Genomic DNA, 230686 nt, shown 5'->3' with positions numbered 1-230686 from the left:
CCTGAGCGGCTGGACGCCGACCTGAACCGGCCGGCCGTCAGTGCGCGGGCTTGGACCCGCGCAGCTTCTGGAACCCGGTCACCGCTGCCAGCACCACCGCACCGATCACCACGCCGACGATCACGTTGCCCAGCGCATTGATCAACCAGCCCCAGCTGCCGTCACCGCCCATCTCCAGGATGGCGTGGTGCAGCGGTTCGATGCTGTGCACCAGAATGCCGCCGCCGACCAGGAACATCGCCGCGGTGCCGGCCACCGAGAGGAACTTCATCAGCCACGGTGCAGCCACCAGCAGGCCCCGGCCCACTGCGGCCAGCGCCGCGCCCTTGCGCGACAGGTACAGGCCCAGGTCGTCCAGCTTGACGATGCCGGCGACCAGACCGTAGACGAACACCGTCATCGCCAGGGCGATCACCACCAGCGCGCTGACCTGGTTGAGGAACGGTGCACTGGAGACCACGCCCAGCGACAGTACGATGATCTCCGCCGACAGAATGAAATCGGTGCGGATCGCGCCCTTCACCTTGTCCTTCTCCCACGCGACCATGTCCACCTTCTCGTCGGCCAGGGCCTTGGCCCGCTCGGCCTTGCGCTGCTCATCCTCGTCGCGCGAATGCAGGAAGCGGTGCGCCAGCTTCTCCACGCCCTCGTAGCAGAGGAACGCGCCGCCGATCATCATCAGCGGGGTGATCGCCCAGGGCAGCCAGGCGCTGATCGCCAGCGCGGCCGGCACCAGGATCGCCTTGTTCACCAGCGAGCCCTTGGCGACGGCCCAGACCACCGGCAGCTCGCGGTTGGCACTGACCCCGGTCACCTGCTGGGCGTTCAGCGCGAGGTCGTCGCCGAGCACGCCGGCGGTTTTCTTGGCCGCGACCTTGGTCAGCACCGACACATCGTCCAGCAGGGACGCAATGTCATCGAGCAACGCGAACAGACTGGCACCGGCCATGGTGGATCCAAAGGAGGAAGCGGGAGCGCCGATTCTGACCGATCCGACCCCTGTCGCGGTAGCCGGAGCGGATTCACCAGTCCACCACTGCGGCCCGGCCACACTGCCGGTGATCGTCGCCCCGGAGTCCTGCTTGAACACCACGCCCGTCCTTCCCGGTTCGCCGTCGCTGGTCAAGGGCATGAACCGCCGCAGCCAGATCCTGCGCCTGCTGTTGCGCTACCGTAATTCCGGCGTATTTTCCGGCATGAACCTGGACGCAGGCGCGGTCCACGATGTGCCACCGGAAGGCAACCCGGAACAGTTCGTCACCGACCTGGAATCGCTGGGGCCGACCTTCGTCAAGCTGGGCCAGATGCTCTCCACCCGCCCGGACATGGTGCCGGTGGAGTTCGCCACGGCCCTGGAGCGCATGCAGGAGAACGTTGCGCCGATCCCGGTCGAGCGCGTCGCGGCGATCATCGAAAAGGAACTGGGCGCGTCGGTGTCCAAGCTGTTTGCCAGCTTCGACCCGGTGCCACTGGGCTGCGCCTCGATCGCCCAGGTGCACCGCGCCGAGCTTCACGATGGCCGCCAGGTGGCGGTCAAGGTGCAGAAGCCGGAGGTCGCCGCCCAGCTGCGCTCGGATCTGGACGTGCTGCGCAGCTTTGCGCTGGCCGCCGACCATCTCACCCAGGTCGGACGCCGCGTGCGCCTGCGCGACTGGCTCAATGAATTCGCCAAGACCCTGATGCAGGAGCTGGACTACCAGGCCGAGGCCGAGAACCTGCAGCGCTTCGGCCAGCATCTCAAGCCGTTCAAGCCGCTGTGGGTGCCACAGCCGATCTGGGACTACTGCAGCCACCGCGTGCTGACCATGGAGCTGGCGCAGGGCGTGCGCGTGGACATGATCCCCGATGTGCGCCGTACCGAGCAGCCGATGGCTCCGCTCGCTGCCGCGCTGATCCGCGGCTATGTCGACCAGATCTTCGTGCATGGCGAGATCCACGCCGATCCGCATCCCGGCAATCTGCGCGTCACCCCGGCCGGTCGCCTGGCGATCTTCGACCTGGGCATGGTCGCGCACATGCCGCCGCGCCTGCGCGAGCGCCTGCTCAAACTGTTGTTCGCCGCGGTGGATGGGCGCGGTGAGGAAGTCGCCGATGAAATCATCGGCATCAGCACGCGGCTGGAGTTCTTCGACGAAGAACGCTATCTGCGCGAGACCGGGCAGATCATCGCGCGCTATGCCGCCAACAGCAGCTTCTCCGAAGGCCGCGTGGTGCTGGACCTGGTGCGCATTGCCACCGCCAGCGGCCTGCGCACCCCGCCGGAGCTGAGCCTGCTGGGCAAGGCACTGTTGAATCTGGAAACCGTGTGCCGGCTGCTGTCGCCGGACCTGGATACCCGGCGCATCGTGGAGAAACAGCTGCAGCACGTGATGCGCGCGCGCCTGAAGAAATCGCTGTCGGCCGCCAACCTCGCCAGCGAGGCGATGGAGATGCAGCAGTTGCTGCGCGACGGGCCACGCAAGATGACCGACATCCTCGCGCTGTTGGCCGAGAACCGCCTGCAGATGAAGGTCACCGGGCTGGAAGAATCCCGCCTGATGGAGAACCTGCAGAAGATCGCCAACCGCGTCTCTGCCGGCATCGTCACCGCGGCGCTGATACTGGCCGCCGCGATGATGATGAAGGTCGATACCGGATGGCATCTGTTCGGCTATCCCGCCATCGCGTTCACCTTGATGTTGATCGGTGTCTTCCTCGGATTGGGCATCATCCTCAGTGCGCTGATCTTCGATCGTCGTGCGCGCTCCAAGGAAGAACGCGGGCATCGTTGACGCGCTCACCACGCGCGTCACGCATTCAGACAACCGGTAAAACACACCGCGGAACGCGCGATGCAATGCAGCATCATGCGTACGTCTTCACGCCTGTTTTACGTCGCATCTCGCAATGCGATGCGTGAATACCGCTGTCGTTTTCAACAAACATTTCAGTCAGGTTCGTGCAGGCATGATCGGGTCATCGGCTTGTCATGCATGTGTGGCTGGGACAGCCGGTCGGATGGGACATACGTCGTCATGACGTCCATCACCACCTGTCTCCACTGCCAAAAGTGCTTATGCTCTGGATTCTGCTGCTGTCACTGTTGCTGCTCACCTGGCTGTTCCTCGCATCTGACAAGTGGGTGTGGTGGAAGGCAAGCCTGATGTCATTGCTGCTGCTGACCCTCAGTGCGTGGTGGTTGATCAACAAGTTGTCAGGTGATGGCCTCAATGCTGCCACCCTGTACCACCTTGGCGCAGACATGGAAGGCGCCGGCATCGCCGACTTCAAGCACTACATCGCCGGCTTCATCGCACTGGCGCTGGTCTCGCTCACCCCCTTGCTGCTGGCACGCCTGCGTCGCCGGCACCGCCCCGCACACGGCAAGGCAGTCTTCGCCGGCTTCCTGGCGATGTGGTTCGTCGCGATCGTGGTCAGCCCGCTGTACAGCGATGGCCAGCGCCTGTACCAGCAGATGCGCCCGGTCGACTACAGCATGGTCAAGGCCGAGTACCGCGTGCCGCAGCAGCCGCTGACCAAGCCGCGCAACATCGTGTGGATCTACGGCGAAAGCCTGGAGCGCACCTATCTCAATGAAACCACCTTCCCCGACCTGATGCCCAACATCAACCGGCTGGCCGCGCAGTCGCTGGACGTGCGTGGGCTGGTCTCGGCCGAAGGCGGTGGCTGGACCATCGCCGGCCTGGTCTCCTCGATGTGCGGCGTGCCGTTGACCACCGCCAAGGAAGATGAGAACAGCATGGGGCGCATGGGCAGCTTCCTGCCCGAAGCGGTCTGCCTGGGCGACTACCTCAAGCAGCAGGGCTACACCAACCACTATCTGGGCGGCGCCAACGGCCAGTTCGCGGGCAAGGGCCAGTTCCTGGCCACGCACGGCTTCGATACCGTCGATGATCTGGCCTGGTTCAAGACGCAGAAGATCACGCGCGCGCATTTCTCGCCGTGGGGCGTGCATGATGACGTGCTGCTGGACAAGGCGTACGACCGCTTCGTGCAGCTCTCGCGCAAGGGCGACCCGTTCATGCTCACCACGCTGACCATGGACACCCATCATCCCGCAGGTCACCTGCCCGTGGCCTGCAAAGGCACCCGTTACCAGAGCGAGCACGGCAACATCGGCATGCTCAACGCACTCAAGTGCACCGACGGGCTGATCGCCAAACTGGTCGATCGTATCCAGGCCAGTCCGTACGGCGAAGACACGTTGATCGTGATCGCCTCCGATCACCTGGCCATGCCCAACGATCTCAGCCACATCCTGGCCAAGCAGGATCGCGAGAATCTGTTGCTGTTCCTGGGCAAGGACATCGCTCCGCGCCAGCTGACCGCGCCGGCCGGCTCGACGCTGGACTCGGGCGCCACGCTGCTGAGCCTGATCGACCCGGCCATCGATTCGATCGGCTTCGGCCGCTCGCTGCTGCATCCGGAGCGTTCGGACAGTGCCAGCGCCGCGGTGTTCCGCGACAACGGCAAGGACTACCCGCGCTACCTCGCGTTCTCGCGCTCGCTGTGGCTGGGCGACAAGACCCGCCAGCTGCGCATCGATGACGACAACCAGGTGGTGATCGGCCTGCAGCACGTGCAGCCCCCAGTGCTGCTGGAGTACGACAAGCATTGGGATCTGAAGTCGGTGTATCTGGAGAACACGTCCAAGCAGTTCGATCTGGCCGACCCGTCCAATACCCTGGCCTACGTGGATCGCTGCACTGCGTTCGAGGATGGCTCGGCCGATGGCGACTGGTGCGCGATGCTGGTCAACCAGGACAAGGGCATCAAGCTCTTCCGTGATGACCAGCTGCGCGGTGGCGTGGCGGTGGATGGCCCGCTGGACCCGTTCAACGGCCCGCGCCCGAGCATCCGCCAGGCGCACATGATCACGCAGAAGGGCCGCCGCACCCGCGCCGGCCAGTACATGGTGCAGCTGGTGACCAAGCAGTCGCCGGACCGTGGATTCTGGATCGAAGCCGTCTCCTCGCAGCGCAAGGTGGTGGTGGCCCAGCAGTGGGTGCAGCCCGATGCCGAAGGCCGCATCAACCTGAGCTTCGGCCTGGACCACGAGGTGGATGATCTGGAAGTGCGCGCCTGGTTGAACCACGCCGAGAAGCTGGCCGTGGATACCTTCGCGCTGGTGCCGTCGCGCCGCGGCAACCGCGGCTGATCCGGCCCTCCCCCGGGCATCCGGGGCGGTCCGTCGTTCGTATCGGGTCCGCTGTCCGTAGCAGGTCTGCTGGTCGTATCGGTAGTGCCGGCCGCTGGCCGGCTCCCGGTTCTCTCTGCATCGTGCAGCTGCCGGCCAGCGGCCGGCACTACCTGGATAAGGGCGCTGCCGGCCGGTGCTAACTCTATCAGCGCGCTGCCGGCCAGCGGCCGGCACTACCTGGATCGCGGCACTACCCGGATCAGGACGCTGCCCGCCAACAGCCGGTACCTACCGGCCTTGTTATGCGTCGGGGTCCGGCGTTGCCGCCGGGTCACGTACCAGATGGATATCCGTCGGTGCGGACAACGCGATCCCGGCGGCGGCAAACTTCTGCAGCATCGTGAAATACAGCTCGCTGCGTGCGCCGTACACCGCACGCGGACCCGAGACGTAGGCGAAACTGTTGATCGTGATCTGCCCATTGGCGATCGAATCGATGAACACCGACGGTGCCGGGTCACTCAGCACGCCCGGGTGATCGGTGTATGCATCCAGCAGGATCTGCCGCAGCGCGGCCACGTCGGTGTTCAACGGCACCGAGAACTGGATCTGGATCCGGCCCTGCGCGTTGCCCATCGTCATGTTGCGGATGGTCTTGGTGATCAGCTCGGAGTTGGGCACGATCAAGGTGGATTTGTCGCCGACCTGGATCTCGGTCGAACGCACGCTGATCCGCTTGATATCCCCTTCCTGGTCGCCCAGCTTGACCCAGTCGCCTATCTTGACCGGCCGCTCGGCCAGCAGGATCAAGCCCGAGACGAAGTTCTGGGTGATCGCCTGCAGGCCGAAGCCGATACCCACCGACAGCGCACTGACCACCAGGGCCAGCTTCTCGAAGCCGATGCCCAGCGCGGTCAGGCCCCACAGCACTGCGGCGATGATGCCGAGATAGCGGGTGACGGTGCTGATCGAGTTGCGTGCACCGGCGTCCAGTTCGGTCTTGGGCAGGTAGGTGTCGCTCAGCCAGCGCTGGAACGCCTGCATCACCGCCCAGACCACCAGGAACACCAGCACCGCGTACATCACACTGCTCGGCCGGAGCGTGGTCTCGCCGATCTTCAGCCCACCGGACAGCGAATCCAATCCCCCGAGGAAGGCGTTGAGGTTGCCGAACGGTGCGGCCAGCGCCAGCAGACCGAGCACGATCACGCCCACGCGCAGCACCGCCGAGAGCAGTACGCCGGCCTGCTCCACCCGCGATTCGCTGAGCCCGGTGGTCAATACAATGGTCTGCCCGGCACGGCTGCTGGGCGCGAGTGCCCAGGTGGCCAGGTCATCGGCGAACTTGAGCAGCAGCGAGACGGCCATCAGCACCACCGCGCCCCAGACCAGTTGCTGGGCCACGAACAGCGCGAAGTTGAGATAGCCCAGCAGCGTGGCGATCACCGCCGCTGCCACGGCGATGTGGCCGGCCAGGCGCGCGAGCACGATCCAACCGCTGCGGCGGGGCGCGCCGCGTACCTTGCCATCGCCACCGGCGCGGGGATCGGCACGCGCTTCGGCTTCGGCAGCTTCAGCCGCCTGGCGGTTGTGCATGCGCGCCAGCGAAACCAGGATCGCGATGATCAACGCCATGTACGTGAGCGCGATCAGCCCATCCACGGCCACCGTGGTGACTTCGCTGGTACGTGCCGCGCGGTCCAGGGCGACCAGCATGATGCTCAGCCAGGTCAGGCCGGCCGCGCCCCAGGCGTACTTGCGCAGGCGCCAGGCCGCGCTGTCATCCAGCGACAGCAGCCGCCACGACGGCCGCTTGGGCACCAGCAGGCAGGCACTGAGCGCGGCGATGAAGGCGGCCATGAAGGTGGCCACTTCGAAGGTCTGGGCCACCGACTGCAGGCGCGGCGGGATCGCGCCGATCGCATCCAGTGACTCGACCAGTGCCACCGCGGCCAGGCCGGGCAGCAGCGTGCCGACCAGCAGCAGCCACACCGCCAGCCCGGAGCGACGCAGGCGGCCATCCGGCGCGCGCTCGGAGGCAGCGAAGCGCCGGCCCAGCGCGCGCAGCCACAGCCGCAGCGGGAAGAACATCACCAGCGCCACGACAAGGCCGATCAGCGGCGCGGTCCAGCCGTGCCGGGCGATCGCCTTGCGCGCGGCGTCCACGCCCATGTGGTACAGGATCGCCAAGCGATCCACATCCCCCGGCACATCCTTGGCGAAGCTGCGCCACAGCGCCGGCGACAACGGCGAGGCGACCTTGCGGGTCAGCTGTTCGCTGAACTGGGTGACCCGCATCTTCTCGATCCGCTCGCCGAGCTGCTTGGCGTCCACCGAAAGCAGCTTGGCGCGGGCGATCTGCGCGTTGATGTCGGCCTTCTGCTGGTTCAGTGCCTTGCGCTGCCGGCTGACCTCCGGTGGCTCGACGGTACCTTCGGCCACCTCGCCCAGCTGCGACAGGCGCGCGTCCACCTGCTTGAGCTGCGGGTCCAGTGCACTCTGCAGGCCGTCCGCATCGCGCTGGACGGCCAGCGCGCGGTCGGACAACGCCTTGAGGGTCTCGGTGGTGGCCGCATCCTCCAGGTCGTCATTGATCGACCGGAAGGTTTTTTCGGCCTGGGCCAGCTGCTTGGCAGGGTCCGGATCCGGGTCGCCGGCCTGGGCCAGCGCGATCGGCGCGGCGCCGAGCCAGGCGAACAACAGCAGCCACGACAACGACCGCACCACAAACGAAGAATGACGAAGCGACACGCCAGCACCAACGGTTCGCGCGGACCACCGCGCCTGCCCGCGACTATAAACCGGGCCCCGTTCAGAACAGGTATGCGGCCCTCAGTACTTCAGGCGGAGCTCTTCGACCTGCGGCTGCAGGCGCGCGTACCAGTCCTGGAACTCTTCTTCGGTGATCTCCTCCGGCGCGTAGACCGCGATCTCGTCCCAGGCATGATCGGTCGGCAGCGGCTGCCGCGGCCCGGCACGCAGGGTATAGGTCACGCCCTCATGGTCGAGCACGTCGTCGGCGGTCTCCCGCTGCTGGCGGGCAAAGCCGGTTTCGCTCTTGAGCAGAATCACCTGGTACATCCGCATCTCCATCGCTGTTGAAAGAAGCGCTCATGGCGCCCCTGCCCAGCATAGCGCCGCCCACGCGGCCGGAGCATGACGCATCGACAACGCAGCGTTCTCGACGCCGTACTCGCCCCGGCTTCACCCGGCCGTGGCAGCAGGCCCGGCATCGTGGGATCGCATTCCCACCAGCCGTTGCCCATGACCACACATCCCGACCTGAAGACCGTTCCCGACCTCAAGCTGCCGCGTTACCTGGGCACCTGGTACGAGATCGCCCGCCTGCCCATGAAGCACGAGCCGGAAGGCTGCACCGATGTGTCCGCGCATTACAGCCTGAAGGACAACGGCCATGTCGCCGTGGTCAACCGCTGCCGCATGGGCAACGAGATCGAGGAAGCCGACGGTGAGGCCTGCCCGGTCGATAACGACACCGCGCGGCTGGAGGTCAGCTTCCTGCCCAAGGGCCTGCGCTGGCTGCCCTTCACCAAGGGCGACTACTGGGTGATCCAGATCGCGCCGGACTACAGTGTATCGCTGGTCGGCAGCCCGGACCGCAAGTACCTGTGGCTGCTCTCACGTACCCCCACGCTCGATCGCACCACGCAGGAGCATTATCTGGCGCAGGCGCGGCTGCAGGGCTTCGACCTGTCCGAGCTGATCCAGACCCCGCACACCGGCCATCCCACCGCCTGAGGCTGCAATGGATCTGAAGAGCGGTTACCCGTTCTGGGCCGTGCGCAACGGCCTGATGCATGCGTTTCCACCGCTGGAAAACGATCTGAACTGCGAGGTGCTGGTGGTCGGTGGCGGTATCAGCGGTGCGCTGATCGCCGACGAGCTGTGCGCGCACGGCCATGACGTGGCGCTGATCGAACAGCGCGACATCGGCTGGGGCAGCACGGCGGCCAGCACCGCGCTGCTGCAGTATGAGATCGACACCCACCTGATCGATCTGGCCCAGCGCTACGGCGAGGAGGCCGCCGTACGGGCCTACCAGGCGTGTGCCGATGCCATTCCGGCCATCTGCGCGGTGGCCGCGCCGTTCCGCGATGTGGATTGCCATCGCATGGCCAGCCTCTACTACGCGAGCAAGCGTGGGCATCAGGCCGTACTGGCCGAAGAATGCGCGCTGCGTGCCAGGCATGGCTTCGACGTGCGCTGGCTGGACAGCGACGCCGTCGCGGACGAGTACGGCATCCGCGCGCCGGGGGCGATCCTCAGCGCGCTCGCCGCACGCATCGATCCATACCGGCTGACCTACCGCCTGCTGATGCGGCTGCACAAGCGTGGCTGCGGGGTCTACGACCGCACCGTGCTCGACACGCTCACCCCCACCGCGCGTGGCGTCACCGCCACCACGCTGGGCGGTGCACGCATCCGGGCCCGGCATGTGGTGCTGGCCACCGGCTATGCCGGACAGCGCTGGTTGAAGCCCTCGGTGGCCCGCAACCGCAGCAGCTACGCTTTCATCACCGACCCGATCCACCCGGATCTGCTCGGTCCGCTGCGCGAAACGATGGCCTGGGAATCGGCGCGCCCCTACCTCTACCTGCGCAGTACCGGCGACAACCGGCTGCTGATCGGCGGCGAAGACGACGCCATCGATCTCCCGGCGCGGCGCGACCGGCGTGTGGAGAGCAAGACCGGCAAGCTGCTCAAGAAGATCGCCAAGCTGTTTCCGCACCTGCCGCTGCAGCCGGCCTTCTCCTGGGGCGGCACCTTCGCCGAGACCCACGATGGCCTGCCCTTCTTCGGTCCACACCCACAGTGGGGGCCGCGGGTGCTGTTCGCGATGGCCTACGGCGGCAACGGCATCACCTACTCCATGATCGGCGCCGGGCTGCTGCGGTCGCGGATCGAGCGCCGCCGGCATCCGCTGGCCGGGCTGTTCGGATTTGAGCGCCTGGGCTGAGTTCCCCTTGCAACGCACGCCATGACAGGCATCATTCAAACTACGGCTGCTAGCGTCAGCGCTGTCGGCCGTCCCGCCTGTCTGCTCCGGAGCCTCTCATGATCCGCCTGCTTCCCCTGCTGCTGTGCCTGTCCCTGCCCGGTGTGGCGCTGGCCCAGTCTGCCGCAGGCGCCACCGGCCCGCAGTCCTCCACCGGGCTGGACCTGAGCATCCCGGACGCCCCGCTGCAGTACCTGAGCGACCAGTCCCTGCGCGGCGATCCGCCGGGCACGTTCTACGGCGACCGCACCGGCCGGCGTTCCACCGACCGGGCCGCCAACGGCATCGCCCACGTGACCGACGACAAACTGCGGGTCAACGGCAGCGTCACCACCGGCATCGGTTACGCGAAGAATTTCGGCAACACCCATTACAACGCCGCCGAGCTCAACCTGAGCAAGAACTACACGTCCGACGAAGGCAATACGCGCAACGTCAACGTCAACATCCGGGTGAGCGAAGGCAAGGGCCCGGGCTTCTTCGGCCCGTACGGCTATGACGGTTTCGATGGCTACGGCGGCTACGGCCGTGGGCCCGGCTACTGGGATTACCCGGCGCGCTGGTAAGCGCTGCAGCGGTGGGGCACTCACGCGGACGGCCGGGGCAACCCGGCCGTTCGTGCATCCGTGCGCCGTGACGCGGGATCAGTCCCACCAGCCATCGCGCTTGCTGGCCAGTACGCGGCCATCGTGACCGCTCATGCGCACTTCCACGCGCTGGTTGCGGGCATTGCGTGCATCCAGCGTCCAGGTGGCGCCATCGCGCTCGAGCGACTCGATCTGCGTCAGCCCGGCCTTGCCGGCCAGCGCCAGGATCTGCCCGGCATCCAGCAGCGCGCGGCCATCGCGCGGGTCGAAGATCTCACCCTTGGTGTCATCGATGATCACTTCATCGACGGTGCCGTCCTTGCGGGTCACATCCGCCTCCCACACGCCATCATCGTGCTCCAGTTCGTGCACCTGGGTGTACCCGGCCGCGCTGAGCCTGGCCTGCACCTGGGCGGCGGACAGGTTGGCGGCGAAGGCCGGGGTGGCGAACAGGGCGGCGGCCAGGGTGGTAGCGGCAATCATCGTCTTCATGGGAATCCTTGAGGGGGCGCCGGTCCATTCCGGCACCGCCAGTCTGGCCACCACGCCTAACCGGACCATGAGGGCGCCTGTTAGATACTGTTTAGACATCCCCGGTATACCGGTGCCCTGCCCTTCCCCTTGCGTGCCCGCATGTCTGCCCTGTCCCTGATGCTGCCCCTGCTGTTGACCCTGGCCCCGCAGGACCCGATGCGGGTGCTCGACGGTGGCAGCCGCCAGCAGGACAGCGTGCGCCAGGCCGTCCGGCAGGGCCGTTTCGTACCGCTGGAACAGGTGGTGGCCGATGCACTGCGGCGCTATCCCGGCAAGCTCATCGAAGTGGAGCTGGATGAGGACACCTACGAGGTCGAGATCCTCGGCCCGGACGGCGTGGTGATGGAGCTCGATTACGATGCGGCCACCGGCCGCCTGCTGAAAATGGAAAAAGACTGATGCGCGTGCTGCTTGCCGAAGATGACGCCTTGCTCGCCCGCCGCCTGCAGACGCTGCTGGAAGACGCCGGCTACGTGGTCATCCACAGTGCGGAGGGCCGGGACGCCGAGTACCAGGGCCAGATCGAGGACATCGCCGCGGCCGTGGTCGATCTGGGCCTGCCGGGCCTGGACGGGCTGAGCGTGATCGAGCGCTGGCGCCAGGCGGGCCGGGACTTCCCGGTGCTGGTACTGACCGCCCGCGCCCGCTGGCACGACAAGCTGGCCGGCTTCGATGCCGGTGCCGATGACTACCTGACCAAACCGTTCCAGCCCGAAGAGCTGCTGCTGCGCCTGCGTGCCCTGATCCGCCGCAGTGCCGGCCACGCGCATCCGCGCCTGCAGTGCGGTCCACTGGTGCTGGACGTCAATGCCGGCCGCTTCGAACTGGACGGTGCACCGCTGGCGCTCAGCGCGCAGGAGCACCGCATCCTCAGTTACTTCATGCATCACCCCGATACCGTGCTGAGCCGCGCGCGGCTGGGCGAGAACGTCTACGAGGACGGCTTCGATCCGGACTCCAACACGCTGGACGTGCTGATCGGGCGGATCCGCCGCAAGCTGGGCAGCGCGTTGATCCACACCCACCGCGGGCAGGGCTTCCGCCTCTCGGCGACGCCATGACCACCGGCTCGCTGCGCACCCGCCTGCTGGTGGCCGGTGGCCTGGGCCTGGTACTGGTCTCCGCGCTGGCCACCTGGTGGCTGGGCGCGATGTTCGAGCGCTCGGCACGCACCGCGATGGACGAGCGCCTGGGCAACGACCTGATCGCGGTGCTGGCACTGGCCGAGAGCGATGCCAACGGCCAGCTGCACTGGCGCGACACCCTGGCCGACGAGCGCTACCGGCGCGTGTTCTCCGGCGACTACTGGCAGGTGCTGGACGCGCAGGGCCGCCCGCTCGGGCAATCGCGCTCGCTGTGGGATGACGCGCTGGCCGCCCCGACCGCGCTGCAACCGGGGCCGGCGCAGGCCTTCGATGCCAGCGGCCCGTTGAAGCAATCACTGCGCGTGCTGGCCCAGCAGGTGACCCTGCCGCGCGCCGCCGCACCGGTGATCGTCATGGTCGCCACCGACCGCAGCCAGCTGGATGCCCAGGTTGCCAGTTTCCGGCAGCGCACCGCACTGGCCCTGGCCGTGCTGATCGCACTGTGGTTCGCTGTACTGGTCACCCAGGTGCATTACGGGCTGCGGCCGCTGGCCGAACTGGGCCGCATCGCCGGACAGGTCCGCAACGGCGAGAACGTGCGCTTCCCGCAGCAGGGCCTGGTCAAGGAAGTCGCGCCGCTGGCCGGCCAGCTCAACGCGCTGCTCGATCACCACCAGCGCATGGTGGTGCGCGCCCGCCGCAGCGCCGAAGACCTCGCGCATGCGCTGAAGACACCGCTGACCGTGCTCATCACCGAAGCCGAAGGGGATGGCAGCGACTGGCGCCAGACCCTGCGCAGCGAGACCGCGCGCATGCAGGCCAGCATCGATCGTTACCTCGCTGCAGGCCTGGGCGCGGACAGCCAGCAGCGCACGCCGGTGGCGCCGGTGGTGAGCGCGCTGTGCGGGCTGATGCAGCGCGTACATGCCGCGCGCGGGCTGCGTTTCACGTGCGACAGCGAGGATGCCGCCGTGTTCGCCGGTGCGCGCGAGGACCTGGAAGAGATGCTCGGCAACCTGCTCGACAATGCCGGCAAGTGGGCCGCGCAGGCGGTGCGGGTGGACGTGGCACGGGACAGCACGCAGCTACGCATCACCGTGGCCGATGATGGCCCGGGACTCCCGCCAGCGCAGCTGGAGCGCGTGCTGGAACGCGGCGTGCGGCTGGATGAGCGCGCGTCGGGCAGCGGGCTGGGATTGTCGATCGTGGCCGACATCGCCGAGAGCTACGGTGGCACGCTGGTCCTGGCCAATGACACGCCGGGGTTGCAGGCGACGGTGACGTTGCCGGCAGGCGGAGAAGCCACCGGGTAGAGCCGACCGTTGGTCGGCTGCCTTTCGCGAACACCCGAACGCGCCCAGGCGCGCGCCAGCCGACCAACGGTCGGCTCTACCGGGGCCGGCGGTTCAACGGGCCTGGTGCATCCACCAACAATCAATGGCATCCAGCACGATGTGGATGATCAGTCCGATCCCGAACAGGCGCGTCTTCTTTGGTACGCACAGCCCCGCATACACCGCGATCGCCGGGGCGGTGTGCAGTGGATGGAACCCGATGCTGCAGCGGTTCGGGGCGTAGATCGGATCGGCCAGCAGGTGGTCCAGATCGATGATCCAGCCCAGCAGCATCAGCACCCAGGCGGACAGGAAGCGCTTGCGCCAGAACATCCACGCCAGCAGCGCGGGGACGGCCGCATGCAGGAACAGATGAAAGATCGCGCGCGCGCTCATGCCGGTGTCGGGTGCCTTGCAAAGACCGCCGGGCAATGCCCGGCGTTACGGACAGCCGGGTGCGGCCCGAAGGCCGTCACCCGTCAACGCTGGCTTACGTCAGCGGCTCGTCGGACAGGTAGGTGTAGCCGGTCAGGCCGGCCTCCAGTGCCTCGGACAGTTCCTGCGCGCGCTCGGGCGACAGCTTCGCCGCCGCCACGCGCTCGGCATAGCTCGCCCGCAGATCGGCCAGGCTGTAGCCCACATAGTCGAGCATCACATCGGTGGTGTCACCACGGCGCTGCTGGGTGATCGCATAGCCATCGGCATCGGCCAGCACTTCTACCGCATCCGTGTCGCCGAACAGATTGTGGATGTCGCCCAGGATTTCCTGGTACGCGCCCACCATGAAGAACGCGATGCGGTAGCTTTCGCCCGACTTCAGCGCATGCAACGGCAGCGAGGTGTCCAGGCTCTCGTTCTCGACATAGGTTTTCACCATGCCGTCCGAATCGCAGGTCATGTCCGCGATGATGCCGCGGCGCTCGGGCTGCTCGTTCAGGCGCTCGATCGGCACGATCGGGAACACCTGGTCGATCGCCCAGGCATCGGGAATCGATTCGAACACGCTGAAGTTGACGAAGTACTTGTCCACCAGGCGTTCGTTCAACTCGTCCAGCGCCGGGCGATGGCTCTTCTCGTCATAGCTCAGGCGCGCACGCACGGCGTGGGCGATGGCGTAGAACAGGTCGTCGATGCGGGCGCGCTGCGGCAGGTCGATCTGGCCCAGCGCATAGCTGGCAAGGCCTTCGGCATGGAAGTGCTGCGCTTCCTGGAACAGCTCCACCGCCGGGCGCTCGTCGAGCTCGGCGTGGATTTCGCGCAGGTGGCGGATCGCCGCCGGCTCGTCGTCGTGCTGGTCCGGCACGCGGCCTTCCTGCGCCTCTTCCACTTCGGAGACGTTGGCGATCAGCACCGCGTGGTGCGCGGTCATCGCGCGGCCGCACTCGGTGACGATCCGCGGCGGGGTCAGGCCGTGTTCTTCGCAGGCATTGGCCAGCGGCTGCACGATGTTGCTGGCGTAGGAGTTCAGGCCGTAGTTGATCGAGCAGAAGCTGCGCGAGCGGGTGCCTTCGTAATCCACGCCCAGGCCACCGCCCACGTCCACGTGGGTGATCTTCGCGCCCAGGCGCGACAGTTCCACGAAGTAGCGGGTGGCTTCGCGCATGCCGTTGGCGATGTCGCGCACGTTGGAGATCTGCGAGCCCATGTGGAAATGCAGCAGGCTCAGGCAGTCGGCATATTCGGTATCGCGCAGCGACTTCCACAGGTCCAGCAGCTGGCGCGGCGAGAGGCCGAACTTGGCCTTGTCGCCACCGCTGTTCTGCCACTTGCCCGCGCCCAGCGAGGCCAGGCGCATGCGCACGCCCAGGCCCGGCTTCACATCCAGCGCCTTGGATTCCTCCAGCACCAGCTTCAGCTCGGAGGGCTTCTCGATGACGATGAAGGTCTGCAGGCCCAGCTTGCGGCCGATCAGGGCCAGGCGGATGTACTCGCGGTCCTTGTAGCCGTTGCAGACGATCAGCCCACCCGGGCGCGAGAGCGCCAGCACGGCCATCAGCTCGGGCTTGCTGCCCGCTTCCAGGCCGAAGCCCTCGCCGTGGTGGCTGGCCAGGGTGCCGGCCACGCCACGGTGCTGGTTGACCTTGATCGGGTACACGGCGGTGTAGCCGCCCGGGTACTCCCAATCGGCCTGGGCCTGCGCGAACGCGGCCTGCAGCTTGCCCAGGCGCTGGCCCAGGATGTCCGGGAAGCGCACCAGCAGCGGCAGCTTGGCGCCGGCCTCGCGGGCGGCGTCCACGATCTTGGGCAAGGACACCACCGGGCCGTCCTGGCCAGTCGGTCTCACCACCATGTGTCCTGCCTGATCCACGTCGAAGTAGCCATCCGCCCAATGCGGAATCGAGTAGGTCTTGCGGGCTTGGTCGAGGGACCAATCGGTCATTTCAGTGGGCCTGGTTGGTAAAAAAGGGGGTGCATGATAACGCCTATGTGGCGACAGCTCCGTTATCATGCGCGCCCGCGCCCGTGCTCAGGCTTGAAACCTGAACGGGCCAACCCGTCCGGACGTGGCTTGCGCCACGCGGCACCGCCGCCAGCCCGGCTCCACCACCCTTCCGAACAGGACTGCTCCTCCATGACTGACAACAACAACTGGTACATCGAACACTTCGAGCGCACCGGCTCGGCCATCGGCTACCGCCTGACCGGCAAGCTGGACGAAGTGCAGTCGCCGTTCCAGAAGATCGAGATCTTCGCGACCACCGACTGGGGCAACCTGATGACCATCGATGGCGCCATCATGTTGACCAGCAAGGACAACTTCTTCTATCACGAGATGATCAGCCACCCGGTGCTGTTCACCCACGCCGCGCCCAAGCGCGTGGTGATCATCGGCGGCGGCGACTGCGGCACCCTGCGCGAAGTGCTCAAGCACGAGGGCGTGGAGAGCGTGACCCAGTGCGACATCGATGAGCAGGTCACCGTGATGGCCCGCAAGCACTTCCCGGAGCTGTGCGATTCCAACGACGACCCGCGCGCCGAGCTGATGTTCGACGACGGCGTGGCCTACATGGCCAACTGCCCGGCCGGCAGCGTGGATGTGGTGATCGTGGATTCGACCGATCCGGTCGGCCCCGGCGAAGGCCTGTTCAACAAGGCGTTCTACGAGAGCTGCTTCAAGGCCCTGAAGGACGACGGCATTCTGGTGCAGCAGTCCGAGTCGCCGCTGATGCAGCTGGACCTGATCAACGAAATGCGCACCGAGATGGGCAAGGCCGGCTTCGGTTCGTTCAAGACCCTGCCGTTCCCGCAGCCGTGCTACCCGACCGGCTGGTGGAGCGTCACCCTGGCCCGCAAGGGCGAGAGCAGCTTCGACTTCCGCCAGGCCGATTCGGCCGCCAAGTCGTTCGAGACGCTGTACTACACCGCCGCGCTGCACACCGGCGTGCTGGTGACGCCGCCGTTCGTGGCGGCGGCCCTGAAGGGCTGATGCGTTAAGCGTCGGTGTCGATCGTTGCCGCGCTTCGCGCGGCCAGCCGACCAACGGTCGGCTCGACCGGTCGCCTTCGGCCCGGGTGTTGATCGGCCGGCCCCGGTTGGCCTTCGGGCCCTGCATTGGCCGTTCGGCCCCGGCAACGAAGGGGTAGGCACCGACCGTTGGTCGGTGCGCCGTGAGACCGGTTCATGCAGACAACAAAAACCCGCGCTGGCAGCAGCGCGGGTTTTTTTCGTTTCCGGTAGTGCCGGCCGCTGGCCGGCAACCTCATGACCCCAGCAGTCAGATCGCCCAGATACCCGCAATCACCGCCACCACCAGGCCCCACTTGATCACCTGGTAGGCAACCACGCTGCGCTCGCGCAGCGCTTTGGCCTTCAGGCGCACCTTGTAGACGCTGCCGAAGGCCTTGTTGACGCCACCGGTCGGGTCACCCGGCAGGTTCGGCGAGGCACCACCAGCCAGCAGCGTGGAGGCCACCGCGCGGTTGAACAGGCCCGGCAGGCCGAAGCGCAGCGGACGCGCGATATCGCAGAACAGGATCACGCGGTCGTCCGGCGTCTCGTTGTGCGCGTGGTGGATGTAGGTTTCATCGAACATCATCCACTCGCCATCGCGCCAGCTTTTCTTGATGCCGTCCACTTCGATGTAGCAGGCGTCATCGTTCGGCGTGGCCAGGCCCAGGTGCAGGCGCAGCGAGCCGGCGAAGGGATCGCGGTGCGGGCGCAGTTCGCTGCCCGAGGGCAGCTGGGCGAACATCGCCGCGCGCACGTCCGGCAGTGATTCCAGCAGCGCGGTGGTCTTCGGGCACAGCGCCTTGGCCGAGGGGTGCGAGGGGCCGTACCACTTCAGGTAGAAGCGCTTCCAGCCACGGCGGAAGAACGAATTGAAGCCCGCATCGTTGAACGTGCTGGAGGCAGCGATCTTGTCGGCATCGCGCAGGGCCAGCGCTTCGTCGCGGATCATCTGCCAGTTCTGGCGCAATGGCTCGAGCTGCGGGAATTCCTTGCCCGGGTCCAGGAAGGGCGTGGTCGGCACCTTCGAGAACGCGTACATGATCACGTTGATCGGGGCCATGAAGCTGGAGTGGTCCAGCAGCTGGCGCGACCAGCGCGCGCGCACCTTGCCGCGGTAATGGATGTACAGCACGCAGGCGATGAACAGCCCTGCCAGCACGATCTTGATCATCAGTCTTCCTCCGGCACAGCCGGACCCGAAATGGTGGGGGCGATGCACGGAAGTGACCGGCACCGATACGGCGGCAGAGGGCGGGGACGTGCCGGAGAGGGGCGGCCGCCGATGTCGCGAACAACAGCATATGGTCCGCAGCGCCTGCGTCGCGGTCAAGCACGGGCTGGGCGATGTTCAGCGCCGGGTGACCCATGGAACCGCCTGCTGCGTTGGACGCACGGCAGCGTTGCCTGCCCCGCACTCCCCGGCGATCGCCGGCAACCCGCTGATATGCAACGAAATTATCCCAAACGATACAAGATTGTCCGCTTCAGCGTGACGAAGTGTTCCACGCCGGGCGACGACATTTCTCCGACATCATCTGGATTCATGTACTGGCGAGTACTAAAATTAACGAAATCTTTAGTTCCCACCATAAGCAGCACCGGTACGCCTGACGCATTGCGCCGACCGCCGGGTCGCACAGACCCCTATGAACACAATCGTTGCCTCGTGTGTCGATGACACCGCCCCCGCCGAGCTGCTCAAGCGCGGCGAACGCCTCCTGGAACCCGACGTCTACCGGACCTGCCTCAACGGGCAGCCGGCCGTGGTCAAGGATTACACCCGTTACCGCGGCACCCCGCTGTCGCCGATCGCGCGCCTGCTGGTCCGCCGCGAAGCGCGCATCCTGCAGCGCCTGAGCGGCTGGAAGCACGCCCCTGCCCTGCTCGGCACCATCGGCGGCCTCGCGCTGGGCATGGAGTTCATTCCCGGCCAGACCCTCAGCGCGGCCCAGTCGGTCGGCATCGAGGTCTTCGAGCAGCTGCAGTACGCGCTCACCCGCCTGCATGCCGCCGGCATCACCCACAACGATCTGCATGGCACCAACGTGATGGTCAGCGGGGGCGTGCCGGTGCTGGTGGATTTCACCTCGGCCTGGCGCAGCCCGCGCTGGCTGCCGGTGCACCCGGTCTCGCGCCAGTTGCGCCGCAGCGACATGAAGAATCTGCTGAAGATGCGCCAGCGCCTGACCGGCGAGCGCCCCAGCGCCTCCGAGGCGGCCCAGGTGGCCGACCCGCGCTGGGTGGCCGGCGTACGCGTGGCCTGGAAGCGCTTCTACCGCTGGTTCAAGGGCCACGCCTGACCGCGCTTGCCCATGCGCCCATGGGCAAGCCGGCGTGCGTTACAGCGCGTCGGCGTCCAGTTCACCGGTGCGGATGCGCACCACGCTGCCCAGGTCGTACACGAAGACCTTGCCGTCGCCGATCTTGCCGGTCCCGGCGGCCTTGACGATGGCTTCCACCACCTCCTCGACCTGGCTGTCGGTGACGGCCACCTCGATCTTCACCTTGGGCAGGAAATCGACCACGTATTCCGCCCCGCGATAGAGCTCGGTGTGGCCTTTCTGCCGCCCGAAGCCCTTGACCTCGGTGACCGTGATCCCGGTGACGCCGCGCTCGGCCAGCGCTTCGCGCACGTCGTCGAGCTTGAACGGTTTGACCACCGCCATGACCATCTTCATCCGTCTGCACTCCTGTCTCTCAGGCTGCGAGGATAACGCCTGTCCGCCGGTGAACGCGATGCGCGCGGTCAGTGCCGCCGGCAGCGTGGCGGCTTATCCTTGGCGCATACCCCGCGGAGCCGCACCATGATCGACCTCAACCACCTCGATGACCTCGCCCGCCGCCTGAGCGACATGGTCCCCCCGGGCCTGCGCCAGTCGCGCGAAGAACTGCAGGCCACCTTCAAGACCGCGCTGCAGGCCGGGCTGGGCAAGCTGGACCTGGTCACCCGCGAGGAATTCGACGTGCAGCGCGCCGTGCTGCTGCGCACCCGCGAGAAGCTGGAGGCGCTGGAGAAGACGGTGGCCGAGCTGGAAGCACGTGGCGGATCGGCTGCGCCGCGCGAGTAAGCCGGGCTTGCGCTGACGCGCGTCAGGCGTCCTGCAGCACGAACCGCTCGATCGCCAGCGCCACGCCGTCCTCGGCGTTGGTGGCGGTCTCGAAGCGCGCGGTCTGCTTGACCGCCGGAATCGCGTTGCCCATGGCGACGCTGGTCCCGGCGAACTGCAGCATGGTCAGGTCGTTCTCCTGATCGCCCACCGCCATCACGTTGGCCCGGTCCACGCCCAGATGGGCGGCCAGCCTCTCCAGGCTTGGCCCCTTCCCTGCCCGGTGGTCGAACACCTCGAGGAAGAACGGCGCGCTCTTGAGCACCGCGAAGCGGTCGGTCAGTTCCGAGGGCAGGCGCTGGATCGCGGCATCCAGCACCGCGGGTTCGTCGATCATCATCAGTTTGATGAACTGCATGGCCGGGTCCATGTCCTCGACCCGGCGATACGACAGCGGCACGTTCGACAGGTGCGAATCGGCCACGGTGTAGTGGCTGATGTCCTGGTTGGGCGTGTACATGCGCCGGCCATCGAGCGCCTGGAAGTGAATACCGAGTTCGCGTGAGATCCGCTCACAGAACACGAAGTCCTCGAAACTCAGCGGAAACTCGACCACGCGCTGGCCGCTGCCGATGTTCTGCACCAGCGCGCCGTTGCAGGCGATGCAGTAATCCTGCTCGCCCTGGATACCCAGCTGCTGCAGGAACGGCGCCATGCCAGACACCGGTCGGCCGCTGGCCAGCACCACCTGCACGCCCTGCGCGCGGGCGCGGGCGATGGCGTGCATCACCCGGGGCGTGAGCGTGTGGGACGGATCAAGCAGGGTCCCGTCCATATCGACGGCGACCAGTTCGATCGGGCCGGAGCGGTGGTGCATATCCATGGTGTTCGACGGCGTGGCACGTGGGGGCATCCAGTCTAGCGGCAGTACCGGATACGGTGGCGGTGCTTGCCTACCCCGTGGCGCGGTGAACGCCTATGGAGTGGGTGCTCCGTTCACTGCCATTGTTCCCACCATGCCGCAGATCCCGGAAACAACCGCATGAGCCTCGCGCTGGTGCACAGCCGTGCCCGCGCCGGTGTGAAAGCCCCTGCCGTGCGCATCGAGGTGTTCCTCTCTGGTGGGCTGCCGCATACCCAGATCGTTGGGCTACCTGCGGCGGCCGTGCGGGAATCGCGCGACCGCGTGCGCGCCGCGCTGATCTGCGCGCGGTTCGAGTTTCCGCAGCGGCGGATCACCATCAACCTGGCTCCCGCCGATCTGCCCAAGGAAGGCGGCCGATTCGATCTGGCCATTGCGCTCGGCATCCTCGCCGCCAGTGGCCAGATCGATGCGCAATCCCTGGACAAGTACGAATTCCTGGGCGAGCTGGCCCTCACCGGCGAGCTGCGCGGTGTAGACGGTGTCCTGCCTGCCGCGATCGCAGCCGCCGGGGATGGCCGGAGCCTGATCGTGGCTGCGGCCAACAGTGAAGAGGCGGCGTTGGCCCAACATGCCGACGTACGCATCGCACGCACTCTGCTGGAAGTCTGCAGCGCCCTTGAAAGCGGCACGCTGCCACCGGCTGTGGCCGCCGCCACGGTGCCGGTCAGCATTCCCGACCTGCGCGATGTGCGCGGGCAGCTGCAGGCGCGCCGGGCGCTGGAAGTCGCGGCGGCCGGCGGGCACCACCTGCTGCTGCTCGGCACGCCGGGCTGCGGCAAGACGCTGCTCGCGTCGCGTCTGCCCGGCATCCTGCCCGCGGCCAGCGAGCTCGAGGCCCTGGAAGCGGCGACCATTGCCTCCTGCAGCGGCCAGGGCATTGATGCGGGGCGCTGGCGGCAGCGGCCCTATAGAGCGCCGCACCATACCGCCAGCGCGGTGGCGCTGATCGGCGGCGGCTCGCATCCCAGGCCAGGCGAGATCTCGCTGGCACACAACGGGGTGTTGTTCCTGGACGAACTCCCGGAGTGGAGCCGGCACGCGCTCGAGGTCATGCGCGAGCCGATCGAATCCGGGGTCGCCGTGGTCAGCCGCGCGGCAAGGACGGAGCGCTTTCCCGCGCGGTTCCAGCTGGTTGCGGCGATGAACCCCTGCCCTTGCGGCTGGGCGGGGGATCGCAGTGGCCGCTGTCTCTGCAGCGAAGAGGTCATCCAGCGTTACCGGGGGCGGGTTTCCGGGCCCTTGATGGACCGCATCGACCTGCATGTGGAAGTGCCGCGGCTGGACCCGCGCGAGCTGCGCGATGACGCGCCGCTGGGCGAAGACAGCGCGAGTGTTCGCGCCCGGGTGGTGGCCGCGCGCGACGTGCAGCTGCTGCGCAGTGGGAAAGCCAACGCCCAACTACTGCCGTTCGAGCTGAGCGCGCATTGCCGGTTGTCGCGGGAGGATCAGCAGCTGTTGGAGGATGCTGTGGAACGGTTGCAGCTGTCGGCGCGCTCGATGCATCGCATCCTGCGGGTGGCGAGGACGCTGGCGGATCTGGGGCATGCCCAGAACATCGAGACCGCGCATGTGGCGGAGGCGATCGGGTATCGGCAGTTGGATCGGGGTGGTGGTGGGTGAGACGACGCTCAGTGATTCCCGGAACGCCGCCTCAGTAGGCCCGCTCCGGACCCACCGGCACGATCCCCGACGGATTGAGATGCCGATGGCTTCGGTAGTAGTGATGCTTGATGTGCTGGAAATTCACCGTATCCGCCACCTCGGGAATCGCCATCATCCGCGCCACGAACGCATGCAGGCCGGCGAAGTCGGCAATGCGCCGCACGTTGCACTTGAAGTGCACGTAGTACACCGGATCAAAGCGGATCAACGTAGTGAACAGACGGATATCGGCTTCGGTGATGGCATCGCCCACCAGCCACTCGCGTTGCTGAAGGCGCTCGTCCAACCAGGTGAGCGTCTCGAACAACGGCCCAACCGCCTCCTCGTACGCCTGCTGCGTTGACGCAAAGCCCGCTTTGTACACACCGTTGTTGACGGTCGCGTACACACGCTCGTTCACCTGATCGATCTCGGCACGCAGCGCAACCGGGTAGAAGTCACCGGCCTTCGCACCCAGTTGGTCATAGGCGGTGTTGAACATGCGGATGATGTCCGCTGATTCATTGCTGACGATTCTCCCGCGCTCGCGATCCCACAGCACTGGCACGGTCACCTTGCCGGTCATTCCCGGCTTGGCGGCCGCGTACAGTTCATGCAGATAGCGCGCACCGCGTTCAGGCTCCGGCGTCACCTGCGGGCCGGGCTCAAACGTCCAGCCCTGATCACCCATGTGCCAGTTGACCACCGAGACCGGCACCAGATCCTGCAGGCCTTTCAGCGCACGGACGATCAACGTCCGGTGGGCCCATGGGCAGGCGAGACTCACATACAGGCGGAACTGCCCAGGCGCCGCGTTGACGCCCGGCTCGCCATTCGGGCCAGCACGGCCGTCGGCGCTCAGCCAGTCGCGGAACGTGGATTCCTCGCGTTTGAAATGACCGTCCTCATCGGCGGCACCCGCCGTGCCTTCCTGCCATGTTCCATCGACCAGCATGCCCATCGCGGGAGTACTCCTCTGATAGTGGTGTGTGGTGAGCCGGTGATGCATCTCGGCGTCTGGAACAACGTTGTAGCAAATGCGCCTGCATTGCCTGGTGATGGGCGCATGCAATCGGCATGTGCTTCATCGCGTTCATCGCAGAGGCACACGCATCTGCGGCAGAATGTCGACGTATCTACGCGAGGCCTCCCGCACCATGCGCATCCATCAGATCGATCTCCCTGTGTCCGATGTCGCCGCCACCGTGGCGTACTTCCGCGATGAACTTCAGCTGCCGGTCGAGGGCTCGGCCGTGCGCATCGGCTGGAGCACCCTGCAGCTGCAACCCGCAGGATCGAACCCGGTCGGCGGTGTGCATCTGGCGTTCAACGTGCCCGCCAATCGCTTCGAGGCGGCCACCGACTGGCTCAAAGCACGCGCCACCCTGCAGCGCGATCTGAAAGGCCATGACCACTTCACCTTCGATGGCCGCTGGGATTCCGAATCGATCTATTTCACCGGGCCGGACGGCCTGATCCTGGAGTTGATCGCGCGGCGACGCTTGCCTGCGGGCGAGTGCGAAGGCGGGTTCCACGGCAGCGAGATGACCTGCATCAGCGAGGTCGGCCTGCCCGCTGAACACGTCGGTGAAGTGCAGGCAAACGCACAGAACGCCTTCGGGCTGGAGCCTCTGTCACAGCCCACGCCGCACTTCGCACCACTGGGCGATGACGAAGGCCTGTTGATCGTGGTCGATGCCACCCGCCGCTGGTTCCCCGAGCAGAAGGTGCTGCCGAATGCGCGCGGAATCCGCGTGGTGCTGCATGACGTGGTACCGGGTGCGGTGGTCGAAGACGCAGCACTGGGCTGGCACCTGCGCTCGGCCTGAGCAGGCCCGGACGAACGAAGCCCCGCCGGAGCGGGGCTTCAGTTCACACAACAGCCAGCTGGGCTCACTCTTCCTCGTCCTGCTGGCCGCCCTGCTGCTGGTTCTGGTTGCGCTGCTGCTGTTCCTGCTGCTGTTGCTGCTGCTGGCCGCGACCACCTTCCTGCTGCTCACCGCGCTGATTCGGGTTCTGCTGGTTCTGCTGAGCCATCTCGATTCTCCGGTTGCCGCAAACGGAATGTCGCGGTCCGGGCCATCCTCTGCAGCGCGAGGTTAACGACGTGTGGGGGTTTGCATACGAATTCGTCAACGTCCCCACGCCAGCCTTTTCTGCAGTTACAAACCCCATGTCGCAGTAAGCGTTGACCCGCATATGAACGGTTCGAATTCCCTTATTCCGCTTCCCACAGAATGCCTCGTCGTGCGACTGAACAGGGCATCGCTGAGCCAACGTCTGCAGATGACGCGCAGATGACGATCACGGCATCACCGGCGGCACGTAGGTCAGCGTCATGCCGAGCAGCCACAGCAGGCCGAGCACCAGCGGGATGTGCACCAGCAGCTGGATGAAGGTGAAGCCGACGATGTCGCGCGCCTTCAGGCCGAGCACGCCCAGCAGCGGCAGCATCCAGAACGGGTTGATCAGGTTCGGCAGCGCCTCGGCCGCGTTGTAGACCTGTACTGCCCACCCCAGATGGGCCTTCAGTTCGTTGGCCGCCTGCATCACGTACGGCGCTTCGATGATCCACTTGCCGCCACCGGAGGGCACGAAGAAGCCGAGCACGGCCGAGTACACGCCCATCACCAGCGCGAAGGTGTCGGTGGTGGCGATATGCACGAACAGGGTGGAGAGACGATGGGCGAGGGTCTCATCGCCACTGCCGGTGGCGTGGGTGAGGATCATCGCGATGCCGCCATACAGCGGGAACTGGATCAGCACGCCGGTGGTGCTGGGGACAGCCTTGGCCACGGCGTTGAGGAAGCTGCGCGGGCGCCAGTGCAGCAGCAGGCCGAGCGAGATGAACAGGAAGTTGTAGGTGTTGAGGTTGGCGATGGCGGTCACCACCGGCTTGCTGGCGAACTCGCCGAACAGCCAGCCGAACGCGAGCAGCGAGAGCAGCACGGTGAGCAGCGGGCTGTACTCCAGCCACTCGCCGGGGCGGGTGCGCGGCGGCAGCGGCTCGGCTTCGGCGCGGGCGGCGCCTTCGAAGTCCTTGGCGGTGCGCGCGGAGGCGGCGCCGGGGGCGGTCAGCCAGGCAATCAGCAGCGAGACCAGGATCAGCGCGGCGGTCAGCGCGATCGACTGCCACAGGAAGATGGTTTCGGTGAAGGGCAGCACGCCGGTGATCTCGACCAGGCCGGGCGGCATGCTGGCCGGGTTGGCCTGCAACTGCGCGGCCGAGGAGCTCAGGCCCATCGCCCAGACCGCGCCGAGGCCGAGATACGCCGAGGCGCCGGCGGCGCGGTAGTCCATGTGGAGTGCTTCGCGGCGGGCCAGCGCGCGGACCAGCAGGCCGCCGAACACCAGCGAAAAGCCCCAGCTGAGCAGCGAGGCGAGCATGCTGATCAGACCGACGTAGACCACCGCGCCACGGCCGGTCTTGGGGACGCGGGCCAGCAGATCGATGAAACGCGCGACGATCGGCGCGGTGGCGACGGCATAGCCGCCGATGACCACGAAGGCCATCTGCATGGTGAAGGGGATCAGGCTCCAGAAGCCCTCGCCGAATGCCGTGGCGGTGGCCTGCGGGGTGGCGCCGAAGCCCATCGCGGCGGCGGCGACGATGACCACGCCGAGCACCGCGAACACGTACGCATCAGGGAACCACTTTTCCGCCCAGGCGGCCGAGCGCAGTGCCGCGCGCGCCATCCAGCCGTCCTGCACCACCGTCGACGTGTTCATTGCCCCTATCCTCCCCGATCATTCGATGGGAGGGATTCTGGGCGCTGGCCACGGCGCTGTCAGTCGCCTAATGGTCGTAGTGCGCGTTACCGGTAGCACCCGACCGTTGGTCGGGTGGACCGCTCAGCGCAGTGCCAGCGACACCGCGATGCCAGCGAACAGCGCCGCCCCGACCCAGTTGTTGTGCAGGAAGGCCTTGAAGCACGGGTCACGCTCGCGCTTGCGGGCGATCCAGAACTCGTAGGCGATCAGCCCGGCGGCCACCCCAACGCCCAGGCCGTAATAGAACCCCAGCCCGGCGCGCAGGCCGACCAGCGCCATCGTGCCCAGGAACAGCGCATAGAGGATGCCCTGGATGACCAGGTCCAGATCGCCGAACAGGATCGCGGTGGAGTGCGAGCCCATTTTCAGGTCGTCATCGCGGTCGACCATGGCGTACCAGGTGTCATACGCGGTGGACCACAGGATGTTGGCGCCGTACAGCAGCCAGCCGATCACCGGCACCTCGCCCTGCACCGCGGCGAAGGCCATCGGGATGCCCCAGCCGAAGGCCATGCCCAGGTAAACCTGCGGCAGGTGGGTGTAGCGCTTCAGGTAGGGGTAGCTGGCGGCCAGGAACACGCCGATGAAGCTCATGCCGATGGTGAGCCAGTTCAGGGTCAACACCAGCGCGAAGGCGACGATCATCAGCCCGGCGAACAGAGCCAGCGCCTCGCGGCCGGAGACGGCGCCGCTGGCCAGCGGGCGGTCCTTGGTGCGCTTGACGTGCGGGTCCAGCCAGCGGTCGGCGTAATCGTTGATCACGCAGCCGGCCGAGCGGGTCAGCCAGACGCCGGCGGTGAACACGAACAGCGTCCACAGCGGGGGCAGCCCGCCGGAGGCCAGCCACAGCGCCCACCAGGTGGGCCAGAGCAGCAGCAGGGTGCCGATCGGGCGGTCGGCGCGCATCAACTTCCAGTAGTGCCGCCAGCGCGACGGGGGCGCCGCTTCGGGCGCTTCAAAACGTTCGTAAGCCATCGGTAAAGGATACCGCCTGGGCTGGCCGGGCGCGCCGTCGCCCGGTGCATCGATGCAGGGGGCAGACCTGCGCGGCGTTTACGGATAGAATGCTCCTCCCGCGCCGCTTCGGCGGTCCGTGGCCCCATCAGGCGGCCCGGCGGGATGCAGGATACAACGCGCTCGTAGCTCAGCCGGATAGAGTAGTGGCTTCCGAAGCCATTGGTCGGGGGTTCGAATCCCTCCGGGCGCACCATTTGAACGTCCTACAGCGTCCTAAGAAGGCCGAATATTCCTTTCAAATCAAGGATTTCGGCCTTTTTTGTATCCGCTTGCGTCCTATGTGATCCACATCAATCCCAGGTCTGCAGGCGGTATCTTTGACGGTAACCCACCTACCGCCTACACCCGTTACCGCCATCATGTCGCTCACTGATACCGCAATCCGCAAGACAAAGCCCACGGCAACTGTGCAGAAGCTCCGCGATGGTGGTGGCCTTTACTTGCTACTTCGCCCTGATGGTGGCCGATGGTGGAGATGGGACTACCGTCGTCCCGTGACAGGCAAGCGCAATACTCTTTCGCTGGGAACGTATCCCGATGTCAGCTTGGCCAGCGCACGCGAACGTCATGCAGCGGCGCGCAGATTGCTCGCTGATGGTGTTGATCCTGGCGAGCAGCGCAAAGCGCAAAGGGCAGCGACGCTTGAGCGTTCCGCAAACACCTTCGAGGCTGTGGCTGCCGAGCTGATCGCCGTGAGAGCGAAGAAGATGGCGGCTACGTCGCTTGAGCGCCAGAACCGCATTCTTGCGAAGGATCTAGGCCCATACATCGGACGGATACCTGTCGATGGTGTGACTGCTCGCGACTTGCTGGATGCAATCCGAAAGATAGAAGCGCGCGGCGCAAACGAGACCGCACATCGCGCACGAATGCTGGCAAGCCAGGTCTTTCGCTACGCCATTGCTACAGGCCGTGCAGTCCGTAATCCAGCGGAAGACCTGCGCGGCGCACTCGTCCCTGTCGAGGTCGAGCACTTCGCCAGCGTCACCGATCCTGCGCATGTTGGCGGCCTGCTCCGCGCTATCCACGGATACCAGGGGACCCCCGTCGTAGCTGCAGCACTCCGCTTGGCGCCGCTCGTGTTCGTGCGTCCTGGCGAACTACGGCACGCTCTCTGGGCAGACATTGACCTTGTGTCCGCAGAATGGCGCTTCACTGCAACCAAGACCGGGCAGCCACATATTGTCCCGCTCTCGTCGCAGGCCGTTGCGGTGTTCCGCGAACTACAGCCGCTGACCGGCCGCCTCGCGCACGTCTTCCCCAGCATGCGAGGCAAGGGCCGCCCCATGAGCGAAAACACCGTCAACGGCGCGCTCCGGCGATTGGGCTATGACTCGGACACCATGACCGGTCATGGCTTCCGTGCAATGGCGCGCACCGTCCTGGACGAAGTGCTGGGTTTCCGCCCGGACTACATCGAGCACCAGCTGGCTCACGCTGTGCGTGATCCAAACGGAAGGGCGTACAACCGTACGGCCCACTTGGTCGAGCGCGCAAAAATGATGCAGGCGTGGGCGGACTATCTGGACGGTCTGCGGACCTCCCCCTGACCCCCTTTTTCCTCTTTTTATTTCTGACTCATTGTTTTTTCTGGTTACAGTGGTAACACTGGTTACAGAGTCGGGAAATGACTTGAGAATCAGTTGGTTGCGATACTCTTCCGCGCGCCCCACCTAGTGGTTACAGCTGGTTACGCTGGTTACAGCGGCGGGTGATCGGCCCGCATTGGGCGCATGCGGAGCGATGCCGCGTGCCGATGGCATGGTTCTTCCGCACAGCCTCTCTCGGGCCAGCGGGCTGGCTCAAGAAACCGCCAAGCTGTCCCAATGACGGCTGGCGACCAGCCGCCACTATTCGATGGTTCGCCTGCCGCGCATCTCGCCCTTGGCCTGCAATCGCAGGTTGCCAGGTGCGCCAATTTGCCTTGCGCAACTAGCCGGTCGGCCTGGCTGCAGCGCTCGCTATTCGGCTCACATCAGTTGGCAATGTCGTCGCAAGATTGGACTGTCAAGTGGCGTGCGTCATGTGTAATTTTACAAAAGATTGTAAGAATTCTCATACAAAGCTAGCCGCGTGAGTTAAGCGGCGACTGCCTCTAGCCTTCTAACCAAGCCCACAACACAGGGCGGCGGTTGACAAAAAGGTCAACGCCGCGACCTTCCGAATGCTTGGTTCTACCCACCCAACCTCCCCCGCAACTGGTCGGCCCACAAGCTCGAACCCGGCCCCCGCGCGTGCGGAGCGCTTCCTACGTAAGCCGGAAGTGCTCAGCCGCACCGGCATCTCCCGCTCGCACCTGTACTGGCTGATGGATCGTGGCCGGTTCCCCCAGTCGATCCCCCTTTCCCCGCGCGTGACCGTCTGGCTTGAGTCGGACGTAGACGCGTGGATTGCCAACCAAATTCCCAACACCCACCCACGAGTGCAGCCATGAAAGACACGATCGTCCTGACCATTTCCGATCAGAAATTCAACTTGACCTCGGCAGAAGCGAAGTTCCTGGCCGAGCATCTGCGCACCGCTGTTGCGCAGCCGAACCTGGCACTGAATTTCTCCCAGCAGCGCTCCGAAGAGCACGGCCGCATCGCGCTGTCGCGGAGTGTCGCCAAGGTCGCCAGCACCCACACCACGGACTGCTAAGGGACCCCGATGACCCGTTCCAGAGCGTTCCTGCGTTGCCCGCATTGCGATACCCCGTCGGTTACCCGTACCAGCGTCATGCACTCCAAACTTCTGCGCGAATCGGTCCAGCAATGCCGCAATGCACTGTGCGGCCACACGTTCTCCGCCTATACCGAAATCGTGCGCACGCACACTCGCAGTGCGTGTCCGCGAGGGGACGTTGATCTGCCGGTCAGCACGTATGCGGAGCGGTCGGCGCTTAGTGAGAAAGCGGAAAAACAGAGTTCTGCCATCCGCAAGGCGAGGCAATGACGCGGCAGTTGACAACTCAGGTTCGCCAGGCGCAGCATTGCCTCGTCGCCGCACAATCGGCGACCGGGGTTAGAAGCCCGAATCACAAGGCGCACCAGCGCCCATCGACCGATGCTAGGCGCTTTTTTATTGCCTGCTGTGTCGTCGCGGGCGATTGTTTGCCAGTTCAATGGCGGGCGGTGCGCGGGGGTCGAAAGGCCCGCCGGTCCTTGTGCCGGTCTTCTAACCGCGTGCCGTCCGCCACCCCGTTTAGAAGCGCGGTGGCGGATCCAACATTACACAAGGATCCTGCCATGTCTCATGACGCCCTGGCCGCGCCGTCGCGCTTTGCCATTCGTATTGCACACCACTTCGGCGAGATTGCCGACACCCTGGACTGGGACCATCCCCGCTGGCTGGCGCTCGACGCCTGCCTGCAGGCATCTGGCAAGCCCGCAGAGTCGCTGACCTTGGGCGAGGTGCAGATCGCGATTGCGGCCGTCGCAGCGGAGGTCGCGCGATGAACGGATCCCACCTCAATTGCCTCATCGGCAACGATGACGAAGTGATGCACGACCTGTTCAGCGCTACGCGGCAGCTGTTGCGCATCTACGAACTTCCGGTCTCCTCGCTGATGGCGCTGACTGACGTGCTCGAACAACGCCCCGGTGCTTTCGAGGAGCTTACCGTTCGGGAGCTGCTCGCCATGGCCGCAAGTGTTCAGGTGGCTGCATGAACCCCGAATCTGTGAACGTCTCCGGCGTATCGGGAGTTGCCGATGGCATGCTCAGCGCCACCATCACCGACGCTTGGTTCGATGCCGAGCGCACCGCCCACATCGTGGAAATCGCCCGCCGCATCGAGCGGCAGCAACACAAGGCATGTCGCCGCTTGGCCGATACCTGCGCCGAACTGGATGTGGCCTTGCGCGGGCACCCATTGGAGCGCCGACTACGCGCACGCCTGTTGTCGCCGCTTGAGCGCGACTGCCAGGAACTGGCCGCGGTGGCTGCACGGGTAAACCTGCGCCTGGGACTGTTTGCGCCCGCGCAGTCGCAGGAGCGCTTTGAACAGGGCATTGACCTGCAGCTAGCTGACGTTCGTGCCGAGCAGGACGCAGTCGCCGCCACATCGGCTGCACCCCACGGTCCGATCATGCCGCATGGCTACTGGATCGGCGAGGACAGCTTCAACCGTCTGGAACGCGCACGGTCGGCTGCACTGCTGTTGAGCTGCCTCGATGAGCGCACGGTTGTGTCGTTCGCGGCTGTCGCCGCCGGTGTCGCCTATGTGCACGATGACCTAGCGGCGGTGGTGGACAACGCCAGGCACAGCAGCGAGCTGGGGGACGACGATGAACCGTCCTGATGGCTTCCTGGCGGTGCTGCGCGCCGCCGGGCTGATGCTCGATAGGGTGACGCCCGATGGCCGTCTGCGCCGCGTGCGCGCCCAAGGCGACAGTAACGGCCAGCGCAGCGGTTGGTATGTGCTGCACCCCGGTCCACCTATGGCCGGTGCCTACGGCAACTGGAAGACCGGCCACAGTGAGTCTTGGTGCGACGGTGGGGGCGAGGCATTGAGCGAGGCCGAGCGGGCCAAGCTGCGCGAGGTTGTAGTGCGCGCGCAGCGACAGCAGCAGGCCGAGCTCGCCCAGCGGCAGGGCGCTGCCCGCCAGCTGGCGCGTGAGCGCTGGCTGCGCGCTGATGCGGCCCCTGCCGATCATCCCTACCTCGTAGCCAAGGGCGTGGGCGTGCATGGACTGCGGCAGCTGGATGGGTTGCTGCTGGTGCCTTTGCGCGATGCTGAGGGGCGGCTGTGGAGCCTGCAAACCATTGCAGTTGATGGGAGCAAGCGCTTTCTGGCCGGGGGCCGCAAACGCGGCCTGTACTACCCCGTAGGTCGGCCTGTCAGCGACGTGGTGTGCGTCGCCGAAGGGTACGCCACTGCCGCCACCATCCATGAGGTCACTGGCCACCCCACCGCCGTCGCATTCGATGCCGGGAACCTTGAGCCGGTGGCCTGCGCGCTGCGGGCCAAGTACCCCTCAGCGGTCATTGTGGTGTGCGCCGACGACGACGCCGCCACCGCAGCTCGCTTGGGCATCAATCCCGGCCTGGTCAACGCACAGCGCGCAGCCGATGCGGTGGGCGGTGTGGTGGCCATGCCGCCGCGCCCCAGCAATGAGACCACTTCCTGATGATTTCCCTCTCCCCTCCGAAGGCGCAATGCGCCGACGTGGCACTGGAGCCTCGTGCATGAACAACGTTACCTCAGTAGATTTCAATGATGCCGCCAAAGACGCGGGCACGGTCGCGGTGCGTGGCTCGATTCAAGCCGCTGTGCGCAAGGCGACAAAGGGCAAAGGCGCAAAAGCAGCTCCGGACGGCAGCGTCAGTGCGCGGCCGCACTACCAGCTCAACGAGACAGGCGTGTATTACGTCGGTGTCACCGAAGATGGCGACCTGGCCGAGCCAATGTTTGTGTGCTCGCCGTTGAAAGTAGAGGCCAAGACTCGCAACAGCCAGAGCGAGGAATGGGGACGCCTGCTGACTTGGACCGATGCCGATGGGCACCCTCACCAGTGGGCAGCGCCGGCTGAAATGCTGGTGGGTGATCCGCGTGAGTTCCTACGTCAGCTTGCTGCAGGCGGCGTGGAAATGTCTGCCCACCGCAACACCATGCAGCGGCTGTTGGCCTACATCATTCAAGAGCGCATCGACACCCGCGCGCGCAATGTGGCGGTACCGGGCTGGCACGACGGGCGCTACGTGCTGCCCAACGGCGAAAGCTACGGCAACGGCGAGGAGCGGCTGGTATACCAGCACAGCGGCGGGCTGCAGCATCACTACGCTGCCGTGGGTTCGCTGGAGGACTGGCGACGCGAAGTGGCCAAGCGTTGCCAGGACAACTCGCGCCTGGTACTGGCCGTGTCGGCAATGTTCGCCGGCCCGCTACTGCACTTCACCGGGGCAACCGGCGGCGGCTTTCACCTGGTCGGCGGCAGCAGCAGCGGCAAAAGCACTGCCCTGCGAGTGGCCGCCAGCGTGGTCGGCCCCCCCGATTATGCCCGCGAGTGGCGCAGCACGGCCAACGGGCTTGAAGGCGTGGCCGTGCTGCACAACGATGCCACCCTGATTTTGGACGAGTTGGCCCAAATCGATCCTAAGCAAGCCGGTGATGCCGCTTACCTGCTGGCCAACGGCAATGGCAAGAGCCGTGCCAACCGGGCCGGTGAGGCACGTGCTGCGGCACGGTGGCGGGTGCTGATCTTGTCTGCAGGGGAGGTCGGCTTGGCTCAGCACATGGCCGAGGTGGGCAAACAGGCACGCGCTGGCCAGGCGGTGCGCCTGGCTGACGTGCCAGCCGAGGTTGAGGGTGGCCACGGCGTGTTTGAGCGCCTGCACGACGCAGGAGACGGTGCCGCGCTGTCGGCGGTACTCAAGGACGCCGCAGCGCGCTCCTACGGCGCACCTTGGCCGCTTTGGATGGAATACCTGACCCAGCAGGACAGCCCCACGCTGACCACCAAGCTGCGCGAGTCCTCCGACCGCTTCCTGGCCACCTACGTGCCCGATGACGCCTCCGGGGAGGTCCGCCGAGTGGCTGAACGCTTTGCCGTTGTCGCCTTTGCTGGGGAGATGGCCAGCGCCTGCCGCCACCGCCTCACCGGCTGGCCCAAGGGTGAGGCAACGCGGGGCGTCGCCATTTGTTTCCAGGCATGGATGCATCGTCGTGGCGGCGCAGGCAGCGCCGATACCGATGCGCTCCTGGCGCGTGTGCGTGCCTTCTTTGAGGCGCATGGTGAAAGTCGATTGGAGCCGCTGCGCTCTATGCAGCCGGTACCGCCGGTGCGTGATCGCGCCGGTTTCCGCCGTCTCGATGAGGTGGGCGTGACCGAGTACATGGTCCTGCAGGAAGCGTTCAATCGCGAACTGTGCACGGGCTTCGACGCGCGCCAAGCCGCCCGCGCCCTGGTCGAGGCCGGTTGGCTCAAGCCAAGTGGCGATGGCCGACCGTCGCAGGTGGTGCGCATACCGGGATTGGGCGGCGTACGCCTCTTCGTCTTTGACCCACGCAAGGTGCATGACAGCGCCGCCTAGCGAATCACATTCTAGTCGCTCACCGGCGCTGTGCCGGTGAGTTATACACCGTAGTTTCAATGGAGCAACCGAATGAGCGAAAACCCGTCCACCGATACCACCCGCAGTCCGCTCGAACCTGCCGACGCATGCGAAATTGTCGCCCCAACCTCAGAGCAACGCCTGCGCCTGAGCGAGCTGGCTACGCAATTGGCCGGAGCCACTGAGCGCAAGCGCGCATTGCTAGGCAAAGTGGACACGATGTGCCGTGCCCGCCAGGCCGCGCAGGGTGATGCGCAAACCGCACGTCAACAGTGGAGCGTCAAGCTGCGTGATAGTGACGGCGCGCTGACCCGCGACATTCAGAAGCTGCGCGCCAATGAACGCTCGGCGCTGTCGCTGGCGGAGGAATATGAGGCAATGGAAGCCGAGATAGCGGCGGAGCAGCCGCGTCTGGACTTGGAGTTGGCCCTGATCGCAAAGGACTGCATTGAAGTCAAGGGATGCGTTGCCGCCGAAGCGGCGACCGGTGCATATGATCGCCTGCTGGAACAGTTCGGCACGCCCCTGGCGGTGGCTTTCGAACTGTTCTCAGTTGCGGAGAGGGCGAACAAGCAATTTCGGGATCCGCTCGATCAAGACGAGTTGGCCGCGCGTTTCTTTGGTCGACTCAGCATTGACGCACGCCGCCGCATGAGAGTTGCCGCAGTGTCGGAAGAGGTCGACGGCCTGCTGGCACTGCCGCCGATGGACATGAGTGAGGTAGATATGAAGCTGGCAGGCAGCGCTTCCGCCCGGTCGATGCTGCAGGCGCGGATCAATGCCGGGGGCCGGGAGTGAATGAGTCCCACGTCGATGAGCCTGCCAGTAGCTTGGTGCCCGTCGAGAACGCGGGTCGACCTGGCGGCTTCACGGCGTTCTCGTTCGGGGACGCTACGCCGGTGCTTGAGTCGCGTGGTTTGTTCGACTACTTGGAATGCTGGAAGAACGGTCGCTACTACGAGCCGCCAGTCAGCCTCATTGGTCTGTCACGCACCACGCGCTCAAATCCGTTTCTGTATAGCGGGCTGATTTTCAAGCGCAACATGCTGGTGCGAACGTTCGTGCCTCACCCCTTGTTGGGGCATTCGGCCTTCTCGCAGATGGCGTTGGACTACCTGATTTTCGGCCAGTCATACATTGAGCGCCAGGTCTCGGGCACAGGACGACTGCTACGTCTGCAGCCACTCATGGCGCAGTACCTACGCCATGGGGTAGTGCCTGGCGAATTCTTCCAAGTGCGAGCCGACAGGGTTGAGCACGAGTTCTTGCGTGGCTCGGTATATCAGTTGCGTGAAGCCGACGCCGATCAGGAAATCTACGGACTGCCCGAGTGGCTGGCCGTGATTCAATCGGCGCTTCTCAATGAGTCGGCCACGCTCTTCCGTCGCAAGTATTACACCAATGGCTCCCATGCAGGTTTCATCCTTTACCTGACCGACCCCCAGGCGGAACAGGGTGATGTTGCTGGTTTGCGTGAGGCGTTGAAGCAAGCACGTGGGCCTGGCAACTTCCGCAACTTGTTCGTGCATTCCCCCAACGGCAAGAAGGATGGCCTGCAGCTGATTCCGGTAAGCGAAGTAGCGGCCAAGGACGAGTTCACTGGCATCAAACGCGTGACTCGCGACGACATTTTGGCCGCTCTTCGCATTCCGCCGCAGCTGCTGGGCATCGTCCCTCAGAACGCGGGTGGATTTGGCTCGATTCGCGATGCTGCCAAGGTGTGGGCCGCCGTGGAGCTGGCACCGCTGCAATCGCGCATGGCCATGGTCAATGAGTGGGTCGGCGACGAAGTCATCTCGTTCGCACCGTTTGATATCGGCTCGGCCGCAACTTGAGGCCGTGTTGCTTGGCCAAAGAAGGGAGCGGGGCGTTCCCTGTCACCCCGCACAATAGGCCGCCTACGGGCGGCCTACTACTTTCTCCCTGCCCCCAGTGCACCATGCCGCGACAGCAACGAAGGGCCGATGGCGGTCGTCTACACCCGTCGCACCAGGTTGACATCCCTTCATCCCTCGTCGGACGTAGCAGCTTCGGTCGACGTCGCGCATGGGGTTGCCATCTACCCCGGGGCGCAGCCGCCGAATGACAGATACTTGCTCGGCCAACTCAGCCTGCCGGCGCTGCTCGGCCCGGTGACCTCAGCGGGTTGCCATACGAGCGCGAGCCTGAGAGCTGCGCGCCAGATCCGCGTTCCCCCTTGGCGTCGGGGAGATGAGCCCTCGCGTCACGTTTATCCGATACGGAGCCGCGCATTGTGCACCGGGACTTGAACCGAGGGTCTTCACCTGTTGCTAGACCAATCGCCCGCTCGGGCCGACAGGCGTAACCAGTGTAACCAGTTGTAACCAGCAAGCCGCGTGGCGACGGCGCCTTCGTAAGTCATTGATACGTGTGCTTTTTTTGACCGGTGTAACCAGTGTTACCACCGTAACCAGTAAAAACAGTGAGTCGGAAATAATGCGCAGGATGCAGGTGGCAGAAGTAGGGTGTAAATGTTGCCAAGAGCTTTGCGAGACGGCAGTTTTGATCAGAAGGGGGGTTCGGGCTCTTGCGAAGGAGCTGTAACCAGAAATGCGTTACAGGCCATCAATTCATAGCTTTCCTGAAACACTCTAAGTAACGGGATATTTCCTGTTGGACGCTGTTGGATGCCTCGTTTAGCTCTCTACCTGGTCGCAGCCCGTCTCGCTTCCAAATAGCCGACGATTGCGCAGGCAAACACCCCCGCAAGTGCAGGGATCCGCAGGTAATGGGAGAGCTCTTTCGTGCCCTCTATCGCCTTTCTGGGCCTGTTCTTGGCCCGCTTGCAGGTAGTGCAGAAAAAGCACCCCACGAAGTGCGCAGGCGTGGCGGGGAGACGAGTGCGCGCGCCGGGGTCCGTACGCTGCGTGTGGGCGGTCTAGCCGTACTCGAACTGCCCGATGTCGGTTGGATCTTTGCTCCGGCCTGCGATGGAGCCTTGCGGTACTCCGGAACCCAATGCGCATGCGACTAGGCCGCGCGCCCCGAATTCTCTCTGCCCGCACACATAGCGAATCCGCGCCCTGGTGGCTGGCCGCGACGTCCCCCCGGGGCGGTCTGACGGTTGCGTTTGGGTTGGCGAGAGGGCCCCCTTTGGCCCAAAATGCACTTGCGCTCAAGCGCGCATGAGGAGGCCGGCGTATGAGGCTGTTTAGAGGGATGAGCAAACTGCAATACGCAGCCCGCACCGGGTTAACGGCCAGGAGTGACGTTGCAGAGGGTCAGCTCTATGCAGGCGGACTGAGCGTCCTCGGCAGGGATCCGGCCGAGGTCGCCCTTTACGAGATAGGTGCCGGGGATTCCAATGTCAGTACCGGGCCATGCCTCGGGAATTCGCTGTACCTGCACGCCACGCATAGCGACTTCTACCCACACGCCTTGTTGTCATTTAGCACCTCCTTCCACGTGGCGGCGTACTTCTCATACGTACAAAATCGGCACATTGACGACCTCGGGATTGTCATCGAAACGGACTGTAGAGTTTTGGAGGAAGCAGGCTTTCCCTGGCACCGAAATCACGACGTTCATCCGTGGGAAAGCGAAGTCTCGGTGTTAGTCGCGAACGCTGCACAACTCCCGGACCATGTCGTCACGAACGTGCATGAGATTTATCTTGGAGGATTGCATGCCAGCGCGCTGGCGCTGGACTTGGAGCACACGGGAAAGCAGGGAGTGCCGCCGTTTCTAAGGAACGTCGACCACCCATTCTGTCAGTAGAAATGGAGTTCCGCTATGACGTACATGCTGATCACTTCAGCACTATTGACCGCCTTCGTCTTCATTGGCAGCGTTTTGGTATGGGGATTGAGTGTTATATGCCGTTTCCTTTCAGCGCTCGCTTTTCCGAGAACACTTGACCTGCGCTCACGCACCCAATGTACCGAGTCGCGGCAGCTCATGGCACCGCATGGGTGCTGGGTTATGCGGATTGCCGCAATCCGCAGCAACCCGCTAGACAAGTTTCCGCCACTGGCTAGGACGACCCGAGAATTGGGTAGCCGCTTTGTTGTTGGCCTAGTGCGAACTGGGAAGAGTAGGCGGGGTACTGGACGTGCTCAATCTTTACGAGCGCGGCCGTAATGTGAGCACCTTGGAAGACGGTCTGATTCTTCCCCCAGTACATTGAGACAACCCTATTAGGGTTGTTTGGTAAAACGCTGGTTTGCGCCTCGCCTGGCCCTGTGTAGACATAGACCCAATCACCAACGTCAATCGACGTATTACCCAGCCACAGCATGTTGTCACGCAGCGGGAGTGAGCCTCCTCCTGACTGGCCCCTCAGTGCGAGCAGGATGAGGTACCCGGCCAGGTCTACGGGTTGGTCCGCCCTCAGAACAATGCGTTCAAGATTCGCGACTCCCGCGTCGAAAATGCCTACCACGCTTAGTCCATCGCCAAAATTAATCATTGCTCTTGCCCTTGAAGCGTGGAACCACCCAGCCGGCGACTAGGAGCACTAGAGCCAGCACGCCCATCAGTTGCGCCTGGCCTACGTTGTTTGATTTGGAGGCGTCCACTGCTAGACCGGCCAAGATCGACGCAGCCGTCATGCAGAGCTGACTTAGCGTGGTGGTCTGCTTGGCGGAGCTCACCTTCTCTGAAAGGCGTGAACTCTTGACACGCTCATCCGATAGCTCGTCCCTCAACTGGTCGATAATTCTGTTCCGCTCCCTGGACTCTTCACGAGCGAGACGGAGTTCCGATTCCAAGTTGGTCACCGAACTCGACATCAACGCTGCGAAGGCGTTTCCACCAATCGACCGTGGGCTCCCCTCTGCGAGTCCCTGGAGGGTGCCGCCTATTCCCCGGTACATATCGCGGGAAATGAACTCTTCGGGATCGCGCGGACCGACCGTTTGAGACCCCTCTCCCCCCGGACTGTCCGGAGGCGGCGCTTGGGCCGTCGAGTCTATAGCCATCATTCCTCTTCCTTTAGGTGCGGCGCTGTTGTCGCCGCATGCTATGGCGCGGGGGCTCAGAACTCCAGCTAGAGGCGATTCATCCCACTACAGGCCGACTCTCGACGGCGGTAACTATGGCGGTACCTAAGTGGGCGCGTGTGCGTCAAATGCCCACGTGGCAACCATTTCGCGGCGATGTGTGGATCCCTCCGGGCGCACCATCCTTGCCACTTCCCCGTGTTCATTGCTTTGCCTGCGCTGACCGCGCCCAGGCTGGGCCGCGCCATCGTCTGGCCGACCGGGGGTCAATGCGCGGACGGGATGGCCGGTACGCACCGGTACCGGCCATTCGACGTCAGGCTTCCTCAGTACGTCCCATCAAACGCAAAGATCGGCTTGCGCTGCTTCCACAGCCCGGCGGTGAAATCCGGGAATTCCAACGTCTGGAAACTGTTGGCGATCGACTGCTCGGACAGCGGCGTGATCGCGCTCCAGGTGACCGCGTCGTAGATGTCGATCGGCATCGGTGCCCGGGCCTTGAGCGCCTCCACGAAGGCATGGATGACGAACCAGTCCATGCCACCGTGGCCGGCGCTGGCGGCGGTGTCGGCGTGCTGCTTCCACAGCGGGTGCTCGTACTGATCCTGGTAGGCCTGGAACGGTTCCCACTTGTGCGGCGGGCTGCGACCTTCGATATGGATGGACTGGTTCACGTCCATCCACAGGCCCTTGGTGCCCTGCACACGGAAGCCCATCGAGTACGGCCGCGGCAGCGAGGTGTCGTGCTGCAGCAGGATGGTCTCGCCGTTCTCGCAGGCCAGCGTGGTGGTGACGATGTCGCCGAGCTTGAAGTTCACCTTGGTGCTGGGGTGGGTCGTGCCACCGCTCTTGGCCACGGTGTACTCATGCAGACCGCGCGCCTTGCTGGCGAAGGCGTTGATGTGGGTGAAGCGGTTGCCGCGGTTGATGCCGGTATACATCGCACACGGGCCAATGCCGTGGCTGGGGTACAGCTCACCGTTGCGCTGCACCGAATGTTCGGTGCGCCAGCGCGCCTCGGACCAGCCCTTGGCACCGAATTCCACGCCGCTGTCATAGGGCTGGCTGGGATCGCCGGAGTTGAACTTCACGCCCCGCAGGTCGTGCTGGTAGCCGCCCTGCAGATGCACGAGCTCGCCGAACAGGCCTTGCCGCACCATCTGCAGCGCGGCCATCACGTCGCGGCGATAGCAGACGTTTTCCAGCAGCATGTAGGGGGTGCCGGTGGACAGCTGGGTCTTGAGCACATCCCAGTGGTCCTGCAGGGTGATGCCGGCGACCACTTCGCAGCCCACCGCGACCTTGGCCTGCATGGCCGCGACCGCCATCGGCGCGTGGTATTCCCATGGTGTGGCGATGACCACCCCGTCCAGCCCGCGCTGCTCGATCAGCCGCTTCCACGCGTTGACATCGCCATCCTGGCCATAGGCCTTGGGCGCAGGCTTGCCGGCCTTGGCGACCATGTCCATGCCGCGCTTGAGCATGATCGGCTCGATGTCGCACAGGGCGACCACCTCCACGTCATCGCGGCGGACCAGTTCTTTCAGCAGCACCTGGCCGCGCATGCCGGTGCCGATCAGGCCCAGCCGCACCTTGCGTGCGCGGGCCCAGGCGGGTGTGTTCGGCAGCAGGCTGCTGGCGGCGACGGCCGCGCTGGCGGCGATGAATTCTCTGCGTTTCATGGACAGTACCTCGTGTGAAGATCGCGCCGGCCGGGACCGGCGCGAGGGATGCATCAGAATTTGTAGCCCACGGTCAGACTGTAGCCGCGACCGAAGATGGTGGCGTAATCGCTGGAGTCGCCCAGGAAGCTGTTCGGGTCATAGAACGGCAGACGGTCGAACAGATTCTTGATGGTGAAGCCCACGTTCCAGTGGTCATCCGGGCGCCAGGCCACGCTCAGGTTGGCGGTCCACCACGACGGGGCGCCATCGCACTTGCTCTGCTCCACCGGCAGGTAGCCGGCGGTGCAGGTCTGCGGGTTGTTGTCTTCCTCGTCGATCTGCTGCAGCGCCCACTTGGTGCCGCCAACGTAGTTGACAAAGACGCTGGTGGTGACCTGCTTGTAGCTCCAGTCCGCGTTCAACGTGGCGCGCAGGCGCGGGTTGTTGTAATAGCCGACCAGGTCGCCGTAGTACCAGCCGCTTTCGTCATCCAGGTAGGAACGGTTGCGGTTGGCGAGGGTGGCAGCCACGCCGATGTTGAGGTTGCCCCATTCGCCCAGCGAGAAGCGGCTGCGCGCGTCGATGTCGAAGCCGTCGATCAGGGTCTTGCCGCGGTTCTTGTATTGGCCCACCACGCTGGCCACGTTGCCGACGCTGTAACCGGGCAGCGTGCCGGGGCACGCGACGCCGCTGGCCGGATCGGCGCACATCGCCGCCAGGGCGGCCAGGTTGGCGCGGTCGCTTTCGGTGATCGGCGAACGGCTGGAGGAAATGATGTCTTCGTCGCGGGTGAAATCCGGGGCGACGATTTCGTTGCTGCGGTAGATGAACCAGTAATCGGCCGACACCGACAACCATTGGGTCGGCTCGTAGACGAAACCGAGCGTGGTGATCTTGGCCTTCTCCGGCTTCAGATCCGGGTTGGGCTGGGTCATGCGCGCCACGGTGCGGCTGCAGTCGGTATTGAGCAGGGTGTTGCCCAGGTCCACGTCACCGCCACGCTGCGACTTCAGCAGCAGGTTGGCGATCGCGTTGGTCTCGTTGCAGCGCACTTCATCACGGTAGCCCCCCAACTGGGCGAACACGCCGCCGTTGCCGGACTCGGCCAGGCTGGGCGCGCGGAAGCCGGTGGAGTACGTGCCGCGCAGCATCAGCTGGTCGAACATCTGGTACTTCAGGCCGATCTTCGGGGCCAGGTTGGCGCTGAAGTCCGGGTACTTGTCCACGCGCAGCGCGGCGTCCAGTTCCAGCTTCTCGGTGAGCGGCGCCACCGTCTCGGCGAACAGCGCATAGGTGTTGCGCTTGCCGTCGAACCACGAACCACCCTGCTGGGTGATCAGGCCGTTGGCCGCATCCGGGTTGCCCGGCGTGTAGAAGGTTTCGCGGCTGGCGTTGAAGCCGAAGGCCGCACGCACCTCGCCGGCCGGCATCTGGAACAGCGGGCCCTCGATCTTGCCATCCAGCGTATGCAGGCGTGTCCAGGACTGGATGTCGAAGGTCGGGAATGCTTCGCGGATCAGCGCGGCGTTGGCCTCGCTGATCTCGCCGAACTTGTAGGCCGGGTGGTCGGAGATGATGACGCGGCCGGTACCCGGATCGAAGGAGTACGGGCCGAAGGCCTTTTCGAAGCCGGCCAGGTTCACGTTGGTGGTCTGGTAGGTGACCGAGTGGCTGCCGGCGGTGGCGAAGGCGGTTTCCCAGTTCCAGTCGCCGATGTCACCGCGCAGCCCGGCCACCACGCGATAGCTCTGGTCGGTGTTGCGCTGGCCGAAGTGGTTGGCGCCCACGTCCTGCAGCAGGTACTGCAGGCCGACCACGCCACCCATCAGCGCTTTCAGTTCGGGCGAGGCGTGGTTGTATTCGTTGTTCGGGCCCAGGTACGGATACAGGAACTGGTTGACGGTGGTACCGGTGTTGCGCGAGAACCAGCTGGTCGGGTTGCCGGTGGTGGTGCCGTAGGCGCGCGGTGTGCCGCCATTGGCGGTCAGGTCAATGTCGGTGTAGGTCGCCTCGGCGAAGGCTTCGGTGCTGTCGCCGATCAGGAAATGCGCGTTGACGTAGGCGGTGTTGCGCTCGGACTTGGCGCCGGCGTCGATCTCGTTGTTCATCCACGTCTCCCAGATACACCGCGGGCCGGCCGCTTCGCTGGTGAGCACGTTGTTGCAGCCCGGCGCGGCTTCCTGCACGCGGCGGCCGGTGACCGGGTCGAAGGCGAAGTAGCTGCCGGGGTTGAACTCACCCGGCTTGCTGCCGGTACCCAGGCGCAGGTTGGGCAGGTAGTTCGGGTTGTTGACGTAGTACTGGTCGGGGCGCTTGTCGTAGAAATCGCTCAGCGGGATCGCGTCGCGCCGGTACAGGTTCACCGAGGCGTAGACGTTGTAGCGGTCTTCATCGAGGTCGCCGAAACCGGCGGTGATGCTCCCCTGGTGCTCGCCATAGGAGCTGATCCGCGAGGATTTGTCGGTGGTGAGATTGATCTCCGCACCCTGGTAGGAGCGCTTGGTGATCACGTTGATCACGCCGGCCACCGCGTCGGTGCCGTACACCGCCGAGGCACCGTCGGTCAGCACTTCCATGCGTTCGATCGCCGCGGCGGGGATCGCATCGATGTTGACGAACTGTGTCTGGAAGCCGGCCGGCGCGCCGTAGTAGGACAGCCGGCGGCCATTGAGCAGCACCAGCGTGCCCTGCGCGCCGAGGCCACGCAGGTTGGCCTGCGAGGCGCCGTCGGAGCCGGTGAACAGTGAGCGGGCGTCCTGCTGGCCCGGCCGCGCGGCGGGCAGGTTGTCGAGCACCTGCAACAGCGTGCGCGCGCCCATGTTCTCGATGTCCTGCTTGCTGATCACCTGCACCGGCGAGGCGGTTTCCACATCGCTGCGGCGGATGTTGGAGCCGGTTACTTCGATGCGCGACAGCTCGGTGGCTTTGGTATCGGGCGCTGCGTCCTGCGCGCCGGCACTGCCGACCACCGCAACGGCCAGGCCGAGTGCGATGGACAAGGGGGTGGCGGTGATGCGGCGATGGCGATGGCGTTCGGTCAACATCTTGGGCTCCTTGTTCGATCCGCAGCGTGGGGCTGGCGGTGGATGGGTGTGTTCGGGCAAACGTCCCCCGTGCCGCGGCCAGAGGGCCGCAGACGGGAAACGGGAGAGAGCTGTTTTTCTGAAAGCGTGTTTCTTCGGTTACGGCGACACGATGCTGGCGGTATCGCCCTCCTGTCCGATCAGGGCCGCATTGGCCCAGTTGCCACAGACCTGCGCGGGGTGGTCGCCCTGCGCTCCGAGCGTGCGCAGGCTCAGCCGCTGCAGGCCGCGCACGTCCAGCTCCGGTTTGACCACGCCGGGTGCGTTGACCAGGCCGCTGTCATACAGCAGCCGACCGTCACCCCACACCTGGAACTGCATGCCGCCGGCGGTGCGGCACTGATCATCGATGCCCAGGTCGGCGCGCAGCAGGCGCCAGCTGCCGTTGAGCTTCAGGTCGATCCGGCTGCTGGCATCGACGCCCAGGCCGCGGCGGAAATGCAGGCCGTTCATGCGCATTTCCGCCTGCCCACCGAAGGCGTGGTCGGTGGCGACGCTGGCCTGCAACGGTGCCGGCAGCGGCAGCGCAGACAGGTACAGCTGCTGCGCCGGGCCGTCCGGCTGCGGATGCTCCAGCACGTGGAAGGTGGACAGCACGATCGGGCCGACATCGCGCGGCTGCAGCGCATCCACCGCACGTGCCACGCTGCCCTGCGCAGCCGTCACCATCGGATCGACACCACTGGCGCCATCACCTTCCGGGTTCTGCGTGCTCAGCACGCGGAAGCGCAGCAGGCGGCCGGCATGGGCGGGGAAGTCGATCTGCTGCATCCCCTGCTGCAGGGTCAGACGACCGCGCTTGATCGGCTCACCCCACTCGCCGTTGCTGTCGGCCATGTAGATTTCATAGTCGCGGATCTGGCCGTTCTTCCAGTGCTGGTCGTTGCGCGGCGCCAGTTCGATGCCGTCGATCAGCTTGCGTTCGCCGAAGCCGAGCACCCATTCGTGCGCGCCGGTCTTGACCGCCTGGTTGCGCACGGTGCGGAACCACGTCGCCGGATCGTCGTCGAACGCCTTCTCCATCTCATAGCCCTGCTCCTCGGCCGGGCGGTTCACCACCAGCAGGCTGTCCGACGGCAGCGCGCGGCCCAGTTCCGGTGCGGCCGGGAAGGCATCGTCGGCCGGCGCGGCGGCAACCGGCAGGTCCAGCTGGAGTGCGAGTGGCTGGCGGATGTCGGTCGGCGCGGTGCGTACGTGCAGGGTGCCGCGGCGTTCGGCCGCGTCGAAGTACCAGCCTTCGTTGGCGCCCTGCCATGCTGCCTGGTCGGCCAGCATCGGCAGCGCACGGCCGTCCAGCGTCACGGCGGCGGGGCGCTGGCGGCTGAGCACGCGAAGCGCATAGCGCCGCTGCGGCAGCTGGCCGGCGTACCTGCCCTGCACCGGATCGATGCGCACCTGCACCGGGCCCATGCCCTGCGCCGGGGCCTGCACCGTGATCGCCTGCGTGCTCGATTCACCCTTCTCATAGCGGCGGGTGGTGCCATCGTCTTCGTACAGCGTGTACTGCGAGGTGCCCTGCGGGTACAGGTCGAAGGTCACTTCATCGAGCGGTTTTTCGCCGTCGTAGAGCATCGCCGGGTACATCGGGATGATCGCGCCGGCGCGCACGAACACCGGGATCGTGGCCAGGTCGACCGGGCGGTCCAGCGAACGTCCCTCGGCCCCGGCCTGCAGCTGGCGGCCATCCCAGTAGTCGATCCAGCGGCCCTGCGGCAAGTGGATGTCGCGGCGCCAGCCACGGCTCGCGGCCTGGCTGCGGTACACCGGCGCGATCAGCAGTTCGCGGCCGAGCAGGAACTGGTACTTGTGCGCCTCAGTGTAGGCCTGCGGGTCCTGCGGGTAATCCCACATCAGCGCGCGCAGCAGCGGTGCGCCGGTGGTGGCCGCGTCATGCGCCAGTCCGTACATGTACGGAGTCATGCGCATTTTCAACTTGAGGTAGTCGCGGTTGACGCTGCGGTAGGGTTCATCGAACCACCACGGGTGCTTGCGTGCATTGCCCGACCAGCCGGACATGCCCATCAGCACGGGGGTGAAGCTTTTCCACTGCAGGTCGCGGGTGAAGGTCTCGGCGCTGCCGCCGAAGATCGCGTCCACGTCGCCACTGGCGTAGGCCATGCCGGACAGGCCCGAGCCGATCAGGGTCGGGATGTGCCAGCGGATGTAATCCCAGCTGCTGCTCTGGTCGCCGGTCCAGGCCACCGCATAGCGCTGGATGCCGCCCCAGCCCATCACCGTCCACAGGAACGGGCGCGAATCGGAGTTGTCCATGATGCCGTTGAACGCGGACTGGTTGGCATCCATGGCGAACTGATAGCCCTTGCCGGTCCAGGCCACGTCCAGCTTCTGCACGCGGCTGCCGGCGGTACCGACTTCCCAGGCGATCTTGTCGACGCCGTTCTCGGTCCACAGGCCGGTCCTGAAGCCGTACTTCGCCAGCCCCTGCACGGTCTCGGGCAGCTTTTTGTAGCCGCAGCCGTAACCATCGTTGGGGAGGATCCAGCCGCCGGGCATGTCGTGCTCGCGGTACTGCCTGGCCACGCTGTCCACCACGTCGGGCGTGGTGCCGGTCGGGCCGTCGCTCCAGCCGTCGGGCACGCTGCCCGGCTTTTTGATGTTGTTGCCATCGTTGTAGCAGTCGGCGTCGCCATAGGAGAACGCCCAGCGCGGCAGCAGGCCGGCGCGGCCGGTCAGCGTGGTGTAACGGTCCAGCAGCGTATGCAGGCTCGGCCCGACGAAGTAGTACGCATCGAAGCGGTCCTCGCGGTGCAGCAGCGTGGCCTGGTCGGCCTGGCGCAGATCGTAGGTGCCGTCGCTCCAGGTATTGCGCAGCATGCCCCAGCCCCGCGAGCTCAACAGCATCGGCGCCGGGTTGGGGCGATCGCCTTCTTCCCAGCCACCGGAGTACGACACCTCCAGTTCGCGGCCCTTGAACTCGAAGCGGCCGTTCTGCTGGCCACCGCCGTAGAAGTGCTCATCGCTTTCGCTGGAGAGCACCTGCACGCTCTGGTCCTTGTCCAGGTCCAGCGGCTGCAGTTCGCGCCACAGCGCGACATCGCGGTCGCCCTCGCGGCGGACCAGCGCCAGGCGCAGTGGCTGGCGCTGGATGTGCAGGACCAGCGCATCGGTGCGGATGCGCACCCCGTTGGCATCCTCTTCCAGTTGGACGGCAACCTTCGCGGCCGGCTGCGGCAGCACGATCGGGGCGGCCTTGTCGCCGGCACCGGTGAGCGTGCCGTTGCGGCCGGCGCGCACGCGCAGGACGTCATCGCGCAACAGGTCCACGCGCACCGTGGCGCCGGTATCGGTGCTGAGCGTCCAACCGGGGGTGCCGTCGTTGGCGGGGGTGGCACTGATCGCACGCAGGTTACCCACCGGCGCGGCACTGGCGGTGCCGCCCAGCGCCACTGCGGCAAGCAGTGCAATCGTCAGACCAGTGCGTCGTAACCGGAAGTCCACCTTGCCCCCAAGCCCGCGGTCAGCGGGAAACTGAAACCAGTGCGGCCGACTCTAGGGCAGGGTCTCGAAAGATGTCAACAAATTGCAAAGAAAAAGGAAGGATTATTTATATAAAACGAAAGATACTGTGCCGCCCTGCTTTCCAAACGGCGCCTGAATACGCGTTTTGGACCGCTCGAAACCTTGCTGCGGCGCGGCATTCCGGTGAAGTCCTGACGGGAGCCCGTCAAGAAGACGACGAAAACTGTGACCGATCCACCTTTTCTTTATCTTTCGATATTTGACATTTCGAAAGAAAACGCAGAAGGTGCGGTCGCCCAACAGGAATTGCGAATGGACGCTTCTCTGCTCCCTGATTTGCCCACGTGGCAGCGCCTCGGTGGCGCCTATACCGCCGAAGAAATCGCTCAGCAGCCCCGGCTGTGGGCCGCGCTGGCCGGCCTTCTGGACGCAGCGCAGGCGCGCATCGATGGCTTCCTCGGGGAAGCCCTGCGCGATCCCGGACAGTTGGTGATCTTCACCGGCGCCGGCAGCTCGGGGTTCATTGCCGAGATGGTGGCCGACCAGATCAATGCGCAGTGGCCTGCCGAGGTCCGCGCCGTGCATACCACCAGCCTGCTGACCCATCCGGCGCTGTACCTGCGCCGCGACCGCCCGACCCTGCTGGTCTCGTTCGGGCGCAGCGGCTCCAGCCCGGAAAGCGTGGCGGCGGTGGATCTGGTCCGCGACCAGGTCGACCGCGCACGCTTCGTGGATATCACCTGCAATGCCGAAGGCGAACTCGCCAAGCGTGGTCACGGCCGCAGCGATACGCTGTCGCTGCTGATGCCGGCGGCCAGCTGCGACCGCGCCTTCGCGATGACCAGCAGCCTGAGCTGCATGCTGCTGGCCGCGCTGAGTGCGTTCGACAGCGCCCCGTGGGCGCAGCGCATGGAACGTCTGCACAGCCTGGCCAGCCACGGCGAACGCGCACTGGATGCCTGGGATGCGGCGGTGGCCACGCTGGCCCAGGCGCCATACGCGCGCGTCATCTATCTCGGCAGTGGGCCACTGGAAGCGGTCGCCCGCGAGGCCGCGCTGAAGGTGCTCGAACTCACCGCCGGCCAGGTGCTGGCGCTGGCCAATACCCCGCTGGGGTTCCGCCATGGGCCCAAGTCCACCCTCAACGGGGAAACCCTGGTGGTGATGCTGCGCAGCGCGCAACCGCTCGCCCGCCGCTACGAGCAGGACCTGTTGAACGAACTGCGCCGCGACGGCATCGCCGGGCGTGTGTTGTCGATCGGGCCGGACGATGCGGACCGCGCCGATGGCGACTTCGTCCTCGCCGCACCTGCACTGCCCGATCCGTGGCTGGCCCCGCTGTGGTTGCTGGCGCCGCAGTGCTATGCGCTGCAACGTTCGGCCGCGCTCGGCATGACGCCTGACAATCCCTTCCCCGACGGCACGGTCAACCGTGTGGTGCAGGGCGTGACCATCCACCCCCACGGCTGAGCGCGCATGCAGACCTGGTACGGCATCGACATCGGCGGCACCAAGATCGAACTGGTCGCGTGCGACGCCGCGCTGGCGGTGCATCATCGCCAGCGCGTACCGACGCCGACCCGGGACTACGCTGCGTTCCTGCAGGCGATCGTCGATCTGGTCGATGCGGCGGATGCCGCCCTCGGCCAGCGCGGGGTCGCCGTCGGCCTTGGCCTGCCCGGCGTGCGTGATCGCGCCAGCGGCCGCCAGCTCAGTGCCAATGTGCCCAGCCTGACCGGTCACACAGTCGGGGCGGACCTGCAGGCTCGCCTGCAGCGCCCGCTGGAACTGGGCAACGATCTGCAGTGCTTTGCCTTGTCCGAAGCGCATGACGGCACCGCCGCCGGGTATCCCAGCATGTTCGGGGCGATCCTCGGCACCGGTGCGGGCGGTGGCTTCTGCGTCGGTGGCCGGCTGATCGCCGGGCACAACGGCATCGCCGGCGAGTGGGGCCACTGGAGCCTGCCCGCCACACTGCAGCAGCGCCACGATCTGCCGCTGCTGGACTGCGGCTGCGGCCTGCGCGGCTGCCTGGAGCGGTACGTGTCCGGCAGCGGCCTGGCGATGATCCATGCGCGGCGCGGTGGTACAGCGCTGGATGCTGCCGAGGTGGTCGCACGCGCGCAGGCCGGCGATGCGATCGCGCAGCAGGCGCTGGACATCCACCGCGACCTGCTCGGCTACAGCTTCGCCAGCCTGATTCTCGCACTCGATCCGCACGTGATCGTGCTCGGCGGTGGGCTGTCCAAGCTGGAGCAGCTGTATCGCGATCTGCCGGCCGCGATCGCGCCGTACCTGTTCACCGGCGTGCGCGTGCCGCCGATCCTGCCGCCCACCTTCGGCGATGCCGGCGGTGCGCGGGGCGCCGCCCTGCTCGCGCGTCAGCACCATCCCTCCCCCTGAACACCGCTGTTACTGGAGTTGCCATGTCCGCCGTCCAATCGTTGATCGCCGCCCATCGCCAGGGCGCCCCCGTCGGGCTGTACAGCGTCTGCTGCAGCAACGCGCAGGTGTTGCTGGCGGCGATGCAGGTGGCGCAGCGTTACGACACCCTGCTGCTGATCGAGGCGACCTCCAACCAGGTCGATCAGTTCGGCGGCTATACCGGTATGACCCCACCGCAGTACCGCGACTACGTGCTGCGGCTGGCGCGCGATGCGGGCTTCCCGGCCGAGCGGCTGGTGCTCGGCGGCGACCACCTCGGTCCGAATGCCTGGCAGAAAGGCCCCGCAGCGGCCGCAATGGCCAACGCCCGCGAGCTGATCGCCGCCTATGTGGCCGCCGGTTTCCACAAGATCCACCTGGACTGCAGCATGTCCTGCGCCGATGACCCCACGCCGTTGCCGGACGCCATCGTCGCGGCGCGCTCGGCCGAACTGGCGCGGATTGCCGAGCGCACCGCTGCCGAGCACGGGCTGCCGCCGCCGGTCTACGTGATCGGCACCGAAGTGCCGATTCCCGGCGGTGAGGCCTCGCTGGCCGGTGGCCTGCAGGTGACGACGCCGGCGGCCGCGGCCACCACCCTGGCCATCCACCGCGAAGCATTTTCCGCCCCGGACCTGCTGCCCGCCTGGGAGCGCGTGATCGCGATGGTGGTGCAGCCCGGCGTGGATTTCGACCACAGCAGCGTGCACTACTACGACCCTGCCGCCGCCGCGGACCTGTCGGCCTTCGTCGAACAGCAGCCGCGCATCGTGTTCGAAGCACACTCCACCGATTACCAGACCGAAGCTGGCCTGCACGCGTTGGTCCGCGATCACTTCGCGATCCTGAAAGTCGGCCCGGCGGCAACCTATGCCTTCCGCGAAGCGGTGTTCGCCCTGGCGATGATCGAGCGCGAGCTGCTGCCGGCCACGCAGCACTCGCAGCTGATCGAGGTGCTGGACCGCTGCATGGTCGACAAACCCGGCAGCTGGCGCAGCTACTACCAGGGCGACGAACACGAACTGCGCCTGCTGCGCGCGTACTCGCTCAGCGACCGCAGCCGCTATTACTGGGGCGAGCCGGCGGTGCAGGCCGCGCTGGATACGCTCATCGCCAATCTCACCGCGCACGCGCCGCCGCAGATGCTGCTCAGCCAGTTCATGCCCGAACAGCTCAAGGCGATCGAAGCCGGCGAGCTGCAGCCCGAGCCGCTGGCGCTGATCCAGCACAAGGTCGCGCTGCGCTTGGCCGAGTATGCCCGGGCCTGCAATCGCAACCTCTCAAGCCCGAATAACGAAACCCGGCAGGCCAAGGAGCTTTCGGAACGGTAAGCTTCGGCTTTCCCTTTCGAACGGAATCGCCCCCATGCGAAACACCCGGCAGCGCCGCCAGCAGATCCTCCAGACCCTGGTCGAGCACGGCAACGTGCAGGTCAGCGAGCTGGTGGAGCGCTTTGCGGTGTCGGCAGTGACGATCCGCGCCGACCTGACCCACATCGAGTCGCAGGGGCTGGCCACGCGCACCCACGGGGGCGCCACGCTGGTGCGCACGCCGCCGCAGGAACAGGACATCCACGAGAAGGATGCGCTGAACCTGCCGATGAAGGACCGCATCGGTATCGAGGCGGCCAAGCTGGTCAAGGCCGGCGACAACATCATCATCGATTCCGGCTCGACCACGATGACCCTGGCGCGGCACCTGCGCGGGCATCGCGATGTCACGGTGATGACCAACGGGCTCAACATCGCCTGGGAGCTGGCCAATGCGCCCGGCGTGGAGCTGCTGCTCACCGGCGGGCTGCTGCGCAAGCAGTCGCTGTCGCTGCATGGCAGCCAGGCCGAGGCCAGCCTCAACACCTACAGCTTCGACACGTTGTTCCTCGGCGTGGACGGCCTGGACCTGCAGTTCGGCCTGACCACCCACCACGAGGCCGAAGCCAGCCTCAACCACCGCATGGTCGAGCGCGCGCGCCGCATCGTGGTGCTGACCGATGCCTCCAAGTTCGGCCGGGTCAGCCTGCACCGCATCGCGCGGCTGGACCAGGTCCATACCATCATCACCGACGCCAGCATCGAGCCCGAGTACCTGGAAGGGCTGCAGCGGCTGGGCGTCGAAGTGATCATCGCCGAGTCCCCGCCTTGACCGAGTCCCGCTCCCTGCACGGCCGCCTGCTCACCGACACCGGTTGGGTCCGCGGCGATCTCCATTTCGACCAGCGCATCACTGCCATCGATGCCGCGCACGCCGACCCGCGCGACGATGCGGAGGTGCCGCTGATCCTGCCCGGCTTCATCGACCTGCATGTGCATGGCGGGGCCGGGGTGGACATCATGCAGGGCGGCACGACCGCGCAGACGGTGGCCCGCGCGCACGCCCGGCATGGCACCACCGCGCTGCTGGGCACCACCATGACCGCGCAGGAAGACGACATCACGCGCGCGCTTGAAGGCCTGTCCGCTGCGATCGCCACGCGCGAACCCGGCATGGCGCGCGTGCTCGGCGTCCACCTGGAAGGCCCCTTCATCAGCGCGCAGCGCCTGGGCGCGCAGCCACCATTGGTGGTCGAGGCCACCCTGGCCGACGTTAAGCGCCTGCACGCGATCGCCCCGATCAAGGTGCTGACCCTCGCCCCGGAAATCGGCCAGCACCTCGCGCTGATTCCTGCCCTGAGCACGCTCGGCATCCGCGTGCAGCTCGGTCACAGCGCCGGCAGCTATGAAGACGGCGTGGCCGCATTGAACGCCGGTGCGGCCGGCTTCACCCATCTCTTCAACGGCATGACCGGCGTGGACCACTACCACCCGGGCATCGCCACCGCCGCACTCGCGCATGCGCAGTACGCCGAACTCATTCCCGATCTGCAGCACGTGCATCCCGGCGCGATCCGCACCGCGCTGCGCGCGATCCCGCGCCTGTACTGCGTCACTGATGCGACCGCCGCTACCGGCATGCCCGATGGCGAGTACGCGCTCGGCGTGCAGCGCGTGCACAAGTGCCTGGGCTGCGTGCGGCTGTCGAGCGGCTCGCTGGCCGGCAGCGCGCTGACCATGGACCAGGCGCTGCGCAATCTCGTCTCGCTCGGCCTGGACATCGCCGATGCCTCCAACCGGCTGTCGCGCTACCCGGCCGACTACCTCGGCATCGACGACCGCGGCCGTATCGCGACCGGTGCCTGGGCGGACCTGGTGGTGCTCGACCACGACCTGCGCGTGCGCGGCGTGGTGGTGGAAGGCGACGACATCGCGCTCGACTGAGCGTGGACTCCCGCGCCGCCATGGCGCACGCAGCAGCAGACAGGACCGGCACGATGAACGACGTTTCCGCAGCCATGCCCGTGCACGCCGGCGCTTCCGCGCCACGCTGGCCGGTACGCTATCTGTTGTTCATCGGTGGCATGGGCGGGCTGCTCTACGGCATCGACATCGGCATCATCGCCGGCGCCCTGCCCTATCTGGAGGCCACCGCCACCGCGAGCTGGCACCTGACCAGCCAGCAGCTGGGTTTCGTGGTCGCCGCGGTGCTGCTGGGCAGTGTGCTGTCCTCGCTGTTCGCCGGGATGGTCGCCGACCTGATCGGCCGCCGTGGCGCGATGCTGCTGGCCGGCGTGCTGTTCACCGCGAGCATTCCGGTGATGGCATTGTCCGATGGCTATGGCGCGCTGTTGATGGGGCGCCTGCTGCAGGGCATCAGTGGCGGCCTGATCGGTGTCGTCGTGCCGCTCTACCTGGCCGAAGTGCTCAGCCCGGAACGACGTGGGCGTGGCGCGGCAATGTTCCAGTTGCTGCTGACCATCGGCCTGGTGCTGGCGGCCGTGATCGGGCTGTACCACGCGCATGCAGTGGATGCGGCCACCGCCGCGGTGCGCCATCTGCCCGGCGCCGAGCAGCAGCGCCTGCTGTTCGACGTCAAGGATCACGCCTGGCGCACCATTTTCTGGAGCTGCCTGCTGCCTGGGCTGGTGTTCACCGGGGGCGTGCTGCTGATCAGTGAATCCCCCCGCTGGCTCGTGCGCCGTGGCCGCATCGACAAGGCGCGCCGTGCCCTGCAGCGTACCGTCGCCGCGGACGAGGTGGAGCCGACCCTGCAGCGCATGCAGGCCCCGGAAGAGATGCAGACCGGCCGCAACGGCAAGCGCGACCCGCTGCTCAGCCGCCGCTACGTGTGGCCGTTCGTGCTGGCCTGCCTGGTGCTGGCCTTCACCCAGGCCACCGGCATCAATTCGGTGCTGGCCTACGCGGTCAACATCCTCAACCAGGCCGGCCTGCCTGGCTCGGTGGCCAATGGCGCCGATGTGGCGATCAAGCTGCTCAATGCCGTGATGACGGTGGTCGCGCTGCTGCTGGTGGACCGCAAAGGCCGCAAGTTCCTGCTGATGCTGGGCAGTGGCGGCATCACGCTGTCGCTGCTGGCTGCGGCGCTGCTGTTCGTGCAGAGCGAACGCGGGCGGCTGGATGTGCAGGCCGCGCTGCAGCAGCAGGTGAGCGGCACCACCTTGTCGCTGCCACTGGATGCCGCGCAATGGCAGCGCCTGGACGGCAACGCCGGCACCGCGCCCCAGCAGCTGACCGTGTCCTACGCCTACGGCGGCTTCAGCAACGTGCGCTCACTGCGCAGCGACAACCCGATCGACGCCACGCTGCAGATCCGCCGCGAAGATGCGGTCTCCGCCGACAGCGTGATCGGCCGCTTCTTCCGCACGCTGCATCTCAACCCGTTCCCGGACCCGGCGCAGGCCGCGAACGCGCCGCTGGTGATCGAACGTGCGGTGATCGGCCCGGTGCCCTCGCCCACCCACGGCTGGCTGGTCGCCGGCTGCATCCTGCTGTTCGTGGCGTTCTTCGCGGTGGGCCCGGGCGTGTGCGTGTGGCTCGCGCTGTCCGAGCTGATGCCCACCCGCATCCGCTCCAACGGCATGAGCATCGCGCTGTTGATCAACCAGTTCGTTTCCACCGTGATCGCCGCGATCTTCCTGCCCACGGTCGGCCACCACGGCTACGCCAGCATGTTCTTCTTCTGGGCCGGTTGTACGCTGCTGTACTTCCTCATCGCTGCATTCTGGCTGCCGGAGACCAAGGGCAAATCGCTGGAGCAGATCGAGGCGAATTTCCGCTGAGCGCCTCCGCGGATCGCGAGGGGCTCAGGGCGCCTTGCCGGTGATCTCGGTATACAGCCGGTGGGCTTCCTCGTTGCTGTCCAGTCCGCTCACCTGCATGGACTGCGCGAAGGGGCCGGCGATGACGGCGACATTGAGGACCTGATCGCCAACGGTAAACGCCACACGCTTGGCGACGCGCGCTTCCGTCGCGGCGAGGATGCGCGGCGCCGCGGCATCCGTGAAGCGCAGGATCAGCGTCCCGTGTCCGGTGGTCCCGTCGCTGCCCACGGCCACCGAGGCGATGTCGGCCGTGGTGATGAAGGCCGGCTCGATCAGGGGCAGCACGTTGCCGTCGCGGTCCTTGAGCGTGGTGACGCCGGGGTGGCGGGCATCCTCGGCCACCTCACGCATCTGGATGCGTGCGTTCGCCAGCGGTGCGACGCCCGCCGGTGTCTCGTTCGCCGCCGGCGCAGGAGGTGCCTGGGTGCAGGCGCTCAGTCCGGCACCCAGCATCATGGTGGCGATCAGCAGACAGCTGCGCATGCGGGTTTCTCCTTGTGTGGGGGCACGAGTATCGCCGCTGCGCGTGCTCAGCGCAGGCGGCGGATGCGCCAGGCCACCACGATCTGCAGTACGCCATAGAGCAGGCTGCCGATCCCTATCCACAGCGTGGTGACGGCAATCCCCGCCATCGGGTTGGCCACCATCACCGCACCGAGCACGATGGCCAGCACGCCGCTGACGATCAGCAGCCACTCGCCCTGGATTTCCTTGCGCACCCGGACCGCGAACACGATGCGGTAGAGGCCGGCGACGATCAGCCAGGCCGCCAGCAGCAGGATCAGCACGCTGGCCGTGGCCAGTGGGTTGAGCACGGCCAGCACGCCGAACACCAGCGAGGCCAGCGCATAGACCAGCAGCCAGCCGCGCGGCACGCCACTGCGGCCGAACAGCGCGAACAGGCTGATCAGGCCTTCCACGAGGGCCATCACGCCAATCGCCCAGGCCAGCGCGGTGGCGGCCGACAGGGGCCGCGTGATCGCGATCAGCCCGAAGACCACGGCAACCACGCCGTACAGCATCAGCACCCACCAGCTGCGGCCGATGACAGTGAGAAGGGGTGAAGTGCGCGAATCCGGCGGCAGGTTCATGTGACGTCCTTGCGGGGATGATGACGGGCCGATGGTACGACCCCGCGCCGTGCAGGGCGCGGCAACGGGGGTCACGGCACCCGCGCACAGACCCAGACCTGCATCGGCCCGGCGCCGGCATACTGCAGCGCGCGCAACGCGGCATCGGTGGTCGCCCCGGTGGTCATCACATCATCGACGATGGTCAGCCCGGCGGGCGGATGCCCACGCACGGCGAACGCATCGCGCAGGTTGCTGCGCCGGGCGTCCGCATCCAGCGTCGATTGCGCGGCGGTCTGGCGGGTGCGCTGCAGCCCGTTCCAGAGCGGGCAGCACAGCCCGCGTGCCAGTGGCTTGCTCAGTTCCAGCGCCTGGTTGTAACCCCGCTGGCGCAAGCGGCGGCGGTGCAGTGGCATCGGTTGCAGCGGCCCGGCCAGAAACGACGGCACGCGCTGCAGCATGAGCTGCGAGAGCAACCGTCCCGCGGCCAGATCCTGGTGGAATTTGAACCGGATGAGCAGCCTGTCGATCGGCGGCGCGTACAGGAACGCGGCACTGGCCGCCGCCTGGCGGGGACAGTCGTCCACACATCGCTCGCAGTGATCGCCGTCGGCGTCCCCGGGGTCGTCCACCGCCAGCGGCAGGGCGCAACGCCGGCAGGCACGGTCGTTCCACGGCAGCGCCCGATGGCAGGCGCGGCACAGGTCCATGCCGTCCTCGCCGGGACAATCGCAGACCAGGCAGCGCAACGGCAGGATCTGCCAGCCCAGCCAGCCCAGCGCACCGTAAACTTTAGATAAGATCATATGGTTGACAGATGGTGACAGCCTCACCAGACTGCCGCCCTTTCGTTCCACTATCTGTCAGGACACTCCCATGGCTTCTGTCATCCGCCACGACTGGCACCGCGAAGAGGTACTGGCCCTGTTCGCGCTGCCCTTCCCGGTCCTGCTGCATCGCGCGGCCAGCGTGCACCGCGAGCAGTTCGACCCGGCGGACGTCCAGATCTCGACCCTGCTCTCGGTCAAGACCGGCGGCTGCCCGGAAGACTGCGCGTACTGCCCGCAGGCGCAGCGCTACAGCACCGGCGTGGACGCACAGAAGCTGATGGCCACCGACGAGGTGGTCGCCAAGGCGCGCCAGGCCAAGGCGGCCGGCGCTTCGCGGTTCTGCATGGGCGCGGCGTGGCGCTCGCCCAAGGACCGCGACATCCCCAAGGTGGCGGCGATGATCCGCGAGGTGAAGGCGCTCGGCCTGGAGACCTGCGCCACGCTGGGCATGCTCAGCGGCGAGCAGGCCACCGCGCTGCGTGAGGCCGGGCTGGATTACTACAACCACAACCTGGACACCGCGCCGGATTATTACGATTCGATCATCCACACGCGCCAGTACCAGGACCGTCTGGACACGCTGGCGCATGTCCGCGATGCCGGGCTGAAGACCTGCTGCGGCGGCATCGTCGGCATGGGCGAGACGCGCGAGCATCGCGCCGGCCTGCTGCTGGCGCTGGCCACCCTGCCCGCCCACCCGGATTCGGTGCCGATCAACCGCCTGGTGCAGGTGGCCGGTACCCCGCTGCACGGCACTGCCGCGCTGGACCCGTTCGAGTTCGTGCGGATGATCGCAGTGGCGCGCATCATCATGCCTCGCTCGATGGTGCGGCTCTCGGCCGGGCGCGAGGCGATGAGCGATGAGCTGCAGGCGCTGTGCTTCCTGGCCGGAGCCAACTCCATCTTCCATGGCGAAAAGCTGCTGACCACCGGCAACCCGGACACCGAACGCGACCTGTCCCTGTTCGAACGGCTGGGGCTGCGCCCGATGGCGGTCACGGTGGATGCCACCGGGCACGACCACCCGGGTACGGTCCATGCCGACATCACCGCCGGCGGCAGCTGCGGGCAGGCGGCCTGAGCCCCGAGCAGCGGGCCCGGCAACCGGGTACGCTAACGGCCCACCCGGACCCCCTGACGACCATGGCCCGTCCTGACCTGCACGACCGCATCCAGGCCCAGCGCAAGCTCCGCGACGCGCTGGGGCGCCTGCGGGTGCGCCGCGTGGTGAGCCGGCGCGATGGCGTGCAGCTGGAAGTGGATGGCCACTGCCTGACCAACTTCTGCAGCAATGACTACCTGGGTCTGTCCCAGCAGTTCGGCGTGGTCAGCGCACTGCAGGATGCCGCCGCGCGCGAAGGCGCCGGCGCGACCGCCTCGCACCTGATCTGCGGCCACCACGCGCTGCATGACGCGCTCGAACGGGAGATGGCCGACTGGCTCGGCTATCCGCGGGCCCTGCTGTTCGGCAGTGGCTTCGCCGCCAATCTCGCCGTGCAACAGGCACTGCTCAGCGAGGAGGACGATGTCTGCGTGCAGGACCGGCTCAACCACGCCAGTCTGCTTGATGCCTCGCGCCTGGCCGGTTGCCGCCTGCGCCGCTACCCGCATCTGGATACCGAAGGCGCACTGCGCCAGCTCAAGCACGCGCCGAGCGGCGCGGCGATGCTGGCCACCGACGGCGTCTTCAGCATGGACGGCGACATGGCGCCGCTGCGGTCGTTGTCGCTGGTGGCGCGCATGCAGGAAGCGCTGCTGTACGTCGATGACGCGCATGGCATCGGCGTGGTCGGTGAACACGGCCGCGGCTGCGTGGCCGAGGCCGGCCTGGGCGTCAACGATGTGCCGCTGCAGCTGGCGACACTCGGCAAGGCACTGGGCGGCAGTGGTGCGGTCGTGCTCGGCGATGAGGCGATGATCCAGCACCTGGCCGAAACGGCACGCCCCTACATCTACACCACCGCCGTGCCGCCGGCCCAGGCCGCCGCCGCATTGGCCGCGGTGAAGCTGGCGCGCCGCGATGACTGGCGCCGCGAGAAGCTCGCCGAACTGATCGGCCTTTTCCGCACCGGCGCCCGCCAGCACGGTCTGGAACTGATGCCATCCGATACCCCGATTCAACCCCTGCTGTGCGGCGCCGAGTCCACCGTGATGGCGATGTCGGCCGCGCTGGAAGCAGCCGGTTTCCTGGTCAGCGCGATCCGCCCGCCGACCGTCCCCGAGGGCAAGGCGCGCCTGCGCGTGACCTTGTCCGCGCTGCATGCGCCGGCACAGGTCCACGCGCTGGTCGATGCGATCGCCCATGCACGCGACACTGCGGTCCAGCAGCACGCACTGAATGCCCTGACCGCGTGATGCCGCAGCGTTGAGCATGCATATCGAGGTCATCGGCCAGGGCCCGGCACTGGTCCTCATCCACGGCTGGGCCCTGCATGGCGGTGTGTTCGCGCCGCTGGTGGAGCGCCTGTCCGCGCACGTCCAGCTGCACCTGGTGGATCTGCCCGGCCACGGCGCCAGCCGTGACGACACCACGCCGCTGCGCCTGCCCTACGTGGTCAATGCCATCGCCGCCGCCACGCCACCGGCGGTCTGGTGCGGCTGGTCGCTCGGTGGCCTGTTCGCCCTGCATGCCGCCGCGACGCTGCCGCAGGTACGCGGCCTGGCGATGATCGCGGCCACGCCGCGTTTCGTGCGCGGCGATGACTGGCCGCACGCGGTGGAGCCGGCGGTGTTCGAGCAGTTCGGCCAGGATCTCGCGCAGGACTACCGCGGCACGCTGGAGCGCTTCCTGGCGCTGGATGCGATGGGCTCGGAGCACGCGCGGCAGGAACTGCGCACGCTGCGCGAAATGCTGGTCGCCCGCGGTGAACCGGCCCCGCGCGCATTGCAGGAAGGCCTGCGCCTGCTGGAGAACACCGACCTACGCGGCGCCCTGGCCACCTTGGGCAAACCGAGCCTGTGGCTGGCCGGCCAGCGCGACCGCCTGGTCTCGGCGCGGGCCATGCAGGCCGCCGCGGCACGGGTGCCGGGCGCGCAGGCCCACGTGGTCGCCCAGGGCGGGCACGCGCCGTTCCTGGGCCATACCGACGAGGTCGCCACGCAGCTGCAACACTTCGTTGCCGCACTGTCTTGACCTGTTCCGGCCACGCATCGCCGATCATGTACGCCTGCCTTTCCCCACAGGACTGACCCATGGATCTTGGAATCGCCGGCCGCTGGGCCCTGGTCTGCGCCGCCAGCAAAGGCCTCGGGCTGGGCTGCGCGCGCGCACTGGCACGCGAAGGCGTCAACGTGGTCATCGCCGCGCGCGGTGAAGCGGCCCTGGACCGCGCCGTGCTCGAGCTGCAGGCCCTGCCGGGTGCGCGCCGGGTGATCGGGGTCGTCGCCGACATCGCCACCACCCAAGGCCGCGACGCTGCGTTGGCCGCCTGTCCGCAGGTCGACATCCTGGTCAACAACGCGGGTGGCCCGCCGGCGGGCGATTTCCGCCAGTTCAGCCGCGAAGACTGGATCGCCGCGCTGGATGCCAACATGCTGGCCCCGATCGAGCTGATCCGCGCCACCGTGGACGGCATGATCGAGCGCGGCTTCGGCCGCGTGGTCAACATCACCTCCTCGTCGGTGAAGGCCCCGATCGACATCCTCGGGCTCTCCAACGGCGCACGCGCAGGACTGACCGGGTTCGTGGCCGGACTGGCCCGCAAAACCGTCGCGCACAATGTCACCCTCAACAATCTGCTGCCGGGCCAGTTCGATACCGACCGCCTGCGCGGCAACTTCGCCTACCTGGCGCAGCAGCAGGGCATCGACGCCGGCCAGCTGGCCGAACGCAAACGCACCCACATTCCCGCGGGCCGTTTCGGCACCGCTGACGAGTTCGGCGCCGCCTGCGCGTTCCTGTGCAGCGCGCAGGCCGGCTACATCACCGGGCAGAACCTGCTGATCGATGGCGGCGCCTACCCGGGCACCTTCTGATTCCACCCGCACCACTGTTTTGAGCCGTGAGTACCCCATGACGTCCAGCTTCGATCCGCATCACGTCCGCCGCGCCTTCTCGCGCGCCGCCAGCAGTTACGACGCCGCCGCCGCGCTGCAGCGCGAGGTGGAGAAGCGCCTGCTTGAATCGCTGGACTACCTGGAAAGCCGCCAACCGCAGGTGGTGCTCGATGTCGGCAGCGGCACCGGCCACGCCAGCGCGCTGATGAAGAAGCGCTGGCCGAAGGCGCAGGTGATCGCGCTGGATCTGGCCCAGCCGATGCTGCGCGAAGCGAAGAAGCAGGCGGGCTGGTGGAAGCCGTTCTCGCGCGTGTGCGGCGATGCGCAGGCGTTGCCGGTGCTGGACCAGAGCGTGGATGTGATCTTCAGCAACCTGTGCCTGCAGTGGGTGGAGGATCTACCGGCAGTGTTCGCCGGGTTCCGCCGTGCGCTCAAGCCGGGCGGCCTGCTGCTGGTCTCCACGTTCGGGCCGGAGACGCTGATCGAACTGCGCGATGCGTTCGCCGCCGCCGACGAGGTGCCGCATGTCAGTCGTTTCGCCCCGATCGCGCAGTTCGGCGATGCGCTGATGATGTCCGGCTTCCGCGATCCGGTGCTGGACCGCGACCTGTTCACCCTGACCTACGACGACCTGACCGCGCTGATGCGCGAGCTGCAGGCGATCGGCGCCACCAACGCGCGCCAGGACCGCCGCCACACACTGACCGGGCGCGGGCGTTTCGATGCCGCGCGTGACGCCTACGAGCCGCTGCGGCGCGACGACGGCAAGCTGCCCAGCAGCTGGGAAGTGATCTACGCACACGCCTGGGCACCAGAAGGTGGCGCGCCGATCCGCGAGCGCGGTCACGATGTCGCCACGGTGCCGGTGTCGGCGATTCCGATCCGCCGCAGAACGCCCTGAGCCGATCGCGCTGATCGAGGTGATCGCGCCGGCCGCGGTGATCACGGTGATCCCGTAGAGCCGACCGTTGGTCGGCTGGCCGCACGGCGGCCCGGGCCAGCCGACCAACGGTCGGCGCTACGACGGGAACAGGTCGCGGTGGAAGAAATAGATTTCCTGCGCCAGGAACCGCCAGCTGGTGTGGAAGCTGCGGAAGCGCGTGCTCGGCGTGGACGAGGCCAGCGCATCGATGCCCAGTTCGCGGCACAGCCGCAGCGCGCGCGCCATGTGCAGCGGGTCGCTGACGATGATCACGCGGTGCAGCTTGCGCTGCTCCATCAAGCGCCGCGCCTCGATCAGGTTCTGCCGGGTGGTGCGTGAGGCGGTCTCGATCAGGATCGCGTCATCGGGCACGCCCTGCTTGAGCGCGTAGCGACGCGCCACCTGCGACTCGGAAAAACGCGCGCCGGTGCCGCCATAGCCACCGGTGAAGATCAGCAGCGGGGCATAGCCCTGCTGGTAGAGATCCAGCCCGTGGCGGATGCGCTCTTCGAACACCGGCGAAGGCTTGGCGTCATAGGCTGCCGCGCCGAGCACGATGATCGCGTCGGCCCTCTGCGCTTGGTCGCGCTCGCCGATCCAGACGATCCACGCCGTGACCCCGAGCAGCCACACGGCCAGCACGATGCACAGCCGCCACAGCCACCCGAACACGCCCACCCCGGTGCGTCGGCTCATACCGCGCCCCACGGCAGCGCATCCAGATCCACATTGCCCCCGGAAAGCACCACGCCCACCCGTTTGCCGGCAAAGCGTGCCGGTTCGGCGAGGATCGCCGCCAGGGCGATCGCCGAGGATGGTTCCACCACCTGCTTGAGCACCTGCCAGATCAGCCGCATCGCCGCGACAGTCGCCTCATCGGCGACGGTGATGACCTGGGCCGCGCCCTGCAGCAGCGCGAAGTTGGGCGCGCCGAGCGTCCCGCGCAGGCCATCGCAGACGGTGTGGGGGGTGAAATCGATGCGGCGCTCGCCAGCGGCCAGCGAGCGCGCGGTATCGTCCGCGCCCAGCGGCTCGGCCAGGACCAGCTCGGCCAGCGGGGCGGCGGCCTGCAGTGCCAGCCGCGTACCCGCGGCCAGGCCACCGCCGCCCACCGGCACCACCATCATCTCCAGCCCTTCGCTGGCATGCAGCAGTTCCAGCGCGGCCGTACCCTGGCCGGCAATGACGCACGGGTCGGTATAGGGATGGACCAGGGTCGCCCCGGTTTCGGCCTGGACTTGGGCGCACATGGCTTCGCGCGCGGCGATCGAGGCATCGCAGCGCCACAACGTGGCCCCGTGGCGGCCGATGTTGGCCAGTTTCGCCGCTACCGCGCCCTCGGGCACGACCACGTGACAGGCAATCCCACGGGTACGCGCGGCCAGCGCCAGGGCGGCGCCATGGTTGCCCGAGGAGTGGGTGACCACCCCGCGCCGGGCCTGCGCCTCGGTCAGCGCCCACACAGCATTGCAGGCACCGCGGAATTTGAAGGCGCCGCTGCGCTGCAGGTGTTCGGCCTTGAAGACCACGGTGGCGCCGGTCAGCGCATCCAGGGTGCGCGAGCGCAACACCGGGGTCACGCAGGCGTGCGCGGCAATGCGCGCCGCCGCCGCCAGCACGTCGTCAACACAGGGCAAGGGTGAATCGCTCATGACGCAAGATTAACGTATGCCCCCTGCCCACATCCGACTTGATGAACGTGTCAGCATGGCAACCATTCATTCGGATCGGGCCGAGTTAAGGGCTGATTCAATGCCCTGGGCCGAAGCTGGCCCTACAGCCCGTTGGGGGGACCCATCATGAAAATGCGCCTTGTTCTTGCCGGTGGCCTGTTGTTGGCCCTGTCCGGCTGCGCGACGTACGACTATGTCGGCGGTGGCGGCGGCAGCGGCTACTACCACGGCGCACCGTCGGTCGAGTATCGCTACCCGGCCGGATACCCCTATGGGTACGGCAGCGGCTACTACGGTGGCGGGTATTACGGCTATGGCGGTGGCTACGGCTATCCGGTGTATCGCCCGTATCCGAACTATCGCCCGCCGCACAATCACCGCCCACCGCCGCGCCCCGGCCATGGCAACGGCAACGGCAACCCGACCCGTCCGCCGGATCGCCCGCGGCCGAACAACGGCGGCTCGCCGTGGCGGAACATGGATTCGCTCGGTGGGCCGCGTAGGCCGCCGCAGCAGCAACGGCAGCAACAGCAGCGTCCGTCGCCGCCGCAGGCACGCCCGACCCAGGCGCCGCGTCCGTCTTCGCCGAGGATGAACGGTTCCCCGTGGCGGAATCTCAACAATGCGAACCAACGCACAGTTGAGCCCTGAGATGGCTTGATTTTCACGCGCCCGGCAGTTCACTCTAGCCGGGCGGTGACAGCCACGGTCACAAAGTGTCAAAAGCGACAAGTGGCGTCACATTCGGCTCTATGTCGATATCCGCCAGGAACATCTGGATCCCCCCTGTTCCGGCCCTGTCGGATGTCGGCACCTTAAACGCAGAAGGCCCCGCTACTGGCGGGGCCTTCTGTATTTGGGCGGCGCGTTCGCGCTGGAACCGGCAAAAAAACAGGGCCGACAGTCCCCCGACTGCCGGCCCCTCTGCTTCCCCACGATGCGCTTGGACCGGCCCCTGTTCCAATTCCGGTCCGTTGCGCACAAGGCGCATGCCATCCTGGGTGCTATTGGGTTATCTGCAGAAAACGTGCCAACTTGAGGGTGGATTTCATGGCCCCCGACGAATGGCGCTAAAATCGCCACCCGCGCCCTGCCTCCAGGGCTGATCCGGGCCGCCCGGCCCCGTCCCGAGCTCCTCCGCCATGACTGACTCCTTCTACCGCTACGACGTGATCGTCATCGGCGGCGGCCACGCCGGCACCGAAGCCGCGCTGGCGGCCGCACGCAGCGGTGCGCGCACCCTGCTGCTGACCCACAACGTCGAAACCATCGGTGCGATGAGCTGCAACCCGGCCATCGGCGGCATCGGCAAGGGCCACCTGGTCAAGGAAATCGACGCCCTGGGCGGCGCAATGGCGCATGCCGCCGATCGCGCCGGCATCCAGTGGCGCACGCTCAACGCCTCCAAGGGCCCGGCCGTGCGCGCCACCCGCTGCCAGGCCGACCGCAATCTGTACCGCATGGCGATCCGCCAGATCGTCGAGGCCCAGCCCAACCTGACCGTGTTCCAGGCGGCGGTCGATGACCTGGTCATCGAGGGCGATGCCGTGCGTGGCGCGATCACCCAGACCGGCCTGCGCTTCAGCGCGACCGCCGTGGTGCTGACCGCCGGCACCTTCCTGGCCGGCAAGATCCACGTCGGTGAGACCCAGTACGCGGCCGGTCGCATGGGTGACCCGCCGGCGACCACGCTGGCCGCGCGCCTGCGCGAGCGCCCGTTCGTGATCGACCGCCTGAAGACCGGCACGCCGCCTCGCATCGACGGCCGCTCGCTGGATTACCGCCTGATGGAAGAACAGCCCGGCGACGACCCGCGCCCGGTGATGTCCTTCCTGGGCAGCGTGGACGAGCATCCGGCGCAGGTCAGCTGCTGGATCACCCACACCAGCGAGCGCACCCACGAGATCATCCGCAACGCGCTGCACCGCTCGCCGCTGTACAGCGGCCAGATCGAAGGCATCGGCCCGCGCTACTGCCCCTCCATCGAGGACAAGGTGGTGCGCTTCGCCGAAAAAGCCAGCCACCAGATCTTCGTCGAGCCCGAAGGGCTGGACGTGGTCGAGATCTATCCCAACGGCATCTCCACCTCGCTGCCATTCGATGTGCAGCTGGAGCTGGTGCGCAGCATGCGTGGCTTCGAGAACGCGCACATCACCCGCCCCGGCTATGCGATCGAATACGACTTCTTCGACCCGCGCGGGCTGAAGAACACGCTGGAGACCAAGACCGTCAGCGGCCTGTTCTTCGCCGGCCAGATCAACGGCACCACCGGCTATGAAGAAGCCGCCGCACAGGGCCTGCTGGCCGGCCTCAACGCCGCCCGCTTCACCCGTGACGACGCCGGCTGGTGCCCGCGCCGCGACGAGGCCTATCTGGGCGTGCTGGTCGACGACCTGATCACCCACGGCACCAACGAGCCGTACCGCATGTTCACCAGCCGCGCCGAGTACCGCCTGCAGCTGCGCGAGGACAATGCCGACGTGCGCCTGACCGGCCTCGGCCGCGAACTGGGGCTGGTCGATGACCGCCGTTGGAGCGCATTCCAGACCAAGCAGGACGCGGTGGCGCAGGAGACCGCGCGGCTGCGCGCCCTGTGGGCCACGCCGGGCAATGCGCTCGGCCGCGAGGTGGAAGCCACGCTGGGAGTGGCGGTCAGCCGCGAAACCAACGTGCTGGACCTGATCAAGCGCCCGGAACTGGACTACGCCAAGCTGATGCAGGTGCCGTCGCTCGGCCCCGCCGTGGCCGACGCCAAGGTGGCCGAACAGGTCGAGATCGGCGTGAAGTACGCCGGCTACCTGGACCGCCAGCGCGACGAGATCGAACGCCAGCAGCGTCATGAAAACACCGCCATCGCCGCCGATTTCGATTACGCCAGCGTGCGCGGTCTCTCGGCCGAAGTGCAGCAGAAGCTCGAGCGCGTGCGGCCGCAGACCATCGGCCAGGCCCAGCGCATCCCCGGCATGACCCCGGCGGCAATCTCGCTGCTGCTGGTCCATCTGGAACGCGCGCGCCGCATCCGCGCCGCGTAACGCGGCATGCCCCCGGTAGAGCCGACCGTTGGTCGGCTGCACAACAACCCGGTAGAGCCGACCGTTGGTCGGCTGCACAGCCACCGCCGGGGGATTCCGGGCAGCCGACCAACGGTCGGCTCTACCGTCGATGCCGTGCGGTTGCGCCGTCGCGCAGTCGCGCGGTCGTGCGGTCGGCGGTCGCGCAGTCGCGCAGTCGCGCAGTCGATGGTCTGCGCGCCAGCGGCGGTTGGCGGGCACACCCGCGTTATCATCGGGGGCCGGGACAACGCGGCAGGCGGCGTCCCAGTCCCTGCGTTGCCGGAGTTCATGCATGTCCCCGATCCGCCCCTTCCTCGACAAACTGCCGGTGCTCGGCGAACGCGTCTACATCGATCCGGCCAGCACCATCATCGGCGATGTGGTGCTGGGCGATGACGTTTCGGTCTGGCCGGGCACGGTGATCCGCGGGGATGTGAACCACGTGCGGATCGGTGCGCGCAGCAACATCCAGGACGGCACCATCATCCACGTCAGCCACCACAGCCCGTTCAACAAGGGCGGCTACCCCACCATCATCGGTGAGGGTGTCACGGTCGGCCACGGCACCATCATCCATGCCTGCACGATCGGCGATTACTGTCTGATCGGCATGGGCGCCTGCATCCTCGATGGTGCGCAGGTGAACACGCACGGGTTCCTGGGCGCCGGCGCGGTGCTCGGCCCGGGCAAGGTGGTCGGCGAGGGCGAGCTGTGGCTGGGCAACCCCGCACGGCTGGCGCGCACGCTCAGCGACAAAGAGATCGAATCGCTGCATTACTCGGCCGATCACTACGTGCGCCTGAAGGACCAGTACCGGGGGTGATGGTGGCCGCGCCGCTGGGCATCGGGATCGGTGCGCGGTAAAGTCCTCAGCCGACCAGGAAGCAGTCGAGACCCGCATGCCCCCGCTGGCAGCCCGGAGAGGAATCCGGCATCCCCTGTGGCCTTCCCTACGGCCCACCGTGACGCGCCGCCCATGAGCGCGCCCATGCTGGATACCTACCGGGAGGTCATCACCCCCGAAGGCGTGCCCCTGCACCTGCCCGTCGCTGGTCCGTTGCCGCGTGCGCTGGCGTGGGCGATCGACTTCGTGATCCGGGTCGGCGCACTGATGATGCTGAGTATTCCGCTGGCCTTCCTCGGCGGGTTCGGCCAAGGGCTCTACCTCGGCCTGATGTTCCTGCTGATGTGGGCCTACACGATCGTCCAGGAGGCGTGCTGGGGCCGCACCCTGGGCAAGCGCGCGATGGGCCTGCGCGTGGTCGCGCGCGATGGTGGGCCGATCGGCTGGATGAGCGCGATCACCCGCAACCTGCTGCGCACCGTGGACATGCTGCCGTTCGGCTATGCGCTGGGGCTGCTGTCGAGCCTGTTCGATGCGCATGGCCGCCGCCTCGGCGATCTGGTCGCCGGCACCGTGGTGATCCATCAGGGCGCCGCGCCGCTGGGCGGCACGGTGCCGGTCGGCAGTGTGCTGGTACCACCGCAACCGCTGCAGCCGGCCGAACAGGCCGCCGTGGTCGCTTTCGCCGAGCGTGCGCCGCGGCTGTCGGCGCCACGCCAGCAGGAACTGGCCGATATCGCCGCGCCGCTCACCGGAAGCCACGGCCAGGTCGGCGTGCTGCGCCTGTATGCGATGGCCAACTGGCTGTTGGGGCGGCGATGAGGCAGGAACAGTTCGTCGCCCGCTACCAGGCCGAATGGCAGGCGCTGGAGCACTGGCTGGCCCAGCGCGGTGAGCACCCGCGGCAGGCGCGCCGGCAGCCAGCACACGAGGGCCTGGACGATGGCGACTTCCCGCAGCGTTACCGCCGCCTGTGCCAGCAGCTCGCGCTGGCGCGCCGGCGCGGTTACAGCCCGCAGCTGGTGGCGCGGCTGCAGCAGCTGATGCAGCAGGGCCATACCCTGCTGTACCGCACCCCGCGCCCGCAGTGGCAGCGCGCACTCGCCTTCCTGTTCGCCGATTTCCCGCAGCTGGTGCGCAGCCAGGCCCGCAGCATGTGGGTCGCTGCGGCGTTGTTCGTGGTGCCGCTGGTGGGCAGTTTCGCGCTGATCCTGTGGCGCCCCGAGCTGATCCACCTGCTGCTGGACAACGCGCGCATCGCCGAGTTCGAGCGCATGTACGATCCGGCCTCGCCGAACCTGGGCCGCGACAGCGGCACCAACTGGACGATGTTCGGCTACTACATCATGAACAACATCAGCATCGGCCTGCGCACGTTCGCCTTCGGGCTGATCGCCGGTGTCGGCACCGTGTTCGTGATGCTGTTCAACGGCGTCGGCATCGGATCGGTGGCCGGGCATCTGCAGCATATCGGCCACGGCGATCCGTTCTGGCGCTTCGTGGTCGGCCATGGTGCATTCGAGCTGACCGCGATCGTGATCGCCGGCGGCGCTGGGCTGCAGCTGGGCATGAAACTGCTGGCGCCCGGTCGCCGGCGGCGCATCGATGCGCTGGTCGAGGGCGGTGTGATCGGGGCCAAGCTGTGCGTGGGCGTTGCCGCGATGCTGCTGGTGGCCGCCTTCATCGAAGCGTTCTGGTCCTCGATCGCCGCGATCCCGGCGTGGGGCAAATACAGCGTGGCCGCGGTGCTGTGGACCGCGGTGTTCGTGTGGTTGTGGCGCGGCGGGCGCGGAGCGGCCGATGCAGATTGATCGGCTCAACATCGTGCTGCGCGCGCGCTCGGGCTGGGAGGCCATGGAGCTGGGGATGGCCCTGGTGCGACGGCACGCCGCGGCGATCTGGGCGCCGTGGGTGAGCGTGTCGCTGCCGGTGTTCGTGCTGCTCAACGCGCTGGCCTGGTGGACGGACAGCTTCGGCTGGGCCTGGTTGGCGATGTGGTGGCTCAAGCCATTGTTCGAACGCATCGCGTTGTACGTGATCTCGCGCGGGGTGTTCGGCGATGCCTCGACGACCACGCAGACACTGCGCGCGCAGCGCACGTGGGGCTGGCAGGGCTTCTGGGGCTACCTCGGCTGGCGGCGCCTGAGCCCGCTGCGCCCGGTGCTGCTGCCGGTGAATCTGCTCGAGGGCACGGACGCTGCGCATCGCCGCCAGCGTCGGCGTGCGATCGCCGGCGGCGCGGTCGGCCACGCGCTGCTGCTGACGCTGGTGTGCATGATCTTCGAGATCGTGCTGGTGGTCGGCGGCATCGCGGCGGTGTTCCTGTTCATCCCGGTGGACCTGTTGTCCGAGTCCTGGCGCGCGGCGTGGGAGCTGGCCAAGCAGGACATGCCGGCGTGGATGCAGCTGGGCGTGAACCTGCTGTTCTGGGCCGCTGCGACGTTGATCGGTCCGTTCTACGTCGGCGCCGGCTTCGGCCTGTACCTGGACCGGCGCACGCAGATGGAAGCGTGGGATCTGGAGATCGCCTTCCGCCGCCTGCACGCCCGGCTGCAGCAGGCCGCGCCGCTGCTGGTGCTGGCCCTGGTGCTGATCTGGCCGGGCGCGGCGCTGCACGCCCAGCAGACACCGCCGTCGTCCAACAGCAAGGGGGCGGTGGCTGCACCGGCTGCCGCGCCGTCGCTGGAGGACGGTCTGGCGCCCGCGGCCGACGCGGGGTCCGATGCGCCTGAGGATGAAGACGCCGAAGACGAGGCGCCGGACGCTCCCACCCGGACGTTCGACAATGACCCGGACAACACTGCGGTCGGCGTCTTCGGCAACGAGGCGGTGGACACCGCCGGCTTCCGTCAGGCGGTGCAGCGCGCGTATGAAGACCCGCTGCAGAGCCCGACCCGCGAGGTCACTGAGTGGAAGCGCACGGATAGCGAGGCGGCCGAAGCCGAGAAGGCAAAACGCGAGGCCGCCGCCAAGGCATCCCGGCAACGTGGCAACAAGGGCCCATTGCTGCCGGCCCAGATCGCCGAGTGGGCGCTGTGGGCCGTGGTCGGCGTCCTGGTGGTGCTGCTGCTGATCACCGCGCCGCGCTGGCTGCCGTGGCTGCGTGGCTCCGGCCAGCGCCGCCGGGCCAAGGCTGTGGCGGTCGTGGAAGAGCCGATCCGGGTACCGGACGTGGCACCGCCCGATCCCGCCGCGCGTGCGCGTGCACTGTGGCAGGAGGGCCGCCCACGGCAGGCGCTGGCGCTGTTGTATCGCGCCAGCGTGGAGTCCATGAGCGAGCGCGCGCAGATCAGCCTGCCGCCGGGCGCCACCGAAGCGCAGTGCCTGCGGGCCTCGCGACGGATGCCGGTCGAGGCCGACCGCCGCCTGTTCGAACGCATCGTGCGGGTCTGGCAGTACGCTGCGTATGCCGGCCGGCTGCCGGCCGATGATGATTTCGAAGCGCTGGCCACCACCCTGCAGCGCCAGTTCGGGTGGCGCGCATGAGCACCCGTCTGCGCTGGCTGCTGCTCGGCCTTGTGCTGCTGGTGATCGGGGTGCCGCTGGCGATCCTGTTCCTGCGCACGCACGAGCGGGTGACCCAGCTCGAGCACCTGCCGCCGCAGGGTGAAGCCAGCTACAACCCGTTGTATGTGCTCGGTCAGGCACTGCGCGCGGACGGGCTTACCGTGCAGTCGCAACCGCGCCTGGACCTGGCCCGGATGCCGTTGCAGCCGGGCGACACGCTGGTGCTGCTGCAGGACAGCGCGGAAGTGCCCGCGCCTGCCGCCACCGCGCTGATGGCCTGGGTGGCGCGTGGCGGCCATCTGATCGTGCGCACGCCACCGGTGGGCAAGGAGGCCGTGCGCAATGGTCCGCTGCTGGACGCGCTCGGCGTGGACAGCGAGGACTACGGAAACGACTGCCAGCCGTTCCACGTGCGCGATGATCCGCAGCACGTCGAGTTCTGCAACGGGCGCCGCTTCGCGGTCCAACCGCCCAAGGGCGTGGCGGTCGAGCGCCAGTGGGGCGACTCGGGCGATCTGGTGTTCGCCCGCCTGCGCCACGGCCAGGGCCGCATCGATGTGCTGGCGGACATGGCCTTCATGGACGGCAAGGGCCGGCCCAATCCGACCGTTGCGCAGAACGCTGCCAACGCCGCCATCGACGGCCTGCACGACAAGGCCCATCGCGACCTGACCCGCTACGTGCTTGCACCCAACTACGGCAAGGGCACGATGTGGCTGGTCTACGCCTCGCGCCCGCCGTCGTTGTGGAACCGCGTGTTCTACCACGGCTGGCCGGTGTGGGCGCCGTTGCTGCTGGCCCTGCTCGGCTGGCTCTGGCAGCGCGCGCAGCGCCTGGGCAGCGAACTGCCTTCGCCGCCGGCCGAACGCCGTTCCCTGCTCGAACACATCCGCGCCAGCGGCGAACACCTGCTGCGCTTCGGCAAGGCGCCGCTGCTGTACGACGCGGTCCGGCGCGCGTTCCTGGCCCGCCTGCGGCGGCGTTCGCCGAGTGCGGCCGCGCTGACCGGCGAGGCCCGGGTGCAGGCCGTCGCCACCTTGCTGCAGTGGTCGCACGAGCGCGTGCAGACCGCGTTGACCCCACCCGCTTCCCACGACGTCGCCGGCCTGCGCGACCGCATCCGCCTGCTGATCCAGATGAGAAACCTGCTATGACCGAGCCGACGCTTCCGCCGCCGCTGTCCCCTCCTGCCGTGACGCCTTCACCGTCGCCGTTGTCCGAGCGCGTCGATGCCGTGCGCGAGGCCGTGGGCCGTGCCTTCATCGGCCAGCCCGAGGTACTCGACCAGATCCTGATCGCGCTGCTGGCCGGCGGCCACGTGCTGATCGAAGGCGTCCCCGGGCTGGGCAAGACCCTGCTGGTGCGCGCCCTCGCCCAGGCCCTGGAGCTGGACTACGGCCGCGTGCAGTTCACCCCGGACCTGATGCCCAGCGATGTCAGCGGCCATGCGGTGTACGACCCGAAGACGGAGAGCTTCAAGATCCGCCGCGGCCCGGTGTTCACCAACCTGCTGCTCGCCGATGAGATCAACCGTGCGCCGGCCAAGACCCAGTCGGCCCTGCTGGAAGTGATGCAGGAAGGCCAGGTCACCATCGAAGGCAAGGCGTTCGCGCTGACCCCGCCGTTCTTGACCCTCGCCACCCAGAACCCGGTCGAGCAGGAAGGCACCTACCCGCTGCCGGAAGCGCAGCTGGACCGCTTCCTGCTCAAGGTGCTGATCGACTACCCGGCGCTGGAAGACGAGAAGCGCATGGTCGATGCGATCACCACCGGCCGCAGCGCGGCCGACTTCGATCTCTCGCAGGTGCCACGCGTGCTGAGCGGGGCCGAGGTAGTCGCGCTGCAGCAGGCCACCGCGGCGATCACGGTCGATCCGGAAGTGATCGACTACGCGGTGCGGATCGTCGCCGCCACGCGGCAGTGGCCGGGCATCGCGCTCGGTGCCGGCCCGCGCGGCAGCATCGCGCTGGTGCGTGCGGCGCGTGCGCAGGCGGTGCTGTCCGGCCGTGATTTCGTCACCCCCGATGACGTGCGCGACATCGCCAGACCGGCGCTGCGACACCGCATCGCCCTGGCACCGGAACTGCAGATCGAAGGACAAAGCGCCGACGATGCCTTGACCGCGCTGCTGGCCAAGGTGGACGCACCGCGCAAATGAGGGGGCGCGTCCTCCATCGCGAGCGACCGGCATGAGGCCGGGCCTACTGCTGCTGGCGCTGCTGGCCGGCTGGGGCCTGCTCGGCGTGCCGGTGGTACTCGGTGCCTGGCCGCACGCAGTCTGGTGGGCGATCGGCGGCGCCGTGGCGCTGATTGCGCTGGTGGACCTGCTGCGCCTGCGTGCCCAGCCCTCGCCCAGCGTGCATCGCGAACTGCCCGAGTCGCTGGCGTTGAACGTCGAGCGTGAGGCCACGCTGCGTCTGGAATCGAGCCGCCACCAGCACGTGGAGGTGTTTGATCTGGTTCCCGGTGGGTGGAGCCTGCAGGGGCTGCCGCGCAGGCTGGCCCTCAAGCCGATGGTGACCAGCAGCGTGGCGTACCGGCTGACCCCGACCGCGCGTGGCCGTTTCGTCTTCGAGGGCGTGCACCTGCGCATGCACAGCGCCTGGCGGCTGTGGCATCAACGGCGCCAGCTGTCGCCTTCGCTGGCGGTGCGCGTGTACCCGAACTTCGCCCCGCTGACGCGCTTCGCCTTGTTCAGTGCCGAACAGGCCTCGCGCCTGGTCGGTGCGCACCTCAAGCGCCGCCGCGGCGAAGGCACCGACTTCCACCAGATGCGCGAGTACCGCGTCGGCGACAGCCTGCGCCAGATCGACTGGAAGGCCACCGCACGTGCGCGCAAGCTGGTGTCGCGTGAGTACCAGGACGAGAAGAACCAGCAGCTGGTGCTGATGATCGACACCGGCCGGCGCATGATGGCCAGCGAAGGCGGCCTGTCGCACTTCGACCATGTGCTCAATGCGGCGCTGGTGGTGTCCTACCTGGCGCTGCGCCAGGGCGACGGTGTGGGCCTGTTCGCGGCCGGGGGCGAGAGCCGTTGGGTCGCGCCGAAGCGCGGCATGGGCACGATCGATACCCTGCTGCGCGCCAGCTACGACCTGCAGGCGCAGCCGGTCGCCACCGACTATCTCGCCGCCGCCACCGAGCTCTCGCTGCGCCAGCGCCGGCGGTCGCTGGTGATGCTGGTCACCAACGTGCGCGATGAGGACATCGAGGACCTGCTCGCGGCGGTACGCCTGCTGCAGCGCCAGCATCTGGTATGCGTGGCCAGCTTGCGCGAGCGCGAGCTGGATGATGCGCTGGCCCAGCCGGTGGAGACCCTGCACGACGCCACCCAGGCCGGCGCGATCGCCCGTTACCTGCAGCAGCGCAGCGATGCGCATGATGCGCTGCGCAGCCACCGGGTGATGGTGCTGGATGTCACCGCCGAAGCGCTGCCCGGCGCGCTGGTGGAGCGTTACCTGGCGGTCAAGCGCGACGGGTTGTTGTAACGCGTACCGACCAACGGTCGGTACCTACCCACCGATGCGGGCGCTGACGATCAGGCGCGCTATCGCCTTCTGCACGACCGCACGATTGCGGGCAAGCTTCATCCACCCCGGCAGGCGGGAGAACATTGAACGATGCACGCCACGGCTTTCGCGCAGTGACGCGTTGACGTAATCCAGAAGGGCCTGCAGATGCGCTGTGTTGTACGCCCATAGCAGACCGGCGCGGGTCGGCTCGACCAGGCGCAGGGGTAGGCCGAAATGCGGATCGGCCGGGTCCCCAGCGCGCAGTGGGCGTACCGTGACGCTGACCTCGCTGCTGCGCCCGCATTGCGCGCACTCCGCAGGCAACGTGCCCGGCACCCCGATGGTCGCAGATGGTCGGTTCTGGTGTACGGACAGCCATCGGTGTCCGCAGTGGCCACAGGGCCGACGCCCATCCAGGCGGACCGGGCCCACCCAGGGGTTGTCGACGCTATCCAATGCCGCGCTACAACCGGTGCAGCGGAAGCGTGCGGTCCAGCGATACGGTGCCCAGCTCGCCAGCACCCAGCCTGGCGTATCGCAGCGGTGGCAGCGTACAGCCACGCGATCGGCAAACGCCTGCAGGCTGCGGCCGTCATCGAAGTGACGGCCAGGCACAGGCGTGGTGCGCCCGCGTGAACCGGGCCGACGTTGAACAGCCATCAAAGATAGATACGCGTCGGCGCTTCGTCGATGATCGCGTGCGGTACGAAGCGGGCGCTGTCGCGGGTGATCCGGCTGTTGTCTTCGCGGATGCCCATGCCACAGGCCTGGTCGCCCACCACCCAGCTGCCGATCAGCGGATACCCGCCATCGAACGCGGTGAGCGGATGCGCCGCCTGGCGGATCGCCGGGCCGGTGTACGGGCCTTCGCTTTCCTGCCAGCTGCCATCGGCCAGGTGCATGGCCACGTTGGCGCCCTCGCGCGAGAACAGCGGCTTGCGCACCCAGCCGCGCGGCAGCTCGCTGCCGTCGTCGAACTCGGCGGCGAGCAGGTTCGGGTGGCCCCGGTGGCGCTGCCACAGCAGCGGCAGCACGCCCTTGTTGCTGAGGATCGCCTTCCAGGCCGGTTCCAGCAACTGCACGCCCGAGGCAGGCAACGCCTGGCCGAACGACTCGGTCATCAGGTCTTCCAGCGGGTACAGCTTGAACAGGCTGCCGATCACGGTGTCGTCGAGCGCGGTGAAGCGCCCGTCTTCGGACAGGCCGATATCTTCGATCGCGATCGCTTCGCCGCGCAGGCCGGCCTGGGCGGCACAGTCGCGCAGATAGGCGACCGTGCCCTGGTCTTCTTCCGACGCACCCACCGCGCTGAAATACAGCGGCGGCGGCAGCTGCGCGGCCAGTTCACCGAACCGTTCGACCAAGGCTTCATGGATCGCGTTGAACTGGTCGGCGTGCGGCGGCAACCGGTTCTGGTTGCGCTGGTCCTCCAGCCATTGCCACTGGAAGAACGAGGCTTCGAACAGCGAGGTGGGCGTGTCGTAATTGAGCTCGTACAGCTTGGCCGGGCCGCTGCCGTCGTAGGCGAAATCCAGCCGCCCATACAGGTGCGGCTCGCGGCGGCGCCAGCTGTCGGCGATCCAGTCGCGGAACTGCGGCGGGATCGCCAGCTGGTCCATCAGCTGCTGGCTGCCCACCACCTCGTCCACCAGGTCCATCGCCATGGCATGCAGCTCGGCGCTGGGATCTTCGATGTCCTGCTCGATCTGACGCAGGGTGAAGGCGTAATACGCGGTTTCATCCCAGTACGGCAGGCCATCGATGGTGTGGAAACGGAACCCCGACTCTTCGGCCCGGGCGCGCCACTGGCTGCGCTCGGCGATACGCACGCGCTGCATCGATCAGCCGCCGACGCTGCTGCGGTTGCTGCTGGAGTTGCCGAAGCCACCGCGGCTGGCAGTGACCGCCCGGTTCGGGGTGGCGTTGACCGGGGCCAGGCCGGCCTTGCCGGCGCCGATGCCGCTGGCGGTGTTCAGCCCACCGGTGGACGGGCCCGGACGGGCCCAGCCCTTGGCCTTGTCCTGGTAGGCCGGCGCCGCCGCCGGCTGCTGGGCCAGGCCCGCGCCGCCCCGGTTGCTGAGCATCTGCGACATGAAGAAGCCCATCATCATCGGGCCGATGAACGAGTGGCCGGTGGAGGTCTTCTGTTCCACGCACTGCTCGGCGTTGTACTCGGCCTCACAGGCTTCGCGCGTGGCGTACTTGGGGGCGGCATCGGCCGACTGCTTCTGCGCTTCGGCAAAGGCATTGCGGCAGCTGGACGGATCGCCGGTGGCTTCGGTACAGGCCTGCACCGAGGTATAGAGCCCTTCCTGCACCTGCACGGCCTCGTTCTTCTGGCAGGCGGTGAACAGCAGCGGCGCAGCGCTCATCAGCAGCAGCGCAGTGGTCCTGGAACGTTTCATGGCGTCATGCCCCCTAATGCGGTTATCTCCCCAATCATGCCTGATCGGCGCGAACAACCAAAACCGGCAAAGTCGAAAACATGAACAGCGTTTCAGGATTCGATCGCGCGGCAGCGGCGAAGGTGGTTGCAAACGCAACCGGAATTTTTCGGCAGAATCGAGGCGAAACGCGCCCCCACGGCCCGCCAGATCCTGCCAGCCACCATGCCTGAATACCGCTCCCGCACCTCCACCGCCGGCCGCAACATGGCTGGCGCACGCGCCCTGTGGCGCGCCACCGGGATGACCGATGGCGACTTCCACAAGCCGATCATCGCCGTCGCCAACTCGTTCACCCAGTTCGTGCCCGGCCACGTGCACCTCAAGGACCTCGGCCAGCTCGTGGCGCGCGAGATCGAGCAGGTCGGCGGCGTGGCGAAGGAATTCAACACCATCGCGGTGGATGACGGCATCGCCATGGGCCATGACGGCATGCTGTATTCGCTGCCCAGCCGCGAGATCATCGCCGACTCGGTGGAGTACATGGCCAACGCACACTGCGCCGATGCGCTGGTGTGCATCTCCAACTGCGACAAGATCACCCCCGGCATGCTGATGGCTGCGCTGCGCCTGAACATCCCGGTGGTGTTCGTTTCCGGCGGGCCGATGGAAGCGGGCAAGACGCGCCTGTCCGAGCACAAGCTGGACCTGGTCGATGCCATGGTGATCGCCGCCGATGAAAGCGCCAGCGATGAGAAGGTCGCCGAATACGAGCGCAGCGCCTGCCCCACCTGCGGCTCGTGCTCGGGCATGTTCACCGCCAACTCGATGAACTGCCTGACCGAGGCACTGGGCCTGTCGCTGCCGGGCAACGGCTCGACCCTGGCCACGCACGCCGACCGCGAGCAGCTGTTCCGCCGTGCCGGCCGCCTGATCGTGGAGCTGTGCCACCGCTGGTATGGCGGCGAAGAGATCGGTGCGCTGCCCCGCGGCATCGCCACCCGCCAGGCGTTCGAGAACGCGATGACGCTGGATATCGCGATGGGCGGCTCGACCAACACCATCCTGCACCTGCTGGCGGCGGCGCAGGAGGCGGAAGTGGACTTCGACCTGCATGCCATCGACGCGCTCTCGCGCCGTGTGCCGCAGCTGTGCAAGGTCGCCCCGAACACGCCGAAGTACCACATGGAGGACGTGCATCGCGCCGGCGGCGTGTTCGGCATCCTCGGTGAGCTTGCGCGTGGCGGCCTGCTGCACACCGACGTGCCGACCGTGCACAGCCGCACCCTGGCCGAGGCGATCGCACGTTGGGATGTCGCGGTGAGCACCGATGAGAAAGTGCACGATTTCTTCCGCGCCGGGCCGGCAGGCATCCCGACCCAGATCGCGTTCAGCCAGGCCACGCGCTGGCCGACGCTGGACGTGGACCGCGCCGAAGGCTGCATCCGCGATGTCGCCCATGCGTACTCCGCAGAAGGTGGACTGGCCGTGCTGCGTGGCAACCTGGCCGTGGATGGCTGCGTGGTGAAGACTGCCGGCGTGGATGAATCCATCCATGTGTTCGAAGGCAACGCGCGGGTGTTCGAGAGCCAGGACGCCGCCGTGCAGGGCATCCTCGCCGATGACGTCGTCGCCGGCGACGTGGTCGTGATTCGCTACGAAGGCCCGCGCGGCGGCCCGGGCATGCAGGAGATGCTGTACCCGACCAGCTATCTGAAATCCAAGGGGCTGGGCAAGCAATGCGCCCTGCTCACCGACGGTCGTTTCTCCGGCGGCACCTCCGGGCTGTCGATCGGCCATGCCTCGCCGGAAGCGGCCTCGGGCGGCACCATCGGCCTGGTGCGCAACGGCGACCGCATCCGCATCGACATCCCGGCGCGGCGCATCGATCTGCTGCTGGATGACGCCACGCTGGCGGCACGCCGTGCCGAACAGGATGCACTGGGCTGGAAACCGCGCGAGGCGCGCCCGCGCAAGGTCACCGGCGCGTTGAAAGCCTATGCGTTGCTGGCGACGAGTGCCGACAAGGGCGCGGTGCGGGATCTGGCGAAGCTGGAGGACTGAGAGCGCCTGGAGGCGCCGCCCGGCTTGACCGGCAATGTGCCGTAGGCCAACACTCGCTCCAGACCTCTGCACAAGGATGTGACGATGCACGGCTCGCGCTCTCTGCTGGCTCTGGCCCTGTCGGCCGCCGCCTGTCCCGCCGTTGCCGACGAATGCGCGGTGGATCTCACTGCGATGCTGGCGTTGACGCCGGAGCAGTTCGATCAGGATCTGGGGGGCGGCTGGCGCCCCATGGCGGAGAAGGCGGAGTGCCAGCTGGCGGCCGCCGATCTCATCGCGGCCTATCGTGCGCAGCCCAAGGCCGCCGGCAATAGCACGATGATCTGGCATGAAGCGCAGATGCGTGCACAGGCCGGGCAGGACGCACAGGCGGTCGCATTGATGCGGCAGACCTACAAGCCCGCGCCCGACGCTGGCGGTTGGAATCCCTACGTGGATGCCAGCATCGCCTTCATCGAGAAGGACCGGCCGGCCCTGGCCGCTGCCCGCACGGCGCTGGCAGCCCTGCCAGCGCCGCCGGAGGTGAACGTCAAGGATGGATTTTTCAGCTTCGCGATGCCGAACGGCGAGGTGGTGCAGGTCGCCTGGCCGCCCAACCTCGATGTGGTCGATGCGTTCGTCCGGTGCTTCGGCCAGAGCTACCGGCAGGCGTATTCCGCTCAGTCCTGCCGCCACCCCGACACTACGACCACGCCCGAGGGCCGCACACGCTGATCGGGTCGCAGGAGCTGCCCGTGTTACCCGATCACCCGCTTGAACGGCGGCAGTGAATCGATGATGCGTTTGCCGTAGCGGCGGGTCAGCAGCCGCGAGTCGAGGATGATCACGCGACCGGTATCGGTGGAGGTGCGGATCAACCGGCCGGAGAACTGGGTCAGCGTGCGCAGGGCGTGCGGGATCGCGATCAGGTTGAAGGCGTTCAGGCCGCGGCTTTCGAACCACTCGCTCAGCGTGGAGGTCTGCGGGTCGGTCGGGACCGCGAACGGCACCTGGGTGATCACCACGGTGGTGCAGGCTTCGCCGGGCAGATCCAGGCCTTCGCCGAAGGAATTCAGCCCGAACAACACCGAACCCTCACCGGCCGAGGTACGCCGCAGGTGCTCGTCGATCATCTTCTGCTTGGCGGTCTCGCCCTGCACCAGCACCTGTTTGCGCTGCGCGGCCGGCATCAGCTCGGCCACCTTTTCCATCTTCCAGCGCGAGGTGAACAGCACGATGCTGCCCTTGCCCCAGTCCAGTTCCTTGACCAGGTACTTGGCGATCTCCTTGGGGTGACCTTCCTTGTCGTCCGGGGTGACCGGGAACGCCGGCACGATCAGCTGCGCCTGGTTGGGCAGGTCGAACGGGGAGGCGAGCGAGACCATCTCGGCCTCGGCCGGAATGCCGTTGTCGATCGCCAGCGCCTGGAAGTCGCCGCCGCCGGTCAGCGTGGCCGAGGTCATCACCACCGAGTCCACTTCATCCCAGAGCAGCTTGCGCAGCACGTTGGCGGCCGACACCGGCGAGCCGTGCAGGACCAGGTCGCCATCGCGCGAGAGGGTGATCCAGCGCGCGGTGGGCGGCTGGCCGTCCTTGTCTTCGCGGCGCCAGCCGGTCCACAGGTTGTGCTGCTGCTCGATCATCTCCAGCGCCATGCCGAGGTTGCGCTGCAGGCGTTCGCGCGCGGCATCCTCGGGCTTGCCCTTGGCCACCTGCGTCAACGCGGCATGCGCCCAGTTGAACAGCGCGCGGGTGTCGTCGGCGATGGCCTCGATGTCCGGCATCCAGATCTCCGGCAGGCGGCCGTTCGGGGCGCGCCACATCGGCTCCTGTGCAGACGGGTCCGGCCGCCAGCTGCGGTCGATCACATCGCGGAAGGCCTTGAGCTGCTTGCTGACCTTGGCGGCGACCTCGATCGCCTCGTTGGGGAGCAGGTTGCCCAGCTTGTCCTTGTCCACCGCGCGGTAGGCGGCGGCGATCAGGATCTGCAGGCGGCCGGTGCGCTTGGCCATCTCGTCCAGCGCGAGGCTGGCCGCCCCCTGGTCGATGGCGACGTTGCCGATATGGTGGCCTTCGTCGAGCACCAGCAGCATGTCCGAGGGCGGGGCGATCAGCGGCTGGCCGTTGTCGCTCTCACCGATCGACAGCGCCGACAGCAGCAGCGCGTGATTGGTCACCACGATCTGCGCCTCGCGCACGGTGTTGCGCGAACGCAGCACGGCGCACTGCGCGGCGTAGGCGCACTTGCGCCCGGCGCAGCCCGAGGCCGGCGTGGTGATGCGCGAGCGCAGGGTGTTGCTGATCGTTTCCGGCGCGTTGTCCAGGTCGCCGTTCCAGCGGCCTTCGAGGAAGGCCTTGCTCAGCGACTGCGCCAGGTCCATCTCGATCGGCGCCAACGGGCGATCGAACAGCGGCTGCTCGTCCTCGAACATGCCTTCCTGCGCGCCATCGCCATGCGCTTCGGCGGCATTGCGGGTGCACAGGTAGCGGGTGCGGCCCTTGGCCAGCGCCACCGTCGCTTCGATACCGGTGGCCTTGAGGAAATTGGGGATGTCGCGCTCGACCAGCTGCGACTGCAGCGCCACGGTGCCGGTGCTGATCACCAGCTTCTTTTTGGTCGCCAGCGCGATCGGCACGCCGGCGGTCAGGTAGCCCAGCGACTTGCCGACGCCGGTCGGGGCTTCAACCACGCCCACGCCGCCGCTGTGCGAGAGCGCACGCGACACCACGCCGATCATCTGGCTCTGCGAGCGCCGGGTACTGAAGCCGGGCGTATTGGCCTGCAGCTTGGCGTAGGCGTCGCGGATGCCGGCCTTGAGTTCGTCGTTCAGGGCGCGGGGGGCTTCAACTTTTTCGGTCACGCCGGAGGACTGCCTGACTGGATCACGGTCCCTATTTTCTCACGACCCGGCGGTCGTGACCGGCGCCATTTTCCGCGCCGGTTCATATCCGTGACGCGACCCACGCCAACACTGTGGACCGCGACAGCCTGCTGCATCCGCTCAACGCGGCGGCAGCGGCGCAGCGGGCGGAACGGCGCGGCTGCGCAGCGCGCGGGTCATCGCCCAGACCAGCAGGACCAGGGCAAGCGCCTCGAACAGGTTGAGCGCGAAGTGGCCAGCGCCCAGCAGCTTGGACATCAGCTGCAGGTTTTCGTAGTTGCCCTGCTGCACCATCCACATCGGCACCAGGTTGAGCACCAGGCCGGCCAGCGTGGTCAGCGCCAGCAGGCCCAGCGCGCCCAGGGCAACACTGCGGATCGCCCCGCGCGGGGTGTCCACCACCCAGACCACCGCGACCGCCAGCGCGATCAGTACCGGCAGGCGCACGCCCACCATGGTCAGCATCGAGACCAGCAGGTCCATGTCCACCGGCTCAGTCCTCGCCGGCCAGCGGCGCCAGCCGGTTCCGCAGCTCGGTGTAGACCGCGTCGGTCTGCGGGCGCACCGCGTGCCACTGCAGGAAGCTCTCGGCGGCCTGTTCGACCAGCATGCCCAGGCCATCGACGATGTTGCGGCAGCCGGCCGAGCGCGCCCACGCAGTGAAGGCAATCGCGGCCTCGCCGTAGTTGAGGTCCACGGCGGTGGTCATGCTGTTGACGAGCGAGAGCGGCAGCTTGAATTCCGCGGCGCGGTCGCGGCCGGCCGAGGTGGCGTTGACGATCAACTCGAAATCGCCCAGCTCGCGGATGTCTTCCCAGTAGCGGGTGATCGCGCGGCCCGGCTCGCCCATCGCATCGATCAGCGCGTCGGCGCGCTCCGGGGTGCGGTTGACCACCACCAGCTCCAGGATGCCGGCATCCAGCAGGGCCGGGGCCACGCTGCGGGCCGAGCCGCCGGCGCCGATCAGCAGGGTGCGGCGGCCACGCAGGTCCAGGCCGTGGCGGTCGGTAAGGTCACGGACCAGGCCGATGCCATCGGTGGTGTCGCCATGCCAGCGGTCGCCCTTGCGCAGCAGCGTGTTGACCGCACCGGCGCGGCGCGCGCGCGAGGTCAGCGTGGTGCACAGTGCGAAGGCGGCTTCCTTGTGCGGCGCGGTGATGTTGGCGCCCACGCCGCCCTCGGCGGCGAAGGCCTCCAGCGCTGCCAGGAACTCGGCCGGCGACGCTTCGATCGCACGGTAGTCCAGCGCCAGGCCTTCCTGCCGGCCGAACGTGGCGTGGATGTGCGGCGACTGCGAATGCGCGATGGGCTGGCCGAATACGGCGTAACGGTCGGTCATGGGTTGTCCTGCTCCGGGCCTAGAATGGAACGCAAACCCCAACGGACGCGATGATGCGCATTCCATTGTCTCTGCTCGCGCTGAGCGCCAGTTTACTCTGCACGCCCGCCGCGATGGCGCTTTCCGAATTCGGCATCGAGGGCATGGGCGTGGTCTCGACCAAGGCCAACGAAGCCCAGGCCACGATCGCGCCGGACGGCCAGCGCATCGTGTGGGCCAGCGACCGCGCCGGTGGCCAGGGCGGCTGGGACCTGTGGCAGGCGGTGCTGCGCGACGGCCGCTGGCAGGACCCTGCCCCGCTCGCGCTCAACAGCGCCCACGACGAGCGCGACCCGTACTTCAGCCATGATGGCCGCTGGCTGTACTTCGCCTCCAACCGCAGCGGCGGCCAGGGTGGATTCGACCTGTACCGCGCCCCGGTGACCGCCGATGGCAGCGTCGGGCCCGCGCAGACCCTGCCGGGCCCCCTCAACACGCGCGCGGACGAACGGGCGCCGGCCCTGCGCCCGGACGGGCGCACCCTGCTGTTCTCGCGCAACGGCAAGCACACCCAGGGCGGCTTCGATCTGTACCTGGCGCCCGTGCAGGGCGATGGATGGGGCACCGCGCAGGCCCTGCCCGCCCCGCTCAACACGGCCGCCGACGAGCTCGGGGCGGCCTGGCTGGATAACGAGGGTGCACTGGCGTTCACCCGGGCGAGCGACGGGCGCTCGCAGGTGTTGCTGGCGAGCTGCGATCACCGCCAGGCGGCGGTGCCATTGACGTTGTCGTTCAACACCGCCGACGGCCAGACCGGCGCGCCGGTGGTGGACGCGTCCAAGCCCACGGAGATGGTGCTGGCTGGCATGGCACGCGCACCGCGTGCCGGTGGGCTGGATCTGTACCGGATCAAGGCGCCGGCAGCGCCGCGGGGTATGGGCTGCGGTTGACGCCGCGGGGCCGCAAGGCAGCCACGCGTGGCGTGGCTCTACCCGTGGAGGCGGCGCCGCCCAGCGTCAATGGCCCTGCAGCAGCTCCGCGCGCAGCTGCTCGTACTGCGCCTCGCTGATCTCGCCGTGATCCTTGCGCTGGTTCAACGCCGCCAGCTGTGCCTGCAAGGCGGGCGAAAGCTGCGCCTCACGGGCAATGCGCGCGGCGGCGGAAGGCTGCTCCGGCGCTTGCCGCGCGGCACGGCGCACACCGCGGATCACCAGCCCGATGACCACGGCAAAGGCGAGCACGCCGGCCGTCCAGGTCACCCACTGTAGCCATCCCATCGTCTGCATCATCGTCGTCCTGTATCGGGGTGGGCGCGTATTGTCAGCGTTCGCGCAGCCAACGCGCCACCTGCGGGGCGAAATAGGTCAACACGCCGTCGGCGCCGGCGCGCTTGAAGCCGATCAGCGATTCCATCACGCAGGCTCGCTCGTCCAGCCAGCCATTGGCGAAGGCGGCCTTCATCATCGCGTACTCGCCACTGACCTGATACGCGAAGGTCGGCACGCCGAACTGCTGCTTCACCCGGCGCACCAGGTCCAGGTAGGGCATGCCCGGCTTGACCATGACCATGTCCGCACCTTCTTCCAGGTCCAGCGCGATCTCGCGCATGGCCTCATCGCCGTTGGCCGGGTCCATCTGGTAGGTCTTCTTGTCCGCCTTGCCGAGGCCGGCCGAGCTGCCGACCGCATCGCGGAACGGACCGTAGAACGCCGAGGCGTACTTGGCCGAGTAGGCCATGATGCGCACGTTGACGTGGCCCGCGGCATCCAGCGCACGGCGGATCGCGCCGATGCGGCCGTCCATCATGTCCGAGGGCGAAATGATGTCCACGCCCGCTTCGGCATGCGAGAGCGACTGCTTGACCAGCGCCTCGACCGTGATGTCGTTGAGCACGTAGCCGGCGTCATCGATGATGCCGTCCTGACCATGCGTGGTGTACGGATCCAGCGCGACATCGGTCATCACGCCCAGCTCGGGGAAGCGCGACTTCAGTGCACGCACCGCGCGCTGCGCCAGCCCGTTCCCGTCCCATGCCGCCGCCGCGTCCAGACTCTTGCCGGCCGGATCGATCACCGGGAACAGGTCGATCACCGGGATGCCCAGTTCCAGCGCCTCTTCGGCCACTTTGAGCAGCTCGTCGATCGAGAGCCGTTCCACGCCCGGCATCGAGGCGATCGGCGCGCGGCCGGCCAGCTCGTGCACGAACACCGGATAGATCAGGTCGTCGGTGGTCAGGGTGTTTTCGCGCATGAGGCGGCGCGAGAACTCGTCGTGACGCATGCGGCGGGGGCGATAGTCGGGGTGTGCCATGAGGTGCTCCGGAACGGAAGGCAGGAATTACTGCAGCAGGTACTGCCGCGGTTGCAGGGGCTCGGGCAGCGGCTGGACGCCCAGGCTGTCGAGCAGATCGATTTCGATGGTGCGCACCATCGCATCCAGCGGCAGGTCGTTGGATTCCAGCCCGAACGGCTCCTCCATTTCTTCACCAAGCTGGTCCAGGCCGAAGAATGCATACGCCAACACGGCCGAGACCACCGGCGTGGCCCAGCCTAGCGAACTGGCCAGGCCGAACGGCAGCAGCACGCAGAACAGCCACGCGCAGCGGTGCAGCAGCAGCGTGTAGGCGAACGGCAGCGGGGTGGTCAGGATGCGCTCGCAACCGGCCTGGATGCTGGAGAGCGCATGCAGGCGTGTTTCGAACTGGGTGTACAGGTAGGGATCGAGCTGACCGGCGCGCAGCGCCTGGGCCAGATCGGAGGCGATCATCGCCAGCAGTTGATCCGGCACATTGCGGCGCTGGCCGAAACGCACGCGGTCGGCCTCGGCCACCCACGGCAGCGCCGCCAACGCCACGTCGCGGCCGCGCAGGCGGGCGGCCAGGGCATGCGCGAAGCCGATACACAGCCGGCACACGCGGTCACGCAGCGCCGCATCGTCGACCAGCACGGCCTGGCACAGCCGCGCCAGGCTGCGCGATTCATAGATCAGCTGGCCCCACAGCTTGCGGCCTTCCCACCAACGCTCGAAACAGGCGTTGTTGCGGAAGCTGAGGAAGATCGACAGCACCAGGCCCAGCAGCGTGAACGGCGCTACCGAGACGCGCTCGATGCCCGGCGGGTGCCACAGCTCGGCCAGGGCGGCGACGGCAATGGACAGCAGCAGGATCGCCACGACTTTCGGGGCCACCGCCGGAACGATGGAGCCGCGCAGGATGTAGAGCAGTTGCCAACCGTGGGGACGAGGACGAATGATCATCGGTGCAGGGAGAGCGCCCGGACGGGCGTGGACCGCCGGCGGAGCCGGATGCGGCAGCCGATCATTCTACGCCGATGGTGCCGGGCGGCCGTGAGCTGCGACGGTCGGTCGCACCCGCACGGCTCAGATGATGCCGCCGCCCAGCCCGAGCCGGACGATGCCGACCACCACCACGATGCCGTTGAGCAGCAGCCCGGTCCAAGCCCGGCCGCGCTTGCTGGCGTGGGTGAACAGGATGCCGATGGCAGCAATCACCGCGCCCACCGCGGCGAACGGGATCAGGAACCAGTTGCCCCAGCCCAGCAGCGGGATGAGGGCCACAATCATCCAGAGCAGCGCGACGATGCCCCACAACAGACTGATCAATCCCATGCCCGGCTCCTTGAGGTGAATGCGTGGCCCACCATAGCGGTTCCGGGCGCAGGCGCAAGCGGCAGCGAGACGCCGTTGGCGGGGGCCTCACCGCGGCGGTGCTAGGGTGCACTGGCAGGGGTTGGCACCGATTCAGTCGCCAGCGCCGATCATCCCAGCCATCACACACAGGGGTAACGCCATGAACATCCGATGCGCCGCATTGCTGGGCTTGGCGCTGCTCAGCGCCGGCTGCGCCAGCACCTCCAAGGTCATGCTCGGCCAGGCGCGTGCGCCGGTCGATCCGGCCACGGTGCAGATCTACTCCACCCCGCCGGCGGGCTCACAGGAAATCGCCCAGCTCGAATCGGCCAGTGCGGTCGGCTTCGGCACGCAGGGCCAGACCGATGCGGCCGTCATGCGCCTCAAGCGTGAGGCGGCCGCGCTGGGTGCCAACGGCGTGATCCTGATGGGCGTGGGCTCCAGCGGTTCGCCGGTGGGCATGTCTGTCGGTGCGGGCAGCTACGGCTCGCATGTCGGCGGTGGCGTGGGCATCGGCATTCCGACCACGCAGAAGCGCGCGGCCGGCGTGGCCATCTGGGTACCCAACCCGCCGCCGGCGCCGCGCCTGCCCACGCAGACGATCACGCCGCAGCGCTAACCGGCGCCGCGGTAGGCCACGACCGTGGGTCGTGGCTGCCGGGCCAGCGCACCGACCAACGGTCGGTGCCTAGCGGGAAACGCCCCGCACCTACCGGAACCGAGTCAGCGCTTGGCCGCGCCTTTGTACTTCGGCACGAACACCTCGTTCACTGCCTTGGCCAGCTGGTCCGGCGGCAGCAGGCCCTGGTCCAGCAGGAAGTTGTTGAATGCCAGCCGGTCGAAGCGATCGCCCAGCGCCAGCTCGGTCTGCATGCGCAGCTCAAGGATGCGGGTGTAACCGTAGAAGTAGCTGCCGGCCTGGCCGGGCATGCGCACCATGTAGCGGTCCAGTTCCTGGGTGGCCATCGCCTTGGACAGGCCGACTTCGTCGATCAGCACGCGCTCGGCGTTGGCACGGTCGATCTGGCCCAGGTTGAGCATCGGGTCCAGCATTGCGCGCGCGGCACGCAGCAGGCGGAACTGCAGCGCGATCAGCTGCCCGTCCAGCGGCTCGTACGGCACCATCTCCGCTTCGGCATACAACGCCCAGCCTTCCACGTTGACCGAGTTGAAGGCGAACATGGTGCGCGCCAGCGAGATGCCACGCTCGACCATCGCGGTGAACTGCAGCTCGTGGCCCGGGCGGCCTTCATGCGCGCTCAGCGTCCAGGCGGCTGAGCCGAAGTTGAAATCGTCGTACTGCGCGGCCTTGTCGCCGGCCGCCGGGTTGCCCAGCGGCAGCACGAAGGTGCCCTGCTGGCCGGTGTTGCCGACCAGCGGCGCCGGCAGGAAGTGGGGGGCCGGCGAGGCGGCGCTTTCGGCGGCCGAGCCCAGGCGCATCTGCATCGGGCGCTGCGGCACGTCGACGATCTTCTCGCGGCGGATGATCGGGTCGATCGCATCGATCACACCACGGTAGTGGTGCTCCAGCTGGTCATCGGCAATCTTGTCGCCCTTGAGCGCACGCACCACCGCGACCGGATCGGTGGGGTCGGTGACCTTCAGGCCCTTGGCCTGCACCACCAGCGGTGCCAGCTGGCGCATCGCCGAGCGGGTCTCCATGAATTCCAGCTGGGCCCGCTGCATCAGCAGCGCCGGGGCGATGTCGATGCCCACGCGCTTGAGCTGGTAGGCATACAGCGGCTCGGGCAGGCGCGCGTCGGTGCGGGCCTTGGGCAGCACGTCACGGCGGGTCCAGTCGCGGTACTCGCGCAGCTGGCTGGCGATGGTCTGCAGCGCCTGCTCGGCACCGGCCACCTTGTACTTGCCGAACAACTGCTCGATGCCGCTGATGTAGGTATCCACATTGGCCAGCGACTGCTCGACTTCGATCTTCGTCGGCTGCAGCAGGCCCTTGTCGCCCAGGCGCTCTTCGTAGCGCTGGCGCGACAGCGTGGTCACCGGCTGCGTGCCCGGGGCAAGCCCGGCGTAGGCCTTTAGACGATCCAGCGCCCTGGCGCGGCGCTCGGCGGGTACCTGGTCGGACAGCAGCAGATTGAGGCCGCTGAACACGGTCTGCGGGGTATCGCTCCACGGCAGCAGGTACTTCTCGTTGAGTTCGCTGCCTTCGATGTTCTGGTCGGCGGCGGCGATCATGATCGCCAGGTCCTGGCGGACATTGGGATCGCGCTCGGTGGCGAGCTTGGCCTGCAGCTCACTGCGCGCCTTGGCCATCGCCGCGCGGTAGCGGGCGCCGTTGTCCGGGCCGAAGTCGGCCACCTTGTCGTCGTAGCCCGGCACGCCGAAGAAGCCGGTTTCTTCCGGCTGGAACGGGCCCTGCGCATCCAGCAGGATCTGCGCGAGCTGATTGCTGCGGGTCACCCAGGCCGGCGAAGCGGCGGGCTTGGCGGCTGCCGGCGCGGCCAGGGCCGGGGGAGCCGACAGCGCGGCGGGAACGGACAGCGCAAGCGCAACGGCGAGGACAAGCGGCTTCATGCAGGAACTCCAGGGCAGGATGCCTGCGACCCTACGCACTTGGCGGGTCCGGGGCAATTGGCCGGAGGTCATGCGCCGCTCAGATCTGCAAGGCCTCCGGTGCCGGCGGGCAGTCCCCCTTCGCCCGGCACTCTTCGAGCGCGCAACTGTCCGCGGCTTCGAGGTCGTCCAGGGCGGCCAGATCGATCGCCTCCTTGCCGTCGGTCACCACGTACAGCATCGGGTAGTCCCAGTGCTCGCCGGCGCGCTTGGCATTGAGGAAGATGCGGCCGTTGCCCTGCGGGCCGGACACCGCGATCACGAACTGGCTCTGCCCGTTGGAATGCATCGAGCCGGCCGGCAGGTAGCCATCGCGCAGCGGCTCACCCAGGGCCGCCACCAGTTCGATGTTGCAGCGCGCACGGCGCATGGCTTCCTGGTAGGGCGTGCTGGACTTGCTCCAGTACGCCCACTGGGACAGCGCGAACCCTACCGCGCCCGCTGCCGCCGCCATACCGACCACCACCGCCAGCGGCATCGCCCAGCGCCAGTGGCGACGCCACCAGCCGGTGGGCACGGTCGAACCAGGAAGCGCGGGCGGCAATGTCATCGGCAAACTCCTTGTCAGGCCGGTGGCGGAAACGCGGCATCAGGGCGCCAGGCAACGCCCCAGGAAATCTTCGGCCAGGCGGTAGCGGTGCAGCGCATTGCTGCCCGACAGGCCGTGCTTGGCGCCGGGGTAGGTCATCAGTTCGAACGGCTGGCCGCGCTTCTGCAGGGCGCTCATCAACACCGTGGAATTGGTGAACAGCACGTTGTCATCGGCCATGCCGTGGATCAGCAGCAGGCGCGAGCGCAGGCCGTCGATGTGCGCCAGCACGCGCGCTTCTTCGTAGCCCTTCGGGTTGTTGCCCGGCAGGTTCATGTAGCGCTCGGTGTAGTGGGTGTCATACAGGCCCCAGTCGGTCACCGGTGCACCGGCCACGCCGCAGGCGTAGCTGTCGGAGGCCTTGGCCAGCAGCATCAGGGTCATGTAACCGCCGTTGGACCAGCCCTGCACGCCGATGCGTGCCGGGTCGACCCAGGCCTGCTGCTTCAGCCAGGCCACGCCGCGCAGCTGATCGGCCACTTCCACCGTGCCCTGCACGCCATACAGCGCGCCACCGAAATCACGGCCGCGACGCGGGGTGCCACGGTTGTCCAGCGAGAACACCACGTAGCCCTGCTGGGCCAGGTACTGGTTGAACAGATGATCGCCACGGCCGGGCCAGCTGTTGGTGACCGTCTGCGAGGCCGGGCCGCCGTAGACGTACACCACCACCGGGTAGCGCTTGGCCGGATCGAAACCGGTCGGTTTGATCAGGCTGTAGTGCAGTTCGGTCCTGCCATCGGCGGCGGTCAGGGTGCCGAACTCGACCGGGCGCTGCGCATCGAGATAGCGCGCGTACGGATGCGCCGGGTCGTCAAGATTGTTCTCGACCAGGGTCGCGATCTTCTCGCCGTTGGCACGGTGCAGTGCGATCTGCGGCGGCGTGGTCGTGTTGGACCAGCTGTCCACGTAGACGCTGGCGTTGCGCGCGAAGCTGGCGGTGTGCATGCCCGGCGCCTGTGAGAGGCGCTGCGGCGTGCCACCCTGCAGCGACACGGCATACAGCTGGCTTTCGCGCGGGCTGTCCATGCCGGCGCGGAAGTAGACCTTGCCGGCGTCTTCGTCCACGGCGAGCAGTTCGTCCACCGGCCAGGTGCCGGCGGTCAGCGGGGTGACGGTCTTGCCGTCGTCGGAGATGCGGTACAGGTGCTCGAAGCCACTGCGCTCGGACGACCACACAAAACCGCCCTGCTTGAGGAAGCGCAGGCTGTTGTGCAGCGGCACCCAGGTCGGCGAGGTCTCGGTCACCAGCGTGCGCTGCTGGCCGCTGGCCAGCTCGGTCTGGACCAGTTCGAGCGTCTTCTGGTCGCGCGACTGGCGCTGGAAGGTCAGGTGTTTCGGGTCGCGCCAATCGACGCGGGCCAGATAGATGTCGGGGTTGCGGCCCAGGTCGATCCAGCGCGGCGCGGCGTTCCGGCGCGGCGCGATCACCGCCAGCTTCACGGTGACGTTGTGGTCGCCGGCGGCCGGGTAGCGCTGCTCGATCATCTCGGTGCGGTCGGCATACATCTCGTAGCGTTTCTGCACCGGCACCGGGGACTCATCGATGCGGGCGAAGGCGATCGCCGAGTCATCCGGCGCCCACCAGTAGCCGGTGTGGCGGTCCATTTCCTCATCGGCCACGAACTCGGCCACGCCATTGCCGATGGTGTCGCTGCCATCGCCGGTGAGCTGGATCTGCTGGCCGCTGGCCAGGTCGATCACCCACAGGTTGCGGGCGCGCACGAAGCTGACGAAGCCGCCCTTCGGCGAGAGCTTGGCATCGGTGGCGAAGCCTTCGCCGTGGGTGAGCTGGCGCACCGCGGCCTTGCCCTGCTTGCTCAGGTCGTACAGGTACAGCTCGCCGCCGAGCGGGAACAGCAGGGTGCGTGCATCCGGCGACCACTGGTAATCGACGATGCCGGTCATCGCGGCGATGCGCTGACGCTCGCGGCGGGCCTTCTCGGCATCGCTCAGGGTCTCTTCGCCCGGCAGCACCACCTTGGAATCGACCAGCAGATGGGTCTGCCCACTGGCGATGTCGTACGCCCACAGGTCCAGCTGGTTGCGATCCGCATCCTTGCCGCGCAGGAAGCTGACCTGCGAGCCATCCGGGGCCACCTTGGGCTTCATCAGGGTCGGGCCGGACAACGGCAGCGGGCCGGTGATGGCATCCAGGGTCAGTTTTTCAGCGTGGGCGATCGAGGTCGAGGCGAGCATCAGGGCGAGCGAAGCAAACAGGTGGCGCATGAAGGATTCCGGCAGCGTCTGGGCAGTCCCCGGCCGCTGGCGCGGCACGGGGAACGCTTCATCCTAACCAAAACCGTTCCGGTCGTGCCGGAGATGGCGGGCATCCGGCCGCGCCGAGTGTTCCGGGGAGCCGGCCAGCGGCCGGCACTACGCCGCTGCTCAGCGCTGGCCGAACAGGTGCTTGCGCTCTTCTTCGCTGAGTGGCTTGCCGGCCTGCGGGTTCACCTTCTCGCGCAGGGCGTAGGCCCGCTGGGTGGCCGGGCGCGCAGCGATCGCGTCATGCCAGCGCTTGAGATTCGGGAAGGCGCTGAAATCGACCGGCAGCTTGTCGTAGGCCCCGATCCAGGGGTAGCTGGCCATGTCGGCGATGCTGTACGCCTCACCGCCAAGATAGGCGGTCTGCGCCAGGCGCTTGTCCATCACGCCGTGCAGGCGGCGCACTTCGTTGTCGTAGCGCTCGATCGCATAGGGAATCTTTTCGGGCGCGTAGACGTTGAAATGGCCCATCTGGCCGCTCATCGGGCCAAGCCCGGCCATCTGCCAGAACAGCCATTCCAGCACCGCCACCCGGCCGCGGCTGTCGGCGGGCAGGAAGCGGCCGGTCTTCTCGGCCAGGTACAGCAGGATCGCGCCGGACTCGAACACGCTCTGCGGGGCGCCGCCGTCAGTGGGCTGGTGGTCGACCAGCGCTGGCATCTTGTTGTTGGGCGAGATCGCCAGGAAGGCGGGCGTGAACTGGTCCCCGGCGCCGATGTTCACCGGCTGGATCTGGTACGGCAGGCCGGTCTCCTCCAGCATCAGCGTGACTTTGTGGCCATTCGGGGTGGGCCAGTAGTACAGGTCGATCATGGCGACGGCTCGCGGATTGGGAATACCGAGTCTAGTCCGTCATTCGGCTTGGCAGGGTCAAGCCGGACCGTTACGCTGCGCCGTCCCCGCAACGCAGCATCCCAGCATGAGCTCGACCCAGACTCCCATCAGTCCCCTGTCCTCCCTGATCTTCGCCTCGCGCTGGCTGCAGCTGCCGCTGTACCTGGGCCTGATCCTGGCCCAATGCGTTTATGTGTTCCTGTTCGGCAAGGAGTTGTGGCACCTGCTGCACAAGGCCAACACCATGGGCGAGCAGGAGATCATGCTGCTGGTGCTGGGCCTGATCGACGTGGTGATGATCTCCAACCTGCTGGTGATGGTGATCGTGGGCGGCTATGAGACCTTCGTGTCGCGCCTGCGCCTGGAAAACCACCCCGACCAGCCGGAATGGCTGAGCCACGTCAACGCGAGCGTGCTGAAGGTGAAGCTGGCGCTGTCGATCATCGGTATCTCCTCGATCCACCTGCTGAAGACGTTCATTGCGGCGGGCAATCTGGATGGGCTGCCGTCGTGCAACAGCCCGGAGTACATCCTGGCGGTGCAGACGGCGATCAGCAGCATCGGCCCGGGCGCTGCAGCGGCCTTCAAGTGCTCGGCCATGACCTCGACCGGGGTGATGTGGCAGACCATCATCCACTGCGCCTTCATCCTCTCGGCGATCGGCATCGCCTACACCGACAAGCTGATGAACGGCACGCCGAGCAAGGCGCTGTCGCACTGACACTTGCCCGGCAGCGGCGGCATCGGTGAGGATGCCCCCTGCCCTGACCGCCTGGCCCCCGGTCCGGGCGGGGTGATGCTAGATTGCACACCTGCGGGTCCGCCATGGACGTCGGGAAACGTCCATGGCCTTCGGTCGGCCTGACCGCATCAGGCCCTACGCATCGTCGTCTTCAAAGGGGAGTTGGATGTCGCACGTCAAGACTCATGGCCCGGCGCGCCTGTTCGCGCCGATGATCCTGCTGGTCGCCCTGTCCGCCTGCTCGGGCAAGGACGACACCGCACCGGCCGCGCCTGCGGCACCCGCCACCCCCACTGCTGCGCCGGCCGCACCGGCGGTCTCGGCCAAGGTCCAGTCGCTGGGTACCGAGGAACTGCGTGAGCTGGCCAGCAAGGCCCTGCGCGAGAACCGCATGTACGCCCCGGCCGGCGACAACGCCATCGAGTACTACCTGGCGCTGCGCGACAAGACCCCGGATGACGCCTCGGTCAAAAGCGCGCTGACCGATCTGCTGCCCTATACCCTGATCGCCGCCGAGCAGAACCTGGGCCGCGAGGATTTCGCCGAAACCCAGCGCCTGGTTGCGCTGATCGAAAAGGTCGACCCGGCCGCCCCCGCACTGCCGCGCCTGAAACAAGGCATCAGCGGCAGCATGCAGACCGCGCTCAAGCGCACCCAGGAAGAGACCGACAAGGTCAAGAAAGACGCCGAGACCCGCGCCAAGCAGCTGGTTGAACAGCAGCGCCTGGCGCAGCAGCAGAGCACCGAAGCCGAGGCCGCGCGGCAGATCGCCGCGCAGCAGGAAGCCGCGCGCCGCGACACCGACCGCCAGGATGCCGAGCGTCAGGCCACCGCCCGCCGCGAGGCCGAACAGCGCCAGCAGCAGGCCGCCGCCCAGCAGGCCGCGGCCACCCGCCAGGCCGCCGCGGCGCCCAGCCTGCGCCCGGTCAGCACCCCGGCCCCGCGTTACCCGGCCGACGCGCTGCGTTCGGGCACCTCCGGCGAAGTGCTGGTCGAGCTCACCGTCGGCACCGACGGTTCGGTGACCGCCGCCCGCGTGCTGCGCGCCACCCCGGCGCGCGTGTTCGACCGCGAAGCGCTCAACGCCGTCAAGCGTTGGAAGTTCGAGCCGGTCGGCGCCCCGGTCACCACGCGCCGCACGCTTGCCTTCGCGCCGGAAGGCGGTTGATCGCAGCGTAAGGTGGGAGGACGAAAGGCCCGGAGTGATCCGGGCCTTTTTGCTTTACACCGCGCGCAGTATTGCCTTTCGCTCATGGCTCACGACATGTTTTTCAGAGAGGCTGTCAGCAATGCCTCTTAACGGCGTGAACAATCTGTAGCAGCATGTCCTCGCATGGACATCGCTGTTCTTGAAAAAACCGGGGCCATACACGCCGCGGCAGCCCACAGGCCACCCACGTGAGTCACTTGGCCCGGCGCCTTGAGCTGCTGAAGATCCCTTCGGTGCGGCGCGTGGTGCTGAGCTGCCTGCTTGCCAACATCGGCGCAGGCATGATCCTGCTTGCCATGTCCTGGACGGTCGTGGGTCAACAGGCCTCGGTGTCCGCACTGGCATGGCTGATGACCTGCTACTGGATTCCCTCGCTCATCTTCGCACCGGCCATTGGTGCATGGGTGGATCGATACGATCGACGGTACGTGGTCATGATCACCAAGGCGGTGCGGATCGTGGTCCTGCTGGTGGCCGCAGCCATTTATGCACGCTACCCCGGTATACCCGCGCTGCTTGTGCTCGGTTTCTGCATGGGGACCTGCGCCGCGCTGTATACACCGGCGCTGCTGGCGATGGTGCGCGACCTCGTGCCCGCCAAGCACCTGTTGGACGCCAATGCAGCGGTGGATGTGGCCTTCGAAATCGGCTTCATCATCGGCATGCCGGTCAGCGGAGCGCTGCTGATGCTGGCGCCGCTTCCCGTGGTGCTGGTGGTGACTGCGGGCCTCTTTGGATTGGCGTTGATGTGCCTGATCGGCGTCAGGCTGGGCGATGACGCCGGGATCAGCCCGACCCGTGACGTGACGCGGCACGCCGCATTTGTGCAGGGGCTGCGCTATCTCCTCAGCCATCGTCGCCTGCTGCTCATGTACAGCGTGCAGGCGCTGATGTACGTCACGTTGATGACGACGAGCATTCTGCTGGCCCCCTTCGCCAAGGTGGTCCTGAATCTCAGCGCCGGCGAGTTTGGTGCCATCGAAGCGGCACTGTCCCTGGGCGTTGTGGTGGGCGCGTTGATTCTTCCGGCCTCGGCGCAACGTTGGGGCTACGGTCCGGCACTGGTCATGGCCACGTTGGCGATGACCATCTGTTTTGCGCTGTTCGCGATGGCGGAGTCCTTCGTCAGTGCCCTGCTCCTGTACTTCCTCATCGGGGGTGGACTGGCCACCTGGCCGGTGGTGACAACGGCTGCCCAGGAGCTGACCGACCCCGCCATGCAGGGGCGTGTTCAAGCAGCCGGAAATGCCGCCTCCAGCGTGTTGATCCTGGCGACCTATCTTCTGCTGGGTGCGGCAGCGCCGTACATTTCCATCCGCTGGAGCTACGTCTCGGTCATGGCGTTCTCCGCCACGGCCTGCCTGATGGCCTGTTGGATCTATTTTGTCTCGCCGGATCGAGCGGAACGTCCTGACCCCTGAGCGGAGCCCCGCGCTCCTCTTCGTGCAGGGAAGCGGTTCATCGCAGCATGACGTTGGATGAACCGCTATTGGACCGCCCCTCAGGGAGCATTGCTTTCATCTCCCGGAGTGCCCTTCCCTACCGCGCCTCGCGCTCGTCGGTCGCTAGGCAGAACGCCTTTCGGCGTCCTGCCCGCCTGCCGTCAGCCCGAAATCGCCAACCGTTCCTGATGGTAGCGACGCACCGCGGCATACCAGAACAGCGCCGCCAGACCGAAGCCCGCGCCCAGGTACACCGCCCACATCTGCGCGCTGATCGTTTCGTGGCGGATGATCTTGAGCAGCATCTGGTTCTGCGCCAGGAACGGCACCGCGAACTGCCACAGCTCACTCTTGATCGGGTACACCATCAGCGCGTAACCCGGCAGCATCGGCAGCAGCATCAGCCAGGTCATGTGGCTCTGGGCTTCCTTCATGCTCTTGGCCGCCGCCGACAGGAAGGTCAGCAGCGAGGTGCCGATGAACAGCATCGGCAGCATGATCAGCAGCATCTGCAGCATCGGCAGGAAGCCCATGTTGAGCTGCCGGCCTACCCCGCCGGAGGACAGCTGCGCGCTGATCTTGAAGGCCGCCAGGGTCAGCAGCAGCGATGCGACACCCACGGCACAGGCCGCAGCGATCTTGCCGCTGACGATCGCGCTGCGCGGTGCGGGGGTGGCGAGCAGCGGCTCCAGCGATTGCCGCTCACGTTCGCCGGCCGTGGTATCCATCACCAGGTAGGCACCGCCCAGGAACGAGGTGATGGTGAGCAGGATCGGCAACAGCACCGAGAGCATCATCCCGCGCTTGGCTTCGGCGGTCGCCAGGTCCTGCGCGGCGACGTCCAGCGGGCGCGCTACCTGTGCATCGATCCCGCGCGCCAGCAGGCGCAGAGCACCGACCTGCTGGCTGTAGCCACCCAAGGCCGCTTCCAGACGGCTGCTGGGAATATCGGCAGCGCGGCGGGTGCTGTCCTTGATGATCTCCACCAGCGCCGGGCGGCCGTCGGCCCAGTCCTTGCCGAATTCCGGGCTGATGCGCAGCGCCACATCAATGCGCTGGCTTCGGATCGCTTCGGTGAGGTCCTTCGGTGCCTCGGTCGCATTGAGACCCTGCGATGCCAGGAAACGCACCAGATTGGGGGCATGCTCGCCGCCGATCATCGGTATTTCCAGCGGCTGCTCGATCTGCGTCTTGACCCGGCTTTCGGCCAGCTTGCTCATGCCGAGAATCAGCACGGGATACAGCAGCGGTCCCAGCAGCAGGGTCAGCGCGAGGGTGCGGCGGTCGCGGGAGAGATCGCGCAGTTCCTTGCGCATCACGGTCAACAGCGTGGCGAACGAACTCATGCGTGCAATCCTTCTTCGGTACCGATCGCCTTGACGAAGGCATCTTCCAGGTTGCTTTCCCCGGTCTGTGCGCGCAGCTCATCGGCGCTGCCGGCGGCCATCACCGTGCCCTGCGCGATGATCACCACGTGGTCACACAGTGCGGCCACCTCCTGCATGATGTGGCTGGAGAAGATCACGCAGCGCCCCTCGTCGCGCAGCCCGCGCAGGAAGCCGCGCAGCGCGCGCGTGGTCATCACGTCCAGCCCGTTGGTGGGCTCATCCAGGATCACGTTGCGCGGGTCGTGCACCAGGGCGCGGGCGATCGCGGTCTTGGTACGCTGGCCCTGCGAGAACCCTTCGGTCTGGCGGTCGAGGATGTCCTCCATCTCCAGCGCCGTGGACAACACCTTGGTGCGCTCGCGGATCCGCGCGGCACTCAGGCCGTGCAGCTGGCCGAAGTAGGCGATGTTCTCGCGCGCGGTCAGGCGCTTGTAGACCCCACGGGCATCGGGGAGCACCGCCAACTGGCGGCGCACGGCGATCGGGTCCACCGCCGCGTCGATGCCATCCACCAGCACGCGACCCTGGTCGGGCTTCATCAGCGTGTACAGCATGCGCATGGTGGTGGTCTTGCCGGCACCGTTCGGCCCGAGCAGCCCGGTGATGCGGCCATCTTCGGCCTGGAAACCGACGTTCTGGACGGCGTGGATCAGGCCGGTCTTGGTCTTGAACGCTTTATGCAGGTTCTCGGCGACGATCATGCGCGCACCTCCCCGGTGCGGTGGGAGGAACGGTTCATGGGGCCCATCCGTTGAACGAGGTGAACGCCGGCACCGGGCTGAGGGTGTCCAGGCAGGTGGCATCGAGCGACTTGGCATCGGCGGTATCGATGAACTGACCGAGGATGCGCGGCATGCAGCCGGCGTTGATCGTGCCGTGGCCCTGACCCTTGGCCAGCAGGTGTCGCCCGTTCGGCAGCTGCTTGACGACCTGCTCGGCATAGCGCGGCGGCGTGACCGGATCGAACTGGCCCGACAGCAGCAGCACCGGCAGCGACGAAGCGAACGGCGTGGTGAAATCCTTCGGCCGCGAACCGGCGTTCCACGCCGGGCACGCCGCGAAGAACATGCGCGCCACTTCCGGGCCCAGCACGCGGTCACCCTGCGCACTTTCCTGATAGCGGTCGGCATCCTCGGCGCACAGCACCGACCATTGCATGCCACGGTTCATCTGCACGCCCAGCGTGCGGCTGGCCATCTTGCTCAACGACATCAGCGGCGCATAGCGACCCTGCGCGGCCTCATCGAGCATCACCGGCAGCAGCGATGACAGTTCCGGCATGTACGAGAACATGAAGGCCAGTCCGGTCACCGAATCGGCGGTCAATACATCGCGTTCGGCCTGGCCGGTGCCCGGATTGCGGTACTCGACCTCCACCGGCGCCTTGGCCAGCGTGGCCATGACGTTGCGCAGCTGGGTGCGGGTATCGACCGGGAAGCGCTGGGCGCAGATCGGATCCTGGCGGCACTGTGCCGACTGCAGGGTGATCGCATCTTCGAAGGTGTTGGCGAAATCGCCGCCGACCACCAGGTCGTTCGGCACCACGCCATCGATCACGACGGTGCGGGTGTGCTGCGGATAATGCGCGGCGTACTGCTGCGCCACGCGCGTGCCGTAGGAGCCGCCGATCATGTTGATCTTGTCCACGCCCAGCGCCTTGCGCACCGTATCCAGGTCGCCGATGGCCTCGGTGGTGGTGTAGAACCGGGTGTCGGCGCGGCCGGTCAACGACTGCGCGCAGCGACGGGCATAGTCTTCGATCAGGCCCGCGCTCGGCGCGGCGTTCTCGTCCAGCGGCAGCTCCTTGCCCTGCGCATCCAGGCAGGTGAGCGGATTGGATTTGCCGGTGCCGCGCTGATCGATCAGGAAGATGTCGCGCTGCTTGCGCACATCGCGCAGCGCCATGTTCACCGGTGCGGCGACCTCGGTCGCGGCCTGGCCGGGGCCACCGGCGAGGAAGAACACCGGATCGGCCTTGCCGGCGCCGTCATTGCCGGCCTCCAGCCAGGCGATGTTCAAGCCGATTCTGCGACCGTCGGGTTCGGCCGGATTTTCCGGCACCTGGAGCGTGGCGCACTGTGCCTCCACGTTCGCGCTGGCCTGCGCGCTGGTCAGGGTGCAGGGCTGGAACGCGAGCGTGCCGTACAGGCGTTGAGCGGCGGCGGCGCCGGATGCATCGTCCGGTACGGGCGCACAGCCGGCACACAGGGCGGCGACCAGCGCACCGGCCAGCCTCAGGTGGTGTGTAGACATCTTCCGTACTTCCCCTTGTTGAAGATCATGCCACCACGACGCGTGGGCGTGGCCGATGTGACCCAACTTACACGGCTGGCCCCGTGCCGGGGAAGGCGGCGGCGTCGCCGTACACCTCACTGCACCGTCAAGGCCACCGCGCTCATGGTGCGGTCGCGGCCGTCGGCCTTGGCCCGGTACAGCGCGGCATCGGCTTCACCGAGCAGGCGCGCCATGTCGCCTGTGCCCTGATCGATCGCCAGGCCGATGCTCGCCGTCACCGGCACCGGCACGCCGTCGAGCCGCGCGGGCGACTCACGCAGCGCCTGGCGCAGGCGATCGGCGCACTGCCGCGCCTGGGCCTGATCGGCCCCCGGCAGCAGCAGGACGAACTCTTCCCCGCCATAGCGGCCCAGCAGATGCTCGCGATCGGCGACACAGGCGCTCAGTACGTCGGCGACATGGCGCAGCACCGCATCGCCGGCCAGATGGCCCCAGCGGTCGTTGATCTGTTTGAAGTGGTCCACGTCCAGCAGCAGCAAGGCCAGCGGCCGGGCCGGGCGGCGACTGAGGTGCAGCAGGGTGGCGCCGTCGGCCAGCACCGCCCCACGGTTGAGCAGGCCGGTCAGCACGTCGGTGCGCGCCAGTCGCTGCAGGTCGACCAGCATGCGCTCCACCAGCAGCAGCACCAGTGCGAAGCAGCGCGCCAGCTCCAGGATCAGCCCGACCAGATAGGTCGCAAACACCGGCGACCCCGCGCGCATGATGTCCTCGCCTGCATCCGGCGCCACCGGCAGGAACAGACGCACCAGATACAACAGGGTCTGCGCGGCGAACACCGCCGCCGCCAGCCGGCAACTGGTGCGCTGCGCCGGCGGTGCATGCCGCAGCAGCAGCCACGTCATCCAGCCATTGAGCAGCACCGCGAACACGCTGAACACATGCAGCCGGATGACCAGGCTGGGATGGACCACCAGGAAAAAAGCGATGGCGCCGAGGTAGGTGGCCGCCAACGCCACGGGCTGCCACGCCGGCAGGCGATGACCAAGATGGCGCGCTACGCCATACAGCATCAGTACGCCGGACAGCGCCACCGCAACATTGCCCGAGAGGATGCCGGCGACCTGGGGCAGGTACGGCCGCAGCGCGACCAGGGTCAGGCTGACCGACAGCATCCACAGGCTGGCCGTCCACAGCCGAAGCGCAGGCTGCCGACGCAGCACCAGCAGCAGCAACGAGAAACCCATCGCGATGCCCAGGCACAACAGGAAGCCGAGCACGGCGATGGTGGGGAAATCCAGGGGCATCGTGTCAGCCAGGCGGAAGCGGGGCGCGGCGCATCTTACCGCCCGCCGCGCCGTGGCGCTGCCCGGGCACACACGCGGTGGTGCAGGCGCGCGGCGATCTGCCGGACGCAGCGCGCAGATGCCCGCGAATTTTCAGATTCGTTGCATTCCGGTCCGCCCTTCGCGCCCGGAGACTGACTCGACTGCTTTCGACCGCCCCCGGGCACCGTGGCCACGCGCCCGCGCTGCCGCGGGTCGGAGCACGCCTGCCCTTCTTTGATGGAAACCACATGTCCCACCACCCTCGTCATCCCCACGTGCTGCTGGCGCTGTCGCTCGCACTCGGTGGCCTGACCGTCTCCAGCGCCGCGCTGGCGCACGGCACCATGGTCACCCCGCAGAGCCGCGTCTATACCTGTTTCCAGGGCAATCCCGAGAACCCGACCAACCCGGCCTGCGCCGCGGCCAAGGCGGTTGCCGGCCCGCAGCCGTTCTACGACTGGATGGGTATCAACCAGGCCGCCGCCAACGGCAACCACCAGGCCGTGGTGCCCGATGGCAAGCTGTGCAGCGGCAACAACCCGACCTTCCGCGGCCTGGACCTGGCCCGCGACGACTGGCAGGCCACCCCGATCCACGGCGACGCCAACGGCCGCTACACCTTCGAGTTCAAGGCACCGGCCCCGCACGCTACCCGCGAGTGGAAGTTCTACGTCACCCGCGAGGGTTGGCAGCCGGGCACCGCGCTGCGCTGGGGCGACCTGGAAGCGTTCTGCACCCTGGGCAATACGCCGTTGTCGGCCGATGGCACCTACAAGCTGGACTGCCCGCTGCCCAAGCGCACCGGTCCGCACATCATCTACAACACGTGGCAGCGCTCGGATTCGGCCGAAGCCTTCTACACCTGCATGGACGTGAAGTTCGAGGGCGGCGGCAGCGGCACCCCGCCGGTCTGGCTGGATGCCGGCGCATTGACCGCCCGGGGGGACCTGCCGGTTGGCAGCGAACTGGAACTGCGCGTGTTCAAGGCCAACGGCAGCGATGCCGAGCGCATCAAGACCACCCTGGCCGCCGGCCAGACCTCGGCAGCGCAGTGGCCGCTGCAGCTGGCCCGCCGGGTCAACGCCAGCGCCAGCCGGGCCCGGATCGGTGTGATGCGCAACGGGGTCATCACCCCGGTCGCCTCGGCCACCGCCAACCGCGTGTACCTGCAGCGCGGGTTGAGCCATCAGCTTGACGTGCGCCTGCCGAACATCGATCCGCCGCCGGTCGGTGACTACGACCATGTCTATCCGGCCGGCATCGGCAGCTACGTGCCGGGCCAGACCGTGGTCAAGGGCACCGATGGCAAGCTCTATGCCTGCCGCCCGTTCCCGGAAGGCGCCTGGTGCAACATCAATGCGCACGCGTACCGCCCGGGCACCGGCTCGGCCTGGCGCGATGCCTGGATTCCGTACTGAGCCATGACGGCACCCGGGGTGAGGGCGCGGCCTTCATCCCGGGCAGCGCTGGGCGGCCGCGCCATGCGGTGCAGCCGCCGGGCGCGGTCATTTGCTGCTGACGTACTTCTCGCGGCGCACCTGCGGCGTGGGCAGGCCGGCCTCTTTCAACGTCTCGAAGGTCGCATCGACCATGTCCGGGTTGCCGCACAGGTAGGCGATGTCGGTGGCCGCGCTCGGGGCGAACTCGGCCAGATGCTGCTGCACGTAGCCGTGGCGCACGTCCGGATGCGGGTTCTCCGGCAGCTCGCGGGACAGGCACGGCACGTAGCGGAAACCCGGGTGGGCGGCCGCGAAGGCATAGAAGTCCTCGCTGTAGAGCAGTTCGGCCGGCGTGCGGGCACCCTGCAGCAGGACCACCTCCACGCCACGCTCGGCCATGGCGGTGGCCAGCAGCGGCAGCATCGAGCGGTACGGGGTGACCCCGGTGCCGGTGGCGATCAGCAGGTAGCGGGCGTTGTGGTCGCCCGGCTGCAGGCAGAACCGGCCGAACGGACCGCTGGCGCTGACGTGGCCGCCGATGTCCAGGCCCTCGAAGAGGGAGGTGGCGGCGCCGCCAGGGACGAAGCTGACCGCGATATCGACCGCATCGCCCGCGCCGAGGGCGTGATCATGAATGGTCGCCAGCGAATAGCTGCGCTTGGTAGCGGTGCCGTCGGCGTACTCGAAATGGACCTGGATGAACTGACCGGGCTGGAAATCCAGCGGCTGGCCGTCATCACGCAGGAACTGGTAATGGCCGACGGTCGGGGCCAGCATGCGCCGGTCGACCAGTTTGAGGGGGAATTGAGCAGGCACGACTTTTCGGGACAGTGTGTAGCCGGGGCAAGCCCTCGGGGTCTTCTATAATAGCCGCTCCCCGCCCCTATCCAGCGCCAGCCCATAGGCGCGAAGGCAAGAGCTTGGCTTCCCAGAACACTTCCGCGCCCACCGCCGTGCCCGCCCTGCGGGTGCGTGACCTCCGCAAAACCTATGACAACGGCACCCAGGCGCTGAAGGGCGTCTCGCTGGACGTGGCCCCGGGCGACTTCTTCGCCCTGCTCGGCCCCAACGGCGCCGGCAAGTCGACCCTGATCGGCATCATCAGCTCGCTGGTGAACCTCAGCGAAGGCCAGGTCGAGGTCTTCGGCAGCGACCTGGTGCGCCACCGCAGCGCCACCATGCGCCTGATCGGCCTGGTCCCCCAGGAAATCAACTTCAACCTGTTCGAAAAGCCCTTCGACATCCTGGTCAACTACGCCGGCTTCTATGGCGTGGCCCGTGCCGAGGCCGAGAAGATGGCCGAAGAGGAGCTCAAGCGCGCCCACCTGTGGGACAAGGCGCAGGTGATGAGCCGCACCCTGTCCGGGGGCATGAAGCGCCGCCTGATGATCGCCCGCGCGATGATGACCCGCCCGCGGCTGCTGATCCTGGATGAACCGACCGCCGGGGTGGACATCGAGATCCGCCGCGACATGTGGCGGGTGCTCAAGGAGATCAACGCCGCCGGCACCACGATCATCCTCACCACGCATTACCTGGAAGAAGCCGAGCACCTGTGCCGGAACCTGGCCATCATCAACCACGGCCAGATCGTCACCCAGGGCCCGATGCGCGAACTGCTGGCCAAGCTGGACGTGGAGGGCTTCCTGTTCGACATCGACGGCAGCCTGCCGGCCCAGCTGCCGGAGATCGAAGGCGCGATCCTGATCGCCACCGACAGCCACACGCTGGACGTGGACATGCCGCGCGCAATGGACCTCAACCGTGTGTTTGACGCCTTGAACGCCGCCGGTATCCGCGTGCGTTCGATGCGCACCAAGAGCAACCGCCTGGAGGAGCTGTTCGTGCGCCTCACCGGCAACCAGGAGAACGTGGCATGAGCAGCACCCCGACCCCGGTCCTGACCGACGGCCAGCGCAACCGCATCGCACTGATGACCATCGTGCGCCGCGAAGTGGCGCGCATCCTGCGCATCTGGGGCCAGACCCTGGTGCCGCCGGCGATCACCATGACCCTGTACTTCCTGATCTTCGGCGGCCTGATCGGCTCGCGCGTGGGCGAGATGGGCGGCTACAGCTACATGCAGTTCATCGTGCCGGGCCTGGTGATGATGAGCGTGATCCAGAACAGCTACGGCAACATCAGCTCGTCGTTCTTCGGCGCCAAGTTCGGCCGCCACGTGGAAGAGCTGCTGGTCAGCCCGATGCCCAACTGGGTGATCCTGTGGGGCTATGTGTCAGGCGCGGTGCTGCGTGGCCTGATGGTCGGCGTGATCGTGTTGATCATCGCCATGTTCTTCACCCCGGTGCGCATTCCGCATCCGCTGGTGACGCTGACCACGGTGCTGCTGGGCGCGACGATCTTCTCACTGGCCGGCTTCATCAACGCGGTGTACGCCAAGAAGTTCGATGACGTGGCGATCGTGCCGACCTTCATCCTGACCCCGCTGACCTACCTGGGCGGCGTGTTCTATTCGGTGAAGCTGCTGCCGACCTGGGCCGAAGCGGCCACGCATGCCAATCCGATCTTCTACATGGTCAACGCGTTCCGCTACGGCCTGCTGGGCACCAGCGATGTGCCGCTGTGGGTGGCCTATGCGCTGATGATCGGCTTCGTGGTGGCGCTGACGGCGCTGGCGCTGTGGCTGCTGAAGCGGGGCGTGGGGATGCGGAGCTGATGCGTATCCTGATCCTCGGCGCCGGCGGGACCGGCGGGTACTTCGGTGGTCGCCTGGCCCAGGCCGGCGTGGACGTGACCTTCCTGGTGCGCCCGGCGCGTGCGGCCCAGCTGGCGGGCGAAGGGCTGGTGATCCGCAGCCCGCTGGGCGATGCAACCTTCCCGGTCAAGCACGTCACCGCCGAGGCGCTGCCTGCGCTGGCGAGCGCTGAGCCCTTCGACCTGGTGATCCTGAGCTGCAAGGCCTACGACCTGGCCAGCTCGATCGAGGCGATCGCCCCGGCGATGGGCCCGCGTACCACGGTGCTGCCGATCCTCAACGGGCTGCGGCATTACGCCGATCTCGACGCACGCTTCGGCCGCGACGCAGTGCTGGGCGGGCTGTGCTTCATCAGCGCGACCAAGGCCAGCGACGGCGCGGTGGTGCATCTGGCGCCGGCGGCCAAGCTGACCTTCGGCGAGCGCGACGGCACCGGCAGCAGCGCGCGCGTGCTGGCGCTGGCGGCGGCCTGCGTGCAGGCGGGCGTGGACCACGTCGCCACCGATGCGATCGGGCAGGAGCAGTGGATCAAATACACCTTCCTGACCACGCTGGCGGCGGCGACCTGCCTGATGCGCGCCGATGTCGGCACGATCGTGGCCACCGATGACGGTGCGGCGATCGTGCGGGGCCTGTACGAGGAGTGCCTGGCGGTGGCCGAGGCGGCCGGCGAGCCGATCCCGGCCAAGGCGCGGGAGATCGCGCTGGCCGCGACCACCCAGTCCGGCTCGGCGTTGAAGGCGTCGATGCTGCGCGATCTGGAGGCCGGCCAACAGGTCGAGGCCGAGCATATCGTCGGCGACATGCTGGTACGGGCACGGGCGGCCGGCCAGGCCGCACCGCTGCTGGCCGTGGCCTATGCGCACCTGCAGGCCTACCAGCAGCAGCGCAGCGCCTGAGCGCCATGCCTGCCGCGCTGCCGTCCCATGTGCTGGTGCTGGGCCTGGGCTATAGCGCCCGGCATCTGGCCGCGCTGCTGCACTCGAACGGGGTGGCCTGCAGCGGCACCGTACGCGATCCCGCCAGTGCGCCGGCGGATGGGCTGCTCCGCCACCGTCTGGTTGCAGGCGAACCGATCAGCGCGGGCCTGCGCGAGGCGATCCGCACGGCCGAGGCCATCGTCTGCTCCGTGCCACCGGATGCAGACGGCGACCCGGCCTTGCGCCTGCTCATCGATGCGCTGGGCGACAGCCCTGCACTGCGCTGGGTCGGCTATCTCTCCTCCACCGCGGTCTACGCCGACCGCGAAGGCGGTTGGGTCAACGAGACGTCTGCCGCCGATGCGACCGATGAGACCGCCCTGAAGCGCCTGCGCGCGGAACAGCAGTGGCAGGCATTCGCGCAGGCGCGTGGCATTGCCTCGGCGGTGTTCCGGCTGCCGGGCCTGTATGGGCGCGGGCGCAATGCGCTGGTGCAGTTGGCGCAGGGCAAGGCGAGGCAGGTGGTGCGGCCGGGGCTGGTATTCAACCGGCTGCACGTGGCGGACCTGGCCAGCGGCGTGCAGGCTGCGATGCAGCGGCCTGCACGCGATGCGCTGCATCTGCTGAGCGATGACGAACCGGCGCCGCCACAGGACGTGGCGGCCTACGCCGCGGCGCTGAGTGGACTGCCGCTGCCCGTCGTGCAGGCGTGGGACGCACCCGAGGTGGCCGCCTCACTGCGCCGCTTCTACGCCAGCAACAAGCGCATCGACGGCCGCGTCACGCGCGCGGCATTGCAGTGGCAGCCACGCTTCACCACGTACCGCGAAGGACTGGACGATGCGTGGGCCCACGGCGACGGTCGCCCTGCCCTGCGCTAGCCCACGACCGTCGGTCGTGGGTGCGGCGTACCAATGCGGGGTCTGACACGCGTACCGACCAACGGTCGGTACCTACCTTCTCAAGCCGCGTCAGGGAGCCGGAAGAACGTGCGCGTAGCCGCCGTCGCGTGGGCGGCCGTGATCTCCACGTCCTCCCCGCGGTCGCGCGCCAGCTCCTCGACGATGTGCGAGAGGAACATCGGCTCGTTGCGACGGTCTTTCGGCAGTGGCTTGAGCGTGCGCGGCAGCAGGTAGGGCGCGTCGGTCTCGATCATCAGGCGGTCGGCCGGGATATGCTTGACCAGCTCGCGCAGGTGGCCGCCACGGCGTTCATCGCACAACCAGCCGGTGATGCCGATGTACCAGTCCTGGTCCAGGTAATCGAACAGTTCCTGGCGCTCGCCGGTGAAGCAGTGCACCACTGCCGGGGCGAGCTTGCCCTCGAAATTCTTCATCTGCGCCATGAAATCGGCATGCGCGTCGCGCTGGTGCAGGAACAGCGGCTTGCCGTTTTCGGCGGCGAGCTGCAGCTGGCGCTCGAAGGCGCGGTGCTGCGCCGGGCGCGGCGAGAAATCGCGGAAGTAATCCAGCCCGCACTCACCTACCGCCACCACCTCGGCATGCGCGTGCAGCGCGCGCATTTCCGCGTCGCACTCGTCGGTGTATTCCACCGCATGGTGCGGATGCACGCCAGCGGTCGCGTACAGGAACCCCGGGTGCTGGCGGGCCAGCTCCAGCGCCATCGGCGAATGCTCGCGGCTGGCCCCGGTGATCACCATCTGCACCACCCCGGCCTCGCGCGCACGCGCCAGCACGGCGTCGCGGTCGCGATCGAAAGAGTCATGGGTGAGGTTGGCGCCGATATCGATCAGTTGCATGTGGGGCTACAGGACGGGTGACCCCGGGCATTCTACCGTGCTCCCCCGCAATGCCCCGGCGCGCGCGTCTCGCCGCTCCTGCCTGGGCCCCGTATCCTTGCCGCATGACCACCCCGATGTTCCCGATTTCCACACTGCTGCCGCAGATCCTGACCACGCTGGAGCACGGCCCCCGGCTGGTGCTGGAAGCACCGCCCGGCGCCGGCAAGACCACCCAGGTGCCGTTGGCGCTGCTGGATGCACCGTGGCTGGAAGGCCGGAAGATCATCATGCTGGAGCCGCGTCGCGTGGCCGCGCGCAGCGCCGCGCAGTTCATGGCGCGGCAACGCGGCGAAGATGTCGGAGAGACCGTCGGCTATCGCATCCGTTTCGAGAGCAGGATCTCCGCGCGGACCCGGATCGAGGTGGTGACCGAAGGCATCCTGACCCGGTTGCTGCAGGACGACCCGCTGCTGGAGGGCGTGGGGGCGCTGCTGTTCGATGAATTCCACGAGCGGCATCTGGCCGCCGATCTCGGCCTGGCACTGGCGCTGGATGTGCAGTCGCAGCTGCGCGAGGACCTGCGCATCGTGGTGATGTCGGCCACGCTGGATGGCGAGCGGCTGGCGCAGTTGCTGGATGCGCCGCGCCTGAGCAGCGAAGGCCGCAGCTTCCCGGTGACGGTTGCGCATTTCCCCGCACGTCGCGACGAGGCGCTGGAGCCGCAGGCACGGCGCGCGGTGGAGCAGGCCCTGGCCGAGCATCCTGGCGACGTGCTGGTGTTCCTGCCTGGCCAGCGCGAGATCACGCGCGTGCAGACCGCGCTGCAGGCCGTGCTCGACCCCGCCGTGCAGGTGCTGCCGCTGCACGGCGAGCTGCCGGTGGACCAGCAATCGCAGGTCCTGCAGCCTGACCCGGGCGGTCGCCGCCGGGTGGTACTGGCGACCAACGTGGCCGAATCCTCGGTGACCCTGCCCGGCGTGCGCGTGGTGATCGATGCCGGTCTCGCACGCGAGCCGCGCTACGACCCCAACAGCGGCTTTGCGCGCCTGGACGTGGTGAACATCGCGCAGGCCTCGGCGGACCAGCGTGCCGGCCGCGCAGGCCGTGTGGCCGAGGGCTGGGCGTGGCGGTTGTGGCCGCAGTCGCAGCGGTTGGAGGCACAGCGCCGGCCAGAGATCGCGCAGGTGGAACTGGCCTCGCTGGCGCTGGAGCTGGCCGCGTGGGGCAGTGACGACCTGCGCTTCGTGGATGCACCGCCGGCCGGTGCCTTGGCCGCCGCCCGTGAACTGCTGCAGCGCCTGGGCGCGCTCAGCGACAGTGGCACGCTGACCCCGCTGGGCCGGCGCATGCTGACCCTCGGTACGCATCCACGGCTGGCGGCGATGCTGATGGCGGCAGGTGCCGGTGTGGAACAGGCCCTGGCCTGCGATCTGGCCGCGCTGGTGGAAGCGCGCGATCCGCTGCGGCAAGGGGGTGATGCACTCGCCGCGCGGTGGCGTGCGCTGGCGGCGTTCCGCCAGGGGCGCGTGCCACCCGATGCCAACCGCGGCGGCCTGGCGACCATCGATGCCGCCAGCAAACAATGGCGGCGACGCCTGCGCTGTGATGCCGCGCCTCCTTCCTCAGTCGAAGCGCATCAACTCGGTGACCTGCTCGCCCATGCATTTCCGGACCGGATCGCTGCCCGCCATCCGACCGATCCGCTACGCTATCTGCTGGCCAATGGCCGCAGCGCGCGCCTGTTCGATCCCAGCGATCTGCGTGGCGAGCCGTGGCTGGTCGCGGTGGAGCTGCGTTACGAGGCACGCGACGCGTTGCTGCTGCGCGCCGCGCCGGTGGACGAGAACCGCCTGCGCCGTGATTTTCCCGATCGCTTCAAACAGGAAGACGTGGTGCGCTGGGATGGTGAAAAGCGTGCCTTGGTCGCGCGACGGGAAACCCGCTTCGACCGCATCGTGCTGGACAGCCGCTCGGCCGGCCGCGTGGATCCTGCACACGCCGCGCAGGCACTGACTGAAGCGGTTGCCGAACTTGGGCTGGATGCGTTGCCGTGGACCGAGGGGCTGCGCCAGTGGCAGGCACGTGTACTGGCGGTGCGGGCATGGATGCCGGAGCTGGAACTGCCGGATGTCTCCGACGCAGCGCTGTTGGCGACGCTGCCGACCTGGCTGACCCCCGCATTCAACGGCAGGACCCGCCTGGACGCGCTCGACGAATCCACCTTGGGTGAAGCGCTGAAATCACCGCTGCCGTGGGCGCAACGCCAGCTGATCGATCGCCATGCCCCGGTGCGCATCACCGTGCCTTCCGGGATGGAGCGCCCGATCCATTATGCGCTCGATGCCGATGGCGTCACGCCGCAGGCACCGGTGCTGGCGGTCAAGCTGCAGGAACTGTTCGGCCTGAGCGACACCCCGCGCATCGCAGATGGCCGCATCCCACTGACGCTGCATCTGCTTTCCCCAGGCGGCCGGCCGCTGCAGGTCACCCAGGACCTGCGCAATTTCTGGGCGAACACCTATGCCGAAGTGAAGAAGGAAATGAAGGGCCGCTATCCCAAGCATCCGTGGCCGGATGATCCGTGGACGGCCACGGCCACGCACCGGGCCAAGCCCCGCGGGACGTGAGCGCGCCTCCGCCGCCATCGCGTTGCCCCCATTCATGGCTGCTACCTGACCGGCACCACACGCCCCGCTGACCACGCTGCACCGAGCCGCTACAGTCATGACCTGGCCGTCGCCGGTGGATAACACCGCGTACACGGCCATCGCGCGACACTGGATCAGAACCGAGGCAAAGGACCCCCCATGAGCAGATTGACCGTGATTACCGACCGCGCCCTCGAGCGCGCCCTGGACATCGCCAGCACCGCTGGTGACGGCCTCAAGCATGCCGGAAGCAACCTGCGCCACTTCGGCCCGCAGGCTACCGACTGGATCAAGACCGGCGCCGCGCTGGGCGCAGTCAAGACCGGCAGCAAGGTCGCCGCCAAGGTGGTGCGCCGCAATCCGGCCGTGACCATCGCCGCCGCCGCTGTCGGCGTCGGCCTGCTGGGCTACGCGCTGTACCGCAAGCAGCAGAAGAAGAAGCTCGCCAACGGCGGCGTGGTGAACGGCCAGGCGCAGCGCATCAGCGCCCGCAACCGCCGCAACGACACCGTGGTGGATGAAACCAGCGATATCGGCAGCGACGCCTGATCGGCTGACGCTTCACCGGATCCGCATGGAAACCGCCGGCCTCAGCCGGCGGTTTTTTATTGTCCGACCTCCCGCCATTGCCCGGGTTGCAGATCGCCGATCGCATGCGCGCCCATGGAAACCCGGACCAGGCGCAGCGTCGGCAGGCCGACCGCTGCGGTCATCCGCCGCACCTGCCGGTTACGGCCCTCGCGCAGCGTGATCGCCAGCCACGCATCGGGCACCGTCTTGCGGAAGCGGACCGGCGGCGTGCGTGGCCACAATTCAGGTGCGGGTTCCAAGCGCTCGACACCGGCCGGCAATGTGGGGCCATCGTTGAGCAGCACGCCTCGGCGCAACGCCTGGACCTGCTCATCGGTCACCGTGCCTTCCACCTGCACCCAGTAGGTCTTGTCGGCCTTGTGCCGCGGATCGGTCAACTGGTGGGCCAGGCCGCCATCGTCGGTGAGCAGCAGCAGGCCTTCGCTGTCGAAATCCAACCGCCCGGCGGCATACACCGCCGGTGGCAGACCGAAGCCGGCCAGCGTCGCGCGCGGCGGCTGGCTGCGGTCGGTGAACTGGCACAGCACATTGAACGGTTTGTTGAAGGCGATCAGCATCGGGGCGACAGCGGCGGTGGGGTGGTCCATTGTCCCATCCCCACGCCGACGCCGCGATCCGCGGCGAACGTTATCCGATGATCTTCATTTTGAGCAGGAAGTAGACCAGCACCAGCACCACGCCGCAGACAGTGGCGATGCGGGCTTGCCGTGCCCGGGACCCGGTGGCGGGCGCATTGAACGCGCGACGCCCGTCCAGGGCTGCACCGGCGAGCAGGAGCCCGAAACCGGCGGCCCCCATCAGGTCATAGCCGTTGCGGCCATAGAACACGAAATCAACGATCTTGATCAGCGTGACCACCGCCAACGCGATCAACAGCAGCTTCTTCAAAAGTGCTTTCCTCTACCTTCCCTGGAACGCGCGGGCCATAGCCCGCGCGCGATGTGTTACTTGCCCGGCTTCACGAAGCGCAGCGTCATGCGGTCGCTTTCGCCGATCGCCTGATACTTGGTTTCATCTGCCGCGTCATGCTGGTTGGTCGGCGGCAGCGTCCACACGCCGTTCGGATAATCCTTGGTGTCGCGCGGGTTGGTGTTGATCTCGCTGCTGCCGGCCAGTTCGAAACCGGCGGCCTTGGCCATCGCGATCACCTGCTGCTGGCCGACATAACCGGTCTTGTCGTCGGCCGGCACATCGGCCTTGGCGCGGTGCTCCACCACGCCGAGCACGCCGCCCGGCTTGAGCACCGAGAAGAAGCCCTTGAACATGCCTTCAGCCTGGCCGCTGCTGCGCCAGTTGTGCACGTTGCGGAAGGTCAGCACGACATCGGCCGAGTTGGCCGGACCGAACACCGGGGCCTTCGGGTCATAAGCCACCACACGGCTCTTGCCGAACACGCTGGCGCCAGCGGCGAACTTCTTTTCCAGGCCCTCGCGACTGCGCTGCTGGTAATCACGGCCACGCCCCTCCGGCACGGCCGCCGGGTCGACCACCGCGGCTACGTACTGGCCCTTGTCGTGCAGCAGCGGCGCGAGGATTTCCGAGTACCAGCCGTTGCCCGGGGTGATCTCGATGACGGTCTGGCCCGGCGCGACACCGAAGAACGACAGGGTCTGCGCTGGATGGCGGTAGGCATCGCGCTTGACGTTGGCCGGATCGCGGCGGCTGTCCTGCACGGCCTTCTGCACGGCCGGGGTGATCGCGACCTGCGCGTTCGGGCCGGCGGGCTTGATGGCCATCGCGGGCGCGGCAAGCATCAGGGTGGAGACAGTGAACAGGCAGGCACAGGTCAACGAACGGGCTTTCATCGGCGGGGCTTCCGGTAACGGGATGCGGCGAGACTAGCAGCCAAGCGTGCACAGGTGTTCACAAAGCGTTAGTGCGACGCAGCAATCCAGAACACTGTTTTGTGCCTGCTGCCGCAACGCTGTCACCACCCCGGCCGTATCCTGTGGAAACGATTCCCAGGGAGAACATCACCCATGACTGCTACGCGCGAACTCGGTCGTTCCGGCCTCCATGTCGCCCCCATCGCCTTCGGCGGCAATGTCTTCGGCTGGAGTGCGGACGAGAAGACCTCCTTCGCCCTGCTCGATGCCTTCGTCGAGGCCGGCTTCAACCTGGTCGATACCGCCGATGTCTATTCGGCGTGGGTGCCCGGTAACCAGGGCGGCGAGTCGGAAACCATCCTGGGCCGCTGGTTCAAGCACAGCGGCAAGCGCGACAAGGTGGTGCTGGCGACCAAGGTGGCCAAGTGGTCCGAACACCCGGGCCTGTCGGCCGACAACATCACCGCCGCCGTGGAGGATTCGCTGCGCCGCCTGCAGACCGACGTGATCGATCTGTACCAGGCGCACGAAGATGATGAATCCACCCCGCTCGAATCCACGCTGGCTGCTTTCGGTCGCCTGATCGAACAGGGCAAGGTGCGCGCGATCGGTGCGTCCAACTACAGCGCCGAGCGCCTGCGCGATGCCTTGAAGGTCTCGGCCGATTACAAGCTGCCCCGCTACGAGACGCTGCAGCCGGAGTACAACCTGTACGACCGCGCCGGTTATGAAGCCGGGCTGGAAGCGGTAGTGCGCGAAGCGCAGCTCGGCGTGATCAGCTACTACTCGCTGGCCAGCGGCTTCCTCAGCGGCAAGTACCGCAGTGCCGCCGATGCGGGCAAGAGCAGCGCGCGCGGCCAGAGCGTGGTGGACAAGTACGTCAATCCACGTGGCCTGCGCATCCTCGGCGCACTGGACGACGTCGCCAGCACGCATGGCGTGAGCCCGTCGCAGATCGCGATCGCCTGGTTGATCGCCCGCCCGGGCATCACCGCGCCGATCGTCAGCGCCACCAGTGTCGAGCAGTTGAACGATGTGCTGGCCGCCGCGAAGGTCGCGCTGTCGGCGCAGGAAGTGCAGCAGCTGGATGCGGCGAGCGCCGAACAGGCCTGAGCCCACCGCCATGGATGACGGACAGCCGCCGCAGGGCGGCTGTTTCCGTGTGGGGCGGGCGCTCGGTTTCCGGCCCGGCCGAGCGCCCTCGCCTTATCGGTTGGCCCGGCTGTCCTCGGCGACCAGCGCGTGGTGCAGGCTGACGCCGGCGCGCACGCCTTCGGCACTGGCCAGGCTGATGTTGCCGACCAGCGTTGCATCGCCCGCGGCATAGATGCCGGGCACGCTGGTCTGCTTGCCCGGGTCGACCTGGACCAGCACGCCGACCGGGCTGTCCTCCAGCACGCAGCCCAGCTGTTCCACCAGGGGGGTCGCCATATGCTGGCGCGCGGTGACGAACAGCGCGCGCAGTTCAACCCGGCGGCCATCGGCGAGCACGGCAGCGCTCAGCGCCGGTGCCTCCCCTTCGAGACCGATCACCGCCTCGTGCTCGATGCCGACCCCGCGGTGCTGCAGGGCGGCGAGTTCCTCCGGTGCCATTGTCATGCCGTGCGCGAACAGGGTGACGTTGCCCCAGTCCGCGAGCAACGCGGCCATCGTGGCGGATTTCTCATGCCCGCCCAGCAGGCCGATCGCGCCGCCGCCGATTTCATAGCCATGGCAGTACGGGCAGTGCACCACGCTGTGGCCCCAGCGCTCGGCCAGGCCGGGCAGTTCGGGCAGTTCATCGGCGATGCCGGTGGCCAGCAGCAGCTTGCGCGTGGCCCAGGTGTCACCGTTGGCGGTGCCGACCACGAAACCATCCACGGTCGTCTGGGCCGTGCTGACCGTATCGTTGACCCAGCGCACCGTCGGGTAGTCCAACAGCTGCGCCTTGGCGTTGCGCAGCAGCTCGGCGCCGGCGATGCCATCCTGGCCCAGCACGCCCTGGGAATGGGCGGCGAAGCGGTTGCGCGGCAGGCCGCTGTCGATCACCAGGATCTCGCGGCGCGCACGCGCCAGGATCAGGGCCGCGGACAGGCCGGCGAAACTGCCGCCGACGACAATCGCATCAAACGTCATGGGGAACTCCTGCAGCGTGGTGGGCCAGGTGGCGGGCGAATTCTTCGCCCAGCGTGGCCAGGGTGGTGTCACGCAGGCGGGCCTCGAGCAGCGCCTGGGCCTGGCGGTAACTGTCGTCCAGCGCCTCGTTGACCACGCGCTGCACCGGGCAGCCGCGCCCGGTCTCGCGCGCACCGGTGTGCAGCAGGGGGGGCGCACCGATGGCGACATACACGTCGTGCAGGGTGATCTGCGCCGGTGCCCGCGCCAGTTGGCTGCCGCCGCCGTGGCCCCGCACCGTGGTCACCAGACCGCCCTTGTGCAGGGCGGACAGCAGGCGACGGATGACCACGGGGTGGGTGGGCAGGCAGGTCGCGAGCTGCTCGGAGGTGCGCGGGCCGTCCTGGCCGACCAGATGGGCCATCACATGCAGCGCGTCGGAAAACTGGTTACTGGATTTCATGTAACTACAATAGTTACATATCGCTAGCGCGTCCAGTCCTGTTTTGTTCCATATGCGAGCAAATTTCATCTACACGCCATCGTCACAACGTTTAATGGAACGGTAACCGTGATTGGCGTCGCACTTCAGGCCTTCTCCGGCAGACCGATACCGCATCGCCCTTCCTTACTTTTGATCTCTCATGACGTCCTCCGCACCGGCGCGTCCACGCGCCCTGAGTCTTCAATTCAAACTGCTGGGCGCGCTGTCGCTCGGCCTGGTCATCATCGTGCTGGCGGCCCTGGCCGGGCTGGGGTCGGCCTGGCGGAACCTGTCGGCCGAGGTGCCGGTCGAGGTCGCCCGCAAAGCGCAGGCCGAGCTGCTGCAGCGCGAGTTCCGGCTGCAGGTGCAGGAGTGGAAGAACGTGTTGATCCGCGGCGCCGATGAAGCGCTGCGCGAGCGCCACCTGGCGGCGTTCGATGCGGAAGGACGCCGCATTGAAGCCCTGGCCAGCACGCTGGCGACCAGCCGCGATGAACAGACACGCACGCTGGCCAACCGGTTCCTGGCCGAGCACCGCGCATTGGAGGACCGCTACCGCGGCGCGCTGGAGGCGTTCGCGGCCAGTGGCTATGACACCCAGGCCGGCGACGCGCTGGTGCGCGGCGCCGACCGCGCCGTGGGCGCCACGCTGGATGCCCTGGCGGCGCGCGCCAGCGAACGGGCCGAGTACGAGACCAGTGCAACCTCCGAGCGCGCACGCGCCGCGCTGGTCGCCTCGGCCATGGTCACGGCGCTGGCGGCGCTGGTGCTGCTGGCCGTGCTCACCCTGTGGCTGCGGCGCGCGGTGATCGCCCCGGTGGTCGCGGTCGAAGCCGCGGCCCGCGCGGTGGCGCGCGGCGATCTGGAGCATGTGGTGGTGGTGCGCAGCGGCGATGAGATCGGTCGCCTTGGCACCGCGATGCGCGAGGTTACCCAGACCCTGAAGGGCGTGCTGGCCGCGCAGGCGACGATGGCCCAGCGCCACGACGCCGGTGAAATCAGCTACCGCATGGACGCCACGGCATTCCCGGGCGGCTATGGGCAGATGGTCCGCGACACCAACACCCTGGTCGCCAACCACATCCAGGTGAAGCTGCGGGCGATCGAGATCATGGGCCACTACGCGGTCGGTGATCTGTCGGTGGACATGGAACGCCTGCCCGGCGAGAAGGCGGTGATCACCCAGGCGCTGGATACCGCCAAGGCCAACCTCGGTGCGATCAATGCCGAGATCAAACGATTGGCGGCGGCAGCGGCCGTGGGCGATTTCAGCCAGCGCGGCGATGAGGCACGCTACCAGCACGACTTCGGCGAGATGGTCGGCGGCCTCAACCGCCTGATGCAGACCACCGAGCAGGATCTGGGCGAAGTGTCGCGCGTGCTGCAGGCGATCGCCGGAGGTGATCTGAGCGCGCGCATGCACGGCGACTTCCACGGGGTGTTCGCGCGCATGCGAGATGACATGGCGCGTACCACCGGTCAGCTGACCACCATCGTTGGCGACATCAAGCACGCCGCGCAGTCGATCCAGACCGCCGCCGGCGAGATCGCCGCGGGCAACAGCGACCTGTCGCGCCGCACCGAACAGCAGGCCGCCAACCTGGAAGAAACCGCCGCCTCGATGGAGGAACTCACCTCCACCGTGCGCCAGAACGCCGAGCATGCGCGCCAGGCCAACCAGCTTTCGATCAACGCCGCCTCGGTCGCTTCGCAAGGCGGTGAGGTGGTCGGCCAGGTGGTCACCACGATGGGGGCGATCCAGGCCTCGTCGCGGCAGATCGCCGAGATCATCACCGTCATCGACGGCATCGCGTTCCAGACGAACATCCTTGCGCTCAACGCTGCGGTGGAAGCGGCGCGCGCCGGCGAGCAGGGCCGCGGCTTTGCGGTGGTCGCCAGCGAAGTGCGCACGCTGGCGCAGCGCTCGGCCAGCGCGGCCAAGGAGATCAAGGGGCTGATCGATCAATCCGTCACCGATGTCGACAGCGGCGCCGCACTGGTGCAGCAGGCCGGGCAGACCATGGGCGAGATCGTCGGCAGTGTGCAGCGCGTCACCGACATCATGGCCGACATCGCAGCCGCCTCGCAGGAACAGTCCGCCGGGATCGAGCAGGTCAACCAGACCGTGGTGCAGATGGACGAGACCACGCAGCAGAACGCAGCGCTGGTGGAAGAAGCTTCGGCGGCGGCGCGCAGCATGGAAGACCAGGCGCTGGCCCTGAACGCGGCGGTGGATGTGTTCGTGCTGGATGCCGGGCGCGGTGCGATGGGCGGATTGGCGCGGGCGGCGTAATGCAGCCGTCGTGCCGGCCGCTGGCCGGCAACCGCACGCAGTGGGCGTCGCGGGGGAGCCGGCCAGCGGCCGGCACTACCGGACGTAGGGCGTGCCGACCATGGCCTGCGCCAGGTGATCGAGGAAGAAGCTGATCCGCGCCGAGACCGCCGTGTTGCGGTAGTACACGGCGTGGATCGGCTGGCGGACCTCCACGGTGATATCCGGCAGCACCTGCACCAGGGCGCCGGCCTCGCGGTCGCGGTGGGTCATGAAATCAGACAGGCTGACGATCCCGACCCCTTCCAGCGCCAGCCGGCGCAGCGTTTCGCCGCTGGAGACCGCCACCGCCGGGCGCACGTGCAGCAGCGCGTCGGTCGCCCCGGGCAGCGGCCAGTGATTGAGCGAGTCAGGCTCGTTGAAGCCGAGCAGGGTGTGCCCCGCCAGCGCCGCCACGTCGCGCGGGGTACCGTGCTGCGCCAGATATGCCGGGCTGGCCATCACGCGCAGCCGGCTGTGGGCCAGCGGCCGCGCGTGCAGGGTGGAATCGGCCAGCGGCCCGATCCGGATCGCCACATCGGTGCGCCGCTCCAGCAGATCGATGTAGCGCTCGCTGCTGTTGAGCTCCAGCGCCACCTCGGGATAGCGCGCGCGGTAGCTGGCCACCAGCGGGGCGATCACGTGCAGGACGAACGGCATCGCCGCATCCACGCGCAGGCGCCCGGCCGGTCGCTCACGGCGTGCGGCGATCTGCTCTTCGGCCGCCTCCACCGAGGCCACGATCGCGCGTGCCTGGGCCAGGAAAGCGTCGCCCTCCTCGGTCAGCTGAAGGCGACGGGTCGTCCGCGTGAGCAGGGTGGTGCCGAGCTTTTCTTCCAGCCGGCCCAGCGCGCGGCTGACCCCGGAGGTGGTCTGGCCCAGCTGTTCGGCGGCAGCGGTGATCGACCCGCTGTCGATCACGGCGATGAAGGCCTGCATTTCATCAAGGGTGGTTTTCATGGCGGTGACACGGCGGGAGACCGCCCATTATTGACCATGAAGCAACAGTGATTGGCGTGAAGGCCGCTTTTTCCGCAAGAGTGCGGCGCGCAGACTGCGCAGCCTCACTTCCCACCGGTATCCGTCCATGTCCCGTGGTATCCCTTTGGCCTTGTTGGCGCTGACGCTGGGTGCGTACGCCATCGGCACGACTGAATTCGTCATCGTCGGCCTGATTCCGACGATCGCCGCCGACCTCGGCGTCACCCTGCCCTCGGCCGGCCTGCTGGTGTCGCTGTACGCACTGGGCGTGGCGGTCGGTGCCCCGGTCCTCACCGCGCTGACCGGCCGGGTGCCGCGCAAGACCCTGCTGGTCGCGCTGATGCTGCTGTTCACGCTCGGCAACGTGATCGCCTGGATGGCGCCGGGCTATGGCTCGCTGATCGTCGCGCGCGTGCTCACCGGCCTGGCGCACGGCGTGTTCTTCTCGATCGGCTCGATCATCGCCACCTCGGTCGTGCCCAAGGAGAAAGCGGCCAGCGCGATCGCGATCATGTTCACCGGCCTCACCGTGGCCCTGGTCACCGGCGTGCCGCTGGGCACCTTCATCGGCCAGCACCTGGGCTGGCGTGCGACCTTCCTCGCGGTGGCCGCGCTGGGCGTGATCGCGCTGATCGGCAGCCTGCTGTTCGTGCCACGCAACCTGCAGCGCAGCGCGCCGGCGACCTTCGGCCAGCAGCTGTCGGTGCTGGCGCAGCCGCGCCTGCTGCTGGTGTATGCGATCACCGCGCTCGGCTACGGCGGCACCTTCCTGTCGTTCACCTACCTGGCGTCGATCCTGCAGGACGTCACCGGTTTCTCGGCCAATGCGGTCAGCGGCGTGCTGCTGGTCTATGGCGTGTCGGTGGCGATCGGCAACCTGTGGGGCGGCCGCCTGGCCGACCGCCGCGGTCCGATCCCGGCACTGAAGCTGATCTTCGCCCTGCTGGCGGCCGTGCTGTTCGTGCTTACCTTCACCGCCTACAACACCTGGCTGGTGCTGCTGACCGTGCTGGCGCTGGGCGCGGTGGCGTTCGGCAACGTGCCGGGGCTGCAGGTGTATGTGGTCAAACAGGCACAGCGTTTCGCTCCGCAGGCCGCCGATGTGGCCTCGGGCCTGAACATCGCCGCCTTCAACGTCGGCATCGCGCTCGGTGCTTCACTGGGTGGCCTGGTGGTCGATCACTTCGGCCTGATGCACACCCCGTGGCTGGGCGCGCTGGTGGTGATGGGCGCCTTCGGCCTGACCGCGTTGAGCGGCCGCCTGGACCGCCGCGATGGGGTGGCCGACCGCGCCGAAGGCATCGCCGTGAGTGCGCATTGAGGGATTCCGGTCGCGGACCCGTGACAGCAGCCGACCAACGGTCGGCTCCACCTGACAGACGACCAACGATTCGTTCCATGCAACCACAGCCGACCCACGGTCGGCTCTACCGTCGCTTTACGGTGCACGGCGTAGCCTGCACCTCACCCCATGAAGGAGTTTCCATGAGCATTCCCGCATTCGGTCTCGGCACGTTCCGCCTGAAAGGCCAGACCGTCATCGATTCGGTGCGCAACGCGCTGGACGTCGGCTACCGCGCCATCGATACCGCGCAGATCTACGAGAACGAGGCCGAGGTCGGCCAGGCCATCGCCGAATCCGGCGTGGCCCGCGATGAGCTGTTCATCACCACCAAGATCTGGATCGCCAACTTCCACCACGACGCGCTGCTGGACAGCCTGCGCGAGAGCCTGCGCAAGCTGCGCACCGACCATGTCGAGCTGACCCTGATCCACTGGCCCTCGCCGAAGGATGCCGTGCCGATGGCCGAGTATCTGGGTGCATTGGCCGAGGCGAAGTCGCAGGGCCTGACCCGGCAGATCGGCATCTCCAACTTCACCGTCGCCCAGACCCGCCAGGCCATCGAGATCCTGGGGGCCGGGGCGATTGCCACCAACCAGATCGAAGTCCACCCGTACCTGCAGAACCGCGCGTTGATCGCGTTCCTGAAGGACCAGGGCATCCATGTCACCGCGTACATGAGCCTGGCCTACGGCGAAGTACTCAAGGACCCGGTCATCCAGGCCATCGCCGAGCGTCACCAGGCCACCCCGGCCCAGGTCGCGCTGGCGTGGGCGTTGCAGCAGGGCTTTGCGGTGATTCCGTCCTCGACCAAGCGCGACAACCTGGCCGGCAACCTGCTCGCGGCCGACCTGCGTTTGAGCAATGAGGACATGGCGCAGATCGCCACGCTGGATCGCGGGCATCGCCTGGCCAATCCGGAAGCGATCGCGCCAGCCTGGGATTGATCGGCAGGGTCCGAGGGTTGGTCGGGCGTGGGTGGGTGCGTGCCGACCAACGGTCGGCACCTACCGGAAGAGCCAGCGCCCGATCAACGACGTGCGCATCATCGGGAAGCGCCGGCCGCTGGCCGGTATCACCGCAACCAGTCCCGCATTGCGGCGCTGACCTCGTCCGGCTTCTCCATCGGGGCCAGATGCCCGCAGTCGGGCAGCACCACCAGGTGCGAGTGCGGCACCAGCGCATGCATCTCCTCGCTGATCGCCAGCGGGGTGATGCGGTCGTTCGCACCACACACGACCAACAGTGGATCGCGGTACCCGGCCAGCACGTCGTGGCCATCCACCCGATCCAGGGCGCTCTGGCGCAGGAACACCTCCGCACCCAGCCGCGCGGTCATGTCGCGTACGCGCTGCACCAGCACATCGTCATCCAGCCGCGAGGCGTCGATGTAGCTGCGCATCAACGTATCGCCGAAGCCGTGGAATTTTCCGGGCAGGCGCACGCTGGCCTGCTGGGTCTGGCGTTGCCTGGCACGCTCGGGCGAGTCGGCATGGATAGAGGTATCGATCAGGGCCAGCCGCAGAACGCGTTCCGGCGCGGTGCGCAGGATCGCCTGCGCCACGAACCCACCCAGCGAGAAACCGGCCAGCGCGAAACGCGCCGGTGCCTGGGCCAGCACGTCATCGACCACCGCCTGCATCGTCTCACCACGGGTCTGGTCGCCGACGATGCAGTCGGCGATATCGGACAGGTCGGCGATCTGCGCGCGCCAGAGTTCAGCGTCGTTGAGCAGGCCGGGGAGCAGCAGCAGGGGGAGGCGATCGGTCATGCCGTATTGTCGCTCCGCCAACGTGCACACGTCGTACCGCGATCGGCTCAGTGCGTTGCAGGATCGGGCGCCTGCGGCACCTGCACGTCCTGCACAGGCAGGGTCACCACCATCACCGTGGAATCGTCCGGGTCCAATCGCGTCTTGAAGCCCAGACTCTGGCACATCGCCAGCATGGTGCTGTTTTCGCGCAGCACCTGGCCTTCAATGATGTTCAGGCCGAGCCACTGGGCATACTCGATCATGATCGCCATCAGCCGCCAGCCGATGCCGTGGCCCTTGAGGTCGGAGCGGATCAGGATGCCGTACTCGCCACGATCGTAGTCCGCATCGGCGTGCAGCCGCACCGCGCCGAGCATGTCGCCGCTGCGCGGGTCGATCGCCACCAGCGCGATGGAGCGCGCGTAGTCGAGCTGGGTCAGGCGTGCGATGAACTCGTGGCTGAAATGCTTCACCGACTGGAAGAAGCGCAGGCGCAGGTCGTCGTCGGTCACGCGGGCGAAGAACGCGCGGAACAGCGCGTCGTCCTCGGGGCGGACCGGGCGTACGAACGCCGGCGCGCCGTCGGACAGGGTGATGGTGCGCTCCCACTCCTTCGGGTAGGGGAACACCGCGAAGCGCGGGTGGCCGCGGCCCTTGTGCAGTTTGCGCGAGGGTTCGATCGCCACGCGCGCATCGAGTGCGATCACGCCGTCGCGGTCAGCCAGCAGCGGATTGATGTCGAGCGTGCGGATCTCGGGAATGTCGGCGGCAAGCTGGGCAAGCTTGACCAGGATCAGCGCGACTGCACGTTCGTCGGCGGCCGGGACATCGCGGTACGCCTTGAGGATGCGTGAGACCCGCGTGCGGCCGATCAGTTCATGCGACAGGCGCAGGTCCAGCGGCGGCAGGGCGATCGCCTTGTCGTCGATCACTTCGACCGCGGTGCCGCCGCGACCGAACACGATCACCGGGCCGAACGTCGGGTCATCGGCGATGCCGGCAATCAGCTCGCGCGCCTTGGGCCGCACGATGGTCGGCTGCACCAGCACGCCATCGATGCGCGCATCGGGTCGCTTCTCGTGCGCGCGCGCGATGATCGAGGTGGCCGCCGCATGCACCGACTGCAGGGTGCTGAGGTTCAAGCGCACCCCGTCCACATCGGACTTGTGCGGAATGTCGGCCGAGAACACCTTGATCGCGACCGTGGCGCCCTGCTCCAGCAGCGGCTGGGCCAGGTCCATCGCCTCGTGCGCATCACGCGCCTGCATCACCGGCGCGGACGGAATGCCGTAGGCGCTGAGCAGCTGGTGAGTGGCGATCGGGTCCAGCCACTGCTGGCCGGCGGCGAGTGCCGCCTCCACCAGCGCGCGGGCGCCGGCGGTATCGACCACGAAATCCTCGGGCAGGCTGGGCGGGGTTTCCATCAACGCGGCCTGCGCGTCGCGGTAGCGCACCAGATGCTGGAAGCCGCGCACGGCCTCGGCTTCGGTCGGGTAGGTCGGTACGCGCGCGGCATTGAGCGTGGCGGTGGCGCGGTCGTCGTTGCCCAGCCACACCGCGAACACCGGCTTGTCGCGGTGATGGCGCGGGCGCAGGCCCAGCGTGCGGGTCAGCGCCTGCGCGGCATCGGCCGAGGAGGTGAACGCGGTCGGCACGTTGACCACCAGGACCGCGTCGTTCTCGGTATCGGACATCAGCGCTTCGATCGCCGCAGCGTAGCGGTCGCCGTCGGCATCGACCACGATGTCGACCGGATTGCTGCGCGACCAGCCCTGCGGCAGCGCCGCATCGAGCTGGGCGACGGTGGCCGGCGACAGCTCGGCCAGGCTGCCGCGCAGGGCCAGCAGCTGATCCACCGCCAGCCGCCCTACCCCACCGCCGTTGCTCAGGATCGCCAGCCGGCGCCCGGGGAAGGTGCCGAGCCGGCCCAGCGTTTCGGCCGCGGTGAACAGTTCGTCCAGCGCGCTGACGCGCAGCAGGCCGGCGCGGTTGAACGCCGCGCCATACACCGCATCGGCACTGGCCAGCGCCTGTACGTGGGTATCGGCATCGGGATTGATGCGGATATGACGGCCGGACTTGACCACCACCACCGGCTTGGCACGCGCCGCGGCACGCGCGGCCGACATGAACTTGCGCGCGTCACGGATGTGCTCGACGTAGAGCAGGATCGCGCGGGTGCGGTAATCGGTGGCGAAGTAGTCGAGCAGATCGCCGAAGTCGACATCCAGGGTGTCACCCAGCGAGACCACGGCGGAAAAACCGACCGAGCGTGCCACGCCCCACTCCACCAGGGCCGCGGCGATCGCGCTGGATTCGGAGATCAGGGCCAGATCGCCGGCCTGCGGGAAATGCGCGGCGATGCTGGCGTTCAAGCGCGCGTGCGGGGCGATCACGCCCAGGCAGTGCGGACCGAGTATGCGCAGGCCCTTGGGCCGTGCCGCCGCTTCCACCTGTGCGGCCAGCGAGCCCGGGCCTTCGCCCAGGTTGGCAGTGAGGATGATCGCCGCGCTGACGCCGCGCTCGGCGGCGGTGGCCACCACCTGCGGCACGATGCTGGCCGGGGCGGTGATCACCACCAGCTCGGGCACCCAATCCAGGTCCTTGAGCCGCTTCACGGTGCGGATCCCGTCGATCTCGCTGTACCGCGGGTTGATCCAGGCGACCTTGCCGGGGAAGCCGGTGCCGCGCAGGTTGCGCATCACCGCCCGGCCGGCGGAACGTTCACGCGGGCTGCCGCCGATCACGGCGACCGACTGCGGGCGGAAGACGGCTTGCAGGTGGTAGGTGCTCATGCGACCAGACAGTAACAGGGACGGGGGTGGTTATTAACCACCCCCGTCCCTGTTAAAGCAGGGTGCCGCGCAGGATCATCGCGGCGATGCTGAAGTAGATGACCAGGCCGGTGACGTCCACCAGCGTGGCCACGAACGGGGCCGAGGCGCTGGCCGGGTCGAAGCCCAGGCGCTTGAGGATGAAGGGCAGCATCGAGCCGGACAGCGAGCCGAAGGTGACGATACCGACCAGGGCCGCGCCGATGGTCAGTGCCAGCAGCTGCCAATGGTCGCCGTAGTCATGCAGGCCCAGCAGCTGCCAGGAGACGATGCGGATGATCGCCAGCACGCCCAGGATCGCGCCCAGGGTGATGCCGGTCGGCACCTCGCGCAGGGCCACCTTCCACCAGTCGCGCAGGCGCAGCTCGCGCAGGGCCAGGCTGCGGATCAGCAGCGAGGTCGCCTGCGAGCCGGAGTTGCCGCCCGAGCTCATGATCAGCGGAATGAACAGCGTCAGCACCACCGCGCGCGCCAGCTCGTCTTCGTAGTGCTGCATCGCGCTGGCGGTCAGCATCTCGCCCAGGAACAGCACGCTCAGCCAGCCGGCACGCTTGCGCAGCATCTCGAAGAAGCCGATCTGCATGTACGGCTTTTCCAGTGCTTCCATGCCGCCGAACTTGTGCACGTCCTCGGTGGATTCTTCGATCAGGGCATCGAGGATGTCGTCCACCGTGACGATGCCCAGCACATGGTGCTGCGCATCCACCACCGGGATCGCGAGCAGGTCGTGGCGGCGGATCAGCTGCGCGACTTCTTCCTGGTCCAGCTGCACATCCACCGTCACCGGCGGATTGACCTGGGCGACGTCGAGGATGGGCTCCTCGGGCAGCCCGGTGATCAACCGGCGCATGGTGACGACCTGCACCAGCGCACGGGTATGCGGGTCCAGCACGTAGATCGCGTAGACGGTCTCGCGGGTGCGCTCCACCTCGCGGATGTGCTGCAGGGTGCGGCCCACCGTCCAGTCCGAGGGCACGCTGACGAACTCGGTGGTCATCAGGGCGCCGGCGGTGTGGGCCGGGTAGCTGAGCAGCTGCTGGATCGCCTTGCGGGCCTCGGGGCTGAGCAGCGGGATCAGGCGCGCGCGCTCGTCCTCGTCCAGCTCGTGGACGATGTCGGTGGCGCGGTCATCGGCCATCAGGCCGAGCAGGGCGGCGGCGCGGGCGACCGGCATGGCCGCCACCAGATCGCCACCGCGGTTGAGCTCGGGCTGCTCGAGCATCTTCACCGCGCGCGGCAACGGCAGCGCGGCCAGCGTATCGGCGGCGCGCGACAGGCTCAGCGTGTTGAGGAATTCCACCGCATCGGCGGTGTTGAAATTATCGAGGGGTGCGCTCAAGGAGGCGGCATCGGCCACCGGGCGCAGCAGGTCTTTCTGGTTCATCGTATTCGCCTGTGGGGATCGCATTGCGCGACGCCAACGCTGGCGAACCGACCCGTGTCAGGCGGTCGCCATCGCTGGCGTCGAGCAAGGTCGACTTCTACTGTCGCTGGACATGGGTTGGGGACTCCGGATGGGTTTACTGCCGACGGCGGACGCCAGCAGCGGCGGGCAGTCTGGACCCGGGTGTGACGCAGGTCAACCCTTGGGGAGCGCGCCGTTCGGGTAACAGTGGCCTTCGGCCGGCATCGCGGCCGCATAATGGCGCGTGGCCCCGGCCACGGGCCCCGGCTGCCCCGGGGAGGCTTTCCACCCGCACGGCACACGATCCCATGAGCAGGTTCTCCCATGCATAGCGGCGCGCTCGAGCTGGCCCTGGTGCTGCTGCTGGCCGCGGTGATCGCGGTGCCGGTGTTCAAGAAGCTCGGCCTGGGCGCGGTGCTCGGCTACCTCGCCGCCGGCGTGGTGCTCGGCCCCGATGGGCTGGGCTTCGTGCAGGACGCCGACCGCATCCTCAGCGCCGCCGAGATCGGCGTGGTGATGCTGCTGTTCGTGATCGGGCTGGAGTTGTCCCCCGCCCGCCTGAAGGTGATGCGCCGCTCGGTGTTCGGGGCCGGCGCGCTGCAGGTGGCGCTCAGCGCCCTCGTGCTCGGCAGCCTGCTGATGCTCGATCATTTCCAGTGGAAGAGTGCGTTGATCGTCGGCATCGCGCTGGCGCTGTCCTCCACGGCGGTCGGTCTGCAGCTGCTGTCCGAGCACAAGGCGATCAACAGCGATTACGGGCGGCTCGGGTTTGCGATCCTGCTGTTCCAGGACCTGATCGCGATCCCATTGCTGGCCGCGATTCCGCTGCTGGGCGGTGCGCGCAACGACACCCTGCAGTGGAACGACGTGGCGATCGCGATCGGCGCGCTGGCGGTGGTGATCCTGTGCGGCCGGCCGGTGCTGCGCCGGTTGTTCAACATCATCGCGCGTACACGCAGCCCCGAAGTATTCACCGCCACTGCGCTGCTGGTGGTGCTGGGCACCGCGTGGTTCATGCAGGAGGCCGGCCTGAGCCCCAGCCTCGGCGCGTTCCTGGCCGGCGTGCTGTTGTCCGATTCGGAATTCCGGCACGAACTGGAATCGCAGATCGAGCCGTTCAAGGGCCTGCTGCTCGGCCTGTTCTTCATCGCAGTGGGCATGGGCATCGACCTGGACCGCATCATCGCCGAGCCGATGATGATCGCCGCCGGCGTGGCGATCCTGCTGGTGGTGAAGTTCGGCCTCCTGTTCGGGATCGGCAAGCTGGCCAAGCTGCGTACCCGCCATGCGGTACTGCTGGGCAGCGTGCTGTGGCTGGGCGGCGAGTTCGCCTTCGTGGTGTTCAACGAGGCGCAGCGCGCGCATCTGCTGGGCAGCGCCAACCATGATCGGCTGGTGGCGATCGTGGGTCTGTCGATGGCGATCACACCGCTGCTGATGATCGTCCTGATCCGCCTGCTGGGTCGCGACGAGGGACCCAAGGCCCCCGTCCAGCCCGCTGACAAGGTCGACATCGACGATGTACAGCCGCAGGTGATGATCGCCGGCATGGGCCGCTTCGGCCAGGTGGTGGCGCGCCTGCTGACCGCGCAGAAGATTCCCTTCGTGGCGCTGGAGTCGAACCCGGACACGGTCTCGGACCTGCGCCGGTTCGGCAACAAACTCTATTACGGCGACCCGACCCGACCGGAGATGCTGCGCGCCGCAGGTGGCGAACACATCCGCGTGTACGTGGTCACGCTGGATGATCCGGACGCCAACATGCGGGCCACGCGGCTGATCCGGCGCATGTATCCGGATGCGGTGGTGCTGGTGCGCGCACGCAACCGCCAGCATGCGTGGCGGCTGATGGACATGTCCGCCGAGCCGTTCCGCGAGGTGTTTGGCACCAGCCTGGAACTGAGCGAACGGATGCTGATCGCGCTGGGCATGTCGGTGGAGACCGCACGCAGCCATGTGCAGCGCTTCCGCGAGCACGACGAAAAACTCCTGCGCGATCAGTACCTGGTCTACGACGACGAAGCGGCGGTGATCCAGACCTCGCGCGATGCGCGTGCGGACCTGATGCATCTGTTCGAGGCGGATGCGGAGAGTGATGGGAAGGGCGCGGACGACCGTCCGCAGCATTGATGAACCTGCGGATGCACCGTCGCGTGCATCATTGATCCGCTGCCGGCCAGCGGCCGGCACTACCCACCGCGGAGTCAGCCGTTATCGCGCAGGAACCGGGCCATCGAGGAGACGCCCGGCACCAGCGGTTCGAATTCGCCAGCGACGTCGATGAAGCCGCGCATCACCGCGATCTCGCGCGGGCTGCGGTTGAGCGCGTCGCGTACATCCGGATCGGCACCGGCACGCAGCAGGCGCTGCACCAGCAGCGGCAGGCCGTGCAGCGCCGCCAGATGCAGCGGACCGAAGCCACGCGGATCACGCACGTCCAGCGAGACCTCTTCGTCCAGCAGACGCTCCACCGCAGCGAGCACGATCTGCTCGTCGCAGGCGGTGCCCGGCTCGGCGCGTGCGCCGAGCAGCAGCAGCAACGGCGTGACCGAGCCGGCGGCGGCCTGGTCCGGTTCGGCACCGGCCAGCAGCAGGGTGTCGAGCAGGGCGAGCAGACGCGCACGGTCCCGCGCACTGAAGCCGTACAGCGCCGCGCAGTGCAGCGGACCCAGTTGCTGGGCATCGCCGGCGTGCACGTTGGCACCGGCGGTGAGCAGGCGCGAGACGATGTCCGGCAGGCCCAGTGCGGAGGCCAGCATCAGCACGGTGACGCCGCCCGGCAGGCGGTATTCGAGTTCGGCACCGGCATCGAGCAGCGCCGAGACGATATCCACCTGGCGCATGCTGACTGCCGCCGAGAGCGGCGTGGCGCCACTGGCGGCGGCATGCTGCGGGTTGGCACCGCGGGTCAGCAGCAGATCCACCACGGCCAGGTGACCGCCACCAGCGGCGCGCAGCAGCGCAGTGCAGCCCTGGGCGTCGACGGCATCGACCCCGAACCCCAGGTCGATCAGGCGACGCACGGCATCGGCATCGCCGGCCATCGCAGCGGCCGGCAGGTCACCGTCGCGCAGCGCGCGGCGCGGCAACGGCCACACCCGCCAGTCCAGCCAGTCGGCGAGGTCGCGGCGGCCGATCGACAGTGCCACGCCCAGCGGGGTCTGGCCGTCGGCGGCGCGGGCTTCGGGTGAGGCGCCCTGTTGCACCAGCAGTTTGATCGAGCCTTCGCGCGCGAGCGCCGTGGCCAGATGCAGGGCGGTCATGCCATGGCTGTCGCGCGCTTCGCGGTCCACGCCCAGCGTCAGCAGGGCCTGCTGCAGGCGCAGCCAGCCCAGGCGGACGGCCAGCGAGAGCGGCGGGTCGCCCGCCGGCGACGGCGCGAACGGGTCGGCGCCGCGTTCCAGCAGTTCGAGTGCAAGTTGCTCCAGGCCACGCGAGGCGTGGTCATGCTGGGCGCAGGCGCTCAGCAGGCGCGCCAGGCCACCGCGACCGGCCGGGGACAGGCCGCGGCGCAGCAGCACCTGCAGGGCCGGCACCGCATCGATGCCGCGCGCCAGCAGCGCGAACATCGGGGTATCTCCGCAGGCATCGAGCACTTCCGGGGCCGCACCATGTGCCAGCAGCCAGTCCAGCGCCTGCGGGTCCAGAGCCAGTTCGGCATCGTGCAGCAGCGCACCGAGTTCTTCGGGCGCGCACAGGCGGGCCAGGGCCGCCATGCCCTCGACGTTGCCGAAGCTCAGTGCTTCGCGCAGCAGTTCCAGCGGCGGGCGGTCCGGCAGCGACGCAGGAGCCGCATCGCTGTCACCGGACATCACCAGCCCATCGCTGACCGCCGAGGGCAGCGGATAGGACGGATCCAGCAGCGACACGATGGCCCAGCGCCCGGCACCGGCGGCGATGTCCACCGCGCGTCGGCCCTGCGGATCGGCTACGTCGGCGGCGATGCCCAGGTCGCGCAGGCGGCGCACCAGCAGCGGCGAGACGTTGTCGGCCATGCAGGCCAGCAGCACGGCGTTGCGGCCTTCGCCATCCACCGCATTGAGGTCGGGATGGTGCGGCAGCAGGTGTTCGACCACGCCGGCCCGGCCACCGCGCGCGGCCTCCAACCACGGCGTGCGCGCCAGTGCATCGCGTGCTTCCAGGTTGGCGCCGGCGGCCAGCAGCACGTCGATGATGTCGACATGGCCGGCCAGCGCAGCTTCGTGCAGCGCACTGCGGCGCTGGCGGTCGCGCGCATCGGCGCGGGCCTTGTGCTTGAGCAGCAGCTGCACACCGGCCGGGTCGTCTTCTTCAGTCCCGGCCGCGGCCAGCAGCACGGGCGTGCCCTCGGCCGGCTCGGTCTTGGCCCCGCGTTCGAGCAGGAACTTGGCCAGCCGCCAGTTGCCGACCTGGCAGGCCACGGCCAGCGGCGACCAGCCGTCATCATTGAGCGCGTCCACTTCCGCGGCGGCATCGCGCAGCAGCGCGGCGACACCGGGATCGGAACTGCGCGCCGCGTGATGCAGCGGCGTGTTGCCCTCGCTGTCCACCGCGCGCGGGTCGGCGCCATTGGCGAGCAGGGTCATCACCGCCTCGGGGCGACCGTGCCAACTGTCGCGGGTAGCGGCCAGCAGCGGGGTCATGCCACGGTGCGGGGCATTGACGCCCACGCCGCGCGCGATCAGTTCGCGCAGCAGGCGCAGGTCGGGCAGCACCGCGGCCAGCACGGCCAGGCTGCGCTGGTCGCGCCAGGCCGGATCGGGCAGCCCGTGCGGGTCGGCGCCGGCCTGCAGCAACTGCAGGGCACGGTCGACCCGGCCGCTGCGCGCCGCGTCGTACAGCGCCGGCTGCTGTTCGTGCAGGCTGATCGATTCCAGCGGTTTGGGCTCGGCGTACGCGTCGGCGAACAGATCATCGCGGTCACCGCGGGTCTCTGCCGGTACCGGTGCGCTCAGGGTCGATGCGGGGGCAATCGCCTGCAGCAGCACGTGCGCCAGCGGGGACAGCAGTACCACTGCAGCGGCGATCGGCCAGTGCAGCGCCGCCGAAACCAGGCCCGGCCACGCCGGCAGCACCACCAGCGCGCACACCAGCACCACCAGCGCAGCAACGGCCAGCCCGCGCCAGGCGGTCAGGTCGCGTCCGGCCAGGGTCTGCCAGTGACGGGCCAGGCTGCCTTCGCTGCGTTCCACGTCATTCCACAGCGGCCAGGTCCGCCAGACCCCGAGCAGCGCGGCGCTGACTGCCACGCTCACGCCGAGCACGGCGGCCAGGCTGCCGCTGTCGTGCAGGGCACTCAGCGGCCAGGCCACCAGCAGGGTCAGCAGCAGCGGGCCCAGCCCCCACAGCGCCAGCAGCGCAGGCGCATCCTGACGGACCACCTGCGGCAGCGGCTGCAGCGAGCGGGTGCGGCGCCACCACGAGACCGCCAGCGCGAACGCCGGCTGGGCCAATGCGGCGCACACGGCACCGGGCAAGCCGCCGATGGCCGCAGCCAGAGCCAGCAGCGCACCGAGGGCGGCAGCAGATGCGACGGCGCGGGGGCGTTGGGATTCAATCATTGCGTCGCGGGAACCTGACCGGCGCCAACGGAGGCGGCGGCAACTGCAGATGGAATCCACGCTCGGTCAGGTTCTGGCGCACTTGTGCGGCATCGACCTGGGCGAGGCGACGGTCGGGAGTCAGGGCCACTTCGAGAACGAACTGGAACGGCGCCAGCGAGGCCTTTACCGCGTCAGGGATGACCGAGAAGTCATCACGAACGGCGAGATAGACGAAGCTGTCCTGCTTGCGTTGGCTTTTATAGACGTAGGCTTGCATGCCGCAGGGCGTTGCCCAGGGTAGTGAATGACAATGATTGTGGAGGAAAGCCGGCACAGGTGAAAGCCACGTGCACTGTCTACTGTCGGTTTTCCGTCACGCGACAGCATCAGGTTCATCAACGTCGTGATGTCGTTCAGCTGGGCGCCGCTGCAGTCTGCCGATGGCGCTGTGATGAATGCGTCGCTGCGGCGATGCCGCGGGTACCTGCGTTGGCCGCTGCATGGACCACCGCCCCGGCAGGGACGGTGGCCCGGGGGCTCACTTCACCTTGGCGTAGGTGCCCTTCAGCGCCACGCCGGCCAGGATCGCGCCCGCGTAGCATTCGTAGTTGGCGGTGCTCTTGAACTCGTTCTTCTTGTAGTAGCTGACGATGTCGACCACGGCATTGGCACCGCGCGACTTTGCCCCATCCTGCAGCGCGCGCAGCGCCGACAGCGCCACCCAGCGGCAGGCTTCGGCATCGCTCTTGTTGGCGGCGTTGGTCTTCTTGTTGGTCACGTCCTCGCCCAGGCGTTCCACTACGCTGACCCTTTCACCGGCCAGATAGAACTTCACGCTGCCGTCGATGCCCACGTTGCGGGCTTCAGCGGAATTGACCAGCTCATGCAGCGACTGCTCGACACGGGTTTCGCGGGCTTGGGCGGTACTGGCCAGGGCGAGCAGCGCGGTGGCGGCGATCAGGGCAAAACGACGCATTCAACTTTCTCCTTGTTGGGGGGATGCGAGGGGTCTACGGAACGGCCGGCCCCGCGACGCGGGCCGGAAACTGCGGTCAATCCTGCCAGCGGCGGAAGATCAACGAGGTGTTGATGCCGCCGAAGGCGAAGTTGTTGCTCATGACGTAGTCGGTCTGCAGGGCACGGCCGTCGCCATGGATGTAATCCAGCGCGCCGCAGCGGGGATCGACCTCGTGCAGGTTCAGGGTGGGGGCGAACCAGCCCTCGCGCATCATCTCGATGCTCAGCCAGGCCTCGAACGCGCCGCAGGCACCGAGCATGTGACCCACATAACTCTTGAGCGAGCTGATCGGCACGCCGGGGCCGAACACCTGGTGGGTGGCCTGGGTTTCGGCGATGTCGCCATGCTCGGTGGCGGTGCCGTGCGCGTTGACGTAACCGATCCGGTCGGCAGCCAGGTCGGCATCCTCCAGCGCCAGCCGCATGGCCTGCGCCATGGTCCCGGCGCTGGGCTGGGTGACGTGCTGGCCGTCGCTGTTGGTGCCGTAGCCGACCACTTCGGCCAGGATCGCGGCGCCGCGGGCCTGGGCATGCTCCAGCTCTTCCAGGATCAGCGTGCAGGCGCCCTCGCCCAGCACCAGGCCGTCGCGGTGGGCATCGAACGGACTGGGCGTGGTCTGCGGCGCATCGTTGCGCACGCTGGTGGCGAACAGGGTGTCGAACACGGCGGCGGCGGTGGCGTCGAGCTGCTCGGCACCGCCGGTGACCATCACGGTCTGCTTGCCGCTGCGGATCGCTTCATAGCCCGAGCCCACGCCCTGGCTGCCCGAGGTGCAGGCGCTGGAGGTGGTGTAGACCCGCCCGGACAGGCCGAAGAACACGCCGATGTTCACCGGCGACGTGTGGCTCATCATCTTCAGGTAGGTGGTGGCGCTGATGCCTTCGGTGGTGTGCTCATGCAGCATCCGGCCGAACTCGGCGGTAGCCTCGTGGCTGCCCGAGGACGAGCCATAGGCCACGCCGGCCATGCCACTGCGCAGCACCGGATGGCCGAGCAGGCCGGCCGCCTCCAGCGCCAGCTCGGTGGCGCGCACCGACATCACCGCGACCTTGCCCATGCTGCGGGTGGTCTTGCGGTTGTAGTTGGCGGGCAGTTCGAAATCTTCCGCCGGTGCGGCCAGCCGCGTGTTGAGGCCATCGAAGACCTCCCACTCGGGGATGTAGCGCACCGCATTGGTCCTGGCCTGCAGGCGCGCACGGATGCTCGCCCAGTCCTGCCCGAGCGGGCTGATGGCAGCCGCGCCGGTGACCACCACGCGACGATCGGGGCGGGCCATCAGACCATCCCTCCGTTCACCGAGATCACCTGGCGGGTGATGTAGCCGGCCGATTCGGAGAGCAGGAACGAGACCGCGGCAGCGACCTCCTCCGGCTGGCCCAGGCGGTTGGCCGGGATCAGCTTGAGCGCGTGCTCGACCACTTCTTCATTGACCATCTCGGTCTCGATCAGCCCGGGGGCCACGCAGTTGACCGTGATCGCGCGGCTGGCCAGCTCCAGCGCCAGCGCCTTGGTGGCGCCGATGATGCCGGCCTTGGCCGCGCTGTAGTTGGTCTGGCCGCGGTTGCCGACCAGGCCGGAGACCGAGGACAAGGTGACGATGCGGCCGGGCTTGCGCCGGCGCACCAGCGGCATCACCAGCGGGTGCAGCACGTTGTAGAAGCTGTCCAGGTTGGTGTGGATGACCGCATCCCAATCCTCGGCCGGCATCGCCGGGAAGGCGCCATCGCGGGCGATGCCGGCATTGCAGACCACCCCGTAATACGTGCCGTGCGCGTCGATGTCCGCTTCCAGCGCGGTACGCGCGGCATCGCGGTCGCTCACGTCGAACATGAGCACCCGGGCCTGTCGGCCCAGCGCCTGGATCTCGGCCACCACGGCCTGTGCTTCCTCGATGCGGCTGCGGCAATGCACCACCACATCGAAGCCGTCGCGCGCGCAACGCAGCGCCACGGCACGGCCGATGCCCCGGCTGGCGCCGGTCACCAGCACGGTCAGATTCCCTGTCATGCCTCTCCACTCTCCAGATAGGCCATCGCGTCCGTGGGTTCAAACACGGAGACGTTGGCAACCGCCATTTCGATATCGCCCGCCAGGATCCGGCAGGCGAACATGCCCAGGCCATTCTCGCCCAACAACTCGCAGTTCGCCTCCACCCGCAGGCAGCTGCCGGCGGCAAAGAACGGCTGGTGGGCGGTGTACCGGCGGGTGCCAAGCAGGAAGCCGATCGACGGCGCGCGGCCGGCGTGGCGTGCGCGGCACCCGGCCCAGGCGGCGATCGCCTGCGCCATGTACTCCACCCCGACCCAGGCGGGCACGCCATCAGGCGTGCAGAACAGCCCCTGCGCGGGCACGTCCACCTCAACGGCGATGGACTCGTCCTGCCACGCCACCACGCGGTGGATCAGCCGCATGCTGTCGCGGTGCGGGAGCACCGCATCGATGTCATCGGGCAGCGGCATGCTCATCCTCGCGCCAGGGCCAGCACGGCGTTGCTGCCGCCGAAGGCGAACGAATGGCTGAGCACGTGCTGCAGCGGTTGCGCAGCGCGCGTGCCCGGTGCCACCAGGGCCAGCGCCGGCAAGGCGTCATCGGGCTGCCCGTCCCACCAGTGGGTGGGCAGCTGCTGGTCCGGGTTGTCGGCCAGGGTCATCCAGCACAGCGCCGCTTCGATCGCGCCCGAGGCGCCGAGCGTGTGCCCGGTCAGCGGCTTGGTCGAGCTGGCCGGCACCTGCGTGCCCAGCACCGCGGCGACCGCCTGGCTTTCCATCGCATCGTTGTGACCGGTGGCGGTGCCATGCAGGTTCACGTAGTCGATCTGCGCCGGCGCCAGCCCGGCCCGGTCCAGGGCCTGCTGCATGGCATCGATCGCGCCACGTCCCTGCGGATCCGGCGCGGACATGTGGTGGGCATCGGACGATTCGCCCCAGCCGGACAGGCGCACCGGGCCCGGCTCGCGGGTCATCAGGAACAGCGCGGCGCCTTCGCCGATGTTGATGCCGCTGCGGTTTACCGAGAAGGGATTGCAGCGCACCGCCGAGACCGACTCCAGCGCGCTGAACCCGGCCACGGTGAAGCGGCACATCGAATCCGCCCCGCCGGCGACCACCGCATCGACCACGCCGGCGCGCAGCAGGCGTGCGGCCGACATCAGCGCCTTGGCGCTGGACGAGCACGCGGTGGAGATCGTCCAGGCCGGGCCGGTGCTGCCGATCCGCTCACGCACGAAGCGCGCGGCGGTGCCCATTTCCTGCTGGGCGTAATGGAAATCCGCCGGCCACACGCCATCGCGGTGATAGGTGCGCAGTGCGTGCTCCGACTCGCCGATGCCCGAGGTGCTGGTACCGATGATCACCGCCACGCGCTCGGCACCAAAACGGGCGACGGCGGCATCGACGGCCTCGCGGATCTGGCCGAGCGCAGCGTCCAGCAGGCCGTTGTTGCGGCCGCGCAGGGCGACCGGCAGGTCGGCCAGGTCCGGCAGCGGCGCCTGCACTTCGCCCAGCGCCAGCGTGCGGCCGGGCAGGAGGGTGTCGTTGTCGTGCAGCCCGCCGGGCTGCGCCGCGAACAGGCCCTCGCGCACCTGGGCGCGGTCGGCCCCCAGTGCGCAGATCACCCCCAGCTCGTTCAGATAGACCGCGCTGCTGCTCACTCCTGGCCCTGCCCCATGTCCATTGATTCGATCACCAGTTCGTAGCCCTCGGCCAGGTTGCGCAGCCGCACGCGACCATCGGGCAATGTCTCGCGCACCAGCCAGGGTGTGCCGCCCTGGACCAGGCTGCGCACGCCGTCGGCTTCCTGCAGGCTCCAGCCGTCCGGCAGCGCGGCACGGATCGCCGCGGCGGGCCACAACGCGAACTGCAGGTCGTCGAGCACGCGCTCGCCGCGCACCTGCGGCGGCAGCCACGGGGCCCGGGTCTGTTCCAGATGCTGCCCGTCCCAGACGATGCGCACGCCGGTCTGGCCCATCGCCTGCACCGCCAGCCGCACCTGTTCGGCATCCACCTCCAGCAGGGCATCCAGCTCACGCTCGTGGCTGCCGAAGCGGAACTGCAGGCGCTGCTGCAGCTGCACCGGCTGCGGCAATGCCGAGGGCGCCAGCTGCAGCACGGGCAGCTGTACCAGCGGCGTGGGCATGCGGGTGCTGGCGCATGCGGCCAGCAGCAGGCTCAACAACAGGGTCAGGATCAGGCGCTGCACAGTTCCTCCAGCACGCGCAGGCGCCGGCCGCTGGCGTCGGCAACGTACGGATTGTTGGTATCCCAGGCATAGCCGGCCAGGATCGAGGAGATCATGCGGCGCACCTCCGGCTGCGGATCGGGATGGTAGATGATCTTCTGGAAGCCACCGGCGTACCAGGCCTCGACGAAACGCCGGAAGGTTTTCACCCCGGCGCGCAGCGGCACCGAGAAGTCCTGTTCCCAGTCCACCGTTTCACCGGCGTGCTCGCGGGCCAGGCAATCGCTGGCCAGCTGGGCCGATTTGAACGCGATGGTCACCCCCGAGGAAAACACCGGATCGAGGAACTCGCCGGCGTTGCCGAGCAGGGCATAGCCTTCGCCCCACAACGAGGAGACATTGGCCGAGTACCCGGTGATGGTGCGCACCGGCAGCACCGCCCATTCGGCGTTCCCGAGCAGGCGGGCCAGGTTCGGATCCTCACCGACGATGGCCTGCAGCTTCTCCAGATCGGTGCCCGGGTAGCGCGCGAAGAAGCTCGGCTCGGCCACCACGCCCAGCGAACAGCAACCGTTGGAGAACGGAATCGTCCAGTACCACACGTCCACGTGCTCGGGATGGGTGGTGATCAGGATCTTGTTGCGATCAAAGCCTGCGCCGGCCGGAATGTGGTCGCGCACATGGCAGAAGATCGCACCGCGCACCGGGAAATTCGACGGCGACTCCAGGTCCAGCAGGCGCGGCAGCAACCGGGCGAAGCCGCTGGCGTCGAGAATGAAACCGGCCTCGATGGTGTACTCGCTGCCATCGGGCCGGCGCACCTGCACCTGCGCCGGACGCCCGGGCTGCACGGACAGCACCTCGTCACCGAAGCGCAGCGTAGCGCCCATGCGCTCGGCACCGCGCGCCAGTACGTCATCGAAGTCGGCGCGCTGCACCTGGTAGGTGGTGCCCCAGCCCGGCGAGAACTTGTCGCGGAAATCAAACTCGGTGGTCGCCTCGCCGCGCACGAACGCCGCACCGTTCTTGTACTGGAACCCGGCCTGCACCACATCCTGCAGCAGCCCGGCCGCCTCGATGTATTCCATGCTCTGCGGCAGCAGGCTCTCGCCGATCGAGAACCGCGGAAACGCCTGGCGCTCCAGGATCAGCACCTGGCGCCCCTGCCGGCGCAGCATCGCCGCCGCCACGGAGCCGGCCGGGCCGGCGCCGATGACGAGGATTTCAGTACGTTCCACCTGCGGGTTCATCGATACATCCTTGATCAGATCATGAGAGGGAAACGCGGTCGCTCAGTGCGGTGCGTCGTGCGGTGGCGGGCGGAACAGCGGCGAGATCAGCCAGACCAGGCCGATGCCGAACAACAGGGTCAACCCGAAGGCGCGCAGCGCCGGCGTGGCCGACAGCCCGAGCAGGCCGAACGACAACCAGGTGCTGGCCGCGCCCACGCAGACCGCGAGCCAGGCACTGGCATCACCGCGGTGTTCGATCAGGAAGATGCCGTAGTCGATGCCCATGCCGAGCAGCAGCATCAGCGCGAGGACGTTGAACAGTTGCAGTGGCTGGCCGAACAGCCCCAGCAGCGCCAGTGTCAGTGCGCCGGCGATCAGGGTCGGGGCGAGCACGCGCCAGGCCTGGCCGCGGTAGCGCCAGAACAGCACCGCAAACACCAGTGCGATGCCGATCAGCAGCAGCCCGCTCATCAGCTTGCGGTAATGCTTGAGCAGCTGCGAGAAATCGGCGGTCCGGTCCACCCAGCGCACGCCATCGATGCCCTTGGCCTGTGCTTCCAGCAGCGCCAGCGCATCGGCACGCGAGAGGTCATCGACCATCACCACCGACGCCACGCCCTTCCCGACCGTGCCCAGCCACAGATGTCGGAACGGCATGGCTGCCGGCGAGGCAAGGAAGGCGTCGGCCTGCAGGTCCTGCGCAGCATAGGCCGGGCGCAGCAGTGGCTCACCCACCGCCGCACCGACCCGTGCCAGCACCTGCGGCTCGACCTTGGCGGTCAGGGCCGCATCGGCATGTTGGCGCTGCTGCGAGGGCAGCCAGTCGCTGATCGCCCGGTAGCCACCGATCTGCTTGCCCGCTTCCAGCACGCGCAGGCGATCGATCAGTGCCTCTTCGCGCTCCAGCACCTGCTCGGCGGTATCGCCCTGGACCAGATAGAACTGCGCCGGGCTGGGCATGCCCAGCATCTGGCTGATGCGGATCTGCTGGGCGATCAGGTCCGGCGGCGATGACTGCAGGCTGCGCAGGTCGTCATTGGTCTGCAGACGGGCGATGCCGATCGCCGAGAGCACCGTCACCACGCCCAGGAACATCGCCGCCTTGCGCCCGTGCAGGCGCGGCCAGCGCTCCAGCGTGGCGCCCAGCCAGCGGGCGAAGCCGGTACGACGGATTTCGCCGCCATCCAGCCACGGGAACCAGAAGATCACGGTCAGGAAGGCGGCGGCCAGGCCGACCACCGAGAACAGCGCCATCTGGCGCAGCCCCGGGAACGGCGCCAGGCCCAGCGCGAGATAGGCCAGTGCGCTGGTCAACAGCGCCAGCCACAGGCCAGGCAGCAGGTGCCGCAGCAGCTTCCAGCGGCGGTCCGCCGGTTCGGCCTGGCGCGAGGCGAACCAGTGGATGCCGTAATCCTCGGCCACGCCCACCAGCGAGGCACCGAACACCAGCGTCAACACATGCACCTTGCCGAACACCAGCACCGTCACCGCCAGCGCGACGCCACAGCCGATCAGCAGCGAGGCGGCCACCAGCAGGATCGGGCGCAGCGAACGGAACGCCAGCCATACCAGCAGCAGTACCGCGGCCAGCGACCCCCAGCCGATCGTATTGATTTCCCAGTTGGCCTGCACGGCCGCGGCTTCCGCATGCAGCGGGACGCCGGCACGCAGCACTTCCAGACCCGGCGCCTGCTTCATGGCGGCCTCGGCGGCGGTGTCCAGCAGCAGGTCGATATGGCGCTCGCCATCGAGCTGGAACGCCGAGCCGACCGTGTCGTACTGCACGATCGACCAATGCTTTCCATCGGCTTCCAGCAGGCCGTCATCGCCCATCTGCAGGCCCGAACCCAGCGCGCGCTCCTGCCACCACTGCGGCCACAGCGAGAGCGGATCCTGGCGCCACTCGGTCAGGCGCGGCGCGCCCATCGGGCCGTACAGCGCCGCCAGTGCCGATTCGGCCAGGCCATCGGTGGGTTCGTTCTGCAGCCGCTCGCGCTGTGCACTGGTCAGCAGGCGGTCGCGATACGGTGCGTAGAACGCCCGTGCCTGATCGAACCAGCCCTCGATCGAGCCGCTTTCCTGGAGCAGCGGGGCAGCGCCCCGCTCCACCTTGATGGCATCGCGGAATGCGGCCTCGGCCGCCTTGGTCTGCGCCGCATCGGTACTGCCCAGCAACACCACGATCTGGCGCGCGTTGGCATCGGCGATACGGCGGGTGACATCGGACAGCAGGCGGTCGTGCGCATCCTGCGGCAACAGCGCGAGGATGTCGGTATCGATCCGCGATTCGCTCTTCCACAACTGCCATTGCTGCACGCCCAGGCCGATCAGCACCAGCAGCCAGGCAATGGCCAGCCAGCGCCAGAGGCGCTGCAGGCGGCCGTTGGACGTCAGCACGTCATTCAAACTTGCGGCCCTCGTCGGCGCTCAACGCCGCCGGCGTATCGCTCATGCCGGCAAAGTGGATGCGGGTGACATCCTGGTTGGCCTCGTTGATCTGCACCTCGCGCACGTAGCGGTCACCGCTCAGAGTGAGCTGCGCAAACACCTTGCCGAGCATGGCCGAGCGCGGGGTCAGCTGCATCTTCCACGCGTTGCCGGGCAGCACTTCCACCTTGACCGTGAACTGCGCCGACAGCGCCTGCGCATCGCCACTCATCAGCGCGAACATGATCGCGTTGACCGAGCGCATCGCCGGCTGCTGGCGGCCATCCAGTTCGACCCGGCTGCTGCCATCGCTTTGCCGGCTCAGGATGCGGTCGCGGGTGACCACCACCTCGGAGGGGAACGGCTTGAGCGTGGTCCAGACCACCCCGTGGTCCTGGGCCAGCACGAAGCGACCCTGCGAGCGCAGCGGGTTCTTGAACCCGGCGACCTGTTTCTCCTGGGTGAACTCGCCGCGCAGCACGTCGACCTTCGCCACGCGCTGCTTGACTGCCTCCACATCGGTGGCGGCGAACGCCGGGGCGACCATGGCCAGCATCAGCAGCACGCACAGCATGCGCAGGAAACGGTTCATTGCGGTTGCACTCCAAGACGCTCCCACAGCACCGGCGGGCACAGGTAGAGCATTTCATTGGTGGCCGCGTCGACCGCGACCTGGATGGTATGGGCGCGGGTCAGCGTGGTACCGCTGTCCGCATCCACGATTTCATAGGCGATCTTCAGGCGGTTTTCCCACTCGGTGATCGTGGCGCGCACGCGCAGTGCCTGGCCGTACAGCAGCGGGCGGATGTACTTCACCCGCGCATCGACCACCGGCCACAGGTAACCGGAATCGCGCATCTGCGGGTAGTCGTAGTCATGGCGCTGCAGCAGGGCGCAACGCGCGATCTCGAAGTACTTGAAATAGTTGCCGTGCCAGACCACCTGCATCGCATCGCAGTCATGGAAGGCCGGCGACAGCGCGACCTCGAAGCTCAGATCATTCGTGGACATACAGCTCCCAGCGCTGTGCGCGGATATCGTCCAGCAGGGCGCGCAGCTCACCATCCAGCGCGCGATCCTCCTCGATCAGGGCGATGCGCTCGGACAGGTCCTGGTACATCGCGGCCAGATCGCCGTGCAGCGTGGCCTTCATGCCGACGCGCTCACGCAGCGCCACGCCTTGGCGGGCGGTGATCAGCAGCGCCGCCACGACCTGCTCGGTCAGCTCGATCACACGCAGGCAGTCGCGCGCGGCGATGGTGCCCATGCTGACCTTGTCCTGGTTGTGGCATTCGGTGGAACGCGAGAACACCGAGGCCGGCATGGTCTGCTTGAGCGCTTCGGCGGTCCACGCCGAGACACTGATCTGCAGCGCCTTCAGACCATGGTTGATCGCCGCGCGCTCACCGGTGGCGGCCGACAGGTTGGCCGGCAGGCCATGGTTGAAGCGTGCATCCACCACCAGCGCCATCTGCCGGTCGAGCAGGTCGGCCAGATTGGCGATGGTGTTCTTCAGCGCGTCCATCGCGAAGGCGATGTGGCCGCCGTAGAAGTGGCCACCATGCAGGATGCGCTCGCCCTCGACATCGATCAGCGGGTTGTCGTTGGCGCTGTTGAGTTCGGTTTCGATCAGCTGGCGGAAGAACGGCAGGGCGTCCTGCACCACCCCGATCACGTGCGGGGCGCAGCGCAGCGAGTAACGGTCCTGCAGGCGCTGTTCGTTGCGCGGCGGCCGGTCGCTGTGCAGGTCCTGGCGCAGGCGCGCGGCGATCCGGGTCTGCCCCGGGTGCGGCTTGGCAGCGAACAGCATTTCATCGAAATGATGGGCGTTGCCGTCACTGGCCAGCACGTTGAAGGCGGTCAGGCGCGTGGCCAGCCTGGTCAGGTAGTCGGCGCGGTCGTACGCCAGGCAGGCCAGCGCCGTCATCACGGCGGTGCCGTTCATGATCGCCAGGCCTTCCTTGGGGCGCAGCCGCAGCGGCGCCATGCCGATCTCGGCCAGCACCTCGGCCGCCGGGCGGCGCGACCCCTGGTACATCACCTCGCGCTCGCCGCAAAGCACCGCGGCCACGTAGGACAGCGGGGTGAGGTCGCCGCTGGCCCCGACCGAGCCTTCGGCCGGGATCAGCGGCAGCACGTCATGCCGCAGCAGCGTGGCCAGGCCCTGCAACAGCGGGTGGCTGACCCCGGACATGCCGCGCACCAGCGAAGCCAGGCGCGCGGCGATCACCGCACGGGTTTCCTGCGGGTCCAGGAAACGCCCCAGGCCACAGCCGTGGTAGGTGAACAGGTGGTGCGGCAGTTCGGCCACCAGCGCCGGCGGAATGTTCACCGTGCACGAATCGCCGTAGCCGGTGGTCACCCCGTAGATGACGCCGTCTTCGCGCAGCAGGCGATCGAGGAAGTCCGCGCCGCGCTGGATGTGCGCGGTGAACGCGGCATCGTCGGTGACCACGGCCTGGGCCTGGCGCTGTGACAGCGCGACCACGTCTTCGATGGTCAGCGGCGCATCGCCGAAGCGGACGGAGGGTGCCTGATCGGCCTTACTTGCCATGAGATGCCTGATCCCAGAAGGGGAAGAAATTGAACCAGTCCAAGGGTGCCTGGGTGACCTGAACTTCCAGCCACCGGGCGAAATGTTCCGCCTGCGCGGTCAGCGCGGCGTCACGCGAACCGCGCGGCAATACGATGCGGTCGGTGAACTGTTCAAAGCGCACCTGGTAGCCGCGGCCGTGATGCAGGCAGGCCATGGTGTAGACCGGGCACGCCAGCGCCGCGGCCAGTACATAGGCGCCGATCGGGAACTGAGCGGTGTGGCCGAGGAACGGGGCCGGCACGGTGCGCCCGCCACGCAGCGGCACGCGGTCGCCGACGATGGCCACGAAACCACCCGCCTCGACCCGGCGCTGCAGCTCGACCGCGGTGGCCGGGCCCATGTCGGTGACCTGCAGCAGCTCCACCGAGGCCAGCGGATCGAGCCGCTGCATCAGGCGGTTGAAGCGCTGCGCGTGCGCGGTGTGGACCAGCACGGTGATGTGGAAGCCCGGCACCCGCTCGGCCAATACCTGGCACAGCTCCAGGCAGCCGATGTGCGCGGTGAGGATCAGCCCGCCTTCGCGGCGCGCGATCTTGTCCAGCACCAGGTCGCGCTGCAGATGGATGTGCTCGGGCGGATAGCGGCCGCCCAGGCCGAGCAGCTTGTCCAGCATGGTGTCGGCAAACAGCGCGAAGTGCTTCAGGCTCTGCCAGCGCCCGGGTGCCGAGGGGAACACGCCGGTATGGGCCTGCAGGCGCTCCAGGTACTGCAGCGACGATTCGCGCGCGACCCGGTTGCTCAACCAGTGGCAGAGCACCACCGGGTACACGCACAGCCGGAACGGCCAGCGGCCGAACCAGCGGTGCACCCAGCACAGGAACAGCACGCCGGCGGCCGAGGTGGACTCGCCGATGTCGGCCCAGTGCGGGGCACTGCCGGGGGCGGGCGTGGTCATGCGCCGGGCCCTGCGATGCGCTGCCACAGCAGCCGCGGCGCGCGCCACAGCATTCCGACGAACAGGCGCGCGTGCATGCGGCTGATGCGCACGTTGTCGCGCCACACATCGAAGTGCGAGACGCCATCGCTGGGATAGGTGACGGCGGTCGGCACACTGATCACCTTCACCCCACGCCAGAACAGCCGCACCAGGATTTCACTGTCGAAATCCATGCGCCGGCCAATGGTTTCCTCGCCCATCAGGCGGATCACCGGGGCCAGTGGATACAGGCGGAAGCCACACATCGAGTCGCGGATCTGCAGCGACAGCGTGTTGATCCAGACCCAGATATGCGTGGCGTAGCGGCCGTACAGGCGTGCCTTGGGCACGCTGGCGTCATAGCGCGGGATACCACAGATCACCGCCTCCGGCTGCGCCTGCGACAGCGCGACAAAACGGGGGATATCGGCGGTCTCGTGCTGGCCGTCGGCATCGATCTGCAGCACGTGGCTGTAGCCCAGGCGCGCGGCTTCGGCAAAGCCGGCCAGCATCGCGCCACCCTTGCCCTGGTTCACCGCCAGCCGCAGCAGCGTCACCTGCGGTGCGTGCTCGCGGGCCAGCGCATCAAGCACCTGCGCGCACTCACGGTGCGAGCCATCGTCGACCAGCAGGCACGGCTGCCGACTGGCCAGCACGCCCTGCACCACCGCACCGATCGCATGCGCGTGGTCGTACACCGGGATCACCACCAGCGGGGCGAAGGCCGATCTGCTCATGCCGTTACCGGGGTCATCACGCATCACCAAACACCACCCGGCCGCTGGCGTGCACCCCATGGACGGAGACGTAGCGGAAGCTCATCGCCGACCTGGCCGCATCCCAGCCCAGGCTCAGCTGCAGGCAGTCGCCCGGGCGGGCCACGTGCTGGAACTTGACCGCGTCCATGCGCAGGAACTGCGGCGGCATCGTGAATGCGCTGCGGCCGTAGTGGATCGCCCAGTCCAGCTGGACCACGCCGGGCAGGATCCTGGCCTGCGGGAAGTGCCCGTCGAATGCGACCAGGTCCGGATCCAGCACGAACTGCAGCGAGGCGCTGGTGGCATCGCGCTGCTGCCACTCGGGGGTCGGCATCAGCGGCCGGAACAGGGCCGCCAGTGCCGCGGCAGTAACCTTGCCCTGCGCGTTGAGCGGCAGTTCGTCGATGAAACGCCAGCGGCGCGGCCGGGTCACGGCATCGTGGCTTTGGGCCAGATGCGCGCCGAGCTGCTGCGCCTGGCGGCGGCGCTGTGCATCGTCCCAGTTCGCGGCGCCCGCCGCCTGCGGCACCACCACGGCGGCCAGCTGTTCGCGCGCGCCCGGCAGCACCAGCACGCGCACGTCCTGCACCGCCGGGTGCGCACGCAGCTGCTGTTCGAGGGCGTCCAGCGAGACGCGGCGCTCTTCGATCTTGACGATGCGGTCGGCGCGGCCGAGCAGCCGGAAGCTGTGGCCGTCATCGGCGACGGCGCGGTCCTGGGTCAGCCACCAGTCGTCGTTGTCCAGGTGCGGCGAACGCACCGCCAGGCAACCTTCCTCGATCCGCCAGGCAAAGCCCGGCAACGGATGCCACTGCGGCTGGGCGGCACTCCAGCGCCGCCAGGCCACGCCACCGGTCTCGCTGCTGCCGAAGACCTCGGTCGGGGCCACGCCCATCAGGGCGCGGACCTGCAGCGCCGCCTCGGTCGGCAGCGGGCCGCCGGAGGAGAACACCGCACGCAGCTGGCCGCCCAGCGAGGACCAGTCCAGCTGTTCGGGCAACCGTTTGAGGTGGGCCGGGGTGGCCACCAGCACCGACGGCTGGCCGCCCAGCGCGCTGACCAGATCCTCATGGAAAAACCGGCGCGGCTGGATCGCGCGGCCGGCCACCAGCGGCCACAGCACGCGGAACAGCAGGCCGTAGATGTGCTGGTGCGAGACCGTGCCCTGCACCTGCGCGCCGTCCATCTGCTCGCCGAAGGCGGCCTGCAACGCATCCACCTCGCGGGTCAGCTGGCGCATGCGTTTGACGATCGCGCTCGGCGCACCGGTGCTGCCGGAGGTGAACACCACCAGTGCCAGTGCGGCTTCATCCAGCGGTTGCAGCACGACGGCGGGATCGACCTCCGGATCCGGCTGCAGCGACGCATAGCGCGACGGCACGTCACCCGCAAAACCGGCCACGCGCGGGCTCAATCCTTCCAGCGTGGCCGGCAGGTTGTCGCCCCCGAGGAACACACGCTTGCCGGCATGCCACGCCCCCAACAGGGCGGCGGCGAAGGTGAGCGTGTCATCGAAATACAGCGCCCAGTCGGTGCCGGGCGCGCGTGCGAAGGCCTGCTGCCAGCGCAGCACCTGCGTGCGGAACTGCGGATGGTCCACCACGGTGTCGCCGGCGATGCCGACGATGCGGCCCGGGCGCGGCACCAGCGCCAACCGGTCCAGTGCGATCCACTCAGCCATGCGCATGCGCCGCCTTGACCCGTCGCCGGACCAGCCATTCCCCACCAAACAGAGCACCCATCATCACGTACGCCAACAATCCGTTGTAGAACGCCCAGACCTGGTTGGACGCCCACAGCGCCGTGGCCAGGGCCAGACTTCCGTTGAGAACAAAGAAGCCGCACCAGATCCAGGTGACGCGGCGGGTATAGATCACGGCGAACGGCGGCAGGTCCGGCTCGCTCAGCCGCGCCAGGCGCTCCACCGCGCTGGGGCCGAAACGCAGGCTGGTAGCGAAGATCACCAGCATCACCGCATTCACCAGCGCCGGGTACAGCTTCAGCGGCAGCGCCTGGTTGAAGGCCGTGGCGACCAGGGCGAGCACGCCGGTACCGAGCGCGGCCACCCACCACACCGCCTGGCGGGTGGTCAGCGCGCGCAGCGCGGCCAGGGTGAACAGCAGCAGCGACAACCAGCGCGGCTCGAACCGGCCCAGCGACAGGTACACCACCAGCGGGTATGCCAGCGACAGCAACGCAAACGCCGCGACGCGTACCCGGACCATGGTCAGTCTTCAGCGATGGCCGTCAGGCGGCCGCTTGACCGGGCAACAGCCCGTGCACCACATCCACGATGTCCTGCACGGTACGCACCTGCTTGAACGCTTCCGGTTGCAGATTGCGGCCGAGCAGCGGCTTGAGCTGCACGATCAGGTCGACCGCGTCGATGCTGTCGATGTCCAGGTCGTCGTACAGCCGCGCGGCAGGCGTGATGCGGCTCGGCTCGATCTCAAAGCTGTCCTTGAGGATCTTGACGATGCGCTCGAAAAGTTCGTTCTTGGTCATGGGTAAATCCTGACGCGCCGTTAGGACGGCTGGCGTGCGGCGACAAACTCGCTCAGGGCACGCACGCTGGAGAAATGGCGACGGGTCTCTTCCGAATCGGCTGACAGACTGACACCGTACTTTTTCTGCAGGGCCAATCCAAGTTCCAGCGCGTCGATCGAATCCAGGCCCAGCCCCTCGACAAACAGGGGGGCGGCGGAATCGATGTCTTCGGGAGTGATGTCTTCCAGTGAAAGCGATGAAATGATCAATTCCTTGATCTCGTGCTCAAGTGCCTGCACGGGTCGGGTCTCCAGCGAAGTCGAAGTAATGGGCAAGATGATCGGTCACACGCCTGGCCGCCAAGGCATCCCCCCTGGGCGCATCGCCGGTCTCGTTCAGAAACGGGGCGATCGGGAGATCCTCCCCGACTTCCAGCTGAACGTGAAATCGCCGTGATGGCACACGATACCATTTCTGGCCCTTGGTCAGGGTCGGCGGGGTGCAGGTGATCCGCACCGGGGTGATGTCCAGCCGGCCCCGCACTGCGATGTTGGCCGCGCCACGCTGCAGGCGCAGCGGCTGCCCGGGCACGGTGCGGGTCCCTTCCGGGAAGATCACCAGGTTGCCGCCGGCCTGGACCGCGGCGATGCAGTCGTCCACCAGCCCGGCCCCATCATCATTGGAGACATAACCGGCGGCACGGACCGGGCCGCGCATGAACGGGTTGCGGGCCACGGCCTGCTTGACCACGCAGTCGGCATTGGGCAGCTGGGCGATCAGCAGCACCACATCGATCAGGGTCGGATGGTTGGCCAGGATCAGCAGGCCGTTGCGCTGCAGGCGCTCGCCCCCGCGGATCTCGTAGGTCATCAGCCCCAGCCGGCGCATCAGGCCGACGTGGGTGGCGAAACCGGCCTGGACCAGGCGCCGCGCCAGCACGCGCCGGCGTACCGGGTCGCGGACCAGCAACAGGGACAGGAACAGCATCCCGCCCAGGACCAGCCCGCCGATCCCGAAGGCGGCAAAGCTCAGCCCCGTGCCCAGCACCCGCCAGGCACGGTTGATCCGGGCCGGCCAGCGCTCAGCCATGGCGTTGCCAGCTCCAGTGCTGGCCGTCGGCCTCCAGGCCCAGCGAAGGCGACCCCGCCAGCAGGAAGCGCAGCGCTTCAAGGCCATGCGGCAGACCGTCGGAGGGACGATCCTCGCCGCCGGCACCCCAGCCCAGCGACAGTCGGGTGCCCGGGCCGCTGGCCGGCCCGAGCCGCCAGCACCACGCGAAGAAAGGGTCGGGCTCGTCGGCGAAGCCGGCATAGATCGGCGGCAGTGGCGATTCGTACACCACCAGCCGCACCTCCGGCGCACCATCGGCGAGCAGCCCGAAGGCCTCCACGCAGGCCGTTTCCACCGTGGCCCGGCCGGCCGCGAGGGCCAGATAGTTGCCCCGCTGGCCGCGGGCGATCGAGTACAGCGCGGCGATCGCGTTGTGCACCGACAGGCCGAAGCCGGTCGGCGACATCGGCTGGTCCGCACTCAGGGTGTTGAGCAGCTCCATCGACCGGGCCACGTCGCCGTGCCGCGAGGCGAACACCAGCGGCACCCGGCCACCGTCGTCGGGCTGCTCGCACCAGCAGGCGGTCTGGATCGCCATGCGTCCGAGCCGCTCGATGCGACGTCGCTGCATGGCGGGCACTTCGGACAACGCGGGGGTGTCCTCACCGGTGGGCAGCCAGGGGGCCTTCGCCCACGCCTGCCACTGCGCGTGGGTGGTGATGCCCGGCGCCCACGCCGCCCAATCGATTACAGAAAACTCAATCATTCCCGCCAACATGATGGATGGGTACCAGGAGAAGGCCGTCGACATCGCCTGGCACCGGTGGCGGCGCCGGGAAAGGAGCGCACGCTATCATGACACTCTCGGCACTGGCTGCATTCACATTCTGAAATGAGCAACACGATCGACAACGCAACGGCCCCGGCAGTCGCTTCCCCTTCCTCCGGACCCGCGTTGTTCCGTGTCGCGTACGTCCCGGCCACGCAGCGCGAGGCGGCACTGGCCGACCCGCGCACACTGGCCGTGTTCGGCTTCGGCCTTCCCCGCGCCACGCTGGACGACCCGCGCTGGCTGCAGGTGCCGCTGGCCGAACAGGGCCCGGCGCAGATCGAGGTCTGGCGCGGCGGCACGCCGGTCGAACACGGGGTCACCGACGGGGTGCGCTGGTCGCACAACGACAGCCTGCTGTTCGGGGTGCTGGAGATCGAGGAGACCGACAGCGATATCGAATCGGCTGCGGCCGAGGCCTACGCGCGGATGAGCGCGTTCCTGTCGCGGTGCGGCTATCCGCACCTGCTGCGGACCTGGAACTATCTTGATGCCGTGACCGAGGGCGAGGGTGACCAGGAACGTTATCGGCGCTTCTGCGTGGGCCGCGTCCGTGGCCTGCGCGAGCTGGACGAGGCCGCGCTCCCGGCCGCGACCTGCATCGGCCGTTTCGATGGCGAGCGCCGCCTGCAGGTGTATTGGCTGGCCGCGCGTGAACCGGGCCAGCCGCTGGAGAATCCGCGCCAGGTGAGCGCGTTCCGGTATCCGCGCCAGTACGGGCCGCAGTCGCCCAGTTTTTCGCGTGCGCTGCTGCCGCCGCTGGCGACGGGCCTGCCGCTGCTGCAGTCGGGGACGGCGGCGATCGTGGGCCATGTGTCGCAGCACACGGGGGCGGTGGATGAGCAGTTGCGCGAGACGCTGACGAATCTGCAGAGCCTGGTGGATACGGCGCGCGGCCAGCGGCCGTCGTTGTCACCGGTACTGGGTTCGGGCTCGGTGCTCAAGGTGTATGTGCGCCGGGCGGAGGATATGGGCCCGGTGGCGGCGCAGATGGCGGCGCTGCCGACGGCACCGCCGTTCGTGGTGCTGCACGCGGAGGTGTGCCGCGCAGAGCTGCTGGTGGAGATCGAGGGGCTGCACGGCTGAGCCAAAAGCCTTGGTTTTCCGGTCGTACCAGGGCTGGGTCGGCGTGGGTGGGGTGTCGGGACCCGCTGCAAGTACGTCCATGTAAGCTCATGTGTTGCCATCCATGGCAACACATGGTCCCGCCACCCCACCCACACCGTCCCTTCGACAGTTGGCTGGTGCGCATGGGTAACATCAAAAGCAGACGGTGCCCGATCGGTTGCCTGACACTTTTTCTTGATGAGTAAGGCGATCTCTCGCTGTGGCTGTGGCTGTGGCTGTGGCTCTGGTAGAGCCGACCACTGGTCGGCTGCTCTTGAATTGGCTGCCCTTGACCCTTCTTTTACGGCTGGCTTCTTCCAACCGACGAGGCAGACTCTGCCGGGCGAGGGCGGTCAGACCCTGCCGGGACCGTTGGAGCGGCATGGATGCCGCTCACGAGCCCCCATGGATGGGTTTACGGCGCGTCCGGGCAGGGTCTGACCGCCCTCGCCCACACGGAACCGGGAATAGCCACCGCGCTTTTCTCAGTGATACCCCACATCCGCCCGAACCTTGCCGCGGAACACCCGGTACGACCACGCCGTATAGCCCAGGATCACCGGCAGCAGGATCACCAGCCCGACCAGGCTGAAGCTCAGCGACGAGGCCGGCGCGGCCGCCTGCCACAACGTCATGCTGGGGGGCAGCAGGTACGGCCACATGCCCAGCACCAGGCCGATGAAGCCCAGCACGAACAGGCCCAGCGTCAACAGGAACGGCGGCAGATCGCGCTTGGGGTGCATCGCGCTGCGCCACAGCGCCGTGGCGACCGCCAAGGTCAGCAACGGCACCGGCGAGAGCCACCAGAAGTTGCCATCGCTGAACCAGCGCGCCATCAGGCGCGAATCCAGGAACGGCAGCCACGCGCTGACCAGGCCCATGAACACGATCACGGCGACCACCAGCGGGCGGGTCAAGGTGCGCGCGAAGGTCTGCTCGCGGCCTTCGGTCTTGAGGATCAGCCAGGTGCTGCCCAGCAGCGCGTAACCGAACACCACGGCAGCGCCGGTCAGCATCGAGAACGGGCTGAACCAGCTGAAGGCGCCGCCCACGTAACGGCCATCCACGACCTGAAGGCCCTGCACGAGCGCGCCAAGGATCACGCCCTGCGCGAACGCGGCCAGCAGCGAACCCAGGCCGAACGCCACGCTCCACAGCTTGCGCGAGCGGTGTGCCTTGAAGCGGAATTCGAAGGCCACGCCGCGGAACACCAGCGCCACCACCAGCAGCAGCACCGGCAGGTACAGCGCGGACAGCAGCGCGGCGTACGCCTTCGGGAAGGCCGCCATCAACCCGGCCCCGCCCAGCACCAGCCAGGTTTCGTTGCCGTCCCAGATCGGCGCGGCGGTATTCATCATGATGTCGAGCTGTTCTTCATCCTCGGCCATCGGCGCCAGGATGCCGATGCCGAGCACGAAGCCATCCAGCACCACGTACATCAGCACGCCGAAGCCGATCACCGCGAACCATGCCACGGGCAACCAGGTGGTCATCTCCATCTCAGCGCTCCTCCAGCGGTTCATCGGCACCGGACAGCGGCCGCGCCGGGGTGTGGCTGCCGGCATCCAGCTTCGGTGCCGGCTCATGCGGCTTGGGACCGGTGCGGATGATCTTCACCAGGTACCAGATGCCCCAGCCGAACACGAACGCATAGCCCACGATGTACACACCGAGCGACAACGCCGTCATCCACGCACTCTGCGGGCCGACTGCATCGGCCGTGCGCAGCACGCCATAGACCACCCACGGTTGCCGGCCCATCTCGGTCACGAACCAGCCGGAAATCAGCGCGATGAAGCCGCTGGGCAGCATCCAGTTCCAGCCGCGGATCAACCAGCGCGACTGCAACAGTTTGCCGCGCCACCACTGGAACGCCGAGACCCAGGCCAGCAGCAGCATCAGCGTGCCCAGCCCGACCATCACCCGGAACGCGAAGAACACCGGCACCACCGGCGGCCGATCGCTGGCAGGCACCGAGGTCAGCGGATCGAAGGTGCCGTCCAGCGAATGGGTGAGGATCAGGCTGCCCAGGCGCGGAATCGCGATCTCGTAGTCATTGCGCTCGGCCTTCTCGTTGGGCACGGCGAACACCACCAGCGGCACGCCCTTGCCCTCGCCTTCGGAATGCCAGTGCGCTTCCACCGCCGCGATCTTCATCGGCTGGTGCTTCAACGTGTTCAGGCCATGCATGTCGCCGACGAAGATCTGTACCGGCACCGTCAGCGCGGCGAAGCCCACCGCGGCCAGCAGCATCTTGCGGCCGGCTTCGCGGTGCACGTCCCTGCGCAGGTACCACGCCCCCACGCCGCCGATCACGAAGCACGTGGTGATGAACGAGCCCAGCGCCATGTGCGCCAGGCGGTAGGGGAAGGACGGATTGAACACCACGTGCCACCAGTTCTGCGGGTGCACGATGCCGTCGATGATGTCGTAGCCGGCCGGCGTCTGCAGCCAACTGTTGGAGGACAGGATCCAGAACGTGGAGACCAGCGTGCCCAGCGCCACCATGCAGGTGGAGAAGAAATGCAGCCGCGGCGAGACCTTGCCCCAGCCGAACATCATCACGCCCAGGAAGCTGGCTTCCAGGAAGAACGCGGTGAGCACTTCATAGGTGAGCAGCGGCCCGATCACGGTACCGGCGACCTCGCTCAGCCGCGGCCAGTTGGTCCCGAACTGGAAGGCCATGACGATGCCGCTGACCACGCCCATGCCGAAGGACACGGCGAAGATCTTCTGCCAGAAGAAATACAGCTCGCGCCAGACCGGATTGCCGGTGCGCAGCCAGCGCGATTCGACAAAGGCCAGCCAGCTGGCCGTGCCGATCGTGAAGGCCGGGAACAGCACGTGGAAACTGATGACGAACCCGAACTGGATCCGGGACAACAACAACGCGTCCAAGAGACGCCTCCGACTGGCTTCTGGAATCCGCACCAGTCTGGGCCTGTATCCGTGAAAGGCACATGCGACCCGGTGACGCGCTGCTTCACTTTGTCGCAGGTGGGTCGGGCGCTGGGCCCCCATACCCTTGGAGGCGAAATAAAGGGGGAGGGGGCGGCCGCAGGCCGACGCCGGAGGACATTCGCCGGAAAGGGTATGGGGGCCCAGCGCCCGACCCACCGGCCGTCGCTCATGAGCGCACGCCCATGACCTGTGGCCCCTTCCCGCGGCCCTTGCGGCTGCTACGCTTGGCGGGTTTTCCTCATTGGTGCCGCCCGCAATGCCCAGAACGCTGCCTTTGTCCCTGCTGCTGCTCGCCGCCCTTGGCGGCGCTGCCCATGCGGCGCCGACGCCGATCACCATCGAGCAGGCCATGGCCGACCCGGACTGGATCGGCCCCCCGGTCGAAAGCGCGTGGTGGTCCTGGAACAGCCAGCAGGTCGAGTACCAGCTCAAGCGCACCGGCAGCCCGGTGCGCGATACCTTCCGCCAGCCGGTCGCCGGTGGCGTAGCTGCGCAGGTCGGCGATGACCAGCGTGGCACCCTGGAGGTGGACAGCCCGGTCTACGACAGCGCGCGCCAGCGCTCGGCGTTCGTGCGCAATGGCGATGTATTCGTGCGTGACCTGCGCAGTGGCGCGCTGACCCAGCTGACCCGCAGCACCGAAAAGTCCGGCGCGGTCAATTTCGCCCGCGATGGCGGCGTGATCTGGCGTACCGGCCAGAACTGGTTCCATTGGACCGCCGCCGCCGGCGTGCAGCAGGTGGCCAGCCTGAAGGCCGAGAAGAACCCGGACGATGCGCCCAAGGCCGACACCCTGCGTGAGCAGCAGCTGCGCACCCTGGCCACGCTGCGCAACGACCGCGCCCAGCGCGAGGCGCTCAAGGCGCAGGAAGCCAGCTGGCGCCGTGCCGACGGCACCCGTGCACCGGGCCCGGTGTATCTGGGCGCCGACGTGGAGATCGTCGACAGCGTGCTCTCGCCTGATGCGCGCACCCTGATCGTGGTCACCAAGCCGAAGAGCTTCGATGAAGGCCGCGGCGGCAAGATGCCCAAGTACGTCACCGAATCGGGTTACGAAGAATTCGAAGACACCCGCACTCGCGTCGGCCGCAACGATCCCGAGCCGAACGCGCTGTGGCTGGTCGATGCCGTCGCCGGCACGGTCAAGCCGCTGTCGCTGGACGGCCTGCCGGGCATCGCCACCGACCCGCTGGCCGCGCTGCGCAAGGCCGCCGGCAAGGACGCGCTGAAGGGCAACCGCCCGGTGGAAGTGCTGGGCGGCCCCGGCGCGCCCGGCATCCGCTGGAGCGCCGATGGCCAGCAGGCCGCGATCATGCTGCGCGCCAATGACAACAAGGACCGCTGGATCGCCAGCGTGACCCCGGCCAGCGCCAAGCTGGAGACGCGTCATCGCTTGACCGACAGCGCCTGGATCAACTGGAGCTTCAACGATTTCGGCTGGTCCAACGACAACCGTACGCTGTGGCTGCTGTCCGAAGAATCCGGCTACTCGCACCTGTACACCCAGCAGGGCACGGCCAAGCCGCAGGCGCTGACCGGTGGCAAGTGGGAAACCTCGATGCCGGTGCCCAGCGCCGATGGCCGTGGCTTCTACTTCCTGTGCAACCAGCAGTCGCCGGGCGATTACGAAGTGTGCGCGGTCGATACCGCCAGCAAGCAGGTGCGTGAGCTGACCGCGCTCAACGGTGTCGAGGACTTCTCGCTCTCCCCGGACGGCCAGCAGCTGCTGGTGCGTTACTCCGGTGCCTACCTGCCGACCCAGCTGGCCGTGGTGCCCGCCGCCGGTGGCCAGGCCAAGGTGCTGACCGACACCCGCACCGCCGAGTTCAAGGCGCGCGAGTGGATCCAGCCCAAGCTGGTGCAGGTGCCGTCCAAGCACGGTGCCGGTGTGGTCTGGGCCAAGTACTACGGCCCGGACACCTTCGAGCCGGGCAAGCAGTACCCGATCGCCATGTTCGTGCACGGCGCCGGTTACCTGCAGAACGTGCACCAGCAGTACCCGGCCTACTTCCGCGAGCAGATGTTCCACAACCTGCTGGTGCAGAAGGGCTACGTGGTGCTGGACATGGATTACCGCGGCAGCGCCGGCTACGGCCGCGACTGGCGCACGGCGATCTACCGCAACATGGGCCACCCGGAACTGGAAGACTACAAGGACGGCCTGGACTGGCTGGTCCAGACCAAGCAGGGCGACCGTGACCACGCCGGCATCTACGGCGGTTCCTACGGCGGCTTCATGACCTTCATGGCGCTGTTCCGCTCGCCGGGCACGTTCAAGGCCGGCGCCGCGCTGCGCCCGGTGGTCGACTGGCACCAGTACAACCACGGCTACACCGCCAACATCCTCAACACCCCGGACATCGACCCGGAGGCGTACCGCAAATCGTCGCCGATCGAATACGCCGACGGCCTGCAGGACCACCTGCTGATCGCGCACGGGATGATGGATGACAACGTGTTCTTCCAGGACTCGGTCAACCTCACCCAGAAGCTGATCGAGCTGCACAAGGACAACTGGTCGATCGCGCCGTACCCGCTGGAACGCCACGGCTATGTGCGTGCCGATTCCTGGCTGGACCAGTACAAGCGCATCCTCAAGCTGTTCGAAGAGAACCTGAAGTAAGCCAGCGATGACGTCGGTGCCCACTGACGTGCAGCACGCCGCGGCGACGATCGATATCGTCGTCGCGGTCGTTTTCGATGCCGGTGGCCACGTGCTGGTGGTGCGCAAACAGGGCTCAGCGACCTTCATCCAGCCGGGTGGCAAGCCCGAGCCGGGCGAGGCACCGCTGGCCGCCCTGGCGCGTGAGCTGGACGAAGAACTCGGCGTCACCCTGGTGGCCGGAAGCGCCGTGGCGCTGGGCTGCTTCGAGGCGTGGGCGGTGCACGAAACCGGGCACCGCGTACGGGCCCATGCGTTCCTGGTCACGATCACCGGGACGCCGCGGCCACAGGCGGAAATCGCCGAACTGGCCTGGGTGCCGCTGCGCCCGCCGCATGGGCGGCGCTTGGCACCGTTGAGCGCAGACCATATCCTGCCCGCGGCCGCGAACGCGGTGGCGGCGACCTAGACGTTGCGGCCTGCCCAACCAGGACACCGGATGTCAGCGTCGCTTCCCCCGCAATTGCCTTCCTCCATGCCCCGCCCCAGCGGGGATGGCGCCCCTGCCTTTCTCGCCCCCCTGCTCAAGTCCGTGCTGCTGGTCTGCCTGGCCTCGGCCGCGATGTGGGCCGTCCTGGCCCTGGTTGCCATTCCATTGTCGGGCGCGGAGGCGCTGCAGGCGCTGCTGGCCGATGAGGAGTTGCACTGGCTGCCCGGCTCGCTGCGCTGGCTGCTGACCCACCCGGTGCTCGCCAACGTGCTGCTGTGCGTGTCCAGCCTGCTGGGCAGTGCGGCGTGCTGGGGGATGCTGCGTCGCTGGCGCTGGGCATGGGCACTGTTCATCGTGCTGCTGGCGGTCACCGCCGTGCTCAACCTGATCGCCGCGTGGTTGCTGGACGATGCGTTCGGCCACCTGCTGGCGCAGATACCCGACGACACGATGTCGATTGAACTGCTCAAGCTGCGCAGTGAACTGCGCGTGCAGCGCGTGATCTGCAGCGGCCTTGCCGGCATGACCGCGCTGGCCTTCGCGGTGCTGCAGGGCTGGCTGATCGTGCGCCTGTGCGCGGCCGATGTGCGTGCCCTGTTCCGCCGCTGACATTTCCCCCGCAGCGCCACCGTGCGCTGCACGACCTGCAAGGATGATGGTGTGACTGTTTCCCTCCCCCTTCTGCGCCGCCACGGCTGGCGCACGACCCTGTTCACCCTGCTCACGGCGGTCAGCCTGCCCGCGACCGCAGCCGCCCAGGCGATGGTGTGCGGCACGTTCGTCTCCGAGGACACCGGCACCACGTTGACCCTGAACAGTGCGAATGAAGGCGTGCGGCAGATTCCCGGCCAGGCACCCGAGCCGTACCTCCTCAGCCGCCTCGGCGACGAGCTGAAGCTGGCCGACCTGGACAATGGCGGGGTAGGCGCGCTGACCATAGAAGACGGCGGCCGCCGGCTCAGCGACCGCTTCAACGCGTACCGCCTGCAGAAGGCCGCCACCTGTCGCCCCGCCACGGTGTTCCCCGCTGCGTCCTGCCGGGCCGAGATCGGCACCTGCCTGGACGACATGCTTTTCGCCAGCAACGACCGCCTCCGCCAGTGGTGCCGCGAGGATGTCCCGGCCGCCTGCAAGCGCCTGCTGGCCAACTTCCAGACCGGGGCGCACGAAGCCAGGACGCTGGCCGCCACGCGGGATGAAGGCCCGGACAGGGACGCGCCGGAGGTCTGCAAGCCCGACTCCGCCCAGTACGACCAGGCCGCCTGCCTGGAGGCCGCGCGTGACGCCATGGGCCAGGCCTTTGCCAAGGCCCTGCTCGGCGGCCTCGCCGCCGCTGATGCCTCGCCGCTGCCGGCCGCGCAGCTCGATGAGATCACCGCGATCTGCCAGGCACAGACCGGCGGCACGTTCTGCGCCAAGGCCGCCGAAGCACTGTGGGACGCCGGCCGCCTGGTTCCCGCCCGCGACGCACTGCAGCGGGCCTGCACCCGGGGCCACGACCCGCGCGCCTGTGAGCGGGCCGCCCCGCTGGCCGGGCTGGACGCTACGGCGTTGAGCCCGGTGGCAGCCACGTCCCTGCCCTGCGGCAGCTATGTGGCCAGCCAGGGCCTGATGGACCATCTGCCGTTCGGCGATGGCGGCATGATCGACAGCGGCTTCGGTGGCAAACTGCGCGCGCGCCTGGTCGATGGCGACATCCGCGTGCGTCACGACCAGGGCGACGATTTCGTCTTCAAGCGCCTGGCCAATGGCAACCTCATCGGCATGGACAGCTGGAACCGCTTCAGCTACTACGCACACACCGGCGAGGCGCAGCAGTGCAGCGCGCCGGTGGTCTTCGTCGAAACCCCGCTGCCGCAGGACTGCCCGAAGCTGGCCCGCGAAGGCGGTGCCCAGGCGTGCTGCGCGGCCGGCAAGCTGCAGGGCTGCAATGCCGCTGGTCATCAGCTGGCGCTGCGCAACCGCTGGGCCGAGGCGTCGCCGTTCTATCTGACGCTGTGCACCGCCGGCGTGCGCGAGGGCTGCGAGAACCTGGCCAGCGTCTACGAACACACCGGTGACGAGGCGCTGCCCGAGCAGATGGCCGCGATCTGCGCAAAGGACGGCAACGGTACCCACGTCGCCTGCGATGTGCACGCGACCCGCAACTGGGGCCTGATGCAGGTCAGCGCCGGGCTGGAGCAGATCGCCGAGCGCATGGCCGCCGAGGCCGAGGCGGACGACGATGCCGATGCGCCGGCCCAGGCCCCTGCCGCGACAAAGGACAGCAGCAACCGCAACCGCAAGAGCGGCCACTGAGCACACGCAGGCCGTGCACCGGCCTGCGGTAAAGTAGCGCCATGAACGACTTCGACCGCGTCCGCGCGTATCTGACCGACCTGCAGGACCGCATCTGTGCGGCGATCGAAACCGCCGACGGCCAGGCCCGCTTTGCCGAAGATCTCTGGCAGCGTGCGGAGGGTGGCGGTGGCCGTACCCGCATCCTGCGCGATGGCGCCGTGTTCGAGCAGGCCGGGATCGGGTTCTCCGATGTGGCCGGTACCCGCCTGCCGCCATCGGCCTCGGCGAACCGGCCGGAGCTGGCCGGCGCGTCATGGCGCGCGACCGGCGTCTCGCTGGTGTTCCATCCGGCCAATCCCTATTTGCCGACCACGCACGCCAACGTGCGCTACTTCCGCGCCGAGCGCGATGGCGTGGCGGTGGCGTCCTGGTTCGGCGGGGGCTTCGATCTCACCCCGTTCTACCCGATCGACGAAGACGTGCGGCACTGGCACCAGGTTGCGCATGATCTGTGCGCGCCCTTCGGCGAAGAGCGCTATGCGGCGCACAAGCGCTGGTGCGATGAGTATTTCTTCCTGCGCCACCGCAACGAGACGCGGGGCGTAGGCGGATTGTTCTTCGACGACCTGCATGGCGACTTCGAGCGCGATTTTGCGTATCTGCGCGCGGTCGGCGATGGCTTCATGGACGCCTATCTGCCGCTGGTCGAGCGCCGCAAGGACACGCCGTATGGCGAGCGCGAGCGCGAATTCCAGCTGTACCGGCGCGGCCGCTATGTCGAGTTCAACCTGGTCTACGACCGCGGCACCCTGTTCGGGCTGCAGAGCGGTGGGCGCAGCGAGAGCATCCTGATGAGCCTGCCCCCGCGCGTGCGCTGGGAGTATGGCTTCCAGCCGGAGGCCGGCAGCGACGAGGCGCGTTTGGCCGACTATCTCGTGCCGCGCGACTGGGTGTAACCCAGCGCGCCACCGCATGGGCCGGCATGGATTTCGCATGCGGTGCATGGGTGGCACCCGTCGGGTAGAGCCACCCCATGGGTGGCTGCGGTCCCAAAGATGGCAGCCACCCATGGGGTGGCTCTACGCCTTCTTCGGCACGATCGTGATGTGGCCGTTGATCTCCAGCACGGCCAGGGCGACATCGTCGATGGACAGGCAGCCCTGCTGGCGCATCGCCGCGTCCAGATCGGCCGGGGTGACCAGTTCGCGCTTGAGCACGGAATCGAGCACCTTGCCGTCGCGGGCAATCAGGATCGGCTCGCCTTCAACCAGGGTTTCCACCCGTCGGCTGCGCGTGCTGAGCCAGCCCACGCCGTAGTTGATCGAGATCAGCGTCGCCGCCAGCAGCAGACCGCCGCCCAGGGAGGTGTCCTGGCCCAGCAGGGCGTTCTGCACCGCGTTGCCGAGCAACACGATCAGCAGCACGTCGAACGGGGTGATCTGGCCCAGCGCGCGCTTGCCGGACAGCCGGACCATGCCCAGGACCACCACGTACACCACCACCGCGCGCAGGATGAATTCCCACCACGGCATGGCCAATGCAAACAGGTCGCTCATTGCCTTTCCCCGGACTCGTCCAGCCAGCATGGGCCGGCACCCGCTGCGAGGCAATGGCCGGGCGTCGCGGAGGGGCTGTTTTCGGCGCCACAAATAAAAAGCCCCGCCAACCAGGGGGAGGTTAGCGGGGCCGGGGAACGGGTGCTTGGGGAGGAGCCCCCGTTCCGAGATCTGCTCCAGGGGATGGGAGAGATCCACAACAGGCATTGCGCCTGTCGAGGTCTATCAAAGCACTCCGAACATTGATAGTTCGTGAAGGGGCCCAATTAATCCGCCCCTCTTCCCGGAAACATTCATCCAACAGTCAGATTATCGTGGCGCAATGAACCAATTCAGCCTTTTGACTGTGATTCAGGCCTCAATGTGCCTCATCCCAGTTATCACCGACGCCGGCATCCACCACCAGCGGTACCCGAAGTTCGGCCGCTGACGACATCAATTCAACGACTTTCAAACGCAAGGTGTCGAGGAAACTGCTTTCGGTTTCAAAGACCAGTTCATCGTGTACCTGCAGAATCATCTTGGCCTGGTCGCTGTGGTCCTGGAGCCAGCTGTCCACCTTCACCATGGCGCGCTTGATGATGTCGGCCGCCGTGCCCTGCATGGGGGCATTGATGGCGGCGCGTTCCGCCCCGGCGCGCAGGCCCTGGTTGCGGGCGTTGATGTCGTTCAGGTACAGCCGACGGCCGAACAGGGTCTCCACGTAGCCCTGGTCACGGGCCTGCTGGCGCATCCGTTCCATGAAATCACGCACGCCCGGGTAGCGGCTGAAGTACAGCGCCACGTAATCCTGGGCCTGGCCGCGGTCGATGCCCAGGTTGCGGGCCAGCCCGAACGCACTCATGCCGTACATCAGGCCGAAGTTGATCGCCTTGGCGGCCCGGCGTTCGTTGGAGGTGACCTCTTCCAGGCTGCGGCTGAAGACTTCGGCCGCGGTCGCACGGTGCACGTCCACGCCCTGCTCGAAGGCCCGCACCAGGCCGGGGTCTTCGGAGAGGTGGGCCATGATCCGCAGTTCGATCTGCGAGTAATCGCAGGCCAGGATCTTGCGGCCCGGCGGGGCGACGAAGGCGCGGCGGATGCGGCGGCCGTCCTCGGTGCGGATCGGGATGTTCTGCAGGTTCGGGTCGGACGAGGACAGCCGGCCGGTGGCGGCGCCGGACTGGTGGTAGCTGGTGTGTACCCGCCCGGTGTCCTGGTTGATCATCTCCGGCAGCTTGTCGGTATAGGTGCTGCGCAGCTTGGCCAGCCCGCGGTACTCCAGGATCACCCGCGGCAGTTCATGCTGCTCGGCGATCGCCTCCAGCGCCTCTTCGTTGGTGCTGGGCTGGCCCTTGGGCGTCTTCACCAGTGCCGGCAACTGCAGTTCGTCGAACAGCACGGCCTGCAGCTGCTTGGGCGAATCCAGGTTGAAGGTGCGCCCGGCCAGCTCGGTGGCCTTCTGCTGGGCGGCCAGCATGCGCGAGCCCAGGTCCTGGCTCTGCCGGCGCAGCTCGGCCATGTCGATGTGCACGCCATTGGCTTCGATCCGCGCCAGCACCGGCACCAGCGGCATCTCGATGTCGCGGTAGACGCCGTCCAGCGAGGGCGTGGCCTGCAGTTGTGGCTGCAGCGCGTGGTGCAGGCGCAGGGTCACGTCGGCATCTTCAGCAGCGTAACGGCACGCTTCGTCCAGGCCCACCTGCGAGAACGAGATCTGCTTGGCGCCCTTGCCGGCCACCTCCTCGAACTTGATCGTGGTGTAGCCCAGGTAGCGCATCGCCAGCGAGTCCATGTCATGGCGCGTGGCGGTGGAATTGAGCACGAAGCTCTCCAGCATGGTGTCGTCGTGGTACCCCTGCAGGTTCACGCCGTGGCGGCGCAGCACGTGCAGGTCGTACTTGCCGTGCTGGCCAAGCTTCTTCCTGGTGGGGTCTTCCAGGGCAGGGCGCAGCGCTGCCAGCACCTGCTCGCGCGGCAGCTGGGCCGGCGCACCCGGGTAGTCATGGCCGACCGGGATGTAGGCCGCCCGGCCCGGCTCGACCGCCAGGCTGATGCCGACCAGGTTGGCGCGCATGGCGTCCAGCGCGTCGGTCTCGGTATCGAAGGAGATCAGCTCGGCCGTGGCCAGGCGCTGCACCCAGGCGTCGAGCTGCTCAGTGGTCAGCACCATCTCGTACTCACCGGGGGCGGAGAGCGCCGGGTCGACCGGCACCACCGCCTCCTCCGCCGTGCCGCGGGCGTAGCCGGCCGCGGTGCCGCGCAGGCTGACCGGGGCATCGCTGGCGGCAGCGGGGGCCGGCACCGGGCCGCCCAGCTCCTTGAGGGCCTGGGTGAAACCGTAGCGCAGGTACAGCTCGCTCAGCGAGGGCACATCCGGCTCGCGCAGCGGCAGCGTCTGCGGCGTCACCTCCAGCGGCACGTCGGTGCGGATCGTGACCAGCTCGCGGTTGAGCGGCAGGCGCTCCAGCGCCGCGCGCAGGTTTTCGCCGATCTTGCCCTTCATGGTCGGGGCCGCGGCGATCACGCCGTCCAGGTGCTGGTACTCGGCCAGCCACTTGGCAGCGGTCTTGGGGCCGCACTTTTCCACACCCGGCACGTTGTCCACCGCGTCGCCCATCAGCGCCAGCAGGTCGACGATCTGGTCGGCACGCACGCCGAACTTCTCCATCACCGCCGCGTCCGAATCCATGCGGCTGCCGGTCATGGTGTTGACCAGCTCGATGCCCGGGCGGACCAACTGGGCGAAGTCCTTGTCACCGGTGGAAATGGTGACCTGCAGGCCATCGCGGTGGCCCTGCAGGGCCAGCGTGCCGATCACATCATCGGCTTCCACGCCGGGGATGCGCAGGATGCTCAGGCCCAGCGCTTCGACGATGCGGCACATCGGCTCGATCTGCGGGCGCAGGTCGTCGGGCATCGGCGGGCGGTTGGCCTTGTAGTCGGCGTACAGGTCGTCACGGAAGGTCTTGCCCGGCGCATCGACCACGAAAGCGACGAACTCGGGGCGCTCCTTCAGGGTGGCGCGCAGCATGTTGACCACACCGAACAATGCGCCGGTGGGTTCACCGTGTGCGTTGGTCAGCGGCGGAAGCGCGTGGAACGCGCGATACAGGTAACTGGACCCGTCAATCAGGACTAATCGGCTCATGCGACGATTCTACGCGCCCGGCCCTGACCGTCGTCGGCACCGGGCTCACGATCCATCGGGCATAATCAGGCCCTCTTCGCCCAAGGACTCCCGGCCCATGAAGATTCTGTTGCTCGCAGGCCTGCTCGCGCTGGCCGGCTGTGCCACCGGTGGCGGCGGCAGGCCCCCGGTCGATGTCACCGGTGCCGACGTGGTCAAGACGGTCCAGGACAACGGCGACACCATCGAGGAATACCGGGTGGGTGGCCAGCTGCGGATGGTCAAGGTGACCCCGTCGCGCGGTGCCCCGTTCTACATGTATGACCAGAACGGCGATGGCCGCATGGACAGTGACAAGGACGGCGTCTCGCCGGTCTACTGGAAGCTCTACAGCTGGTGAACCGCGGCGCTGTCCGCCCGGCCGCCCCCCGTGTCCGCACGCGGTGGCCGGGGCAACACGCCCGTCCCTGCACGCCTACGCTCGATGACCACACCCGAACGCCGCACTGCCCCGAACCCGGCTGAACTGCGCGCCGGCCTGACGGCGGAGCAGCGCCAGGCGGTGGAAACGCTGGAGCATTTCGGCTGGCAGCTGCGCTTCGTGCGCCGCCCGCTGTTCCGCGACCCGATCCCGGTACTGTTCGACCGCCACGGCGAGCGCTATGTGGTGCTGCAGCCCGATGGCACGCTGGATGAATCGCAGACGTTGAAGCTGCGCGACTGATCGGACGCGCACGCTTTGCGATTGATCGGGCGCTCGCGCTTTGCGACGGATCGGACGCGCACGCTTTGCGACGAAGGGGGAGGTAGTGCCGGGCGCTGGCCGGCTGCGCCTGCATCGGGCCAACCTGGGAGCCGGCCAGCGGCCGGCACTACCGCTTTCCCCGTTACCGGATGACCAGTACCGGTACCGTGCTGCGTGCAAGCACTTCGGCGGTCTGGCTGCCGAGCAGCACACGGGTGACGCCACGGCGACCATGCGAGGTCATCACGATCAGGTCGCTGCCGCGTTCAGTGGCGGTATCGATGATGCCGTCGGCGGCATAGCGGTCAAGCACGTGCACGGTGGTGGTGCGCAGTCCCTGCGCCTCGGCGGCGGCCTTGGCCGGCTGCAGCACCTTCTGCGCGGTCTCTTCGCGGTCGGCTTTGTACTCGGGCGTGTTCATGTAGCCCACGCTCCAGCCCATGGCGTCGTACATGCCCACCGCCCACGGCTCGGAGACGGTCACGATATCGACCTCGGCATCGAGGTCCCTGGCCAGCTCCAGGCCCTTGGCCAGGCCTTTTTCAGCCAGCTCCGAACCATCGGTGGCGATCAGGATGCGCTTGTACATGGCAGAGCTCCTTGGGGTGGCAATGGGAACATCACCATTGCACACCCGATGTGGACGCGGTGCCTTGAGCTGGATCAATCGCCGTGGGTGCGTACAGTCACTCCCCGTGCCGGGTTGCCCACCACCGTCGCACCGGCCGGTACATCGCGGGTGACCACGCTGCCGGCACCGACCACCGCGTTATCGCCAATGGTCACGCCGGGCAATATGATCGCGCCGCCGCCGATCCAGACATTGCGGCCGATGCGCACCGGCCTGGCCGACTCCAGGCCCTGCGCGCGTGCCTGCGGATCGCGCGGATGGTCGGCCGCATAGATCTGCACCGCCGGGCCGATCTGGGTGCCATCGCCGATGCTGACCTCGGCCACGTCCAGGATCACGCAGTTGTAGTTGAGGAATACGCCCTGGCCCAGGCGGATGTTGCTGCCGTAATCGCAGTGGAACGGCGGCCGGATCACCGCGCCTTCGCCGACCGCACCGAGCTGCTCGCGCAACAGCGCGCAGCGCACGGCCGGGCTTTCGGCCAGGGCCGCGTTGTAACGGACCATCCAGACCTTGGCCGCCGCCATCTCGGCCTGCAGTTCCGGGTCGCCCGGACGATACGGCATCCCGGACAGCATCTTTTCCTTTTCGCTCGGACCCATGTGGCCTCCATCAGACAGAGCCCGATGATGCCGGTTGCGCACGCGCGTGTCAGCGTGCGCCACGCCGCGTGCCCAGCAGTGCCACCACCGCGAAGACGACGCCGCTCAGCCAGAACCACAACGTTGCGGGGCCGATGCACACCACGCTGGGCTGTGGCTGGCAGCGCAGGCGCAGCAGATCGAAGTCGCCGCCGCCGGCCAGGCAGCTCTGCGCGTGGTGGACCAGGGCCAGCACCGGCTCGGCCCAGCCTGCCGACCACGTCAGCAGGACCAGTGCAGCAAGCAGATACGGAATTCCCTTGTTCACGAGTGCGCTCCCAGCGGACAGGGGCAGACTCTGGGCGCCGCCCTTGGAAGCGACAAGCGGCACGCGACGAAGCGCGTGAAATCCGGGATGAGCCGGGGAGGATCCGGGATGAAGCGTGCCCGCCCGCCCCGCCCCCTGCCCGATCGCGCACGCATGCGTTGCCCGTGCTGCAGCGCAGGACGCCAGGCGACACGGCCCGTGACAGACTCCGCGCATGCGCCGACTGCTCATCGCCCTGCTGTGCTCGCTGCTCCTGCTCCCGATGGCCGGGCTTGCCGCCCCACCCGGCGCCGACCGCATCCTGATCTTCACCCGCACCGCCAAGTTCCACCACGACTCGATTCCAGTGGCCGTGGCGACGCTGCGCCAGCTGAGCACCGAGGCCGGATTGAGGGCGGACCACAGCGAGGATCCGCGCGACTTCCGCGCCGACACCCTCGCCCGCTACCGCGCCGTGGTCTTCGCCAACACCACCGGCGATGTGCTCGACGCCACGCAGCAGGCCGCCATGGAGCAGTTCATCCGCAACGGCGGCGGTTTCATGGGCGTGCACGCTGCCGCGGATACCGAATACGACTGGCCGTGGTATGGCGAGCTGGTGGGCGCGTGGTTCCACAAACACCCGGAAGGTCTGCAGGACACGTTGGTGCAGCCCGAACGGGACGGGAAGGCTTCCGGAGTGGCCTGGCCGATCCGCGATGAGCTCTACAACTACCGGCGCAATCCCCGTGGGATGGTGCAGGTCATCGCGACGGTGGACGAATCGCGCTACGACGGCGGCACCATGGGCGCCGATCATCCCATCGCCTGGTGCCGGCCCTTCGATGGCGGCCGCAGCTGGTATACCGGGCTGGGCCACGATGTGGCGGTGTATGGCGACCCGAATGTCCGCGCGCAGCTGCGCCGTGGCCTGCGCTATGCGGCAGGCCACGCGCCGGCGTGTTGATCGATCAGGCGGTGCGTACCACGCGCGCGCCCTGGCACAGCGGGTAGCTCGCCAGCAGATCGGCGATACGCTCGTGCATCGTGTCGAACGAGGCGCCATACAGATACAGCGCCGTCTCGGTCGGGCCCTGCCACCAGCTGCAGATCTCGCCGTGGCCTTCGATACGCTCGACGATCTGCTCGAACACGTAGTTCGAATCGCACTGCTCGTAGACCTCATCGGGCAGGTCGGTGCCGTTCAAGTACAACGCCAGGCCCTCGGTGACACCGAACGGCTGATCGGCAACGCCTTCGCGCTGGATCAGCGAGCCCTTGGGTGCACCCAGCTGCTGCAGCAGCTCGATCACGCCGGGCAGCGAGGCCGGATCGTTCAACGCGATCTCGATATCGCCATAGTCCACTTCGCCGTCGTCGGTCAGCGCGGTGCCACCGCCCGTGATCTCGCCCAGTTCGGCAGTGCCCAGCAGGGCATCCAGTGGATCTTCGAACAGCTCGTGGCGATGCTCGGGCTGAAGCTTGGCGTTCAACTTCACGGTGACGTGCAGCGGCGAATCGGTCATGGCGGGGGCCTGCGCGAAAGGAATGCCGCCCATTGTAGTGCCGGCCGCTGGCCGGCTCCCATGTGTAGAGTCGAGCCGTGCTCGACTGCCTTTCGGCAGTAAGCAGCCGAGCATGGCTCGGCGCTACAACAGCGCGGTCAACGCAGGAACGGCGCCACCTTACGTTTGAGCAACTCCACCAGCACCGGGTCCATGTACTCGTAGTCGTCCGGGATATCCAGGCAGATTACCCGCTTGCCGCCCAGCCATGCGTTGTAACGACTGGACAGCCGGCTGCGGTGCTCCTTCTCCATCACGAAGACCAGGTCGGCCCACTGCAGCTGCTCCGGACTGAGCACTTCCTCGGCGTGGGCCAGCAGCCCTGCCGAGGCGGTCTCGATACCGGGCCAATCGGCAAATACCTGCTCGGCCGTCGGGCTGCGCAGGCGGTTCTGGCTGCAAAGGAAAAGTACGTTGCGGGTCATGGCTCGCAGCGTAATCGGGGGCGGATTCCTTTTCCATCGGAAAAGGGATCTGACCCCACAGGACAATCTAAACAAATTGCATTGCTGACGAAGGTTCCGACAGCCATCATGGGCTTCCCCACTGTCCAGATAACCATGATCACCAGAGATGAGCTGTTGAGGGAATTTGGCGAGGTCGGCGAAGCCCATGGTTGCTACGTTGGCAAATACGTCGTTGCGACGTACACGCTTTATTGCTGCCTGCGAAACGCCGACGGGCATGATCTGGCGATCACCTCGAAGGACATCCATGATCCGCAGTTCGCTTCCAGCGTAGGGCTGAGCGCGCCGTCCCACCTGTCTCATGACAGACCGACGATTTTTGCTATTCCACCAAACATCTATGGATTCACCCACGCGATAGCGGTTCCCAGCACGTATCACGGGCTCCTGAACCGCAGTGCGAATCGAACCGACCTGTTCCTGTGTCTGCCGATCTTCCAGTGCGAGTTCAGCGGCAACGAATCAGAAGAGGATTTCAAGTGGTCCACGCATCACATCGTCGACGTCAACAACTGGCGCAGGATCAGGCAACCGAAGATCAGCCTGTATTTCGACAACCCCCGGACTGGCGGCGGAGCGGACAAGGACGGGGCCATCGTGAGTCTTGAGACACTGATGGCCGAGATCGAAAACCTCAACGGAGTGAGCGATGGCTTCATCGAGATCACCAATTATCGCGACGAGGTGATCGAAGTGCTGTCGCCGGAAGAAGGGCGCTACGTGCTGATCCAAAACCGTCAGCATGAAGAGCTGATGGAACGCGCCGGGGTGGTGGCAGCCGTGGAGACGTTCACCACCGGCTGACGACCGACCGCTGTTGTGGAGCCGAGCCTATGCTCGGCTGATTTTCCCCGCCTACAGCAGCCGAGCATGGCTCGGCTCTACAGGAATTCCCGGCCCCCGACGGTGATCAGATCACCGTCAGGTTGGCATACGCCATCACCAGCCACTTGCTGCCGGCTTCGATGAATTCCACCTGCACGCGGGCGTGCTGGCCGCTGCCTTCATAGTCGGTGACCATGCCTTCGCCGAACTTGGGATGGTTGACCATCGCGCCCAGCTTGAGCGGCGGTGCTTCCAGCGCCGCATGGCCCATCACCCGGTTGGCGCCCAGCGAGGTGCCGCGCGAGACCTGCACCTTGGGGCGCACTTCGTTCACCAGCTCACGCGGGATCTCGCGCAGGAAACGCGAGGGCACGTTGTAGTTGTCCTGGCCATGGATGCGACGCGATTCGGCGTAGCAGAGCACCAGCTTCTGGCGCGCGCGCGTGATGCCCACGTAGGCCAGGCGACGCTCTTCTTCCAGCCGGCCGCTTTCTTCCAGCGAACGTGCACTCGGGAACAGGCCGTCTTCCATGCCGGCCAGGAACACCAGCGGGAATTCCAGGCCCTTGGCGGCGTGCAGCGTCATCAACTGCACGCCCTCTTCGCCGGCCTGGGCCTGGCCTTCGCCAGCCTCCAGCGAGGCGTAGGCGAGGAAGGCGACCAGCTCGCTCATGTCCTGGGTCTCTTCGACGTCATCCTCGCGACGCACGAAGCGCGAGGCCACCGAGACCAGTTCGTCCAGGTTGTCCGCGCGCGATTCCGAATCCAGCGCGTTGCGGCTTTCCTTGGACCAGTGCTCGCGCAGGCCCGAGCGCATCAGCACGTGGTCGATGCGTTCGGCCAGGGTCATCGTGTCCGCTTCGGCCTGGAGCTGATTGACCAGCACCAGGAAGCCGGCCAGCGCGTTGCGTGCGCGTGCGGCCAGCGCATTTCCCTGGGTGGTCAGCATGGTCGCTTCCCACAGCGAGATCGCCTGGGCGCGCGCCAACCGGCGCACTTCATCCAGGGTGCGGTCGCCGATGCCACGCGTTGGCGTGTTGACCGCGCGTTCGAAGGCGGCGTCATCGTTGCGGTTGGTCATCAACCGCAGGTATGCCAGCGCGTCCTTGATTTCGGCACGCTCGAAGAAGCGCATGCCGCCATACACGCGGTACGGCACCTGCTCGGAGAGCAGCGCTTCTTCGAACGCACGCGACTGCGCGTTGCTGCGGTAGAGCACGGCCACATCGCCGTAGCTGCCGCCGTCGCGCACCCACTGGCGCGCCCGCTCGACCACGTAACGCGCCTCATCCATTTCGTTGTAGGCCGCGTAAAGATCGATCGGATCACCGTCGCCGCTGTCGGTCCACAACTCCTTGCCGATGCGGTCCGGGTTGTGCGCGATCACCGCATTGGCTGCGCCGAGGATGTTGGCGGTGGAGCGGTAGTTCTGCTCCAGGCGCACGGTCTGCGCACCCGGGAAATCCTTCAGGAAGCGCTGGACGTTCTCGACCTTGGCGCCGCGCCAGCCGTAGATGGCCTGGTCGTCGTCGCCGACCACGAACACGTGGCCGCTGTCGCCGGCCAGCACGCGCACGAAGGCGTACTGGATGGCGTTGGTGTCCTGGAACTCGTCCACCAGGATTTCGCGGAAGCGCGAACGGTAGTGGGCCAGCAGGGCCGGGTTGTCGCGCAGCAGTTCATGCGCGCGCAGCAGCAGCTCGGCGAAATCGACCAGGCCGGCACGGTCGCAGCGTTCCTGGTAGGCCGCGTAGGCCTGGCGCATGGTCTCCAGCCACGCATCATGCGGCTCGGGCTGGATGTGCTGTGGGCGGCGGCCCTCGTCCTTCTGCTCGTTGATCCACCAGGCGATCTGCTTCGGCGGGAACTTGCCGTCGTCGATCTCCAGCTGCTGGACCACGCGCTTGACCAGCCGCAGTTGGTCGTCCGAGTCCATCACCTGGAAGCTGTCGGGCAGCTTGGCGTCCTGGTAATGCAGGCGCAGCAGGCGGTGGGCCAGGCCGTGGAAGGTGCCGATCCAGGCGCCGCGGCTGCCCTGCGGCAGCTGCAGGTCGATGCGGTGACGCATCTCCCCGGCGGCCTTGTTGGTGAAGGTCACCGCAAAAATGCCATGGGTCGGCACGCCGCAGACTTCATTGAGCCAGGCGATGCGGTGGATAAGCACGCGGGTCTTGCCGGAACCGGCACCGGCAAGCACCAGATGGTGGCCGGGCGGGGCGGACACAGCTTCGCGCTGGGCGGGGTTCAACCCGTCGAGCAAGTGGGAAACATCCATGTCCCCATTTTACGCCCTCCGGGCCGCCCCTGCGTCAGGGCGCGCGTCCGGCCGCTTCCTCGGCAAGCCGTTTGTCCAGGTTGATGCGCCCCTGCTGTGCGTAGCGGCGGCAGGCGCCGGCATCGACCAGCGGAGAGGCCGCGTCGTTCTGCAGACGGGCGAACAGGTCGCTGCCCAGTGGATGCGGCGTTACGTGCACGTCGCAGGGAAGCGCGGCCAAGCGGTCCAGGCCGCGCCGGAAGGCCTCCACCATCCGCGGGTGATCGATATAGCGGTACTGCGCATCGGAGATCGCACTGACGCTGTCGGTGTAAGCGATATCCAGGCATCGCCCAGCGTCGCATGAACGCCAGGTCCAGCTGGTTCCGCCCGGCGTATGGCCCGGGGTGGCGTGGGCAGTCAATGCCAGCGGACCGACGCGGACGACCTCGTCATCGCCGATGGCCCGAACCTGCGCTACCGGTGGAAATGCTGCGCCTTCCTCAAGGTACTGTGGATCATCGCGGTCGCTTCTGCCATTGCGCAGGGTGGCCACGGCAGGGGCCCGCGCCAGCAGCGGTGCACCGGTGGCCGCCTGCAGATGCGCCAGGCCGGCGGCGTGATCGTAATGCTCGTGCGAGTTCAGCAGGTACGTCACGTCGCGCGGGTCGAAGCCCAGTGCGCGGATATTGGCCTCGATCAGCGGGCCAGCCGGTGTCGTGCCGCCATCGATGAGTACATGGCCCTGATCGGACGTCACCAGCACGGCCGCCAGGCCACAGGTGCCCACGTACCACGTATTGCCGAAGATACGCCGTGGCGGGGCACGATCGTTCCATCCCTCCATCACGCTCGCACCCGCCGGACAGGCGGGAATGTCGCCCAGCGCGGTGGCGGCGGCAGCTGCCTCGGCACCCCGAGCGGTCGGAACAGCGCCATCAGCGGGTGCCTGACGATGGCAGGCGGCCAGACCCAGCATGGCGCCCAGCAAGGTGAGTGCGCGCAGCGTGGCCCTCGCAGGGGCAGGGGTGGCGGTCCGGTCGGGGCTGGACGACATGGGCATTTCCCTCTGTGAAACACACGAGCCTAGAGCCGTCTCTGCCCCATCACCAATGCATATTTCGAAAGGGTGGCATGAGGTGGCTCTGCGGCTGGTTGCACGGCCCCGGAAAGGATGTCGCCGTCAGCCCAGGCTGCGTCGGGCGGCCTGTTCGGCCTGCACCCGCAGCTCCGGGATCGCCAGGCTTTCCCACAGGGTGCCGATGCGCAGGCTGCCGACCACCCGGATCGCGGGCTGCGGCTGGCCATGGCCGTCGATCAGGCCGCCCTCCTCCACCGTGGTATCCAGGCCCAGGCCATGCGGGCCCGGGCGGGCATGCCCGTCGGCCAGCAGCTGCCGGATCAGCGGATTGCGCATGGACAGCGCGCGCGTCTCCACCCCGGTGGCGTTGATTACCGCGCCCACGGTCAATGGCGGCAGGCCACCGTCCGGGCTGCGGCCGTGCAGCTGCAGCCCGCTTTCCTGCACCAGCAGCGTGTCCAGGCGGGCGCGGTGGCGCTGCAGCTGGCCACGACGCTCCAGTTCGGCCACCTGGGCGTGCACCGATTCGGCGATGCGGTGTCGGTGTACGTCCCAATAGCGCACCACGTGGCGCAGGAAACGGCGCTGGTCGGCCTCGCTCAAGCTCAGCCACAGCGCCTGGCCCATCGGCCGGACGCGGTCCATCACGCTCTGCCACGGGATGCCCCGCGCCACGGCGGCATCGGCCTGCGCACGCAGCTCCCGCATGCGCTGGCGCAGCGACATCGCCAGCAGCGGCTGCGGATCGAAGGTGACGGATGCGCCATGCGCCTGCGGCAACGGCAGCAACGCATGACGCGAGAGCACGAAAATGCGCCCACGGTGACCGGCGGCGGCGAGGGCGACCACGCTGTCGGCCATGCTCAGGCCCGAGCCGATGATGGCCAGATCGTCATCGCCGGCCAGGACACGCACGCCGTCGTAATCCCAGGCCTCCACCGCCTGCGCGGGCGGCAATGCGTCGGCACCGGGCACCGGCAGCGGGCGCATGCTGTTGCCGCAGGCCAGCACCACGCGCTGGGCGCTCCAGGTCACGTCGTCATCGAGCCGCAGCTGCACGCCCTGTGCGTGGGGAACCAGCGCGAAGACCGGCTGTTCGACCACCTCCAGCACCGCCACGCTGCGTTCGCGCGCCTGTTCCAGGCGCTGGCGCAGGTAGGCAGCGTAATGGCGGCGCGGCACGAACTGTTCGGCCAGCACCTCGCGCGGCACATCGGCGATCGCCTCGCTGTCGATCAGGTAATCGAGAAAATCCGCGGGCTGGTCCGGCAGCCCGCTCATTTTGCCGGCCGGCACGTTGAGCAGATGCTCGGGCCACGGGGTGGCGTAGGCGATGCCTTCGGCCAGCACCGAGGCCGGCTCGAACAGCACGATGCGTGACGGCCGCTCGGCATGGCGCAGCGCCTGCAGTGCGACAAGGACGCCGGCAGCGCCGCCGCCGACGATGGCCAGATCACACTGGCGATGGGTATCGGACGCAGTCATGCCCCGATTGTAGGCGATGCACGTGGACCGGCCGTCCACGTGCGTCACAGCGGACTACATCAAGGCATCGGCCAGCCGCGCGATGCCTTCGCGGCTGCGCTTCCAGGCCGGACGTTGGCGCCACGTCGCCAGATCCAGCTGGCGCGACTGCTCCAGATAGTCCGCTTCGATCTGCGCCAGCTGGCGCACCATGCCGGCGTCGTAGCAGAGCATGCCGATCTCGGCATTGAGCGCGAACGAGCGGATATCAAGATTGATCGAGCCGACCAGCGCGATATCTTCATCGACGGTCAGGTGCTTGGCGTGCAGGAAGTTCGGCGCATACAGCGCGATGCGCACGCCACTGCGCAGCAGCTCGTCGTAGTAGGCCTCCTGCGCCCAGGAGGTCAGCCGCTGGTTGGTGCTGGCCGACAGGATCAGCTGCACCTGCACGCCGGACAGCGCAGCGATGCGCAGCGCGCTCAAGGTCGCTTCGTCGGGCACGAAATAGGGCGTGACCAGCACGATCCGCCGCCGGGCCAGATGGATCAGCGCGTTCACCGCATCACGCGCGTTGCTGAAGGGATACGCCGGGCCGCTGGGCAGCAGCTGGGTCGGGACATCGGCTGAGCACACCGGCACTGCGGTCAACACATCCAGGCGCTGTCCGGTTTCCATGTACCAGTCGCTGGCGAACACGGCCTCCAGATGGGCGACTACGGGCCCACGCACGCGCGCGACCAGTTCCTTGTTCGGGAACCCGGCCACGAACTGCGCCCGCGCCAGGTTCTGCGAGCCGATGTAACCGACGCGGTTGTCGATCACCGCGATCTTGCGGTGGTTGCGCAGGTCCATGCGGCCACTGCGGCGCCAGCGCAGGCCACCGGGCAACATCGCGCGCACATCCACACCGATCGCCTGCAGGCGGTGGCGATAGTGGCGCAGCCCGCGCTTGGCGCCGACAGCATCCAGCAGCAACCGGCAGTGCACGCCACGCGCCGCGGCGCGCTGCAGTGCCTGCACGATGGCCTCACCGACCGCATCGTCGAACATCAGGTAGTACAGCAGGTGGACGCGTTCGCGCGCCTGGTCGATGTCTTCGATCAGCGCCTGCAGCGAAGCGTCGTAGTTGTTGAGCAGATCCACCGCGTTGCCGTGGATGGGCATGAAATCGCCCTGGCGCTCGATCAGCGGCACGATCTCGGCGGTGGCGGTATCCGGCGCGGGCGTCCAGCGCAGCGGCGGCTGCAGGGCCTGTTCCTCGCGGATCACCTGGGACGCCTCGGCCTGGCGCTGCACGCGCTGGCGCGACAGCCAGGGGTGGCCGAACAGCAGGTACAGCGGCAGCCCGAGCAGCGGCACGAAGCCGACCAGCAGCAGCCAGCTGCGCGCGGCACCGGGCGTGGTGCGGCTGGGAATCCAGAACAGCGCGGCCAGCCGGATCAGCCAATCCAGCATCAACAACCACGAACCCAGCAGCCACTCGAACAGCATCGCGTCGCCCGTCGGGAGGGGAACCGCATTCTGCCATGGGTCGCTGCATGCAACCGCTCATGCCGGGTGCGGGCCCGGGCGCGGCCCATGAAAAAACCCGCCACGAGGGGCGGGTTTTTTCGGGAAGCTCAAGCATCCTCGCGGATTACTTGATCTTGCCTTCCTTGTACAGGACGTGCTTGCGCACGACCGGATCGTACTTCAGGAATTCCATCTTCCCGGGGGTGTTCTTCTTGTTCTTGTCCGTCGTGTAGAAGTGGCCAGTGTTGGCCGTCGAAATCAGACGGATCTTATCGCGCTTGCCTGCCATGATCGTTTACTCCTCAGACCTTTTCGCCGCGCGAACGCAGCTCAGCCAGAACGGAGTCGATGCCGTTCTTGTCGATGGTGCGCAGGGCATGCGCGGAAACACGAAGCTTGACCCAGCGGTTCTCGCTGGCAACCCAGAAGCGGCGCTCGTGCAGGTTGGGCAGGAAACGACGACGGGTCTTGTTGTTGGCGTGCGAGACGTTGTTACCCGTCTGCACTCGCTTGCCGGAAACTTGGCATACGCGGGACATTGCGCACCTCGATAAAGTAGTTGTCAGCCCATAGCCCGGGCGACGGCGGCCTCGGCGGTTTCCCGCCACACGTCATGAGAATCAAAGGGTTACGCTGTCGAGGGCGGGCCGGATGACGTGTTCCCGGCCACCGATCCAAAGGTTTTTGGACACAGCGAGCCGCGCATTATGCCCGCTCCGGGGGCCTGCGGCAAGCCGGCCTGGCCCAAGCGCGCCATCCCGGCCCCGTGACAGCCGCTCCGCTAGGCTGCCCGGGCCTGCAACGCGGATGTGACGATGACGACCCCAGCCCCTTTACTGCCCTTCGCCTTCAGCCTTTCATGAAGCTGCTCGCCCTGACCTACGGCACCGAAGGCGACACCCGCCCGCTGGTGATGCTCTGTCATGGGCTGATCGGCGCCGGCCATGAGGTGCTTCTGCTGGCCGAGCGCGGCACGCTGGATACCGCGCGCCAGCTGGGCGTCCCGCATGCCGCGCTGGAGGGCGACATCCATGACGAGGTGGTGGCGCTGGTGTCGCGCGGCAACGCCCGCCTTGCGGCCTCGCGGGGTCTGGCGCGGATGGCGCAACGGCACGTGCCCGGCTGGATGCGCCAGGCCGACGCGGCGGCCGCCGGGTGCGATGCGGTGCTGACCGGCGGGCTGGCCGCGTTCGTGGGCCTGGCCGTGGCCGAACACCATGGGCTGCCGGTGATCGGCACCGGGATGATTCCGCTGACCCCGACCGCCGGCTTCCCCTCTCCGTTCCTGCCACGGCTGCGCCTGCCCGGCGCGCTCAATCGCCTCAGCTACACCTTGGTCAACCAGGCGGTATGGCGCACCTTCCGCGGTCCGATCAACGCCGCGCGACGGGCATTGGGCATGCCGGGGCGCGCCTCGCCCTGGCGGGATCTGCCGATGCTGTACGGCATCTCGCCCAGCCTGCTGCCCCCGCCGCCGGACTGGCCCGCCAACCACAGGATCTGCGGCCAGTGGCGAGCACCGGAGCACGGCTGGCAGCCGCCGCCGGCCCTGCAGGCCTTCCTGGACGCCGGCCCCCCGCCGGTCTACCTCGGGTTCGGCAGCATGACCGGCTTCGATCGCGACCAGGTGCTGCCCGCGCTGCTGGCGGCCCTGGCGCCGCGGCGGGTACTGCTGTTCCCGGGCTGGGCCGGGCTGCCCAGCGCCCCGCTTCCGCCAAACGTGTTCGTGCTCGGGCCGACCCCGCACGAAGCCCTGTTCCCGCGCTGCTCGCTCGTCATCCACCACGGTGGCAGCGGCACCACGCACTCGGCCTGCCGGGCCGGGGTGCCGTCGCTGGTGATGCCGTTCGCCGCGGATCAGTTCTTCTGGGCGGACCGGTTGCAGCAGTTGGGCGTGGCACCGGCGGCGCTGTCGCCGAAGCGGTTGGACGCCGGGACACTGAGGCGGGCCATCGCGTTCGCCGAACGTGCCGATACCCGTGCCCGCGCCGCCGCGCTGGGTCACGCGATGACTGCCGAGAACGGCGTCAGCACTGGCGTCGCTGCCATCGAGGCGTGGTTGTCACCTCGATAGCAGCGGCCACGGCGCACACGGATTTTTCTGTGCCGCCTGAAGAATCACCCGATCAACGGTCGGGTGCTACCCCATCGATGAAGAGTTACCCGATCACCCGTGCCGCCTCATCCTTTCCGATGCAGCCAGCGATACAGCACCGGCAGCACCAGCAAGGTCAGCAGCGTGGAGGAGACGATGCCGCCGATCACCACGGTCGCCAGCGGACGCTGCACCTCCGAGCCGGCGCCGACGTTGAAGGCCATCGGCACGAAGCCCAGCGAGGCCACCAATGCGGTCATCAGCACCGGGCGCAGACGGCCCAAGGCACCCTCGCGTACCGCCTGCGGCAATGGCATCCCCTGCTCGCGCAGGCTGCGCACGAAGCTGATCATCACCAGGCCGTTGAGCACCGCCACGCCGGATAGTGCGATGAAGCCGACACCGGCCGAGATCGACAGCGGAATGCCGCGCAGCGCCAACGCCAGCACGCCACCGGTAAGCGCCAGCGGCACGCCGCTGAACACGATCGCCGCATCCTTGACCGAGCCGAACGCCCAGAACAGCAGCGCGAAGATGATCGCCAGCGTCACCGGCACCACGATGGACAGGCGCTGGCTGGCCGAGATCAGCTGCTCGAAACTGCCGCCGTACTCGATCCAGTAGCCGTTGGGCACCTGCACATCGCGCCCGATCGCCTGCTGCAGATCACCGACAAATCCACCAAGGTCGCGGTCACGCACGTTGGCGGTGACCACGATCCGGCGTTTGCCGTTCTCGCGGTTGATCTGGTTCGGCCCTTCGCTGTTGCTCAGCGTCGCCAGCTCGCGCAGCGGCACCGTGCGCGCACTGCCACTGGTCCAGCTGCCGGTGCGGCTGGACTCGTCGGCGTCATCGGCCAGCGCCGTCTCCAACGACACCGGCAGGTCCGCCAGCGCGGCCGGGTCCTGGCGCAGCGCTTCGGGCAGGCGCACCACGATATCGAAGCGGCGATCGCCTTCGAACAGCTGCCCTGCCACCTGGCCACCCACCGCGGTGGCCACGGTCGACTGCACCTGGCCCGGGTTCAAGCCATACCCGGCCAACGCGGTGCGGTTGGGGGTAACGGTCAGCAGTGGCAGACCGCTCGTCTCTTCTACCCGCACGTCGGCCGCACCCGGCACGCTGCCGGCCACCGCCGCGATGCGCTTGCCGACCGACAGCAGCGTGTCCAGATCATCGCCGAACAGCATCACCGCCACGTCGGCACGCACGCCGGAAATCAACTCGTTCGTGCGCATCTGGATCGGCTGGGTGAACTCGTAGTTGTTACCGGGCAACTGCTCGACCGCGTCTTCCAGTTCGGCCAGCAGCGCCGCACGTGTCTTGCGCGGATCCGGCCAAGCCTTGCGCGGCTTCATCATGATGAAGGTATCGGCGACCGAGGGCGGCATCGGATCAGAGGCGACTTCCGGCGTGCCGATCTTGGAGAACACCTTGTCCACCTCGGCGAACTGCACCAGCCGGTTCTCGATCTGCTTCTGCATCTCGATGGACTGGGTGAGGCTGGTGCCGGGGATGCGCATGGCGTGCATCGCGACATCGCCTTCGTCCAGGTTCGGCACGAACTCGCTGCCCAGCCGCGTCGCCAGCAGGCCACACCCGACCACCAGCACCAGCGCACCGGCCACCATCCAGCGGCCGCGTCGCAGGGCGAAGCCCAGCATCGGTTCGTAGCGCCGACGCACCCAGGCCATCAGGCGGTTTTCCTTCTCCTGCACACGGCCACCGAGGAACAGCGCGATCGCGGCGGGCACGAAGGTCAGTGCCAGCACCATCGCACCGGTCAGGGCCAGCACCACGGTGATCGCCATCGGGTGGAACATTTTTCCTTCCACGCCGGTGAGCGCGAAGATCGGCAGATACACCGCGGTGATGATGCCCAGCCCGAACAGGCTCGGGCGGATCACTTCGGCGGTGGCGCTGGCGGTTTCGGCGAAGCGTTCTTCGCGGGTCATGTCGCGGCCGAGCAGGTGCTGGCGTTCGCCGAAGCGGCGCAGGCAGTTCTCGATGATGATCACCGCACCATCGACGATCAGGCCGAAGTCCAGCGCGCCCAGGCTCATCAGATTGGCCGACACACCGCCCCGGGCCATGCCGGTCAGCGTGAACAGCATCGCCAGTGGAATCACCGCCGCGGTGATCAACGCCGCACGGAAATTGCCGAGCAGCAGGAACAGCACCACGATCACCAGCAGGGCGCCTTCGATCAGGTTCTTGGCGACGGTCTCGATGGTGCGGTCGACCAGCGCGGTGCGGTCGTAGCTGGCGGTGACAGTAACGCCCTCGGGCAGGCTGGCCTGCGCCTGCTGCAGGCGCGCGGCCGCGGCCTGGGCAACATCCCGGCTGTTGGCGCCGATCAGCATCACCACCGTGCCCATCACCACTTCATGGCCATTCTGGGTGGCCGCGCCGCTGCGCAGTTCCGGGCCGTCCTGCACCTGGGCCACATCGTGCACGTGGATCGGCACGCCTTCGCGGCGGGCCAGCACGATGTTGCCGATCTCCTCCAGGTTGGCGACCTGCCCGGGGATGCGCACCAGGAACTGCTGGCCATTGCGTTCGATGTAGCCGGCGCCGACGTTCTGGTTGTTGGTTTCCACCGCCTGCGCCACGTCCTCCAAGGTAAAGCCCAGCGCGCGCAGGCGTGCCGGATCCGGGGTGATGTGCACCTGACGCTGGAAGCCACCGATGGTGTTGACCTCGGTCACCCCAGGCACGTTGCGCAGCTGCGGCCGGATCACCCAGTCCTGCAGGGTGCGCAGGTCGGTGGCGGTGTAGGGCGTGCCATCGGCCTTGCGCGCCTTGGGATCGGCATCGATGGTGTACATGAAGATCTCGCCGAGGCCGGTGGAGATCGGCCCCAGCTGCGGATCCAGTCCCTCGGGGATCTGCGATTTGACCTGCTGCAGGCGCTCGGCGACCTGCTGCCGGGCGAAGTAGATATCGGTGCCGTCCTTGAACACCACGGTCACCTGCGAGAGGCCGTAGCGTGACAGCGAACGGGCCTGCTCCATCGCCGGCAGGCCGGCCATCACCGTTTCCACCGGATAGGTGATGCGCTGTTCGGTCTCCAGCGGCGAGTAGCCCGGCGCGGCGGTGTTGATCTGCACCTGGACGTTGGTGATGTCCGGGGTGGCGTCGATCGGCAGCTTGGTGAAACTCCAGCTGCCGAGCGCGATCAGCACCAGGGTCAGGGCCATCATCAACCAGCGATGGGCGATGGCAGCGCGGATGATGCGCTCAAGCATGACGGCGCCCTCCGGATGCGGGGCGTGGCGAGGCGTCAATGTTCATGCGATGCCCCCGCCTTGCCGATGTCGGCCTTGACCACGTAGCTCTGCTCGACGACCACCTCTTCGCCGAGGGTCAGGCCATCGAGCACTTCCACCTTGCCGGCATCGCGTGCACCCAGCGTCACCGCGCGTGCGGTGTAGTTCTCGCCTTCGCGCACGAACACCACATCCTTGCCGTCCATCGTCTGCAGGGCGCTCAGCGGCACCACCTGCGCCGCCGGCGTGGTAGCGACCACGATGCGGGCCTTGACCGCGGCACCGGGCCGCCATTGGCCGTCGTCGTTGCGCAGCGTGGCACGGGCGACCGTGCTCTGGCTGGCGGTGGCGGTACCGGGCAGCACGCGCTCCAGCGTGGTGGCCTGGCTGACGCCGTCGGTCATCCGCGACACCGTGACCGGCACGCCGGCGGTGATGTGCTGGGTGTCGTTGCCGAAGATATGCAGGTCCACCCACAACGTGGACAGATCACCGATCTCGAACAAGGGCGTGCCCTCGCCGGCCACGCCGCCGACCTGGGCCTGGCGCGCGAGCACCACGCCACCGATCGGTGCGGTCACGGTGTAGGTGGTGAGGCTCAGGTTGCTCTCGATGCTGGCCAGCACCTGGCCGGCGCGCACGCGGTCGCCGACATTGGCGCGCAGCGAGCGGATTGGCCCGGGGAAGCGCGCCATCACCTGCGCGACACGGCCATCGACCGGCGTCAGCAGGCCCTGCACGTCGTGCTCGTCGGCGATGGTGCCGGCCACCACCGGCGCCACCCGGATGCCGGCCTGTTCGGCCATCGCGGCGGCGATGGTGGTGCTTTCCGGTGCGTCATGATCGTCATGATCATCGTCATGCCCGGCCTCGCCATGGCCGGCGTCCGTCGCAGCGGCCTTGGTCGGCGCTGCCGCGGGGTCACTGCTGCCGCAGCCGGTGAGCGCCATCAGCGCGATCAACAGGCTGCCGGCCAGCACGGTACGGGTCAGGGAAGCGGTCATCGGCGGTCCTCCGCGGACACGGTGTCGGTGGCGGCGACCATGCTCTGGCCGGTCAGCCGCTGGATTTCAATGAGGGCGGTCTGTGCGGCGATGGCCGCTTCCAGCTGGCGCTGGCGTGCTTCGATCCGCATCGCCTGCAGCTGGGCCCATTCCATGTAGCTGATCGCGCCGGCACGCCAGGCCTTCTCGGCGGCATTCTCGGCGCGCTTGAGCTGGGGCAGGACGTCGCGCGCCATGCGCGTGACTTCCAATCGCGAGGTCAGGTAGCGGCCATGCGCTTCAGCGAGCGTGGCGTACAGCTGCAGCGCGCGCGCCTCGCGCTCCACGCTGTTGAGCGCCAGCTCGGCCTCGGCCGCGCGGATCTCCGGCTCGGCGCGGCGCACGCTGCCCAGCGGCAGGCTGAAACCAGCCACCAGCGAGGTATCGCGGGTATCGCGGCTGTTGCGCACGCCCACCTGCCAGCTGACGTCGGGCCGTGCTTCGGTTCGGGCCAGCTGCACCTGCGCTTCGCGGATGCGGCGCTCGCCAGCCAGCACCGCCAGTTCCGGCGTGCGCTGGAGTTCGTCGGCGAGCACGGCAAAGTCCTGCAGCGCGGGCAGCTGCATCGGGTCGCCACTCACCACGTCGAAGCCAGGATCACGCTGGCGCCACAACGCCGACAGTGCCGCACGCGCGGACTGATCCATCTGCATGGCGCGATCGCGGTCCAGCTCAGCCTGGGCCAGCATCGCCTGGGCCGTCATCAGCACTGACTCCGGCGAAGCACCGGCCTGCAGGCGCAGCCGCGCGGCGGCCACCGCGCGCCTGCGCTGTTCGATATCGGTCTCGGCGATGCGCAGCTGCTGGCGCGCGTCGGTCACCGCCAGGTAGCGGCGGGCGACCTCGGCCATCAGGTCCAGCCGCGCGGTTTCGCGTTGCGGGGCGAGGCTGTCGAGGTTGGCCTGGGCTACGGCGCGGCGGGCATCCAGCTTGCCGCCCCGCTCCAGCACGCCGGCCAGGGTGACGGTGACCTCGGCGGCATCGACGCCGCGGGCCTCGCCGGTGCCGAGCGCGTTCTCCAGTTCCACGCCCACGGTCAACGGCGGCGACAGGCCGGCCGCGTCACGGCGGGCTTCCCACACCGGGCGCTGGGCCTGCGCCAGGCGCAGGTCGGGGTGGTACTGGGCGACGCGCGCGATGGCGTCGTCGAGGGTCAACGGTGCAGCAGGTGTCGTGCCCTGTGCGTACACGCACGGCACGAACGCAATGGCAGCCAACGCTGCCAGACGCATCCACATGGGAGTCTCCAGAAAACAATCAGATGGCAAACGGCGGCACGCGGCCGCAGGGCATCAGATCGCTATCGGAGGACGCAGCAGGTTCTCGGGCGGCTGGGTGCGCAGTTGCGCGACCAACCCGGCAGGGACGCCGTGGCTGGGGGCGGCGGGCAGGCTCCAGGCCATCGCGGCCATCGGCAGCACGCCGCCGTGGCCATGGCAGTGGCCGCAATGCACCAGGGCATGCAGCCAGTCTTCGTTGCCGTCGTCGTCGCTGGAGGCGGTGCCGGCGGTGTCATCGCTGCCATGCAGCTCGCTGCTGTCGGCATGCACGCTCAGGTGGATATCGGCCAGGGCCGAGGCCAGCGAACTGCCGAACACGCCCACACCGACCACCACCAGCATCAGCAGGCGGAGCAGCAGGGACGGACGCGGGCGGGCACGACGGAACATGGCCCGCAGGGTAGCCGGGCGTGAAGCCGTTACACAATCGCAGGCCGGCAGCTTGGTTCACGTTGGCGGGGCCGGCGCGACGGCCGGCCCCCGCGCACCTCAGCTGGCGGCGGCCTTGCGCTGGGCGATGAAGGCCTGGATCTGCGCCTCCAGCACCGGCAGCGGCACCGAGCCCTGGCTCAGCACGGCGTCGTGGAAGGCCTTGACGTCGAAGCGGTCACCCAGCTCCTTCTCGGCCTGCGCACGCAGGCGCACGATCGCGATCTCACCGAGCTTGTAGCTCAGCGCCTGGCCCGGCCAGGAGATGTAGCGGTCCACTTCGGTGGTCACTTCATGCTCGCTCAGCGCGGTGTGGTCGCGCAGGTAGGACAGCGCCTGCTCGCGGGTCCAGCCCTTGTGGTGCACGCCGGTATCGATCACCAGGCGCGCGGCACGCCACATCTCGTAGGTGAGGCGGCCGAAATCCTCGTACGGGGTTTCGTAGATGCCCATCTCCACGCCGAGCTTCTCGCAGTACAGGCCCCACCCTTCGCCGTAGGCGGAGATGTAGTTGTTGCGGCGGAACGCGGGCTGCTCGCCCTGCTCGGCCGCCAGCGCGCCCTGCAGGGCGTGGCCCGGATCGGACTCGTGCAGGGTCAGCGCCGGCAGGTTGTACAGCGGCCGCGCCGGCAGGTTGTAGGTGTTGAGCCAGTAGGTGCCCATGCCACCGCGGCCGGCGGTCCAGAACGGGGCGATATCCGGCGGTACCGGCACGATGGTGAAGCGCGCGCGCGGCAGGGTCATGTACTTGCCGATCACGCCATCCACGCGCTTGGAGATCCACGCCGCGCGGTGCAGCAGCTCGTCCGGGGTCTTGGCATAGAACTGCGGATCGGTGCGCAGGAAGGTCAGGAACTCGGCGAAGCTGCCCTTGAACTCGACCTGCTTGATGATGCCGTCCATCTCGGCCTGGATGCGCGCCACTTCCTTCAGGCCGATCTCGTGGATCTGCTGCGGGGTCAGGTCCAACGTGGTGTATTCGTGGATCTGCTGCTTGTAGTACGCCTTGCCGCCGGGCATCGCTTCGGCGGCCAGGGTGGTGCGCGCCTGCGGCACGTACTCGCTGACGAAGAAGGTGCGCAGCTTGGCGAAGGCCGGCACCACGCTGCCGCCGATGGCCTGGCGGGCTTGCTCCTGCAGCTGTGCCTGCTCGGCGGCCGGGATGCTGGCCGGCAGCTTCTTGAACGGCGCGTACAGCGGCGACTGGGTCGGATCCTTCAGTTCGGAGACCGTGGCGATGGACACCTCGCGGCCATCGAGCACCGCGCGCGGCACGCTGAAGCCACGCTTGAGGCCGGCACGCATGTTGTCGGTCTGCTGGTCGAAGTAGCGCGGCACATCGTTCAGGCGCGCGATGTAGTTGCGGTAGTCCTGCGCGGTCTTCATCTCGCGCCGGGCCATGAAGGACAGGTTGGACCAGAACGAGGAGTCCGCGTTGAACGGCATTTCGTAGGCGCGCAGGCGCACATCGGCGGCCAGGTTGAACACTTGGTCGCGGTAGATCGCGTAGTTGATGCGGTTCTCGGCCGAGAGCGCCTGGGTGTCGACCTTGTCCAGCTGGGCCAGCACGTCGTCCCAGACCTTCAGCCGGCCCTGCTGCGCGGCCGCGCCGACATCGGGCATGCGGGTGGCGTTGGCCGGGCCGTCGCCGTCTTCGCTGGCCTCACCGCCACCGGCTTCGCGCCAGGCCCATTCCTTCTCGTAGATGGCGCGGAACTGCGCATCGGCGGGGCTTTCAGTGGCCAGGCTGGCCGGGGCGGCGGCCGGGGCAGCTGGAGGCGCGGCCAGGGCGGCGCCGGCAGGAAGGGCCAGGGCGAGCAGCAGCGCAGCAACGAGCGGTGATTTCACGATCAGGGTTCCCGGGGGACGGCAAACCCCGATCATGGCACCGGGCGAAGGGGCCGCGCATGGATCAAAGGTCCTGCCCGCGTCGCGGGCCCCCGTTACGACCCCGGCCCCCATCCGACGTTCACCCCGTCCGGTAGCCACCGACCGTTGGTCGGTCGGCACGCCCTCAATGCGCCGCCTTGTCCCGCTTCCACCCACGATGGTCGATATCCAGCTTCAGGCTGTACAGCGCGGTGAACGCCGGGAACAGGTTCTGCAGCACGCCCACCGAGTCCTGCTTGGCCGAGAACAGGAAGTAGCTCAGCGTCATCAGGCTGCCGACCACGCTCATGTACCAGAACAGGCGCGGGATCACCGGCTTTCCAGCACGGCGCGAGGCGATGAACTGGACCAGCCAGCGGCCACCGAACATCAGCGCGCCGGTGTAGCCGATCAACTTCCAGCCGGTGACGTGCAGGCCGGTCCAGTAAAGCCACGTCAGTGGCTGGTCGAGCCAGTGCAGTTCCATCAGCGCTCTTCCACGGCGGTGCGCTTGCTGCGCGTGATCAGCCAGGCTACGCCGCGCAGGTCGCGGATGCCGACCAGCGCGCGGCCCAGGTTGTTGTACTTGGACACACCCGCGGTGCGGTGCCGATGGTTGACCGGCACGCTGGTGGTCTTCCAGCCGGCCCGCTGCATCAGCGCAGGCAGGTAGCGGTGCATGTGGTCGAAGTACGGCAGCTCCAGGAACGCCGCACGCTCGAACAGCTTGATGCCGCAGCCGGTATCGGGGGTATCGTCGTGCAGCATGCGCGCGCGGATCGCATTGGCCCACTTGCTGGCCCAGCGCTTGCTGCCCGAATCCTGGCGGTTCACACGCCACCCGGCGAACAGCTTGACCTCGGTGGCGGCCGCCGCGCGCGCGGCGAGCAGCTTGGGGATGTCGGCCGGATCGTTCTGGCCGTCACCGTCCAGGGTGGCGATCCACGGCGCGCGGGCGTGCTTGACGCCGTTGCGCACCGCGGTGCTCTGCCCGCTCTGGGTAACGTGGTGCAGTACCCGCAGCTCGGGCGTGGTGGCCTTCAGGGCCTGCAGGACCGCCAGGGTGTCGTCGCGCGAGTGGTCGTCGATGTAGACGATTTCGAAATCGACCTGCCCGCGCAGCGCGGTGGTGATCTCGTTGATCAGGGGCGTGACGTTGTCGCGTTCATTGAAGACCGGGACGACGACCGACAACTGGGGTTGGCTCATGGTCGGGCTCTGCGAATGGCCAGGATCGAAAAAGAGCGCGCATTTTCCGCACCCGAGGTTATCCGAAGATGAATCGAGGCGTGTGTGTCAGGCGTGATCCCCGAAATAATCCCGGCACCAGGCCACCACCGGCGGCAGACCGCGCTCGATCGGCATCACCGGCTCGTAGCCGAAAGCGTCATGCGCCCGCGTGGTATCGGCCATCGTGCGGACCATGTCGCCGGGCTGCATCGGCTTGTAGACCTTCTGCGCCGGGCGTCCGGCGGCGGACTCGATGACCCCGATGAAATGCTCCAGTTCGATCGGCGTGTGGTTGCCGAGGTTGAACACCCGGTGCGGCACCGTGTCGCTGGACGGATGCGCCAGCGCGCCGAGGATGCCATCCACGATGTCGGAGACATGTGTGAAGTCGCGCTGCATTTTTCCGTCGTTGAACACGTCGATCGGGCGGCCGGCCAGGACCGCGCGCGAGAACAGCAGCGGCGCCATGTCCGGGCGGCCCCACGGGCCGTACACGGTGAAGAAGCGCAGGCCGGTGGCATGCAGGCCGAACAGCTGGGCGTAGGTGTAGGCCATCAGCTCGTTGGCGGCCTTGGTCGCGGCGTACAGCGAGCGCGGCTTGTCGATGCGCTGGTCTTCGGAGAACGGCGGGGTGGCCGAATCGCCGTACACCGAGCTGCTCGAGGCATACACCAGATGGGCCACGCCGCGGTGGCGGCACAGCTCCAGCATGTTGACGAAGCCGGTCAGGTTGCTGTCGACGTAGGCATGCGGGTTTTCCAGCGAGTACCGCACGCCGGCCTGGGCGGCCAGGTGGATGACCCGGGTCGGCTGCACCTCGTCGAACAGCGCGGCCAGGCCGTCGCGGTCGGTCAGGTCGAGCACGCGGATATCGGCCTGCGGGCACAGCGCAGCCACGCGATCGCGCTTGATCTGCGGATCGTAGTAGTCGTTGTAGTTGTCCAGGCCGACGACGCGCTCACCGCGCGCGAGCAGGGCCTTGCAGGTGTTGGCGCCGATGAAGCCGGCAGCGCCGGTCACGAGAATGGTCATGGGGTCCGTCCTACTTGCCACGTATCAATACAGTGCTTTCCCGGGACGCCCGCGTGGCGTTGCACACGTCCCGGTGGTCCGCTTCACCAGAGGCTGAGCGGCGCTTCCTTGGCCAGGGTGGCCTTGCGTTCCTTGCTGAAATCCCACCACGGCCGCGGCGCTTCGCCCTGCATGAAACGCAGCACCGACAGGAATACATCGATCACGCAGGGGTCGTGCATCACCCCCGTGCGCAGGCACAGCTGCGCGTACATGTCATAGGCATCGCGACCGCGCAGATGCGCTGGCACGCGGATGCCGATCAGACGGAGATCTTTCTCACAGGCCGGCCCGACATTCGGCAGGTCGGTCAGACGCAACAGATGGTTGCGGTCGACCTTGGTGGGGTTCATTGCTGGGGGGAAATCCTCTGACGCCTGCGGGGGACTCAGCCCTTCTGTGCGCGAAGTCGGTCGAGCACGCCATCCAGCGTGTCCAGGTCGGTGTAATGGATGATCAGCTTGCCCTTGCCGCCGCGGCCGTGGTTGATCGCCACGCGGGCGCCCAGCGACTCGGACAGTTCGGTTTCCAGCGAGGCGATGTCGGCCTGCGGTGCAGCGGCGGAGGGCTTCTTGCGCAACGCGCCGGGCACCTTGCCGGCGGCGAACTGCTGCGCGCGGTGCTCCACTTCGCGTACCGACCAGCCCTGGTCGGCCGCTTCCTGGGCGAGCTTGCTGGCCAGTTCCGGCGCCAGGGTCAGCAGGGCGCGGGCATGGCCCATTTCCAGCCGGCGGGTTTCCAGCAGCAGGCGGATCGCGATCGGCAGCTCCAGCAGGCGCAGCAGGTTGGACACCGCCGCACGCGAGCGGCCCACGGCCTGGGCGGCCTCGGCATGGGTCAGGGCGAACTCGCTGATCAGCCGCTGCAGGGCTTCGGCTTCCTCGAGCGGGTTGAGGTCTTCGCGCTGGATGTTCTCGATCAGCGCCATCGCGATGACGGTGCGGTCTTCCAGCTCGCGCACCACCACCGGCACTTCGTCCAGGCCGGCCAGCTGCGACGCGCGCCAGCGGCGTTCGCCGGCCACGATCTCGAAGCTGTCCGGGCCGAGCTGGCGGACCAGGATCGGCTGGATCACGCCCTGGGCCTTGATCGACTCGGCCAGCTCGGCGAGCTTGGTTTCGTCCATGTCGCGGCGCGGCTGGTATTTGCCCGGCTGCAAATGGCCCACCGGCAGCTTGCGCAGGAGTTCACCCGGCTGCGGTTCGACCACGGCCGCTGCCTGCACCTGTGTCACCGCCCCCTTGGGCCCCAACAGCGCGTCGAGGCCACGGCCGAGGCCGCGTTTCTTGCCGAGGGCAGGCTTGGTGCTCATCAGGCGGTCTCCATGGCCTTGTCGGCCTTCTTGCGTTGGTTGTTGCGACGGATGATCTCGCCGGCCAGGCCGAGATAGGCAACGCCACCGCGCGAGGCACGGTCGTACCCGACGATGCTCTGGCCATGGCTGGGCGCCTCGGCCAGGCGGACGTTGCGCGGCACGATGGTGCGGAACACCTGCTCGCCGAAGTGCTCGGTCAGCTCGGCCGACACGGCATTGGCCAGGTTGTTGCGCACATCGAACATGGTGCGCAGCACGCCCTCGATTTCCAGCGCGGGATTGAGGTTGGCGCGCAGCGCTTCGATGGTTTCCACCAGCGCGCTCAGGCCTTCCAGCGCGTAGTACTCGCACTGCATCGGCACGATCACCGAATCGGCGGCGGCCAGCGCGTTGAGCGTCAGCAGCGACAGCGCCGGCGGGCAGTCGATCAGGATGTAGTCGTATTCGTCGCGGATCGGGGCCAGCGCGCGCTTGAGGCGCTGCTCGCGCTCGCTCTGGTCCATCAGCTGGATCTCGGCGGCGGTCAGGTCGATGTTGCCCGGGAGCAGGTCGAAGCCCTCCGGCGTCTTGACCCGGACCTCGGCCGCGGTGCTTTCGCCCAGCAGCAGATCACAGGTGGAAGCGGCGACTTCGCGCTTGTCCACGCCGCTGCCCATGGTCGCATTGCCTTGGGAATCGAGGTCGACAAGAAGCACGCGCTTGGGTGCAGCAGCCAGGGAGGCGGCCAGATTGACGGCGGTCGTGGTCTTGCCGACGCCACCTTTCTGGTTGGCGATGGCGATGATGCGGGCCATGCGGGTGAGCCTCATCGGCAGGGAGTGGGACTGGTCATTATGCGTATATGGGGCGTGTCATGCACTGTGAGATGCGCGGCAGGCACGCGCCGCAATGCCGCAACGACGCCCACGGGCACGCCGATGGCACCGCACGGGGCCACCGCGGGAGGGCGCCGGGACGACGCTGGGGCGGGCGATGCGGGCGCGGGAGTCACCGGCTCACGGGCCGGTGACCACCACCAGATGGCGCTCGCCGGTCAATCCAGGGACGCTCAACGGCAGCACCTGTTCGACCGACCAACCGGCCGGCAGCTGCGCGATCTCGTCGTGCGGGTACACGCCTTTCATCGCCAGCAGGCGGCCGCCCGGGCGCAACAGGTGCCCACCGACCCGGATGATCCCGGCCAGGGTGTCCATCGCGCGCGCGGTCAGATGGTCATAGGCGGCCGGTTCGGCCAGCGCCTCGGCGCGCGACTCGGCTACGCGGGCGTTGCCCAGGCCCAGCTGGCGCACGGCCTCGCGCATGAAGCGGGCCTTCTTGCCATTGCTTTCGACCAGGGTCACCTGCAGCTGCGGGCGCGCGATCGCCAGCGGGATGCCGGGCAGCCCGGGGCCGGTGCCCAGGTCCGCCAGGGTGCCGCTCTCCAGGTACGGCTGCATCGCCAGCGAATCGAGCAGATGGCGGGTGACCATCTCCAGCGGGTCGCGGATCGCGGTGAGGTTGTAGGTGCGGTTCCAGCGGTCGAGCAGGGTCAGGTAGGTCAGCAGCGGCGGTGCCAGCGCGGCGTCCAGCTGCATGGCGGCCAGGCCGCGCTCAAGCGCGTCGGCCACGCCAGCGGGGAGGATGTGTTCAGTCATGGCACCATTATCGCAGGTCGGTAGAGCCGACCGTTGGTCGGCTGCCTGCGCCCGCACACCCAACCGTTGGCCACGCCCTCGATCTCACACCGCATGCCACGCCAGCGCCGCGCGGAAGTCATCCGCCGCCTGCCACTCATGCAGGTGCCAGCGCTCGGCGGGCCCCAGTTCCGGGTCGCACCAGGCCAGGTGCAGGCCTCCGTCGATGCCGGGGGCCAGCTGCAGCCGATGCAGACCAAATGAGATGCCCTGCCCCTGCGCCTTCAGCAGCGCCTCCTTGGCGCACCACACCCGGAAGAACCAGTGGTTGCGGGCGTTCTCGTCCAGCGATTCCAGCCAGGCGATTTCGGCCGGGTGGAAGAAGCGCTGCACGATCTCCAGCATCCGCGGGCGCGGGCGCAGCGGTTCCAGGTCCACGCCCAGCCGCACCCCCTCACCCATCGCGACCAGCAGCAGGCCGTGGCTGTGACTCCAGCCGGTGCCCACATGGGCCAACGGACCATGCAGCGCCGGGCGGCCACGCGGGTCACGCTGCAGCGGCAGGTCCTCCGGCGCCCCGCCCAGCTGCTCGGCCAGCAGGACCCGGGCCTGGGGCTCGCCGCGGGTGCCCGGCACATGCGGCAGGCGCCAGACCGTGACCGGGCCGAAGCGCCAGGGGCCGTCCAAGGTCGCCGGCAGGGTCATGCCACGCCCCCGCCATACCGGCTGCACGACGACTTCACGGGGTGTGCCGTCAACTGCACAGGTCGCATCCGCACAGAGGGAGTCAACGCTATGGGCATCATCATCTGGTTGATCGTCGGCGGCATCGTGGGCTGGCTTGCCAGCATCATCATGAAGCGGGACGCGCAGCAAGGCATCATCCTCAACATCGTGGTCGGCATCGTCGGCGCGCTGATTGCCGGCTACTTTTTCGGCGGTGGCATCAATGAAGCGATCACGCTGTGGTCGTTCATCTATTCGCTGATCGGCGCAGTCATTCTGCTGGCGATCGTGAATCTGTTCACCCGTAAAAGCATCCGCTGACGCGCTCACGTACTTCGTTCGATCAACAAGGCCCGGCACTGCCGGGCCTTGTTGGTTACGGCGCCAGTTCTACCCACGCCGGGGCATGGTCGCTGGGGCGCTCCCAGGTGCGCGGCTCGCGGTCGATGCCCGAGGCCAGCGCGCGCGCCTTGAGCGCGTCGGAGACCAGGGTCAGGTCGATGCGCAGGCCCAGGTTGCGACGGAAGCCGGCCGCCCGGTAATCCCACCAGCTGAACACGCCTTCTTCCTCGCTGTGCAGGCGGAACGCATCGTGCAGGCCCAGCTGCAGCAGCTTGTTCAGGGCGCCGCGCTCGGCGGTGGAGGTCAGGATGTGGTTCTCGTTCCACACCAGCGGGTCGTGCACGTCGCGGGCATCGGGGGCGATGTTGAAGTCGCCCATCACCACCAGCTCCGGGTACCTGGCCAGCTCGGCCTCGACCCAGGCGTGCACGGCCTCGAGCCAGCGCAGCTTGTAGGCGTACTTGTCGGTGCCCACGTCCTGGCCGTTGACCACGTACAGATTGATGATGCGCACGCCGTTGACGGTCCCGGCGATGACGCGCTTCTGCTCATCCTCGAAACCGGGAATGCCGATCTGCACGTCCTGCGCCGGTTCGCGCGAGAGCAGCGCGACGCCGTTGTAGGTCTTCTGCCCGGCAAACACGCTGCGGTAGCCCAGCCCGGCCAGCACCGCGTCGGGGAACTTGTGGTCCTCCATCTTGGTTTCCTGGATACCGACCACGTCCGGCGCGAACGCCGTGAGCCATTGTTCCAGGTGCGGCAGGCGCACGTTGAGCGAATTGACGTTCCAGGAGGCGATTTTCATTTGGGCATTCTACCGGTAGCCACCGACCGTTGGTCGGTGGGCGCACGCCCTGCCGGCTGCTGGCCGGCAGCCTCTCGCGTCCGGGCACGCAGATTTTTGCCACACGCCTGCGTCCCCCGCTAGGCTGTGGCCCACCCCCGGTAGCGCAGATATTCAATGAACGCAGATGCCTTCGTAGCAAGGTGGTACGCGGAGAAAGCGAACCTGCTCGCCATGGCATGGACCCCAGGCACGGCGTGCGCAGCAAGGATCGCCGCGATGGACCTGTCGCCCGAGCAGACCCAGCTGTTGCGGGAGATGCTCGATGTCTTCACCACCGACACCCTCTACACCCTGCTGCTCGGGTTGGATGGCAGCGCTGCGCTGGGCGGTGACCAGCGCCACTACACACTGCTGGACGAGGACGGTTCGGTGATCGCCGAGGAAGGCGATCTGGAAGCTGCGGCCCATGCGTGGTTCCACGAAGACTGATCGTCGCAGCCGGGGCGTTGATCGTTCTTTTCGCAACGCCAAGCTCGAGCAGGCGCGATGCTTAGGCACGGCTGCGTGAGCCGAATAGGCGTGGTAATCGGCTCACCAGCGCATCGGTTCGATTTTACTTGCGCGGGACCCCGGCAGCCGAGCACGTCTCGACGTTACCGTGCAACACGCTAGGGTTTACCGCACCATCGCCTTCAACATCCCGGCGATCTTCGAATACGGCGGCTTGAGCAGATCGCTGGCGGCCCAGCGCGACTGCCACAGGATGGGCAGCTGCTTGCTCATCGCATCGAAACCGGCACGCGCGTGATAGGCGCCCATGCCACTCGGGCCGACCCCGCCGAACGGCAGGCCATTGACCGCGAAATGCAGCAGGGTGTCGTTGACGGTGACGCCGCCGGCCACGACCTGCGCCAGCACCCGTTCCACCTGCGCACGTTCGTGACTGAAGACGTACAGCGCCAACGGGCGGTCACGGGACTGCACCTCTGCGATGGCGGCGTCCAGATCCGGATACGCGCAGACCGGCAGGATCGGTCCGAAGATCTCTTCGCGCATCAGCGCCAGATCCGCGGGCGGATCGAGCACGATGGTCGGCACGATCAGCCGCTCGCGCTGCGCACGCTCGGGATCGACCGTCGCCAGTTCGATCACCGGCACGCCCCGCGCGCGGGCCTCCTCGAGATAGCCACGCAGGCGCTGGTACTGGCCGTCGTGGATGATCCGGGTGTAATCGGCGGCGTCGCTGAAATCGCCATAGCGCGCCTGCACCTGCGTCTGCAGCTGCTGCACCAGTTCGCGCTGGCGATGGCCGTCGATCAGCACGTAGTCCGGCGCGATGCAGGTCTGGCCGGCATTGAAGAACTTGCCGGTGGCCAGCCGCGCGGCCGCCTTCTCCAACGGGTAATCGCTGCAGACGATGGCCGGAGATTTGCCCCCCAGCTCCAGCGTGAGCGGGGTCAGGTGCTCGGCGGCCGCGGCCATGACCTTGCGGCCGATGGCGGTGGAGCCAGTGAACACCAGGTGGTCCAGCGCCGAGCCGGCCACGGCGCTGGCGAGGCCTCCATCGCCCTGCACGACCGCCACGCGATCGGAGGGGAACACCTCCGCCAGCAGCGACTGCAGGAAGGCGCTGGTGCGCGGCGTGTGCTCGGACGGCTTGAGGATCACGTGGTTGCCGGCGGCGATCGCGGTCGCCAGCGGAATCAACGCCAGGTTGACCGGGTAGTTCCAGGGCGAGATCACCCCGACCACACCCAGAGGAACCGGCCGGGTCTGGGCGCGTGCCGGCCAGAACCTCCAGCCGACCCCGACCCGGCGCGGCCGCATCCAGCCGCGCAGGTGGCTGCACAGATGGTCGATGTCGCCGAGCACGGTCATGCCGTCGGCGATCTGCGATTCGTGGGTGGAGCGGTGGCCGAAGTCGGCCGAGATCGCCGTGGCCATCTCCGGCAGGCGGGCCTTGAGGGCCGCTCGCAGGCGCTGCAGGTCATCGCGGCGCTGTTCCAGCGTCGGGCGGTTGGCCTGCCACGCGGCGCGCAGGGTCTGCAGGATCGCGTGAAGCGCGGCAGGATCGGTGTGGGCATCGCTCATGGCCCGACTATAACGGCAGGCTGCGTGAGAGCGGGATCGGTAGTGCCGGCCGCTGGCCGGCAGGCTTGCACGCTTCTCTGTAGGGTCATCGGGAGCCGGCCAGCGGCCGGCACTACCCCGGACACAGAAAGGGCCGCGATTCGCATCGCGGCCCCTTCGTCCTGCCGTGTGGATCACCGTTACTTGGTGATGTCCACGTCCTTGGTTTCATGCAGGAACAGGCCACCGACCACGACCGTCATCAACGCGATGATGATCGGGTACCACAGGCCGTAGTAGAGGTTGCCGGTACCGGCCACCAGTGCGAACGAGATCGCCGGCAGGAAGCCACCGAACCAGCCGTTACCGATGTGGTACGGCAGCGACATCGAGGTGTAGCGGATGCGGGTCGGGAACAGCTCGACCAGGTAAGCGGCGATCGGGCCGTAGACCATGGTCACGTACAGCACCAGCAGCCACAGCATGAAGATCGTGCCGGGGATGTTGATGCGCGCATTGTCGGCCTTGGCCGGGTAACCGGCGGCACCCAACGCACCCTTGAGCTCTCCGCCGAAGGCATCACCCTTGGCCTTGAGTTCTTCCTTGGTCAGGCCTGCAGCCTCGTAGGAGGTCACCGCGGTGGTCCCGACGTTGACCGTCGCCAGCGTACCAGCCGGTGCCGGCTTCACTTCATAGGGCACACCGGCTTTGGTCAGGGCCGCGGTGGCCACGTCGCAGGAGCTGGTGAACTTGCGCAGGCCAACCGGATCGAACTGGAACGAGCAGGTGTTCGGATCGGCATTGACCAGCGCCGGCGAGTTGGTGCGGGCTTCTTCGATGGCCGGGTTGGCGAAGTGGGTCAGGCCCTTGAAGATCGGGATGTAGGTGATCGCGGCCAGCAGACAGCCGGCGAGGATGATCTTCTTGCGGCCGATACGGTCGGACAGCCAGCCGAAGAAGATGAAGAACGGCACGCCCAGCGCCAGCGCTGCAGCGATCAGCAGATAGGAGGTGGTGGCGTCGACCTTGAGCATGCTGCTCAGGAAGAACAGCGCGTAGAACTGGCCGCCGTACCACACCACGGCCTGACCGGCTGCGGCACCGAGCAGGACCAGCAGCATCAGCTTGAGGTTGCCGTCCTTGAGGCTGTCACGGAACGGGGTCTTGGAGCCCTTGCCTTCAGCCTTCATCTGCTGGAACAGCGGGGATTCGCTCAGCTGCAGGCGGATCCACACCGAGATGCCCAGCAGCACGATCGAGACCAGGAACGGAATACGCCAGCCCCAGGCTTCGAACGCTTCATTGCCCAGGAAGTAGCGGCAGGCCAGGATGATCAGCAGCGACATGAACAGGCCAAGCGTCGCGGTGCACTGGATGAAGCTGGTGTACAGGCCACGCTTGTCGGCCGGTGCATGCTCGGCGACATAGGTCGCCGCGCCACCGTATTCGCCACCCATCGCCAGGCCCTGGGCCAGGCGCAGGATGATCAGGATCACCGGGGCGGCGAAACCGATCGAGGCGTAGTTGGGCAGCACGCCGACCAGGAAGGTCGAGATGCCCATGATCAGGATCGTGACCAGGAAGGTGTACTTGCGGCCGATGCGGTCGCCGAGGCTGCCGAAGAAGGCCGCGCCGAACGGACGCACGAAGAAGCCGGCCGCGAACGCCAGCAGGGCGAAGATCATGCCGGTGGTTTCATTGACACCGCTGAAGAACTGCTTGGCGATGATCGCGGCGAGCGAGCCGTACAGGAAGAAGTCGTACCACTCGAAGACGGTCCCCAGGCTGGACGCGAAGATGACCTTCTTGTGTCCCTGGGTGAGTTGGGCTTTCGCCGGTGCAGGTGTTGTTGACATGGGACGCTTCCCCTCCGAAGCAATCGTGGTGGTGTGCCGGCTGTACGCCGGCACGCGTTTTCTGTTTTAGAAGCTGTATTTCGTCGTGAACTGCAGGCGGCTGATATCGCCCTTGCGGCCATCCTCGATCTCGCGCACGCCGTACATCAGCTCGGCGCCGACATCGACCTTGGGCATCGGCGTGTAGAACACGTTGCCGCGGATGCTCTGCACGCTCTTGGTGACCAGCGGGCCGAGACTGCCGTCGTTGTCGTAATCACTGCGCGCGTAGATCAGGTTGGTGCGCAGCTTCGGGGTGAAGGCGTGGCGCCAGCCCACGTAACCGGCCAGCACACCGGTCGGGTTGAGTTCGTCACGGGCGATGTCATACGCGGTGTCGGCGGTGACACCCAGGCCGATGTAGCGCGCGATGCCTTCGCCGCCGGTGACCTGGTAATGCAGAGTGTCGGTCGGGCCCATCACCCACTTGCCGCCGAGGGTCAGGCCGCCGGCGATCTTGTCCGCGTCGGCACCGGTGGTCTGGTTGTCGACCTTGAGCTGGCGAACCACGCCGCCGACCCCGAAGGTGCCCCAGTCACCCTTCCAGCCATACCGCAGCGTCAGGTCCGGCAGTGCGCCACGGTCGGAGTTGTTGGCCACGTTGGTCCACACGCCGGTGACCGGGTTGCGGGTGCCGGTGAGCAGCGTGGTTTCCGGGTTTTCCAGCGCGACACTGAAGCCACCCTGGGTGTAGCGGATCTGGGCCTGGCGCACGAAGATCACGCCATCGGTCGGGCCGACGAAGTCGGCCGCTTCCGGCAGCGAGGCCGCGTCCATGAAGTTCGACCAGGTCTGGCCGGCCATCCAGTTGTTCCAGTACATGTAGGCGTGACGCAGGGTCGCACCGTAGGTATTGGTCGCGGTCTGGTTGCCCAGCGAATTGCCGAAGAAGTCCATCTCGAAGAACGCACCGGACTTGTTGCCGGCCTCGCTGACATTGTCGATGCCAAGGTTGAAGCGCGAGAACTTGGCGTGGGCGTTGTAGTCCACGTCCGAGCGCTTGCCGCTGCCGCCGGCGCCGGCCACCGGGGTCTGGCCCGGCAGGTACAGCGCGCGACCGGTGGCGTCGTCGGCCAGCTGGCCGTCGCCGGTCTGGGTGGCCAGGAAATCGGCCTTGATGAAGCCACCGATCTTGACCGTGGTGCCCGGCGCGGCGCCGGGGGTGATGGTGGTGACCTGGATCGGCTGCTTGCCGGCCGGCACAGTGGCCGCCGCCGGCTGCTGCGCCTGCACCGTGCGCACGGCGGTGACATCGGTCTGGGCCTGGCTGATCTGGGCCTGCTGTTGCTGCTGGTTGTTCAGCAGCAGCTGGACCTGGCGCTCAAGCTCGACGACGCGGGCTTCCAGCGCTTTTTCTTTTGCGGTTTCAGCGAACGCCATGCCTGGCGCGATCAGTGCGACGAACAGGGCGGCGGCCAACGGCCGGCGTGTCGTCCTCAGCAAACGGTGGCTCATGTTGCCCTCTCTCCCGGGTGGCAAAGTGATGCCGCGCGTGGGGCACGGTCGAGCCGAGGGTGCGGCGCGTTGACGCACCGAAGCTATTGGCCATTAGTCGTACTCGCCCCAAGGGGCGAGTACGACCGGGCGCCGGCAGGGGACCGGCAGGGGACCGGCAGGGGACCGGCAGGTGCCGCAGGCACCGCGTAGGTACCGACCGTTGGTCGGTACGCCTTGCCTCACGACCAGCAGTCTTGAGCTACCGAGCTAGACGGCCCTCTCATACCAGGGCATGCGGCGTTCGACCATGGTCTAACCACCTCGACACCGCGCAGGCGGGTGGATGCGGCAAACTGAGGGGGAGAGGTCGCCGCTTATGCTGCGACCGCACAACCCAAGTCAACGTGCAAGTGAGGGTGCCATGGCTGATCTTTACCCCGTCGACGCCGCGTTCGCCGCGGCATCGCGGATCGACAGGAACACGTACCAGCAGCTCTACCGTGAATCGGTGGAGCACCCGGACGCCTTCTGGGGCAAGGCCGCCGAGCGCCTGGACTGGTTCAAGAAACCGACCCGCATCAAGAACGTCAGCTACCAGCTCGATGATTTCCGCATCAAGTGGTTCGAAGACGGCGAACTCAATGCCAGCGTCAACTGCCTGGACCGGCAGCTCGACAAACGCGGTGACAAGGTCGCCCTGCTGTTCGAACCGGACAGCCCCGATGCACCCGCCCAGGGCGTGACCTACCGCGAGCTGTATGAGCGCACCTGCCGCCTCGGCAACGCGCTGCGCAACCTCGGCGTCAAGAAAGGCGACCGGGTCACCATCTACCTGCCGATGATCGTCGACGCCGCCGTGGCCATGCTGGCCTGCGCACGCATCGGTGCGATCCACTCGGTGGTGTTCGGCGGCTTTGCCCCGAACTCGATCGCCGACCGCGTCATCGACTGCGGCAGCAAGCTGATCATCACTGCCGATGAAGGGCTGCGCGGGGGCAAGAAGATCCCGCTCAAGGCCAACGTCGATGCGGCGCTGAAGCTGCCCGGCACCACCACCGTGGAAACGGTGCTGGTGGTGCGCCACACCGGCGGCGCGGTGGACATGCAGGCCCCGCGCGACCGCTGGTTCCACGATGTGGTGGACCCGCAGCCGACCCAGTGCGAGCCCGAGCGCATGAATGCCGAGGATCCGCTGTTCATCCTCTACACCTCCGGCTCCACCGGCAAGCCCAAGGGCGTGCTGCACACCACCGGCGGTTACCTGCTGTATGCGGCCTACACCCATGAAGCGGTGTTCGACCTGCGCGAGGACGACATCTACTGGTGCACCGCCGATGTGGGCTGGGTCACCGGCCACAGCTACATCGTGTACGGCCCGCTGGCCAATGGCGCAACCTCGGTGATGTTCGAAGGCGTGCCGAACTTCCCGAACACGTCCCGCTTCTGGGAGGTGATCGACAAACACCAGGTCACCATCTTCTACACCGCCCCGACCGCGATCCGCGCGTTGATGCGCGAAGGCGATGCACCGGTCAAGCGCACCTCGCGCAGTTCGCTGCGCCTGCTCGGCAGCGTCGGCGAGCCGATCAATCCCGAAGCCTGGCGCTGGTACTACGAGGTGGTCGGCGACAGCCGCTGCCCGATCGTGGATACCTGGTGGCAGACCGAAACCGGCGGCATCCTGATCTCGCCGCTGCCCGGCGCGGTCGATCTCAAGCCGGGCTCGGCCACCCTGCCCTTCTTCGGCGTGCAGCCGGCCCTTGTCAACGCCGATGGCGGGATCCAGGAAGGGGCCACCGAAGGCAACCTGATCATCCGCGATTCGTGGCCGGGCCAGATGCGCACGGTCTACGGTGACCATCAGCGTTTCATCGATACGTATTTCCGCACCTACCCGGGCAGCTACTTCACCGGCGACGGCTGCCGTCGTGATGAGGATGGCTACTACTGGATCACCGGCCGCGTGGACGACGTGATCAACGTCTCCGGCCACCGCATCGGTACCGCCGAAGTGGAAAGCGCGCTGGTCTCGCATCCCAAGGTGGCCGAAGCGGCCGTGGTCGGCTTCCCGCACGACATCAAGGGCCAGGGCATCTATGCCTACGTGACCCTGATCGCCGACGAGACGCCGAGCGAGGAGCTGCACAAGGAACTGGTCGCCTGGGTGCGCAAGGAGATCGGGCCGATCGCCGCGCCCGACCACCTGCAGTGGGCCCCTGGCCTGCCGAAGACACGCTCGGGCAAGATCATGCGCCGCATCCTGCGCAAGATCGCCGAGAACGCGCCGGATCAGCTCGGCGACACCTCGACCCTGGCCGATCCGTCGGTCGTGGCCTCGCTGGTGGAAGAACGCAAGGTGAAGTGAGGGGTCGCCCCATCGCATTCGCGCTGTCGCTCCCACGGTCCGCAAGCGGACCGTGGGCCCTTCTCACCATCACCCACACCCCCGCCGCTGCGCGGCCGCCCCTGACTCTGGGGGCTGTCGTCTCGATACACTCGTTCCGTTTCAGCGCGTTACCCCTTTCGCAACATGGCCCCCACCATGCCTACCCTCCTGATTGCCGATGACCACCCGCTGTTCCGCGAAGCCCTTCGCGGCGCCGTGAGCCGTGTCATCCCCGGCGTGCAGCTGTACGAAGCGGACAGCGTGGAAGCGCTGTACCAGCTGGCCGACCAGCACACCGACGCCGACCTGGTCCTGATGGACCTCAACATGCCCGGTGCGCAGGGCTTCAATGCGCTGGTCCACATGCGTGCCCTGCACCCGCAGCTGCCGGTGGTGGTGGTCTCCGCGCGTGAGGAACCGACCGTGATGCGCCGCGCGCTCGACCACGGTGCGTTCGGCTTCATCCCCAAATCCGCCGATTCGGACACGATCGGCCATGCGCTGGGCACCATCCTCGATGGCGAAACCTGGGCCCCGCCGGAGGCACACAACGTGCCACCGACCGGCCGCGAAGAGCGCGAGATCGGCCAGCGCCTGCGCGAGCTGACCCCGCAGCAGTTCCGCGTGCTGCAGATGCTCGGCGCCGGCCGCCTCAACAAGCAGATCGCCTACGACCTCAATGTCTCCGAGGCGACGATCAAGGCGCACGTCACCGCGATCCTGCGCAAGCTGGGCGTCACCAACCGCACCCAGGCGGTGCTGATGGCCGGCAAGCTGGCCATCGATGACGAGCAGATCGTGTTGCCGCCCGAAGAGGAGTGAGGGCACCACGCGGATCGGTGGCGTAGAGCCGACCGTTGGTCGGCTGCAGAGCCCGATCACGCCGTGCAGCCGACCAACGGTCGGCTCTACCCGCCACGGCTTATAGCCGGGGCTATGAAATCCAGCGTGACCTGCGCAATTGCCGGTAGACGCGCCACGCCACAACCCCGGTGCTAAGCTTCGCGTCCCCTTGGGGAGTAGCCGGATTCCTGCTGCAGGAATCGCCCGCATCAACATACTCGGCCAGTGCGCCGTGGTGCGGGCAACCATCATGGTTGGCGAGACCAGCGGTCCGCGTGCGCAACGACAGGTTGGGCGCGTTCGCGGTCCGTTGCTCGATATCGCCCGACCTGCCGCGTACCCCAATGTCGCCTGTTTCGATCCTGCTGATCGGCTTTGCCATGTCCACCGATGCCTTCGCCGCGGCGATCGGCAAAGGCGCGGCGATGCGCAAGCCCCGCTTCTCCGATGCGCTGCGCGCCGGCCTCATTTTCGGTGTCATCGAAGGCATCACCCCGGTGATCGGCTGGCTGCTCGGCCGCGCCGCGCTGCAGTACGTGGAGGCCTTCGATCACTGGATCGCCTTCGGCCTGCTCGGTGCGCTGGGCGTGCACATGATCATCAATGGCCTGCGCCCAGACGACGGCGCGGACGACGAGGACACCAGCAAACACCATGGCTTCTGGCGCCTGGCGGTGACCGGCTTCGCCACCAGCATCGATGCGATGGCGGTGGGCATCGGCCTGGCCTTCCTCGATGTGCATATCGGCGTGATGGCGCTGATCATCGGCCTGTGCACGCTGACCATGGTGACGATGGGCATCATGCTCGGCCGCGTGCTGGGCGGCATGGTCGGCAAGCGCGCGGAGATCATCGGCGGCCTGATCCTGATCATCATCGGCTCGACCATCCTGTACGAACATCTCAGCGGCGCCATGGCCTGACCGCCTGCCGCCGCCTCCCAAGGACGCCTGCGGCTAGAGATCGCCGCGGGTATCGTGGAAGGCGGCCAGGAAGGCGCGCAGCGAGGCCGGCTTGATCGGCTTGGTCAACAACCGGTAGCCACGGTCGCGCGCCATCCGCTTGAGCTCATCGCGCCCATCGGCGGTGAGCAGCGCACCCGGAATCGCACGGCCGGCCTTCTGGCCCAGCGCCACCAGCGTATCCAGCCCATCCAGGCGGTCATGCAGGTGGTAATCCACCAGCATCACATCCGGGCGCTCGACGACTTTCTCCAGCGCCTGGTCGACGGTACTGGCAGTGATCACCTGTACCTGCCAGCGCCCCAGCAGCGCGCGCATGCCGTCCAGGATTTCCTGGTCGTTGTCCACGCACAGCACGCGCATCCCGGCCAGCGAATCGGCACGGGTGGCCGGGCTGGGCGCCGGCGAGGACATCGCGGCCGGCAGCTGCGGCGCGGCCACCAGGGGCAGCAGGATCGAGAACATGCTGCCGCTGCCCACGCGGCTGCGGGCGTTGAGGCGGTGATCGAGCAGGCGCGAGATGCGCTGGCAGATCGACAGGCCCAGCCCCAGGCCCTGCTCGCCCCAGTCGAACGGCTGCTGGTAGCGGTGGAACTCGTCGAATATCTGCTGCATGTGGTGCTCGGGGATGCCCGGGCCGGTATCCCAGACCTGCAGCTCCACTTCCGGCCCGCGATGGCGCACGGCCAGCACGATGCGCCCCTGGCGGGTGTAACGCAGTGCGTTGGCCAGGAAGTTCTGCAGCACGCGCCGCAGCAGGCGGCGGTCGCTGCGCACCCAGGCCGGGCGCGCGAACAGATCCATGCGCAGGCCGCGCCCGGCGGCGACGGGCGAGTACTGCGCCGCCAGCTCGCGCATCAGCAGGCTGACATCGAAATCCCCGATCACCGGGTGCAGGCCGCCGGCGTCCAGGCGGGAGACATCCAGCAGGCCATCCAGCAGCTCCTCGGCCGCGCGCAGCGAGGCATCCACGCGCTCGGCCAGGTGCCGCTGCTCTTCGTTGTTGTGGTGGCTCTCACGCAGCGCCGAGGCGAACAGGCGCGCGGCATTGAGCGGCTGCAGCACATCGTGGCTGATCGCCGCCAGGAAGCGCGTCTTGGACTGCTGCGCCATCTCGGCCTCGTGCGATCGCTCGGCCACGCGCTGCTCCAGCGTCTCGTTGGCTTCCAGCAGCGCGCGCTCGGCGTGTTTGTAGTCGGTGATGTCGTTGTAGCTGGTGACATAGCCACCGCCGGGCAATGCCTGGCCGCGCATCTCGATCACTTTGCCGTCGCTGCGGGTGCGCTCGAAGATGTGCGGCGAACCGGCGCGCATGTAGCCGATGCGGCGGTTGATCTGCACCTCGATGTCGCCCTCGCCCAGCTCGCCACGCTCGGCGTTGTAGCGGATCAGGTCGGCCACCGGGCGGCCGACGTAGAGCATCCCGTCGGGGTACCCGAACATCTGCTGGTAACGGCGGTTCCAAGCGGTCAGGCGCATGTCCGGGTCGACCACGCTGACCCCGGCACTGATGTTCTCCAGCGTGGTGGAAAGAATCTCGCGGTTGAAGCGCAGCTCCTGCCCGGCTTCGTCGAGCACCGCCACCACTTCCCCCAGGTCCATGCCCGAGCCGCGCAGCAGGCTGGTCAGCAGCAGGCGTGCGGAGGCGGCGCCGATCGAGGCCGCCAGCAGGCGCTCGGTGAACTGCACCCACGCCCGGTCCGCCGGCGCGGAGGCCTGCAGCTCGCGATCCATCGACTGCGCCTGCTCGAAGAAGGACCGGCGCGCATGGCGGTCACCGACCACCCGTGAGGCCAGCGCCAGCAGATCGCCCACATGCACGTTGCCGGGCCACACACCGGCCACCGAAGGCCGCTGCGCGTACGGGTCCAGGAACGGCGCGGCACGCAGGCGCTCGTCCACGCCCGGGCGCCAGCGCACGGAAACCAGCACCATCGCCGCGACATTGACCAGCAGCGACCAGAACGTGCCATGGGTCAACGGGTCCCAGCCGCTCATGCCGAACAGATGCTGCGGCTGCAGCCAGCCGATCCCGAACGGCCCGTGCACCAGCCAGGCCTCGTCCATCCAGCCGGCATGCGTGAGCGCGGGCAAGAGCAGCGTGTACACCCAGGTGGCGAAGCCGAGCAGCATGCCGACCTCCACGCCCCGGCGGCTCGCTCCCCGCCAGTACAGGCCGCCGATCAAGCCCGGCGCGAACTGCGCCACGGCGGCGAAGGCCATCAGCCCGTACGAGGCCAGGGTGCTGTCGTTGCTGCTGCCGCGGTAGTAGCTGTAGGCGACCAGGGCCAGCAGCAGGATCGCCGTGCGCCGGATCCAGAGCACGCGCGAGGCAACGTCGGCCGCCTCCTGGTGGTCGCCACTGCGGCGCAGCAGCACCGGCATCACCAGATCGTTGCTGACCATGGTGGCCAGCGCGATCGAGGCCACGATCACCATCCCGGTCGCGGCCGAGAAACCGCCCACGTAGGCCACCAGCGCCAGGAACTTGCGCCCCTCGGCCAGCGGCAGCGCCAGTACCATGCTGTCGTCGGCGACGCTGCCGCCGGTGCCGAACAGGGTCACGCCAGCCGTGGCGATCGGAATCACCATCGCCGAAATGATCACCAGGTAGGCCCCGAACATCCAGCGCGCGCGGCGGATGTCGCGCACGTCGCCGCACTCCACCACCGCTACATGGAACTGGCGCGGCAGGCAGATGATCGCCAGGAAGCTGAGCAGCGTCTGCGAGATGAAGCCGACCGGTGGCAGCCCGGTGAACAGCGTATGCGCGGACTCGATCACCGCATCGGTGCGGTCGTTGAGCCACAGGTAGGCGAACAGGCCCAGCGCCACCATCGCGATCAGCTTGATCATCGATTCCAGCGCGATCGCCAGCATCATGCCGTGGTGGTGCTCGGTGGCGTCCACCTGGCGGGTGCCGAACAGCGTGGCGAACAAGGCCATCAGCAGCGCCACGTAAAGCGCCGGGTCGGTGAAGAAGCCGGTCGGGCCGACGTTGCCGGTCAGCACCTGCAGGCTCATCGCCACGGCTTTGTACTGCAATGCCAGGTACGGCACGATGCCGATCAGTGCGATCACCGCCACCAGCGCGGCCAGGCGCCGCGAGCGGCCGAACCGCGAAGAGATGAAATCGGCGATGGACACCACGTTCTGGCTGCGTGCGATCAGTGCCAGGCGCTCGATGATGCGCCAGCCGAACACCCACAGCAGCAGCGGCCCCAGGTAGATCGGCAGATAGCCGATGCCATTGCGCACCGCCGTGCCGACCGCCCCGTAGAACGTCCACGACGAGCAGTACACCGCCAGCGCCAGGCTGTAGACCACCGGGCGCAGCCATGGCCGGTCCGGATACATCGGGCGGCGGTCGCCCCACCACGCCACGGCGAACAGCAGCGCGGCGTAGACCACCGAGACCAGCAGCAGGATCCAGCTAGAAACCACAGGGTTGTTTCCGCAAGAGCAGCCCGCAGTGTAGGCCACGACCGTTGGTCGTGGCGCTACGGGGCCGGCCGGCGTCCCTTACTCGGCGGGGACGCCCATTTCCTTCAACAGCTCCGGCGCCGGGTAGACCTTGGCCAACAGCCAGCGCAGGTAGCGCATGTCCACGTGCACCGCGCGCTTGAAGCGCGGGTCGAACCACCAGCTGGCGCTGACCGACTCCCAGTTGCTGTCGAAGTTGAGGCCGATCAACTCGCCCTTGGCATTGAGCACCGGCGAGCCGGAGTTGCCGCCGGTGGTGTCCAGGTTGGTCAGGAAGTTGACCGTCTGGGTCTTGAGCACCGGATCGGCGGTGGAGCCGAAATCGCCCTTGGCGATCGCGGCCAGCAGCGGCTTGGGCGCATCGAACGGGTAGGCGTTGGTGTTCTTCTCCACGATCCCGGCCACGGTGGTCACCGGGTCGAAATGCACGGCATCGCGCGGCGAGAGCGCCTCGACCTTGCCGTAGCTGATGCGCAGCGTACGGTTGGCGTCGGGGTACACCGCGCGGCCCTGCTTGGCCCGCCAGGCGAACAGCGCCTGCATGTAGGCCGGGCGCAGGCGCAGCTGCTCGCCCTCGCGGGTCTTGCGCTCGTCATCCAGGCGCAGCTGCGCGGCCACCAGCGGACCGGCCAGGTCGATCAGCGGATCGCGCGCCAGTGCCTTGCCCTGCTGTGCGGCGGCAAATCGCGACAGGCGCTCGGCTTCGTCGCCCAGGCGGGTGCTGGCGTACAGCGTATCCAGGGTCTTGGCCAGCGCAGCCGGGGTACGGCCGAAGGCAGCGTCGAACTCGGGCACGCGCTGCGCGTCGGGCAGCTGCTGGTAACGGGTCAGCAGCGTGGTCAGCAGGGCTTTTTCGATGGCCGGATCGTAGCGGCGCTGGACCTGCTTGAGCACGCCTTCGATCAGCGCCAGATCGCGCTGCTGGTAGCCGCTGTCGCGCTCGGCGTCGGGCTTGGCCGATTCGATGCGCAGGCGCTCCAGGGTCAATGCCGAACGCAGCAGCTGGCTCTGCGCCGAGAGCAGGTCGAGCAGCAGATCGCGCTCCCCCACCGAGGCACCGCTGGACAGCGAGGTCAGCAGCGACTGGATATCGCCCTGGTACTTCGCATCGGTGGCCTGCAGCATCGCCGCTTCATCGGCGGCGCGCTGGGCCTTCGCATCGCTGCGCAGCAGGCCTTCCAGCTCGCCGGCGGCACGCTTGCGGTTGTTCTTCAGCGACTGCAGCTGCGAGGCGTACCGGGTACGCGCCTGCGCGTCCTTGGCACTGGCCGACTCGATGGTGTCGATCATCTGCTGGAACACCGACACGCGGCGCGGCAGCACCGCATCGATCTGGCTGGCGAATTCGGCGGCGGTGCGATGGCGGTAGGTGATGCCCGGGTAACCGGCCAACATCGCGTAATCGCCGGTCTTCGGGCCGTCGATCGCCATCTTCAGGTGCGCCGGCGGGTGGTAGGGCACGTTGTCCACGCTGTACGGCGCAGGCTTGCCGTCCTTGCCGACGTAGGCACGCAGCAGGGTGAAATCGCCGGTGTGGCGCGGCCACATGAAGTTGTCGATCTCATCGCCGTAGTTGCCGATCGCGCGCGGCGGCGCGTAGACCAGGCGCACATCGCTCAGCTCGAGCTGGCGGATGCGGTAGAAATCGGTGCCGTAGTACATGTCCGCCACGCTGCAGCGGATGTTGCCTTCCTTCTCGCACTCGGCCACCAGCTGCTTGCTGGCGCGGTCCACGGCATCGAAGTACGCCCGGCCAGTCTTGCCGCGCGCATCGCGCAGCACCTCATCGGTGACCTTGTCGAACCCGACCGTGACCAACACGCGGAAATCCGGATTGGCCGCGCGCTCGTCGCTGCGGCCCTTGGCGATGAAACCGTCGTTGATCAGGTTGTGCTCGGGCGAGGTGTTGTACTGGATCACGCCCATGGCGACATGGTGGTTGGTCAGCAGCAGGCCGTCGTCGGAGACGAACGAACCGGTGCCGCCCCCGGCCCGCACCACCGCGCTCAGCGGGGGCGCAGTGACGTTGGCCAGGTCGCCCGGGTTGCCCTTGAAGCCGGCCGCCTTCAGCGGTTTGGCCAGGTCCGGCAGCTGGGTCGGCATCCACATGCCTTCGTCGGCATGGGCGCCGGCGGCGAGGGTCAGGCCAAGCGCCAGCGCGGCGGTGAGGGGTTTGCGTGAAGACATGGGCACTTCCGGTACGTCAGAACAGCCCGAGACCTTAGCCACTGAGGCCCGGCAGGGCAACGGCCGATGGTCAGGGGCACCTGAACCACCGGCCGCGGCTTACTTCTCCCGCCGCCAGTTCAGCGACCCACGGTTCTCCACCGTGCTCGATTCCAGCTCCACGTCGAAGCCACGCCGCAGCAGGTACTTCAGCGTCAGTACCGAACCACTGCCGACCAGCGAGACGCCGTAGCCGATGTAGAGCTTGGGCGAGATGTACTTGCCGAAGCCGATCACCGAGCCGCCCAGCGCGCGCGACTGGCTCACGCCGGCATCGTCCAGGCCGAGCTTGGCCCCCAGCTGGGAAGCGAGCAGGCCACTGCCGGCCGACAGCGCCGCCGAGGCCGCGTTGACCTGCTGGGCCTGGTCGCTGCTGGCACCGGTGAGGCTGCGGCCCAGCACCAGGTAGGCCAGTGCTTCGGACTGCGACATGGCCGGGTCCGACCACACGTCCACGCGCGGCGACTGCGCCCGCCCGGTCACATCGATACCGGCAGTGATGTCGCCGACAGTGCGCTGGGCACGGATGTTGATGCGCGGATCGGAGACCGCGTTGTAGTTCCAGTTCAAGTTGCCGCGGGTGATGGTCAGATCCTGGCCGTAGGCCTTATAGCGGCCACTGACTTCGAGCCCGCCGTTGGCGGTCATCTCGCGTCCGGGGCGCGCCCACACCTGCATCTTGCCGGTCAGGGCGCCCTTCAACCCGAATCCGGCCATCTTGACCTGGTCGCCCAGGCTGACGGTCAGGTCCATGTCCAGCGGCGAACTGGGGCCCTCTTCCGGATCGACCGGGTCCAGCACCACCACGTCTTCGGAGACCGAGGTACCGCGATCCAGGCGCTCCAGGTCCAGGTCTGCTTCGGGCACATGCACCGTGCCGCGCAGCTGCATCGCGCTGCCGGCCAGGGTGAAGTCCAGGTTGGGGTTGGCCACCACGCGCAGTTCGCTGGTATTGGCCAGCAGCACGTTCTCGCCGTGGATATGCAGCTGCAGCGGCTGCGCGTCACCGAACCAGGACAGCCCGCCATCGACGTACAGCGTGCCCTTGCCGGAGTTGGCCTGGGCGGTGATCTTGGCCGAGCCATCCGGCTGTGCGGTGAAGCTGCCCTTGCCCTCGGCGAAGGTCAGGCCCAGCGCGGGGAATTCGCCATTGAACTTGCTCAACGTGGCTTCGCCCCCCAGCGAGGGCGTGCCACGGGTACCGCGCAGGCTGACGTGGCCTTCGATCAGCCCGGTCGGGCGCACGATGTCCGGGGAGAACAGTTCGAGCCAGTACAGGCGCGCGATGTTCATGTAGAGCTCGCCGGTCAGCGGTGCGTTGGCATCCCAGCCGGTCTGCACCTTGGCATCGACGAAGCCATCGCCCTGGAAGCCGACACCGAGCTTGGCGTTGATCTGCTGCGGGGTCATCTCCAGATTCACCGAGAACTGGTCGTAGCGCACCAGTTCGCCACGAGCGTTGTCGCCCAGGCGCACGCCGCCTTCGCGCGAGGTGACCGAGGCACTGCCTTCCCACGCGTTGCCGCGGGGGCGGATGCGCCCGTCCAGATTCACTTCACCGCGCAGGAAGATGCGGCGGCCGGACTGCGGCGGCAGCCAGGGCTGCACCAGCGCCAGCGGCAATGCATCGCCACGTACGAGCAGGCCTTCGCGCGGCCAGTTCGCGCTGGCGCACAGCGCACCACCGGTGGCCGCGCCCAGGCAGGCATCGCTCAGGGTGACGTTGCTGCCCTGCACGCTGAAGGTGGCCGGTGCACGCAGGCTCCAGGCATCGCCCTTCATCGGTGCGATGCGCAGCGCGGTCAGATCGCCACGCCAGCTCTGACCCTGCTGGCGCACGCCACCTTCCAGCGCAACAGCACCCAGCTCGTTCTTGGTCTGTGCATCAAGGCGCAGATTGGAGAGGCTGCCGCGTGCATTGACGTTGAGCGTGTCCAGCAGCATGCCTACCTGCAGCTTGCTGCCCTGCACCGCCAGCGTGCCGCTGTCGCCCTGCCATGGCAGGCGGCCCTTGATGCTGATCGCCTCGGCGCTCCAGTCGTCCCAGCGCAGGCCACTACCGACCAGGTCGGCGGTGATGTCCGGTGCGGTACGGGCGCCCTTGATCAGCACGTGGCCGCGCAGGCTGCCGGTGCTGTTGGGCAACAGGTCCGCCAGCTGCACCGGTTCCAGCTGTGCATCGATATCCAGGCGGTCACCGACCGAGCCCTTGGCGGTCAGGCGGCTGTTGCCCAGCGCGAGCCTGAGGTTGCCCTCGCCCTGCTCGCCGCGCAGGGCGAACTTGCCTTGGGCATCCAGCGCGCGCTTGCGCAGCGTGCCCTTGATGCCAGGTACATCGACGGTGGCTTCGTAGCTGCCGGCGGTACCGGCCGGACTGCCCGCGGGCGGCGGCAACTGGCGGCCCTTCGATGCGAACGAACCGGACAGCTTGCCGTCCCAGCCCGGCGCGAAGTAACCCGGATCGAAGCCGGCCAGTTTGGCGGCGACGTCCCAATCCAGCTGCGGTGCCCAGGCGACCTGGCCGGTGACATCCAGCGAGCCGCCCGGCGTGCTGGCCTGCAGCTGCTTGATCACGGCGGCCTGGTCGTTGCCGCGCACGTCGAACGTCAGGTCGGCGACCTGCTTCTCGCGCTCAACCGAGGCACGGCCAACCGCCGCCCAGGCCTTCAGCGTGCCGGCCAGGCCCATGCGCGCTTCCTTGAGCGTCACCGGCACCGGCGCAGCGGCGCCCGGGGTGGTGGTATCGGCGGCGGGCACGAAGGTCAGGTCGTTGGCGACGACGGAGAACCGCAGGCTCGCGTTTTCCTTGTCGGTGAAATCGGCGATGCCTTCCAGCCGCGCCTGGCCACCGAAGCCTTTCACCTGCAGCGGCGCCACGGTCAGCACCTGGTCGGCCAGGCCGACCTTGGAGGGCGCCAGTTCCACCGCGATGTCGCCCTGCTTGAAGCTGCCCTGCAGATTGGCCTGGCCGCCCTTGCCGTCGGCCTGCACATCCAGCGCCATCGGCGTGCTGGTGCTCGCGTCCATCCCCGGCACCAGCAGTGCCAGGTCGAGTTCCTTGCTGCGTGCGGTGAGTTTCCAGACCGGATCGGTGCGGCCATCAAAGACCAGGCTGGCCTGCAGCGGCGCCGGTGCGTTGCCGGCGATCGCCACTTCCATGTGCCCCAGGTCGCCGCGTGCGACCAGCCCCAGCCGCGCCGGGGTACGCCCGCGCGGGGCCGGCATCAGCGCGCCGATGGTGATGTCGGTGTCGTAATCGCTGCGCGGCAGATAACGGCCGTCCACGCGGAAATCGCCCATGTCGCTGTCGACCTTGAGCTGGGTCGCGCGGAATTCGCCATTGGCGATCTCCACGCCACCGCGCACCTTGGCGATGTCGATCAGCGGCTGCTGCGCCTGGGTGATGCGGAAGCCATCGATGATGATCGTGTCGGCCTGGATCGCCAGGGGCATTTCGATCTGCGGCAGCGAGTCCGGCCAGGAGGGCAGCTCGAACGGCTCATCGCTCTTGGCCAGGTTCAGCGTCGCGTTCTTGATCTGCAGGGCATCGAGCTGCAGCTTGCGACCCAGCAGCGGGCGGATGTCCGGATCCAGATAGGCGCGCTCGGCGGTGAAATGGATATCGTCGTAGCGGAAGTCCAGATCGTGCAGCACCAGCGGCCCGGCGACGGGACCATCCACCTTGCTCCATGTCAGCGACGCGCCGACCGGCAAGCGCGCGACCACCTGCGCCAGCAGCACATCGCGGCCGGCCACGGTCTGCAGCAGCCAGTACACCAGCAGCAGCGCGAGCAGCACCAGGCCGAGCACGGTGAAGCCGGACCACGCCCAGAAGCGGCGCCTGCGGTAGAAACGCACGCGCGGCGGCGGCGGGGTGGCGGGTGCGGAAGGCGTCGGCGTGCTCACAGGTCCGCTCCGATGTTCAGGTACAGCTGGAACTGCGAATCCGGGTTGTTCAGGCCGTGCGCGATATCCACGCGCACCGGGCCCACCGGCGATTTCCAGCGCACGCCGAAGCCCACGCCGGTGTGCAGATCGATGGTGTTGTCGAACGCGCTGCCGGTATCGACGAACACCGCCGCGCCCCACGGCCCGCCCTTGAAGTAATGCTCATACTCGGCCGAGCCGACTACCAGGTTCTTCGCGCCGAGCGCGTACTTGTCCGGCGGTGCGGTGCGCGGGCCGACTTCGCGGAAGGCATACCCGCGGATGCTGCGGTCGCCACCGGCGAAGAAGCGCAGGCTCGGCGGCATCGCCACCAGGTCGCTGGTCCAGGTGGTGCCGCCTTCGCCGCGCAGGATCAGGCGGTCGGTGTCGCCGATCGGCACATACCAGCGCAGCACCATATTGGCCTGCACGAAGCTGGTGTCCGACCCGGCGCCTTCGATGCCGCCGCGCAGCGTCGCGCTGCCACTCAGGCCACGACGCGGGAACATCTCATCGTCAACGTTGACGTAGTCGGCCACCAGCTGCGGGTAGACCAGCGTGGAGGTGTTGTAGACCGCATCGGTGAACTCGGTGCCCGAAGCGTAACGCCAGCGCTCGCGCAGGGCGTTGATCGAGGCGATCGCGGTCCAGTACTCGTTGATCTCGCCACTGCGGCTGGCCGACAGCTTGAAGTTGCGCAGGTCGATGTAGTCGGTCTGCTCGTCATACGCGCTGGCGGTGAACGCATACCAGCCATCGAGCCAGTTGAAGGCCGGAATGCGGTAGCTGGTGACCAGGCTCTTGCGCTTCTGCGCATAGTCGAGCTGGGTGTTCATCTTGTGCCCGCGGCTGTTGAGGAAACGCCGCTCCAGGCCGCCGCGCACACCGGCGCCACTCTCGCTGCCATAGCTCAGGCCGGCGGTGTAGATCGTGCGCTTGGCGCGGGTGAGGTTGACGTCCACCGGCACATCGCCGTTCTCATCGGCCTGGTCCGGGCGCGGCTGGATGTCGATCACGCTGAAGTAATCCAGCTTGGTCAGTGATTCGCGCAGGCGGTCCAGCTTGCCTTCGTGGAAGTAGCTGCCTTCGTCCCAATAGACCAGCGGGTCGAACAGCTTGTCGACGAAGTAATCCTGGTGGAAGCGGATTTCGCCCATGTTGTAACGGCGGCCGCTGTCCCAGGTGAGATCGACGTCGGCCGCGTTCTCGGCACGGGTGATCTGGACCTGGCGCTGGGTGAAGTCGGCATCGAAGTAACCACGTTCGGCCAGGCGCCGGGTCACCCGGATCTTGCTGGCTTCGTACTCGGTGTGCTCGAAGCGCTGGCCCTTGCGCGGCTTGAAGTTCTCCAGGTCTTCCTGGAGGTACTGGTCCAGCTGGGCCGGGCCGGTGATGTCGATGTGCTCGCGACGGACCACGGTCGGCGGGCCCTTGTCGACCTGGATCACCACGCGCAGGTTCTCGCCTTCGCGGGGGCTTTCCACCGTGATGGTCGGGTTGTAGTAGCCGAACGGTTCCAGCGCCTCGCGGGTCTGGCGCTCGGCCTGGGACAACAGGTACTCCAGCCGCGACTCGCCCTGGACCTTGCCGATGGTGTCGTACAGGGACAGCGAGACCTCGATGTTCTCGATCATCTCGGCGTCGTCGCCCTTGTCCAATCCTTTGATGTCCACTTTCTCGATGGTCCCCCGTGCATGTGCCACCGAGACGGTGGCAAAGGACAGGAACATCAGCGGAAGGGCGAATTTCGTTGGCTGCATGGCGACAGCATAACGGGCCATCGCGAGCATGCGAAATCGGCGTGGCTGTTTCAGAACGGCGGTGAAGAAGCCGTTAAATTCCGCGAGAAAGTCGCCAGCGTCAGGTCGGCCCGGATCGATGACAGCACGGTGTCGGACAGAAGCGTCCGCGACATCGGACGAGGCATCCGGCACGCCGCCTGCGCACGGCATCGCCTCGTCCCACACACGCGGAAGGCGCGAGCCGCCGAAGCCGTCGCGCCTTCCGGAGAACCGTGGGGCACCGCGCCCCGCAGCGTCAGTTGGACAGGTGTTCGATCGCCGCCACGCTGCCCAGGCGGTCGCCCAGGCGCTTGAGCAGGGCCAGGCGATTGGCCCGCAGCGCGGGGTCCTCGGCATTGACCATCACCGCATCGAAGAACGCATCCACCTGCGGGCGCAGGCGCGCCAACCGGTTCAACACGCTCACGTAGTCCTTCTGGTGCAGGCTGGCGTTGCTGTCATCGATGGCCGCTTCCACCGCTTCGGCCAGTTCGCTCTCGGCCGGTTCGGCCAGCAGCGCCGGGTCGATCATGCCCGGGATGTCGCCCTCGGCCTTGCGCAGGATGTTGCGGATGCGCTTGTTGGCCGCGGCCAGTGCTTCCGCTTCCGGCAGCGCGGCAAAGGTGCCGATGGCATCGATGCGGCGGTCGAAGTCGTACAGCGAGACCGGCTTCAGCTCGGCGACCGCGTTGAAGTGCGTGGCCGGCACGCCCTTGTCGGCGTAATAGCCGCGCAGACGATCGATCACGAAGTCGTACAGCTCCTGCGGCAGCGCCTCGGTCTTGCGCTCGGCACTGGGCTGCACGCCCGCCGGCAGACCGGCGATGGCGGTGGCAACCAGCGCGCGCAGATCCAGATCGAACCCGCTCTCGATCACCGTGCGGGCCAGGCCCAGCGCATTGCGGCGCAGCGCGAACGGATCCTTGTTGCCGGTCGGCTTCAGGCCTGCGGCAAAGCCACCGGCCAGCGTGTCCAGGCGCTCGGCGATGGCCAGCACCTTGCCCAGCGGCGAGAGTGCGATGTCATCGCCACCGAAGCGCGGCTGGTAGGCCTCGTCGATGGCCAGCGCGACCTCGGGCGACTCCCCGCCGACCACGGCGTAATGCCGGCCGGCGATGCCCTGCAGTTCCGGGAACTCGTTGACCATGCGCGACTGCAGGTCGTTCTTGGCCAGCAGCGCCGCGCGCCTGGCCAGCACCGGGTCCACGCCGACCTGCGGCGCGATGGCCTCGGCCAGTGCGGCAACGCGGGCGACCTTGTCGGCCACCGAACCCAGCTTGGCCTGGTAGGTGACGGTCTTCAGTCCGTCGCCCATGGCTTCCAGGCCCTGCTTCAGATCTTCGTCGAAGAAGAACTTGGCATCGGAGAAACGCGGACGGATCACGCGCTCGTAGCCCTTGGCCACTTCGGCCACGTCCTTGGATTCGATGTTGGCGATGCCGATGAACTTCTCGGTCAGCGTGCCGCCGGCATCGAGCACCGGGAAGAACTTCTGGTTGATCTCCATCGTCTCGATCAGCGCTTCCTGCGGAACCGCCAGGAACTCGCGCTCGAAGCTGCACAGCACCGGCGCCGGCCATTCGACCAGATTGACCACCTGCTCCAGGTTGTCCGGGGTGATGCGCGCCTGGCCGCCGGCCTGCGCGGCCGCCGCGTTGACCTGTTCGACGATGCGCGCGCGGCGCGCGTCGGCATCGACCAGCACGTAGGCGGCCTGCAGCGAGGCGACGTAGTCCTCCGGCGCGCTCAGCCGCACGGTCTTGTCGTGCATGAAGCGATGGCCGCGACTCATGCGGTCGGCCTTCAGGCCCAGCACCTCGGCCTCGATGATGTCCGGGCCGTGCAGCAGCACCAGCCAATGCACCGGTCGGGCGAAGCCGTAGGTGTGGCTGCCCCAGCGCATGGGCTTGGGAATCGGCATCGCCGCGATCGCCTCGCGCAGGATCTCCGGCAGCAGGGTCGCGGTGCGCGCGCCCGGCGTGGTGGAGCGGTGCACGAAGCGCTCGCCCTTGGCATCGGTGGTGCGCTCCAGCGCGGTCCAGTCGATCCCGGCCTTGGCGGCGAAGCCCTGCAGCGCCTTGGTCGGCTGACCCTCGGCATCCAGCGCGATGTTCAGGTACGGGCCCAGCACTTCGCTGTGCTGTTCCGGCTGCTCAACAGCCACGCCGGGCAGCAGCACGGCCAGGCGGCGCGGGGTCGACAGCGGCTTGGCATCGCCACGTTCGATGGCCACGCCACGCTTGGTCAGGCCGTCGACGATGCCATCGAAGAAGGCCTGGGCCAGGCCCGGCAGCGCCTTGACCGGCAATTCTTCGGTACCCAGTTCAATCAGCAGCGGCTGCATCGTGCTCATGCCTGCACCTCCTTGGCGGCGACGGCTTCCAGGCGCTTGGCCTCGTACAGCCTGGCCACGGCCTGGGCCAGCGCGCGCACGCGCAGGATGTAGCGCTGGCGCTCGGTCACGCTGATCGCGCGGCGCGCATCCAGCAGGTTGAAGGCATGGCTGGCCTTGCAGACCTGCTCATAGGCCGGCAGCGGCAGGCCGACATCGACCAGCTTCTGCGCCTCTTTTTCGCAGGCATCGAAGCGATGGAACATTTCATCCACGTCGGCGTATTCGAAGTTGTAGGTGCTCTGCTCGATCTCGTTCTGCAGGTACACATCGCCGTAGGTGACCGGGGTGCCATCCGGACCGTAGGTCCAGATCAGGTCATAGACGTTGTCGCAGTTCTGCAGGTACATGCACAGGCGCTCCAGACCGTAGGTGATCTCGCCGAGCACCGGCTTGCATTCCAGGCCACCGGCCTGCTGGAAGTAGGTGAACTGGGTGACTTCCATCCCGTTCAACCACACTTCCCAGCCCAGGCCCCAGGCACCGAGGGTCGGCGATTCCCAGTTGTCCTCGACGAAGCGCAGGTCGTGCACCAGCGGGTCGATACCCAGCGCCTTGAGTGAATCCAGATACAGCTGCTGGATGTTGTCCGGGCTCGGCTTCATCGCCACCTGGTACTGGTAGTAGCGCTGGAGGCGGTTGGGGTTCTCGCCGTAGCGGCCGTCGGTCGGGCGGCGCGAAGGCTGCACGTACGCGGCGTTCCAGCTTTCCGGGCCGATCGAGCGCAGGAAGGTGGCCGGGTGGAACGTACCGGCACCGACCTCCAGGTCCAGCGGCTGGATCAGCACGCAGCCCTGCTGCGCCCAATACTGGTTGAGGGTCTGGATCAGGCCCTGGAAAGTGATCGGAACGCTCTTCGTGACGGACATGCGGCGGATTCTTGCCTGCAGGAGGGGTGCGCTAGTATAGCGACCGACCGCACGGGCCTTCCGTGCCTTGGGGAATTGGAGGATGGATCCACGCCTGCCCGCGGCCATTGCCCGTGTTCCTGCGCCGGCCGTGCCCCTGCCGCACGGCCGCCTGGACTTCGACCAGGTCGCTGCAGCACTGGTCGCCGATGGCCTGGTCGCCCCTGCCGATCTGGAGCGGATCCGCTTCTCCGCCCCGGGCGCACGCAATGCCAGCGAGGTCCATCCACTGGTTCTGCTGGCCAACCTGAAGCTGGGCGCCAGCGGCGGCGGTGAACTCGGCCTGGAGCGCCTCAGCGAATGGCTGGCCCAGCGCGCGGGCGTGCGCTACCTGCGGGTGGACCCGACCCGTGTCGACGTCTCGGCGGTCACCGCCCTGGTCTCCCATGCCTATGCCCGCCGCCACCGCTTCCTGCCGCTGGCCGTGGACAGCGAGCGCGTGCTGGTCGCCACCAGCGAACCGCTGGCCCAGGAGTGGCTGCGCGACCTGCAGCACCTGAGCCGCCGCCGGATCGAGCTGGCGATGGTCAATCCGCTGGATCTGCACCGCTACACCATGGAGTTCTACGGGGTGACGCGCTCGGTACGCGGCGCCCGCGGCGATGTCCGGGGCGAGGCCAGCAGCACCCTGCCCAGCTTCGAGCAGCTGGTCGAGCTGGGCCGGGCCGGCGACGTCAACGCCGACGACCAGCACATCGTGCACATCGTCGATTGGCTGCTGCAGTACGCCTATGAGCAGCGCGCCTCGGACATCCACCTGGAGCCGCGCCGCGACATGGGCCGCATGCGCTTCCGCATCGATGGGGTGCTGCACAAGGTGTTCGAGGTGCCGCCGGCGGTGATGACCGCCGTGGTCAGCCGCATCAAGGTGCTGGGCCGGATGGACCTGGCCGAGCGTCGCCGCCCGCAGGATGGCCGCATCAAGACCCGTTCGCCGGGCGGGCGCGAAGTGGAAATGCGCCTGTCGACCATGCCCACCGCGTTCGGCGAAAAGTGCGTGATGCGCATCTTCGACCCGGATGCGGCGTTCAAGAGCATCGACCAGCTGGGTTTCAGCCCGCAGGAAGCGGCTGGCTGGAGCGCCCTGGTCGAGCGCCCGCACGGCATCGTGCTGGTCACCGGGCCGACCGGCTCGGGCAAGACCACCACCCTGTATTCCACGCTGAAGCGGCTGGCCACACCGGACGTGAATGTCTGCACGGTGGAAGACCCGATCGAAATGATCGCGCCGGAATTCAACCAGATGCAGGTGCAGACCAACATCGATCTGGACTTCGCCAGCGGCGTGCGCACCCTGCTGCGGCAGGACCCGGACATCATCATGATCGGCGAGATCCGCGACCTGGAGACCGCGCAGATGGCGGTGCAGGCCTCGCTGACCGGCCACCTGGTGCTGTCCACCCTGCACACCAACGATGCGCCCTCGGCGATCACCCGCCTGCTGGACCTGGGGGTGCCGCACTACCTGCTCGCCTCCACCCTCAACGGGGTATTGGCCCAGCGCTTGGTGCGCACCCTGTGCACCCACTGCAAGGTGCCCACGGTGCTCTCGGCCGAGCAATGGGCGGTGTTGGCTGATGCCGATGCGGCATTACCTGAGGCACCCACGCCATATGCACCGGTCGGCTGCATCGACTGCCGGCGCACCGGTTTTCTCGGCCGCGTGGGCCTGTATGAGTTGCTGCCATTGGGTTCCAGCCTGCGTCGGCACATCCGCGCGGACATGGATCTGGCCGCCTTCAACCGTGCCGCACGTGCTGAAGGGGTACGAACCCTGCGCCGCGCAGGGCTTGAAAAGGTAGCGGCAGGGCTGACTACAATCGAGGAAGTCCTCTCGGTCCTGCCTCCCCCGGATGAATTCCGCCCCGTTCCTGATTCTTGAAACCGGCCAACCCGTCGCCTCGCTGCGCCGCTACGGGCGGTTTTCGCACTGGATCCGGGTCGCGGCCGGGCTCGACGCCGACGAGACCGTGGTGGTCGATGTCGAGCACGGCGGCACCCTGCCCAGCCACCGCGATTTCGCCGGCGTGATCGTGAGCGGCTCGGCCGCCTATGTCACCGACCGCGCCGACTGGAGCGAGCGCAGCGCGCAATGGCTGCGCGATGCTGCCCACGACGACCGCCCGGTGTTCGGCATCTGCTACGGCCACCAGCTGCTGGCCCACGCGCTGGGCGGCGAAGTCGCCTACAACCCGGCGGGCCGCGAATCGGGCACGATCGAGCTGGCGCTGGATCCGTCAGCGATCGACGATCCGCTGTTCAGTGGCCTGCCCGCGCGCTTCCCGGCGCACGCCACCCACCTGCAGACGGTCCTGCGCGCCCCCGAGGGCGCGGCGATCCTGGCGCGCTCGGCGCAGGACAACTGCCACGCCTTCCGCTGGGGCGCGCATGCCTGGGGCGTGCAGTTCCACCCCGAGTTCGCCACCCACCACATGCGCGGCTATGTCCGCGCCCGCGCCGAGTGCATCCGCCAGCACGGCGGCTGCGCGCGCCGCGTCGCCCGCGAGGTCAGCGCCGCGCCGCTGGCCCGCCAACTGCTGCGCCGTTTCGTCCGCCAAGCGCGCAACGCCTGAGGCGAGCACCGGCAAGGCACCGGGCGCAACGCAGCGTCCGCGCCGCGCTGGGCGGCCTTCAGGTCACGCGCCGGGAAAACAGGGATAATCGACCGCAATCGGGCGTTCGCGCCTCCTCCCCTGTCCCCGGAATGTTATGAGCGAGATTCGCAAGCTGCCGGCCTCCGCCGGCGCGGAATGGCTGGTGTCGGGTTTCACCCTGCTGCGCAAGGCGCCGCTGGCGCTGGGCCTGCTCGGCGTGATCTGGGCCGTGGCCGCGTTGCTGGTGATGTCGCTGGCGATGGTGAGCCCGGCGCTGAGCACGCTGGCGCAGCTGTTGATGGCACTGGCCGGCCCGCTGTTCTTCGGCGGCCTGGTCTGGGCCGTGCGCGAAGTCGACCAGGGCCGCGTGGCGCAGCCTGCGCACCTGCTGCAGGGCCTGCATGAAGGCCGCGCCCTGAACCTGCTCGCCTCGCTGCTGCCGCAGCTGGTGGCCGGCCTGTTCCTGGGCGTGCTGCTGCTGGTGCTGATCGGCAGCAGCGGCCTGCAGCACCTCAGCGAGGTGATGGTCCAGCTCAACACGATCAGCCAGTCCGGCGCGCAGCCGGACCCGGCCCAGATCGAAGAACTGATGGCGAGCCTGCCGGCGATGCGCATCCTGCTGTGGCTGGCGCTGGTGGTGGTCACCTTCCTGGCCATGGCGCTGGCGCTGTTCACCCTGCCGCCGCAGGTGATGTTCGAGCACCGCAACGGTCTGCAGGCGATGCGCCTGAGCCTGCGCGCATGCCTGCACAACGTGCTGGCGATGCTGGTGTTCTTCCTGCTCGCCTTCGTGGCGGTGTTTGCGATCTACTTCGGCGTGATGCTGGTGGCCCTGATCGCGCAGCTGATCGGCGGCACCATGCTCGCCCTGTTCGTCGCGCAGCTGCTGCTGATGGGCGTGGTGATGCCGGTGTTCGCCGGTGCCATCTACACGGCGTGGAAGCAGATGTTCGGCCAGCAGGGGCCGCAGACCCCGCCGCCGATGCCCGGCCCGAACAACGTGTTCGCGGCCTGATCAAAACAAAACCCCGGCCAAGGCCGGGGTTTTTGTTTGTGCCTCACTCCGGCTGTGCTTTCCCACCGGGGCGTGGCACCAGCCAGCGTGCCGCATGGATGCCCAGTTCGTAGAGCAGGCACATCGGAATGGCCAGCATCAGCTGCGAGACCACGTCCGGCGGCGTCAGCACCGCGGCCAGCACGAAGATGCCGACGATCGCGTAACCGCGGCCTTCCTTGAACTGCTGCGGCGTGATCCAGCCCAGCAGCACCAGGATCACCATCGCCACCGGCAGCTCGAAACTGGTGCCGAAGGCGAAGAAGATCGCCAGCACGAAATCCAGGTAAGCCGTTGCGTCCGGAGTGATCGCGATCACCTCCGGGCGGAACGTGGTCAGGAAGTGGAACACCGCCGGCAGCACCAGGAAGTACGCGAACGCGCAGCCCAGATAGAACAGCAGGACCGACGAGGCCAGCAACGGCACGGCCAGGCGTTTTTCGCGGGCATACAGGCCCGGTGCCACGAACGACCACAGCTGGAACAGCAGCCACGGCACGGCGATGAACACCGCCACGAAGAAGGTCAGCTTCAACGGCGCGAAGAAGGCACCCGCAGGATTGGTCGCGATCATCGTCTGCCCGTTCGGCAGCTGCGAGATCAGCGGTTCGGCGACCATCGTGTAGATCTGACGCGAGAACGGCATCAGCCCCAGCAGCACGACGCCCAGGCCGATCAACGCGCGCACCAGGCGCGCACGCAGTTCAATCAGGTGTTCAACCAGCGAGCTCTCGCTGCTTTCATGCTCGCTCATCGCGGTGCCTCGTCGTTCGGCGGCGTGGGCGTGGGCGCAGGCGCCGCGGTATCCGTCGATGGCGGCAGCGGTGCCGACACGTCCGCACGGGGCGCACTGCCATCGATCCCGGGCGGGGCCATCGCATCGCGCGGCGGCTCGACCTCATCGGTCGCCACCGCATGCTGGGCCACGCTGGCCGGAGAACCCGGCACCGGGCCGGTCATCACCGGCGCGTCGTCCGCGGCGGCGACGACGCCCTCGCCGTGACGCGCCACGTCCTGGCGCATCTGCTCGGCCTCGCGGCGCACCGCTTCGCCGCTGGCGCGCAGCTGCGACTCGGTATCGCGTACCGAAGACTTCACATCATCGAACTGGCGCTTGATCTCTTCGGCATGCAGCTCGCGCTCGAGCTCCTGCTTCACCGAATCCCACTGGTTGCGGGCACGGCGTACCCACAACCCGGCGAAGCGGGCCGCCTTGGGCAGCCGCTCGGGGCCGAGCACGACCAGGGCCACCACCGCGATGACCAGCAGTTCACTGAAACCGATATCGAACACGCCAAGCCGCCCGGATCAGCGCGGGTCGCGGTCGTGCTCGGTCTGCGACGTCGTCGTCGAGTCCTGCGGACGCGAACTGTCGCTGAGCTGCGCGTTCGGCTTGTCCTCGTCGCGCATGCCCTTCTTGAATTCCTTGACGGCGCTGCCAAGGTCCTTGGCGCCGCTGGTCAGTTTCTTGGTGCCGAACACCAGCAGAACGATGACCAGCACGACCAACCAATGCCAGATGCTGAAACTGCCCATGAGCCGCTCGCGTTACGTAGTGATCAGACGGTTGAGCATAGCGCACCGGCGGTAAGCCGGCGCGCGTGACAAAAGTCAGTTGCCGTCCAGCGATTCGGTACGGACTTCACCGTCGCCGACCGGCTGGAAGCCCTGCTGCGGGGCCGGCTGTGCCGGCACGGACTGCAGCGGGGCGGTGGTCGCGCCCGCAGCGGCCGGGGCCGGTGCCTGTTCAGGTCGAACCGGCACGGTGGCCGCGCGCGGCGCCGGGGCGGGGGCCGGGGCACTGCCTGCGGTCCCGCGCTTTTCACGGGCGGTGTAGGTGGCTTCTTCCAGACGGTCACGGAAGGCGACCACATCTACCGACGGCGGCTCGCCGACGCGGCCTTCGAAGACCATGCGCGGCGTGGTGTTGCTGCCGTAGGCATCCAGGTTGGCGGCATCGTCGATCTGCAGCACGGCGCCATCCAGCGCCACACCGGCGAACAGCCCGCGGGCGCGCGACCAGGACCAGATTTCGGCCTTCAACTGGCCATCGGTGGCGGCCGCGGCGTTGCGGCCGACCGGACCGGCGGCGACACCGGCATCGGCGCCCAGGGTGAATTTGCCGTTGACGAGATTGTCCAGGCTGCGGTCATTGCGGAACACGAGCACCACGTCGGAGGACTGTACACCGGCCTGGAAGCCGATGCTGCCGCCGGTGAGCTTCACGAACACCGGGTTGGACCAGCTGCCGTCGGGCGTCTTGACCGACATCAGGCCGTGGCCGCGACGGCCACCGATCACCAGGCCGGCTTTGATGGTGTCAGGGATGACGACGACCGCGCGACCTTCGTCGAGCAGCTTGTCGGGAATCCCCTGCTCGGGGATGCCCTGGATTTCATTCAGGACGCGCACGGCATTGCGGGCGCGCTGGTCCTCCTGTGGCCCGGCCATGGCCTGGGTCGACAGCAGGCTGGCGGTGATCAGCAGTACAAGGCTGAGGCGGCGCATGGGTGGGCTCCAGAAAGTCGATTCATACAAGATAGCGGCACGTTCGACCGGGGTCGATACGCTTCTGGACGTTAGAAGCCCGGCGATGAATCGGCAATGAGTATTCCGGGCTATCGATATGCCTGCTGGATCGTGTTCATCATCCAAATCCATCCCGCCAATCGCGCAGACCTGCGAGAATGGCGACATGCTCGACGCACCCGACACCGCCGTGCTGGCGGTCAATCTAGGCACGCCCGAGACGCCAACCGCCCCGGCGGTGCGTCGCTACCTGGCTGAGTTCCTCAGCGATCCGCGCGTGGTCGCGATTCCGCCACTGTTCTGGAAACCCTTGCTGTACGGGCTGATCCTGCCATTGCGCAGTGGTCGATCGGCCGCCAAGTACGCCCAGGTCTGGCTGCCGGACGGCTCCCCGCTGATGGTCTACACCCGCCGGCTGGCCGAGGCCATGCAGGGCCTCATGCCGGACCTGCGGGTGCGTCATGCGATGCGCTACGGCGCGCCGGCGCTGCCGGCCGAGCTGGATCGGCTGGCCGCCGAGGGCATCAAGCGGATCGTGGTGCTGCCGCTGTATCCCCAGTATTCGACCACCACCACCGCCTCCATCGAGGACCAGGTGCGCGAGTGGCAGCCGGCACATCCCGGCGTCACCGTGACCCTGGTGCGCGATTACGCGGTCGATCCGGACTGGGTCGCCGCCGTCGCCGGCAGCATCCGCCAGTGGTGGGAGCACCACGGACGCGGCGAGAAGCTGGTGTTCTCTTTCCATGGCATCCCGCAGCGCCTGGCCGATGCCGGCGATCCGTATCCGCAACGCTGCGAGGCCAGTGCGCGGGCGATCGCGCAGGCCCTGGAGCTGACCGACGATGCCTGGCAGTTGACCTACCAGTCGCGGTTCGGCCGCGAGAAGTGGCTGCAGCCCTATGCCGAGCCCACCCTGTGGGCAATGGCGGACAGCGGCGTGCGCAGCATGGACGTGGTCTGCCCTGGCTTTGCCACGGACTGCCTGGAAACGCTGGAGGAAGTGGCGATGGGCTTTACCGAAACCGTGGCCCAGCGCGGCGCGACCATGCGCTACATCCCCTGCCTCAACGATGCGCAGGCGCATGCACTGGCGCTGTCGCGACTGAGCATAGCGGCGCTGGCATGACCCTGCAGCCGTTCTCCCTGGCGGTTGCCGGCACCACCGTGGCCGGCCTGCGGTCGCCTGTGAGCGGTGGCCTGCGTGTGCTGGCGCTGCACGGCTGGCTCGACAACGCGGCCAGCTTCGTGCCGTTGGCCGCGCAGCTGCCCGGGCTCGAGCTGGTGGCGATCGATCTGCCCGGGCACGGCCACAGCGCGCATCTGCCGCCCGGCACGCAATACAACACACCCGGTGCGATCTGCCATGTCCTTGAGGTCGCCGATGCGCTGGGCTGGGATCGCTTCGTGCTGCTCGGCCATTCGATGGGCGCGGGCATCGCCAGCCTCACCGCAGCGGCCGCACCTGAGCGCGTGGAGCGCCTGATCGCGATCGAGGCGCTCGGCGGCCTGCGCGGTCCGGAGAATGAGACAGCACAGCGTCTCCGCGAACACGTGCGCGCCGCGCGTGCACTGGCCACCCGAAGGCTGCGTGTGTTCCCCGATCTGGCCGCTCCGATCCGCGCCCGCATGATGGCCAACCAGCTCAGCGAGCCGTGCGCGCGCCTGCTGGTCGAACGTGGCGTCAAACCGGTCGAGGGCGGGTACAGCTGGTGCAGCGATCAACGCCTGATGCTGCCCACCGCGATGCGCCTGAGTGAGGCGCAGATCGACGACCTGCTCGCCGCGATCGAGTGCCCGACCCAGGTGATCTACGCCACGCCGGCGCAGCCGTATTACCCCGAGCCGCTGCGCAGCCAGCGCATCGGCCTGTTGCGCGAAGGCCGCCTGGCCGTGTTCCCGGGCACCCATCACCTGCACATGGAGCACCCGCAGGGGGTGGCCGAGGTGATCCAGGGCTTCCTCGCCGGGTAAGCCCTGCACGGTGCGACACACGGTCGCACTCAACTTATCCCGGCAGCGACCGATACCGAGGGTGCAGGCGATTTTCTCGACTGCACTGTCGTCGCTTGCTCCGCCGTTGCGAAGCCGCGCATCACCCAGGCTTCTAGGGAACGTCGTCGCAATGCCGGATTGGCCGTGCCATCGCCCACAGGACCGGGCCATGCCGGCGGTGATCGCCACCGCCGACGCGGCGTTCGCTGTGTGCCCCCTACGCGCCTCCCTGCTTCCTTTCGCTGCTGCGCCCATCGGGATCGCCGGTGAGGGGTGCGGCACCCGCCTGTGCGCGCGAGCGCCGCAGGATTTCTGCTTTCTGTTGATTCTGGAGCCGCCATGTCCGCCCTTCCCGTTGCCTCGACCCGCCCACCCGATCTGCTGCGCACGCGCACGGCCCGACCGTTCGCGGACGCGGCCTGTCTGATCACCTCAGGGCTGCTGATCGTCGCCGCCGTGATCGCTGCGGTCTGGCAGCGGCAGCCCTGGGCGCTGCTTCCGGTCGCGATCGCGGGGCTGCTGCTGGGCCTGGTGGCGCTGCGTGTGAGGCAGCAGGGTCATGCCCTGCGGCAGGCAGAGACGCGAGCGCTTTCGCTGGCCGCAGAGGCGGCGCGCGCGCAGGCGCGCGACAGCGTCGACCACGCCCACGATGCCCAGGTGCGGCAGGCGCTGGATGTCTCCCGCACGGCGATGATGATTGCCGACAACGACCACGTGATCCGCTACGTCAACCAGTCGGTGGTGACGCTGCTGCGCAACCAGCAGGCCAGTCTGCGCGAGGCCTTCCCCGATTTCGACGCCGAGCGCCTGGTTGGCAGCAGCATCCACCGTTTCCATGCCAACCCGGACCGGATCCGCGGCATCCTCAACACCCTGATGGCCACCCATCATGGCCGCGTGCGGATCGGCCCGGTGCATTTCGCCCAAGTAGTGACGCCGGTGTTCGATGCGCAGGGCCAGCGGCAGGGCTTCGCGGTGGAGTGGCATGACCGTACCCACGAGCTGTTGCTGGAGAACGCCGTGGCCGACATCGTCGAGGCGGCCAGCAAGGGCGACCTTGATCGTCGCCTGCAGGCCACCGACGGCGGCGCCGGCTTCCTCAATGGCCTGACCGGCGGCATCAACCAGTTGCTGGACAGTGTTGGTGGTACGGTCGGCGAGATCCGCCGCATGCTTTCCGCGCTGGCCGACGGCGACCTGGACCAGCGCATGCGCGGCGACTTCCACGGCTCGTTCCAAGCCATGCAACGCGATGCCAACGCGACCGCCGAACAGTTGACCGCGATGGTCGAGCGGATCAAGCGGTGCACCGGCTCCATCTCGCTGGCCGCCAGTGAGATCGCCAGCGGCAACGATGACCTCTCCGAGCGCACCGAACGCCAGGCCGCACATCTGGAGGAAACCGCCGCCTCGATGGAAGAGCTGACCTCGACCGTCCGCCAGAACGCCGAGCATGCGCGCCAGGCCAGCGCGCTGGCCCACGGCGCACATGACGTCGCCACGCGCGGCAGCCAGGTGGTGGGCCAGGTGGTGACCACCATGGACGCCATCCAGAGCGCCTCCCACCGGATCGGCGACATCATCCGGGTGATCGACGGCATCGCCTTCCAGACCAACATCCTGGCACTCAACGCGGCGGTGGAAGCCGCGCGCGCCGGCGAGCAGGGCCGGGGCTTCGCCGTGGTCGCCAGCGAAGTGCGCAGCCTGGCGCAGCGATCGGCCGAAGCGGCCAAGGAGATCAAGGGCCTGATCGAGGCCTCCGTGGAGCAGGTCGCCGAGGGCGCCCGTCTGGTCCAGGACGCCGGACAGACCATGGGCGAGATCGTGACCCGCGTCGCCAGTGTCAGCGGCATCATGGCCGAGATCTCTTCTGCGTCGCAGGAGCAGGCGGCCGGCATCGACCAGGTCAACCAGACCGTGGCGCAGATGGACGATGCCACCCAGCAGAACGCGGCGCTGGTCGAGGAAGCCAGTGCAGCGGCGCGGTTGCTGGAAGCGCAGGCAGCCGACCTGACCCAGGCGGTCGCGGTGTTCCGCCATCAGGAACAGGCCTACCGCGCAGCCGCAGTAGCCTGATCGGCGTCAGTCCAGCACGCGCCGCGGCGCGTCCTGCAGTCAGGCGGCGATGCCTTCGACCGCCTGGCTGAAGGCATCGCGATCGTTGCGCTCGGTGGCGTCGCCCAGATGCGGCGTCGCCAGTACGTTTCGCTGGAGAACGGCGTCTGCTTCGATGCCGCGAGGTTCACGCCGGCGGCCTCTGCATGGCCGGCATCCAGGCTCGGACGCCACGCACTGACCTGCATGCCGACTGCCGGGCCGATCCGCAAGACGCGCTGGCGGATCCCGCCCAGTCCGGGCAGCCCCAGGCGTGCGCCGTGCAGATCACGACCGACGCTCTGCTGCCACGGTCCTTGCTCACGCAGCGCGTTCGCCTGCGGCACCAGTTGCCGCATCACCGACAGGATCAGCACCCAGGTCAGTTCCACGGCCGGTTCGGGATGGCTGTCGGCTCCGCACACGGCCAGGCCTTGCGCCTTCGCGGCGGCGACATCGATCGCGGCATTGCGCATGCCGCTGGGGATCAGCAGGCGCAGGTGGGGCAGCATGGCCAACAGCACGGCGGTGCTCGGCGTGCGCATGCGCATCACCCCCCGTGTCCCGGCATCCTGCGAGTGCGGTCACCAGCGCATCCCCGGTGTGGGGCGTCGTCGGCGTGCGTATCTGCACGGCATCGCCGGCGTACGTATCTGCACCGCATCGCCGAGCCGGTACCAATCGGCGGACGAGATTGCCACGCCCGGGTAGTCGTCGAGAATCACGCAGGTCAGCGGCGTGGAGTTGTCCGTCATCAGCAGCCATGACGATACGTCTGCATGGCGACGTGCTTTACAGACAGCTGCGCCAGACACCGGCAGGGCGTGCCTGGGTTGCTGGAAGGTGGCGGGACAAGGCGCTGAATCGCGGACAAAAAGAAAACCCCGCTGCGTGAGCAGCGGGGTTTTCGGGGTAAAAACCCTGGCGATGACCTACTCTCGCATGGCTTAGGCCACACTACCATCGGCGCAGCTGCGTTTCACTTCCGAGTTCGGGATGGGATCGGGTGGTTCCACAGCGCTAATTTCACCAGGGAGACAGTTGGAGCGTCGCCATCCTAAGGAACGGATAAGGCGCCTGCCTCTCGTAAGTCTTGTGACGTAGCGTGCACTTGGGATCTATCGACATGTCATGTCGGCCAAGGCAACTTGAGGTTATATGGTCAAGCCACACGGATCATTAGTATCAGTTAGCTCAATACATTGCTGTACTTACACACCTGACCTATCAACCACATAGTCTATATGGTTCCTTCAGGGGGCTTGTGCCCCGGGAGATCTCATCTTGAGGCGCGCTTCCCGCTTAGATGCTTTCAGCGGTTATCGCTTCCGAACATAGCTACCCGGCAATGCCACTGGCGTGACAACCGGAACACCAGAGGTTCGTCCACTCCGGTCCTCTCGTACTAGGAGCAGCCCCTCTCAAATCTCCAACGCCCATGGCAGATAGGGACCGAACTGTCTCACGACGTTCTGAACCCAGCTCGCGTACCACTTTAAATGGCGAACAGCCATACCCTTGGGACCGACTACAGCCCCAGGATGTGATGAGCCGACATCGAGGTGCCAAACACCGCCGTCGATATGAACTCTTGGGCGGTATCAGCCTGTTATCCCCGGAGTACCTTTTATCCGTTGAGCGATGGCCCTTCCATACAGAACCACCGGATCACTAAGTCCTAGTTTCCTACCTGCTTGATCCGTCGATCTTGCAGTCAAGCACGCTTATGCCTTTGCACACAGTGCGCGATGTCCGACCGCGCTGAGCGTACCTTCGAGCTCCTCCGTTACTCTTTAGGAGGAGACCGCCCCAGTCAAACTACCCACCATACACGGTCCCCGATCCAGATTATGGACCTAGGTTAGAACGTCAAGCACGACAGGGTGGTATTTCAAGGATGGCTCCACCACAGCTAGCGCCATGGTTTCATAGCCTCCCACCTATCCTACACAGACGAACTCAACGTTCAGTGTAAAGCTATAGTAAAGGTTCACGGGGTCTTTCCGTCTTGCCACGGGAACGCTGCATCTTCACAGCGATTTCAATTTCACTGAGTCTCGGGTGGAGACAGCGCCGCTGTCGTTACGCCATTCGTGCAGGTCGGAACTTACCCGACAAGGAATTTCGCTACCTTAGGACCGTTATAGTTACGGCCGCCGTTTACTGGGGCTTCGATCAAGAGCTTCGCCTTGCGGCTGACCCCATCAATTAACCTTCCAGCACCGGGCAGGCGTCACACCCTATACGTCCACTTTCGTGTTTGCAGAGTGCTGTGTTTTTGATAAACAGTCGCAGCGGCCTGGTTACTGCGGCCCTCTTCAGCTATAGCTCGCATGAGCCACCAAAAAGGGCGCACCTTCTCCCGAAGTTACGGTGCCATGTTGCCTAGTTCCTTCACCCGAGTTCTCTCAAGCGCCTGAGAATTCTCATCCTACCCACCTGTGTCGGTTTACGGTACGGTCTGCGTAAGCTGAAGCTTAGGAGCTTTTCCTGGAAGCGTGGTATCAGTGACTTCGTCTTAAAGACTCGTCTCGGTGCTCGGTCTTAAAGGATCCCGGATTTGCCAAAGATCCAAACCTACCGCCTTTCCCCCGGACAACCAACGCCGGGTACACCTAACCTTCTCCGTCCCTCCATCGCACTTACGCGAGGTGCAGGAATATTAACCTGCTTCCCATCGACTACGACTTTCGTCCTCGCCTTAGGGGCCGACTCACCCTGCGCCGATTAACGTTGCGCAAGGAAACCTTGGGCTTTCGGCGTGCGGGTTTTTCACCCGCATTATCGTTACTCATGTCAGCATTCGCACTTCCGATACCTCCAGCAGACTTCTCAATCCACCTTCAACGGCTTACGGAACGCTCCTCTACCGCGTACATATAAATATGCACACCCCAAGCTTCGGTTCACTGCTTAGCCCCGTTAAATCTTCCCCGCAGACCGACTCGACCAGTGAGCTATTACGCTTTCTTTAAAGGGTGGCTGCTTCTAAGCCAACCTCCTGGCTGTCTGTGCCTTTCCACATGGTTTTCCACTTAGCAGTGAATTTGGGACCTTAGCTGTGGGTCTGGGTTGTTTCCCTTTTCACGACGGACGTTAGCACCCGCCGTGTGTCTCCCATACAGTCCGTCTCGGTATTCGGAGTTTGCAATGGTTTGGTAAGTCGCGATGACCCCCTAGCCATAACAGTGCTCTACCCCCGAGAGGATACATATGAGGCGCTACCTAAATAGCTTTCGAGGAGAACCAGCTATCTCCGGGTTCGATTAGCTTTTCACTCCTAATCACAGCTCATCCCCGTCTTTTGCAACAGACGTGGGTTCGGGCCTCCAGTACCTGTTACGGCACCTTCACCCTGGCCATGACTAGATCACCCGGTTTCGGGTCTACTGCCCGCGACTATGCGCCCTTATCAGACTCGGTTTCCCTTCGCCTCCCCTATACGGTTAAGCTTGCCACGAACAGTAAGTCGCTGACCCATTATACAAAAGGTACGCAGTCACTCTTTCGAGCTCCTACTGCTTGTACGCACACGGTTTCAGGATCTATTTCACTCCCCTCTCCGGGGTTCTTTTCGCCTTTCCCTCACGGTACTGGTTCACTATCGGTCGGTCAGTAGTATTTAGCCTTGGAGGATGGTCCCCCCATGTTCAGACAGGGTTTCACGTGCCCCGCCCTACTCGTCTTCACTGGAGTGGCCCTTTTAAATACAGGGCTATCACCTTCTATGGCCAGCCGTTCCAGGCTGTTTTTCTAGAACCATTCCAGCT

201 protein-coding genes, 1 tRNA gene, 2 rRNA genes, 1 pseudogene and 1 riboswitch (2 of these 206 running past the window's edge) are annotated in these 230686 nt (G+C 67.5%); of the genes and pseudogenes, 88 read left to right on the top strand and 117 right to left on the bottom strand.

Going from position 1 to position 230686, the window contains the following annotated elements; all coding sequences use genetic code 11:
* A protein-coding gene (locus POS15_RS19015) for a hypothetical protein (RefSeq protein ID WP_284128674.1) crosses the window boundary here: on the top strand, positions 1-25 show its 3' portion. The gene continues 635 nt to the left of window position 1, outside the view; the window shows 25 of its 660 coding nt (coding positions 636-660); the start codon falls outside the window, past its left edge; the stop codon is at positions 23-25.
* 12 nt (positions 26-37) lie between these two features.
* On the opposite strand, the gene POS15_RS19010 is transcribed toward POS15_RS19015, so the two are convergent.
* On the bottom strand, positions 38-949 hold the full coding sequence (locus POS15_RS19010; protein WP_070472385.1) for a DUF808 domain-containing protein: 912 nt from the start codon (positions 947-949) through the stop codon (positions 38-40).
* Between the two features lie 166 nt (positions 950-1115).
* Here POS15_RS19010 and POS15_RS19005 point away from each other — a divergent pair.
* Positions 1116-2771, top strand: a pseudogene (locus POS15_RS19005) (AarF/UbiB family protein); the annotation flags it as partial.
* 284 nt (positions 2772-3055) lie between these two features.
* A complete protein-coding gene (locus POS15_RS19000; RefSeq protein ID WP_284128673.1) occupies positions 3056-5158 on the top strand; it encodes a phosphoglycerol transferase I in 2103 nt (700 codons plus the stop codon).
* A 282-nt stretch (positions 5159-5440) separates the two neighbouring features.
* Here POS15_RS19000 and POS15_RS18995 read toward each other — a convergent pair whose 3' ends face one another.
* Positions 5441-7855: a DUF3772 domain-containing protein gene (locus POS15_RS18995; RefSeq protein ID WP_284128672.1), complete on the bottom strand. Its 2415-nt coding sequence runs from the start codon at positions 7853-7855 to the stop codon at positions 5441-5443.
* A gap of 117 nt (positions 7856-7972) precedes the next feature.
* On the bottom strand, positions 7973-8221 hold the full coding sequence (locus tag POS15_RS18990; RefSeq protein WP_026070111.1) for a hypothetical protein: 249 nt from the start codon (positions 8219-8221) through the stop codon (positions 7973-7975).
* A 183-nt stretch (positions 8222-8404) separates the two neighbouring features.
* Between POS15_RS18990 and POS15_RS18985 the strand changes: the two genes are divergently transcribed.
* The 3 genes from POS15_RS18985 (at position 8405) to POS15_RS18975 (ending at position 10723) form a co-directional block, all read left to right on the top strand.
* Positions 8405-8899, top strand: coding sequence for a lipocalin family protein (locus POS15_RS18985; RefSeq protein ID WP_046273045.1), 495 nt, complete (start codon positions 8405-8407; stop codon positions 8897-8899).
* A 7-nt stretch (positions 8900-8906) separates the two neighbouring features.
* Positions 8907-10118: an FAD-dependent oxidoreductase gene (locus POS15_RS18980; RefSeq protein ID WP_284128671.1), complete on the top strand. Its 1212-nt coding sequence runs from the start codon at positions 8907-8909 to the stop codon at positions 10116-10118.
* A gap of 98 nt (positions 10119-10216) precedes the next feature.
* A complete protein-coding gene (locus tag POS15_RS18975) occupies positions 10217-10723 on the top strand; it encodes a hypothetical protein (protein ID WP_046273043.1) in 507 nt (168 codons plus the stop codon).
* Between the two features lie 78 nt (positions 10724-10801).
* Here POS15_RS18975 and POS15_RS18970 read toward each other — a convergent pair whose 3' ends face one another.
* Complete coding sequence (locus POS15_RS18970; RefSeq protein ID WP_019185266.1) at positions 10802-11236, bottom strand: PepSY domain-containing protein; 435 nt, start codon at positions 11234-11236, stop codon at positions 10802-10804.
* A 198-nt stretch (positions 11237-11434) separates the two neighbouring features.
* Here POS15_RS18970 and POS15_RS18965 point away from each other — a divergent pair, with 198 nt between their 5' ends.
* Genes POS15_RS18965 through POS15_RS18955 form a run of 3 tightly spaced genes read left to right on the top strand, consistent with a single transcriptional unit; the run spans position 11435 to position 13676 of the window.
* Complete coding sequence (locus tag POS15_RS18965) at positions 11435-11677, top strand: PepSY domain-containing protein (RefSeq protein WP_046273066.1); 243 nt, start codon at positions 11435-11437, stop codon at positions 11675-11677.
* Positions 11677-12339 carry a response regulator transcription factor gene (locus POS15_RS18960; RefSeq protein ID WP_019185264.1) on the top strand — a complete coding sequence of 221 codons (663 nt, stop codon included), beginning with the start codon at positions 11677-11679 and terminating at the stop codon, positions 12337-12339. Before POS15_RS18965 ends, POS15_RS18960 begins: the two co-directional genes overlap by 1 nt.
* Positions 12336-13676, top strand: a complete 1341-nt coding sequence (locus tag POS15_RS18955) for a sensor histidine kinase (RefSeq protein WP_284128670.1) — start codon at positions 12336-12338, stop codon at positions 13674-13676. Before POS15_RS18960 ends, POS15_RS18955 begins: the two co-directional genes overlap by 4 nt.
* Before the next feature lie 93 nt (positions 13677-13769).
* On the opposite strand, the gene POS15_RS18950 is transcribed toward POS15_RS18955, so the two are convergent.
* Both POS15_RS18950 and speA read right to left on the bottom strand, forming a co-directional pair.
* Positions 13770-14093, bottom strand: coding sequence for a DUF6122 family protein (locus tag POS15_RS18950; RefSeq protein ID WP_046273042.1), 324 nt, complete (start codon positions 14091-14093; stop codon positions 13770-13772).
* A 94-nt stretch (positions 14094-14187) separates the two neighbouring features.
* The gene (speA, locus tag POS15_RS18945; RefSeq protein WP_070426138.1) at positions 14188-16077 is read right to left on the bottom strand and encodes an arginine decarboxylase; all 1890 of its coding nucleotides are present in this window, start codon (positions 16075-16077) and stop codon (positions 14188-14190) included.
* A gap of 192 nt (positions 16078-16269) precedes the next feature.
* Between speA and speE the strand changes: the two genes are divergently transcribed.
* Positions 16270-17124, top strand: a complete 855-nt coding sequence (gene speE / locus POS15_RS18940) for a polyamine aminopropyltransferase (protein ID WP_282264316.1) — start codon at positions 16270-16272, stop codon at positions 17122-17124.
* 288 nt (positions 17125-17412) lie between these two features.
* On the opposite strand, the gene POS15_RS18935 is transcribed toward speE, so the two are convergent.
* Positions 17413-18318, bottom strand: coding sequence for an aspartyl/asparaginyl beta-hydroxylase domain-containing protein (locus POS15_RS18935; protein WP_026070109.1), 906 nt, complete (start codon positions 18316-18318; stop codon positions 17413-17415).
* Between the two features lie 475 nt (positions 18319-18793).
* On the opposite strand from POS15_RS18935, the gene POS15_RS18930 reads away from it, so the two are divergent.
* Positions 18794-19447, top strand: a complete 654-nt coding sequence (locus tag POS15_RS18930) for an RIO1 family regulatory kinase/ATPase (RefSeq protein WP_070426140.1) — start codon at positions 18794-18796, stop codon at positions 19445-19447.
* A gap of 39 nt (positions 19448-19486) precedes the next feature.
* On the opposite strand, the gene POS15_RS18925 is transcribed toward POS15_RS18930, so the two are convergent.
* Positions 19487-19825: a P-II family nitrogen regulator gene (locus tag POS15_RS18925; RefSeq protein ID WP_019185257.1), complete on the bottom strand. Its 339-nt coding sequence runs from the start codon at positions 19823-19825 to the stop codon at positions 19487-19489.
* Positions 19826-19951: 126 nt separating this feature from the next.
* On the opposite strand from POS15_RS18925, the gene POS15_RS18920 reads away from it, so the two are divergent.
* Positions 19952-20215, top strand: coding sequence for an accessory factor UbiK family protein (locus tag POS15_RS18920; protein WP_019185256.1), 264 nt, complete (start codon positions 19952-19954; stop codon positions 20213-20215).
* A 22-nt stretch (positions 20216-20237) separates the two neighbouring features.
* Here the strand turns inward: POS15_RS18920 and yidA are convergent, their stop codons facing one another.
* Positions 20238-21077 (bottom strand): sugar-phosphatase, encoded by an 840-nt coding sequence (gene yidA / locus POS15_RS18915; protein ID WP_284128668.1) that lies wholly within the window; start codon positions 21075-21077, stop codon positions 20238-20240.
* A 159-nt stretch (positions 21078-21236) separates the two neighbouring features.
* Here yidA and POS15_RS18910 point away from each other — a divergent pair, with 159 nt between their 5' ends.
* Complete coding sequence (locus POS15_RS18910; RefSeq protein WP_284128667.1) at positions 21237-22739, top strand: YifB family Mg chelatase-like AAA ATPase; 1503 nt, start codon at positions 21237-21239, stop codon at positions 22737-22739.
* Between the two features lie 31 nt (positions 22740-22770).
* Here POS15_RS18910 and POS15_RS18905 read toward each other — a convergent pair whose 3' ends face one another.
* A complete protein-coding gene (locus tag POS15_RS18905) occupies positions 22771-23721 on the bottom strand; it encodes a glutathione S-transferase family protein (RefSeq protein ID WP_284129667.1) in 951 nt (316 codons plus the stop codon).
* 196 nt (positions 23722-23917) lie between these two features.
* Here POS15_RS18905 and POS15_RS18900 point away from each other — a divergent pair, with 196 nt between their 5' ends.
* Positions 23918-24589: a glyoxalase/bleomycin resistance/dioxygenase family protein gene (locus POS15_RS18900; RefSeq protein ID WP_019185248.1), complete on the top strand. Its 672-nt coding sequence runs from the start codon at positions 23918-23920 to the stop codon at positions 24587-24589.
* Between the two features lie 64 nt (positions 24590-24653).
* On the opposite strand, the gene POS15_RS18895 is transcribed toward POS15_RS18900, so the two are convergent.
* From POS15_RS18895 to ubiA, 3 genes are all read right to left on the bottom strand, one after another.
* Positions 24654-24797 (bottom strand): hypothetical protein, encoded by a 144-nt coding sequence (locus tag POS15_RS18895; protein WP_019185247.1) that lies wholly within the window; start codon positions 24795-24797, stop codon positions 24654-24656.
* A gap of 267 nt (positions 24798-25064) precedes the next feature.
* The gene (locus tag POS15_RS18890) at positions 25065-26489 is read right to left on the bottom strand and encodes a TIGR00366 family protein (RefSeq protein WP_019185246.1); all 1425 of its coding nucleotides are present in this window, start codon (positions 26487-26489) and stop codon (positions 25065-25067) included.
* A 123-nt stretch (positions 26490-26612) separates the two neighbouring features.
* Positions 26613-27506: a 4-hydroxybenzoate octaprenyltransferase gene (gene ubiA / locus POS15_RS18885; RefSeq protein WP_019185245.1), complete on the bottom strand. Its 894-nt coding sequence runs from the start codon at positions 27504-27506 to the stop codon at positions 26613-26615.
* A 158-nt stretch (positions 27507-27664) separates the two neighbouring features.
* Between ubiA and POS15_RS18880 the strand changes: the two genes are divergently transcribed.
* From POS15_RS18880 to POS15_RS18820, 13 genes are all read left to right on the top strand, one after another.
* A tRNA-Arg gene (locus POS15_RS18880) sits at positions 27665-27741 on the top strand.
* Positions 27742-27907: 166 nt separating this feature from the next.
* Positions 27908-29098: an integrase arm-type DNA-binding domain-containing protein gene (locus POS15_RS18875; protein ID WP_284128666.1), complete on the top strand. Its 1191-nt coding sequence runs from the start codon at positions 27908-27910 to the stop codon at positions 29096-29098.
* A gap of 614 nt (positions 29099-29712) precedes the next feature.
* Entirely contained in the window at positions 29713-29982 is a 270-nt protein-coding gene (locus tag POS15_RS18870; protein WP_284128665.1) for an AlpA family transcriptional regulator, read from the top strand.
* Positions 29979-30188, top strand: a complete 210-nt coding sequence (locus POS15_RS18865; protein WP_284128664.1) for a hypothetical protein — start codon at positions 29979-29981, stop codon at positions 30186-30188. Before POS15_RS18870 ends, POS15_RS18865 begins: the two co-directional genes overlap by 4 nt.
* A 9-nt stretch (positions 30189-30197) precedes the next feature.
* Complete coding sequence (locus POS15_RS18860) at positions 30198-30482, top strand: ogr/Delta-like zinc finger family protein (protein ID WP_284128663.1); 285 nt, start codon at positions 30198-30200, stop codon at positions 30480-30482.
* Between the two features lie 293 nt (positions 30483-30775).
* The gene (locus tag POS15_RS18855) at positions 30776-30985 is read left to right on the top strand and encodes a hypothetical protein (RefSeq protein WP_284128662.1); all 210 of its coding nucleotides are present in this window, start codon (positions 30776-30778) and stop codon (positions 30983-30985) included.
* Entirely contained in the window at positions 30982-31197 is a 216-nt protein-coding gene (locus POS15_RS18850; RefSeq protein ID WP_284128661.1) for a hypothetical protein, read from the top strand. The genes POS15_RS18855 and POS15_RS18850 overlap by 4 nt, the downstream gene beginning before the upstream one ends.
* Entirely contained in the window at positions 31194-31829 is a 636-nt protein-coding gene (locus tag POS15_RS18845; RefSeq protein WP_284128660.1) for a hypothetical protein, read from the top strand. Before POS15_RS18850 ends, POS15_RS18845 begins: the two co-directional genes overlap by 4 nt.
* Positions 31816-32658, top strand: coding sequence for a toprim domain-containing protein (locus tag POS15_RS18840; protein ID WP_284128659.1), 843 nt, complete (start codon positions 31816-31818; stop codon positions 32656-32658). The genes POS15_RS18845 and POS15_RS18840 overlap by 14 nt, the downstream gene beginning before the upstream one ends.
* Before the next feature lie 58 nt (positions 32659-32716).
* Entirely contained in the window at positions 32717-34561 is a 1845-nt protein-coding gene (locus tag POS15_RS18835; protein WP_284128658.1) for a DUF927 domain-containing protein, read from the top strand.
* 72 nt (positions 34562-34633) lie between these two features.
* Positions 34634-35380 carry a hypothetical protein gene (locus POS15_RS18830; protein WP_284128656.1) on the top strand — a complete coding sequence of 249 codons (747 nt, stop codon included), beginning with the start codon at positions 34634-34636 and terminating at the stop codon, positions 35378-35380.
* Positions 35381-35415: 35 nt separating this feature from the next.
* On the top strand, positions 35416-36417 hold the full coding sequence (locus tag POS15_RS18825) for a phage portal protein (protein ID WP_284129666.1): 1002 nt from the start codon (positions 35416-35418) through the stop codon (positions 36415-36417).
* Positions 36418-37762: 1345 nt separating this feature from the next.
* Positions 37763-38320, top strand: a complete 558-nt coding sequence (locus tag POS15_RS18820; RefSeq protein WP_284128655.1) for a hypothetical protein — start codon at positions 37763-37765, stop codon at positions 38318-38320.
* A gap of 683 nt (positions 38321-39003) precedes the next feature.
* Here the strand turns inward: POS15_RS18820 and POS15_RS18815 are convergent.
* The 4 genes from POS15_RS18815 to POS15_RS18800 all read right to left on the bottom strand — a co-directional run bounded on the left by POS15_RS18815 (position 39004) and on the right by POS15_RS18800 (position 47749).
* Positions 39004-39522, bottom strand: a complete 519-nt coding sequence (locus POS15_RS18815) for a hypothetical protein (RefSeq protein WP_284128654.1) — start codon at positions 39520-39522, stop codon at positions 39004-39006.
* Positions 39523-39869: 347 nt separating this feature from the next.
* Positions 39870-41225, bottom strand: a complete 1356-nt coding sequence (locus tag POS15_RS18810; RefSeq protein ID WP_284128652.1) for a Gfo/Idh/MocA family oxidoreductase — start codon at positions 41223-41225, stop codon at positions 39870-39872.
* A gap of 53 nt (positions 41226-41278) precedes the next feature.
* Positions 41279-44251 (bottom strand): TonB-dependent receptor, encoded by a 2973-nt coding sequence (locus POS15_RS18805; RefSeq protein ID WP_284128651.1) that lies wholly within the window; start codon positions 44249-44251, stop codon positions 41279-41281.
* Between the two features lie 138 nt (positions 44252-44389).
* The gene (locus POS15_RS18800; protein ID WP_284128650.1) at positions 44390-47749 is read right to left on the bottom strand and encodes a TIM-barrel domain-containing protein; all 3360 of its coding nucleotides are present in this window, start codon (positions 47747-47749) and stop codon (positions 44390-44392) included.
* A 333-nt stretch (positions 47750-48082) separates the two neighbouring features.
* Here POS15_RS18800 and POS15_RS18795 point away from each other — a divergent pair, with 333 nt between their 5' ends.
* Genes POS15_RS18795 through POS15_RS18770 form a run of 6 tightly spaced genes read left to right on the top strand, consistent with a single transcriptional unit; the run spans position 48083 to position 55307 of the window.
* Positions 48083-49240 carry an SIS domain-containing protein gene (locus POS15_RS18795; RefSeq protein WP_284128649.1) on the top strand — a complete coding sequence of 386 codons (1158 nt, stop codon included), beginning with the start codon at positions 48083-48085 and terminating at the stop codon, positions 49238-49240.
* Between the two features lie 6 nt (positions 49241-49246).
* Entirely contained in the window at positions 49247-50173 is a 927-nt protein-coding gene (locus POS15_RS18790) for an ROK family protein (RefSeq protein ID WP_284128648.1), read from the top strand.
* A 23-nt stretch (positions 50174-50196) separates the two neighbouring features.
* The gene (locus tag POS15_RS18785) at positions 50197-51525 is read left to right on the top strand and encodes a D-tagatose-bisphosphate aldolase, class II, non-catalytic subunit (RefSeq protein ID WP_284128647.1); all 1329 of its coding nucleotides are present in this window, start codon (positions 50197-50199) and stop codon (positions 51523-51525) included.
* Between the two features lie 34 nt (positions 51526-51559).
* Positions 51560-52336, top strand: coding sequence for a DeoR family transcriptional regulator (locus tag POS15_RS18780; protein WP_019185238.1), 777 nt, complete (start codon positions 51560-51562; stop codon positions 52334-52336).
* Positions 52333-53448: an N-acetylglucosamine-6-phosphate deacetylase gene (gene nagA, locus POS15_RS18775; RefSeq protein WP_284128646.1), complete on the top strand. Its 1116-nt coding sequence runs from the start codon at positions 52333-52335 to the stop codon at positions 53446-53448. Before POS15_RS18780 ends, nagA begins: the two co-directional genes overlap by 4 nt.
* A gap of 53 nt (positions 53449-53501) precedes the next feature.
* Positions 53502-55307, top strand: a complete 1806-nt coding sequence (locus tag POS15_RS18770) for an MFS transporter (RefSeq protein WP_102788647.1) — start codon at positions 53502-53504, stop codon at positions 55305-55307.
* A gap of 24 nt (positions 55308-55331) precedes the next feature.
* Here POS15_RS18770 and POS15_RS18765 read toward each other — a convergent pair whose 3' ends face one another.
* The 3 genes from POS15_RS18765 to POS15_RS18755 form a co-directional block, all read right to left on the bottom strand.
* Positions 55332-55832, bottom strand: a complete 501-nt coding sequence (locus POS15_RS18765; protein ID WP_019185235.1) for a hypothetical protein — start codon at positions 55830-55832, stop codon at positions 55332-55334.
* A 47-nt stretch (positions 55833-55879) separates the two neighbouring features.
* Positions 55880-56440: an HdeD family acid-resistance protein gene (locus POS15_RS18760; protein ID WP_284128645.1), complete on the bottom strand. Its 561-nt coding sequence runs from the start codon at positions 56438-56440 to the stop codon at positions 55880-55882.
* 71 nt (positions 56441-56511) lie between these two features.
* The gene (locus POS15_RS18755; protein ID WP_019185233.1) at positions 56512-57225 is read right to left on the bottom strand and encodes a ComF family protein; all 714 of its coding nucleotides are present in this window, start codon (positions 57223-57225) and stop codon (positions 56512-56514) included.
* Between the two features lie 70 nt (positions 57226-57295).
* Between POS15_RS18755 and bioB the strand changes: the two genes are divergently transcribed.
* The 5 genes from bioB to bioC all read left to right on the top strand — a co-directional run bounded on the left by bioB (position 57296) and on the right by bioC (position 62146).
* Positions 57296-58330 (top strand): biotin synthase BioB, encoded by a 1035-nt coding sequence (gene bioB / locus POS15_RS18750; RefSeq protein WP_019185232.1) that lies wholly within the window; start codon positions 57296-57298, stop codon positions 58328-58330.
* A 62-nt stretch (positions 58331-58392) separates the two neighbouring features.
* Positions 58393-59604, top strand: coding sequence for an 8-amino-7-oxononanoate synthase (gene bioF / locus POS15_RS18745; protein ID WP_284128644.1), 1212 nt, complete (start codon positions 58393-58395; stop codon positions 59602-59604).
* Positions 59605-59620: 16 nt separating this feature from the next.
* A complete protein-coding gene (bioH, locus tag POS15_RS18740; RefSeq protein WP_019185230.1) occupies positions 59621-60382 on the top strand; it encodes a pimeloyl-ACP methyl ester esterase BioH in 762 nt (253 codons plus the stop codon).
* Between the two features lie 59 nt (positions 60383-60441).
* A complete protein-coding gene (locus POS15_RS18735) occupies positions 60442-61224 on the top strand; it encodes an SDR family oxidoreductase (protein ID WP_019185229.1) in 783 nt (260 codons plus the stop codon).
* A 37-nt stretch (positions 61225-61261) separates the two neighbouring features.
* Positions 61262-62146: a malonyl-ACP O-methyltransferase BioC gene (gene bioC / locus POS15_RS18730; protein ID WP_284128643.1), complete on the top strand. Its 885-nt coding sequence runs from the start codon at positions 61262-61264 to the stop codon at positions 62144-62146.
* 117 nt (positions 62147-62263) lie between these two features.
* Here the strand turns inward: bioC and POS15_RS18725 are convergent, their stop codons facing one another.
* The gene (locus POS15_RS18725) at positions 62264-62875 is read right to left on the bottom strand and encodes a YdcF family protein (RefSeq protein ID WP_284128642.1); all 612 of its coding nucleotides are present in this window, start codon (positions 62873-62875) and stop codon (positions 62264-62266) included.
* Positions 62860-63819 carry a pyridoxal-phosphate dependent enzyme gene (locus POS15_RS18720; protein ID WP_284128641.1) on the bottom strand — a complete coding sequence of 320 codons (960 nt, stop codon included), beginning with the start codon at positions 63817-63819 and terminating at the stop codon, positions 62860-62862. Before POS15_RS18720 ends, POS15_RS18725 begins: the two co-directional genes overlap by 16 nt.
* Positions 63820-63966: 147 nt before the next feature.
* Here POS15_RS18720 and POS15_RS18715 point away from each other — a divergent pair, with 147 nt between their 5' ends.
* The 9 genes from POS15_RS18715 (at position 63967) to POS15_RS18675 (ending at position 74732) form a co-directional block, all read left to right on the top strand.
* On the top strand, positions 63967-64491 hold the full coding sequence (locus POS15_RS18715; RefSeq protein ID WP_284128640.1) for a hypothetical protein: 525 nt from the start codon (positions 63967-63969) through the stop codon (positions 64489-64491).
* A 491-nt stretch (positions 64492-64982) separates the two neighbouring features.
* The gene (gene mnmG, locus POS15_RS18710; RefSeq protein ID WP_284128639.1) at positions 64983-66872 is read left to right on the top strand and encodes a tRNA uridine-5-carboxymethylaminomethyl(34) synthesis enzyme MnmG; all 1890 of its coding nucleotides are present in this window, start codon (positions 64983-64985) and stop codon (positions 66870-66872) included.
* A gap of 313 nt (positions 66873-67185) precedes the next feature.
* The gene (locus tag POS15_RS18705) at positions 67186-67716 is read left to right on the top strand and encodes a gamma carbonic anhydrase family protein (RefSeq protein ID WP_284128637.1); all 531 of its coding nucleotides are present in this window, start codon (positions 67186-67188) and stop codon (positions 67714-67716) included.
* A gap of 153 nt (positions 67717-67869) precedes the next feature.
* Complete coding sequence (locus POS15_RS18700; RefSeq protein WP_019185424.1) at positions 67870-68559, top strand: RDD family protein; 690 nt, start codon at positions 67870-67872, stop codon at positions 68557-68559.
* Positions 68556-69548 (top strand): stage II sporulation protein M, encoded by a 993-nt coding sequence (locus tag POS15_RS18695; RefSeq protein ID WP_019185425.1) that lies wholly within the window; start codon positions 68556-68558, stop codon positions 69546-69548. Before POS15_RS18700 ends, POS15_RS18695 begins: the two co-directional genes overlap by 4 nt.
* On the top strand, positions 69538-71223 hold the full coding sequence (locus POS15_RS18690) for a DUF4129 domain-containing protein (RefSeq protein WP_019185426.1): 1686 nt from the start codon (positions 69538-69540) through the stop codon (positions 71221-71223). Before POS15_RS18695 ends, POS15_RS18690 begins: the two co-directional genes overlap by 11 nt.
* Positions 71220-72398: a DUF4350 domain-containing protein gene (locus tag POS15_RS18685; protein ID WP_046273064.1), complete on the top strand. Its 1179-nt coding sequence runs from the start codon at positions 71220-71222 to the stop codon at positions 72396-72398. Before POS15_RS18690 ends, POS15_RS18685 begins: the two co-directional genes overlap by 4 nt.
* Positions 72395-73402, top strand: coding sequence for a MoxR family ATPase (locus POS15_RS18680; RefSeq protein ID WP_026070135.1), 1008 nt, complete (start codon positions 72395-72397; stop codon positions 73400-73402). Before POS15_RS18685 ends, POS15_RS18680 begins: the two co-directional genes overlap by 4 nt.
* Positions 73403-73433: 31 nt before the next feature.
* Positions 73434-74732 carry a DUF58 domain-containing protein gene (locus POS15_RS18675; RefSeq protein WP_284128636.1) on the top strand — a complete coding sequence of 433 codons (1299 nt, stop codon included), beginning with the start codon at positions 73434-73436 and terminating at the stop codon, positions 74730-74732.
* Between the two features lie 24 nt (positions 74733-74756).
* On the opposite strand, the gene POS15_RS18670 is transcribed toward POS15_RS18675, so the two are convergent.
* The 3 genes from POS15_RS18670 to POS15_RS18660 are packed head-to-tail and all read right to left on the bottom strand — an operon-like array spanning position 74757 to position 77161.
* Positions 74757-75416 carry a hypothetical protein gene (locus POS15_RS18670; RefSeq protein ID WP_284128635.1) on the bottom strand — a complete coding sequence of 220 codons (660 nt, stop codon included), beginning with the start codon at positions 75414-75416 and terminating at the stop codon, positions 74757-74759.
* Positions 75416-76594 carry a glutathionylspermidine synthase family protein gene (locus POS15_RS18665; protein ID WP_070472522.1) on the bottom strand — a complete coding sequence of 393 codons (1179 nt, stop codon included), beginning with the start codon at positions 76592-76594 and terminating at the stop codon, positions 75416-75418. Before POS15_RS18665 ends, POS15_RS18670 begins: the two co-directional genes overlap by 1 nt.
* Before the next feature lie 3 nt (positions 76595-76597).
* The gene (locus POS15_RS18660; RefSeq protein ID WP_019185432.1) at positions 76598-77161 is read right to left on the bottom strand and encodes a DUF1190 domain-containing protein; all 564 of its coding nucleotides are present in this window, start codon (positions 77159-77161) and stop codon (positions 76598-76600) included.
* A gap of 204 nt (positions 77162-77365) precedes the next feature.
* Here POS15_RS18660 and ilvD point away from each other — a divergent pair, with 204 nt between their 5' ends.
* Positions 77366-79204, top strand: coding sequence for a dihydroxy-acid dehydratase (ilvD, locus tag POS15_RS18655; RefSeq protein WP_019185433.1), 1839 nt, complete (start codon positions 77366-77368; stop codon positions 79202-79204).
* A gap of 84 nt (positions 79205-79288) precedes the next feature.
* Positions 79289-79918: a hypothetical protein gene (locus POS15_RS18650; RefSeq protein WP_284128634.1), complete on the top strand. Its 630-nt coding sequence runs from the start codon at positions 79289-79291 to the stop codon at positions 79916-79918.
* Between the two features lie 23 nt (positions 79919-79941).
* Here the strand turns inward: POS15_RS18650 and dinG are convergent, their stop codons facing one another.
* The 3 genes from dinG to aroE all read right to left on the bottom strand — a co-directional run bounded on the left by dinG (position 79942) and on the right by aroE (position 83404).
* A complete protein-coding gene (gene dinG / locus POS15_RS18645; protein WP_019185435.1) occupies positions 79942-82044 on the bottom strand; it encodes an ATP-dependent DNA helicase DinG in 2103 nt (700 codons plus the stop codon).
* A 141-nt stretch (positions 82045-82185) separates the two neighbouring features.
* On the bottom strand, positions 82186-82548 hold the full coding sequence (locus POS15_RS18640; protein ID WP_019185436.1) for a hypothetical protein: 363 nt from the start codon (positions 82546-82548) through the stop codon (positions 82186-82188).
* Positions 82549-82558: 10 nt separating this feature from the next.
* Positions 82559-83404, bottom strand: a complete 846-nt coding sequence (gene aroE, locus POS15_RS18635; RefSeq protein ID WP_102788661.1) for a shikimate dehydrogenase — start codon at positions 83402-83404, stop codon at positions 82559-82561.
* Between the two features lie 53 nt (positions 83405-83457).
* Here aroE and POS15_RS18630 point away from each other — a divergent pair, with 53 nt between their 5' ends.
* Entirely contained in the window at positions 83458-84333 is an 876-nt protein-coding gene (locus POS15_RS18630) for a TolB-like protein (RefSeq protein WP_284128633.1), read from the top strand.
* A 66-nt stretch (positions 84334-84399) separates the two neighbouring features.
* Here the strand turns inward: POS15_RS18630 and POS15_RS18625 are convergent, their stop codons facing one another.
* From POS15_RS18625 to POS15_RS18610, 4 genes are all read right to left on the bottom strand, one after another.
* Complete coding sequence (locus POS15_RS18625; protein ID WP_284128632.1) at positions 84400-84669, bottom strand: SHOCT domain-containing protein; 270 nt, start codon at positions 84667-84669, stop codon at positions 84400-84402.
* 34 nt (positions 84670-84703) lie between these two features.
* Positions 84704-85693: a porphobilinogen synthase gene (gene hemB / locus POS15_RS18620; RefSeq protein WP_284128631.1), complete on the bottom strand. Its 990-nt coding sequence runs from the start codon at positions 85691-85693 to the stop codon at positions 84704-84706.
* Between the two features lie 27 nt (positions 85694-85720).
* On the bottom strand, positions 85721-86638 hold the full coding sequence (locus POS15_RS18615) for a bestrophin family protein (RefSeq protein ID WP_019185441.1): 918 nt from the start codon (positions 86636-86638) through the stop codon (positions 85721-85723).
* A gap of 123 nt (positions 86639-86761) precedes the next feature.
* On the bottom strand, positions 86762-87010 hold the full coding sequence (locus POS15_RS18610) for a hypothetical protein (RefSeq protein WP_284128630.1): 249 nt from the start codon (positions 87008-87010) through the stop codon (positions 86762-86764).
* Between the two features lie 181 nt (positions 87011-87191).
* On the opposite strand from POS15_RS18610, the gene POS15_RS18605 reads away from it, so the two are divergent.
* Positions 87192-87650 carry a hypothetical protein gene (locus tag POS15_RS18605; RefSeq protein WP_019185443.1) on the top strand — a complete coding sequence of 153 codons (459 nt, stop codon included), beginning with the start codon at positions 87192-87194 and terminating at the stop codon, positions 87648-87650.
* 104 nt (positions 87651-87754) lie between these two features.
* Here POS15_RS18605 and POS15_RS18600 read toward each other — a convergent pair whose 3' ends face one another.
* From POS15_RS18600 to POS15_RS18585, 4 genes are all read right to left on the bottom strand, one after another.
* Positions 87755-89566 (bottom strand): DUF885 domain-containing protein, encoded by a 1812-nt coding sequence (locus POS15_RS18600; protein WP_019185444.1) that lies wholly within the window; start codon positions 89564-89566, stop codon positions 87755-87757.
* Between the two features lie 79 nt (positions 89567-89645).
* A complete protein-coding gene (locus tag POS15_RS18595; protein WP_046273032.1) occupies positions 89646-90155 on the bottom strand; it encodes a cytochrome c oxidase assembly factor Coa1 family protein in 510 nt (169 codons plus the stop codon).
* A 39-nt stretch (positions 90156-90194) separates the two neighbouring features.
* Entirely contained in the window at positions 90195-92423 is a 2229-nt protein-coding gene (locus POS15_RS18590) for a S9 family peptidase (RefSeq protein ID WP_019185446.1), read from the bottom strand.
* Positions 92424-92582: 159 nt separating this feature from the next.
* The gene (locus tag POS15_RS18585; RefSeq protein ID WP_019185447.1) at positions 92583-93272 is read right to left on the bottom strand and encodes a glutathione binding-like protein; all 690 of its coding nucleotides are present in this window, start codon (positions 93270-93272) and stop codon (positions 92583-92585) included.
* 106 nt (positions 93273-93378) lie between these two features.
* Here POS15_RS18585 and POS15_RS18580 point away from each other — a divergent pair, with 106 nt between their 5' ends.
* The 3 genes from POS15_RS18580 to POS15_RS18570 all read left to right on the top strand — a co-directional run bounded on the left by POS15_RS18580 (position 93379) and on the right by POS15_RS18570 (position 96666).
* Positions 93379-94014 carry a TIGR00645 family protein gene (locus POS15_RS18580; RefSeq protein WP_019185448.1) on the top strand — a complete coding sequence of 212 codons (636 nt, stop codon included), beginning with the start codon at positions 93379-93381 and terminating at the stop codon, positions 94012-94014.
* 187 nt (positions 94015-94201) lie between these two features.
* Positions 94202-95203, top strand: coding sequence for an energy transducer TonB (locus POS15_RS18575; RefSeq protein ID WP_019185449.1), 1002 nt, complete (start codon positions 94202-94204; stop codon positions 95201-95203).
* 230 nt (positions 95204-95433) lie between these two features.
* Entirely contained in the window at positions 95434-96666 is a 1233-nt protein-coding gene (locus tag POS15_RS18570) for an MFS transporter (protein ID WP_080114899.1), read from the top strand.
* A gap of 182 nt (positions 96667-96848) precedes the next feature.
* Here POS15_RS18570 and POS15_RS18565 read toward each other — a convergent pair whose 3' ends face one another.
* From POS15_RS18565 to POS15_RS18550, 4 genes are all read right to left on the bottom strand, one after another.
* A complete protein-coding gene (locus tag POS15_RS18565) occupies positions 96849-98033 on the bottom strand; it encodes an ABC transporter permease (protein WP_046273992.1) in 1185 nt (394 codons plus the stop codon).
* Positions 98030-98776, bottom strand: coding sequence for an ATP-binding cassette domain-containing protein (locus tag POS15_RS18560; protein ID WP_046273991.1), 747 nt, complete (start codon positions 98774-98776; stop codon positions 98030-98032). The genes POS15_RS18565 and POS15_RS18560 overlap by 4 nt, the downstream gene beginning before the upstream one ends.
* A 34-nt stretch (positions 98777-98810) precedes the next feature.
* On the bottom strand, positions 98811-100328 hold the full coding sequence (locus POS15_RS18555; RefSeq protein WP_284128629.1) for an alpha/beta hydrolase: 1518 nt from the start codon (positions 100326-100328) through the stop codon (positions 98811-98813).
* Positions 100329-100444: 116 nt separating this feature from the next.
* A complete protein-coding gene (locus POS15_RS18550; RefSeq protein WP_019185454.1) occupies positions 100445-101614 on the bottom strand; it encodes a GGDEF domain-containing protein in 1170 nt (389 codons plus the stop codon).
* Between the two features lie 269 nt (positions 101615-101883).
* On the opposite strand from POS15_RS18550, the gene POS15_RS18545 reads away from it, so the two are divergent.
* Complete coding sequence (locus POS15_RS18545; RefSeq protein WP_026070139.1) at positions 101884-103053, top strand: lytic polysaccharide monooxygenase; 1170 nt, start codon at positions 101884-101886, stop codon at positions 103051-103053.
* A gap of 87 nt (positions 103054-103140) precedes the next feature.
* On the opposite strand, the gene POS15_RS18540 is transcribed toward POS15_RS18545, so the two are convergent.
* Positions 103141-103890 carry a ferredoxin--NADP reductase gene (locus tag POS15_RS18540; RefSeq protein ID WP_019185456.1) on the bottom strand — a complete coding sequence of 250 codons (750 nt, stop codon included), beginning with the start codon at positions 103888-103890 and terminating at the stop codon, positions 103141-103143.
* Between the two features lie 104 nt (positions 103891-103994).
* Between POS15_RS18540 and POS15_RS18535 the strand changes: the two genes are divergently transcribed.
* The 4 genes from POS15_RS18535 to POS15_RS18520 are packed head-to-tail and all read left to right on the top strand — an operon-like array spanning position 103995 to position 107591.
* On the top strand, positions 103995-104954 hold the full coding sequence (locus tag POS15_RS18535) for an ABC transporter ATP-binding protein (protein ID WP_026070140.1): 960 nt from the start codon (positions 103995-103997) through the stop codon (positions 104952-104954).
* On the top strand, positions 104951-105751 hold the full coding sequence (locus tag POS15_RS18530; RefSeq protein ID WP_019185458.1) for an ABC transporter permease: 801 nt from the start codon (positions 104951-104953) through the stop codon (positions 105749-105751). The genes POS15_RS18535 and POS15_RS18530 overlap by 4 nt, the downstream gene beginning before the upstream one ends.
* Positions 105751-106689, top strand: a complete 939-nt coding sequence (gene panE, locus POS15_RS18525) for a 2-dehydropantoate 2-reductase (protein ID WP_019185460.1) — start codon at positions 105751-105753, stop codon at positions 106687-106689. The genes POS15_RS18530 and panE overlap by 1 nt, the downstream gene beginning before the upstream one ends.
* Before the next feature lie 5 nt (positions 106690-106694).
* The gene (locus POS15_RS18520) at positions 106695-107591 is read left to right on the top strand and encodes an epimerase (protein ID WP_284128628.1); all 897 of its coding nucleotides are present in this window, start codon (positions 106695-106697) and stop codon (positions 107589-107591) included.
* A gap of 80 nt (positions 107592-107671) precedes the next feature.
* Here POS15_RS18520 and POS15_RS18515 read toward each other — a convergent pair whose 3' ends face one another.
* The gene (locus POS15_RS18515; protein ID WP_284128627.1) at positions 107672-108469 is read right to left on the bottom strand and encodes a TatD family hydrolase; all 798 of its coding nucleotides are present in this window, start codon (positions 108467-108469) and stop codon (positions 107672-107674) included.
* Positions 108470-108573: 104 nt separating this feature from the next.
* Here POS15_RS18515 and hrpB point away from each other — a divergent pair, with 104 nt between their 5' ends.
* Together hrpB and POS15_RS18505 are read left to right on the top strand one after the other, a co-directional pair.
* Positions 108574-111078, top strand: a complete 2505-nt coding sequence (hrpB, locus tag POS15_RS18510; protein WP_019185463.1) for an ATP-dependent helicase HrpB — start codon at positions 108574-108576, stop codon at positions 111076-111078.
* 180 nt (positions 111079-111258) lie between these two features.
* Entirely contained in the window at positions 111259-111648 is a 390-nt protein-coding gene (locus POS15_RS18505; RefSeq protein ID WP_019185464.1) for a hypothetical protein, read from the top strand.
* Between the two features lie 56 nt (positions 111649-111704).
* On the opposite strand, the gene POS15_RS18500 is transcribed toward POS15_RS18505, so the two are convergent.
* The 3 genes from POS15_RS18500 to POS15_RS18490 form a co-directional block, all read right to left on the bottom strand.
* On the bottom strand, positions 111705-112247 hold the full coding sequence (locus tag POS15_RS18500; protein ID WP_019185465.1) for a pseudouridine synthase: 543 nt from the start codon (positions 112245-112247) through the stop codon (positions 111705-111707).
* Between the two features lie 70 nt (positions 112248-112317).
* The gene (locus POS15_RS18495) at positions 112318-112578 is read right to left on the bottom strand and encodes a hypothetical protein (protein WP_019185466.1); all 261 of its coding nucleotides are present in this window, start codon (positions 112576-112578) and stop codon (positions 112318-112320) included.
* 56 nt (positions 112579-112634) lie between these two features.
* Positions 112635-113444 (bottom strand): methyltransferase, encoded by an 810-nt coding sequence (locus POS15_RS18490; protein WP_237740346.1) that lies wholly within the window; start codon positions 113442-113444, stop codon positions 112635-112637.
* Positions 113445-113669: 225 nt separating this feature from the next.
* On the opposite strand from POS15_RS18490, the gene POS15_RS18485 reads away from it, so the two are divergent.
* Positions 113670-114629 (top strand): aldo/keto reductase, encoded by a 960-nt coding sequence (locus tag POS15_RS18485; protein WP_019185468.1) that lies wholly within the window; start codon positions 113670-113672, stop codon positions 114627-114629.
* A 93-nt stretch (positions 114630-114722) separates the two neighbouring features.
* On the opposite strand, the gene POS15_RS18480 is transcribed toward POS15_RS18485, so the two are convergent.
* Together POS15_RS18480 and POS15_RS18475 are read right to left on the bottom strand one after the other, a co-directional pair.
* Complete coding sequence (locus tag POS15_RS18480) at positions 114723-115631, bottom strand: NAD(P)/FAD-dependent oxidoreductase (protein WP_284128626.1); 909 nt, start codon at positions 115629-115631, stop codon at positions 114723-114725.
* On the bottom strand, positions 115621-116073 hold the full coding sequence (locus POS15_RS18475; RefSeq protein ID WP_019185470.1) for an Rrf2 family transcriptional regulator: 453 nt from the start codon (positions 116071-116073) through the stop codon (positions 115621-115623). The genes POS15_RS18480 and POS15_RS18475 overlap by 11 nt, the downstream gene beginning before the upstream one ends.
* A gap of 181 nt (positions 116074-116254) precedes the next feature.
* Between POS15_RS18475 and POS15_RS18470 the strand changes: the two genes are divergently transcribed.
* Positions 116255-118387, top strand: coding sequence for a methyl-accepting chemotaxis protein (locus POS15_RS18470; protein WP_019185471.1), 2133 nt, complete (start codon positions 116255-116257; stop codon positions 118385-118387).
* A 75-nt stretch (positions 118388-118462) separates the two neighbouring features.
* Here the strand turns inward: POS15_RS18470 and POS15_RS18465 are convergent, their stop codons facing one another.
* Positions 118463-119365, bottom strand: a complete 903-nt coding sequence (locus POS15_RS18465) for a LysR family transcriptional regulator (protein ID WP_284128625.1) — start codon at positions 119363-119365, stop codon at positions 118463-118465.
* A 127-nt stretch (positions 119366-119492) separates the two neighbouring features.
* On the opposite strand from POS15_RS18465, the gene POS15_RS18460 reads away from it, so the two are divergent.
* Positions 119493-120707, top strand: coding sequence for an MFS transporter (locus POS15_RS18460; RefSeq protein ID WP_026070142.1), 1215 nt, complete (start codon positions 119493-119495; stop codon positions 120705-120707).
* Positions 120708-120871: 164 nt separating this feature from the next.
* A complete protein-coding gene (gene dkgB, locus POS15_RS18455) occupies positions 120872-121675 on the top strand; it encodes a 2,5-didehydrogluconate reductase DkgB (protein ID WP_019185474.1) in 804 nt (267 codons plus the stop codon).
* Positions 121676-121803: 128 nt separating this feature from the next.
* Here the strand turns inward: dkgB and POS15_RS18450 are convergent, their stop codons facing one another.
* Genes POS15_RS18450 through mgtE form a run of 3 tightly spaced genes read right to left on the bottom strand, consistent with a single transcriptional unit; the run spans position 121804 to position 126699 of the window.
* Entirely contained in the window at positions 121804-122499 is a 696-nt protein-coding gene (locus tag POS15_RS18450) for an alpha/beta hydrolase (protein ID WP_019185475.1), read from the bottom strand.
* Between the two features lie 47 nt (positions 122500-122546).
* On the bottom strand, positions 122547-125276 hold the full coding sequence (locus POS15_RS18445; protein ID WP_046272616.1) for a bifunctional acetate--CoA ligase family protein/GNAT family N-acetyltransferase: 2730 nt from the start codon (positions 125274-125276) through the stop codon (positions 122547-122549).
* 52 nt (positions 125277-125328) lie between these two features.
* Positions 125329-126699 (bottom strand): magnesium transporter, encoded by a 1371-nt coding sequence (gene mgtE, locus POS15_RS18440; RefSeq protein WP_019185477.1) that lies wholly within the window; start codon positions 126697-126699, stop codon positions 125329-125331.
* Positions 126700-127044: 345 nt separating this feature from the next.
* On the opposite strand from mgtE, the gene POS15_RS18435 reads away from it, so the two are divergent.
* Positions 127045-128850, top strand: coding sequence for a monovalent cation:proton antiporter-2 (CPA2) family protein (locus POS15_RS18435; RefSeq protein ID WP_019185478.1), 1806 nt, complete (start codon positions 127045-127047; stop codon positions 128848-128850).
* Positions 128851-128924: 74 nt separating this feature from the next.
* On the opposite strand, the gene POS15_RS18430 is transcribed toward POS15_RS18435, so the two are convergent.
* From POS15_RS18430 to POS15_RS18330, 21 genes are all read right to left on the bottom strand, one after another.
* Positions 128925-132260 carry an ankyrin repeat domain-containing protein gene (locus POS15_RS18430; RefSeq protein ID WP_019185479.1) on the bottom strand — a complete coding sequence of 1112 codons (3336 nt, stop codon included), beginning with the start codon at positions 132258-132260 and terminating at the stop codon, positions 128925-128927.
* Complete coding sequence (locus POS15_RS18425) at positions 132253-132519, bottom strand: YcgL domain-containing protein (RefSeq protein ID WP_019185480.1); 267 nt, start codon at positions 132517-132519, stop codon at positions 132253-132255. The genes POS15_RS18430 and POS15_RS18425 overlap by 8 nt, the downstream gene beginning before the upstream one ends.
* A 261-nt stretch (positions 132520-132780) precedes the next feature.
* Positions 132781-133218, bottom strand: a complete 438-nt coding sequence (locus tag POS15_RS18420; protein WP_019185481.1) for a hypothetical protein — start codon at positions 133216-133218, stop codon at positions 132781-132783.
* A gap of 76 nt (positions 133219-133294) precedes the next feature.
* Complete coding sequence (locus POS15_RS18415; RefSeq protein ID WP_019185482.1) at positions 133295-134536, bottom strand: beta-ketoacyl-ACP synthase; 1242 nt, start codon at positions 134534-134536, stop codon at positions 133295-133297.
* A complete protein-coding gene (gene fabG, locus POS15_RS18410) occupies positions 134536-135267 on the bottom strand; it encodes a 3-oxoacyl-ACP reductase FabG (protein WP_284128624.1) in 732 nt (243 codons plus the stop codon). The genes POS15_RS18415 and fabG overlap by 1 nt, the downstream gene beginning before the upstream one ends.
* Entirely contained in the window at positions 135264-135725 is a 462-nt protein-coding gene (locus POS15_RS18405; protein WP_019185484.1) for a hypothetical protein, read from the bottom strand. Before POS15_RS18405 ends, fabG begins: the two co-directional genes overlap by 4 nt.
* The gene (locus tag POS15_RS18400) at positions 135722-136909 is read right to left on the bottom strand and encodes a beta-ketoacyl-[acyl-carrier-protein] synthase family protein (RefSeq protein ID WP_046272610.1); all 1188 of its coding nucleotides are present in this window, start codon (positions 136907-136909) and stop codon (positions 135722-135724) included. The genes POS15_RS18405 and POS15_RS18400 overlap by 4 nt, the downstream gene beginning before the upstream one ends.
* The gene (locus POS15_RS18395) at positions 136906-137457 is read right to left on the bottom strand and encodes a DUF3261 domain-containing protein (RefSeq protein ID WP_284128623.1); all 552 of its coding nucleotides are present in this window, start codon (positions 137455-137457) and stop codon (positions 136906-136908) included. Before POS15_RS18395 ends, POS15_RS18400 begins: the two co-directional genes overlap by 4 nt.
* Positions 137445-138686, bottom strand: a complete 1242-nt coding sequence (locus POS15_RS18390; protein WP_019185487.1) for an NAD(P)/FAD-dependent oxidoreductase — start codon at positions 138684-138686, stop codon at positions 137445-137447. Before POS15_RS18390 ends, POS15_RS18395 begins: the two co-directional genes overlap by 13 nt.
* Positions 138687-138728: 42 nt before the next feature.
* Positions 138729-141074, bottom strand: coding sequence for an MMPL family transporter (locus POS15_RS18385; protein WP_284128622.1), 2346 nt, complete (start codon positions 141072-141074; stop codon positions 138729-138731).
* A complete protein-coding gene (locus tag POS15_RS18380; protein ID WP_019185489.1) occupies positions 141067-141687 on the bottom strand; it encodes an outer membrane lipoprotein carrier protein LolA in 621 nt (206 codons plus the stop codon). The genes POS15_RS18385 and POS15_RS18380 overlap by 8 nt, the downstream gene beginning before the upstream one ends.
* Positions 141684-142106 carry a thioesterase family protein gene (locus POS15_RS18375; protein ID WP_046272607.1) on the bottom strand — a complete coding sequence of 141 codons (423 nt, stop codon included), beginning with the start codon at positions 142104-142106 and terminating at the stop codon, positions 141684-141686. Before POS15_RS18375 ends, POS15_RS18380 begins: the two co-directional genes overlap by 4 nt.
* Entirely contained in the window at positions 142093-143649 is a 1557-nt protein-coding gene (locus tag POS15_RS18370) for an aromatic amino acid ammonia-lyase (protein WP_046272606.1), read from the bottom strand. Before POS15_RS18370 ends, POS15_RS18375 begins: the two co-directional genes overlap by 14 nt.
* Positions 143639-144586, bottom strand: a complete 948-nt coding sequence (locus POS15_RS18365) for an acyltransferase (RefSeq protein WP_019185492.1) — start codon at positions 144584-144586, stop codon at positions 143639-143641. Before POS15_RS18365 ends, POS15_RS18370 begins: the two co-directional genes overlap by 11 nt.
* On the bottom strand, positions 144583-145368 hold the full coding sequence (locus tag POS15_RS18360) for a glycosyltransferase family 2 protein (RefSeq protein ID WP_046272605.1): 786 nt from the start codon (positions 145366-145368) through the stop codon (positions 144583-144585). Before POS15_RS18360 ends, POS15_RS18365 begins: the two co-directional genes overlap by 4 nt.
* Positions 145361-147046, bottom strand: coding sequence for an AMP-binding protein (locus POS15_RS18355; RefSeq protein ID WP_284128621.1), 1686 nt, complete (start codon positions 147044-147046; stop codon positions 145361-145363). Before POS15_RS18355 ends, POS15_RS18360 begins: the two co-directional genes overlap by 8 nt.
* Positions 147039-147590, bottom strand: coding sequence for a membrane protein (locus POS15_RS18350; RefSeq protein ID WP_019185495.1), 552 nt, complete (start codon positions 147588-147590; stop codon positions 147039-147041). Before POS15_RS18350 ends, POS15_RS18355 begins: the two co-directional genes overlap by 8 nt.
* Positions 147591-147612: 22 nt before the next feature.
* A complete protein-coding gene (locus POS15_RS18345; protein ID WP_019185496.1) occupies positions 147613-147870 on the bottom strand; it encodes an acyl carrier protein in 258 nt (85 codons plus the stop codon).
* Between the two features lie 20 nt (positions 147871-147890).
* Positions 147891-148151: a phosphopantetheine-binding protein gene (locus POS15_RS18340; RefSeq protein WP_019185497.1), complete on the bottom strand. Its 261-nt coding sequence runs from the start codon at positions 148149-148151 to the stop codon at positions 147891-147893.
* Positions 148138-148941: a lysophospholipid acyltransferase family protein gene (locus tag POS15_RS18335; protein WP_019185498.1), complete on the bottom strand. Its 804-nt coding sequence runs from the start codon at positions 148939-148941 to the stop codon at positions 148138-148140. Before POS15_RS18335 ends, POS15_RS18340 begins: the two co-directional genes overlap by 14 nt.
* A complete protein-coding gene (locus POS15_RS18330; RefSeq protein ID WP_019185499.1) occupies positions 148934-149668 on the bottom strand; it encodes a beta-ketoacyl synthase chain length factor in 735 nt (244 codons plus the stop codon). The genes POS15_RS18335 and POS15_RS18330 overlap by 8 nt, the downstream gene beginning before the upstream one ends.
* Before the next feature lie 126 nt (positions 149669-149794).
* Here POS15_RS18330 and POS15_RS18325 point away from each other — a divergent pair, with 126 nt between their 5' ends.
* The gene (locus POS15_RS18325; protein WP_284128620.1) at positions 149795-150817 is read left to right on the top strand and encodes a pteridine-dependent deoxygenase; all 1023 of its coding nucleotides are present in this window, start codon (positions 149795-149797) and stop codon (positions 150815-150817) included.
* Between the two features lie 506 nt (positions 150818-151323).
* Here the strand turns inward: POS15_RS18325 and cydB are convergent.
* A complete protein-coding gene (gene cydB, locus POS15_RS18320; RefSeq protein ID WP_019185501.1) occupies positions 151324-152337 on the bottom strand; it encodes a cytochrome d ubiquinol oxidase subunit II in 1014 nt (337 codons plus the stop codon).
* A 1-nt stretch (position 152338) separates the two neighbouring features.
* Positions 152339-153736, bottom strand: a complete 1398-nt coding sequence (locus POS15_RS18315) for a cytochrome ubiquinol oxidase subunit I (protein WP_019185502.1) — start codon at positions 153734-153736, stop codon at positions 152339-152341.
* Between the two features lie 319 nt (positions 153737-154055).
* On the opposite strand from POS15_RS18315, the gene POS15_RS18310 reads away from it, so the two are divergent.
* From POS15_RS18310 to hemF, 5 genes are all read left to right on the top strand, one after another.
* Complete coding sequence (locus POS15_RS18310; RefSeq protein ID WP_026070164.1) at positions 154056-156422, top strand: S9 family peptidase; 2367 nt, start codon at positions 154056-154058, stop codon at positions 156420-156422.
* 28 nt (positions 156423-156450) lie between these two features.
* Positions 156451-156870, top strand: coding sequence for an NUDIX domain-containing protein (locus POS15_RS18305; RefSeq protein WP_026070163.1), 420 nt, complete (start codon positions 156451-156453; stop codon positions 156868-156870).
* A 66-nt stretch (positions 156871-156936) separates the two neighbouring features.
* Entirely contained in the window at positions 156937-157500 is a 564-nt protein-coding gene (locus POS15_RS18300; RefSeq protein ID WP_026070162.1) for a hypothetical protein, read from the top strand.
* Positions 157501-157551: 51 nt separating this feature from the next.
* Complete coding sequence (locus POS15_RS18295) at positions 157552-159189, top strand: hypothetical protein (RefSeq protein ID WP_046272603.1); 1638 nt, start codon at positions 157552-157554, stop codon at positions 159187-159189.
* Between the two features lie 41 nt (positions 159190-159230).
* The gene (gene hemF / locus POS15_RS18290) at positions 159231-160127 is read left to right on the top strand and encodes an oxygen-dependent coproporphyrinogen oxidase (RefSeq protein WP_019185641.1); all 897 of its coding nucleotides are present in this window, start codon (positions 159231-159233) and stop codon (positions 160125-160127) included.
* 123 nt (positions 160128-160250) lie between these two features.
* Here hemF and POS15_RS18285 read toward each other — a convergent pair whose 3' ends face one another.
* Both POS15_RS18285 and polA read right to left on the bottom strand, forming a co-directional pair.
* A complete protein-coding gene (locus tag POS15_RS18285) occupies positions 160251-160727 on the bottom strand; it encodes a YetF domain-containing protein (RefSeq protein ID WP_019185640.1) in 477 nt (158 codons plus the stop codon).
* Between the two features lie 358 nt (positions 160728-161085).
* The gene (gene polA / locus POS15_RS18280; protein WP_019185639.1) at positions 161086-163857 is read right to left on the bottom strand and encodes a DNA polymerase I; all 2772 of its coding nucleotides are present in this window, start codon (positions 163855-163857) and stop codon (positions 161086-161088) included.
* Positions 163858-163954: 97 nt separating this feature from the next.
* Between polA and POS15_RS18275 the strand changes: the two genes are divergently transcribed.
* Together POS15_RS18275 and POS15_RS18270 are read left to right on the top strand one after the other, a co-directional pair.
* Positions 163955-164236 carry a DUF2782 domain-containing protein gene (locus POS15_RS18275; protein ID WP_019185638.1) on the top strand — a complete coding sequence of 94 codons (282 nt, stop codon included), beginning with the start codon at positions 163955-163957 and terminating at the stop codon, positions 164234-164236.
* 84 nt (positions 164237-164320) lie between these two features.
* Positions 164321-164560 carry a hypothetical protein gene (locus tag POS15_RS18270; RefSeq protein ID WP_019185637.1) on the top strand — a complete coding sequence of 80 codons (240 nt, stop codon included), beginning with the start codon at positions 164321-164323 and terminating at the stop codon, positions 164558-164560.
* Between the two features lie 163 nt (positions 164561-164723).
* Here POS15_RS18270 and POS15_RS18265 read toward each other — a convergent pair whose 3' ends face one another.
* From POS15_RS18265 to POS15_RS18255, 3 genes are all read right to left on the bottom strand, one after another.
* On the bottom strand, positions 164724-165170 hold the full coding sequence (locus POS15_RS18265) for a universal stress protein (RefSeq protein WP_019185636.1): 447 nt from the start codon (positions 165168-165170) through the stop codon (positions 164724-164726).
* 74 nt (positions 165171-165244) lie between these two features.
* Complete coding sequence (locus POS15_RS18260; RefSeq protein ID WP_019185635.1) at positions 165245-165814, bottom strand: sugar O-acetyltransferase; 570 nt, start codon at positions 165812-165814, stop codon at positions 165245-165247.
* A 49-nt stretch (positions 165815-165863) separates the two neighbouring features.
* Positions 165864-166121 carry a hypothetical protein gene (locus tag POS15_RS18255; RefSeq protein WP_019185634.1) on the bottom strand — a complete coding sequence of 86 codons (258 nt, stop codon included), beginning with the start codon at positions 166119-166121 and terminating at the stop codon, positions 165864-165866.
* A 214-nt stretch (positions 166122-166335) separates the two neighbouring features.
* Between POS15_RS18255 and POS15_RS18250 the strand changes: the two genes are divergently transcribed.
* The gene (locus POS15_RS18250; RefSeq protein WP_019185633.1) at positions 166336-167067 is read left to right on the top strand and encodes a ThuA domain-containing protein; all 732 of its coding nucleotides are present in this window, start codon (positions 166336-166338) and stop codon (positions 167065-167067) included.
* A gap of 4 nt (positions 167068-167071) precedes the next feature.
* On the opposite strand, the gene POS15_RS18245 is transcribed toward POS15_RS18250, so the two are convergent.
* Positions 167072-167626, bottom strand: a complete 555-nt coding sequence (locus POS15_RS18245; protein ID WP_026070161.1) for a hypothetical protein — start codon at positions 167624-167626, stop codon at positions 167072-167074.
* Positions 167627-167763: 137 nt separating this feature from the next.
* Entirely contained in the window at positions 167764-168090 is a 327-nt protein-coding gene (locus tag POS15_RS18240) for a low molecular weight protein tyrosine phosphatase family protein (protein WP_019185631.1), read from the bottom strand.
* An 81-nt stretch (positions 168091-168171) separates the two neighbouring features.
* Here POS15_RS18240 and POS15_RS18235 point away from each other — a divergent pair, with 81 nt between their 5' ends.
* Positions 168172-168936 (top strand): hypothetical protein, encoded by a 765-nt coding sequence (locus POS15_RS18235; RefSeq protein WP_235318866.1) that lies wholly within the window; start codon positions 168172-168174, stop codon positions 168934-168936.
* Between the two features lie 106 nt (positions 168937-169042).
* On the opposite strand, the gene uvrD is transcribed toward POS15_RS18235, so the two are convergent.
* The 6 genes from uvrD to rpmB all read right to left on the bottom strand — a co-directional run bounded on the left by uvrD (position 169043) and on the right by rpmB (position 175810).
* The gene (gene uvrD / locus POS15_RS18230; RefSeq protein WP_019185629.1) at positions 169043-171232 is read right to left on the bottom strand and encodes a DNA helicase II; all 2190 of its coding nucleotides are present in this window, start codon (positions 171230-171232) and stop codon (positions 169043-169045) included.
* Between the two features lie 34 nt (positions 171233-171266).
* Positions 171267-172268, bottom strand: a complete 1002-nt coding sequence (gene bla / locus POS15_RS18225; protein WP_200899487.1) for a subclass B3 metallo-beta-lactamase — start codon at positions 172266-172268, stop codon at positions 171267-171269.
* Positions 172269-172394: 126 nt separating this feature from the next.
* Entirely contained in the window at positions 172395-173795 is a 1401-nt protein-coding gene (locus POS15_RS18220) for an FAD/NAD(P)-binding protein (RefSeq protein WP_046272618.1), read from the bottom strand.
* 36 nt (positions 173796-173831) lie between these two features.
* Entirely contained in the window at positions 173832-175250 is a 1419-nt protein-coding gene (cls, locus tag POS15_RS18215) for a cardiolipin synthase (protein WP_019185626.1), read from the bottom strand.
* 145 nt (positions 175251-175395) lie between these two features.
* Positions 175396-175563 (bottom strand): 50S ribosomal protein L33, encoded by a 168-nt coding sequence (rpmG, locus tag POS15_RS18210; protein ID WP_172407465.1) that lies wholly within the window; start codon positions 175561-175563, stop codon positions 175396-175398.
* Between the two features lie 10 nt (positions 175564-175573).
* Positions 175574-175810, bottom strand: coding sequence for a 50S ribosomal protein L28 (gene rpmB, locus POS15_RS18205; RefSeq protein WP_019185625.1), 237 nt, complete (start codon positions 175808-175810; stop codon positions 175574-175576).
* 320 nt (positions 175811-176130) lie between these two features.
* Between rpmB and POS15_RS18200 the strand changes: the two genes are divergently transcribed.
* Positions 176131-177345: a glycosyltransferase gene (locus POS15_RS18200; protein ID WP_046272601.1), complete on the top strand. Its 1215-nt coding sequence runs from the start codon at positions 176131-176133 to the stop codon at positions 177343-177345.
* 107 nt (positions 177346-177452) lie between these two features.
* On the opposite strand, the gene POS15_RS18195 is transcribed toward POS15_RS18200, so the two are convergent.
* The 13 genes from POS15_RS18195 to POS15_RS18135 form a co-directional block, all read right to left on the bottom strand.
* A complete protein-coding gene (locus POS15_RS18195; protein ID WP_019185623.1) occupies positions 177453-180614 on the bottom strand; it encodes a CusA/CzcA family heavy metal efflux RND transporter in 3162 nt (1053 codons plus the stop codon).
* Positions 180615-180649: 35 nt separating this feature from the next.
* Entirely contained in the window at positions 180650-181639 is a 990-nt protein-coding gene (locus POS15_RS18190) for an efflux RND transporter periplasmic adaptor subunit (RefSeq protein WP_019185622.1), read from the bottom strand.
* Positions 181636-182916 (bottom strand): TolC family protein, encoded by a 1281-nt coding sequence (locus POS15_RS18185; RefSeq protein WP_019185621.1) that lies wholly within the window; start codon positions 182914-182916, stop codon positions 181636-181638. Before POS15_RS18185 ends, POS15_RS18190 begins: the two co-directional genes overlap by 4 nt.
* A gap of 54 nt (positions 182917-182970) precedes the next feature.
* Positions 182971-183348: a DUF2946 family protein gene (locus POS15_RS18180; RefSeq protein WP_019185620.1), complete on the bottom strand. Its 378-nt coding sequence runs from the start codon at positions 183346-183348 to the stop codon at positions 182971-182973.
* Between the two features lie 99 nt (positions 183349-183447).
* Entirely contained in the window at positions 183448-185235 is a 1788-nt protein-coding gene (locus POS15_RS18175; RefSeq protein WP_019185619.1) for a DUF885 family protein, read from the bottom strand.
* A 166-nt stretch (positions 185236-185401) separates the two neighbouring features.
* Positions 185402-185743 carry a lipid-A-disaccharide synthase N-terminal domain-containing protein gene (locus POS15_RS18170; protein WP_019185618.1) on the bottom strand — a complete coding sequence of 114 codons (342 nt, stop codon included), beginning with the start codon at positions 185741-185743 and terminating at the stop codon, positions 185402-185404.
* Positions 185743-186465, bottom strand: a complete 723-nt coding sequence (locus tag POS15_RS18165) for a glycosyltransferase family 2 protein (RefSeq protein ID WP_046272973.1) — start codon at positions 186463-186465, stop codon at positions 185743-185745. Before POS15_RS18165 ends, POS15_RS18170 begins: the two co-directional genes overlap by 1 nt.
* 87 nt (positions 186466-186552) lie before the next feature.
* A complete protein-coding gene (locus POS15_RS18160) occupies positions 186553-187518 on the bottom strand; it encodes an SDR family NAD(P)-dependent oxidoreductase (protein WP_019185616.1) in 966 nt (321 codons plus the stop codon).
* A gap of 83 nt (positions 187519-187601) precedes the next feature.
* Positions 187602-187910: a helix-hairpin-helix domain-containing protein gene (locus tag POS15_RS18155; RefSeq protein ID WP_019185615.1), complete on the bottom strand. Its 309-nt coding sequence runs from the start codon at positions 187908-187910 to the stop codon at positions 187602-187604.
* A gap of 35 nt (positions 187911-187945) precedes the next feature.
* The gene (locus POS15_RS18150) at positions 187946-188869 is read right to left on the bottom strand and encodes a ParB/RepB/Spo0J family partition protein (protein ID WP_019185614.1); all 924 of its coding nucleotides are present in this window, start codon (positions 188867-188869) and stop codon (positions 187946-187948) included.
* On the bottom strand, positions 188869-189666 hold the full coding sequence (locus POS15_RS18145) for a ParA family protein (protein ID WP_019185613.1): 798 nt from the start codon (positions 189664-189666) through the stop codon (positions 188869-188871). The genes POS15_RS18150 and POS15_RS18145 overlap by 1 nt, the downstream gene beginning before the upstream one ends.
* Before the next feature lie 201 nt (positions 189667-189867).
* Positions 189868-190506: a 16S rRNA (guanine(527)-N(7))-methyltransferase RsmG gene (gene rsmG, locus POS15_RS18140; RefSeq protein ID WP_019185612.1), complete on the bottom strand. Its 639-nt coding sequence runs from the start codon at positions 190504-190506 to the stop codon at positions 189868-189870.
* 84 nt (positions 190507-190590) lie between these two features.
* Positions 190591-191190 (bottom strand): 4'-phosphopantetheinyl transferase superfamily protein, encoded by a 600-nt coding sequence (locus POS15_RS18135; protein ID WP_019185611.1) that lies wholly within the window; start codon positions 191188-191190, stop codon positions 190591-190593.
* A 90-nt stretch (positions 191191-191280) separates the two neighbouring features.
* Here POS15_RS18135 and POS15_RS18130 point away from each other — a divergent pair, with 90 nt between their 5' ends.
* Positions 191281-191532 (top strand): GlsB/YeaQ/YmgE family stress response membrane protein, encoded by a 252-nt coding sequence (locus POS15_RS18130; RefSeq protein ID WP_019185610.1) that lies wholly within the window; start codon positions 191281-191283, stop codon positions 191530-191532.
* Between the two features lie 55 nt (positions 191533-191587).
* On the opposite strand, the gene xth is transcribed toward POS15_RS18130, so the two are convergent.
* Positions 191588-192358, bottom strand: a complete 771-nt coding sequence (gene xth, locus POS15_RS18125; RefSeq protein ID WP_019185609.1) for an exodeoxyribonuclease III — start codon at positions 192356-192358, stop codon at positions 191588-191590.
* 258 nt (positions 192359-192616) lie between these two features.
* On the opposite strand from xth, the gene POS15_RS18120 reads away from it, so the two are divergent.
* A complete protein-coding gene (locus POS15_RS18120; protein ID WP_019185608.1) occupies positions 192617-192829 on the top strand; it encodes a hypothetical protein in 213 nt (70 codons plus the stop codon).
* A gap of 186 nt (positions 192830-193015) precedes the next feature.
* On the opposite strand, the gene POS15_RS18115 is transcribed toward POS15_RS18120, so the two are convergent.
* From POS15_RS18115 to POS15_RS18105, 3 genes are all read right to left on the bottom strand, one after another.
* Entirely contained in the window at positions 193016-194431 is a 1416-nt protein-coding gene (locus POS15_RS18115) for a coniferyl aldehyde dehydrogenase (RefSeq protein ID WP_046272971.1), read from the bottom strand.
* A 179-nt stretch (positions 194432-194610) separates the two neighbouring features.
* Positions 194611-196266: an MFS transporter gene (locus POS15_RS18110; protein WP_019185606.1), complete on the bottom strand. Its 1656-nt coding sequence runs from the start codon at positions 196264-196266 to the stop codon at positions 194611-194613.
* Between the two features lie 66 nt (positions 196267-196332).
* Entirely contained in the window at positions 196333-197760 is a 1428-nt protein-coding gene (locus POS15_RS18105; protein WP_019185605.1) for a DcaP family trimeric outer membrane transporter, read from the bottom strand.
* Between the two features lie 403 nt (positions 197761-198163).
* Between POS15_RS18105 and acs the strand changes: the two genes are divergently transcribed.
* The 3 genes from acs (at position 198164) to mntP (ending at position 201894) form a co-directional block, all read left to right on the top strand.
* The gene (acs, locus tag POS15_RS18100) at positions 198164-200107 is read left to right on the top strand and encodes an acetate--CoA ligase (protein ID WP_284128619.1); all 1944 of its coding nucleotides are present in this window, start codon (positions 198164-198166) and stop codon (positions 200105-200107) included.
* A 177-nt stretch (positions 200108-200284) separates the two neighbouring features.
* The gene (locus POS15_RS18095) at positions 200285-200950 is read left to right on the top strand and encodes a response regulator transcription factor (RefSeq protein WP_019185603.1); all 666 of its coding nucleotides are present in this window, start codon (positions 200285-200287) and stop codon (positions 200948-200950) included.
* 186 nt (positions 200951-201136) lie between these two features.
* Positions 201137-201227: riboswitch (yybP-ykoY riboswitch) on the top strand.
* Between the two features lie 88 nt (positions 201228-201315).
* Complete coding sequence (gene mntP, locus POS15_RS18090) at positions 201316-201894, top strand: manganese efflux pump MntP (RefSeq protein WP_019185602.1); 579 nt, start codon at positions 201316-201318, stop codon at positions 201892-201894.
* 33 nt (positions 201895-201927) lie between these two features.
* Here the strand turns inward: mntP and POS15_RS18085 are convergent, their stop codons facing one another.
* From POS15_RS18085 to glyQ, 6 genes are all read right to left on the bottom strand, one after another.
* The gene (locus POS15_RS18085; RefSeq protein WP_019185601.1) at positions 201928-205377 is read right to left on the bottom strand and encodes a PAS domain-containing hybrid sensor histidine kinase/response regulator; all 3450 of its coding nucleotides are present in this window, start codon (positions 205375-205377) and stop codon (positions 201928-201930) included.
* Positions 205378-205455: 78 nt separating this feature from the next.
* On the bottom strand, positions 205456-207603 hold the full coding sequence (locus tag POS15_RS18080; RefSeq protein ID WP_284128618.1) for a S46 family peptidase: 2148 nt from the start codon (positions 207601-207603) through the stop codon (positions 205456-205458).
* A gap of 99 nt (positions 207604-207702) precedes the next feature.
* Entirely contained in the window at positions 207703-211548 is a 3846-nt protein-coding gene (locus tag POS15_RS18075; protein WP_284128617.1) for a translocation/assembly module TamB domain-containing protein, read from the bottom strand.
* Entirely contained in the window at positions 211545-213329 is a 1785-nt protein-coding gene (locus POS15_RS18070; RefSeq protein ID WP_172838077.1) for an autotransporter assembly complex family protein, read from the bottom strand. Before POS15_RS18070 ends, POS15_RS18075 begins: the two co-directional genes overlap by 4 nt.
* A 277-nt stretch (positions 213330-213606) precedes the next feature.
* Positions 213607-215703, bottom strand: a complete 2097-nt coding sequence (gene glyS, locus POS15_RS18065) for a glycine--tRNA ligase subunit beta (RefSeq protein ID WP_284128616.1) — start codon at positions 215701-215703, stop codon at positions 213607-213609.
* On the bottom strand, positions 215700-216611 hold the full coding sequence (gene glyQ / locus POS15_RS18060) for a glycine--tRNA ligase subunit alpha (protein WP_070426246.1): 912 nt from the start codon (positions 216609-216611) through the stop codon (positions 215700-215702). Before glyQ ends, glyS begins: the two co-directional genes overlap by 4 nt.
* 82 nt (positions 216612-216693) lie before the next feature.
* Here glyQ and POS15_RS18055 point away from each other — a divergent pair, with 82 nt between their 5' ends.
* From POS15_RS18055 to POS15_RS18045, 3 genes are all read left to right on the top strand, one after another.
* Positions 216694-218532, top strand: coding sequence for a GspE/PulE family protein (locus POS15_RS18055; protein ID WP_046272963.1), 1839 nt, complete (start codon positions 216694-216696; stop codon positions 218530-218532).
* The gene (locus tag POS15_RS18050) at positions 218504-219223 is read left to right on the top strand and encodes a glutamine amidotransferase (RefSeq protein ID WP_019185590.1); all 720 of its coding nucleotides are present in this window, start codon (positions 218504-218506) and stop codon (positions 219221-219223) included. The genes POS15_RS18055 and POS15_RS18050 overlap by 29 nt, the downstream gene beginning before the upstream one ends.
* A gap of 136 nt (positions 219224-219359) precedes the next feature.
* Positions 219360-220259 carry a BPSS1780 family membrane protein gene (locus POS15_RS18045; protein ID WP_266083394.1) on the top strand — a complete coding sequence of 300 codons (900 nt, stop codon included), beginning with the start codon at positions 219360-219362 and terminating at the stop codon, positions 220257-220259.
* 43 nt (positions 220260-220302) lie between these two features.
* Here POS15_RS18045 and tatC read toward each other — a convergent pair whose 3' ends face one another.
* The 4 genes from tatC to POS15_RS18025 all read right to left on the bottom strand — a co-directional run bounded on the left by tatC (position 220303) and on the right by POS15_RS18025 (position 222806).
* Positions 220303-221052, bottom strand: a complete 750-nt coding sequence (gene tatC / locus POS15_RS18040) for a twin-arginine translocase subunit TatC (protein ID WP_019185588.1) — start codon at positions 221050-221052, stop codon at positions 220303-220305.
* A complete protein-coding gene (tatB, locus tag POS15_RS18035) occupies positions 221049-221591 on the bottom strand; it encodes a Sec-independent protein translocase protein TatB (protein WP_284128615.1) in 543 nt (180 codons plus the stop codon). The genes tatC and tatB overlap by 4 nt, the downstream gene beginning before the upstream one ends.
* 15 nt (positions 221592-221606) lie before the next feature.
* Positions 221607-221834, bottom strand: coding sequence for a Sec-independent protein translocase subunit TatA (tatA, locus tag POS15_RS18030; RefSeq protein WP_019185586.1), 228 nt, complete (start codon positions 221832-221834; stop codon positions 221607-221609).
* A 75-nt stretch (positions 221835-221909) separates the two neighbouring features.
* Positions 221910-222806, bottom strand: coding sequence for a YSC84-related protein (locus POS15_RS18025; RefSeq protein ID WP_019185585.1), 897 nt, complete (start codon positions 222804-222806; stop codon positions 221910-221912).
* Between the two features lie 187 nt (positions 222807-222993).
* Between POS15_RS18025 and hemH the strand changes: the two genes are divergently transcribed.
* The 3 genes from hemH to POS15_RS18010 all read left to right on the top strand — a co-directional run bounded on the left by hemH (position 222994) and on the right by POS15_RS18010 (position 226898).
* Positions 222994-223956, top strand: coding sequence for a ferrochelatase (gene hemH / locus POS15_RS18020; RefSeq protein ID WP_284128614.1), 963 nt, complete (start codon positions 222994-222996; stop codon positions 223954-223956).
* A complete protein-coding gene (locus POS15_RS18015; RefSeq protein ID WP_284128613.1) occupies positions 223953-224801 on the top strand; it encodes an alpha/beta hydrolase in 849 nt (282 codons plus the stop codon). The genes hemH and POS15_RS18015 overlap by 4 nt, the downstream gene beginning before the upstream one ends.
* A gap of 360 nt (positions 224802-225161) precedes the next feature.
* Positions 225162-226898 (top strand): methyl-accepting chemotaxis protein, encoded by a 1737-nt coding sequence (locus POS15_RS18010; protein WP_284128612.1) that lies wholly within the window; start codon positions 225162-225164, stop codon positions 226896-226898.
* On the opposite strand, the gene POS15_RS18005 is transcribed toward POS15_RS18010, so the two are convergent.
* The 3 genes from POS15_RS18005 to POS15_RS17995 all read right to left on the bottom strand — a co-directional run.
* Positions 226874-227461, bottom strand: a complete 588-nt coding sequence (locus POS15_RS18005; RefSeq protein ID WP_284128611.1) for an NAD(P)-dependent oxidoreductase — start codon at positions 227459-227461, stop codon at positions 226874-226876. The two genes, POS15_RS18010 and POS15_RS18005, sit on opposite strands and share 25 nt — an antisense overlap.
* Before the next feature lie 374 nt (positions 227462-227835).
* A 5S ribosomal RNA gene (rrf, locus tag POS15_RS18000) occupies positions 227836-227950 on the bottom strand.
* A gap of 124 nt (positions 227951-228074) precedes the next feature.
* Positions 228075-230686, bottom strand: a 23S ribosomal RNA gene (locus POS15_RS17995); it runs 267 nt beyond the window's last position.

The sequence above is a fragment of the Stenotrophomonas sp. BIO128-Bstrain genome (assembly GCF_030128875.1).
Lineage (GTDB): Bacteria > Pseudomonadota > Gammaproteobacteria > Xanthomonadales > Xanthomonadaceae > Stenotrophomonas > Stenotrophomonas bentonitica_A.
Note: the sequence above shows the minus strand (reverse complement) of the source record. Positions and strands in the feature narration are given on the sequence as shown.

Coding starts and splice junctions, on each gene's coding strand:
- POS15_RS18390 (WP_019185487.1), bottom strand. CDS start 138,686: ATGAACCCGCAGGTGGAACGTACTGAAATCCTCGTCATCGGCGCCGGC.
- POS15_RS18150 (WP_019185614.1), bottom strand. CDS start 188,869: ATGAGCACCAAGCCTGCCCTCGGCAAGAAACGCGGCCTCGGCCGTGGC.
- POS15_RS18360 (WP_046272605.1), bottom strand. CDS start 145,368: ATGCGTGATGACCCCGGTAACGGCATGAGCAGATCGGCCTTCGCCCCG.
- fabG (WP_284128624.1), bottom strand. CDS start 135,267: ATGACAGGGAATCTGACCGTGCTGGTGACCGGCGCCAGCCGGGGCATC.
- POS15_RS18130 (WP_019185610.1), top strand. CDS start 191,281: ATGGGCATCATCATCTGGTTGATCGTCGGCGGCATCGTGGGCTGGCTT.
- POS15_RS18310 (WP_026070164.1), top strand. CDS start 154,056: ATGCCCAGAACGCTGCCTTTGTCCCTGCTGCTGCTCGCCGCCCTTGGC.
- POS15_RS18015 (WP_284128613.1), top strand. CDS start 223,953: ATGACCCTGCAGCCGTTCTCCCTGGCGGTTGCCGGCACCACCGTGGCC.
- POS15_RS18895 (WP_019185247.1), bottom strand. CDS start 24,797: ATGGCTCAGCAGAACCAGCAGAACCCGAATCAGCGCGGTGAGCAGCAG.
- POS15_RS18500 (WP_019185465.1), bottom strand. CDS start 112,247: ATGCTGATCGCCTTCAACAAACCGTTCAATGTGCTGTGCCAGTTCACC.
- POS15_RS18520 (WP_284128628.1), top strand. CDS start 106,695: ATGCCTGCCGCGCTGCCGTCCCATGTGCTGGTGCTGGGCCTGGGCTAT.
- glyS (WP_284128616.1), bottom strand. CDS start 215,703: ATGAGCACGATGCAGCCGCTGCTGATTGAACTGGGTACCGAAGAATTG.
- POS15_RS18625 (WP_284128632.1), bottom strand. CDS start 84,669: ATGCAGACGATGGGATGGCTACAGTGGGTGACCTGGACGGCCGGCGTG.
- POS15_RS18580 (WP_019185448.1), top strand. CDS start 93,379: ATGAGCTCGACCCAGACTCCCATCAGTCCCCTGTCCTCCCTGATCTTC.
- uvrD (WP_019185629.1), bottom strand. CDS start 171,232: ATGGATGTTTCCCACTTGCTCGACGGGTTGAACCCCGCCCAGCGCGAA.
- POS15_RS18200 (WP_046272601.1), top strand. CDS start 176,131: ATGAAGCTGCTCGCCCTGACCTACGGCACCGAAGGCGACACCCGCCCG.
- POS15_RS18805 (WP_284128651.1), bottom strand. CDS start 44,251: ATGTTGACCGAACGCCATCGCCATCGCCGCATCACCGCCACCCCCTTG.
- POS15_RS18005 (WP_284128611.1), bottom strand. CDS start 227,461: ATGCGCACGCCGAGCACCGCCGTGCTGTTGGCCATGCTGCCCCACCTG.
- POS15_RS18610 (WP_284128630.1), bottom strand. CDS start 87,010: ATGGGATTGATCAGTCTGTTGTGGGGCATCGTCGCGCTGCTCTGGATG.
- POS15_RS18835 (WP_284128658.1), top strand. CDS start 32,717: ATGAACAACGTTACCTCAGTAGATTTCAATGATGCCGCCAAAGACGCG.
- hemB (WP_284128631.1), bottom strand. CDS start 85,693: ATGGCACACCCCGACTATCGCCCCCGCCGCATGCGTCACGACGAGTTC.
- POS15_RS18755 (WP_019185233.1), bottom strand. CDS start 57,225: ATGATCTTATCTAAAGTTTACGGTGCGCTGGGCTGGCTGGGCTGGCAG.
- POS15_RS18675 (WP_284128636.1), top strand. CDS start 73,434: ATGAGGCCGGGCCTACTGCTGCTGGCGCTGCTGGCCGGCTGGGGCCTG.
- POS15_RS18070 (WP_172838077.1), bottom strand. CDS start 213,329: ATGCAGCCAACGAAATTCGCCCTTCCGCTGATGTTCCTGTCCTTTGCC.
- POS15_RS18105 (WP_019185605.1), bottom strand. CDS start 197,760: ATGAGCCACCGTTTGCTGAGGACGACACGCCGGCCGTTGGCCGCCGCC.
- POS15_RS18760 (WP_284128645.1), bottom strand. CDS start 56,440: ATGAACCTGCCGCCGGATTCGCGCACTTCACCCCTTCTCACTGTCATC.
- POS15_RS18470 (WP_019185471.1), top strand. CDS start 116,255: ATGACGTCCTCCGCACCGGCGCGTCCACGCGCCCTGAGTCTTCAATTC.
- POS15_RS18870 (WP_284128665.1), top strand. CDS start 29,713: ATGCTTGGTTCTACCCACCCAACCTCCCCCGCAACTGGTCGGCCCACA.
- POS15_RS18600 (WP_019185444.1), bottom strand. CDS start 89,566: ATGAAGCCGCTTGTCCTCGCCGTTGCGCTTGCGCTGTCCGTTCCCGCC.
- bioH (WP_019185230.1), top strand. CDS start 59,621: ATGCATATCGAGGTCATCGGCCAGGGCCCGGCACTGGTCCTCATCCAC.
- POS15_RS18985 (WP_046273045.1), top strand. CDS start 8,405: ATGACCACACATCCCGACCTGAAGACCGTTCCCGACCTCAAGCTGCCG.
- POS15_RS18680 (WP_026070135.1), top strand. CDS start 72,395: ATGACCGAGCCGACGCTTCCGCCGCCGCTGTCCCCTCCTGCCGTGACG.
- POS15_RS18115 (WP_046272971.1), bottom strand. CDS start 194,431: ATGAGCGATGCCCACACCGATCCTGCCGCGCTTCACGCGATCCTGCAG.
- POS15_RS18905 (WP_284129667.1), bottom strand. CDS start 23,721: ATGGGCATGCTGGTCGATGGAACATGGCAGGAAGGCACGGCGGGTGCC.
- bla (WP_200899487.1), bottom strand. CDS start 172,268: ATGTCGTCCAGCCCCGACCGGACCGCCACCCCTGCCCCTGCGAGGGCC.
- mgtE (WP_019185477.1), bottom strand. CDS start 126,699: ATGAACCAGAAAGACCTGCTGCGCCCGGTGGCCGATGCCGCCTCCTTG.
- tatC (WP_019185588.1), bottom strand. CDS start 221,052: ATGAGCGAGCATGAAAGCAGCGAGAGCTCGCTGGTTGAACACCTGATT.
- cydB (WP_019185501.1), bottom strand. CDS start 152,337: ATGGAGATGACCACCTGGTTGCCCGTGGCATGGTTCGCGGTGATCGGC.
- POS15_RS18185 (WP_019185621.1), bottom strand. CDS start 182,916: ATGTGGATGCGTCTGGCAGCGTTGGCTGCCATTGCGTTCGTGCCGTGC.
- POS15_RS18350 (WP_019185495.1), bottom strand. CDS start 147,590: ATGGTCCGGGTACGCGTCGCGGCGTTTGCGTTGCTGTCGCTGGCATAC.
- POS15_RS18430 (WP_019185479.1), bottom strand. CDS start 132,260: ATGATTGAATCCCAACGCCCCCGCGCCGTCGCATCTGCTGCCGCCCTC.
- POS15_RS18260 (WP_019185635.1), bottom strand. CDS start 165,814: ATGGGTCCGAGCGAAAAGGAAAAGATGCTGTCCGGGATGCCGTATCGT.
- POS15_RS18845 (WP_284128660.1), top strand. CDS start 31,194: ATGAACCCCGAATCTGTGAACGTCTCCGGCGTATCGGGAGTTGCCGAT.
- POS15_RS18910 (WP_284128667.1), top strand. CDS start 21,237: ATGAGCCTCGCGCTGGTGCACAGCCGTGCCCGCGCCGGTGTGAAAGCC.
- POS15_RS18630 (WP_284128633.1), top strand. CDS start 83,458: ATGCGCATTCCATTGTCTCTGCTCGCGCTGAGCGCCAGTTTACTCTGC.
- POS15_RS18560 (WP_046273991.1), bottom strand. CDS start 98,776: ATGATCGTCGCCGAGAACCTGCATAAAGCGTTCAAGACCAAGACCGGC.
- POS15_RS18590 (WP_019185446.1), bottom strand. CDS start 92,423: ATGCGCCACCTGTTTGCTTCGCTCGCCCTGATGCTCGCCTCGACCTCG.
- POS15_RS18435 (WP_019185478.1), top strand. CDS start 127,045: ATGCATAGCGGCGCGCTCGAGCTGGCCCTGGTGCTGCTGCTGGCCGCG.
- POS15_RS18830 (WP_284128656.1), top strand. CDS start 34,634: ATGAGCGAAAACCCGTCCACCGATACCACCCGCAGTCCGCTCGAACCT.
- POS15_RS18955 (WP_284128670.1), top strand. CDS start 12,336: ATGACCACCGGCTCGCTGCGCACCCGCCTGCTGGTGGCCGGTGGCCTG.
- ubiA (WP_019185245.1), bottom strand. CDS start 27,506: ATGGCTTACGAACGTTTTGAAGCGCCCGAAGCGGCGCCCCCGTCGCGC.
- POS15_RS18650 (WP_284128634.1), top strand. CDS start 79,289: ATGCACGGCTCGCGCTCTCTGCTGGCTCTGGCCCTGTCGGCCGCCGCC.
- POS15_RS18950 (WP_046273042.1), bottom strand. CDS start 14,093: ATGAGCGCGCGCGCGATCTTTCATCTGTTCCTGCATGCGGCCGTCCCC.
- bioF (WP_284128644.1), top strand. CDS start 58,393: ATGGCCCGTCCTGACCTGCACGACCGCATCCAGGCCCAGCGCAAGCTC.
- POS15_RS18180 (WP_019185620.1), bottom strand. CDS start 183,348: ATGTTCCGTCGTGCCCGCCCGCGTCCGTCCCTGCTGCTCCGCCTGCTG.
- POS15_RS18485 (WP_019185468.1), top strand. CDS start 113,670: ATGACTGCTACGCGCGAACTCGGTCGTTCCGGCCTCCATGTCGCCCCC.
- POS15_RS18865 (WP_284128664.1), top strand. CDS start 29,979: ATGAAAGACACGATCGTCCTGACCATTTCCGATCAGAAATTCAACTTG.
- POS15_RS18640 (WP_019185436.1), bottom strand. CDS start 82,548: ATGGACCTGCTGGTCTCGATGCTGACCATGGTGGGCGTGCGCCTGCCG.
- POS15_RS18415 (WP_019185482.1), bottom strand. CDS start 134,536: ATGGCCCGCCCCGATCGTCGCGTGGTGGTCACCGGCGCGGCTGCCATC.
- acs (WP_284128619.1), top strand. CDS start 198,164: ATGGCTGATCTTTACCCCGTCGACGCCGCGTTCGCCGCGGCATCGCGG.
- POS15_RS18195 (WP_019185623.1), bottom strand. CDS start 180,614: ATGCTTGAGCGCATCATCCGCGCTGCCATCGCCCATCGCTGGTTGATG.
- POS15_RS18465 (WP_284128625.1), bottom strand. CDS start 119,365: ATGAAAACCACCCTTGATGAAATGCAGGCCTTCATCGCCGTGATCGAC.
- hrpB (WP_019185463.1), top strand. CDS start 108,574: ATGACCACCCCGATGTTCCCGATTTCCACACTGCTGCCGCAGATCCTG.
- POS15_RS18575 (WP_019185449.1), top strand. CDS start 94,202: ATGTCGCACGTCAAGACTCATGGCCCGGCGCGCCTGTTCGCGCCGATG.
- POS15_RS18245 (WP_026070161.1), bottom strand. CDS start 167,626: ATGACCGATTCGCCGCTGCACGTCACCGTGAAGTTGAACGCCAAGCTT.
- POS15_RS18420 (WP_019185481.1), bottom strand. CDS start 133,218: ATGCGTCGTTTTGCCCTGATCGCCGCCACCGCGCTGCTCGCCCTGGCC.
- POS15_RS18860 (WP_284128663.1), top strand. CDS start 30,198: ATGACCCGTTCCAGAGCGTTCCTGCGTTGCCCGCATTGCGATACCCCG.
- POS15_RS18690 (WP_019185426.1), top strand. CDS start 69,538: ATGCAGATTGATCGGCTCAACATCGTGCTGCGCGCGCGCTCGGGCTGG.
- POS15_RS19010 (WP_070472385.1), bottom strand. CDS start 949: ATGGCCGGTGCCAGTCTGTTCGCGTTGCTCGATGACATTGCGTCCCTG.
- ilvD (WP_019185433.1), top strand. CDS start 77,366: ATGCCTGAATACCGCTCCCGCACCTCCACCGCCGGCCGCAACATGGCT.
- POS15_RS18890 (WP_019185246.1), bottom strand. CDS start 26,489: ATGAACACGTCGACGGTGGTGCAGGACGGCTGGATGGCGCGCGCGGCA.
- POS15_RS18670 (WP_284128635.1), bottom strand. CDS start 75,416: ATGGCTGTTCAACGTCGGCCCGGTTCACGCGGGCGCACCACGCCTGTG.
- POS15_RS18975 (WP_046273043.1), top strand. CDS start 10,217: ATGATCCGCCTGCTTCCCCTGCTGCTGTGCCTGTCCCTGCCCGGTGTG.
- POS15_RS18980 (WP_284128671.1), top strand. CDS start 8,907: ATGGATCTGAAGAGCGGTTACCCGTTCTGGGCCGTGCGCAACGGCCTG.
- POS15_RS18170 (WP_019185618.1), bottom strand. CDS start 185,743: ATGGAACTGCACTGGCTCGACCAGCCACTGACGTGGCTTTACTGGACC.
- POS15_RS18490 (WP_237740346.1), bottom strand. CDS start 113,444: ATGCTTGCCGCGCCCGCGATGGCCATCAAGCCCGCCGGCCCGAACGCG.
- POS15_RS18375 (WP_046272607.1), bottom strand. CDS start 142,106: ATGTCCACGAATGATCTGAGCTTCGAGGTCGCGCTGTCGCCGGCCTTC.
- POS15_RS18475 (WP_019185470.1), bottom strand. CDS start 116,073: ATGAAATCCAGTAACCAGTTTTCCGACGCGCTGCATGTGATGGCCCAT.
- POS15_RS18545 (WP_026070139.1), top strand. CDS start 101,884: ATGTCCCACCACCCTCGTCATCCCCACGTGCTGCTGGCGCTGTCGCTC.
- POS15_RS18855 (WP_284128662.1), top strand. CDS start 30,776: ATGTCTCATGACGCCCTGGCCGCGCCGTCGCGCTTTGCCATTCGTATT.
- POS15_RS18515 (WP_284128627.1), bottom strand. CDS start 108,469: ATGCAACTGATCGATATCGGCGCCAACCTCACCCATGACTCTTTCGAT.
- POS15_RS18450 (WP_019185475.1), bottom strand. CDS start 122,499: ATGACCGATCGCCTCCCCCTGCTGCTGCTCCCCGGCCTGCTCAACGAC.
- POS15_RS18135 (WP_019185611.1), bottom strand. CDS start 191,190: ATGACCCTGCCGGCGACCTTGGACGGCCCCTGGCGCTTCGGCCCGGTC.
- POS15_RS18055 (WP_046272963.1), top strand. CDS start 216,694: ATGGATCCACGCCTGCCCGCGGCCATTGCCCGTGTTCCTGCGCCGGCC.
- POS15_RS18300 (WP_026070162.1), top strand. CDS start 156,937: ATGCCCCGCCCCAGCGGGGATGGCGCCCCTGCCTTTCTCGCCCCCCTG.
- POS15_RS18565 (WP_046273992.1), bottom strand. CDS start 98,033: ATGAGTTCGTTCGCCACGCTGTTGACCGTGATGCGCAAGGAACTGCGC.
- POS15_RS18110 (WP_019185606.1), bottom strand. CDS start 196,266: ATGTCAACAACACCTGCACCGGCGAAAGCCCAACTCACCCAGGGACAC.
- POS15_RS18505 (WP_019185464.1), top strand. CDS start 111,259: ATGAGCAGATTGACCGTGATTACCGACCGCGCCCTCGAGCGCGCCCTG.
- POS15_RS18840 (WP_284128659.1), top strand. CDS start 31,816: ATGAACCGTCCTGATGGCTTCCTGGCGGTGCTGCGCGCCGCCGGGCTG.
- POS15_RS18345 (WP_019185496.1), bottom strand. CDS start 147,870: ATGACCAAGAACGAACTTTTCGAGCGCATCGTCAAGATCCTCAAGGAC.
- POS15_RS18695 (WP_019185425.1), top strand. CDS start 68,556: ATGAGGCAGGAACAGTTCGTCGCCCGCTACCAGGCCGAATGGCAGGCG.
- hemF (WP_019185641.1), top strand. CDS start 159,231: ATGAACGACTTCGACCGCGTCCGCGCGTATCTGACCGACCTGCAGGAC.
- POS15_RS18820 (WP_284128655.1), top strand. CDS start 37,763: ATGAGCAAACTGCAATACGCAGCCCGCACCGGGTTAACGGCCAGGAGT.
- POS15_RS18155 (WP_019185615.1), bottom strand. CDS start 187,910: ATGAACCCCACCAAGGTCGACCGCAACCATCTGTTGCGTCTGACCGAC.
- POS15_RS18555 (WP_284128629.1), bottom strand. CDS start 100,328: ATGTCTACACACCACCTGAGGCTGGCCGGTGCGCTGGTCGCCGCCCTG.
- POS15_RS18930 (WP_070426140.1), top strand. CDS start 18,794: ATGAACACAATCGTTGCCTCGTGTGTCGATGACACCGCCCCCGCCGAG.
- POS15_RS18120 (WP_019185608.1), top strand. CDS start 192,617: ATGGACCTGTCGCCCGAGCAGACCCAGCTGTTGCGGGAGATGCTCGAT.
- POS15_RS18935 (WP_026070109.1), bottom strand. CDS start 18,318: ATGATCAAGATCGTGCTGGCAGGGCTGTTCATCGCCTGCGTGCTGTAC.
- POS15_RS18480 (WP_284128626.1), bottom strand. CDS start 115,631: ATGACGTTTGATGCGATTGTCGTCGGCGGCAGTTTCGCCGGCCTGTCC.
- POS15_RS18445 (WP_046272616.1), bottom strand. CDS start 125,276: ATGAGCACCTACCACCTGCAAGCCGTCTTCCGCCCGCAGTCGGTCGCC.
- POS15_RS18705 (WP_284128637.1), top strand. CDS start 67,186: ATGTCCCCGATCCGCCCCTTCCTCGACAAACTGCCGGTGCTCGGCGAA.
- POS15_RS18925 (WP_019185257.1), bottom strand. CDS start 19,825: ATGAAGATGGTCATGGCGGTGGTCAAACCGTTCAAGCTCGACGACGTG.
- glyQ (WP_070426246.1), bottom strand. CDS start 216,611: ATGTCCGTCACGAAGAGCGTTCCGATCACTTTCCAGGGCCTGATCCAG.
- POS15_RS18990 (WP_026070111.1), bottom strand. CDS start 8,221: ATGTACCAGGTGATTCTGCTCAAGAGCGAAACCGGCTTTGCCCGCCAG.
- POS15_RS18285 (WP_019185640.1), bottom strand. CDS start 160,727: ATGAGCGACCTGTTTGCATTGGCCATGCCGTGGTGGGAATTCATCCTG.
- POS15_RS18080 (WP_284128618.1), bottom strand. CDS start 207,603: ATGTCTTCACGCAAACCCCTCACCGCCGCGCTGGCGCTTGGCCTGACC.
- POS15_RS18795 (WP_284128649.1), top strand. CDS start 48,083: ATGGACGCTTCTCTGCTCCCTGATTTGCCCACGTGGCAGCGCCTCGGT.
- POS15_RS18970 (WP_019185266.1), bottom strand. CDS start 11,236: ATGAAGACGATGATTGCCGCTACCACCCTGGCCGCCGCCCTGTTCGCC.
- speA (WP_070426138.1), bottom strand. CDS start 16,077: ATGACCGATTGGTCCCTCGACCAAGCCCGCAAGACCTACTCGATTCCG.
- POS15_RS18275 (WP_019185638.1), top strand. CDS start 163,955: ATGAAGATTCTGTTGCTCGCAGGCCTGCTCGCGCTGGCCGGCTGTGCC.
- POS15_RS18425 (WP_019185480.1), bottom strand. CDS start 132,519: ATGCAAGCCTACGTCTATAAAAGCCAACGCAAGCAGGACAGCTTCGTC.
- POS15_RS18920 (WP_019185256.1), top strand. CDS start 19,952: ATGATCGACCTCAACCACCTCGATGACCTCGCCCGCCGCCTGAGCGAC.
- POS15_RS18330 (WP_019185499.1), bottom strand. CDS start 149,668: ATGATTGAGTTTTCTGTAATCGATTGGGCGGCGTGGGCGCCGGGCATC.
- POS15_RS18585 (WP_019185447.1), bottom strand. CDS start 93,272: ATGATCGACCTGTACTACTGGCCCACCCCGAATGGCCACAAAGTCACG.
- mnmG (WP_284128639.1), top strand. CDS start 64,983: ATGACTGACTCCTTCTACCGCTACGACGTGATCGTCATCGGCGGCGGC.
- POS15_RS18780 (WP_019185238.1), top strand. CDS start 51,560: ATGCGAAACACCCGGCAGCGCCGCCAGCAGATCCTCCAGACCCTGGTC.
- POS15_RS18765 (WP_019185235.1), bottom strand. CDS start 55,832: ATGCGCAGCTGTCTGCTGATCGCCACCATGATGCTGGGTGCCGGACTG.
- rsmG (WP_019185612.1), bottom strand. CDS start 190,506: ATGACTGAACACATCCTCCCCGCTGGCGTGGCCGACGCGCTTGAGCGC.
- POS15_RS18965 (WP_046273066.1), top strand. CDS start 11,435: ATGCGGGTGCTCGACGGTGGCAGCCGCCAGCAGGACAGCGTGCGCCAG.
- POS15_RS18700 (WP_019185424.1), top strand. CDS start 67,870: ATGAGCGCGCCCATGCTGGATACCTACCGGGAGGTCATCACCCCCGAA.
- POS15_RS18095 (WP_019185603.1), top strand. CDS start 200,285: ATGCCTACCCTCCTGATTGCCGATGACCACCCGCTGTTCCGCGAAGCC.
- POS15_RS18850 (WP_284128661.1), top strand. CDS start 30,982: ATGAACGGATCCCACCTCAATTGCCTCATCGGCAACGATGACGAAGTG.
- POS15_RS18530 (WP_019185458.1), top strand. CDS start 104,951: ATGAGCAGCACCCCGACCCCGGTCCTGACCGACGGCCAGCGCAACCGC.
- POS15_RS18960 (WP_019185264.1), top strand. CDS start 11,677: ATGCGCGTGCTGCTTGCCGAAGATGACGCCTTGCTCGCCCGCCGCCTG.
- POS15_RS18685 (WP_046273064.1), top strand. CDS start 71,220: ATGAGCACCCGTCTGCGCTGGCTGCTGCTCGGCCTTGTGCTGCTGGTG.
- polA (WP_019185639.1), bottom strand. CDS start 163,857: ATGAGCCGATTAGTCCTGATTGACGGGTCCAGTTACCTGTATCGCGCG.
- POS15_RS18715 (WP_284128640.1), top strand. CDS start 63,967: ATGAAAATGCGCCTTGTTCTTGCCGGTGGCCTGTTGTTGGCCCTGTCC.
- POS15_RS18615 (WP_019185441.1), bottom strand. CDS start 86,638: ATGATCATTCGTCCTCGTCCCCACGGTTGGCAACTGCTCTACATCCTG.
- POS15_RS18815 (WP_284128654.1), bottom strand. CDS start 39,522: ATGGCTATAGACTCGACGGCCCAAGCGCCGCCTCCGGACAGTCCGGGG.
- POS15_RS18160 (WP_019185616.1), bottom strand. CDS start 187,518: ATGACCATTCTCGTGACCGGCGCTGCCGGCTTCATCGGCGCCAACACC.
- bioC (WP_284128643.1), top strand. CDS start 61,262: ATGACGTCCAGCTTCGATCCGCATCACGTCCGCCGCGCCTTCTCGCGC.
- xth (WP_019185609.1), bottom strand. CDS start 192,358: ATGAAAATCGCCTCCTGGAACGTCAATTCGCTCAACGTGCGCCTGCCG.
- POS15_RS19000 (WP_284128673.1), top strand. CDS start 3,056: ATGCTCTGGATTCTGCTGCTGTCACTGTTGCTGCTCACCTGGCTGTTC.
- POS15_RS18165 (WP_046272973.1), bottom strand. CDS start 186,465: ATGAGCCAACCCCAGTTGTCGGTCGTCGTCCCGGTCTTCAATGAACGC.
- POS15_RS18735 (WP_019185229.1), top strand. CDS start 60,442: ATGGATCTTGGAATCGCCGGCCGCTGGGCCCTGGTCTGCGCCGCCAGC.
- POS15_RS18010 (WP_284128612.1), top strand. CDS start 225,162: ATGTCCGCCCTTCCCGTTGCCTCGACCCGCCCACCCGATCTGCTGCGC.
- speE (WP_282264316.1), top strand. CDS start 16,270: ATGACTGACAACAACAACTGGTACATCGAACACTTCGAGCGCACCGGC.
- POS15_RS18365 (WP_019185492.1), bottom strand. CDS start 144,586: ATGACCACGCCCGCCCCCGGCAGTGCCCCGCACTGGGCCGACATCGGC.
- POS15_RS18145 (WP_019185613.1), bottom strand. CDS start 189,666: ATGGCCCGCATCATCGCCATCGCCAACCAGAAAGGTGGCGTCGGCAAG.
- panE (WP_019185460.1), top strand. CDS start 105,751: ATGCGTATCCTGATCCTCGGCGCCGGCGGGACCGGCGGGTACTTCGGT.
- POS15_RS18325 (WP_284128620.1), top strand. CDS start 149,795: ATGAGCAACACGATCGACAACGCAACGGCCCCGGCAGTCGCTTCCCCT.
- hemH (WP_284128614.1), top strand. CDS start 222,994: ATGCTCGACGCACCCGACACCGCCGTGCTGGCGGTCAATCTAGGCACG.
- POS15_RS18025 (WP_019185585.1), bottom strand. CDS start 222,806: ATGCGCCGCCTCAGCCTTGTACTGCTGATCACCGCCAGCCTGCTGTCG.
- POS15_RS18790 (WP_284128648.1), top strand. CDS start 49,247: ATGCAGACCTGGTACGGCATCGACATCGGCGGCACCAAGATCGAACTG.
- rpmB (WP_019185625.1), bottom strand. CDS start 175,810: ATGTCCCGCGTATGCCAAGTTTCCGGCAAGCGAGTGCAGACGGGTAAC.
- POS15_RS18270 (WP_019185637.1), top strand. CDS start 164,321: ATGACCACACCCGAACGCCGCACTGCCCCGAACCCGGCTGAACTGCGC.
- POS15_RS18190 (WP_019185622.1), bottom strand. CDS start 181,639: ATGACCGCTTCCCTGACCCGTACCGTGCTGGCCGGCAGCCTGTTGATC.
- POS15_RS18900 (WP_019185248.1), top strand. CDS start 23,918: ATGCGCATCCATCAGATCGATCTCCCTGTGTCCGATGTCGCCGCCACC.
- cls (WP_019185626.1), bottom strand. CDS start 175,250: ATGCTGTTCGAGTGGCTGCTGGGTTCGTGGTTGTTGATGCTGGATTGG.
- POS15_RS18550 (WP_019185454.1), bottom strand. CDS start 101,614: ATGCCCCTGGATTTCCCCACCATCGCCGTGCTCGGCTTCCTGTTGTGC.
- POS15_RS18770 (WP_102788647.1), top strand. CDS start 53,502: ATGAACGACGTTTCCGCAGCCATGCCCGTGCACGCCGGCGCTTCCGCG.
- POS15_RS18810 (WP_284128652.1), bottom strand. CDS start 41,225: ATGAAACGCAGAGAATTCATCGCCGCCAGCGCGGCCGTCGCCGCCAGC.
- mntP (WP_019185602.1), top strand. CDS start 201,316: ATGTCGCCTGTTTCGATCCTGCTGATCGGCTTTGCCATGTCCACCGAT.
- dkgB (WP_019185474.1), top strand. CDS start 120,872: ATGAGCATTCCCGCATTCGGTCTCGGCACGTTCCGCCTGAAAGGCCAG.
- POS15_RS18460 (WP_026070142.1), top strand. CDS start 119,493: ATGTCCCGTGGTATCCCTTTGGCCTTGTTGGCGCTGACGCTGGGTGCG.
- POS15_RS18875 (WP_284128666.1), top strand. CDS start 27,908: ATGTCGCTCACTGATACCGCAATCCGCAAGACAAAGCCCACGGCAACT.
- POS15_RS18720 (WP_284128641.1), bottom strand. CDS start 63,819: ATGAGCGATTCACCCTTGCCCTGTGTTGACGACGTGCTGGCGGCGGCG.
- POS15_RS18250 (WP_019185633.1), top strand. CDS start 166,336: ATGCGCCGACTGCTCATCGCCCTGCTGTGCTCGCTGCTCCTGCTCCCG.
- POS15_RS18785 (WP_284128647.1), top strand. CDS start 50,197: ATGTCCGCCGTCCAATCGTTGATCGCCGCCCATCGCCAGGGCGCCCCC.
- POS15_RS18405 (WP_019185484.1), bottom strand. CDS start 135,725: ATGAGCATGCCGCTGCCCGATGACATCGATGCGGTGCTCCCGCACCGC.
- POS15_RS18370 (WP_046272606.1), bottom strand. CDS start 143,649: ATGGCAAGTAAGGCCGATCAGGCACCCTCCGTCCGCTTCGGCGATGCG.
- POS15_RS18595 (WP_046273032.1), bottom strand. CDS start 90,155: ATGACATTGCCGCCCGCGCTTCCTGGTTCGACCGTGCCCACCGGCTGG.
- POS15_RS18605 (WP_019185443.1), top strand. CDS start 87,192: ATGAACATCCGATGCGCCGCATTGCTGGGCTTGGCGCTGCTCAGCGCC.
- bioB (WP_019185232.1), top strand. CDS start 57,296: ATGGCTTCTGTCATCCGCCACGACTGGCACCGCGAAGAGGTACTGGCC.
- POS15_RS18240 (WP_019185631.1), bottom strand. CDS start 168,090: ATGACCCGCAACGTACTTTTCCTTTGCAGCCAGAACCGCCTGCGCAGC.
- POS15_RS18665 (WP_070472522.1), bottom strand. CDS start 76,594: ATGCAGCGCGTGCGTATCGCCGAGCGCAGCCAGTGGCGCGCCCGGGCC.
- POS15_RS18265 (WP_019185636.1), bottom strand. CDS start 165,170: ATGTACAAGCGCATCCTGATCGCCACCGATGGTTCGGAGCTGGCTGAA.
- yidA (WP_284128668.1), bottom strand. CDS start 21,077: ATGGATATGCACCACCGCTCCGGCCCGATCGAACTGGTCGCCGTCGAT.
- tatA (WP_019185586.1), bottom strand. CDS start 221,834: ATGGGCAGTTTCAGCATCTGGCATTGGTTGGTCGTGCTGGTCATCGTT.
- POS15_RS18050 (WP_019185590.1), top strand. CDS start 218,504: ATGAATTCCGCCCCGTTCCTGATTCTTGAAACCGGCCAACCCGTCGCC.
- aroE (WP_102788661.1), bottom strand. CDS start 83,404: ATGACCGACCGTTACGCCGTATTCGGCCAGCCCATCGCGCATTCGCAG.
- POS15_RS18045 (WP_266083394.1), top strand. CDS start 219,360: ATGAGCGAGATTCGCAAGCTGCCGGCCTCCGCCGGCGCGGAATGGCTG.
- POS15_RS18380 (WP_019185489.1), bottom strand. CDS start 141,687: ATGAACCGTTTCCTGCGCATGCTGTGCGTGCTGCTGATGCTGGCCATG.
- POS15_RS18335 (WP_019185498.1), bottom strand. CDS start 148,941: ATGGCTGAGCGCTGGCCGGCCCGGATCAACCGTGCCTGGCGGGTGCTG.
- POS15_RS18355 (WP_284128621.1), bottom strand. CDS start 147,046: ATGGCTGAGTGGATCGCACTGGACCGGTTGGCGCTGGTGCCGCGCCCG.
- POS15_RS18660 (WP_019185432.1), bottom strand. CDS start 77,161: ATGAAACGTTCCAGGACCACTGCGCTGCTGCTGATGAGCGCTGCGCCG.